The organism is Pantoea sp. M_10, from assembly GCF_008631515.1.
Lineage (GTDB): Bacteria > Pseudomonadota > Gammaproteobacteria > Enterobacterales > Enterobacteriaceae > Pantoea > Pantoea anthophila.
In genome coordinates this window covers 1-230,686 of record NZ_VWUL01000006.1, presented here as the reverse complement: position 1 = coordinate 230,686, position 230,686 = coordinate 1, and the positions used below count along the sequence as shown (strand labels likewise).

Below are 230,686 nucleotides of genomic sequence, written 5' to 3'. Positions count from 1 at the left end.
CGACGCTGTTCAGCGAGCTGGTCAGTAAAGTGCCGGATACTCAGGTGCTGGCTGACCTGGACCATGCCGCCAACTGGGCCGCACGCAACGGCGGCGATATCCGCCGCATGGGCATTACCGGTTTCTGCTGGGGTGGCCGCATCAGCTGGCTCTACGCCGCGCACAATCCGCAGCTGCGCGCCGCCGTGGCCTGGTATGGACGGCTGACCGGCGACCGCACCCTGAAGCAGCAGAAGCACCCGATTGATATTGCCGTCGCGCTCAACGCGCCGGTTTTAGGGCTCTATGGCGGACAGGACGAGAGCATTCCGCTGGAGAGCGTCGAGCAGATGCGACAGGCGCTGCATGCCGCCAATGCCACCGCCGAGATCATCGTCTATCCCGAAGCGGGTCATGCGTTTAATGCAGACTACCGCCCGAGCTACCATGCGGAATCGGCTCAGGATGGCTGGCAGCGGATGCTGACCTGGTTCAGGCAATATGGTGTGACCTCGCAGTAACTGAAAAAGGGGCGCGTCTGCGCCCCTTTTTTGCCACCCGGACCCGCTTCCCTACGCCGTCTCACCACGCAGTTTCTTCGCCGCCGTTACCATATTGGCCAGCGCCTGACGTGTTTCCGTCCAGCCGCGCGTTTTCAGGCCGCAGTCCGGGTTTACCCACAGACGCGCTGCCGGAATCCGTTGTGCGGCCTTCTGCAGCAGGGCCTCTATCCACTCAACGCTGGGAACGTTAGGCGAGTGAATGTCATAGACGCCGGGGCCGATTTCATTCGGATAGTCGAAATGCTCAAACGATTCCAGCAGCTCCATATCGGAGCGCGAGGTTTCAATGGTGATGACATCGGCATCCAGCGCCGCAATGGCATCCATGATGTCGTTGAACTCGCAGTAACACATATGGGTGTGAATCTGGGTGTCATCCTGCGCCACGGCCGCGGTAAGCCGGAACGCCTCTACCGCCCAGGTCAGGTAGGCGGCCCACTCCGACTGATGCAAAGGCAGGCCTTCACGCAGAGCCGGTTCATCTATCTGAATAATCCCGATTCCTGCCTTCTCCAGATCCTCCACTTCATCACGCAGCGCCAGCGCGATCTGCTTTGCGAGGGTTTCCCGTGACACATCTTCACGCGGGAATGACCAGCAGAGGATAGTAACCGGGCCGGTCAGCATCCCTTTTACCGGCTTGTCGGTCAGCGACTGCGCATAGCTGGCCCACTCCACGGTGATCGCCGCCGGCCGGCTGATATCCCCGATGATCACCGGCGGTTTCACACAGCGGGAACCGTAGCTCTGCACCCAGCCGTTCTGGGTGAAGACAAATCCCTCCAGATGCTCGCCAAAATACTCCACCATGTCGTTGCGTTCCGCTTCACCGTGAACCAGCACATCCAGCCCCAGCCGCTCCTGTTCGGTAATGGCCTGCCTGATATGTGCCGCGATGCCGGTGCGGTAGTGGCTGCTGTCGAGACGGCCCTGCTTAAAGTCGAGGCGCAGGCCACGGATCTCGGTGGTCTGGGGAAAAGAGCCGATGGTGGTGGTGGGCCAGGCCGGCAGTCTGAAACGCTGACGCTGCAGGGCAGCCCGCTCAGAATAGGCGCGCTGGCGCTGACTGAGCTGTGGCGTGATGGCCTGCAGACGCTGGCACACTGCGGCATTGTGCACGCGTCGCGAGTGCGCACGGGCGCGCACCGGGGCACTCCATGCCTCCAGCGACGCCGCATCGTTCTGGTTCAGTGCGTGAGTAAGCAGCGAAAGTTCAGCACACTTCTGCAGGGCGAAAGCGAACCAGCTTTTGACCTCATCATCCAGACGGGTTTCCACGCTGAGATCGATCGGGCTGTGCAGCAGCGAGCAGGAGGAGCCGATCCAGACCTGTTCCCGCTGTGCAATCACCGGTTGCAGACGGCTGAACCAGCGGCTGAGATCGGCGCGCCAGACGTTACGCCCGTTGATCACCCCGAGTGACAGCAGCCAGCTGGCGGGCAGTTGCTGATTCAGCTGCTGGAGGTCATCGTGGCCATGAACCAGATCGACATGCAGGCCCTGCACCGGCAGTGCGCGAATCACCTCAATGTTCTGTCCGATGCTGTCAAAGTAGGTGGTCAGCAGCAGTCTGCTGTGACCCTGCAGCGCGTCATACGCCGGTTTAAAGGCGTCGCGCCACGCCTGCGGCAGTTCCAGGGCCAGGGCCGGTTCATCAATCTGCACCCATTCGATGCCCCGCCTGGCCAGTTCTGCCAGCACCTGCTGGTAGACGGGCAGAATCGCCTCCAGCAGCGACAGGCGCTCGAACGGCTCACCTTTCACTTTGCCCAGCCAGAGATAGGTTACCGGCCCCAGCAGCACCGGCTTGATGTTGTGACCCAGCGCCAGCGCCTCATCGACCTCGTCCAGCAGCTGAGTCCAGGTCAGTTTAAACCGCTGTCCCCGGGTAAATTCCGGCACCATGTAGTGATAGTTGGTGTTAAACCATTTGGTCATCTCTGCCGCGGCGGCGGGTTCACCGCTGGGGGCTCGACCGCGGCCCAGGCGGAACAGGGTGTCCAGGTCAACGCTGCCCTCCGGGTTCTGATGGCGTGCGGGCACGTTGCCCAGCATCAGGCTGGTGGTCAGCACATGATCGTACCAGGCGAAATCGCCGACCGGCAGCAGATCGACACCCGCCGCTTTCTGCTGTTGCCAGTGGCGGGCGCGCAGTTCACGGCCTACCGCCAGTAAGTCCTGCTGCGAAATATCACCCGCCCAGTACTGCTCCAGTGCTTTTTTCAGTTCCCGGCGCAGGCCAATACGGGGAAAGCCGAGGGTGTGGTTCAGGATAGTCATGTGCTGTTCTCCAGATAATCTTTCACGCTGGCTTTTACAGGCAGCCAGAGAGGTTTAGCCGTCCAGATGTTTACACTGCTATAATCTGCGGGTACTGTATGTGGCTCAAGCGCAATATGTTCATTTTCGATGTGAAGGACCCTCATGATCGAACTCAAGCACCTGCGGACGCTTCAGGCTCTGCGCAACACGGGATCGCTGGCGGCGGCGGCGGCCCAGCTTCACCAGACGCAATCGGCGCTCTCTCATCAGTTCAGCGACCTGGAGCAGCGGCTGGGATTCCGCCTGTTCGTGCGTAAAAGTCAGCCGCTGCGGTTTACGCCGCAGGGCGATATTCTGCTGCAGCTGGCAGAGCAGGTGTTGCCGCAGATCCAGCAGGCCCTGCAGGCGTGCCATGAGCCGCATCAGACCACGCTGCGGGTGGCGATCGAGTGTCATAGCTGTATTCAGTGGCTGACCCCCGCGCTGGATAAATTCCGTCAGAGCTGGCCGCAGGTGGTGATGGATTTCAAATCGGGCGTGACCTTTGATCCTCAGCCCGCTCTGCAGCAGGGTGAGCTGGATGTGGTGCTGACCTCCGATATTCTGGCGCGCTCCGGCCTGTTCTACTCCCCGATGTTCGATTATGAAGTACGGCTGGTGCTGGCAACGGATCATCCGCTGGCGCAGGTGGAGCAGATTGCCCCGGAAGATCTGGCTGATGAGGTGTTGATGATCTATCCGGTGCAGCGTCAGCGTCTGGATATCTGGCGTCACTTCCTGCAGCCTGCTGGCGTCAGTCCGGCACTGAAAAGTGTCGATAACACCCTGCTGATGATTCAGATGGTTTCCGCGCGCATGGGTATCGCGGCGCTGCCGCACTGGGTGGTGGAGAGTTTTGAGAAGCAGGGTCTGGTCGTGACCCGCACGCTGGGTGAGGGGCTCTGGAGTCGTCTTTACGCCGCCGTGCGCGAAGGTGAACAGCGGCAGCCGGTGCTGGAAGCCTTTATCCGTTTCGCCCGTCAGCACGCCTGTGAGCATCTGCCGTTTGTGCGCGATGCTGCCCTGCCCGGTGCGGTGTTGCAGCGGTAACTGGTCGGGCACAAACCTGCGCGAACGCTGGCAAAATCCCCTATAATGCGCAGCCTGTCGACTGACCATGAGAAGATCTCACCATGACTAATAACGATATTCTGCGCAGCGTGCGCTACATGCTTAATCTGAGCGATGCCGGAATGGTGAAGATTTTTGCGCTGGCGGAATGTGAGGTACCCGAGACGGATGTTCAGGCGTGGCTGAAAAAAGATGACGACGCCGCGTTCCGTCCCTGCCCTGATGTGCTGATGGGGTATTTTCTGAATGGCCTGATTTTTTACCGTCGTGGTAAAAGTGAAGAGGCGCCTGCCCCGTCAATCGAGCGCAAAATGAATAACAATATTTTCATGAAGAAACTGCGTATCGCGTTCGATCTGAAAACGACTGACATTCCTGACGTGCTGAAGCGCGCAAACTTTACCGTCTCGCAGGCTGAAGTAGGGGCGATTTTCCGCAAGCCTGACCATAAGAACTACCGCGAGTGTGGCGATCAGATTCTGCGTAACTTCCTGAAAGGGCTGGCGATGATCCAGCGTCCGAAGAGTGATAAGCCGGCTTAATTTCTGATCGCTTCTGACCCCTGCGTGGTCAGAGGTGGCGCATCTGATCGCAAAGAAAGCCTGCATCCATGCAGCACGGCCTCGCCATCCCTGGCTCGGACGCTTTGCTCTTCAGCTGCGCCACCCCTTCCCTCCCGCTTCATCAGGGCTTTGACAAGAGCAGCACCGGGCCAGCCATGCGGCGGACGCTTTACTTCTCAGCCCGCCATTCCCTCCTTCATGCTTGCACTGAGCCACGCATTTAACAGCGATGGGGCTGTTGCGCCTCCAGGCTTTACTACCCTTGCATCACTCCTTCATGCTCGCACTGAGCCACGCATTTAACAGCGATGAGGCTGTCGCGCCTCATGGGCTGGCGCGTCAGAAGAGCGAAGCGTCCGGGCCAGGGATGGCCCGGCCGATCCACAGGGAGGTGAGATTCCTTCGCGATCGGACGCGCCAGCCCGGGAGGCTGCACCCATCTCACAGCCCTTGTTTAGGTTCGGCTGCTGCGCCCCACCACCCAGCGCTTATGCACCCACAGCGAGGCGAGGATCACCAGCGCACCCGCAATAAAGCTCGGCCAGTGCGGTTTCTCCTGCCAGATTGCCAGATTCACCAGCAGCCCGGCGGGAACGTGCATGTTATTCATAATGCCCAGCGTGCCGGCATCGACCTGCGTTGCACCATAGTTCCACATAAAATAGCCCAGACCGGAAGCCGCAACGCCCAGCCAGACCAGAATGCCCCACTGCAGTGAGGTGGTCGGTAACTTCTGCGGATTACCCCAGGCGCACCACGCGATCACGGCAATCACGACCGCCCCCAGATAGAACCAGGAGAAGGCGGTGTGCTGCGGCATCGGACGGGTCTCCTGCAGACGCTTATACCCTACCATTCCCGCCGCAAAACAGATGTTTGCCAGCTGCACTAACAGCAGCCCGAACCAGAAATGATCGCTGACTTTGTCATAACGGATAATCGCCGCACCGGCCACCGCCAGCAGCGCACTGAACACATAACCGATGCGCAGCGGACGACGGCTGATCAGATCGTAAATCAGCGTCACATACAGCGGCGTCATCACCGTAAACAGCAGAAATTCTGAAACGCTCAGATAGAGATAGGCTTCAAAACTCAGCAGATACATCACCCCGAGCTGCAGCATCCCCACCAGCATATAAAGCAGCAGCGTTGAAGGGCGGTAGCCGCGCCAGCGCAGGAAAGGCAGGAAGACCAGCGCAGCCAGCGCCAGACGCATCAGAACGGAAAACCAGCTGTCCACCTGCCCGGCAAGGTATTCGCCAATCAGACTGAACGAAAAGGCCCACAGAATAGTGGTAATAATTAATAAGAACACGGTCATGACCCTGAAATTAACAGGCCGTCAGTGTAAACAATGTGCTGCCATCAGGCTGTGAAATCTGGTTGACATCTGACTATAAAACATTCGATCAGAATCTTTAAGCAGCAGACCGTTTACACAGACTGACATAACTGTCGACATAACCGCTTTTCCGCCAGACAAAATGCGCGAAATGATCCATCAGGTGAACACTTTCGCTCTCAACTGTAATAAAACTGTAACAAATGTGTCATTCATCACAGTAACGCTGCGCAACTAACACTATTCTTTGCGCGAAATGGAACATCGGATGGCCATTTTCTCCTCTTTTCCTGCTTCAACCTGCCGGGAATTCAAAAACCATAATGTGCCCTGGAGGGCCTCACTGATGCTGAGCATTTTTAAACCTGCGCCACGCCAGCCACAGGTGGCAGAGGATCGTGTCGATCCCCTCTACCGTCGTCTGCGCTGGCAAATTTTCATCGGGATCTTCTTCGGTTATGCCGCCTACTATCTGGTCAGAAAAAACTTTGCGCTCGCGATGCCCTATCTGGTCGAGCAGGGTTTTTCGCGGGGCGATTTAGGGTTTGCCCTGTCGGGCATCTCCATCGCCTACGGCTTTTCAAAATTCATCATGGGATCGGTGTCGGACCGCTCAAACCCGCGCGTCTTCTTACCGGCTGGCCTGATTCTGGCCGCGGCGGTGATGCTGATCATGGGATTTGTGCCCTGGGCGACCTCCAGCATCATGGTGATGTTTGTACTGCTGTTTATCTGCGGCTGGTTTCAGGGGATGGGCTGGCCGCCGTGCGGACGCACCATGGTTCACTGGTGGTCACAGAAGGAGCGCGGCCGGATCGTCTCGGTCTGGAACTGCGCCCATAATGTGGGCGGCGGTATCCCCCCGTTGCTGTTTCTGCTGGGCATGGCGTGGTTTAACGACTGGAAAGCGGCGCTCTACATGCCCGCCTTTGGCGCGATTGCCATTGCGATTCTGGCCTTTGCGCTGATGCGCGATACCCCGCAATCCTGTGGCCTGCCGCCGATTGAAGCGTATAAAAACGACTATCCGCCCGACTACGATGCCAGCCATGAAGAGGAGCTGACGGCAAAGCAGATCTTCATGAAGTACGTGCTGCCTAACAAGCTGCTGTGGTACATCGCGCTGGCCAACGTGTTTGTCTATCTGCTGCGCTACGGCATCCTCGACTGGTCTCCGACCTATCTCAAAGAGGTGAAACACTTCACGCTGGATAAATCCTCCTGGGCCTACTTCCTGTATGAATATGCGGGGATACCAGGGACGCTGCTCTGCGGCTGGATGTCGGATAAGGTGTTCCGCGGCAATCGGGGGGCGACCGGGGTGTTCTTTATGACGCTGGTCACCGTCGCGACCGTCATCTACTGGCTCAATCCGGCGGGTAACCCCGGCGTTGATATGGCCTGTATGATCGTGATTGGCTTCCTGATCTACGGTCCGGTGATGCTGATTGGTCTGCACGCGCTGGAGCTGGCCCCGAAAAAAGCGGCAGGAACGGCAGCGGGCTTTACCGGCCTGTTCGGCTACCTGGGAGGCTCGGTGGCCGCCAGCGCCATTGTCGGTTACACCGTCGACTACTTCGGCTGGGATGGCGGCTTCCTGGTGATGATCGCAGGCTGCGTGCTCGCCGTTATTCTGCTGCTCCTGACCATGGTCAGCGAACACAGACACAAACAGAAAATCGCCTGACGGCATAAAAAAAGGGCCGGATAACCGGCCCTTTTCATTCAACTACTTATGCGAGGTAAAGTGCGCGCAGCGTCTGCGGCACCGCATCATCCGCATTCGATCCAATCACTTCCAGCGCCGGCAGCGTATCTTTCAGCCGCTGATGGGCGTTCTGCATGATACAGCCCTTACCCGCCATGCTCAGCATCTCCACATCGTTCATGCCGTCGCCGAAAGCGATACAGCTTTGCAGCGAATGACCCAGCTGCTTCGCCACGGCTTCCAGCGCATGCCCCTTCGACACGCCGCCCGCCATGACCTCCAGACAGGTGGGCAATGAGAAGCTGACGTTAACGCGATCACCCCAGCGCGCTTCGATGGCCTGCTCCATCGGGATCAGATGTTCAGGGTTTTCGCAGGTGAAGAAGACTTTGCTGATGTTATCGGTTGGCAGCAGACCTGGCTCATAGACCTGATAATTGAACACCGACTCGCGGAAGTAATCCTGTTCCGCCGGACTTGAGCGGCTGACAAACCACTCATCATCCCGGTAGACGTGAGTCAGGATTTCGTTGTGGTGATATTGCAGGCCAAACAGATCGCTGGCGATGTCGGCATCCAGATTGTGACTGAAGACCAGTTCGCCCGCCGCGTTGTGAACGCGCGCGCCGTTTGAAGTGATCATATAAGCCGGAATCGCCAGGCTGTCGCGCATCTGTCCGACATCGATATGATGACGGCCGGTCGCGAAAACGAAGTGAATATCTCTGGCGACCAGTTGCTGCAGTGTTTCGCGTGCAAACGGGGTCAGGCGATGTTCGGGAGAAAGCAGCGTGCCATCCAGGTCGGATGCAACGATGTGGTACATGAAAACCTCGGGTATCGGAGTCTGCCGGCTTTCGCCGGTCGGATAAATAACGTCAGTGATGCGCTGAAAAGAAGTCGACCACTGCATTGAGCGCTTCGGCACGCATCGCGTCTTTTTCAAACAGGATCTCATGACGCGCGCCGTTGATCACCCGCGGCGTGTTGCCCTCACACGGATGACCCGCCGCAGCCATCGCGGCACAAAACAGGTCCTGCGAACGGTTATCGACCACCCGATCCTCGCTGGCCTGTAACAGCAGCAGCGGCGTGGTGATCTTATCCACCTGGCTGATGATGTTGCGACCGGCATGGATGCCTTCGCGCACCCAGTGATAGGTCGGCCCGCCAACGCGAATCGCCGGATCATCAGCATAAAAGCGCAGGTTACGCCGGTAACGCTCAGCACTGTGCGTCAGCCGGTTGATGCCAAACGGATGCGCGCGCCAGCGTCCGGTGCCGAGCGCATAACCATCGCGCACCGCCGGGCGTTTCTCCGCCCAGTCGAGTATCCGGTGGGTCAGGAAAGCAGGCAACGGCAGCGCAATACCAAACATCGGGGCCACCAGGGCAACCGCATGAAAAGCCTGCGGCTGCCGCGCCAGAAACAGCGTTAATATTGCGCCCCCCATCGAGTGAGCCAGCGCATAACGCTGCTGATAGTGTCCGCTGACGATCTCTTTCAGATAGAGGGTTTCGAGATCGTCGACATAGTGGGTAAATTCCACCACGTGGCCGCGGTGTGAGTCCTCCAGCAGACGATCGGAGCGCCCCTGGCCGCGATGATCGAGGATCACCACATCGAAGCCACAGTGAAACAGATCGTAGGCCAGCTCGGGGTATTTGATGTAACTCTCGATGCGGCCGGGCACAATCAGGATGACACGCGTATGTTTCGGTGACGTGAACCGGACGTAACGTAATGTCAGATTGCCGACGCCGGTAAACTCACGCTCTTCACGGCTGTGCCAGAAGTCGAGCAGCGGACCGGTTGCAAAGGCAGCAAAGGCTTTTTCGCGTCGCAGCCAGCTGGCTTTGTGTGGATTCATTCGCCCTCCTGATGACCGGATAAAGAGTCCCTGTTGCCGTACGCAGGCCGTAGCGCCGCGCTTATTTCTGGCGTATTGTGTCACACTTCCGCCCCTAAAGAGAGCGCAACCCATGACCATCGAATGGTGGCTGACCTATCTGCTCACCACCACAATTCTCAGCCTGTCGCCCGGCTCCGGCGCGATTAACACCATGAGTACCGGCATCAGCCACGGCTATCGCGGCACGGTGGCATCCATCTCCGGCCTGCAGGTCGGGCTGGCGCTGCATATCGTGCTGGTAGGCATCGGGCTGGGGGCGCTGTTTTCCCAGTCGCTGCTCGCCTTTGAGATTCTGAAATGGGCCGGTGCGGCCTATCTGGTCTGGCTGGGTATTCAGCAGTGGCGCTCAGCGGGCGGTATTGACCTGGACGCGGTCGCTAAAGCGATGCCGCGCCGTCGCCTGTTCAAACGTGCCGTGCTGGTGAACCTGACCAACCCCAAAAGCATCGTCTTTCTGGCGGCGCTCTTCCCGCAATTTATTCAGCCGCATCAGCCGCTCTTTATGCAGTATCTGGTGCTGGGCGTGACGACCGTAGTGGTCGATATCATCGTGATGATTGGCTACGCCACGCTGGCGACCCGCATTGCGGGCTGGATTAAAGGGCCAAAACAGATGAAGCTCATGAACCGTATTTTCGGCGGACTGTTTATGGCGGTCGGCGCCCTGCTGGCCAGCGCCAGGAAGATCGCCTGATCCTGACGCGCCGGCCCGCCAGGGCCGGCGCGATCGCTTCTCTCTCATCACACCGCCGGCACGGCGCGCAGCACGATGATGCCCGGCACTGACCGCATATATTCCCTGAACGGCGCATCGACAACCCGGCGGTTTTCAGCCCGCGAGGAGGCGTTCCTGAACCACAACCGGCCATCGTGCCGGACGGCAATCCCCACATGTGAGACATCCAGCCCCGCCGCGGGCGTGTAGATCCCGACGTAATCGCCATTCTGAATCTGGTTAAGCAGCCGGGGCGTAAGGGCGCGGGCCGGAATGTAAGTGATCGGACGCGGCATCACGCCCAGACCCGGCACTTTTTCTGTTCCGCTGGCCTGACGATTGAGTGGCTTCATCACCGTCACCGCCGCCGGGCTCAGTGTGCGGGTGACGTCATCGGCAATCGGCGGGCTGTCAGCAGCCCAGTCAGAAAAAAAGTGGCGCCGTTTCAGGTAGCTAACCTCGCCATCCCGATAACGGGTGCGGATAAGGCTGGCTTCAAAGCTGGGGCGATCGTGGCTTTGGCTCAGCGCCTGCACATAATCCAGCAGCGTAAAGCAGTCCACCCCGTAGAGGTTGATCACCAGCGCTTCGGGCGTCGCAGGCGAGCCGATCAGCGTATGGGCCTGATAAGGTGTCCCGAGAAAAGCCGCAGAGATCCGGCTAATCCTGTCACCCTGCGGCAGGCCGGGCGCAGGAAGCTGCGCCAGCATCGACGTCACCTTATCCGTCCGGATCGGCTGCGACGCCGGATAACGGGTCGCCGCTGGCGACGCGCAGGCGCTGATGCCCGCACTCATTAACAGCAGCAGCAGCGCTTTCATTCTCATCCTCCTGTTCCTGCAAAAATATGCCCGGTTACCGACCTTACCAGAGGTGATGCCTCGGTGGATGAACACCGGGTGACGATTGAGTGACGGTTAAGGTAACGGGATAAACGGTGAAGCAGAGTGTGATCGCTGTCACATGAGGGAGAGACGACGGGAGGTGAGAACCCTGCCGGACGCGCCTCGTGCACGCCGGCATCCGCGATGCTTAGCGGGAGATAATCAGATGGATGCCGAAACCGGCAAAGAGCACCCCTGCCATACCATCTACCCATTTTGCCAGGCGCTGATATTTCGCACGCATCCACGGCAGGGCAAAGATTGCCGCCACCAGCGCAAACCAGGCAAAAGTTTCTGCGATGATCAGCAGGAACAGACCCCAGCGCTCCGTCGCGCCGACATCATCCCCGACAAACAGCGAGAAGACGCTGCCGAAGTAGATAATCGCTTTAGGATTTGAGAGATTCGTCAGCAGCCCTTTGAGGAAGCTCATGCCGCGTTTTGGCAGCTCCACCACAGGTTCATCCTGCTGCGGCTGTTTGTGGCGCTGACGTGCCGACCCCATCAGCTGCCAGCCCATCCACAGCAGATAGAGTCCGCCACCGACCATGATGATCTGGTGCAGCCAGGCCATTTTCTCCAGAATCAGATGCAGCCCCATCAGCGCCACTCCCGCCCAGACAACGATACCGAGCGTAATGCCCAGCACGCCCATCATCGCCTCTTTGCGTGAGCGGCTGGCAGCCGTCTGTGAGACAAAAAAGAAATCCGGGCCGGGGCTCATCAGCGCCACCAGGTGTACCAGCGCCACAGTGGCAAATAACATCAGCATAATCAGTGTCCTTTACTCTTCATCGAGATGCTCTTTGATCATCACCAGGAAAGGTTTGCCAAAGCGCTCCAGTTTGCGGTGACCCACGCCATTGACGCTGAGCATCTCTGACGCGCTGACCGGCATCTGTTCTGCCATTTCAATCAGTGTGGCGTCATTGAACACCACGTAAGGCGGAATATTCTCTTCATCGGCGATCGCTTTTCGCAGCTTACGCAGCTTGGCAAAGAGCTTGCGATCGTAGTTGCCACCGTGAAACTTCGCCGGACTGCTGCTCTTCGTCTTCGCGGTAATCAGGCGCGGCACCGCCAGCATCAGGGGGACTTCACCGCGCAGCACCGGGCGGGCAGCTTCGGTCAGCTGCAGCGCCGAATGCATGGCAATGTTCTGCGTGACCAGCCCCAGATGAATCAACTGACGCAGCACGCTGACCCAGTGCTCGTGACTCTGATCTTTGCCGAGTCCATAGACCGGCAGTTTGTCATGACCCTGTTCCCGGATACGCTGATTGTTGGAGCCGCGCAGCACCTCCACGATATAGCCCATGCCGAAACGCTGTCCCACGCGGTAGATGCCGGAGAGCGCCTTCTGCGCCTCGACCAGACCATCATACCGTTTAGGCGGATCGAGACAGATATCGCAGTTATCGCACGGCTGCTGGCGCCCCTCACCAAAGTAGTTGAGCAGCACGAGGCGGCGGCAGGTCTGCGCCTCCGCAAACGCGCCCATGGCGTTGAGCTTATGGCGTTCAATATCCTGCAGCGGCCCCGGCACTTTCTCTTCCAGACACTTACGCAGCCAGGCCATATCTGCCGGATCGTAAAGCATCATCGCCTCGGCGGGCAGGCCATCACGGCCGGCACGGCCGGTTTCCTGGTAATAGGATTCGATGTTGCGCGGGATATCAAAGTGAACCACAAACCGGACGTTGGGCTTGTTGATGCCCATCCCAAAGGCCACCGTCGCCACCACGATTTGCAGATCGTCACGCTGAAACGCTTCCTGCACTCTGGCGCGCTGTTCGCTGTCGATACCGGCATGATAGGCCCCGACGCTCAGCCCCCGGCTCTGCAGGCGCGCGGCGGTGTCTTCCACCTTCGCCCGGCTGTTGCAGTAGATAATGCCGCACTTGCCGCGCTGATCCTGAACGTAGCGCAGCAGCTGATCGGTGGGCTTAAATTTTTCCACCAGGGTGTAGCGGATATTGGGACGGTCGAAGCTGCTGATCTGGATCAGCGGGTCCTGCATGTGCAGCAGGTTAACGATGTCGTTACGGGTGGTTTCATCGGCGGTCGCGGTCAGCGCCATCACCGGCACCTCCGGGAAGCGTTCACGCAACCGGCCCAGCGCGCCATATTCCGGACGGAAATCGTGCCCCCACTGCGAGATACAGTGCGCCTCATCCACCGCCAGCATCACGGGCTGCCAGTGTGCCAGATTGTCGAGGAAGTTATCCATCATCAGGCGTTCAGGGGCGATGTAGAGCAGCTTCACCCGACCGGTGCGGCAGTCAGCCATCACCGTCTGCTGCTGTTCGCGCGTCATAGTGGAGTTGAGACACGCCGCGGCCACGCCGTTTGCCAGCAGCTGATCGACCTGATCTTTCATCAGTGAGATCAGCGGCGAGACCACCAGCGTCAGGCCTTCGCGCACCAGCGCCGGGATCTGATAGCAGAGCGATTTACCGCCGCCGGTGGGCATGACCACCAGACAATCGCGCCCGCTCAGCGCCTGATTGATGATCGTCTGCTGACCGGGACGAAACTGCTGGTAGCCGAAGGTATCCTGCAATACCTGCTGCGCCAGCGCTTCCTGATTGAGAACTGCCGAGGTTGCCACGCGATTCCTGTCGTACGTTAGGGATTAGAACAAGTCGTTGAGCGTTACACCCACACCCAGACGCGTCTGGCGATGGTTGTAATCGATCAGTGATTCACCGTAGCCGCTGAACACCTGCGTATAGAAGCGGACATGCTCACTGATTGGGTAGCTCCAGGCCATCGTCGCACCGCCATAACCGCTGTTCCAGTTATAGTTGCCTTCAACGCTGAAGATACTGTCGCCCAGCTTATAGCCCAGCCGGGTGCGGTAGTAACCCATATATTTGGTGATATCGGGGTTGTCGTCATTATTTGCCCCGTCCGGGATGCGATACCAGGGTTTGATCTCCGCCAGGAAGTTCCCGTTCTCCGCCATCAGCCGCGCATAAACGCGGTTCCAGCTGCGCGAAGTGGGATCGCTGCGCCCGTTAGACTCATGATTCAGACCCAGTTCGACATCCCGCAGTGTCCAGCCACCCAGCGAATAATCCGTGGCCCAGCCAAGGAAAATCTGCGGCTCATAATTGGTCTCACGGAAGGGCGAGGATTCACCGCGATTCGACAGCTGCCACCAGGAGCGCTGGGTGTAAGAGGCGGCCAGCACCGAGTTATCACCCAGAATACCGCGCCACAGCGGAAACGCCAGGCTGAGCTGGAATTTCACTTCATCTTTGCGGGCATTTTCTCCCCAGTTATAGGAGGAGATCGCCTCTTTATTCAGGTCGCTGGTGTAGGTGTAGAGCAGATAGTTGTTCTCGTAAGGATAGAGAACAAACGGATTATCATGCTTCTCCAGCAGGTTAGCAATGATGCTGCCCTGAACCTGTGGCGCGTCATGAACCTCTTTGATCTGAGCTTCATCTGCCTGCGCCAGCGCAGGAATTATCAACATTGCCGCCAGCAAGGCGCGATGCTTACGCATAAAATTCTCCGGTGAGCGCTGCGTATCAAAACAACTGAAAGGGTGTCGTAAAAAGCAGGCCATTCTACACGCAAATGGCAGTGAGCAAGAGTGCTGATTTCTTAAACTGGAAACCCCCTCGCAGGCGGCATAGAATACACAACTCATTCAGATTGCGCGCCCCTCTGGCCCGATTTTTTCAGGACACATCATCATGTCATCACCCGTGCTGACACCGCAGGACGCTCGCCAGCTGGTCGGCGAAATTTTCGTTTATCACATGCCCTTCAATCAGGCGCTGGGTCTGGAACTGATGCGCCTGGAGACGGACTACGCCGAAATCAGCTTTGCCAACAAAACCATGCTGGTGGGCAACCAGGCACAACAGATCCTGCATGGCGGGGTGATCGCGTCGGTTCTGGATGTGGCGGCAGGCATGGTCTGCGTCAGTAATGCGCTGACCCGTCAGGAGAGCATCAGCGAAGCCGAGCTTCGCCAGCGTCTCTCCCGCATGGGCACCATCGATATGCGCGTTGACTATCTGCGTCCCGGACGCGGTGAGCGCTTTACCGCCACCAGCAGCCTGCTGCGTGCCGGTAACAAAGTCGCCGTGGCGCGCGTCGAGCTGCACAACCAACAGGGCGACTATATCGCCACGGCAACCGCCACCTATCTTATCGGCTAAGCACGCCATCTGGATCTCATATGGATACGCAACAAACCCGCCAGGGCGTGGGTTTCGCCCTGGGGGCTTACTTTATCTGGGGCATCGCGCCAGCATATTTCAAACTGGTGAAGCAGGTTCCGGCCACGGAAATCATGACGCACCGGGTTATCTGGTCTGCGCTGTTTATGCTGCTGCTGATTACGCTGAGCCGCAGCTGGCCCGTCGTACGCAGCGTGTTCTCTCAGCCAGCAAAAGTGCTGATGCTGGCGCTGACCGCGCTGACCATTGGCGGCAACTGGCTGCTGTTTATCTGGGCGGTGAATAATCAGCATATGCTGGAAGCCAGCCTGGGTTACTTTATTAATCCGCTGATTAATGTGGTGTTCGGCATGCTGTTTCTGCGCGAGCGTTTCCGTCGTCTCCAGTGGCTGGCGGTGCTGCTGGCCACCCTCGGCGTGCTGGTGCAGCTGTGGCAGTTCGGTTCGCTGCCGGTGATTGCGCTGGGGCTGGCGCTGAGCTTCGCCCTGTATGGTCTGGTGCGTAAAAAGATTCAGGTCGATGCCCAGAGCGGCATGCTGATTGAGACCCTGTGGCTGTTCCCCCTGGCGGCCATCTATCTGTTCGGCTTTGCCGACAGCCCTACCAGCCATCTCTCCGCTAACCCGCTGAGTCTCAACCTCAGGCTGGTCGCGGCAGGGATTATTACCACCATTCCGCTGATGCTGTTTGCGGCGGCCTGCAGCCGGCTGCGTCTCTCCACGGTTGGCTTCTTTCAGTATCTCGGCCCGACCCTGATGTTTATCCTGGCGGTCGTTTTCTACGGGGAAACCATCACGCCAGACAAGATGGTCACCTTTGGCTTCATCTGGCTGGCGCTGCTGGTGTTTGTCTGCGATGCGGTGGCGTTTTCATTCCGCACCCGTGCGCGCGTAGCGTGAAATAAAACGCGCCATCGCCGGACCGGTCAGCAGGATGGTGAACAGACGCAGCGTCTGTAACGCCATCACAAAAGCCATGTTGACCTGGGTGCCCGCGGCAATAATCGCCACCGTGTCCAGCCCGCCCGGACTGGTGGCGAGATAGGCGGTCATCAGATCGATATCCACCATCTGCGTCAGCATCCACGCCAGCCCGCCACACAACAGCATCAGCCCGAAGATGGAGGCGAGCATCTGCGGCAGCGTGCGCAGCGCCAGCAGGAAAATCGGACGGGTGAACCGGAGCCCGACACTCCAGCCGATCAGCGCGTAGGCCAGAGCCAGCAGCCACTCCGGCACCTGGAGTACCGCAACACCGCTGCCGTTCAGTGCCGCCCCCGCCAGCGCGGGCAGCAACAGCGCCCCCGACGGGATGCGCAGCCGGGTGCCCAGCCACGCGCCCGCCAGCATCACCGCCAGCGTGATGACAAAGCCGCGATTCAGGGCGGGAAACCAGAGCAGCGAGACGCTGTGTGCCTCATCCCCCAGACCGATACGTGCCACCAGCGCCGCCGCCGAGGCGACAAACAGCACCCGCAGATACTGCATGAACGCCACCAGCCGCACGTCGGCCCCAAAGTCGCCCGCCATCGCCACCATGGCGGATGCGCCACCCGGTGACGATCCCCAGGCACCGGTCGGGCCTGGCAGCTGACTGAAGCGCACCAGCAGAAAGCCCGATACGCCGCTGGCCGCCAGGGTCAGCAGCAGCACCGCCAGCACCACCGGCCACTCCTGAATCAGCGGCGTCAGAATCGACAGCGACAGGCTCTGTGCAATCATGCAGCCCAGTACCGCCTGCGCCAGCAGGAACAACCGCCTGTCGATGCGCAGCGTTGCGCCTGATAACCCCATCACCACGCCGACTACCATCGGGCCCAGCAGCAGCGCCGCGGGCACCTGAAAGTGGTGCAGCAGCGTCCCCAGCAGGACCGACACCAGCAGCAGCAGCGCCCACTGCGCGCGTAAGGATAAAGCGTCCATAAAAGTTAATTATTTGTAAAAACAAGGGGGACAGAGTACGCAGAAATGGCGACGGGAGCCAGCAGAACGGGCCATCGATGATGGCCCGGAACGTTTTACAGCCAGTTTTTACGTTTGAAGTAGAGATAGGGTGCCAGACCCGCCAGGATCATCAGGCCAATCGCCGCCGGATAGCCAAAGCTCCACTTCAGTTCCGGCATAAACTCGAAGTTCATCCCGTAGCTGGATGCCACCAGCGTCGGCGGCAGGAAGACGACGGAGACCACCGAGAAGATCTTGATGATGCGGTTCTGCTCGATGTTGATAAAGCCCATCGCGGCCTGCATCAGGAAGTTGACCTTCTGGAACAACGATTCGTTGTGCGGCAGCAGCGACTCGATATCGCGCAGGATTTCACGCGCCTGTTCCAGCTGGTTGCCTGGCAGACGCGCTTTACGCACCAGGAAGTTCAGGGCGCGCTGGGTATCCATCAGGCAGAGACGCACTTTCCAGCCGATATCTTCCAGCTCTGCCAGGCGTGACAGCGCCTGATCGTACTCTTCGCCCTGCTGACCTTCCATAATCACCCGGCTGAGTTTCTCCAGCGCGCTGTAGATGTTTTCGATCTCATCCGCCAGCTGTTCGATTTTGGTCTCGAACAGGTCGAGCAGCAGCTCAAACGCGTTGCCGTCGATCAGGGTCTGGTTTCGGGCGCGCATGCGGTAGAGACGGAAAGCGGGCAGTTCGCGTTCGCGCAGGGTATAGAGGCGGCCTTCACGGATGGTGAACGCCACGGTGGAGTTACCGGCGTGGTCGTCCGCATCTTCATAAAAGAAGAAGGAGTGGATGTGCAGACCATCTTCATCTTCGAAGAAGCGGGCCGACGCCTCGATATCTTCCAGCTCAGGTCGGGTTGCCAGGCTCTGGCCCAGCTCACACTGCACCCGGTCACGCTCGCCCTCTTCCGGCTCGATCAGATCGACCCAGACGGAGGTGGTCAGCTTGTCGTTTTCGTCTTCCAGCTCCAGTCGCGTCAGGCGGCTGTGGTCCAGTTTAAATGCGCTCAGCATAGCAATACTCCCCATTGCAGACTAAATGGGACAAGGCAATCCGCCGTTCCTCAACACAGAACGGGCGGCCTGAACACGGAAACAGAGTTTCAAAGGTAAATCAGTGCTGACTCGTGCGACGGGATCAAAAAGGGAGGTCGCTGATAACCGCTAAGGCTACCCGCGTAAAGAGGTAGCCTTAGATGTTATGCCTGGTATCCAGGTCATTGAGCCAGCATCGACTGGGCGTGTCCAAGGCGTTGTCCTCTCATGATAATAGTGGGCGCATGTTACGCTGAGACGAAAAAGCCGTCAACCGCACGCTAAAGCGTTTCCAGCTTCGCGTAAGCCGCCACCAGCCACTTGACTCCCTGCCCCTGAAACGCCACCTGCAGGCGGCTGTGCTCGCCGCTGCCTTCCAGGTTAATGATGGTGCCTTCACCAAATTTGGCGTGATGAACACGCTGGCCCAGCGAGAATCCGCTGTCATTTTTGGTCACCGGTGCTCCCATCCGCTGATGGCTGACCGGACGACTGACGCTGGCGCGCAGCCGCACTTCTTCAATGCACGTTTCGGGCAGCTCACCGATAAAACGGGAAGGACGGTGATACACTTCCTTACCATAGAGTCGGCGGGTTTCGGCGTAGGTCAGCGTCAGCTTGAGCATCGCACGGGTGACGCCGACATAAGCGAGACGACGCTCCTCTTCCAGCCGGCCCCCCTCATCCAGCGACATCTGGCTCGGGAACATCCCCTCTTCCATGCCCACGATGAAGACCTGGCTGAACTCCAGCCCTTTTGCCGAGTGCAGCGTCATCAGCTGAACCGCATCCTGCCATTTGTCTGCCTGACCTTCGCCCGCTTCCAGCGCCGCATGAGATAAAAACGCCTGCAGCGGCATCAGATCTTCATCTTCGTCCTGATAGCTGAACTGGCGGGTTGCCGTCACCAGCTCCTCAAGGTTTTCGATTCGCGCCTGACCCTTCTCGCCTTTCTCCTGCTCATACATCAGCCACAGACCGGAGTCTTTGATCACCCGATCGGTCTGAACATGAAGCGGTAATTCGGCGGTTTCGGTCGCCAGGGAATCGACCAGCTCACAGAAGCGTTGCAGCGCCGAGGCGGCCCGGCCAGCCAGCGCACGGGTTTGCAGCAGTTCGCGCGTCGCCTGCCACAGTGTCATCTGACGTTCGCGGGCAGTCTGACGCACCACGTCGAGCGTCCGATCGCCCACGCCGCGCGTCGGGGTATTGACCACACGCTCAAACGCCGCGTCGTCATTGCGGTTCGCGATCAGACGCAGATAGGAGAGCGCATCTTTGATCTCCTGACGTTCAAAGAAGCGCATGCCGCCATAAATCCGGTAGGGCATGCTGCTCTGCAGTAGCGCCTCTTCCAGCACACGGGACTGGGCGTTACTGCGGTAGAGAATGGCGCAGTCATTGAGTGCCCCGCCGTTCTCCATCCAGACCTTAATGCGGTTAACCACGAAGCGCGCTTCATCCAGCTCATTGAAGGCGCAGTAGATAGAGATCGGTTCCCCATCGCTGCCGTCGGTCCAGAGCTCTTTACCCAGCCGGCCATTGTTATTGGCGATCAGGGCGTTGGCGGCTTTCAGGATGTTATTGGTTGAGCGGTAGTTCTGCTCCAGACGGATGGTTTCCGCGCCGGGAAAATCCTGCAGGAAGCGCTGAATATTTTCGACCTGCGCGCCGCGCCAGCCGTAGATCGACTGGTCATCGTCACCCACGATGATCACCCTGCCGCTGTCACCCGCCAGCATCCGAATCCAGGCATACTGAATGTTGTTGGTATCCTGGAACTCATCCACCAGCACGTTGGTAAAGCGTTCGCGGTAGTGATTCAGAATGTGCGGCTTGTTGAGCCATAACTCATGCGCGCGCAGCAGCAGCTCGGCAAAGTCCACCAGACCGGCGCGGTCGCACGCTTCCTGATAGGCCTGATAGATGCGCAGCCAGGTCTGCTCGATCGGATTGCCGTAGCTTTCGATATGCTTTGGCCGCAGGCCTTCATCTTTTTTGCCGTTGATGTACCACATGCCCTGGCGCGCAGGCCACTGCTTCTCATCCAGGTTCATCGATTTAATCAGGCGTTTAAGCAGGCGCAGCTGATCTTCACTGTCGAGGATCTGAAAGTCCTGTGGCAGACCAGCGTCAAGATGATGAGCACGCAGCAGGCGATGCGCCAGACCGTGGAAGGTCCCGATCCACATCCCGCCCTGGCTGGTGCCAATCAGCTGCTCAATACGGTGACGCATCTCTGCCGCCGCTTTGTTGGTAAAGGTCACTGCCATAATGGAATAGGGTGAACAGTTCTCTACCGACATCAGCCAGGCGATGCGATGCACCAGCACCCGCGTTTTACCACTGCCCGCGCCTGCCAGCACCAGCAGGTTACTGCGCGGGGCCGCTACGGCCTCACGCTGATTGTCATTTAACCCATCGAGCAGTTCAGAAACGTCCATAAGCACCGGTTACCAAAGAGAAAACGCCGTCATCGCGCGCGGTATTTCGCCTGCCACAGATAAGGCTGGCGGCAAAGCTGAAAGCGGCAACGACTGGATAAATTTACAGCCATTATAGCAGTGAGGTGAGTGATGCCAACCGCGAAATTTCGACATGCGGCAACAGGCGCGCGTCCGGGATATGCATCAGGTTGCCCTGCCGCAGGTTAATCCAGCACGCCTGCAGCCCGCCGCGCAGCGAACCCGCCACGTCAGTGGTGAGATCGTCGCCCACATGTAGAATATGGTGGGGGGCGATAGCAAGACGCTGCGCCGCCAGCTGATACATATCCTGCCACGGCTTGGCGCGCCCGTCGGGCCCGGCGCGCAGAGTGAACTGAAAATAGCCGGCAATACCCATTTTTTCCGGGCTGGCGTTGCCGTTGGTGATCGCCACCAGCGGCACTTTCTCCGCCAGCGCTTTCAGCGTCTGATGGGTTTCCTCCGGCATCACAACCTGACTCCGCCACTGGTGGAAGACCGCCATCACCTCTGCCGCGCCCGCCGTGGCTTCCGCCGCAGAGAGGCCGATATTCAGCATCGCCAGCTCAACCGAACGGCGGCGCCACTCCGAAACGTCGTGAAAGATGTCGGGCTCGCGCTGCAACAGCTCATCTCGCAGTTGCTGATAATCCTGCGGCGTAAAGTCGCGCAGCGCCGGATGAAAAGCCTGTAACGCGGCATGAGACTCCAGCGTGGTGCGGCGGATCACCGGGTAGTTATCGTAAAGCGTGTCATCAAGGTCGAAAGTCATGGCTTTGATGGCCGACAGCGGACGATAAAACTTCATTCGTTCTTTCCTCGTTTGGCGCGGGGATGCGCGGCGTCATACACCGAAGCCAGATGCTGGAAGTCGAGATGGGTATAGATCTGGGTCGTCGACAGGTTCGCATGCCCCAGCAGCTCCTGCACGGCGCGCAGATCGCCGCTGGATTCCAGCAGATGCGTTGCAAAGGAGTGACGCAGCTTATGCGGATGGATATGACTGGCGACGCCCTGACGAATGCCCCATTCGGCGAAGCGCTTTTGCACGCTGCGCGGCGAGATGCGGTTGCCGCGCGTTGAAAGAAACAGCGCATCATCCTGACAGCCGAAGGTCTCACGCAGCGGCAGCCACTGTTCGATCCAGGTCACGGCCGTGCGGCCAATCGGCACCCGGCGCTCTTTACTGCCCTTACCCACCACCCACACCTCACCGGAATCGAGGTCGACGTGGCGGCAATCCATATTGACCAGTTCAGAGAGACGCAACCCGCCGCCATACATCACCTCCAGCATCGCCCGGTCGCGAACGGCCAGCGGATCGCTGAGATCGATCTCCAGCAGCTGATTCACTTCGTCAACGTCGATATTCTTCGGCAGATGGCGCGCTTTACGCGGCGTCATCACCCCTTTGGCGGGGTTAGCGGCGAGCATACCCTGACTGACCTGCCAGTTCAGGAAACTGCGCAGGGCTGAGAGACGCAGCGCAAGGCTGCTGGCCGAGAGTCCGGCGCGGCGGCTGCGCGCCGCCATACTGCGCACCTGGGCGGGCTCCAGCGCGGCCCAGGTGCTGAGCTTCATCTCATCCGCAATCGCGACCAGCGCAGCGAGCTGGCGCGCATAGCTGCTCTGGGTCAGCGGACTTAACTGGCGTTCCACTTTCAGGAAGCGCAGAAATCCGTCAACGGCCTCCTGCAGCGCGCTGCTCATGCGCGTTCAACCCAGCGCGACAGCAGACCTGGCATCATCTGTGACAGGTGCTGCAACAGCAGCGTTCCCATGTCTGACTGATAGTGCTGGCTGTCGCGGCTGCTGAAAATCAGCACGCCGAGGTCGCCCGCTTCGCCCATCAGCGACATCGCCACCGAGCCGATCGCTTTAGCCTGCGGCAGCAGCAGCAGCAGTTCCGGGCCGTTGATGTTGCCGAGATAGTGATGCTGATGACCGAAACGCTGAATACGCAGCGGTTCGAAGGCCTGACGTGACAGGCTCAGCTGGAAGAAATCGGAGGGGGCGCCCAGCAGCCATTTATCGCTGAACAGCCGTACGTTGGCACCCGCCAGCCCCAGCTCTCGCGCCCAGCGATGCAGCCGGTTAAGCATATCCTGCAGGGAGTCAGCCGCGGCCAGATGGCTCTCCAGCGACAGCAGACGATCAAACAGCTCATGGTTGGCGCTGGCCTGCTCCATCAGCAGCGTGATCTCCTCTTCCAGCCGCTGGATGTGGTTGCGCTGACGCGCCATATGCCACTCCACCAGCGAGACGCTGCCGCGAACCGGATGCGGCACGGCCATCTGCTCCACTTCGCGGGCGTTACGGATAAAGAAATCGGGATTCTGCCGCAGATAATCGCTGACGGCCTGATCGTCCAGCAGAACCGAACTGTCAGCCTGCTCTTCGATATTTTTCATAGATGAATAAACCCATCGTAGACGTGTGTCGCAGGACCGGTCATGTAGAGCGGCTGTCCGGCCCCTTTCCAGGTGATATGCAGGGTTCCGCCGGGCAGATCGACACGCACTTTGGGTGCCAGAATGCCCTGCTGGATGCCGCATGCCACGGCAGCACAGGCGCCGCTGCCGCACGCCTGCGTTTCTCCCGCGCCGCGTTCGTAGACGCGCAGGCGGATGTGTTCGGGATTGATGATCTCCATGAAGCCCACATTGACCCGCTCCGGGAAGCGCTCATGGCTTTCCAGAATCGGGCCCAGCAGTTCAACCTGTGCGGTTTTCACACTTTCAACCTGAATCACGCAGTGCGGATTGCCCATCGACACCGCGCCCAGCATCACCGTCTGTTCGGCCACGCGCAGCAGATAAAGGTTTTCCGCTTTATTGGCACGGAACGGCACCTGCTGCGGCTCAAAGTTCGGTTCGCCCATGTTCACGCGCACCTGATCGTCCGGCGTCACGGTTAACACCATGCGGCCATTCTGGGTACTGACCCGGATATCGCTTTTGTTGGTCAGCCCTTTCAGCTGCACAAAGCGGGCAAAGCAGCGTGCGCCGTTACCGCACTGAGCCACTTCGCTGCCGTCGGCGTTGAAAATGCGGTAGTGGAAATCGAGATCGGGATCGTAGGGCGGTTCAACAATCAGCAGCTGATCGAAGCCGATCCCCAGATGACGATCGGCCAGCCGGCGGATCAATTCCGGCGAAAAGAAGACGTTTTGCGTCACCGCATCCACAACCATAAAATCGTTGCCGAGACCGTGCATTTTGGAGAACTGCATTTTTTGCTCCGCCGGGTAAGCCATCAGATTAGTTCGCTTTTACGCCTGAATTGCCGGTTACCAGCCCGCCCACATCGGCTTTAGAGGCGTCCGCTTTCTGGCGTTCGGTCGGCGCTTGTTGTTTCTTCGGCTGATCCTTCGGCGGGAAGTAAAGCGGCCCTTTCAGACCACAACCTGCAAGGCTGATTACTGCCAGTGTCATGGCAAACAGGCTTATCACTTTCTTCATTCTTTATGCTCTTCATGTCCTTTACCTGGATGCTTATCATCGCAGTTGAAGGTGGAAAAGCAACAGGAAATCCCCGCAAATAGCGTGAACCTGATAAGCGGTCAGGAAGCGCGCGGCCACCTGCTGAGCGCAGGCAGCCGGTTGGCATCAGTGCACCTGATAGCGTGGCTGATAGTCGCTGTTGTCGTTGTCAGGCTGGCTGGTGCAGAGCTGGGTCAGCGTCTGACTGCGGAACGGTATCACCTGAAAACGCTCGCCGGTGTTCACTATCTGGTAGAACTGCGGCAGGTTAAAGTTGATGAAGCTCGACCCGTAGGTAAAGCGATCGTGCGAGGAGGAGTAGAACCGGCTGACGTCGCGCACCAGCTCCTCTTTGCTGCCTTCGCAGTGATGGTAAACCTCAACCCGGTTGGACTCATCCAGGATATAGATATTGAAGCCCTGGTCGTCCGTCGTGTTCTCGAAAAAGAACTGAATAATGCCTTCGCTGGCATAGCCGTTGACCACCGGCGGCAGCGGCGTCTGGTTGGTTTCGACTTTGATCGACAGCCCGTGCAGCTTGTTATTGGAGATCGCGCCATAAAACTCCACCGCGTTTTCCAGCTTCTGCACGGAGACGCTCATGCGTTCAAAGAAGAGTCCCCAGGTCTGGCCAGCCATACGCAGCGCCTTGAAGCGGCCAGGCTCCTGACGCGTGCTGGAAAGGCGCAGCTCAATGCACTCGGACACCAGCTGCTGAACGCGCGTGCGAATCAGACCGCGCAGATGCTGGCTGTAGCAGAAGACTTCTACCGTATCTGGCGGTGCGGCATCCTGGTGCATCTTGCCCAGAATGGTTTTCAGTCCCTCGATCATCGCCTGTTCACCGCTGAAGTGCAGGGTTCGCACCTCATTCCAGGAGTTACGGTAGAGCAGGTCAATGCTGCCAATCAGGCACTGCTGCTGCTGACCGAAGCTGAAGACATCGAGTTTGCGGAAGTCAAAATGCACCACCTGATTGCGGAAGGCCGCCGTCGGGTCGTGCTCAAGATTCACGATAATCGCCAGGTGCCGAATTTCGCACGGGCTGTAGAGCGCTTTGGGCGTCGGCGCAGGCAGGCGCAGCGGGAAGTGGCTGGAGACGTCGTTAACCAGCTCCTGCAGGCGCGCCAGATCGCAGGTGTCATTGCCTTTGATATGCAGCCGTGTTTTGCGGGTCAGCAGGCCATTAAACCACGCCCACGCCACCAGCTTGTTCAGATAGCGGTTATATTCCAGCGGCTGATGGCTGATGATCGAATCCATATCCGGCGCCTGATTATAGAGATACCAGCCGGAGCGGTTGGCACGGCCAGGCGGCACATGAATAAAGGTCAGGTTCGGCTCAGAGAGATCGGGTGAAATCTGCGGGTTCACCAGCGTCACTTTGCCCGGCAGCGCCTCAAAGGCGGCATACAATTTACGGGTCAGCACGCCGATATCCTGCGGGCTGGCGCTCACGCTTAAATTGTTACGGCGGGCAAAGCGGATCAGGTTGCGATAGCTCTGCATCATCGCATCCAGCAGTTCATTGTGGGCTTCACGCACGCGCTCGATTTTCCACCCGGCGCGGTTATCCAGGATAGCGAGCTTCTCGTCGTTCCAGCCCCACTCTTTCACCAGCTGCGATAAAATTTCGCGACGCCAGCCGCTGCGCTGCGGATGGTCGTCCGTGCTGAGCTTTTCGCACACTTTGAGATAGAAACAGCGCCGCACCAGGTCGAGACGCGGCTGATCGTCGATGCTGGTCAGATAGTGCGTCACGCGCTCCAGCATCATGCAGTAAGGGTCCAGCCCGAAGCAGATGATTTCGCCATCGTGCAGACGCTGTTTAATGTCCATCGCCAGCAGCTGGGTGTTCGGATATTCCCAGCTGTAGGCTTCCAGCAGCAGGGTCTTCAGCACCGCTTTATAGGGCGAATCGATACTCTTATAGAGCTGCCACAGGCTGGCACCGAAATACTCTTCCGCCGACAGGGTGCCAAGGCCGCCCAGATCGAGCCACTCGTTAGGCGTCAGCACCCCTTTGGCATAGAGCGACATCACGTAATCGTCGTAGTGATGCTCCTCTTCGCCCGGCACCATATTCCACAGGAGGCGTTTACCCGCCATACGCACCGCGGTGCGGTAAAACTCATCCAGCAGGAGAATGTGTTGCGTTGAGCCACAATCTTCACCGCCCAGACTGCCGCTTTCGTTGTGACGGAAGCGGTTCTCGTCGATCAGGAAGAAGCTCACTTCCACGCCCATCGAGACGCACCACTTCTGCAGCAGCGTGCATTTGCGCTGCAGATTCAGGCGCTCTTCATTATCCAGCCAGGATTGATGGCAGACCCAGATATCGAGATCTGAGACGCTGTTCTGCCCGACAGAGGAGGTGCTGCCCATGGAGTAGATCGCCGTGATCGGCATTTCGCCTTTCGGCGCATCGGCATGGCGCAGGTCGCTGTCACCGGTGAGATCGGCCAGCAGCTGACGCTGGTTTTCATCAGGCGTGAAAAAGCTGATGCCATGTGGAACGTTACCTTCAAGGTAACCCGGCATCTGCGGATGTTGATAATGTAATAAGGTTGGCAGCAGACTGTAGACGCGCTGAAAAGCGGGTCCCATGGCAGCCAGCGCACGATCAACGCGCAGCTGGTTGATTGCATCCAGTCTCTGTTTCAGTGTCTCAATGTAGAGGTACAAGACGTTTCGCCTGATTGTCCCAGTGTTTAAGCACCCTGTTTCCCCGCTCTGCCGCTTATAAAAGTAAAAAAGTGGGCAGATAATTGCTGGAAACGTGATCAATCTAACACCCGGCAGATTGACCGTAAAGAAAGTTGCGCTACTTAACAGTTTAGCACGTTCTTACCAGCTTCCCGCCTTTTCAGCACTGGTTCCAACGTGATGGCTTGATAAACCGGGCCTGAAACCGCTCACAGGCCGTTTTCAATCCGTTGAAACTGACAGTATTCACCCAGAGATGATAGGATATTCAGTGAACGATAAAAATGGTTAACAGCATGTTAGACAAAATTTTCAGAATTGCTACAAGACAAAGCCCGCTCGCATTATGGCAGGCACATTATGTACAGCAACGCCTGATGAGCGCCCATCCGGGACTGCGCGTTGAACTGGTGCCGATGGTCACCAAGGGTGACATTATTCTTGATACGCCGCTGGCGAAAGTCGGCGGTAAAGGGCTGTTTGTCAAAGAGCTGGAACTGGCGATGCTGGATGGCCGGGCCGATATGGCGGTGCACTCAATGAAAGATGTGCCGGTCGATTTCCCTGAAGGTCTGGGCCTCGTAACCATCTGCGAGCGCGACGATCCGCGCGATGCGTTCGTTTCTCATCATTATGACAGCCTGGACGCGCTGCCTCAGGGTGCTATTGTCGGCACCTCCAGCCTGCGTCGTCAGTGCCAGATTAGCGCTCGTCGCCCGGATCTGGTGATCCGCTCGCTGCGGGGCAATGTGGGCACCCGTCTGAGCAAACTGGATGCCGGTGAATATGACGCGATTATTCTCGCCGTTGCCGGGCTGAAACGTCTGGGGCTGGAAGATCGTATTCGTCAGGCCCTGCCTGCTGAAGTCTCCTTACCCGCCGTGGGCCAGGGCGCAGTCGGTATTGAATGCCGTCTGGATGACACCACCCTGATCGGCCTGCTGCAGGCGCTGAATCACGACGACACGGAAGTCTGTGTCAGAGCGGAACGCGCCATGAATACCCGTCTCGAAGGGGGGTGTCAGGTGCCTATCGGCAGTTTCGCCGTGCTGGAAGGCGATGAACTCTGGCTGCGCGGCATGGTCGGTGCACCGGATGGTCATGTGATGGTCAGCGGCGAGCGTCGTGGTCCGCGGGATCAGGCCCGCGAGATGGGCATTTCACTGGCCGACGAGCTGCTGGACGGTGGCGCCCGTGAGATTCTGCAGGACGTTTACCAGGGGCAGCCACCGGCATGACCATTCTGGTGACGCGCCCGGAACCCGCCGCGGCAGAGCTGGTGTCACGCCTGCATGCCCTTGGCAGGCAGGCGTGGAGCCTGCCGCTAATCGAGTTCGCACCGGGCGCGGACCTCCCCTTTCTGTCTCAGAAGCTCGCCGCCCTCCGCCCGGGCGACCTGGTTTTCATTCTTTCTCAGCAGGTTATTCACTACGCGCAGCACGCGATCAAAGCATGGCCCGGCGAGCTGGACTATTATGCAATTGGTCGCAGCACTGCGCTGGCGTTTCACACCGCCAGCGGCCGGCAGGTAACATGGCCCCATGCTCATGAAACCAGTGAAGAACTGATTCAGCTGAATACGCTGCAGCAGATTGCCGGTAAACGTGCGCTGATCCTGCGCGGCGACCCCGGACGCGAATTGCTGGCAGAGACATTAACCCGGCGTGGTGCTGAGGTGACGTTTTCTGCCTGTTACCAGCGCTGTCAGAAGCATTACGACGGACCGGTCGAAGGCCGCCGCTGGCGCGATCGCGGCGTCTCGGTACTGGTGGTCACCAGCGGTGAAATGTTACAACAGCTCTTTTCGCTGTTCCCCGCAGTCGATCGCGAGGAATGGCTGCTCAACTGCCGACTGATTGTCGTCAGTGAACGTTTGGCTACCCTGGCCGCAGAATTGGGTTGGCAGGATATTCAGGTAGCCGATGGTGCCGATAACGATGCGCTGCTGCGCGCGTTACGATGAACTTAACAATGGGATGTGCCACATATGACGGAACAAAAAGACTCCTCCGCCATGGTTGAAGAAACCACCCCAGCGGTCGACCGCTCTCTCTCCAGCAACGACACGCCTCCGCGCAATGCGAATAAAGGTGGCATGGCGCTGGGGGCAGTGGCGATCGTCATTGCGCTGGCGATGGGTGCAGGTTTATACCTTTACGGGAAACATCAGGCTGATTTACAGGCACAAACCAATCAGAAGCTGAGTGACCAGCTGAGTGCGCTGCAGCAGCAGGCCAGCAGCGACAAACAGCAGCTGACCCAGCAACTGAGCGGCGCTGAAACCGCACTGCAGACGGCACAGGCCCAGCAGAACGCGTCAGCCAAAGAGCTGGAAACCCTGCGTGAAAAAATGGCCGTGATTTCCGGCAATGACGTGCGCAGCTGGTTGCTGGCCCAGGCCGATTATCTGGTGAAACTGGCTGGCCGCAAGCTCTGGAGCGATCAGGATGTCACGACCGCCGCTGCGCTGCTGAAAAGCGCCGATGCCAGCCTGGCCGACATGAACGATCCCAGCGTAATGAACGTGCGTCGCGCCCTGACCCAGGACATCAGCAATCTCTCCTCCGTCACGCAGGTCGATTATGACGGCGTGATCCTCAAGCTGAATCAGCTGTCGAACAACGTCGATAATCTGCGTCTGGCAGACAACGACAGCGATGATGCGCCGATGGACAGCGATGGCGGCGAACTGTCGGGTTCCGTGCGCGAGTGGCGTCAGAACCTGGTGAAGAGCTGGCACAACTTTATGGATGACTTTATTACCATCCGCCGCCGCGATAATACCGCCCAGCCGCTGCTGGCCCCGAATCAGGATGTCTATCTGCGTGAGAATATCCGCTCGCGTCTGCTGATCGCAGCGCAGGCTGTGCCGCGTCATCAGGATGAGATTTACAAACAATCTATCGATACCGTCTCCGCCTGGGTTCGCGCCTGGTATGACACTAACGATGCGGCAACGAAAGCCTTCCTTGCCCAGCTGGATGAGCTGAGCCAGCAGAACATCAATATGGATCTGCCTGACACGCTGGAAAGCCAGCCGTTGCTGGAACAGCTGATGCAGACCCGTGTGCGGAACCTGTTAGCACAGCCCTCTGCCGCTGCCACTCAGCAGGGAGGCTAAGCATGCTTAAGGTATTTATCCTCTTTATCCTGCTGATTGCGGGCGTGGTACTGGGACCGATGATTGCCGGTCATCAGGGCTATGTGCTGATTCAGACTGATAACTGGAATATCGAAACCAGCGTCACCGGGCTGGTGATTATCCTTATTCTCAGCCTGCTGGTAATTCTGGCCGTGGAGTGGCTGCTGCGTCGCGTGCTGCGAACCGGCGCACGCACCCGTGGCTGGTTTACCGGACGTAAACGCCGCCGCGCCCAGCGTCATACGCAGACTGCGCTGATGAAGCTGGCGGAAGGTGACCACCGTCAGGCGGAAAAACTGCTCTCTAAAGATGCCGATCACGCGGATGTGCCGGTAGCAAACTACCTGCTGGCTGCGGAAGCCGCGCAGCAGCGCGGTGATGAAGTGCGTGCCAATCAGCATCTTGAACGCGCGGCAGAGCTGTCCGAAAACAATACTATTCCGGTAGAAATTGCCCGCGCACGTATTCAGCTGGCGCGCAATGAAGATCACGCTGCACGTCACAGCATCGATCGTCTGCTGGAAGTGGCACCGCGTCATCCTGAAGTGCTGCGTCTGGCTGAACAGGCCTATGTCCGTACTGGCGCCTGGAGTGCGCTGCTGGATATTCTGCCTGCGATGCAGAAAGCGCAGGTCGGCGACGACCTCCATCGCGACGCGTTGCAGCAGCAGGCCTGGCTGGGCCTGATGAATCAGGCGATGGCCGATCAGGGCAGTGACGGTCTGAAGCGCTGGTGGAATACGCTGAGCCGTAAGACCCGTCAGGATACCACGCTGCAGGTCGCCATGGCGGATCACCTGATTGAGTGCAACGATCATGACACCGCCCAGTCGATCGTGCTGGAAGGCCTCAAGCGTCATTATGACGATCGTCTGGTGCTGCTGATGCCCCGCATTAAAAGCGGCAATCCGGAAGCACTTGAGAAGGCGCTACGTCAGCAGATCAAACAGCATGGCGCAACGCCGCTGCTGCACAGCACGCTGGGGCAGTTGCTGATGCGTCATGGAGAGTGGCAGCAGGCAGCGGATGCTCTGCAGCAGGCGCTGTCACAGCGTCCTGACGCATTCGATTATGCGTGGCTGGCGGATGTGTATGATCGTCTGCATCGTCCGGAAGAGGCCGCGAAGATGCGCCGTGAAGGCTTACTGCTGACGCTGAAAAATAATCCTGGTGCCTGACAGGCGCAAAGCTAACTAAGCCGGGCTCGCCCGGCTTTTTTGTGCCCGCAATCTGCCGCTCCTTCTCCTCAGGCAAAAAAAACACCTGCCAGTGGCAGGTGTAAGATCAGGTCGGTAAGACAACCGGGAGGTACCCGACTCAACGTGGTGTCTGGTAATCCTGTAAGGCTTACGCGATACAGGCAGGCAGACAACAGGTACCTAAAATTGGCTCTGCATCATTCCCAGATTTATGCAGCATCAGCAGACATAAGAGGTGGAATGAGCATCTACAGCAGGAGTATTGCACAAGCCGTGCCAGTTTGAAGGTTATTTTAAAAACTATTTTAAATCATTATGTTATTGAAGATGCTGAGTGCTCCAGCGGAGCAGATGGCGGGTAAGTGTCGGTATCCGGCGACAGCAGGGACTTTCGCTGTCTCTTAACGGAGACAGCGAGCCCGGACTCTTTATGAATCTATAAATAACAATAACTTATTTGTCGGCAATTCACGACGCTTTCGATCCTGCTTAAGCAATCTTCTCTGACAACTGACTCACTCAAAGCGGGTAATCTGGCATCAAACAATACGCTAACGAGCACGCCGGCTCTCACCACAGTGCGGGCTTCAGGGAGCATACGCCTTTCGCAAAGACGCAAAAGACGCCATCCATGGCAGGCTCAGCGCGGGCCATCCCTGGCCCGCTATGCTTTGCTACAGGCGTATGCTCCCTTCGCTTTAAGTCTGGCAGACGCATTAAGTACTGACATAAGCTTCAGAGGGTTTACAGCAATGAAGAAGCTCAACGTACAGGTAACACGGGCAGAGGAGGAAAGCGTCCAGGGATGGCTTAAGCGACTTTTCGATCTGACCGTGTTCCCTTCGCAGGCTCAGATTTACAGCAAACTTATCTCGCCGTACCTGCCTGAACCTTCTGCAAAGGTCCTCACCCACTTTTCTACAGACGAAAAAAAACCTGTCTTTTCAGACAGGTTTCTAAAAATGGTCGGCGAGAGAGGATTCGAACCTCCGACCCACTGGTCCCAAACCAGTTGCGCTACCAAGCTGCGCTACTCGCCGATTTTTTTAACTGTTTTGCCTGGTGCGAAGAGAGGGACTTGAACCCTCACGTCCGTTAAGACACTAACACCTGAAGCTAGCGCGTCTACCAATTCCGCCACCTTCGCGTATCCCAGCAAAATCTGGGGTGGCTAATGGGACTCGAACCCACGACAACTGGAATCACAATCCAGGGCTCTACCAACTGAGCTATAGCCACCACTGTACTTAATGTTACAAGTCAAAGACCTGCAGCATGTAAATCTTTACTGCCAACCGCGGTAAATCAACCACCGAAGCTCATGCGCACAAACGATATGGCGCGCCCGACAGGATTCGAACCTGAGACCTCTGCCTCCGGAGGGCAGCGCTCTATCCAGCTGAGCTACGGGCGCGTAGCGCCGTTGCGGATGTGCATACTAGAGATAAGCGCCCATCGTGTCTAGTGCTTTTTAAATAAAAAGGCGCGTTTGATTACGCTTTGTGCATTTCGTCGACAAATAGTACATTTCCGTGCTCACCGTGCGTAAAAATGCGGCATTTATCAGCGATATCAGAGATCGCCGCGCCAGTGATAGCGCAAATATTTAAGCAGTTTTAACTGCCTGCGCAGGCGGCTCGGCTGCCGAATCAGACGGTAGAGCCACTCCAGCCCCAGCCGCTGCCAGATTTTGGGCGCGCGCTTCACATGGCCGGTGAAGACGTCGTAGGTTCCCCCTACCCCCATATAAAGTGCATCCGGCCAGTGTGCACGGCACGCCAGCATCAGCAGCTCCTGACGCGGCGATCCTAGGGCTACGGTCACCAGCTTCGCGCCGCTGGCGGCAATCCGGGCAAACAGGGCATCCTGATCCGCTGGCGCAAAATAGCCATCCTGCGCCCCGACAATATTCACATTCCACTGACGACGCAGCTTCGCGCAGGTCTCATCCAGCACCTGCTGACGACCGCCGACCAGAAACACCGGCGTGCCTTCCCGCCCGGCACGTTCCATCAGCGCCTCCCATAAATCCGCGCCGGCAATACGCTGCACTGACGCCTGCGGATACTTTTTACGGATCGAGCGCACAATGCTGATGCCATCGGCATAGGCATACTCCGCCTGCGCCAGCAGCGTGCGTAATCCCTCATCCCGCTCGGCGGTCAGGATCTTCTCCGCATTGATCGCCACCAGAATGCCGCTGCGTACGCTCTGCGGCGGCATCAGAAAGCTCACCGCCGACGACATATTTTTGAAGCCATACAGGTCAACGCCGCGGATCCGGTACTGCGGCGTATCCGTTAACTGTGTCATATCTTCCGTTAATCCCAGAGGTTAATCAGAGCGGGCTGTGTAGCACCCGTCCACTGCGGTCGCGAATTAAACCTGCGCGATCCAGTAACCAGAAAAGTAATTTAGCCAGGCCCAGACAGGCAGCAAAAATGATGCAGAAAAACACCACGCGTGAACCGAAGGCATCCAGCCCTTCGCGTGCCAGCACGATCATGTTAAAGACCGCACCAAAACAGAAGCTTTGCAGGATAGCACCGCTGTAGCGGTTGGCCTCACGGCAGCCACGCTGGTAGATCGCATCGAAGGCTTTAATAATCATCCCCACCGCCACGGCACCGATCGGAATCGCCCAGACGCCGCCCATGACCACCAGCGAGCCGATCAGCGTCGGAGAAATGGCCAGGCCCGAATGGTTATCCAGCACTTCCCAGGTGAAGTAGTTCGCGCTGTTCAGCACGGTCAGCGGCCGATCCGGCCACAGCCAGGTGGGAATAAACACGTAGAAATCGCGCCACAGCGGTGCCAGCCCCTGAAACTCTATCCTGGCGTAGTTATCCAGCAGCAGGGCCAGATTCTCCCACGGTGAGAACGTATCCCGCGTCAGATAAAGGAAGGTGTAAAACGCCTCATCGCCCATAACGTCCAGGTTATAGCGGCGCAGCGCCAGCCAGAACATTCCCGCGATAGCCATCACCCCTGCCGTTGCCAGCATCCACAGGGTGATCCAGCCGCGCGTGATACCGATAAACAGGAACAGCGCAAACGCAATGATGATATTGGCGCGAGTCCCGCCCACCAGCGCGTAGGTCAGCAGGCCAAAGGCCACCGTCACCACCAGAAACAGCAGCCAGTTGCGACGCGTAGGACGCAGAAAATAGGGGATCAGCATCGCCGGAATAAAGAAATAGAAGAAGCGCTTCAGCGCCACGCCCGACACTTCGCTGGAAAAGATCTGGTTATAGGCCGTCAGGCGGAACAGCAGAAAACCGTTGTGAATAAAGAACACCGTAACGGTGCCCAGCGCCACCAGCGCCAGAATCACACAGGTCAGGTGGGTTTCGACCCGGTTCATCTGCAGCCAGGGCTTTGCAGGCGGTGCATTGGCCGGTTTCAGCCGCACCTTATAACTGACGTAATAGATGGCATAAAACGCCGTGGCCGAGAGCAGCGCCTCCAGCAGGTTTTCCACCGGCACCACCTCAACGTGAAACCGGAACACCAGCAGGGAGGTCAGCGGAAAGCCGAAGTAGAAGGTCAGTAAAAACAGCAGCGTGAAAAAGAGGTGGAAGTTAAAACGGACACGCTTAAACTCCCGCCAGGTCAGGGTAAGAATGAAACCCAGCGACAGCAGATAGACCACCAGCAGGCCGCCAAACTGCATAAGACTCATGACTTTTCCCCTTCGCTGAGCTGTAACGCTGCCCGCCAGCCTGCCAGATAACCGGGAGCGAAAAAGGCGATCGCCGCTTTATCACAGGTCATAAGCTGGCGACGCGCCTCGGCGATAACAGCAGGCGACAGCGTATCTTCGCTGAACAGGACCGGCAACTGCTGCTCTGCCACATCGCGCCAGAATGGATTTTTGCGGGTCAGCACAAACGGCACGTTCGCCTGAATCAGCAGGCAGAGTGTGCCCACCCCCTGCTGACGTTCAAACATAAAATAGCCGACGTGGCAGCGCGCCAGCAGCGCCAGATAGGCTTCAAACGCCATATTTTCACGTATAAGGTTCACCTGCCCCTGCGGGAACAGCGTATCCGCTGCGGCCTGAATCTGGCTGATATAAGCCTCATTGCCCGGCGGATAACCCAGCGGCACCTCAATACGCACCTGCGCACCAAACTGCGCGTGAATCGCTTTTAAACCTTCAATATGGCGGTTACTGGGATCCCCCGAGTTGCCCAGCAGCAGCGTGAACGGTTCCGTCGGATCAGCCTGCACGGCGGCGGCAGGCATTCGGGTCGGGAAATAGAGCAGTGATCCCGGCACCCGGCGATGACGCTGCTGATAGTGGTGCAGATCCCCACGGGTGGCAAAAACCTGTGCCATCCGTCCCTGAGCTAACCGGCGAATGTGATAGAACAGGCGGAACTTCAGGCTGCGTGAGTCTTCATAAAGATCGGCTCCCCAGACATGCCAGAACAGCTGTGAACGGCGCAGCTTACCGCTAAGCAGTGCCAGCCAGATCCACGGGTTAAACTGGCCGTGACAGAAGAAACGCTGCTGACGGTTTTTTGCCCGCTGCACTACCGCCTGCGCCAGCGCTTTCTTGCTGGCGAAGCACTCGATCTGTAACGCACTGAACGTTGCCAGACTCTCGGGCTGCCCGGTCACCACCATAAAATGGCGTGGCGAAGCCGCAGGCTGCTCAACGCTGAGAACGTCGTTAAAAAAGCGCAGCACCGTGAGGTTGTGGTGGGGAATATCCGATCCCAGAACGTGAATTAAACTCATTTTTTCCGACAGTAAACAATAAAAGCGCCACAACACAGGGTAAAGTAAGCCATGTAGGTCAGCATATAGGCCTGTGCGGCCCCCGTTGCGCCATGTAACGGGATCAGCCAGCGTGAGAACAGGGTCAGTAACAGAAACTGGCTGATCTCAGTCAGAACATAAAAGCGCAGCGAGGCTTTGGCGATAACCAGATATCCGAAAACATAGGCGCCAACTTTAAAAACATCGCCGCACAGTTGCCAGACAAAGAGATCGCGCATCCCGCGAAAGGCTTCGGAGAAGAGCAGGCTGATGGCGAAATCGCGCAGCACCCAGACAGCCAGGCTGGCGATGGCCACGGCAGGCAGCACAAAGCGCAGCGCCCGGCCAATCTCCCGCGCGATGTCGCGCTTGTTATCGAGCCGTGCCAGGGTCGGCAGCAGCCAGACGCTGAAGGTGGCGGTAATAAACTGCAGATAGGCATCGGAAATGCTGGTCACGCCCTGCCACAACCCGACCTGCGCCCAGCCCTGCTGCTCTGCCAGCAGGTTACGCATCAGCACCCAGGCCACCGGCAGGGTTACCGCCGTGATCAGCGCCATCAGGGTATATTTCGCCAGATTGCGCGCCAGCTCAGGATGCCATTGCGGACGCAGCCAGCTCAGCGGCAGCGGCGCGCGGCGTTTCAGCATCACCAGTGCCGGCAGCAGCAGCAGGGCCGGCACCAGCGCCAGGCCGGTCAGTGCACCCTGATAGCCACCCAGCCACCAGCAGAGCAGATAGCCAATAACCCCAATCAGGCTGCCAGCGATCAGCGCCAGCGCATTGCCGCGCGCGTCGCGATACCCCTTCAGCAGCGCCAGCGTAAAGTTGGCCCAGGCGATGCCGAGCTGAAGGAAAGCGACCACGCGGATAACGCCCTGATAGCGGTCATGACCAAACAGCGCCGTGCTGATCGGGGCCGCCGCCAGCAAAAACAGCAGCGTCAGCGCGCCGGAAAAGCCCAGCACCATGGCCGATGCCGTGCCCACCAGCGCCCGCAGCTGGCCGGGCTGCTGCTGATACTGCGCCACATACGTGGTGACACCGTTGAAGATGCCCGCCCCGGCCAGTACACCCAGCACGGTAATCAGCTGACGAAAGTTCCCCGCCTGCCCCACACCTTCAGGACCGAAGCTGACCGCCAGCAGTTTCACCACCAGCAGACCAGACACAATTTTTACCAGCGTGGACGACGCGGTCCACACTGAGGCTCTGGCTAATGACATCAGGAAAAGAAGCTCAGCAGTGAGCTGATAACCGTGCTCTGATTATTATCTGACAGGTTATAAAACAGCGGCAGGCGCAGCAGGCGTTCGCTTTCCGCCGTGGTAAAGCGATCCTCCCCGACAAACTGCGAGAAACGCTCACCGGCAGGCGAACTGTGCAGCGGAATATAGTGGAACACCGTCAGTATCTCGGCTTCCTTCATCCAGTTAATCAGCGCCTGACGATCATCCTGATCGCGCAGCTTGATGTAGAACATATGGGCATTATGTTCGCAGCTGGCAGGGATCACGGGCAGGTCAATGCGCCCCTGTGCCGCCAGTGGCTGAAGCGCCTCATAGTAACGCTGCCAGATACGTAAACGCTGCTGGTTAATGCGTTCAGCCGCTTCCAGCTGTGCCCAGAGGTAGGCCGCCTGCAGATCGGCCATCAGGAAGCTCGATCCCATATCGCGCCAGGTGTATTTATCGACCTGACCGCGGAAGAACTGGCTGCGGTTCGTGCCCTTTTCCCGCACGATTTCGGCGCGCTCGACCAGACTGGCGTCGTTAATCAGGGTTGCCCCCCCTTCGCCACCCGCCGTGTAGTTCTTGGTTTCATGAAAGCTGAAGCAGCCGATATGACCGATGGTACCCAGCGCACGGCCTTTGTAGCGTGACATCACACCCTGCGCCGCATCTTCGATGACAAACAGCTTATGTTTTGCCGCCAGCGCCATGATGGTGTCCATTTCACAGGCGACGCCTGCGTAGTGCACCGGGACAATGGCACGGGTTTTTTCTGTGATGGCCGCTTCAATCAGGGTCTCATCAATATTCATAGTGTCCGGGCGGACATCGACAAAGACAATACGCGCGCCGCGCAGCACAAAGGCATTGGCGGTAGAGACAAAGGTGTAGCTCGGCATGATCACTTCATCGCCAGGCTGCAGATCGATAAGCAGCGCCGCCATCTCCAGCGAAGCGGTGCAGGAGGGGGTCAGCAGCACTTTTTTACTGCCGAAACGCTGCTCCATCCACTGCTGGCAGCGGCGGGTAAAGCCGCCGTCGCCGCACAGCTTGCCGCTGCTCATCGCCGACTGCATATACTCAATTTCTGTGCCCACCACGGGCGGCGCATTAAATGGAATCATGACCTTTCCTGTAAAACCAGTAGGCGGTGCTGTCGAGCCGGGCACCGCTGCGTAAATAGAGGCGCATCGCCGTAAGATTGCTGAGCTGAGTCGCCACCCGAAGCTGCGCGAGCTGCCTGACCCGCGCCCAGTCCGCCGCCGCCAGCATCAGTCGCTGACCCAGCCCCTGTCCCTGTGCGTCGGGCAGGACGCCGAGCAGGCCGATGCGGGCATCGCCCTCCACCGCACGCAGCGAAACAAAGCCCTGCACTCCACCCGCGGCATCGCAGGCGACCAGGCACTGATCGTCAAACGCCCCGCGCACCGCATTTTCAATCCACTGCGCATAAAAGCGGCCGCTGGCGTCCGGCGCATACCAGGGCGCACGAAAGCGGCTCTGACTGAAGAGCTGCGACGCGGCGTCACGCAGAGAGGGGATCTGTGCCTCACGCGCAATGCGAATGCCCGCCTGCCGTTCCGTCTGGTCAATCGCCAGCGTCAGATCGGCCTCGCCCTCCACCAGCTGGAACTGATTCTGCTGCAGCGTATCGATCAGCGCCGTTTCACCCGCAGCGACTTTCATCTGCATCAGTGCACAGGGATGGCGCAGCGCCTGTTCCAGTGGGGTGTCGCCTTGCAGCTCCAGCCGCACCGTCTCAACACCGAAGAATGCGCTCTCCCAGCTGAGGGGATTAATATTGACGTGGACGGGCATGTAATAAATCCAGCAGGTATTGGCCGTAGCCGGTTTTCGTCAACGCGTCACCCGCGGCGCGCAGCTGCTCATCACTCAGCCAGCCGTTACGCCAGGCAACCGCACATGTCAGTTATTTAAACGCTAAAACGCCTCATCGCCACACACCTTTGGTGTCGACAATCCATTGCTGCTGTACCTGAGCGGCATCGATGGCGCGGAAGGCGCGATGATCCACCAGCATCACCAGAATATCGGCCTGGGCCAGCGCCTGCTCGCCCGGGACCAGCTCAGCTTTGCCTGCCAGCGCGTCAGCGATCTGCGCAATGTGAGGCTCAACCACCCAGGTTGTGCCGCTGTGCCACTCCGCAATCTTATGCGCCACGCCCACCGCCGGGCTTTCGCGCAGATCGTCAATATTGGGTTTAAAAGCCAGGCCGAAGCAGGCGATGGTGATATCGCTGGCGCGCTTGCCGGTCTGGGTCAGGCACTCCGCCAGCGCGGTTTTTACCTGGTCCAGCACCCACTGCGGCTTGGCATCATTGACCTCGCGCGCGGTGCGGATCAGGCGGGCTAATTCGGGATTCTGCGCCACGATGAACCAGGGATCGACGGCGATACAGTGTCCCCCGACGCCCGGCCCCGGCTGCAGAATGTTGACGCGCGGATGGCGATTCGCCAGCGCAATCAGCTCCCAGACGTTGATCCCCTGATCGGCGCAAATCAGCGACAGCTCATTGGCAAAGGCGATGTTCACATCGCGGAAGCTGTTCTCAGTCAGCTTGCACATCTCGGCGGTGCGGGCGTTGGTTTCCACACACTCGCCTTTCAGGAAAATGCGATACAGCTCGCTGGCGCGGGCGGAACAGGCGGGTGTCATGCCGCCGATGACCCTGTCGTTATTGATCAGTTCGACCATCACCTGACCCGGCAGCACGCGCTCCGGGCAGTAGGCGACGAAGACATCGGGCGTCTCACCGAGCTGCGGGAAACGCAGATCGGGACGCGCCGCCGCCAGCCAGTCGGCCATCTGTTCCGTGCTGCCAACCGGCGACGTCGACTCCAGAATCACCAGATCGCCCTTCTTCAGCACAGGAGCTATCGACTCTGCGGCGGCTTTCACAAAGCGCAGGTCGGGCTGATGGTCATCTTTGAACGGGGTCGGCACGGCAATAAGAAAGGCGTCCGCAGGCTCAGGCTGGGTGGTGGCACGCAGGTCGCCACGCGTGACGGCAGCATGTACCACCTGATCTAAATCGGGCTCCACGATGTGGATCGCGCCACGGTTGATGGTTTCCACGGCGCGCGCGTTGATATCCACGCCCACCACTTTTTTTCCCTTTGAGGCAAAAACGGCTGCCGTCGGCAGCCCAATGTATCCCAGTCCAATCACGGAGATGGTTTCAAAACTCATAATTCGGCTCGGTTATCTTTTAAGGCTTGTAAAATACGACCGCAGGCTTTGCCATCGCCATAAGGATTATGGGCATGGCTCATCGCCTGCCAGGCCTCATCGTCGCTCAGCAGTTCGCTCACGCTGGCCACGATAGTGGCGACATCGGTTCCCACCAGTTTCACGGTGCCGGCATCGACCGCTTCCGGCCGCTCGGTGGTGTCGCGCATCACCAGCACCGGTTTACCCAGCGACGGCGCCTCTTCCTGGATACCGCCGGAGTCGGTGAGGATTAACCAGGCGCGGTTCATCAGCCAGACAAAAGGCAGATACTCCTGCGGTTCGATCAGAATGATATTTTCAATGCCGCTGAGTATCCGGTTAACCGGTTCGCTGACATTGGGATTGAGGTGCACCGGATAGACAATCTGCGCTTCCGGATGCTGGCGGGCAATCTGCGCCAGCGCGCTGCAGATCCGTTCAAATCCGCCGCCAAAGCTTTCACGACGATGACCGGTGACCAGTACCAGTTTCTTCTCCGGATCGAGAAACGGATAGCGCGCGGCCAGCTGCGCATTCAGATTGGTGTCATCCAGCACCCGATCACGTACCCACAGCAGCGCGTCAATAACCGTATTGCCGGTCACGATAATGCGTGAGTCGGCGAGATTTTCCTGCAGCAGATTCTGTCGCGAGCGCGAGGTCGGGGTGAAATGCAGGCGGGCGAGATGGCCGGTCAGCTTACGGTTGCCCTCTTCCGGCCACGGCGACGCGAGATCGCCGGTGCGCAGCCCGGCTTCCACATGGCCAACCGGAATCTGATGATAAAAGGCGGCCAGACTCGCCGCCAGCGTGGTGGTCGTGTCGCCGTGCACCAGCACGATGTCGGGCCGGAAGTCGAGCAGAACGGTTTTCATGCCCTCCAGGATGCGACAGGTGATCTCCGTCAGCCCCTGCTCAGGCCGCATGATGTTGAGATCGTAGTCCGGCTGCAGTCTGAACAGACGCAGCACCTGATCGAGCATTTCGCGATGCTGGGCGGTAACGCATAGCCGTGATTCAAACGCGGGATCCTGCGCCAGCGCCTGAACCAGCGGGGCCATTTTTATCGCTTCGGGGCGAGTACCAAATACGGTCAGAACTTTCACACTGTTTCTCTCAATCATGCGTGTCTGACATCAGACGCGGACGACGTGCCAGCGCCACACCCGCGCCGGTTAATGCCCCAACGGCACCCCACATAATCATCATGAACAGACGTCGCGGGCTGTCACGTGATACCGGCTCTTCCGGCGTACGCAGATAACGGTAGGTCTGGAACTGGCTGTTCAGTCTGGGTCCGGTCTGCAGCGTGGCCAGCATAGCTCTGTTTTGATCATAGCTGATATCGAAGCTGGGACCGGTGGCACGCAGGGTTTCAAGCTGTCCCTGCAGCACGGGCTGGCCCAGCAGGAAGAGATCGCTGTCCGCCAGATTTTCACCCGCTTCGCGCGTCTGTTTCTCATTGATACCCTGCTGACTGGCGATCTTCAGCGCCTGCTCCAGACGGTGCTGCTGGCGCTGGAATACGGCGTTCGCCACATCTTCCTGACGTTTTACCTGCGCCTGCAACTGATCGGTGCGCGCCTGCCAGGCCCCTTTTAACTCATCATTCAGATGACGTGCGGCACGCTCGCTGGCGTAGGCAATATACTGACGCAGCAGGTTGTTGGCGTCGCCTGCGGTTTCCGCTTTGAGTCTGACATTGTCCGGCAGGTTATGTGCCGCGTCCGCCGGGGTGAAGAGAATGTTGCCAATCATGTCGTCAAGCAGCGCGGCATCGTTGTGCGCGTTGCCGGTTTTACGACTCTTGTAGTAGTCGGTTTGTTGCCAGAACTCGCGACGCGTATCCCACGAGGCGAGCTGCATGATGAACTCCTGATAGACCTCATCCATCACCGTTGGCGAGGGTGCCGCCAGGGTTAACGCGTTGTTCCGCACATCCAGGTTGGTCAGAAACTGCTGCTGTGCATAGTAGGAGCCCAGCATATTTACCGTCGGACGATCGGTGATCGCCGTGGTGCTCCAGACCTGTTTCAGCAGCAGCGTCGCCAGCCAGGCGACCAGGGCAAACAGCAGGGCCAGCCCCACAATCCAGCGCTTGCCACGCCATAACCGGCAGCCTAAGCCGCGAAGATCCAGTTCGTTGTCCACAACGTCAGAAGGCATGGCAGAGATATCCTTTAATCAGCATCGGGTTCATTTATTTTTTGCTTCGCGATGATGGCTCAGACGGCGCTTGATGCGACGGATACGCCGCGCCACGCGCCATGCATGTTTCAGGCAGTAGCCATAAACCATGAACGCGCCCAGGAAAAGCAGCAGCATCACCCACTCAGGGATAAACGCCAGATATTCACCCAGCACCCCGATACCGGCGAGAATCGCGGCCGCGACGGTAATCAGCACAAAGGCCTGACGCGAGCTGAAGCCGGCGCGCATAATCAGATGGTGGATGTGCTGACGGTCAGCCGAGAACGGGCTCATGCCTTTGCGCAGACGGCGATACATGATTGCCACCATATCCATCAGGGGAATGGCGATGAGCCAGAGGGCGGTCACCGGCGTGATGGGGTGACTCAGACCCTGGGTGGTTTCCAGCAGAATCCAGATGATGGTGAAGCCGATCATGGTGCTGCCGGCGTCACCCATAAAGACTTTAAAGCGGCGGCCAAGAAAGCCCAGGTTGAGCAGAATATAGGGCAGCGTGGCGGCGATCATCGCAAAGCACCACATCGCCAGGCTGGTCTGCCCGTCGAAGTAGAGGATGATGCCCATAGCGGCAAAGGTCACTGAGGAGAGGCCGCCCAGCAGACCGTCGATGCCATCCACCATATTAAAGGCGTTAATCGCGGCCCAGACGGCAAACAGCGTCAGCACATAGCCAAAGGGCCCCACGATCAGCTCGAACGGACCGACGATAAAGCCCAGACTCAGCAGATAGAGTTTTGCCCCCACCATCATGACGACAGCGACCAGCGCCTGCACCACCGCGCGGATTTTAACGCTGATATCAAAGCGATCGTCGAGCGCCCCGACCAGCACCAGCACACCGGCACAGCCCAGATAGAGCAGCGCGTGTGGCAGATAGTAGTTGGTAATCGCGAACGTGAAGCAGATCCCTGCGAACACGGAAATGCCGCCCACCAACGGAATCGCGCCATGATGGCGTTTACGTGAGTTAGGCTTATCAACTAAACCAATTTTTTTAGCTGCTTTTCGAGCAAAAAAGAGGAAAGCCAGTGAAAAGAGAAAAATTAAACCAAGCTCAGTACTCATAGTGAGTAAATTCACGTTAAACGCTCTCAGCTAACATCCCGCACAACAATACGCGAAAAAGCGCGTTTATCGCTGTGTCGGATTCCGAATTCTGCATCAAGAGACAGACGAACGGTCAAAAATTCGCCATCACTACCACAGTCATTATAAATGCTCCTGCCAGTGTTCAATCCTATAGCTCACAAATGAAAAACGCCACGTCGGGACGTGGCGTAAGGGCGATTTTCTGCGAATCTGGATTAAAAAAGCCGAATCAGTGGTCCGGCCTGGCCGTATCAGATTATGAACGCTTCATCATGTCGAAGAATTCATCGTTGGTTTTCGTCATCGCCAGTTTGTTGATGAGGAACTCCATGGCGTCGATTTCGCCCATCGGGTGAATGATCTTACGCAGGATCCACATCTTCTGCAGCTCTTCCTGAGAGGTAAGCAGCTCTTCTTTACGTGTACCGGAGCGGTTGTAGTCAATCGCCGGGAAGACACGTTTTTCAGCGATTTTACGGGCGAGGTGCAGTTCCATGTTACCGGTACCCTTGAACTCTTCGTAAATCACTTCGTCCATCTTCGAACCGGTATCAACCAGCGCGGTGGCGATGATGGTCAGGCTGCCGCCCTCTTCCACGTTACGTGCAGCACCAAAGAAACGCTTTGGACGATGCAGGGCGTTGGCATCCACACCACCGGTCAGGACTTTACCTGACGCCGGCACCACGGTGTTATAAGCACGCGCCAGACGGGTGATGGAGTCGAGCAGGATGATGACATCTTTCTTGTGCTCAACCAGGCGCTTGGCTTTCTCGATGACCATTTCCGCAACCTGAACGTGGCGTGACGCCGGCTCATCGAAGGTTGAGGCAATGACTTCACCTTTGACCAGACGCTGCATCTCGGTCACTTCTTCCGGACGCTCATCGATCAGCAGGACCATCAGCACGCAGTCCGGGTAGTTGTACGCCAGGCTCTGCGCGATGTTCTGCAGCAGCATGGTTTTACCGGCTTTTGGCGGTGCAACAATCAGACCACGCTGACCACGACCGATCGGTGACGCCAGGTCCAGAACGCGGGCCGTTAAATCTTCCGTTGAACCATTACCCCGTTCCATACGCAGACGCTTGTTGGCGTGCAGCGGCGTGAGGTTTTCGAACAGAATCTTATTACGCGCGTTTTCCGGCTTGTCGTAGTTAACTTCGTTAACTTTGAGCAGCGCAAAATAGCGTTCACCTTCTTTCGGTGGACGGATTTTGCCAGAGATGGTGTCACCAGTGCGGAGGTTGAAGCGGCGGATTTGGCTGGGGGAAACGTAGATATCATCAGGGCCGGCGAGGTAGGAGCTGTCTCCGGAACGGAGGAATCCAAATCCATCCTGAAGAATCTCCAGCACGCCATCACCGAAGATGTCTTCGCCGCTCTTCGCGTGCTGCTTCAGGATTGAAAAGATAATGTCCTGCTTGCGCATGCGAGCCTGATTTTCCAGCCCCATATTTTCGCCGAGAGTAATCAGCTCAGCAACCGGCGTATTCTTTAATTCGGTAAGATTCATAGTGATGGGTTCTTAAACTCGGGGTAATACTCGGAATGTTTGTCGTGAATGGTATGGCAACTAATCCATGCCGTTAATGGCTCTTTTCGGCTCTTCCCGACGATCATCGAATGGAATGGCGATCGGTATGCAGGGAGATGTCCGAATGTAATGCCAGAGTTGGAGCTAACCGTAAGATTGCTGAACCGTTCTATCTTTATAAGGTACAGGGCGAATGGGTTCAACAAGGGAAAACTTTAGATGCTAACTACAAGGTAAGTTCGTAATGCAGTGTGAGTAAATTAGCACGCCTGAAAGCGAACGTCCAGCAGCAGGAGATAAATTCACCACTGCCAGACATTCAGTCCTGCATTACGCCAGGTTGGCGTTCAGGAACTCTTTCAGCTGGCCTTTAGACAGCGCGCCCACTTTGGTCGCGGCGACTTCGCCATTTTTGAACAGCAGCAGCGTCGGGATACCACGAATGCCATACTTCGGTGCCGTGCCTGGGTTATCGTCAATATTCAGCTTAGCGATGGTCAGCTTGCCATCATACTCTTCTGCAACTTCATCAAGGATTGGCGCGATCATTTTGCAAGGACCACACCATTCAGCCCAGAAATCTACCAGTGTAACGCCGTCGGCTTTCAGCACGTCGGTGTCGAAACTGTCATCAGTCAGATGAACGATTTTATCGCTGCTCATGTTTTACTCCACAAGATTATGCCTGGCGAATTGGCGTAATATATACCAATGTTGGTTGACTTTATTTCATCGGATACGCTTTCGTAAAGCGATAGTAAGCTGATATTCTACCACACTATGAGCAAAACACACTTAACTGAACAGAAGTTTTCCGACTTCGCCCTGCACCCTAAAGTGGTTGAAGCCCTTGATAGTAAAGGCTTTCAATACTGCACGCCGATTCAGGCGTTAGCTCTGCCTTTTACGCTTTCAGGGCGTGATGTTGCAGGCCAGGCGCAAACCGGTACCGGCAAAACGATGGCGTTTCTGACGTCAACGTTTCATCATCTTCTCTCTTATCCTGCGGCGGAAGGTCGTCAGGTTAATCAGCCACGGGCACTTATTCTTGCGCCAACGCGTGAACTTGCTGTGCAGATTCATGCAGATGCCGAACCCCTTACCGCCTCGACCGGCCTGAAACTGGGTCTCGCCTATGGCGGAGACGGTTATGATAAACAGCTGAAAGTGCTGGAGCAGGGCGTAGATATTCTGGTGGCCACCACCGGTCGCCTGATCGACTACGCGAAGCAGAATCACGTTAACCTCGGTGCCATCCAGGTCATGGTGCTGGACGAAGCCGATCGCATGTTCGATCTCGGCTTTATTAAAGATATTCGCTGGCTGTTCCGCCGTATGCCGCCTGCCACGCAGCGCCTGAGCATGCTCTTCTCGGCAACGCTCTCTTACCGCGTTCGTGAACTGGCATTCGAGCACATGAACAGCGCGGAATATGTGGAAGTGGAACCGGAACAGAAAACCGGCCATCGCATCCAGGAAGAGCTTTTCTATCCGTCTAACGAAGAGAAAATGCGCCTGCTGCAGACCCTGCTGGAAGAAGAGTGGCCGGATCGCGCCATTGTCTTCGCAAACACCAAGCACCGCTGTGAAGATATCTGGGGCCACCTGGCCGCTGATGGTCACCGCGTTGGCCTGCTGACCGGCGATGTGGCACAGAAGAAGCGCCTGCGCATTCTTGATGATTTCACCAAAGGGGACGTGGATATTCTGGTCGCGACTGACGTTGCTGCCCGTGGTCTGCACATCCCGGCGGTCACCCACGTCTTTAACTACGATCTGCCTGATGACTGTGAAGATTACGTTCACCGCATTGGCCGTACCGGTCGTGCAGGTGCCAGCGGACACTCTATCAGCCTGGCCTGTGAAGAGTACGCGCTGAATCTGCCATCGATTGAAGAGTACATTGGCCACAGCATTCCGGTCAGCAAGTACAGCAGCGAAGCCCTGTTAACCGATTTACCGCCGCCTAAGCGTCTGCAGCGCAGCCGTTCCGGCAATGGCCCACGCCGTGGAGGCAATAACGCTAATCGTCGCGGTGCGCCACGCAACAACAACCGTAAACGTTCAGGTTAGGCCACCATGCTCAGCGCGTCGTCACTTTATGCAGCGATTGATTTAGGGTCTAACAGCTTTCATATGTTGGTGGTGCGCGAGGTCTCTGGCAGTATTCAGACCGTGGCAAAAATTAAGCGCAAGGTTCGCCTTGCCGCCGGTCTGGATGCCAGTAATCAGTTGTCAGCCGAAGCCATGGCGCGTGGCTGGCAATGCCTCCGGCTCTTCTCTGAGCAACTGCAGGATATTCCCCCCGATCAGATCCGCGTGGTGGCGACCGCCACGCTGCGTCTGGCCGCGAATGCGCAGACCTTCCTCGATACCGCCCAGCAGATTCTTGGCTGCACCATCAACGTCATCAGCGGTGAAGAAGAGGCGCGCCTGATTTATCAGGGCGTGGCTCACACCACGGGCGGCTCCGACCAGCGTCTGGTGGTGGATATCGGTGGCGGCAGTACCGAGCTGGCAACCGGCGATGGTTCGCACGCGTCGGTGTTGTTCAGTCTGTCGATGGGCTGTGTCACCTGGCTGGAGCGCTTCTTCAGCGATCGTCATCTGGCAAAAGAGAATTTTGACCAGGCGGAGCAGGCTGCCCGTGAGATGATCCAGCCTGTTGCCGCGCAGCTGCGTCAGCAGGGCTGGCAGGCCTGTGTCGGTGCGTCCGGCACGGTGCAGGCGCTGCAGGAGATTATGGTGGCGCAGGGCATGGATGAGCGCATCACGCTGAGCAAGCTGCAGCAGCTTAAACAGCGCGCAATCCAGTGCGGCAAACTGGAAGAGCTTGAAATCGAAGGGCTGACGCTGGAACGGGCGCTGGTGTTCCCCAGCGGCCTGTCGATCCTGATCGCCATTTTCCAGACGCTCAATATCGATAGCATGACCCTGGCGGGCGGCGCGCTGCGTGAAGGGCTGGTCTACGGCATGCTGCATTTGCCTGTCGACCGCGATATCCGCACCCGCACGCTTCACAACGTCCAGCGCCGGTTCAGCATTGATGTTGAACAGGCGGATCGTGTGCGTCAGCTGGCGGAGAGCTTCTTCCGTCAGGTTTCCACTTCGTGGAAGCTGGATCAGCGCTGTCGTGAGCTGCTGCTCAGCGCCTGTGCGATCCACGAAATCGGCCTCAGCGTCGACTTCCGGCATGCGCCACAGCATGCGGCTTACCTGGTGCGGCATCTGGACCTGCCCGGCTTCACACCGGCGCAGAAGAAGTTGCTGGCCTGCCTGCTGCAAAACCAGAGCGGCAGCATCGATCTGGCGCTGCTGACCCAGCAAAACGCCCTGCCGCCGCGTCTGGCGGAACGGATGTGCCGTCTGCTGCGGCTGGCGATTATTTTCTCAACCCGCCGCCGCGATGACACCCTGCCAGCGGTACGACTCCAGGCGGACGATGATGCCCTGCATCTGACCCTGCCCGCTGGCTGGCTGGAAGCGCATCCGCTGCGCAGCGAGCTGCTGGAGCAGGAGAGCCACTATCAGTCCTATGTTCACTGGTTGTTAACCCTGTCGTAATACCTGCGTCTGAGGCGAATCGCCTTCGCCTCTCCGCCTGACGTGCTTACCCTTTTCTGGCTTTATCCAGCATCGCCCGCAGACCGGCAACCCGGCTCTGCCCGGTTTTCATCCGCTCCTCGGCACTGACCACTTTGCGCTCCGTCTCCCACTGCAGATCGTCCTGCGGCAGCTCCAGCAGAAAACGGCTCGGTTCCGGTCGCACCAGCTCGCCATATTGCCGCCGTTCACGGCAGAGGGTAAAGGTCAGCTCTTTCTGTGCCCGCGTGATGCCGACGTAGGCCAGACGACGCTCCTCTTCGATATTGTTCTCATCAATGCTGCTCTGGTGCGGCAACAGCCCCTCTTCCATACCCACCAGGAACACATAGGGGAACTCCAGCCCTTTGGAGGCGTGCAGCGTCATCAGCTGCACCTGATCCAGCTCTTCATCACTTTCACCGCGCTCCATCATGTCGCGCAGGGTAAAGCGCGTGACCACCTGGGCCAGCGTCATCGGCTCGTCGATATCGCTGCCCTCCAGCATTTCGGTCATCCACTGAAACAGCGTGTTGACGTTCTTCATCCGCATTTCTGCGGCTTTCGGACTGCCGGAGGTTTCGAACAGCCAGCTTTCGTAATCGATGCCGCGAATCAGATCGCGGACCGCGTTGACCGGCTCGCGTTCGGTCAGCTGGATGATCTCATTCAGCCAGTGGGTAAAGCGCTGCAGATGCTCCAGGCCGCGTCCGCTGAGCGTCTGACCCAGCCCGACATCAAAACTGGCATGAAACAGGCTCTTGCTGCGCAGATTCGCCCATTCACCGAGCTTCTGCAGCGTCGCCGGACCAATCTCGCGACGCGGTGTGTTGACGATGCGCAGGAACGCACTGTCATCCTCAGGGTTAGTCAGCACGCGCAGATAGGCGAGCAGGTCTTTAATCTCCGGCCGTGAGAAGAACGAGGTGCCGCCAGAGATGCGATAGGGAATGCGGTTCTGCATCAGAAACTTTTCAAAGGTGCGTGACTGATGGTTACCACGGTAGAGGATCGCGTAATCTTTGTACTGCGTTTTGTTGATAAAGTGATGCGCAATCAGTTCGCCGGTGACCCGCTCCGCTTCATGCTCTTCGCTGTTGGCGGTCACCACTTTGAGTTCGCTGCCCTGCCCCAGTTCGGAGAAGAGCCGCTTTTCAAACACGTGCGGGTTGTTGGCAATCAGGATGTTCGCCGCTTTCAGGATGCGCTGCGAGGAGCGGTAGTTCTGCTCCAGCTTCACCACTTCCAGCGCCGGAAAGTCCTGACTCAGCAGCACCAGATTCTGAGGTCGTGCGCCGCGCCAGGAGTAGATCGACTGGTCATCATCACCCACCACCGTGAAGCGCGCCCGCGCGCCAACCAGCAGTTTAACCAGCTCATACTGGCTGGTGTTGGTATCCTGGTACTCATCCACCAGCAGATAGCGGATACGCTGCTGCCAGCGTTCGCGCACCTCCTGATTACGCTGCAGCAGCAGCGTCGGCAGCAGGATCAAATCGTCAAAATCGAGGACGTTGCACGATTTGAGATGCTGACTGTAGAGGCCATAGCAGTGGGCAAAAATATTCTCCTGCTGTGAACGCGCCTGCGCGGCCGCGCCCTGCGGATCGATCAGGTCATTTTTCCAGTTTGAGATGGTGGAGATGAGCTGCTGCAACAGCGTCTTATCCTCCTCCAGCCACTCTCTGGTCAGCTCTTTCAGCAGGGCGAGCTGATCCTGATCGTCGAACAGCGAGAAGTTAGACTTCATGCCCAGCGCCGCCGTTTCACGCTTGATGATCTCCAGGCCCAGCGTGTGGAAGGTGGAGATCAGCAGCCCGCGCGCCTCTTTGCGACCCAGCGTCTGCGCCACACGCTCTTTCATTTCGCGCGAGGCTTTATTGGTGAAGGTCACCGCAGCGATGTGTCGCGCCTGATAGCCGCACTCACGAATCAGATGGGCGATTTTATTGGTAATTACGCGGGTTTTGCCCGATCCCGCGCCCGCCAGTACCAGACAGGGACCGGTAACAAATTCGACGGCACGTTGTTGGCTGGGGTTTAAACGCATAGAAGAAATCGCCTGATTGAATCAAAAGAAAGGGGTTTATACTGGGCGGCAATTATACACAACCGAGATACCAACATGGCGAAAACCGCGGCGGCTTTACACATCCTGGTCAAAGAGGAAGCGCTGGCAAAAGAGATTCTGGCGAAACTGGCGAAGGGCGGCAATTTCCAGCAGCTGGCGAAGAAGCATTCGACCTGTCCTTCCGGCCGTAAGGGAGGCGATCTGGGCGAGTTTCGCCAGGGACAGATGGTACCGGCCTTTGATAAAGCGGTCTTTACCTGCCCGTTGCTGACGCCTTACGGGCCGGTAAAGACCGGCTTTGGTTATCACATTATCAAAGTGCTCTACCGCAACTAGTTACTTCTTCTGCTTCATCTGCTGCAGAACGTTGCTGCACTGGTTGTCTTCGTTGTCGCTGGGGGAGATCAGTGCCAGCAGCGCCGCTGCCGGCCCCACGACCGCACCCAGCGCCACGGCAGCGGCCCCACGGGCCAGCAGTGGCCCCGCTTTCACGCCCGCATCCGGATTCTTAAAGGTGCCGCGCACGTAGAGCGGAGAGCGCAGCGTGACGATGCGGACACCTTTACTCTCCGGATTGATCGACAGGTCCAGTCGCTCACTGGCGAAGTTGGCGTTCCCTGACACATTGATAATCGCGTTCTCGGTATCAAACACAAACAGGTTCGGCGTCGCCAGACCATTCTGCAGTCTGATATCGGTGGCCGCGCAGTTGATGCGCACCTGATCGTCGCCAAAGAGTTTGCCGACCACGTAGTTACCCACGTTGAGTCCGGCGATCTCCATCAGATTGCGGCTGATCAGCCCGTCATTCATCAGCAGCTTCAGCTGACCGTTGCTGGTCGCCAGCAGGTCGGCGACCGAGTTGCCGGTGCCGGTAAAGCTGGCATCACCGTTGAGCTGACCCAGGCTGTTCTTCATCGCCTGCACATCCGGGAACAGCTGACGCAAACGCAGCTTGCGTGCATGCAGGTCAACCCGGCCACGCATCGGTGAACGATCGCCCTCCAGCCGGATAGTGCTGTTGAGATTGCCGCCCGCGATACCAAAGCGCAGCGGATCCAGCAGCAGATCGCCGTTTTTGAGCTGTAAGTGGGTATAGAGATCGCTCAGCGGCAGTGAGTTGCTGTGTTCGATACGTTTGCCGCTGAACTTCACGTCGGCATCCATGACATCCCAGCTTTTGGTTTCAAACCTGTCGTGCGGCAGTACACGGTCAGCAGGCTGATTCGATTTCTCACCGCGCCGGGCTTTGGCCTGGGCGGTCTTCTCACTCCCTTTGCCGGAGTTCACACCAATCAGCGGCCCCAGATCGGCCATGCGCAGTTGCTCAGAGGTGAGTTCCCCGGTGAGGGTGGGACGCGGTTTGCCCTGCGTGTAGATCAGCGAGCCATGAATATCGCTGTCGCCGATATGACCGTTAAATTTCTCATAGCGGTAGACCGCGCCCTTTTCCCCGCTGAATTTCGCGATCAGATGGCCGTCCGTTTCATAAGGCGGGGTATCAGGCAGCAGAACGCCGGTCAGGCCATAGAGGTTCGCCAGCGTATCGCCGGAGAAACGCAGACGCACATTCAGTCCGCCCAGGTTCATCGGGTCCTGCACGCCCCCGGTTACCTGAACCCGCGTGGTGCCGTTTCGCACATCGGCCTGTACCGGGAAAGGGGTGTTCTGGCTGCGCAGCGAGAGCATGCCGCCAATCCTGCCTTCACCGCTGAGCTTTTCATTGTTGTAGGTGCCACTGGCCTGCCAGCCAAAGACGAAGTCTCCCGCGCCCTTCTGCTGATCGTCACCGCCGGCAATCTGCGCATAGGGCACCGGTTTGCCCAGCGGATTCACCTGTACCGTGACATCGGCGCGGTTAACCGCATCGCGATAGCGGATTTGCCCCTGATCAAACAGGATATTATCCAGCCGGAAGGACCAGGCCGAGGGCGCGCTGTCCTTGTCATCCTTGTCACTACCCGCGAGATCGAACGTCCAGTTATTCTTTTTATCCGCCGTCTGAATCAGGCGCGCATCAGGTCGCTGCAGCTTAATCCACGGGATGAAAAGCTCTTTGTGCAGCAGCGACAGCGGTGCCAGCGTCGCGTCGGCCCGTTGCAGATGGACCATGGTGACATCAGGAATGCCGGGCGGGTTACCCAGCATGATATCTTCGGCGTGTATCTGCGGCCACGGCACCCAGCGCCGCCAGCCCGACTCGTCGCGATGGCGCACCCAGTCGATCCCCAGATCCCCGCGGATGGCAAAAGGACGATTGAGTTCGGTTGAGACTTTCTGATTGATGGTGGGCTTCAGACGGTTCCAGTCAAATGTCGCGATCACCACAATAATCACCACAATCAACAACACCAGAATGCCTGCAACCCAACTGACGATTTTCCCGGTACGCGACATGTCGCTTTCTCCTTGCTCTTTCACGGCCTGCGTTAAAGATAGTCGAGACGGCGGGCAACGGCATCAGGGAAGCTGGAGAGTCAGATGATTCAGTTCAGAAAATGGGACAGGCCGCGAAAAGTAGTAGCCCTGAGCCGCGATGGCCGGGGAACCCCTGACCTGCTGCCACTGCTCTTCCGTTTCCACGCCCTCGACAATCACACCGTTACAGTAGCGATTGATGAGCGCCAGCAGCATCGAAAAGAGGCTGCGCCCTTCATCAGAACTGCCCAGCAGAATAAACAGGTCGCGCGACAGCTTGATGTAGTCATATTTCAGTTCGGTCAGCGCGGAGAAATTGGCCATGCCAGAGCCAAAATCATCCAGCCACAGCGGGCCCAGTTCCGGGATCTTAGCGACTCTCTCCGCCTGTGGCAGCGCATGATGCTCTGTCAGCTCAAAGCGGATCCAGGGCAGGCGGGCGATCAGGCGACGAATGGCGGGCCGGTGCTGAATAGAGAGCAGCGAGGGGCCATCGATGTTGACCGACGCGACCACACCGTTGCGCTCGAAGAAGGCGGACCACTGCGTCAGCAGTTCCAGCTGCTCATAGATCACATTGAGGCGCTGGGCGATATCGAGCCCGGCAAACCAGGCCTCGGGTGACAGATTCCGTTCCGGCTGGGCAGGATGAGAAACGGCGGTCAGCAGTTCAATGGCGAGTAACCGACCGGTTACCCGATAGATAGGCTGGAACCGATAGCGCCGCTGGCACTGTTGCCAGAAGAGCGGGGTTTCCGTTTGATAATCAGGGTCAATTGAAGACGGCAGCCATTGACTAATACTCTCCATCACCATGGTGTTTTCCTGGTTGATAATATGTCCCCAAAACGGGTGACGCAGCTGCGATTATCGTGAGTGTCTGTGGTAAAGAGATGAACGAAACGGCCACAAAAAGGGAAAGTCTATCAGCTGCGTCGCCCGCATAATCGGTAAAAAAAGCCGAAATTAGCGCCTCTTATCCGCCAGATTAGCCCTCTCCTGCACCTTAAGCTAAATCAAAACAGCGTTTTAAAAGCGTTGACGACTGCCATACCAGACGCGAGACTGAGCACTCTTTCACTACGGGTTGCAAACCATGACGCAGAAGAAAATTGCCATTATCGGCGAATGCATGATTGAGCTGTCGGAAAAGGGTGAGAACATCAAACGGGGTTTTGGCGGCGATACGCTGAACACGGCGGTTTATCTCGCCCGCCAGGTGGATGAGCAGCAGTTACGGGTCGATTACGTCACGGCGCTGGGGACGGATTCGTTCAGCGATCAGATGATAACCGCCTGGCAGCAGGAGAAGGTCAACACCGGCCTGATTCAGCGTCTCGATAATAAAATGCCAGGCCTGTATGTGATTGAAACCGATGCGGAGGGCGAGCGCACCTTCTGGTACTGGCGCAGCGACGCCGCGGCCCGCTACTGGCTCGACAGCCCGCAGTCAGAGGCGATCGCCGACCAGCTGGCGCACTATGACTATCTTTACCTCAGCGGCATCAGTCTGGCGATTCTGCCCGCTGCCAGCCGGGAGAAACTGATGCAGCTTCTGGCCCGCTGCCGGGCAGAGGGCGGCAGGGTGATTTTCGATAATAACTATCGCCCGCGTTTATGGGCCGATCGGGCCAGTGCGCAGAGCGCGTATCGCGCCATGCTCAGCTGTACCGATATCGCCTTTCTCACCCTGGATGATGAACATCTGCTGTGGGGCGAGCAGCCGCTGGAGGAGGTTATCGCGCGAACCCGCGAAGCAGGCGCCAGCGAAATTGTGATTAAACGGGGTGCGGAGGCCTGCCTGGTCGCCACGGGTGATGCGCCGCTGATTGAGGTGCCTGCGGTCCGGCTGGCGAAGGAGAAGGTGGTGGATACGACGGCCGCGGGCGATTCGTTCAGCGCCGGATATCTGGCGCGCCGCCTGACCGGCGCATCGGCTGAAGCCGCCGCACAGCGCGGGCATCTGATCGCCAGCACGGTGATTCAGCATCGTGGCGCGATTATTCCGGCAGAGGCGATGCCTGACTGAACTGCATCTGATAAAGCCGGGCATAAGCGCCGTTCTGCTGCAGCAGCTGCTGATGCGAGCCGCGCTCAACGATCCGGCCCTCTTCGATAAGCAGGATCTCATCGGCTTTCTCAATGGTTGAGAGCCGGTGCGCAATAATCAGCGTGGTGCGGTTCTGCTGCAGCGTCTCCAGCGCAGACTGAATCGCCCGTTCTGAGCCGGTATCGAGGGCCGAGGTTGCTTCGTCGAGGATCAGAACGGGACTGTCGCGCAGCAGGGCGCGGGCAATGGCAATGCGCTGGCGCTGTCCACCCGACAGCAGCACCCCATTCTCCCCAATCATCGTATCCAGCCCATTCTCCATTTTATTGATGAATTCCATGGCATGAGCCATCTGCGCCGCCTGTTCGACTGCGGCGCGGCTGAAGAGATCACGACGGGCATAGGCGATATTGTTGGCGATGGTGTCATTGAACAGATGAACATGCTGAGAGACCAGCGCCATCTGCTCGCGCAGCGAGGCCAGGGTATAGTCACGCAGATCGTGCCCATCCAGCAAAATTTCGCCGCTGTCGATATCGTAAAAACGCGTGAGCAGGCTGGCGAGGGTCGATTTACCTGAGCCGGAACGGCCCACCAGGGCGACCGTTTTCCCGGCCGGTATATCAATATTGATTGCGTTCAGGGCGGGCGTTTCCGAACCGGGATAGGTGAAGCTGACGTTGCGGAACGCGATATGACCGGCGGCGCGTCCGATAACGCGGGTGCCCTCATCTTTTTCCTGCTCAGTATCCAGAATCGCAAACAGTGTCTGGCAGGCGGCCATGCCGCGCTGGAACTGCGCATTGACGCTGGTCAGGGACTTTAACGGACGCATCAGCATCAGCATGGCGGAAAAGACCGCGCTGAGGGTGCCTGCCGTCAGCGTCGTCATTACCGACGGAAAACTGGCCGCATAGAGCACAAAAGCCAGTGCGAAAGAGGCGATCAGCTGGATAAGCGGATCGGACAACGCGGTGGCCGACACCATTTTCATCCCCTGACGACGCATCCTGTTGCTGACCTGTCCAAACCGCTCTGTCTCCACCCGCTGACCGCCGAACATCAGCACCTCTTTATGCCCTTTCAGCATCTGCTCAGCATGGGAGGTGACCAGCCCCATGGTGTCCTGCATGTTCCTGCTGATGCGGCGAAAGCGCCGGGAGACGAGGCGGATCGCCAGCGACACCACGGGCGCAAGTACCAGCAGGATCAGGGAAAGCTGCCAGCTGTAGTAAAACATCATGACAAACAGGCCAAGGATAGAGGCACCTTCACGCACCACCGTGACCAGCGAGCCGGAAGAGGCGGAGGCGACCTGCTCGCAATCGTAGCTGATGCGGGAGAGCAGCGTGCCGGTTGATTGCTGATCAAAGAACGCCACCGGCATCCCCATCATATGGCTGAAGAGACGACGGCGCAGGCTCATCACCACTTTACCGGAGACCCAGGAGATACAGTAACCGGAGATATAGCCGCTGACGCCGCGGATCAGGATCAGCCCGATAATCACCAGCGGCATCCACAGCAGCATCCCCGCATGCCGCCTGCCCATCACATCGTCCAGCAGGCTTTTCAGCAATGTCAGCATAAACGGGTCTATGGCGGCGTTGACGATGAGGGCTATCCCGGCGACCACCAGGCCCAGCCTGAAGGGTGAAATCGTGGGCCACAGTCGCGTAAACGTCTGTCTGGCAGAGAGTGTGGGTTCAGACATGGCATGCATCTTACCGTTGTGTAGGAACGGATGATGATATGTTAAACCGTATCAACCAACCGGAAACTGCCCTGTCGCCATGAATCATAAACAGTCTCAAATGAGACTGGTACTTCTCCCCTGCCTCCAGGCCCGGATCTGGCGGGGATAAAATCATTATCGCCTCTTAAGCGCCCGCAGTGTGATATCCGGTAAATTGCGGCTAGTAAAGCGGGCCATGCTGCTCATTTCCCTTACGCTGAAAAATTGTGGTTAATCGCACAGGCGACCCGGCCATCCCCTTCAACCAGACTTATAATTTATTGAATAAAATTAGCCAGTTATAGCCAACCGAACGCCACCAGGCATAGTCCGAATCTGCCCAATTCGGCCCTTTTCGGATGGACGTTCGCCGTAAAAAAGACCATCTTTTAATCAACAACAGCAGGACGCTGTGCTCTCCGGCCGTGAACAAAACAACTAAAATATTCTCCGCATCAGGACCTATTTATGCACACAGAAATCATTAATATCTGGCCACACGGTGATGCGCCAGGTGCCAGCGATTCGCGGGCACAGCCGCAGATCGTCGATATGGCAAAAGAGTATGAGCCTTACGATCGCGCCGCTACCGGTGTACGTTGCCCGGAGATGGCGATCTGGCATCCGGTCGAATCCAACGGGATCACTCTGCTGGTCGCGCCAGGCGGAGGTTATCAGCGTGTGATGATCGACCGTGAAGGCAGCGCCCTGGCGACCTTCTTCACCTCAATGGGCTATACCCTGGCGGTCATGACCTACCGCCTGCCCTATGATGGTCATCATGAAGGCCCCGATGCGCCGCTGGCCGATGCACAGCGCGCCGTGCGGGTGCTGCGTGAACGGGCGCAGCGCGGCCTGAATGGAAAGTACATTGTGATGATGGGCTTTTCGGCGGGTGGCCACGTCGCGGCCAGTCTGGGCACACGCTTCGCGGAAAAACTCTATCCGGTGCAGGATGGCGCAGAAAACTTCTCCCCTCGCCCGGATGCGATGATCCTGGTCTATCCGCTGATCAGCATGCGTGATGGCATTGCCCATGAAGGCGCCCGAACCCGCCTGCTGGGTGCCTGGCCCGATCAGAAAACGATTGAGGCCTACTCCCTGGAAACCCGGGTTCACCCGCTGGTGCCGCCAACGCTGTTGATCCACGCCGCCGACGACGAAGCCGTCTCGGTGAATCACAGCATGGCGTTTTTCAGTGCGTTGCGGGAGCATAAGGTCCCGGCAGAGGTGCATTTCTATCAGAAAGGCGGGCACGGATTCGGTATCCGCGGTGTGGCAGATTTGCCCCTCGCCAGCTGGCCGATGTTAGTGACCGAGTGGCTCAGGGCAAAGACCTGATCTTAAGCCGCAGGCGGCACGTCTTTGACGTTGCTGTCCGGCGGCGTGGCTTCATTGCTGGCCGCCGGTGCCGCTGACGGTGCCATCACTTTGTCCCAGCTGTTTTGCAGGCTTTTCACGTTGGTTTCCGCTTCGCCTTCCGGCTGGATCAGAACCATCATCAGTTCCTGGGTCAGCTGCTGACGCAGCTCCTGGTTTAACTGCTCGCGGGTCAGACCCGCCAGAAAGGCCTGCCGCAGCTTCTGATACTGCTCAGGCGCAATATCGACCACGGCGTTCTGCTGGGAGCGCAGCCGCTGGCTCATCAGCACATCGGTGTCGGTGCGGGCATAGGTGGTGAACAGCTTATTCAGCTCCAGCAGCTTCTGCGCCATCAGCGCATCAAACTCCTCCTGCGGTAAGCCTTTATCGCGCACGTTAGCCAGCTCGCGAGCCACCAGATTCATATTCTGCGCCAGACTGTCGTTGCGTCCATCCAGATTGATCGAGCACTGCGCACGCTGATAGAGCACGCGGCAGTCAAATCCCACCTGTATGCCCTGCGCTTTGCTGTCACTGAGCGCGCGCTGAACGTGCCAGAACAGCGCTTCACGGGCCAGATCACCCTGCCAGTAACGCTGCAGATTCTGCGAGTCACGAATCGGCTGCCACGGCGTATCCCACACCAGTGAGAGGCGATCCTGCGTCATGTTGCTGCTGACCAGATTCACCGGCTCGTGCGGCAGCGGGGAGAGGGTGGGCAGTGGCGCAGGCGTTTCGCGTTTGCCGGTCAGTGCCGAGAAGGTTTTGTTGATCTGCTCAGAGAGGTTGCGGCTGTCGACATTGCCGACCACGTAGAGCGTCATCGCATCCGGGGTGTACCACTGATGATAAAAGTCGTTGAGCTGGGTTAAATCAACCGGGGCGCGTGGCTGCGCCGCAGGATCGTGCGCCAGCAGCGCCGAGCCTTTCAGGCGGTAGCGCCACCAGACATCCTGCGTATCTTTCGGCCAGGTGGCGACCGGATCGGAGGCCGTCAGCGCGGTGCTCACCACCTGTTCGGTAATCGCCATATTGCCCGCTGTGGCCGCCAGCCAGTTCAGCGCTTCTTTCAGCAGCTCAGGACGGTTGTTCGGCAGGCTCAGATTATATTGGGTGGAATCATAAGAGGCGATGACGGGCGGCAGGGGGCGCTGAGGATCCATCGCCTGCTGCCATAGCGCGCGCTGCTGCTGGGTGTCGAGCGCGGTGTTGTGCACCATGGCCAGACGCGACAGCAGATGGCTGAAGCCGGTCTGTTGCGCACTCTCCACCAGTGAACCGGTGTTGACCACCAGCCGCAGTTCGATGCGGTCACTGGGGCGTTGCGGTGTGGCCAGTAACTGCCAGTTAAATCCGTTATCCAGCTTGCCTTCCTGCCAGGCCGGATCCGGTTGCAGCGTTTCTGCCTGGAGACCATAGCTGCTTGCTGCCAGCACTAATCCACCAACCAAAAGCCGAATTCTGGTGCCCTGCATGTGAACCCCTACTCAAATAATTCAAATATCGTTATCACTGGCGCGACGTGCCGCTGTTATTAACGAATCGGCTGGCGCCGAATCGCGCTGTTATCCAACAACAACGTGTTTGACCACAGGAAGTTCAGGATGTCGCGCAACGAAGTGAAAAACGTCAAAAAAACAAGTGGGGTTTATTATGCAAATGCCCGCTGTCAGGGCAAGCGACAGCGGGCATTTGAGGGGATTTAAGTGAAATTCAATGATTAAACTGAAGATTCGGACGCTTTATTCTCTTTATTCCGGCCAGCGAGCGTGTCATTGAGCTGTTTGTGATCCAGCTGGTCGACCCATTTCGCCACTACCACGGTCGCCACACCGTTTCCGATCAGGTTGGTCAGCGCACGCGCTTCGGACATAAAGCGGTCGATACCCAGAATCAGCGCCAGACCCGCCACCGGCAGATGGCCGACCGCCGAGAGCGTCGCCGCCAGCACGATGAATCCACTGCCGGTCACCCCTGCCGCGCCCTTCGAGGAGAGCAGCAGTACCACCAGCAGCGTGATCTGATGGAAAATATCCATGTGGGCATTGGTCGCCTGGGCAATAAACACCGCCGCCATGGTCAGATAAATCGAGGTGCCGTCGAGGTTAAAGGAGTAACCGGTGGGGATCACCAGCCCGACCACAGACTTCTTACAGCCCAGCTTCTCCATCTTATCCAGCATGCGCGGCAGCGCTGACTCGGACGAGGAGGTGCCCAGCACAATCAGCAGCTCCTCTTTGATATAGGCGATGAACTTAAAGATGCTGAATCCGGCAAACAGACGCGCAATCAGCCCCAGCACAATCACCACAAACAGCACACAGGTGATATAGAAGCAGACGATCAGCTGGCCGAGCTGCACCAGTGACCCCACGCCATATTTACCGATCGTGAACGCCATCGCGCCGAAGGCGCCTATCGGTGCCAGACGCATGATCATGTTGATGATGCCGAAAATGACTTTCGAGAAGCTCTCAATCACGTTGAAGATCAGCGTGCCGGTGTTACCCAGACGATGCAGGGCAAAACCAAACAGAATGGCAAACAGCAGCACCTGCAGGATGTTGCCGCTGGCAAAGGCGCCAATCACGCTGTTAGGAATGACATCCAGCAGGAAGGCGACGATGCCCTGCTGTTCCGCCTGCTGCGCATAGACCGCCACCGCTTTGGCATCCAGGGTGGCGGGATCAACGTTCATTCCTGCACCTGGCTGCACCACGTTAACCACGATCAGACCAATGATCAGCGCGATGGTACTGACAATTTCAAAATAGAGCAGCGCGACAGCGCCAGTGCGCCCGACGGCTTTCATGCTTTCCATACCGGCGATGCCGGTCACTACGGTACAGAAGATAACCGGGGCGATAATCATCTTGATTAACTTAACAAAGCCATCGCCCAGCGGCTTCATCTGGGTCCCCAGCTCCGGGTAAAAATGGCCTAACAAAACGCCGATGCCAATCGCCATCAGCACCTGGAAATAAAGGCTTTTAAAAAGTGAGGTTTTCATAAACAGGTGTCCACTAACGCCGTGAGGTGATGTTGTCGGATTCGTTATTGTGACTGGCGGGCAACAGAGGTGGCGCCTGACAGTAACCCGAAAATAACACTGTGTTTACGTGATTAATACAGGGCGACAAACCCCCAGGAAATGTCAGGATCGTAATTCTGAACTGAAACGCTTCAGCAAGGGGTTTTGTAACTAAAATTCTCGCAAAATCAATGAATCAGGCAATTATTGCGGCAGTGAGGAGTTTTCTATCCAGGCCTGATTGAATCGGGTCAGAGGCAGCGCTTCCGCGTAGAGGTAGCCCTGCCCGATGTGAATGCCGCGCGCCAGCAGCCAGTCACGCTGCTCCGCGGTTTCCACGCCCTCGGCAATCACCTCAAGGTGGATAATCTCGGCGATAGCCGCCACGATGCAGACCATGGTGTCGTCATCCGGCAGCGCCGCCACAAAGCTGCGATCCATCTTCAGCTTGTTGACCGGCAACGCTTTCAGCTGATGCAGATAGTTGAGATTGGAGTAGCCCATGCCGAAATCATCCAGCGCCACCGCCACCCCGGCCTGCTGCAACAGTCGCAGCATCGCTATCGCCTGTTCTGCATCATCCAGATGCGCCGTTTCAGTCACTTCCAGCACAAAAGTGCCAGGGGCGATGCGGTGACGGGTCAGCAGAGACTGCAGATGGGAGACCACGCCCGTATCGCGCAACTGTACCGCAGAGATATTCACGCTCAGCGGCAGCATCATACCCTGCCGCTGCCAGCCAGCCAGAATGCGGCACGCCTCTTCAAATACCCAGCGTCCCACTGCGCTAATCACGCCTATCTCTTCGGCGCTGGCGATAAACTCTTCCGTCAGGCCGTAACTGCCATCCGGCTGGCGCATACGCAGCAGCGCTTCCGCGCCCGCCAGTGCCCCGGTGCGCATATCGACCTGCGGTTGCAGGTAGAGAGCAAACTGCTCATCGTGCAGACCCTGCAGAATGTCATGCTCCTGGGTCAGGCGTTTCTGCGCGCGCTCGGTCAGCGCGGCGTCAAAGAAGAGGATCTGATTTTTGCCCTGATGACGGGCCGACATCATCGCCGAGATCGCCCTGTCCAGCAGTTCACTGGCGCTCAGCGGCTGATCGTCGCGCAGCGCCAGACCGATGCTGACGTTAGGGCGCAGCTGCAGCTGGTGCAGGCTGACCGGCTGATTAAGGCGAATCATCAGATTGCGCGCCAGACGCAGGGCGCGGAACGGATTACTGGCGCGCTTCATCAGCAGGACAAAATCGCTGACGCCGGTCTGCGCCAGCAGGGTGTGGTCATCCAGCGTATGGCGGATCTTCTCCACCAGCGTCAGCATCAGCGTGTCGCGCTGCTCATCGCTGAGTATGCCGTTGGCTTCCTGCAGGGTTTCAATGCGGATCACCATCAGACCCAGCGACCGGTCAGGATTGCACATGAACTGTTCGACCAGCGCCAGGAACAGGGTGCGGTTGGGCAGGTCGGTGACCGGGAAGTGGGTGGTCAGCCGGCTCATCTCATCATGAATCGACTCCAGCACCTGCTGATTGCGGTTGTAGCTGCGCACCAGCATGCCGATCTCGTCATCGTGATGGCTGTGCGGCAGGGAGAGTTTATGGGTCAGAATCGCCTGCGGCGGCAGCTCCTGCAGCTCGCGCGAGAGATGACGCAGCGGATGCACCACCAGCCGGTTGATGCACCAGCTGATCGCCACGGAGAGGATCAGCGCCAGCAGCAGATAGGTGATGATCATGGTCGAGAGCGTGCTGAGAATAAACTGGTAGACGCGCGTTGAGTTCGCCTGCAGCACCAGATAAGCCAGCGGTTTTGGCATTCTGGTATTTTCTATCGAGTAGAGCGGCAGCGTAATCTGCACCGGCAGCTCAAACAGGCGGGCCACCAGACGCGGCACCGGTTTTTCTGTCTCAAAGTCAGCATGCAGCGCCTGAAACGCATTGGGCAGCACCACATCGGCGCGCGACAGGATACCGGCCGGTTTCAGAGAGTGAAGAATGTGTTCGGCCCGGGGGATATCGGCCCGCAGCACCGCTTCCGATAGCGGCTGACGAACGGTGTGGGCGATATTCTCCATCTGCTGGGCGTAGTCAATCCTGCGCTGCTGCACAAAATGAAACAGTTGGATGACGATAAAAATACTGATGGTGATAACCGCAACCAGCGAAACCGTCGCCATCTGCTTTATCGTAAGTGACCGGCTTACGCGCAAAAAATTCTCTCCTGACGATGAAAAAAGCCCAGATAGCAGACAGTACAATGCCAGCCAGTATATCCCATAAACTGACTTTTTTACCGTCTGAAAAGTCCGGCTTTTTCCCGGTCAGGATTATTTAAAATCCGCGTAAGGGGTCAGCGGCTGTGGCGGCATATCCAGGTCCCCTTCCCAGCCACCGGCAGCATAGCGCACATAAAGCAGACCATGACTCGGGGTGTAATCCTTCGCCTGCTGGATATCCACACCGGCACCGATAAACCAGTTCGACGTCAGCCGTCGCTCAATCACTGCCTGCAGCGTATAGCCGGTACCGCCGCCGGAACTGCTGGCAGAAGAGGGGTTACTGGCAAGGGTATAGCCCGGATTAACCGGATAGCGCTGCTGGGCATGGGTTTGCGAATGGGACCAGGAGACAGAGCCGCCCAGATCAAACGACCAGTTCTCCGTCCGCTGCCGCCAGGTGACCGGCACGGAAAAAGAGAGATACTGCTGCGGGCTGTAGTAGCCGCCCTGGCCGAAGGTGTAATCGCTGAGATCCTTCTGATAGTGCCAGAGCATGCTGTTCAGCCCGACGGTCGCCCGGCGGTTGTCACTGTTGATGAGCTTATAGTAATAGCCGCCCATCAGGCGCTCGCGGCTGTTATCGGCGACATTTTTGCCGGTGATCTGATGCGCACTGATGTCGCCCCAGACGCCATGCGCGCCGCCCTGATCGTAACTCAGCCCGATGCTGCCGCCGGTGGCCACCACGCCGCCCCAGCTTTTGCCGCCGCTGGCTGCGGGATCGCGCGTCCCGGCATAGGAGAGCAGCGAACTGGCGATCGGCCTGCGTGAGGCCGTCAGTGTGACGCCGAGCTGTTTCACATCGGTTTTCCAGCTCAGGCCGCCGGTCCAGTTCGTGACTTCAAAACCCAGCGGCGTGGTACCGAGGTCAGCGGACCAGGTCGCGTTATGCCAGCCCGCGGCCAGCGCCGTCCCGCTATCGCGCTGGCGGTTGTCACGATTACAGCCGCCAGAATTGGCATCGTCGCAGCTGCCAAACAGGGCGTCGATGCTGCCGTTCCGGGTGGCAAAGGTGCCTGCGGAGACATCCACCCGATCAAGACGGAAAAAGCCCCGGCCATCGGCAAACGGATGTTCCGCCTGCAGCATGGTGGTGTGCGCCGTAAAATCGGAGATGCCGCCGGTGCCGCTGTTGCGTGAATAGTCCTGCTGCACCGTGAGCGTGGTCTGCTGCTGACGGTAGAGATCGGCCGTGTCGCTGCGCAGGCTGCGCTTCAGCCAGTCATCCTGGGGATCGTTGCGGGTTGCGCGGCTGATATTGCCACTGCTCCCGATGCCGCTGGCCGTCATCGCCTGACGATAGTCTGCCAGTGCCTGTTCAGGCTGCTGCTGCACCCCTTCCAGCCGTGCTGCATCCCGATAGACCAGCGCTTTATCCTGCGAAGGGGGCAGCGAGGCGGCACGCTGTTTCAGATCGGTCAACAGCGCCGCGGCCCGCGTGGTTTCACCGACTGCCTGCCACGCCAGCGCCGCGCGGCGATCCGCATTCAGCGTGCTCTGCTGCGGCGGCAGCGTCTCCAGCGACTGACGGGCTTCGCCGTTGCGCTGCAGCGCCACCAGCGCCTCAATCCGTCCCAGCGCCGCATCGCGGTTGTCCGCCTGGCGCGACAGCACCTGCTGATACCCCTGCAGCGCCTGCTGCGCGTCCCCCCGCGCCAGCGCCCAGTCGGCCAGGGTCAGATCGCGGCGGCTGGAATCCGGCTGCTGCCGAAGCAGCGCGATTGCGGCAGGCTCATCGCCCGCCTCGCGCAGGGCATCGGCCTCGGCAAAGCGCTGATCCTGCGTCAGGCGGTCAGCCAGCTGACGCATATCGCTGCTCCATTGTGCTTCCGGCAGACGATGCAGCGTGGCGCTGGCCTCAGCAGCGTTATCGTTGCCCGAGAACCAGAGGGCGGCGGCGTAGAGCGCGGTGCTATCCTGCGGGTGCTGCTGCGCTACGCCGCGCATCACCGCCTCCGCCTGCTGCGCACGACCGCTGTTACGCAGCGCTCCCGCCAGCCGGTAGCTGAGCCAGACGTCATCCGGCGTCAGCGCCAGTGCCTGGCGATAGCGATCGGCGGCCTGGGGCCAGCGCGCCTGCTGCGCCAGCGCATCGGCCTCCGCACGCAGGCTGTCGCTGCGCAGCGTGCGAATCGTGTCGGCCAGTGCGCGCTGCTGGTCGGCGGGCAGCGTATCGATAAACGCCATCTCGCGGGCGGGCGATACCGTCCGGTACAGCCCTGCCAGCCGCCGCACCGCGGTGATATTGGTGCCATCCAGCCGGCGCGCTTTTTGCCAGAACCGTTCAGCGCCGGGGGCATCGTTGCGCGCCATCGCCACATCACCCAGACCAATCAGGGCGTAGCTGTCACTGCTGTCATAGGCTTGCGCCGCGCGGTAGGCCTTTTCAGCCCCGTCGATATCGTGCTGCGCCAGCGCTTTATCGCCCTGCTCTATCGCCAGCCAGTAATGACTGGTCTGCAGCAGCGACTGCCATTTGCCTATCAGCGTGCTCTGCTGACCCGCCTGAATCGCGCGCTCCAGCCAGCGAATGGCCACCTCACGATGGCCCGCGCGGGCCTGAATCTGCCCCATTGCGCCCATCAGTTCGGCATCCCCGGGATTGCTCTTCAGCGCCCGTTCGAGGGCGCGCATGGCGCTGTCAGCGTTACCGGCATCGACCCGCGCCAGCGCCTGCATCCGGTCACGATAGGCGGGATCGGCCAGCTGACTCTGCTGCTTCGATAACGCCTCCACACCCTGCTGATGAGGCTCGCCGTCGGTAAATACCGCCAGATAGGCCTTCAGCTGCGCCACGCTGCTGTCGCTGACCGGCTGGTCAGTGATCTGCTGCAGCCAGAGGCCGGCGGCGGCCTCACGCCCGCCGCCGCGCTCCGCCAGCCGCTTCAGCTGTGTAATTGCCTGCTCCGGCTGCTGACGCGTAAAGGCCATGCGGGCGATCTGTAATCCGACCCCGACGTTGCCAGGATAGCGCTGCTCCAGCACCTGAAGCTGTTGCCAGGCCAGATCCTCCTGGCCGGGAAGGCGCGCCACCAGCCGCCAGTACTCCAGGGCAATATTGGGATCGGGGAAGACGCCGCTAAACAGGGCATCGTAGGCGCTTTTCGCCTCCGCCAGTCGTCCTGAGGTGGCAAGCAGCCGCGCCTGCTGCAGTTGCTGCCGTCCGTCAGACGACATCATGCGCAGGCCGGCGGCAGATTCCCGCGCCGCAGCGGAGTCGGGCGCCAGCCGGTTGAGCTGATCCAGCAGGGTCTGTGCGGTGGTGAGATCGCCCTGATGCAGCGCCAGTCGCAGACGCGCCGCCAGCACCTGGGGATTCTCCGGGTCAATCTTCTCCAGCCGGTAGAGCGACTGCTGCACCAGCTCATACTTGTTGGTCGATTCGCCGATGCGCACCTGGGTCAGCAGCCAGTCAACCGGTGAAACCTGCGGACCGGCGACAGGCGCAGCCTGCCCCGGCAGCGCACCCAGCAGGCCGAGCAGTACACCTGCCCGCAGCAGAAGCGACTTATTCATCTTCATCATCAAGCAGACGGCGGCGCGAGATAAGGCGCATCAGACGCCAGACCAGCATGGCAAACAGCACCACGACACCCACCGAGCAGAGCGCCAGCCAGAAAGGATGGGTAGCCAGCGCGGCCCAGAGCCGCTCCCACCAGGGGAGGTGGCCCACATAGTAGGTCTCGCCGACACGCAGACTGTTCACACCCGACTCACGGACAATTGCCGTAGAGCCTGAGATGGCCGCACGCTTGCCGCTGTCAGCCAGCGCCTCATCAAGCAGCTGCCAGCTGCGCGGACTGCCATCGGCGAGCAGCGCAACCACACTGCGCTGATCGTAGAACGGCGACTGGAAACCAATCACCGTGGCCAGCGGACCCCGGGAGCCGATGGCGGTGGTGCTTTCTGCGCTGCGTTCCGCCTCGCTGAGGGTCTGAGCCGGCAAAGATGCCCGTCGCGCCGGGGTTTTCAGCCAGCTGGCGGTGGCGTCAACCAGCGCGCTGATCCGGCGGTCGTCCTGAAGATCTTTGGGGATGTCGCCGATCAGCAGCAGATCCGCGTCCTGCTTCTGCGCCGTGCGCCAGTCGTCGGTAAGCTGCACGCGCAGCGCCGGATACCCGGTCTGCGCGCCGATATTGCCCACCGCATTCAGCAGGGTAGCGACCTGCTGCGCATCCGGATCCGGCTGAACCAGCACCAGCGTCTGGGAGAGATCGGCGTAGCGGCTGAACGGGAAGCCGGCATTCGCCCAGGTCTGCAGCGACGGCATTTCGATGTAGTGGCGATAACCGGAGAAGTCGATGCTGGAGTTGTCGTCCACCACCACATGATTGCTCACCGGGGTGACGGTTTCGCAGCGTCCGTCCGCCGTGCCCCCCATAAAGGTGGTGGCATAGTCGAAATCGAAACGCAGCTGATTCATTACGCCCAGACGGAGCGCCGGGATTTTCAGCTCATGACTCTTGTCTGTCGTTCCCTGCAGCAGGGGAAGGTGCAGCAGCTGCTGTCCGGCCGTGTTTTTCGGCTGCAGCGGGTAGTCCTGAATGAACTGATTGTTCAGGTTGACCGCCAGCCTGGAGCCGTCCGGCTGGGTGGGCGAGGTGTAACGATAGTTCAGATCCATATCGATACCGCGCGCCCGCACCAGGAAGAGATCGGGTGGCAGATTCAGCGTCAGGCTGATCGGATTAGGCTGCAGACCGTCAGACTGTAACTGATTTTCATATTGCGTCAGCTCGGCAAAGGTCGTGCGGCGATCGGTGCGTACCCAGTTTGGCGCATCATAAGGTTGGCGCTGGGCCAGCAGCGTGACGCGATCAATGGTGGAGGTATCGCCCCGCAGCAGTAACTCGCCCTGCGCAATGCCCTGCACGGCCGTCAGCAGGTCGTCGTCGTTGCGGCCCAGAATCAGCAGCATTTTCGCATAGGGATTGTCAGGCTGACTGACGATCTCTACGGTCGGTTTGCTCACCGGCGGCAGATCTTTCAGGAATGCCGGGCGCGCATCGTTGGTGGCAAACACCACCGCGTGCTTTTGCTGCGGCAGCTGGTTGTAGAGGACCGGGAAGCGCTGGCCGCGCCAGGCGGCTTTGCTGCCAAACCAGGAGGCGAGGATGGCGGCGGCCCGCTGCTGCGCGACATCGGGCTGGGCGGCAAACACCATCGGCAGGGTCAGCGGCCGCGTGTCGCGCGCATCAAAAAAAGGCTCCGGGAAGTGTGACAGGTCATTTTTCAGCGGCAGCTTTTGCAGCGTCAGATCCAGGCTGCTGGCTTTACCGATATCGAGCCAGATGGTGCTGTTGGCCGGGTTTTCACAGATGTTGGCGTAGTGACCGACCAGCTCAAAGCGGACGCGGTTAAAATCGGCGATAAACCGGGGGTCCAGCGCCAGCTGCGTCTGATTCTCTTTGCCAATCTGCTCCGGCGTCAGGGTAATCAGGCTCACCAGCTCATCGTTGAGATAGATCTTCAGCTGCGACAGGGTCGGCAGCAGCGCAGGCGATGGCCGATAGCTGAGGTTCAGCATAGCACTCGTGACGACTTCATCGCTGCGCACCCCAAACTCAATCTGCCCGGTGGTGCGCGTTCCGCGCAGCGTCATGCTGCCTGGCGGCGGTGCCAGCTTAGCAAAGCTCAGCTGGCTGTTTCGCAGCGGCGCAGCCGACGGCTGCGGCACGGCCTGCTGCGCCGTCTCTCCGGCCGCGCTGACCGGTGCATTTTCCTCTGCTGCAGCGCAGCTTAATGTTGCGGAACCCAGCAACAGCGCAGCGACCCACCTGTTTATTCTCGTTGTCGTCATATCATCAACTCAATGCAGATTTTTTGAGGCGGGCACGCGTCCGATGCCTTGCGGCAACAGCGAAGCCAGCCAGCTTACCCCAGCGGTAAGCAGGTTAAACAACCGACGTAACTGCGGCGGACCATATTCCGCCAGGCGCAGATAACCTTTGAAGCCGAGGATCATGATATCGGTGAGGCTCTGCACCGGTTTATCTTCCGGGAAACCGTCCTGCCACAACGCCCAGGTATCGGCACGGGCGAAGGTACACTGGATAAAATCGATGTGCTGCCGGGTGGTCAGGGACTCAAGGCGAACGCCCGCCCGACGGCCAAAGACGCGCTGCACCGTACAGGGGAAGCTGAACTCCTGCTGACCGCGACGCAGCAGCAGCCAGACCTTTTCATCCTCCCGCAACGCATCCGGCTCGCGCAGCTCCAGACCCACCCCGCCATCGGAGTAGTCCCGCAGCGTGCAGGGCAGCATGTGGCCGTTTTCGCGCGCAATGGCGGCAGGCATCGCAATCTCCACGCGATGGGCCTCACGGATCTGCCGGGCTTCAACCGAGACCGCTACCGCGCCCCCCAGAATCACCATGTTGTAGATGACCCACACCAGGCTGACCCAAACCGTTAACACCTCGTTGGCCGGGCCGTGCTGCATGCGCCAGAACGCCATCCCTACCCCCGCCAGGTTAAGCAACACCAGCAGCATATAAGGCCGGGTGATGACCCAGTCCAGATGCCGCTTCTCAACCAGCCCGCCTTTGGCGGTGACGTTAAACTTGCCTTTGTGGGGATTGATCAGCGCAACGGTCGTGGGCAGGGCGATATACCATGCCAGCACCGTTTCGTAGACTTCACTCCAGAACGAGTGTCGCCAGCGCCCCTGAATACGCGAGTTGGTCAGGCTGGTGTGCAGCATGTGGGGCAGTACATAGACCGCGATGGCCAGCGCGGGCGCGTAGATGATGTAGGCGTGGCAGAGCAGAAACGCCAGCGGAGCCAGCAGGAAGATCAGCCGCGGAATGCCGGAGAGAAAGTGCAGCATGGCGTTGGCATAACAGAGTCGCTGCACCCACTTAAGCCCTTTACCGAACAGGGGGTTATCCAGACGGAAGATCTGCACCATGCCGCGTGCCCAGCGGATTCGCTGTCCGATATGCGCTGACAGGCTCTCGGTCGCCAGTCCGGCGGCCTGAGGAATACGGATATAGGCCGAGGTGTAACCCAGCCGGTGCAGGCGCAGCGAGGTATGCGCATCTTCCGTTACGGTTTCGACCGCGATGCCGCCAATCTCCTCCAGCGCGGTGCGGCGCAGAATGGCGCACGAGCCGCAGAAGAAGGTCGCATCCCAGGTATCGTTGCCATCCTGAACCAGGCCGTAAAAGAGTGATCCCTCATTCGGCGTGCGGCGAAAACGGCCCAGATTGCGCTCAAACGGATCGGGCGAAAAGAAGTGGTGCGGCGTCTGCAGCATGGCCAGCCGGGGATCTTTGATAAACCAGCCCATGGTCATCTGCAAAAAGGCGCGCGTCGGCACATGGTCGCAGTCAAAGATCGACACGAAGTCGCTGCGGCAGTGCTTTTTCAGCGCATGGTTGATGTTGCCCGCTTTGGCGTGTTCATTCGAGGGACGCACCACATAGTTAACGCCAATGCTGGCGGCGAACGCGCGAAATTCGGGCCGGTTGCCATCGTCCAGCAGATAGATGTTAAGCCGATCTTTCGGCCAGTCGATACCCAGCGCGGCGTAAAGCGTCGGCCTGACCACACTGAGCGGTTCGTTATAGGTCGGAACCAGCAGATCCACCGACGGCCACAGCGCACGATCGGCAGGCATCGAAACCGGCTGACGGTTGAGCGGCCATAGCGTCTGGAAATAGCCCAGCACCAGCACCACCCAGGCATAGGTTTCGGCGGCGATCAGCAGCAGACCCAGCACCAGGCTGAGCGGGTCATCCCAGTTGAGTGTCGAGGTGTAACGCCACCAGAGATAGCGGCAGGATACGGTCAGCGACAGGACGATCAGCATCATGGTCGGTAAGCGGCCCGGCACGCGCCGCACCACCATCGCCAGACTCCAGAGCAGCAGCACAAAGATAAACTGCGTCAGCAGGTCAAAGGGCTGGCTGATACAGAGCAGCGCCAGTACCGACGCGATCACGCCCATCCCGGCCAGGAGAGCGTAACGCAGCAGGGGCGGCAGTCTCTTCAGCCGTTTTTCCGCCCGCGCGCCCAGCCCCTGCGCCTCTGCCTGCCTGCCACGCCTGTCGAGCCAGCGATAGACCCGCTGCCGCCAGCCAGCCAGCGTGGCGAAGCCGTTCACGCGGCGGCGGCCATCACCCGGCAGGATAAACACCAGCCAGAGCGTCTGGATCAGATAGCGCACAGGATCAAGCGGCTGCGGGCGTTCGGGCGAAATATGCGGATAGAGGCGGCGGCGCTGCTGAATAATCTGCTGCCAGCCCGGTGCCTCCAGCCGCAACAGCGTCACGGCCAGCCCGCACCAGAAGAGATGCAGCGCGCTGGCGAAGCGGGATGCTCCGTTGTTCCGGGCGGTGCTGTAGCGACGCTGCAACGCCAGCCAGGCGGGTCGGGTCAGCAGCCAGCGCAGCGGGTTCATACGCGATCGCCTTTCAGATGAAGCAGCAGCCAGTTCGCCAGGGTGGTGAGCTCTTCGCTGACCAGCGCGTGGGGCCGGTATTCTCCGACCGGCTGCTTCATCATCAGCGCTTCTGACAGCGCTTCATCACGGTGGATCAGCAGCGGGATCAGCGGATTCAGCGACGCCATCCAGAGCTGATGCAGATCCTGCTGCAGGCGGCTGTTGGCGTTGAACTGGTTGATCAGAAAACGGGTCGCCGCAGGAAAGCGTTGCTGACTCAGGCGCAAATGGCAGTTCGCATCGGGCGTAATGATGCCGAGCAGGCCATCCAGCTGCGCATAGAGCGCCGCATGCCACGGCGCGCTTTCGGCGGGCAGATCAAAAATTATCCAGCCGTAGCGCGCCCGCAGCGCCGGTAGCGCCGCCAGCAGCGGGGCAGCAATCGTGCTGTCCTGAACCGCAGCGGAGGCGGAAGCGGAGAGCTGACCATAGGGGAGCAGATCCGGCCCCTGCGGATAGCGCCGGGCGCTCTGCAGCCAGTCGCCGCCGTGACACAGCGCCTGCATCCAGCCCTGCTCCGCCTGCACCGGCAGATTAAAATGCATGCCGAGCTGGCTGACCGGCGAGCCATCAATCAGCAGAACCTGTTCACCCAGTGCCGACAGCGCCCAGCCGAGGCCCGCGCAGAGAGAGGAGGTGCCGACACCGCCCCGGATGCCCTGAAGTGCCATCAGCGCCATCAGCGATGCGGCTCCGGCTGTGCGGCAACGGTTTCGGTTAATAATGGCCAGCGCGATACGATCTCTGCCAGCCGTTCTTCGCGGGCAATATCGATATAACGGAACGCGTGCAGAGAAAAGGCGTCACGCAGTGCGCTGATATCATCATGAGGTCCACCCTCAACGGCGACCGGCGTATAAACATTCGGGTTTGTCATTATTTTTCGCCACGAACAAACAGTGTCGGATTGAGGACAGCGGCCTCTTCGCCTTTTTTCTGAAAAGGGGTTTCCAGAATAAGGACGCTATCAGAAAAGCATAATTGGCCTGTCGCAGTAATTTTTAATTCGTCAGGTTACAACCTGTACTGACTATAATAAACTAGCCTGGGCTGGAACAATATCGAATTCAATATGAAAAATTCTTTTTCACTGGGGCTGCGACAGGTTCAGCCTGAAGTCATAACGTTGCAAAATCCCGGTTTTTATTGGGTCACCTGCGCACGCCAGCAGGATATGTGTGCCTTTATTCGACAGGTTATTTCTCAACAGCATGCCGCCACGCTCATCAGCGCCGGGCTGCCGCCCCGCGAGCTGCTGACGCCCGACCTGACGGGCGGCCCCGACCGTATCCCGCTCTTTTCTCTGCCGGCAAATAAAAAAAGTCTGCTGCAGCTGGAAAGGGATTTATCCCGCACGCTCAGTCATAAAAGTGGGCTGGTGATCTTCAGCAGCAGTACGGCGCAGTGGGATAAATTAAACGAAGCGGAGTTGCGTGACTGGATAACACGCATGCGCAGAATGTTGCGCAAACGAAATATTACACTTCTCATCGTCACCACCGGTATTACTCTTTTTAATCAGACCAGCTCGCTTCAGCGTTATTATCGTCATATAGACGGACTGGCTTATTTAACCGTTGAGCAGGATAGCTGGCTGTATCAAATAAGCTGGTGGTATACCGGCGAAAGACTGTTTGCCGATCGTACGCTTCGTCTGGGCTATGAAGATGCGCATTTCTTTGCGTTAAAAGAAACGCAGGAACCGCTGAGCCTGAATGATGAGCAACACTATCTGGCCGATAAAAGCGTGCTTGAAGGCGCGCCGCCGCTTTCCCGCCAGTGGCAGCTGTTTGATGATAATCAGCAGGTCTGGTTACAGGCGCAGCAGGCCCATGCGGCCACCGTGATCTTCAGCCTGAATCACAGTGAACAGATCGGTGAACTGGCAAAAATGGTGCACAGCCTGCGCCGCGCGCGCGGCAACGGGCTGAAAATTGTGGTGCGTGAGATGGGCGTCAGCCTGCGTTACAGCGATGAGCGCCTGCTGCAGGCCTGCGGCGTGAACACCATTGTGCCCACCACGGCAGCGATGTCGCGCTTTCTCACCATGCTCGAAGGGATTCAGGGGCAGCGGTTCAGTCGTCGCGTGCCCGCCAGCCTGGATGCGCTGATCGCCTCCCTGCAGCCGCTGCATGAAAAGGGCTATCTGCGCCTGGATGCGTTCTGTGAGGCGGTCAGCCAGTTAATCAGCAACACCCTGCTGCCGGAAAATGACAAAGGCCTGCTGGTCGCCCTGCGCCCGGTGCCGCAGCTCACCCCTCAGCAGGTTCTGACGCTTTGCAAACCGCGCCGCTTTGGCGATCTGGTCACGGTGCTGGAGGATCGGGTGATTCTGTTCCTCTCCTCCTGCCGCTACAACGACCTGGATAAAGCGCTGAAATTTATCTTTTCACTGCCGCACGATGAGCTGTTTGCCAACCGGATTATCTGGTTTGAGGACAACCAGATCCTCGCCGAGATCGGCAACATTAAAAAAATGACGCCGATGGCGCTGCAGGTGCTGACGCCGGTTTCCGATTCGGTGCGCCCCGCGGAGATCCCGCCAGTGGCCGCGCCGGAGCGCCCGGTTCCGCAGCCCATTACATTACTGCCGGAGAGAGAGTCCTGATGAACCTGATGGATTGGGTGCAGATTGCGCTGCTGCTGCTGTTCATTTTGCTGATCGCCAGACCCGTGTGGCAGCAGTGGCTGCCGCGCCGCTGGAACGGTCTGCTGAATCGCCTGTTACCTGCACGTGCGCTGAAGTCTGAGGGGCACTGGCAGCGTCAATCTTCAAAAACGGATGCCAACATTAATGAAAAATGATCAACCCGCTGCGGCCCACGCTTCCCGTTTGTGGTCCTGCTGGCGCGGCCTGGGCGGCTGGAATTTCTATTTCTTAGTGAAGTTTGCCCTGCTGTGGTACGGCTATCTTAATTTTCACGCCCTGAGCAATCTGGTGTTTCTCGCCTGGCTCCTCTTCCCGCTGCCGTCGCTGCGCCTGCATCGCCTCCGTCACTGGATCTCCCTCCCCATCGGGATCGGGCTGTTCTGGCATGACACCTGGCTGCCCGGGCTCAGCAGCCTGCTCAGCCAGGGCGACCAGCTGGCGGGCTTCTCCGCCGCTTACCTGCTCGATCTGGCTGACCGTTTTATTAACTGGCAGATGTTAGGTGCGCTGTTTGTGCTGCTGGTGATCTACCTGTTTGTTTCGCCCTGGATCCGCATCACCGTGCTGGTGTCGCTGATGATGATCTGGCTCAACGTGCTGACTATCGCCGGCCCGGCGATGTCGCTGCTGCCCACGCGCGCCGCCACGCCGCAGGTGGTTCTGAATCAGACGCCCGCCGCCGCCAGCCAGCCCGCGGCGGCACCGGAGGGGCTCGATCAGTCGGCTGCCCCCACTAGCGCCAGCCTGACCGCCTGGCTCAGCCGCTTTTATGAGAGTGAACGCAAGCGCGTCACCCACTTCCCTGACAGCCTGCCAGCCGATTCGCAGCCGTTCGACATTCTGGTGATCAATATCTGTTCGCTCGCCTGGTCTGATATGGATGCATCCCAGCTGCGGAATCACCCGCTGTGGCAGCACTTCGACATCATGCTGACCAACTTCAACTCGGCCACCAGCTACAGCGGCCCGGCGGGGATTCGCCTGCTGCGCGCCAGCTGCGGTCAGACCTCGCACAGTGACCTCTATAAGCCCACCGATTCACGCTGCTATCTGTTCGATAATCTGGCGAAACTGGGCTTTAAAGAGCAGCTGATGATGGATCATACCGGTGTGTTCGGTAACTATCTCAAGGAGTTACGCGAGTCAGGCGATATTCAGGCTCCGCTGATGTCCCAGGCGGGTATTGCGCCGGAACTGACCTCGTTCGACGGCTCGCCGGTGCTTAACGATGCCCAGGTGATGCAGCGCTGGCTGGATGACCGCAGCAAGAGCAGCGATGCGCGCAGCGCCACCTTCTACAATCTGATCCCGCTGCACGACGGCACGCGCGACCTGGGCAGCACGAAAACGGCCCCGTGGAAGCCGCGCGCTCAGCTGCTGTTTGACCAGATCGACGCCTTCCTGACGCAGCTGGAGAAATCGGGCCGCCGGGTGATGGTTCTGGTGGTGCCGGAGCATGGTGCCGCGCTGCAGGGCGATAAAATGCAGATGTCCGGCCTGCGCGATATCCCCAGCCCCGATATCACGCACGTGCCGGTGGGAATTAAGTTTGTCGGCATGAAGGCACCGCATCAGGGACAGCCCCTGAATATCGATGCACCAACCAGCCTGCTGGCTGTCTCAGAGCTTGTCTCGCGCGTGGTCGATGGTCAGGTGTTTAATGCGCCGAATGTGAACATGTCGGTGCTGACGGACAAGCTGCCTCAGACGCCTGTCGTATCGGAGAATGATGGTGCGGTGGTGATGATGTATCAGGGCAAACCCTGGATCCGGCTTAACGGCGGCGACTGGGTCGCCTACCCGCAGTAGCGCAGCGATGGAGGGGTTCAGGCGCGGCGACGCGCCTGAACCGGAATGAACCCGCTGCTATCCGCAACAGGGCGCTGAGCAATCAGCGCTTCTCCTGAAAAGCCTGCCAGGTCAGTAACTGCAGGCTGGACGAAAAGTAGTTCTGATCCGCCGCCAGCGTATCGCTCAGATAGCCCGTCTCATTCAGCGTCAGGTCACGAACTGCCAGCAGACCGCCCTCAAGATGGTAAGGGGCCGGGGTATTCGCCAGCACGTCAAACCAGGCTGGCGTCAGCATCCGGCTGTAACCCTGCCAGACGCGCTGAAACGGCACCAGCGCCAGACTGTGCGGGTCATACCACCAGATGTTCAGCGGCACGCGAATGGCGTCGTAGCTGAAGCGGCTGGAATAGCCGACGGCCGGGGCAACCGATCCATCAGCATTCAGCGCCACCCAGTCCAGCGGCAGCCCGGTTTTCCCAAAGCTCAGCTTACCCAGCAGATCGAAACCGTCATTGATCAGCTTATCCCAGACCTGGAGATGGCTGCGCTCGCCAAACTCATGCCAGGCCTGAAACAGGAAGTAGGAGGGGTTCAGCACCACAAAGCTGCCTTTGTTAAAGCCCTGCGCCCCCGGCAACAGCACGGTGTGCCCGCCAAAATTCGCCACATCCAGCCGGATGATGGCACGCTGGATACGGTCAGAGGCCTGCTGATAGCTCTCTGCCTGCCACTTCTGCGCGGCACGCTGCAGCGCCCAGGCGAGCAACACATCACCATCCGAGGCGTTGTTTTTGTCGGCAACCGGGTTGTCACTGCCCGGCACATAGCGCCAGTAGAACAGCTCGGTCTGCGGATTACGCAGCTGGGTGCGCGTCCACTGCCACAGCCGATCAAAAGTGGCGCGGTCATCGTTAGCGACCGCCAGCAACATGCCATACCCCTGACCTTCGGTGTGACTGACATTGTTATTGGCGGTGTCGATGATCCGCCCTTCAGGGGTGACAAAACGGCTTTTAAAAGTGTCCCAGCCGCTGGCACTGGCCTGCGCGCTGCAGGCCAACAGTAACACTGAGCAGATCCAGCCCAGCCAGAATGGCTTACGTTTCATAATTGATCCTATTGATATCGATAGTACAGCGTACTGCCTTCACTGCGTTCAGCCGTTACCGGCACCCGGTTGCTGCCGCCCTGCCCCTGCAGCCAGCCCGAAAAAAGACCGGCCAGCACCGCACCAAACGCCGACTGCCACTCAGCCGGTGGAAGGATGTTGTCGCCTGCCGGTATAGCGTGACAGGTAATCTGCAGCGCCGCCTCTTCCGGCTGAAGCTGCACAAATCCCCAGTTAAAGCGCGCCAGCTGCAGATTACACTCGCGCTCCAGATCCTGCACGGTGCGTGCCGCTGGCAACGGATAGCGGGTCGCCAGCGACTCCCCCATGCGGTAGAGGAAGGCTTCCGCCTCCTGCTGACCGGCGTTGGCGATCATCCCCTCAATCAGCACGCTGACCAGGTCAAACCAGCCCGGCTGCCAGGGATGCGAACCGCCCGAATGCTCACTCATTACTTCTCTCCGAACAGATAGCGGACATAGAGCTGCGCGCTGCTTTCGTTGTAGTCACCAAAGGTGTCATAGCCCAGCTGGCCGCCAATCGTCACATCTTTATTGAGTTTATAGTCAGCCCCCGCGTGCAGGTTGTAGCCGACGCCATTTTTACTGCCACCCGAGTAGTACGCCTCTTTCACGCTGCCACCGGCGGCAAGCGCCTCCAGCTGCGACTGCAGCCGGGCATCGGCCGGGAAGTACGCACTCTTGTCCTGGCTGTAGCTCTGATAACCAGCGGAACCGCCGATGTTCACTTTCAGATCGTTAAACCGGCGAGAGAACTCCACCGGGAAAGAGACCGCCGCATAGTTCTGCGGGCTGAAGTAGCCGCCCTGCCCGTAGCTGAAATAGCTGAGGTTTTTCGAGAAGTCCATCCACGACAGGCTCATCCCCACTTTCAGCTCGCGGTCGTCGCTGTGGAACGGACGAACGTAAGCGCCTGCCGTCGCCTGCAGGCTGTTGTTGCTGGCAACATTTTCGCCCAGATAGCTGTAAGCGCCCGCCCCGGCGTAGAAGCCCGCATCGCCATTGTCATAGCTTAACAGGGCGTTAGCCCCGTTCTTCGTGACGCGGCCCCAGCGTTTGCCGCTGCTCTTATCCTCTGCGCCCACGTATGAGAGCAGGCTGTCGGTAATGGCGCGGCGCTCGCCGGTCAGGATCAGCGTCAGGAAGTCGGTCAGCTTCGGTGACCACTGGACGCCGCCCACCAGGGTACTGAGATCCTGCCCCAGCGGCGTACTGCCGAGATCGACCTTGTAACGGTCGCCCTTCAGCGCCAGATTCAGCTCCACGCCCGACGCCGTTTGCGAATCGGTGGTGGCGTTCGGCAGATCATTGACCGTGGCACCGCCTGCGGCGACTACATTGCCCTGGCTCAGCGCATTGGTGCCGAAACGACGCCATGCATCGGCCGCGCCGCTGCCCGCCGTGAGCGAGACCGGCGTGGCGGTAAAGTCAAAGCGCGCCTTTTCAAACGGCACGGTAGAGAACGTCAGCGGCGCTTTGGCTTCGGTGAGTTTGCTCAGGCCTGACTCGCCATCACGCCCGCGCACCTGCACCATACCCTGACTCCAGGTGCCGGTTTTCTCCTGCAGCGAATCCATCATGGTGTCGATCTCGTGCAGCGTCTGCGCCTGTCGGGACGCGGTTTCGCTGCCCGAAGCCGGTTCGTCCTGTGCCGTCACCCCGGCAGGCGCTGCCTGCCACGGCAGCACGGTGCCGTAGCTGGACGCGGTGCGTCCTACCGGCGAAGTGTGGCGATTGATAAAGGGGTTATCCGCCAGGGCCAGCCCGCCTATCGTCGGCACGCTGCCGGGTTGCGCGCCCTGCAGGCCGATCAGCTGACCACGCGCGGAACGCAGATAGCCCATCGCCTGCGTATGGTCGCCATTGGCTTCCGCGACGCGCGCCAGCAGCAGCAGGCGATCGGCCGACGGCGCGGTGCGGTTAAGGCCGCGACTCAGCGCACTGGCGCGCTGCACATCGTTCTGCGCCAGCGCCACGTTGATGGCCCCGACACGGGCATCCTGAGTCGGGGTATCCTGGGTCATCAGGTAGTCATACACCACACCGGCATCCCGGTTCATCTTACCGTCCTGGTAAAGACGGGCCATCGCGAACATCAGATCGCGGTTCTGTGGATCCTGTTGCAGGGCACCAATCAGCTTGTCATAGGCCACCGCATACTGCCGCTGCTGCCGCAGGCGATCCACTTCGTTAATCAGATAGCCGTTGCGAATGCCGGCCAGCTGGGTCGGGGTACTGCGCGCCTGCAGCTCAGGGTTGCTGAGGAAGCGCTGTACCTCACTGCCGAGGCCCGCCTGATTCAGCACCGCCATCTGCGCCGCATAGTCGCCCGCATTCCCCTGCACGCCGCGCTGCAGGTTCGCCCGCACCAGCGAGACGGCGCTGGGGAGATCGCCCGCCTGCGCCAGCTTTTGCGCCAGATTACCGGCATCAACCGGATTCGCGGGCGGATTGACCGTGAGCGCTTTCAGGGTATTGGCAGCGGCGGCCGTGGCCCCCTGCGCCAGATAGCGATCGGCGGTGCTCATCTGCAGGTTGAAATTGACCCGCTGCGCCAGTTCACGCATCGCTGCGGTCTGTGCGCTGGCGGGAATGCGTGACAGTAAGGTGCTGGCCTGCTGCCAGCCGCCGCTTTCGCTGGCGTTGAGTGCGCCAGCATACAGCTCGCTGCTGCTGGCACCGCTGCGCATGACCGGCTGCATCACGTTAGCGGCCAGCAGCGTATCCCCCTGCTGGCGGTAGAGCCGGGCCAGATCGAGCCGCAACCACCCCTCCGTGGGATAGCGCTGAATAGCCTGTTGCAGCGTCGCCATCGCGGCGGCGCTGTTACCGGCGGCCAGCTGACGCTTCGCCTGCTGGCGCAGCGCATCGGCTTCATTCGTCCGCGGTGCGACGCTCTGGCGTACGCTCTCCGGCAGGGAGCTTAGCAGACTGCCAGCTTCAGCCGTGCGATTCTGCTGGCGCAGCACGTAGAACAGCCCCTCTTTGGCGCTGCGGTTATCCGCATCGCTTTGCAGGATTTCGCGGTAGATCTGCTCCGCCTGGACGGGCTGATTCGTGCGGCGCAGCACGTCGGCGCGGAACAGCCTGGCGGCCAGCCCTTTTTCGCCCTGCGCCTGCATCAGCGGTTCGCTTAAAGTCAGCGCCTGTGCGCTGTCGCCGTTTTTCAGCGCCTGCTGCGCGCTGGTCAGCTGCGCATAGAAGCGGGCATCGTCGGCCTGCTGCTGACGCGACGCACTCTGATCGCCGCCAAGCTGCGCCGCCCGCTGCAGATAATCGGCCGCTTCCTGATAACGTCCGTCACGCTGGGCCACGTAGCCCATGCCCGCCAGCGCATCCGCATCCTGAGGATTGGCACCCAGCACTTTTTCAAAGCTGGCCTGCGCCCCGCCAACATCCCCGCTGTTCAGCGCGCTGAAGCCCGCCCCTTTTTCTGCGCCACCCACATTCTTACGGTAGTAGTCCATGACCGCTGTATCCTGCGGATGACGCTGCTGCCAGGTCTGATAACGCGCCGCATCGGCGGGCTGCGGGCCGAGCCACAGCAGCGCCTGACGCAGTGAACGGTCAGCATCCTGATTGCCGCTCGCCAGCGCGCTCAGCACTTCGATGCCTTCACGGCGGGTCGACTCCTGATAAGTCAGCGCTTTCCCCAGCGCCAGCTGCGCACCCGTGTCCTGCGGATGCTGCGCCGCAAACTGCCGCAGCGCCTCGACCGCCTGCGGCAGCAGCGTACGGTCGCCGGCCATGGTGAGATAATATTCCGCCGCCACGCTGGCGGGCGGCTCATTGCCGCTGAAGGTGTTGCGCCAGGTCTGTAACGCCGCCGGTATATTGCCGCTGCGCGCCTGCTGACGCGCCAGCGAAAGCTGCGCCTGCGGAATGGTCTGCATCTGGCGCGCATTATCCAGCTCGCTCAGATGGGGATCGCCAGGGGCAACCTGACTCAGGCGGGCGCGATACTGCGCCGCCGCCGCCGTATCGCCGCCCTGCTGGGAATAGAGCGCCAGCAGGTAGAGCGCCTGGGTGTTGCCGGGTTCCACCATCAGCACCTTCTGCAGCGAAGCCTTCGCCAGATCGTCATGCGCCTTCTGGTGCCAGTAAGAAGCCTGGTCGAACAGCGCCTGCAACGCCGGGTTGCTGCTTTCCGCCGCCAGCAGCGGCGAAGAGAAGATCAGCGTGCTGCCCAGCAGCAGCGCATGGCGGATTCCGGCACTTATCAGAGTCGTTTTCATTCTTTTTATCCTTACTTCCTGCCGGAATCACGGCCCTGCTTTGGATGCAGACGCCGCCAGGCATGGCGCTTCAGCATCGCCCAGGCCGCACTGCCCACCAGCGCAGAGACCAGCAGCGCCGCCAGTGCCAGCAGCACCGAGTGCTGGTTGGCGTACCACACTACCATCATGTACCAGGGCATCTCGCCGCTGGGGAACTGTGCGCCGACGCGGAAACTGCGAATGCCGTTTTCATCGGTAATGATCGCGGTATCGCCGCGCACGGCGGCGTTGATCTGCGCCGAACTTAAATCGTTGTGCAGTCGCAGCAGCTGGTCGTCGCTGGTTGCGACCGTCATCACCACCAGTCGATCGGGGTTCCACGGCGAGCGATAGCTGAGGAAGCCGCGCCACGCCTCGTTGGAGGAGAAGTAGCGATCGGCATCCAGCTGCTGCCGACTCCAGTCGCCGGTCAGCCAGCCGCGTAATTGTTCCAGCGTATCCGGCTCTTTCACGCCAAAGGTGTTGCCGCTGGCGTCGTACGGTGACGCCGCCAGCATCGCCTGATTAAAGGCGCTGTTGCCAGTGGTGCTGACCGCCAGCAGATCGCTCTGCTGTAAACGTGCCAGATGGGTGCCACCAGCGGGCAGACCAAACATGACCTGATTCTGCGTCAGCGCCACGCCGGTGGCATTCCCGGCGCGCGCCGCCAGATCCAGCAGCGTCGACAGCTCGGCGTTGCTGGGGGTTTCCGGCAGCAGCAGCGTGGTCTGACCGAAGTCGGCAAGGCGCGAGAACGGGAATGAGGCCCCGACAAAGTAAGAGAGGTTCGGCAGCATACTGAAGTGGCGGGTATGGCTCAGATCGATCCACGAGTCCTCTTCAATCCGGCTCTTGATGTTGTTATTCAGCAGCACGCCGCAGGGCGCGTCGGCGCGCGGTTTAATATTGAAATAGAGCGCCAGCTGGTTATCGCCGTAGATCAGATAGGGTTCGAGGTTAAGCCGATACTGCTCCTGCCGCGCATCCCCGCCTAAACGGTGCCAGGCATTCTCCAGCAGACCGACTTTATTCACCGTCAGGTTGCGCAGGAAGGTGCCGTTAAGCATGACGTTAAGGAACGAATTCTCCTCATCAATCCAGGTTTCCGACGGGAAGCGATAGTGCAGATTGACCGGCACCGTGTCGCCATCCCACAGGAAAAGGTCAGGCGCGGCGCGGAAGTTCACGCGCAGGGCGTCGTGCCAGATGCCGCTGCTGGTCAGGCTCTGATCTTTGCGCAGCAGTTCGCTCAGCCGCACCGGGCGGTCCGTGTTGATCCAGCGCGGGGCATCGTAAGGCTTACGGCTGTCAGGGAGCGGCGAAGCGACCGGCAGCTGGCTCTCATCGGTCGCCAGGGGCTGCGTCAGCCGGTTTGCCGCCTGACGCAGCTGATCCGCGTTGTTGCCACTGACCAGCAGCAGTTTGTAGACCGGGTTGATGGGGTTATCCACCAGCTGCAGCATCGGGCCGTTGCTGGCCGGGAAGGTCAGCGTGCCGATGCGCTCTCCGGGATGACCAAACAGGATGCCGTTGTTCTCCGGCAGCTCACCGCGCACCACCGGGAAACGAATCCCGCGATAATCACTCTGGATGCCGAGCCAGGATGCCACCAGCGCCGCCGCACTCACCGCATCGGGAGAGAGGTTGCTGGCGAAGCCGATGGTCACGGTGGCGGCGGTCATCCGCTGAGGATCGAGGAACGGTCGCGGGAAATTGCGCAGGCGGGTGCCGATATTCAGCTGCTGCCCCTCAAGGTGCAGGGAGGTCTGCGGCAGGATGGTGACCTGATACTGCTGTGCGCTCTCTTTCTCACACAACAACTTGTCCGCATCGTTGATTTTAAAACTCAGGTTGTTTTCAGAGACCACCATCGCCGCCGGGATCTCCAGCTCATAGTCGCTGACATCGCTGTCGGTCGCGCCCAGCGGCAGTGTGCCGAGCGGCTGACCGTTCAGCATCAGCTGCAGCGACGTATTCCGCGCTGCCAGTGCGGCTGAGACGCGCAGCGACAGATTGAGCCGCGCATTGGTAATCACCTCATCGCTGGGCAGGGTAAAGGTAATGCCTGACTGTAACTGGCCGCCGGTCAGCGTGATGCCGCGCGTCTGGCCCATCTGCGCCACGGAGAGGGTGCTGCTGATCGGCTGATTGATCGCCGCCATGACCGGTAACGCCGCGTCTGCCGCCGGTGCTGTCGCCTGGCCTGGCGCATAGGGCAGCGCGCTGGCGGCCGCTTCCAGCGCCGGGTCCGCACTGCTCAGCCCCTTCGGCAACGGCACCGCTGACAGCGCACTGCTGTCCTGCGTGACGGCTCCGCTGTGCGTCGTCGGGGCCGCAGCGTCGCCCGTCGCGACAGGATTCTGCGGAGCGGCTGTCGCCTCAGCGGCAGGAACCGCTGCGGCTGGCGCTGATCCTGGCGTGTCACCGGGTGAGGCGGATGGTGGCGTCGCGGAGGGAACCGCTCCGCTGGCGGGGGCCGCACTATTCACCGGTGCGGCAGAGGGCGCATCGCTGGCGGATGACTGGGCCGCGCCGGTCGCTGGTGCCACAGAGGGCGCGGCTGACGGCGTTTCGCTGACCGGAGCCTGCGCGGAATCGGTTCCCGGCGTGGCAGACGCTGCGCTGTTCCCGGCTGCCGCAGCTGGCGCGACTGACGGCGTCTCGCTGGCCTGTGCCTGTGCGGAATCGGTCCCCGGCGCGGCAGACGCTGCGCTGTTCCCGGCTGCCGCAGCTGGCGCGGCTGACGGCGTCTCGCTGACCGGAGCCTGCGCGGAATCGGTCCCCGGCGCGGCAGACGCTGCGCTGTTCCCGGCTGCCGCAGCTGGCGCGGCTGACGGCGTCTCGCTGGCCGGAGCCTGCGCCGAATCGGTTTCCGGCGTGGCAGACGCCGTACCCTCTGTGACAGACGGCGCGACCGGAGCCGCCCCGGGCGGCGTCGGGGCTGAACTGTTTAACGGGGCCGCGCCGCTGTTGTCCGACGCCGCTGGCGTTTCCGCACAGGCAGGCGTCAGCCACAATGCCGCCGTCAGTGAACTGGCCAGCAATGTCTGCGTCAGGATCTTCATGCCGCGCCATCCTCTTTCGCCGCCGCAGCAACCGGGTCGACATTTTTACGTTTATCGTGGCGGCCCTTCCAGGTCAGCCAGAACAGCTCAAACACGGTACGGATAATGGTGCCCAGCGAGATCAATGGGTTGTCCTGTTTATACTCCGGCTGAATCCACGCATCGGCACGCGCCAGCACCACGCGCACCAGTTCGCGACGCCGCGCCAGCGGCATCGCTTCAAAGCGCAGACGAATGCTCTCCGCATCGCCGGAAATCTTCGTGACCGGAAGCGTAATCGCGCCTGACTTCAGCAGCAGATCGATCTCTTCGATTTCATCAGACTCGTGACGCCCGTCGGGCGCGTCGAGTTGCGCGCCCCCCATGGAGAGGTTACTGGTCAGCGTGCGCGATGAAATGCCGCTGGCGTAGTGAATAATCGTCGGGATCTGCACCTCAATACGGATGGTTTTGCGCACCTGTTTGGTTTCGCGCGCCACGGCAATCGCGGCCATGAGAATGATCAGGCTGAAGATCGCCCAGCCGACATTCAGGGCAATCACGTAGGGATCGACGCCAAAGTAGTCATGCATTACCGCCCGCACCACGCCAGCCACAATGCCGATGCTCAGCAGCAGCGCCACGATCACGTGCGGACGCACAATATGGAAGTCGAAGAAGCCCTGATCCAGCACGCCGCCTTTATCGGTCACGTTAAATTTGCCATGTTTAGGCGACAGCAGGGTCAGGATGGTCGGGATCACCAGGTGGAAGCACATCACCGTCTCATAAATCTCGCCCCAGAAGGTGTAGCGGAAACGGCCATTCATGCGGGAGTTCACGTAGAGTGACATCACCAGATGCGGCAGCACGTAGGCGAAAATCAGCGACGCCGAGGAGTGAATAATGTTGAGGTTAAACAGCAGGTAAGCCAGTGGCGCGGTCAGGAAGGCGACGCGCGGCAGACCAAACTGAAAGTGCAGCATGGCATTGAGATAGCAGAGACGCTGCTGCCACTTCAGACCCCGGCCAAACAGCGGGTTATCGACGCGGAAAATCTGCGTCATGCCGCGCGCCCAGCGGGTACGCTGAATGATGTGCAGCCCCAGACGTTCCGTGGCCAGACCGGCCGCCAGCGGGATCGACAGAAAGGCCGAACCCCAGCCCAGCCGCTGCATTTTCAGGGCGGTATGCGCATCTTCCGTCACGGTTTCAACGGCAAAGCCGCCAATCTCTTCCAGCGCGGAACGGCGGATCACCGCACAGGAGCCGCAGAAGAAGGTGGCGTTCCAGTTGTCGTTGCCCTGCTGCACCGGGCCATAAAACAGCGACCCTTCGTTTGGCATGCTGCGCGCGGCGCGCAGGTTACGCTCGAAGGGATCGGGTGAGTAGAAGTAGTGCGGTGTCTGAAGCAGCGCCAGTTTTGGGTCGTTCAGAAAGGGGCCAACCGTCGCCTGCAGGAAGGTGCGGGTCGCGACGTGATCGCAGTCGAAAATGCAGATCAGCTCACCTTTGGTGATTTTCATGGCATGGTTAAGGTTACCGGCCTTGGCGTGTCTGTTGTCGTCGCGGGTGATATAGCCCACCCCCACATCGGCCGCGAAGCGGGCAAATTCGCTGCGCTTGCCATCATCCAGCAGGTAGACCCTGAGTTTGTCGCGCGGGTAATCAATACACTGCGCCGCCAGCACGGTGTCGCGCACCACTTCCAGGCTTTCATTGTAGGAGGGGATATAAATATCTACCGTCGGCCACAACCGGGTATCGTCCGGCATCGGAACGATGGTGCGTTTTAAAGGCCAGGTGGTTTGCAGGAAGCCGAGAATTAAAATCAGCCAGACGTAAAGCTCCGCCACATATAAGCCAATCCCTAAGATAGCCTCGACTTCGGAATTAAAATGCAGTGTCTCTGTCGTCCGCCACCAGATATAACGGCTGGACATTAATGCCGAGAGGATCACCATCACCACAGTAATTTTGCGGCTCTTGCTGAAACCCAATAAAAACATCATGCCGATGCTGATCAGACCAAAAATATACTGTTTCTGGCTGTCCATCGGCGTAGTGATGATCACCGCCGCAACGGGTGCAAGCACCAGCAGCAGCAGGTAAAACCCGATTTTACTCATGATTCACCCTGAGAAGCGCTGTGTAAATCAGCTGTCTGGCGAAACCAGCCGGTTAAAAATGGTGAGTACGGATAGGTGCCTGAACTTCGCCATTGCCTACGGTGATATTGAGAATGCTGCTGACGCGTTTCGCGATCAGTTCAATATCAAATGCCGCGGCGGAAGCGGGGCTGAAATCGTAAACAGACTGCTGAGACGCGTTGGCTTCGCCAACACTTTCATCACGGTGAACCACGCCCAGTAAATTATCCCCCAGCCGCTGCTGCATAAAGGCCGTCACATCGCGATTAATATTGCGGCGGTTATCGCACTGGTTCAGGATAAAATAGTGCCCCTGCTTATTATTAAGCGGTTTACCGATCATCCGGTTCTCTTCTATCTGCGGTAATAATGAGACCGATGCGGTATCCGCTAACATCACCACTAAATGCATATCGGCCAGCGCCGTCATGGCTTTAAGGGCCGGACCGGGACCGGGCGGAAAATCAGCCACAATCACCAGGCCGGGATAATTGAGCACCGTGTCGAGACCGCGCTGAATAAAGTGGGGATCTTTCATCAGGTTCTCTTCGAACCGTTCGCGCTGCGGCTCTGTGACGTCGCCATAAGGCAGAACAAAGATATTGCCGCCGGTGGTGAGAATCGACTGACTCCAGTCCGCTTGCTCTTCTGAACGCGCCACAAATCCGCGGCCGTCGTGGAGCGGCACGCCAAAATGCAGACGTAATGCGTTCTGCACATCAAAATCGATGGCCAGAACTTTGCTACCGGACCGCGCCAGGCTCCAGGCCAGATTCGCCGCCAGCGTGGTTTTCCCCACGCCCCCCTTCGGCGAGCACACACAAACTAACGGCATAGCGCAATCTTCTCCAGTAACGGTTTCAGTAAGGTTTCTTTCGGCAGGCTGACTTCACGTGAGCGGAACAGCGCGCCAAACCGTCCCGGCTCAGCATGAGGCGCGGACGGTGCCACCGCGGGCTGAAGTTCGGCCACGCTGGCGGGCCGGACCGGCGCGGCGACAGGTTCCGCGACGATGGCTTTTTGTGGCGGCGGGGGTGGTGGAAATAAGGCCGACGGGCCCCGCTCAGCCGCTGGCGTGGCCGCAGGGACGCTGCTGCCTGCCAGGCTGTCGAGAATCGAACTGCGGGCCGCCGCCGGTTGCGCACTGAGCGCGGCGTAACGGGGCTGTGCCTCTGCCGGCGACGCAGAGAGCGTTGCGGGGCGCGGTGGCTCTGGCGGAGGTGCCGTAAACTCATCACCGCGCAGCGGCTGCGGTTGTGGCAGGTCTATTCGCTGACCGCCACCGAACGGCGTGTGATGCTCCTCCTTCGCCAGCTGACGAAGCAGTGCCCATTTACTCTGTTCCGCCGGTTCCTGCGTCTGGCCAGACATATCTTTAAAGGCGATGTCGAGCGTTTGTGTTTTTTCTTTAAAACGCTGCAAATCATCATAATTCTTCATTTGAGGTGGCCTGCCACAAGGGGGGAATTTTCCTGGAATATACCACATCCTGTTATTCGCAGTCAGGAAAACCTGATTATAAAAAAAGCATATTTAATTAACGATTTTAATCATACAGAATCGCTAATCTTCAAAAGACGCCTCCCATAGCCAACCGGCACTTAAAATTAATAAATTAAACTTAAGTTAAACTGGCTATTCCTGTCTGAATAATGTTTCAGCAGAGAGGGCTCAGACATTGCCTGGTACAGCCAGCTGCACTCATATCAGGATGGCACCGCTGAGGGAAGATGCAGCGCTGCTGGCGAATAACAGCGACGGGCTGTGATAAGGGAGGGGGAAAATAAAGCGGGGGGACTGATCGTCAGGCCATAACTCTGCCGATTCAGTCTGAAGAGGGCTGAGCCCGTGCGATATCAGGAAACGCAGGCCCCGGACGGGGCCTGCCGATCCTTAACTGACCTTTTCTGCCACACCGACCGGCTGATTCTCATCCTGATCCACCGCAAAACAGGCAATCTCCTGTCCGCCGTAGTTTTTCAGCTTCGGTTGCAGCTGCACACAGGTGCCAAAACGACGGTGACAGCGCGCATTAAAGGCGCAGCCCGGCGGCGGATTGAGCGGGCTGGGCAGCTCGCCGGTCAGCTTAATCCGCTCACGCCGATCGTCAGGATTCAGTCGCGGTGTCGCGGAGAGCAGCGCCTGGGTGTAAGGGTGACGCGGATTACTGAAAATCGCCTCTTTGCTGCCCTTCTCAACGCAACGGCCGAGGTACATCACCATCACCTCATCGGCGATGTGCTCCACTACCGACAAATCGTGCGAGATAAAGACGTAGGAGAGCCCCATGTCCTGCTGCAGATCCATCATCAGGTTAAGCACCTGGGCGCGCACCGAGACGTCGAGGGCCGAAACCGGCTCATCGGCGATCAGGACGTCCGGATCGAGCATCAGCCCGCGCGCAATCGCAATACGCTGACGCTGTCCGCCAGAGAACATATGCGGATAGCGATCGTAGTGCTCGGTTTTCAGGCCAACTTTCGCCATCATCTCCAGCGTCTTCTCACGGCGTTCCGCTTTAGTCAGCTGGGTATTGATCACCAGCGGCTCTTCCAGAATCTGACTCACCTTTTTACGCGGGTTGAGCGAGCCATAGGGGTTCTGGAACACGATCTGGATTTTCTGACGGCGCAGCTTCTGCGCCTGGGGATCGTGTTTCAGCAGATCCTGACCGTGCCAGTAGAGCTGCCCTTCGGTCGGAATTTCAATCATCGTCAGCAGACGGCCAAGGGTGGATTTACCACAGCCCGACTCGCCCACGACCGCCAGGGTCTTGCCCCGCTCCAGATTAAAGGAGACGCCATCCAGCGCCTTGACCAGACGCTCCTGACCAAACAGACCCTTTTTCACCGGGTAGTGCTTCTTCAGATCAATCGCCTGCAACAGGAACTGATCTCTGGTTGTTTCATGACTCATACGTTGGTCTCCCGGCATCGTCCAGCGGATAGTGACACTTGGACTGGCGTCCTGGAATGGTGCGCAATTCAGGTTCCACCTGACGACAATGATCGGTCGCATAGGGGCAGCGTGGGTTAAGCAGACAGCCCGTCGGGCGGTCATATTTGCCCGGCACCACGCCAGGCAGCGAGGCCAGACGCGCTTTATCCGCCGCAAACTCCGGCAGCGCGCGCAGCAGCGCCTGCGTGTAAGGATGACGCGGGGCTTTAAAGATATCGCTCGCTTTACCGCTCTCCACCACCTGACCGGCATACATCACAATGATGTGGTGTGCGGCTTCCGCCACTAACGCCAGATCGTGCGTAATCAGGATCAGCGCCATGTTCTCCTGCCGCTGTAACTCCAGCAGCAGTTCGATGATCTGTGCCTGAATGGTCACGTCGAGCGCCGTGGTCGGCTCATCCGCAATCAGCAGCTTAGGCCGGCAGGCGATCGCCATCGCGATCATCACACGCTGGCTCATACCGCCCGACAGCTGGTGAGGATAGACATCAAGCCGCGATGCGGGATCGGGAATTCCCACCTGGGTCAGCAGGTCGATTGCCCGCTGACGCCGGGTGCGTTTATTGCCGCCCTGATGCACCTTGATCGCTTCCATAATCTGGAAACCCACGGTGTAGCAGGGGTTAAGGCTGGTCATCGGGTCCTGAAAGATCATCGCCACTTCTGCGCCAACCAGCTGGCGGCGCTCTTTTTCGGAGATGCGCTTCAGATCGCGCTGGTTAAACTCCAGCTTTTCCGCCATCACTTTGCCGGGGAAATCGATCAGCCCCATGATCGCCAGTGAACTCACCGACTTGCCGGAGCCGGACTCGCCGACAATGCCGACCACCTGGCCCTGCTCAACCTGATAACTGATGCGGTCAACCGCACGAAACGGTGCTTTGTCGTCGCCGAAATGCACCGACAGTTTGTCTACATTTAATAACGCCATCTCGGTGCCTCTTTACTGCTTGAGTTTCGGGTCGAGTGCATCACGCAAACCATCGCCCATCAGGTTAAATGCCAGCACGGTGAGCAGGATGACCAATCCAGGGAAGGTCACCACCCACCAGGCACTTTGCGCATACTGCAGCACGTCGGAGAGCATGGTGCCCCACTCCGGCGTTGGAGGTTGCGCACCCATACCGAGAAAGCCCAACGCCGCCATATCCAGGATGGCGTTGGAGAAGCCTAATGACGCCTGCACGATCAGCGGGGCAAGGCAGTTAGGCAGAATATTGACGAACATCTGACGCAGCATACCGGCACCGGCCACGCCGGAGGCGGTGACATAGTCGCGGTTCACCTCCACCAGCACCGCCGCACGGGTGAGACGGATGTAGTGCGGCAGGGCGACAAAGGTCAGCGCGATAGAGGCGTTGACGATCGAGGGGCCAAAGATGGCGACCAGCACCAGCGCCAGCAGCAGGCTGGGCAGCGCCAGCATGATATCAACGACACGCATGATGATGACGTCGACCAGGCCGCCGAGATAACCGGCCAGCAGGCCGAATATCACGCCGAAAATCAGCGACAGCACCACCACCAGGCAGCCCACCAGCAGCGACAGGCGCGCGCCGTACATCAGGCGCGACAGCACATCGCGGCCCACATCATCGGTGCCCAGAATAAAGTTCCAGCTGCCCCCGTCCTGCCAGACCGGCGGATGCAGCAGCGCATCGCGGAACTGCTCAGCCGGCGCATGCGGAGCCAGCACATCGGCAAAAATGGCGCACAGCAACACGATGATGATGTACACCAGGCCAATTACCGCGCCTTTGTTACGTTTAAAGTAGTGCCAGAATTCCTGAAACGGGGTCATCGGCTTGGGTGCAACGGTAACGCTGCCGGGATCAACAACAGACATGATGCCCCCTTATTTCTTGTGACGTATGCGCGGGTTCACCACGCCATACAGCAGATCAACCAGCAGGTTGACCAGGATAATCAGTACTGCCGTCAGCAGCACACCGCCCTGCACCACCGGATAATCGCGGCGCTGCAACGCTTCAATCAGCCAGCGACCCAGACCCGGCCACGAGAAGATGGTTTCGGTCAGAATCGCCCCGGCCAGCAGCGTGCCGACCTGCAGACCGATGACCGTGACCACCGGCAGCATGGCGTTGCGCAGCGCATGCACTACGATCACCCGCATCCGCGTCAGGCCTTTGGCGCGCGCCGTGCGGATGTAATCTTCACCCAGCACTTCCAGCATCGCCGAGCGCGTCATACGCACAATCACCGCCAGCGGAATGGTGCCCAGCACGATGGCCGGTAAAATCATGTGCATGACCGCGTCATGGAAGTCGCCCGGCTCACCCCAGAAGAAGGTGTCGATCAGCATAAAGCCGGTCAGCGGCATGCTGTCATCCAGGAAGACGGTGTCGCCAACCCGCCCGGAAACCGGCGTCAGGTTGAGCTGCACCGAGACCAGCATGATCAGCATGATGCCCCACCAGAAGATCGGCATGGAGTAGCCGGTCAGGGAGATGCCCACGGCGGTGTGATCGAAAATGGAGCCACGCTTCACGGCGGCCAGGACCCCAACCGGGATGCCCACCGCAACGGCAAATATCATGGCGCAGATGCCGAGTTCCAGCGTCGCTTTGAAGCGCGGAACAAACTCATCCCAGACCGGGATGCGGCTCTTGAGTGAAACGCCCAGGTCGCCATGCAGTACGCCGTTGATGTAGTTCAGGTACTGTTTCCACAGCGGCTGATCCAGACCCAGCAGCGTCATTAACTGTGCATGACGTTCAGGAGAAATCCCGCGTTCGCCCGCCATGATCAGCACCGGATCGCCGGGGATCATGTGAACAAAAGCGAAAGTGAGTAATGTAATACCGATGAACGTTGGGATGACAAGGCCCAGACGTCGGAGTATGAACTGCAGCATAATCCGGGTTCTCTCTTCTCCGCGCGACCGTCGCCGCGAGGGTTGTTATTGCTTACATCTGACGATCGGGTAGGTCCGACCGCGACGCAGTCAGACTGCGCCTCTACCGTTTCCAGTAAAACAGGGAGAAAAAGCCGGGGCGACGCAGGGCCGCCCCGGAAAAGGCGACAATTATTCCTGAATGTCTACCTGAGCAAAGTAGTGTCCGCCCAGCGGATCGACTTTGTACCCGGTGACTTTCTTGCTGACCGGTTCGTATACCGTAGAGTGCGCGATCATCAGCGCCGGTGCCTGGTCATGCATCACAACCTGTGCCTGTTTGTAGTACTCGATACGCTTCGCCTGGTCGGCGGTCGCGCGCGCAGGCTGGATCTGATCCTCAAAGGATTTATCACACCAGCGCGAGTAGTTAGAACCATCTTTCGCGGCTGAACAGCTGAACAGGGTCGCCAGGAAGTTGTCCGGATCTCCGTTGTCACCGGTCCAGCCCATCATGACGGTCTGATGCTCACCCGCTTTGGCGCGTTTCAGGTATTCGCCCCACTCGTAGGTAACGATTTTGGCTTTCACGCCAATCTTCGCCCAGTCGCTCTGGATCATTTCCGCCATGCGGCGTGCGTTCGGGTTGTAAGGACGCTGAACCGGCATCGCCCAGAGGTCGATGGAGAAGCCGTCGGCCATGCCCGCTTCTTTCAGCAGCGCTTTGGCTTTCTCAGGATCGTAGGCGTAGTCTTTGACCGCGTCGTTGTAGCCCCACATCGTTGGCGGGATCAGGTTTTTAGCCGGCTGGCCTGCACCCTGATAAACCGCGTCGATAATGGCCTTTTTGTTGACAGCCATGGTCAGTGCCTGACGCACTTTCAGGTTATCCAGCGGTTTTTTCTCAACGTTGTAAGAGAGATAGCCGACGTTCAGGCCAGCCTGCTCATACAGGTTGATGTTTTTGTCCTGCTTCATGCGTGCGATGTCAGCCGGGTTCGGATAAGGCATGACCTGGCACTCACCCTTCTGCAGTTTGGCGTAGCGCACTGACGCATCCGGGGTGATGGAGAAGACTAAGCGGTCGATTTTTGGCTTTTCGCCCCAGTAGTTCGGGTTCGCTTTGTAGAGGATGCGCGAATCTTTCTGGTATTGCAGCAGCTGGAACGGACCGGTTCCGACCGGGTTCAGGTCGACGTTTTGCGGCGTGCCGGCTTTCAGCATGTTGTCCGCATACTCTTTGGACAGGATAGAGGCGAAGTCCATGCCGAGGTCGGCGAGGAACGGCGCTTCAGGGCGGGTCAGCACGAAGCGTACGGTGTTGTCGTCCACCTTCTCGATTTTGCTGATCAGCTTCGGCATATCCATGCCTTCGAAATATTCATAGCTGCCGCCGGAGACGCCGTGATAGGCGTTGTTTTTATCCAGCTGGCGCTCAAAGGTGAACACCACATCATCCGCGTTGAAGTCACGCGTAGGTTTGAAATCTTTGGTCGTCTGCCACTTCACACCCTTACGCAGGTGGAAGGTGTAGGTTTTGCCATCGTCGCTGACGTCCCACTTCTCTGCCAGCGCAGGATGCAGTTCGGTCGTGCCGACAGTGAACTCAACCAGTCGGTTGTAGATCTGACGTGAGCTGGCATCGTAGGTGGTGCCCGAAGTGAATAACTGCGGGTTAAAGCCTTCCGGAGAACCTTCAGAACAGTAGACCAGGGTTTTTGCCTGAACACCGGCGGCGACAGTCATAGCAATCAGGCTCAGACCGACCTTCAGCATCCCGGATTTAGCCAGGGAGTTGATCATGCTTTTGCTCCATTGTGATGTGATGTTGTGTGTATTGCCTGACCTCTGGTTTTTTTATGCGGTTCAGGCGTACCACCGAACAGGTGGTTAAATCGCGCTACGTTTTTTTTGTTTTTCCGAAGCGGGTTGGGCATTCAGAAAATTCCGTAACTGCGGCTTATTGACGCATCAATTTGTCAACAGTTGCAAAGAACGTCAATACAAGGGTTACTTATTTACACAGAGTGTGAGGAATAGCATGCAACGGTAATAAATACCGTTTCCGCACAAAAGCCATACAATGCACAGTGCTGCAGCCCCGATATCCGTGCATTGTGCTGGATGCCAGCTTTATCGCTAGTGATTCTCACCGCTAAAAAACTTAAAACTTTTACCGGCAAATGTTGAATAACTGAACGATTCACCGTGCGTTATGACGTTCATCCAGCGGAATATGCTGGTTTTGATGTATAAGAAATCAGCATGTTGCTGCTTTCGGTCATAAGAAGAACGTGTCGCGAATTATGGTGGCATCTCTGATGTGGCAAGGCCTGCGAGCAGGAAAACGGCGATAATAACGGCTGGCAAGCATCTGGCGCGGCGAATGCCTTTTTCTGGAACTTTCTGGAAGAGGGCAGATAAAACGTGCAGCAGTGAAGGACAGGGTGAGCCGATTCGCTGTGAGAGCGCATCTATGATCGTATCTGCTTAGCGGGGAGATCGAGCCTGCTCAGGTAACCCGGTCAGATCGGAAAGTCGCTTAAACCATCCCTGGACGCTCGGCCCACGCCATCCATGGCGTGGGACGCTTTCCTCTTCTGACCGGGTTACCTGCGCTTTAAGTTTATGCGTTGCGGTCAGATTCATTTGAGGTTCAGGTCTGAATAGCGTCAGATGCGACTGCCGGACGTGAAGCGAAGGGAGCATACGCCTGTAGCAAAGCATAGCGGGCCAGGGATGGCCCGCGCTGAGCCCGCCAGGGATGGCGGGTTTTGCGTCTTTGCGAAAGGCGTATGCTCCCTGAAGCCGGCTCGGGATGCGGCTACCAGGAATATGCTTCCTGAAGCCCGCTCAAAAATCACTCTTTGCCTTTCAACAGACGAAAAAAAACCTGTCTTTTCAGACAGGTTTCTTAAAGATGGTCGGCGAGAGAGGATTCGAACCTCCGACCCACTGGTCCCAAACCAGTTGCGCTACCAAGCTGCGCTACTCGCCGATGGGGGCGCATGTTACTGCTACCCCGGATTAGCGTCAACCGCTTTTTAAGCTTTTGCCGCCGATCGCCTGGAAAGCATGCGGTTACCGGAAATCAGCCGCCTGCCCTCCCCTTTCGTACACCATTACAGCGATTTAGCCTGACTTTTCGCCGGTGCCTGACACCAGTTATTGGCCGGGTTAATGCCGCCATCTGGCGAGGTATACCCCAGACAACCCAGGATGGTATCGAACAGCTCAACGTGACGATGGATTCGACCCACACGCTGCTGCGCCTGCAGACGCTCAAAATTACTGCGGTTCTGGCTGTCTTCCAGATACTTATCAGACGCCCAGACCATCATCGGCACGCGGAACTGCTCAGGCGGCGCCATCTCACGCGGCGTGCCGTGCAGATGCATATTCTCGCTGATCGACTCCCCGTGGTCGGCGGCATAGAAGACAATCGCTTTCTTATCACGCAACTGATCCAGCACGCTGTCCAGCATGCTATCCACATAAAGCACCGAGTTATCGTAAGCGTTGATCAACTGCGCTTTGCTGCAGGTCTCATCCACCCCCATACACTCCGGCTGATACTTCGCGAAGCTGCGCGGGTAACGCTGTGAATAGAGATAATGCGACCCTTTGGTATGCAGGATCACCAGATGCTTGCCCTTCGGGAAACGATCCAGCGACGCCTTCATCTCAGGCACCAGCAGCATATCATCCACGGCTTTGCCCTGATTGCGCTTCTCGGAACCGATCTGCTCACGGAAGGCAAAGTTATTGGCATTAACGTTGTCGTAGAACCAGACTTCGCTTTGCATCGCAAACAGCTCAGAGGTGAAGCCCAGCTCTTTCATCACCGCAAACACATTCTGCTCTTTCAGCGTACGGCCCGGATTATTCATCGTGCCGCCTTCGCGCACGAACATGCAGCGCAGCGACAGCTTGGTCGCGGTATCACAGGATTCACCCCGGAACGCGACCAGATTTTTCTCTTTCGACAGTTTAGGTGTGGTGTCACGCTCATAACCCAGCATACCCATGTGATCCCAGCGCGTGGTCTCACCAATCACAAACACCACATAGGTATCATCCAGCCCGGCAGGCGCGACGTAGGTAAACTTCTTCGCCGGATCCAGCAGCTCCTCGCTTTGCAGCGACTCATCCATGCGGGTCCAGGCAAACAGTCCGACCGCCGCCAGCCAGTTGGAAGGAAGATAAGAGTGCGCGACCACGCCGCCGTAGCTCGGCAGATCGATGTTCGTGATCTCTTCATTATGCTTCTGCAGCTTGTCGAAATAACGGATTGGCAGCCAGACCAGCGCCACGCAGAGCAGCATAATCAGGGTCGGTTTCAGACGCTGTCCCGGCGTACGCAGCTGCTCATTCAGCGTCATGCTCAGCCGGTTGCGCCAGATCATCAGCAACGGTAAAGCACTGACCAGCACCATCCACAGAACGAAGTGGTAGCCGATCACCTCTTTAGAGAGATCGGTGTCGGTGGTCATCACCGACGCCACAATGCCGTAGCCAATCACCACGTTGAAAAACGCCATGTAATAGGCGGCGGCAACAGAAATCAGCACAATCAGCGTGGCGAGCACGCGATAAAACCACTTGCCTCCCAGCGACAGCAGGCGCATCAGGAAGAATGTCAGCAGCACGATCGCCACAACCTCAGTGACCGCCGTCAGCCAGTTCGTGACTGTAGATTGCTTCAGAAAACCGTCAAAACGACGATAGAAAATCGGTAAATTCAGCAAGATACCGAGATAGAGCGCCAGCAATAGCGATAACTTTTGCTGCGTTAGCGTTTTAATGTAATTCATGAAAAAGGGGGTTTCTCCGGTGTGAAGCGCCTGACAAATCTTTAATGTGACTGCCGAAACGCGGCAGAGTTCGCTGAATAAGCGGGCCGGACAAGATGAAGGAAAATTCTGAACGGGTTTATGGGCTATAACGCGAGGTGGCCCAGTAAAACATGGCTGCGTTTGATAGACCAGAAAATAATCTTTGTCGACCTGATTAGCACATTTTTTGTACAAGACAGATCGTGGCGGGCAAACAGAGGGTGGCAGAGTGGAATCGGCGATGAAAAAAAGAGGGGCCTGAGAGACTCAGGCCCGCTGCTCGCTTAGCGAATGATATTCAGCGTCACATCAATGTTGTTGCGGGTCGCGTTTGAGTAAGGACAAACGATATGCGCCGCATCAACCAGCTTCTGCGCTTCTGCTTCATCCATGCCTGGCAGATGGATGTTCAGGGTCGCTTCGATACCAAAGCCGTTGGGAATAGGACCGATACCGACTTCACCTTCGATCCAGGCATCTTTTGGCATGGCGATCTTGTCACGGCCTGCCACAAACTTCATCGCACCGATGAAGCAGGCAGAGTAGCCCGCAGCAAACAGCTGCTCAGGGTTAGTCGCTTCGCCGCCTGCACCGCCCATCTCTTTCGGGACACCCAGTTTCACGTCCAGTACACCGTCAGAAGAGGTTGCACGACCATCACGACCACCGGTTGCTTTGGCTTTGGCGCGGTAAACCACTTGTTCTAAAGACATGACATTTCTCCGTTACGCTATTTAATCGCCCGCTACTTATCTGTGCGATATCAGGCGATGAGGTTTAACGGGTGCCACGCACCCGTCAGCAATTTTTATCGGGACTGGTTCAGGTTATCCCGCAGCCCATCCAGCTCTGTTTTCAGCGCCAGCAGGGTCTCATCGTCACAGGCTGTGGCGCATTTCACCGCTTCAGGAATAGAGGCGGCTTTAATGCGCAACGCCTCGCCCGCTTCGGTGAGCGTCACAGCAACCTGACGCTCGTCCTGACGGGTACGCTGCCGGTTAATCAGACCTGCGCTCTCCAGTCGTTTCAGCAGGGGCGTCAGGGTGGCGGAGTCTAAAAAGAGCTGCTCGCCGATCTCTGAGACGGTGACATCATCTTTCTGCCACAGCACCAGCATCACCAGATACTGCGGATAGGTGATGTCGAGCTGGCTCAGCAACTGGCGATAGACTTTATTCATCGCCAGGTTGGCAGAGTAAAGCGCAAAGCAGAGCTGCTGATCGACCAACAGTGGCATCGGTTTCACTTTTTTGTCATCTTGATCACTGTTCATGGTGTTTAATATAGGTAGCGCACTAGATAATTGCAAGCAAACTTTTATCAGGGGAACAGGCATGCAGAATTCACTGGAAGAACAGGCGCGTCGTTTCGCCACCGAGGCGCATGCCCGGGCCGGTCAGCGCCGCAAATATACCGACGAGCCTTACATCGTTCATCCGGCGGCGGTCGTGGAGCTGGTGCGCAGCGTCAGCCATGATGATGCCCTGCTGGCAGCCGCCTGGCTGCACGACACCGTGGAAGATACACCGACCACGCCGGGCGATATAGAAGCCCACTTCGGCGCGCGCGTGGCCAGCCTGGTAGAAATGCTGACCGACAGCGCGCCTGCCACGGCCAAAAATCGGGCAGCCCGTAAACTGGCGCACTTTCGCCATACTGCCAGCGCCAGTCCTGAGGCGCAAACCATAAAACTGGCCGATATCATCGACAATACCCGCGCGATTGTGCGCTTCGATCCTGACTTTGCCCGCGTCTATCTGGTGGAAAAGCAGATACAGATTACGCTGCTGAAACAGGGCGATGCACAGTTATGGCAGCAGGCTTCCACCATTATAGAGAGTGGGATCGCACAGCTGCGGGAATCACCCTATAACGTCCCGGAAAGCTGGTTCGTGAAGCAGGCCGCCAAATACAGCGAATTACATGCATAAAAAACCCGCCAGCGGCGGGTTCTTTTCTGAAGCAGGCTTAGTCGAGCAACTGCCGTCCAAGATAGGGATTGGCATGTAACAACTTCATCAGTTTCTGTGCCGTCGCAGAAGGACGGGTGCGCCGGGCTTCCCAGCTTTTCACGGAAGATACGCTGACGCCCATCACTTTAGCAAACTCATCAACCTGCATGCCGGTCATTTCGCGCAGGCGCTGTGGCTCTGGCTGAGCGGGTTGCTGACGCTGAATCAGTAAGTCGGCGGCGCGATCATCACGTGTCAAAACAATCTGCTCAAGGCTGCTGAGCAATTCAAACATCGGGTCTTTTAATTCCATAGAGAACTCCTTAAAACTCGCTATGAAGCACGTGAAAGTAGAGAGGTAAGAGCCTCAACCTGGGGCTCTGAAACCGGGCCTGTTACAGGCTGGATCCCGCAAGGGTTTGTTTTTGTTATTTTTGAAACCACTACGGGACGCAGCCTGCTGTGCACTGCTTTAAAAGGTGTCAGTTCAATGCAACAAATGCCGGGAGACTAAGTATGGATAGAGACCTGACTATTTGCCGCGCAATTTCTCATTATTTTTTTCACTATCTTTTGCCGGAGATGTTCCGGCGCCGCTAAGATGCTGAGGCAGCTGGTTTTTGTGCCCTCATAGCGGACAAAAAAATCAAATGCTGTTTGCTATTTATGCGGGTGCCGTCATGCTTTTTGCAGGCATCTTCTCAATTTTGTGAGGCGGTCTGCCTCTTCAGATAGTGAGTGCAAAATATACGCCAATGGTTTACTTCCTGAACACTTATATTCACTGCCTTTATGAAATTAAGAATAGTCCTGGCAACCCCCTGTGCGCGGCCGCGCGGCGGCTCACAGCAGGTTGTGGATGAATCACCTATTCTGCACGGCCAGACATCACCGGATAAAACAGCAGACTCCCTGATGAAACGGTCTCTGCCTTCTGCCGGTGCAGCGCTCCGTCAATGCTGATGCGCCTGCGCGAAAGAAGTGCAGGCGCTATGGCACGCCGATGACGGCCAGACCGGGAGCTGAACTCTCTAAGGAAAAGCGATGCGTGAAACAGATTTCAATGTCGGCTATCCCTCTTATCGCGTACCGATGATGGGACGTAACGCTGTCGCCACCTCCCAGCCGCTGGCGGCGCAGGCCGGTCTTCGTATGCTGCAACAGGGAGGTAACGCCGTGGATGCGGCGGTCGCCACGGCCATGGCCTTAACCGTGCTGGAGCCGACCGGAAACGGCATCGGCAGCGATGCCTTTGCCATTGTCTGGGACGGTCACACGCTGCACGGGCTGAACGCGTCCGGCCGTGCGCCCGCCGCCTGGCATCCTGAACGCTTTGCCGCTTCAGACACCATGCCTGAAACCGGCTGGGAGTCCGTCACCGTGCCGGGGGCCGTCTCGGCCTGGGTCACCCTGGCTGAGCGCTTCGGCACACTGCCGCTGACCACCCTGGCGCAGCCAGCGATCGATTATGCGCGCGACGGTTTTCCGGTTTCACCGCTGATTGCTCAGCTCTGGCAGCGCGGCTATGACAAGCTGCGGGATCAGCCTGGCTTCAGCCGCTGCTTTGCGCCGCAGGGCCGCCCGCCGCGCGCGGGTGACATTTTCCGCAACCCGGCGCAGGCCACCACCCTGCAGGCGATAGCTGAGAGCCGGGGAGAGAGTTTTTATCGCGGCGAACTGGCGCAGAAGATGGCAGCCTTTGCCCGCGAGCATGGCGCAGCCCTGACGCTGGAGGATTTGAAAAATCATCGCGCCGACTGGGTCACCCTGCTCTCCCATCCGTTTGCCGGCGGATCGGTTCAGGAGTTGCCGCCTAACGGTCAGGGCATCGCCACCCTGATTGCGCTCGGCATCCTGGAGGAGTGGGAGATTCATCGCTACGCGCCCGATTCTCCGCAGTGGCTGCATCTGTCGATTGAGGCGATGAAGCTGGCGCTGGTCGATCTGGAGCGCTATGTCACCGATGAAGATCACCTCGAATTTCCGGCTGACCGCCTGCTGAGCAGCGACTACCTCCGCCAGCGCGCCGCGCTGATTGACCCCGGCCAGGCGGGCGATTTTCGCTTTGGGTCGCCGCAGCAAAGCGGCACCGTTTATGTGGCCACCGGCGATGCCAGCGGCATGATGGTTTCATTTATTCAGTCTAACTACATGGGATTTGGCTCCGGGGTGGTGGTGCCTGAGACGGGCATCAGCCTGCAGAACCGGGGTGCCGGGTTTTCACTCGACCCCTCTCATCCCAACCTTGTGGCGGGGGGTAAGCGCCCCTTCCATACCATCATTCCGGCCTTTGCGCGGGATGAGCAGGGCCAGCCGCTGATGGCGTTTGGCGTAATGGGCGGCCCGATGCAGGCGCAGGGGCATGTCCAGCTGGCGCTGCGCATCATGCTTCACCGGCAAAATCCTCAGGCGGCGATCGATGCGCCGCGCTGGCGGGTGGTGCAGGGACGCGAGGTGGTGTTTGAGTCAACGATCGATCGCAACACCCTGAGCACCCTGCGCCGCATGGGACACAACGTGGTGCTGGAAGATCCGCTGAGCAATTACAATTTTGGCGGTGCGCAGGCAATCGTGCGCGATCCTCAGGGCTTCTACATTGCGGCCAGCGAGAGCCGCAAAGATGGTCAGGCGGTGGTGTTCTGAAGCGAGGTTCAGCCTGCTCAGCATCACTGAGGGCGTGCTGCCCGGCACGCCCTGACGCCCCGGCGCGGAGGTGCGACGGCGCGGGTTGCAGAAAGTCTCTGTTTCACGTGTGGTTTCACATTGTGCCGTGACCAGGGATTGTTCTATTCTTTAGGCCATTCTTACCTGGATATCAGACAGTATCACCGACAGGAGTTGAACCCATGGCTTCAGGACTTACCCGCATCCTGGCACGCAGCGGCATGATGATCGCTGGCGTGCTGATCGTGCTGCAGCTCACCGCGTGCGGTGATAAAGAAGGCGAGCAGCGCAAAGCATTTATCGATTTCCTCCAGAATACCGTTATGCGCAGCGGCGAGCATCTGCCCAGCCTGAGCGAAAATCAGAAGCAGAGTTTTGGCAACTTCGCCAGCGACTACGCCATCCTGTATGGCTTCTCGCAGCAGGCGAATAAAGCCGTTGAGCAGGGGATGCGCCCGGTGGTCGATGAGCTGTCTGCCATTCGCGTGCCGCAGGATTACCTCAGCCGTCGTGACTCACTCCGCCAGGCCACCAGCGCTTTGGTGATCGTCACGCAGCAGATTGAGAGCGCCAAAATGCAGGCGGACAGCAGCAAAGCGACCCTGAAGCAGCAGGATGATCTGAAAAAAGTCTACGACAGCGCCTACAACAAAGTGGTGACGGTGCCTGCCAATCAGCTGATCCCGCTGTTGCCTCAGCTTCAGGCGCTGAGTCAGGGCGCGGTCCAGGCCGGCGACTTCCTGCAATCGCAGGGAACCCGCGTCAGCTTCAATGATGGCGGTGTGCAGTTCCCGACCCAGGAGCAGGCTTCGCAATACAATGCGCTGATGAGCACCGTGTCAGCCAATGCGCAGGCTCTGCCTCAGGCTCAGGCCGCCGTTCAGGCGGGTCTGCAGTAACACTTTTTACGGGCAGGCACCGATCGCCTGCCCCTCTCCCTGCCCCTTTTTTTCCCCGCCTCTTCTGCCCCTGAATTCCCCGCTGACTAAAGTGTGATCTGGCGCATTTTCGACCAAAAATAGTTTGTGATCTCAGTCACATTTACATAACAAACCCTGCCATCACGAATGTGATATTCATCACAGATAAGCCGGTGCGCCGGTCAGAATTCAGGCAAAGTCACCGTGCCCGCCTCTGTATTTGTGATCAAAGTCACGCTAATAGCCCCCGTCCCCACCGCAAATGAGTGATGTGGATCACACTTATTCCGGGCCCTACGCAGTGCCAGATTCGCGTGATAGAGTCCGCGTGCATACAGTAATACCACCGGCTCTGGTCGGGGTGGCTAAACAAAAACAAACGCGCTCTCCTATTGCAGCGCGTCTCAATAAGGGGTGGGTTTATGTCCTCATCAGTCAAGGTCAAAGTACAGAGCTTTGGTCGCTTTCTGAGTAATATGGTGATGCCAAACATCGGGGCGTTTATCGCCTGGGGTATCATCACTGCACTGTTTATTCCAACCGGCTGGATCCCTAACGAAACGCTGGCCAAACTGGTCGGCCCGATGATCACCTACCTGCTGCCGCTGCTGATCGGTTTTACCGGCGGGCGTCTGGTGGGCGGCGATCGCGGCGGCGTGGTCGGTGCTATCACCACCATGGGTGTGATCGTGGGTGCCGATATGCCAATGTTCCTCGGCGCGATGATTGCCGGTCCGCTGGGTGGCTGGGCTATCCGCTCGTTTGACCGGGCGATCGACGGCAAAATCAAAAGCGGCTTCGAGATGCTGGTTAACAACTTCTCGGCCGGTATTATCGGGATGATCCTGGCGCTGCTGGCTTTCCTCGCCATCGGCCCGCTGGTGGAAGGTCTGTCCCACATTCTCGCCGCCGGCGTGAACCTGATGGTGCAGAACAACCTGCTGCCACTGACCTCCATCTTCGTTGAACCGGCGAAAATCCTGTTCCTGAACAACGCCATTAACCACGGCATCTTCTCGCCGCTCGGTATCCAGCAGGCGAGTGAAGCGGGCAAGTCGATTTTCTTCCTGATCGAAGCCAACCCGGGCCCGGGTATGGGCGTGCTGATGGCCTACATGTTCTTTGGTCGCGGCAGTGCCAAACAGTCTGCGGGGGGTGCGGCGATTATCCACTTCCTGGGCGGCATCCATGAAATCTACTTCCCGTATGTGCTGATGGCCCCTCGCCTGCTGCTGGCGGTGATCCTGGGCGGGATGACCGGTGTCTTCACGCTGACCGTGCTGAACGGCGGCCTGGTCTCTCCGGCTTCACCCGGTTCTATCCTGGCGGTGCTGGCGATGACGCCAAAAGGTGCCTACTTCGCCAACATCGCGGCGATTGCTGCCGCCTTCGCTGTCTCCTTCGTGGTCTCTGCGATTCTGCTGAAAACCAGCAAAGTCAAAGAAGATGACGATATCGAAGCGGCAACCCAGCGCATGCATGAGATGAAAGCGCAGTCGAAAGGTCAGGGTGCAGCGGGTGGCGCTATCGCCAGCGATGCCATGAGCGTCGATCTGCATCACGTCCGTAAAATCATCGTCGCCTGTGATGCCGGTATGGGCTCCAGCGCCATGGGCGCAGGCGTGCTGCGTAAGAAAGTGCAGGACGCGGGTCTGAGCAATGTTTCGGTAACCAATACCGCCATCAACGCTCTGCCAGGCGATGTCGACCTGGTGATCACCCACCGCGACCTGACCGAACGCGCCATTCGCCAGGCTCCGCATGCACAGCATATTTCGCTGAACAACTTCCTCGACAGCGCGCTCTACAGCACCCTGACCGAGCGTCTGGTGGCGGCAAACCGCAGCGACCTCCATCGTGAAACGGTCAACACCGCCCTGTCAGACAGTTACGATGAAGGCAACGCACACCTGTTTAAGCTGGGCGCGTATAACGTCTTCCTCGGCCTGAGCGCCAGCAACAAAGAGCAGGCCATCCGCTTTGCGGGTGAGCAGCTGGTGAAAGGCGGTTACGTTGAGCCTGAATATGTTGAGGCGATGCTGGCGCGTGAAAAACTGACGCCGACCTACCTCGGCGAGTCGATCGCGGTGCCGCACGGCACGGTGGAAGCCAAAGATCGCGTGCTGAAAACCGGCGTGGTGTTCTGCCAGTATCCGGCAGGCGTCCTGTTCGGCGAAGATGCGGACGATGTGGCGCGCCTGGTGATTGGTATTGCTGCCCGCAACAACGAGCACATTCAGGTCATCACCAGCCTGACCAATGCGCTGGATGATGACAGCGTGATTGAGAAGCTGGCGAACACCAGCAGCGTGCAGGAAGTGCTGGATCTGCTGTCAGGCAAACCGGCACTCGCGTAATTCAAGGCTGTTTTTCCCTGGGGCGGTCATGCCCGTCCCGATTTCCTGGGGCGGGTTTGCTCGCCCCATCGTCATTTGATATGGGTCAAAAATTATGAAAGCGTTACATTTCGGAGCAGGAAACATTGGTCGCGGCTTTATCGGCAAATTACTGGCTGATGCAGGTATCGAACTGGTTTTTGCTGATGTGAATCAGGCGGTGCTGGATGCACTGAACGCGCGTCATGAGTATCCCGTTCATGTGGTTGGCGAGCAGGCCAGAACAGAAACCATTAAAGGCGTCAGTGCGGTAAACAGCACCAGTGATGAAATCGTCACCCTGATTGCGGAGGTGGATCTGGTCACCACCGCCGTGGGGCCGCAAATCCTGGAGCGTATCGCCGGGAGCGTAGCCAAAGGGCTGGCAAAACGCAGCGACAAAGGTAATACCCGTCCGTTGAATATCATCGCCTGCGAGAACATGGTGCGCGGCACCAGCCAGCTGAAACAGCATGTGCTGAAGGCGCTGCCCGAACAGTATCACGCCTGGCTGGAGCAGCATGTCGGCTTCGTGGATTCCGCCGTTGACCGCATCGTGCCGCCAACCGAAGCGGGCAGCAGCGATCCGCTGGAGGTGACGGTTGAAACCTTCAGCGAGTGGATCGTGGATAAAACCCAGTTCAAAGGTGACCTGCCGGCTATTCCGGGCATGGAACTGACCGACAACCTGATGGCGTTTGTCGAGCGTAAGCTTTTCACCCTGAATACCGGCCACGCGATTACCGCCTATCTCGGCCAGATGGCGGGTCACCAGACCATTCGCGATGCCATTCTTGACGAAAAAATCCGGGCCGTGGTGAAAGGCGCGATGGAGGAGAGCGGCGCCGTGCTGATTAAGCGCTACGGTTTTGACGCAGAGAAACATGCGGCTTACATCCGCAAGATCCTCGGCCGTTTTGAAAACCCCTATCTGAAAGATGAGGTTGAGCGCGTCGGGCGTCAGCCACTGCGTAAACTCAGCGCGGGCGATCGCCTGATCAAGCCGACGCTGGGGACGCTGGAGTACGGGTTACCGCACGCCAGCCTGGTGCAGGGAATTGCCGCAGCGATGCACTATCACAGCGATCAGGACCCGCAGGCGCAGGAGCTGGCTGCGCTGCTGGCAGAGAAAGGTCCACAGGCGACGCTGGCGGAGATCTCAGGGCTGGATGCTGACAGCGAGGTCGTGGCTTCGGTGGTGAGCGCCTGGCACGCTATGGCATAATGCGCGCGTGTTAGTGACGCAAGCCGGGCGCAGTTCGCCTGCGCCCAACGGCGGTATTGAACCCATGCAGGCAATAATGGAAGAGAAGCAAGCTTTTGAGAACCGGGTGCTTGAGCGCCTGAACGCCGGTCGTTCGGTGAGAAGCTTTCTGATCGCCGCCGTTGAGCTATTGGCGGAAGCCGTCAATCTGCTGGTGCTGCAGGTGTTCCGCAAAGATGACTATGCGGTCAAATATGCGGTAGAACCGCTGCTGCTGGGCGATGGGCCTCTAGGCGAACTCTCGGTTCGCCTGAAGCTGATCTACGGCCTGGGCGTCATCAGCCGGCACGAATATGAAGATGCTGAGCTGCTGCTGGCGCTCCGCGAAGAGCTGAATCACGACACCGGGGAGTATCGTTTTACCGACGATGAAATTCTGGGCCCTTTTGGCGAGCTGCACTGCGTGACCGCCTGGCCGCCCGCACCGGTGTTTCACACCGACGATGCAGAACTGCGCAGCATGCAGCAGCAGCGCTATCTGCAGATGGTGCGATCCACCATGGTTCTCTCCCTCACCGAGCTTATCGCCCGCATCAGTATGAAGCAGGCGTTTAAAAAGTCCGGCAGCTAATCCCGTCAGGCGCCCTTGCGGCGCCTTTTTTGCCTTAACCTGTCGGGAACCGGCGCCAGATTTGGTGTATCCTTGGCCTGTTTTCCTCAACGAGTTGTTGTCATGAAAGAGCAAGAAAAGAACGAAATCAAACGTCTCAGCGATCAGCTGGACGCACTGAACCGCAAAGAGCCGCAGTTACTGGAATCGGGTGATGCCGAGAAACTGGGCGCGCTGCTGAAAGAGAAAGAAACGCTGGTCACGGAAATTGAGCGTCTGCGCAATCAGCGGGTTGAAAAGCTGAGTGCTGAAGCGCAGAAGCTGCAAAAGATGGGCTTCAGCCGCGAAATTACCAAAAAAGAGCAGGCAAATCTGGGTGCGCTGAAGAAAAGCGTGCGCGGCCTGGTCGTGGTGCATCCAATGACCGCGCTGGGACGTGAAATGGGTCTGAAAGTGATGACCGGCTTCGCCAGAACCGCATTCTGAGCCCGCGATCAGGCGGCAGCCTGATCGACATCGGCTTTGTGTTCGCCGGCGGCGGCATAAACCTGCTCCGCCAGCGAATCCAGCAGTTCATAGCGACGGCGATACTCTGCCCGCTTCTTACTGGCGATCTCCTCCAGCGTTTTACGCGGCAGGCTCAGCGGCAGTCTGAACATCCCGTCCGGGCGAGCCTCGCCACTCAGCGACAGCCAGAACTCACTGTAGCTGGCAAAGAACTTATCCCCTTTGCTGTGACGATAACGCAGACTGCGGAAGACGTGCGTCTCATCGCCCACCGCCAGAATAGCTTCCACGCCGCACTGCTTCGCCACAATAAATACCGCTTCCATTAACAGGCGTTTCGGAAAGAGACCCTGCGCCGCTTTGGTCGCCTCGCGGATCACCTCATTATTGATATGTTTCCGCGGGCCCTGTAATCCGCCAATTAATAAGGTGCGCTGGTTATTCTCGTTCAGAATAGAAAAAGAGAGCGAGGCGATCACTTCGTCGTTATAACGCAATACCAGCGTCACTTCACCTTCACGGTCGAAATAACCCGAGCTGCAGGAGAGCAGGAATTTCTCGCCATTTTTACCGGTCAGCGTCGCCAGCGGATTATCAGACGCGCTCTGCAGCAGCTGACGCAGCGCCGGATTCGCCAGATTATTCATCAGGGTGTAGTGATCGAGAATGGCCTGTGCGCGGGCCGCAATGCTCATCCCCGAGCGCAGATAGGGCCGGTGCAGCTTGGCTGGCAGCAGTCCCTGGGTGCTCATCAGCAGGGCGCGCTGTGGTAATTGCGACAGCGCATCCAGATAATGCAGCGTGGTCAGCGGCGATATTAATGTTCTTAACACAAATTTCAGCCGGAAGCGTTTACTCAGCCAGAGTTTATCCGGCACATATTTCCCACTGATTAACTGGAAAAAAAGCGAGGCAGTTGAATCGGTCGTGGATTCATGAGTAGTTATAATTGACATAATCAGCGACACACAAAGAGTTAAGCAACGATGTCACTGAAAATAACATGGCCAATATCAACGGCAGGTTAATATCGGACAACATTAAAGCGGATATTTTACGATTTCTGGTTCACTTTGAGACTGCATAAAATAGGGATAAAAAAAACCGGCAAAATAGAATTTACCGGTTTATCTTCATTATGTTTACGTTTGGTTAACTTACTGAGCAGCAGCGAAACGCGCAGCCGCTTCGTCCCAGTTAACCACGTTCCAGAACGCTTTGATGTAATCAGGACGTTTGTTCTGATACTTCAGGTAGTAAGCGTGTTCCCACACGTCCAGACCGATGATCGGGAAACCAGACACGCCGGCAACCGCTTCGCCCATCAGTGGGTTATCCTGGTTTGCGGTGGACACCACAGCCAGTTTGTCACCCTGCTTAACCAGCCATGCCCAGCCAGAACCGAAACGGGTGGCTGCCGCTTTCTCGAACTCTTCCTGGAATTTTTCTACGCTGCCGAAATCTTTCTCAATCGCGGCTTTCAGGTCGCCCTGCAGCGTGGTGCCGGTTTTCAGGCCTTTCCAGAACAGGCTGTGGTTAGCGTGACCACCTGCGTTATTGCGCAGCGGGCCTTTTTTGTCTGCTGGCAGCTGATCCAGTTTGGTGATCAGCTCGTCAACCGGCAGATTGGCAAATTCAGTGCCTTCCAGCGCCGCGTTAGCGTTGTTCACATAGGTCTGGTGATGTTTGGTGTGATGGATTTCCATCGTCTGCTTGTCGAAATGCGGTTCCAGTGCGTCGTATGCGTAAGGCAGGGATGGCAGTGAATAACTCATGTTCTTCCTCTCCATTTAGTGGGTGCAGCACGACGGATTCAGGACGTGCCGCGTAAGCAGTCGAATCATTATAGTTAAATTCATGTAGCGTAAAAGGGTAATCAATGCCCTATAAAACCTAAGGAATTGAGAAATCCGGCAATAGCAACCCGTTGTTTTTACAAGATGCTGCGCCTCACCCTGCCTTTTTGACCCTCTCCGTCCGCCAGACCGGGATGCCGATCCCGCACGCAGAGCAGGCGGTCTGTCCGCCCGCCTGCCGCGTCAGCCCTGACCTGCGGACTACCTGCCCAGCTCGCGCAGTGCGCTGTCGAGTGCGCCGACCAGCCAGTCGATGTCACTCTCCTGGAATGCCAATGGCGGACGCAGTTTCAGCACATTCCCATAGGGGCCCGCGACCGAGGTCAGCACGCGATGTTCACGCAGCTTCTCGATTAAATCCAGCGCCAGGGTTTTATCCGGCGTTTTACTGTGACGATCGGTCACCAGCTCGAAGCCGATAAAGAGTCCGGCACCGCGCACATCCCCTACGCACTCATAACGATCCATCAGGGTTTTCAGCTCAGCCAGCAGCTTCGCGCCGACGACCCGGCTGTGTTCCTGCAGCCCCTCTTCGGTGATCACCTTCAGCACAGCCTGCGCCGCGGCCATGGCGACCGGATTGCCGCCAAAGGTGTTGAAGTAAGGAATCGAGTCGCTGAAAGCGGCCAGCACATCACTTTTTGCCAGCAGCCCGGAAACGGGGATGCCATTGCCCATTGGCTTGCCGGTGGTAATGAGATCGGGCACGACATCATGGCGGCCAAAGCCCCAGAAGGCGTCGCCGGTGCGGCCAAAGCCAGGCTGGACTTCATCGGCAATAAAGATCCCGCCGTTGGCGTGCACCACATCGACCGCTTTTTCCAGGAAGCCGCGTGGGTTGGGCAGCACACCATCCGAGGAGAAAATCGAGTCCGCCAGGAAACCGGCAAATTTAATGCCGTGCGCCGCCATGTCATCAATCTGCTGCTGAATCTGGTCAGCAAACCAGTCGCCAAGGTCGGGCGCATCCACCCGGTAGGCATCCGGCGGCATCACCAGCCGCGTGGTGGGGGCCAGCGGCTGTCCGCTGCCCAGCGCCGGCGACGCACCGGAGGTCAGCTCACTGGTGCCGTGATAGGCCTCCTTGCTGACAATGATGCCGGTGCCGCCGCTGAAGGCGCGCGCGACGCGGATTGCCAGGTCATTCGCTTCCGAGCCGGTGCACATATACATCGCACGATCGATCGCCGCAGGTGTGGTCGCCAGCAGCGCTTCACTGTAATCGAGGATATTTTCATGCAGGTAACGGGTGTGGGTGTTCAGCATTTTCATCTGCTGCGTCACCGCCTCGATCACCGCCGGATGGCAGTGGCCGATGCTCGCCACGTTGTTATACACATCGAGATATTTATCACCTGCGGCATCCCACAGGTATTGCCCTTCACCCCGCACCAGATGAACCGGTTTGCGATAGAACAGACGATAGGATTCGCCAAGCACTTTGCTGCGTTTATCGGTCAGTTTGCGCGTGTCGCTGTCCAGCGCATCGGCATGTTCGGCACGAAAACTGTTGGTATCCATAATGGTGGAACGCGTGGCCATAATGACTCCCGTGACAAGGATGAAGGAGGAAGATCAGACCCCTCCATCATGCCTGCCTGAAAATAAAATGCAACCAAATACACAAATACAACAAAATACACATGACGCAGGGAGATTGCCGCGTTAAGCTGATGCCTGATTCAGACGGACTCCTGCGCCTCACTGGCGTATTATCCGTGCTCTTCGCGCTTAAAAAGGAAACCGCTATGCTGCAGGAAACGCGCCTTCATCGCATCCGCGCCCTGCTGACCCGACTCAATCAGGTCAGTACCGAGCGCATCATCAGGGAGCTGGGGGTCTCACGCGAAACCGCGCGCCGCGATATCATCGAGCTGGAAGCGCTGGGGCTGGCGCGCCGCGTCCATGGCGGACTGGTGGCGATAGAACCCTCGGCAGAGCCGCCGCTGACGGAACGTCGCAGTACGCAGACCCGGGAGAAGCGCGCGATCGCCCGCGCCGCCGCGCAGCTGCTGCAGCCCGGACAGACGCTGTTCCTTGATGCGGGCAGTACCACCACGCTGCTGGCAGAAGAGCTGCACGCCCTGTCCGGCCTGACGATCGTGACCAACAGCCTGCAGGCCGCGCTGGCGCTGAGCGCCGGAGAGGAAGACCAGCCTCTGAATAATCAGATTATTTTGCTGGGCGGGAATATGTCCGCCGGGGCGCAACAGACGCGCGGTGAGATCACCGTGGGCGAAATCATCCGCTACCGCGCCGATGTGGCGCTGCTGTCGCCGGTTGGCATTGAGGCCGATTGTGGTGCCAGCAGTTTTCATCCGCATGAAGCGGCCATCGCCCGGGCAATGGTTCAGCAATCCGCCGCCTGCTATCTGCTGGCCGATCACACCAAGCTGGGCGTGGTCAGCCGGACAATCTACGCGCCGCCGCAGGCGATCAGCCTGCTGATTACCGACAGCGGCGGGGATAACGGTGCCGAACTGGATGCGTTGCAGCAGGCGCTGCCCCGGTTGATCGTGGTCTAGCGAAGCGGCAACGGCAGGTAATTTAACGCAGCCGCTGCGGGTGGCTGTAGACCGTGGCCCGGCCCGGCTTGCTGAAGCCGACCAGCGTCAGGTTGCAGCGCTCAGCCACCTCAACCGCCAGACGGGTCGCGGCAGAGACGGCGAACAGGATCTCGACGCCGCACATGGCGGACTTCTGCACCATCTCATAGCTGGCGCGGCTGGAGACCAGCAGCGCCCCCGGCCCCCACGCGGCCTGGCTGCGATAGCCCAGTAGCTTATCGAGTGCCACATGGCGACCCACATCTTCACAGCCGCCGGCCAGCTGACCATTGGGCTGGATCCACGCCGCCGCATGGGTGCAGCCGGTTTTCTGTCCGACAGGCTGAAACTCTTTCAGCTGTCCCAGCGCCCGATCGAGCTGATCCAGCGCAAAGGTCTGGGTAAAGGGTAACGGCGACAGCGGCTTGCCGATCTGATCCAGCTGCTCAACACCACACACGCCACAGCCGGTCCGGCCCGCCAGCGCACGGCGCTGCGCTTTCAGCGCCATAAAGCGGCGGCTGGAAAGCTCAATCTGGACTTCAATACCGTGACAGCCCGGCACGATGTCCATGCCGAAGATATCGCCCGGCGCGTCGATAATGCCCTCTGACAGCGAAAAACCCAGCGCGAACGCCTCCAGGTCTTTGGGCGTGGTCATCATCACCACGTGAGAGATGCCGTTATAGACCAGCGCCACCGGCACCTCATCCGCCAGCCAGTCAGGCTGAGCCGTCATCAGATCGGCACGCTGCCAGACCTGCGTTGTGCTGACGCCGGCCTGAGTTGTTAAATCTTCGCCTGAGTCAGGCTGGATAGCTTTCAAAAAATAGGACCTGTTGTTAATAAATAATTGCCGGTGCGGCTGCACGGCGAGGGGCTGACATCGTCTGATTTTGCCTGCAGGCCCGGCACAGCGCAAATAAACAGCGGGGCAATTCATGCGGTTTCAGGTGTGCCAGGGGCGCAGCCACGGCCGCGGGTGTGCAAAATGAGAAGGGAACGGCTCCGGCATTAACATCCGGGAGCAAATCACCCCCGCCATCCGCGGCTGACGCTGAAAATGGACTTGCAATGCCGCTCCGCCGCTGCAGATTTTTAACAAAATTTAGAAAAAGAATTACTAATCGCTAACCTGTTGACCCTGGTCAACTTACAGGCAATCAGGGCTGTTATTTTGCAGGGCTTCGCAATGGAGCCGGAAAAGAAGAACGATAACATGCAAATTAACAGACGGAGTTTTTTTAAGATCTGTGCGGGCGGACTGGCGGGAACCAGCGCGGCGTTGCTCGGTTTTGCCCCCACCACAGCCTTAGCCAGTGTCCGGGAGTTCAAACTCATTCGCGCCAGAGAGACACGGAATAACTGCACCTACTGTTCCGTCGGCTGCGGCATGCTGATCTACAGCCTGGGGGATGGCGCTAAAAATGCCAGCGCCTCGATTTATCATATTGAAGGTGACCCGGACCATCCGGTCAGTCGCGGATCGCTCTGCCCCAAAGGCGCGGGCGTGATGGACTTTATTCACAGCGAGCAGCGGCTGAAGTACCCGGAATATCGTGCACCGGGCTCTGACACATGGCAGCGCATCAGCTGGGAGGAGGCGTTTGATCGTATTGCCCGCCTGATGAAGCAGGATCGCGATGCCCACTTCCAGACCACCAACGCCGCAGGGGTCACGGTAAACCGCTGGCCAACCACCTCCATGTTCTGCTCGTCCGCCGCCAGTAATGAGACCGGCCTGCTCGACCAGAAGTTTGCCCGTTCGCTGGGGATTCTGGCGCTGGAGAATCAGGCGCGTCTCTGTCACGGCCCGACCGTGGCAGCGCTGGCCCCCAGCTTTGGTCGCGGAGCCATGACCAACAACTGGAACGACATCAAAAATGCCAATGTGGTGATGATCATGGGCGGCAACCCGGCCGAGGCGCATCCGGTCGGCTTTAAATGGGTCATTGAAGCGAAAACCCGGAACAAGGCGCAGGTCATCGTGGTCGATCCGCGCTTTAACCGCTCTGCCGCCGTTGCCGATTTTTACGCGCCCGTGCGGGCGGGCAGCGATGTTGTGTTCCTGATGGGGGTGATTAACTATCTGCTGCAGCACAACCTGATCCAGCAGGAGTATGTTCGCGCCTTCACCAACGCGGCCCTGATCGTCAGTGACGGCTTCAGCTTCAGCGACGGTCTGTTCAGCGGCTATGATGCCGACACCCGTCAGTACGATCGCCAGAGCTGGCACTATGAGCTGGATGAAAACGGCCATGCACGACGGGATGAGAGCTTCACTCATCCACGCTGCGTACTGAACCTGCTGAAAACCCATGCCAGCCGCTATACGCCGGAGATGGTGACGCGCCTGTGCGGCACATCGCAGGACGCCTTTATCGCGGTGTGCGAACAGCTCGCGTCGACCTGCGTGCCGAATCGCACCGCCACCATCCTCTATGCGCTGGGCTGGACGCACCACACTAACGGCTCGCAGATTATCCGCACGGCGGCAATGATCCAGCTGCTGCTGGGCAATATCGGTATGCCGGGTGGCGGCATCAATGCGCTGCGTGGTCACTCCAATGTGCAGGGATTTACCGATCTCGGCCTGCTGTCACAGAGTCTGCCGGGCTATCTGCCGCTGCCCTCCGAGAAGATGACCACACTGGCCAGCTGGCTGGAGAAGGCCACGCCGGTTGCGCCTCTGCCGGGGCAGGTCAACTACTGGCAGAACACCGACAAATTTTTTGTCAGCCTGATGAAGAGTTTCTACGGCGATAAGGCCACGGCGGAAAACCAGTGGGGCTACGACTGGCTGCCGAAATGGGACAAGAGTTACGACTGCATGGCGCAGGCGGAGATGATGGAACAGGGCGTGCTGAATGGCTGTCTGATTCAGGGCTTTAACCTGCTGGCCGCCTTCCCGGACAAAAATAAGGCGGTGCGGGCCCTCTCCCGGCTGAAGTTTATGGTGGTGATCGATCCGCTCAGCACGGAAACCGCCAGCTTCTGGCAACATCACGGTGCGTTCAACGACGTCGACCCGGCGCAAATCCAGACCGAAGTGTTCCGTCTGCCCTCCTCATGCTTCGCGGAAGAGTCGGGCTCGGTCGCAAACTCGTCACGCTGGCTGCAGTGGCACTGGGCTGCCGCCGAGCCGCCCGGAGAAGCGCTGCACGACGGAAAAATTCTCGGCAATCTGTTTATGCGGCTGCGTGAACTTTATCGTCTCGAAGGCGGAGCAAACCCTGAGCCGCTGATGGCCATGCGCTGGGACTACCGCGATCCGTTCAATCCTGAGCCGGAAGAGGTGGCGCAGGAGAGCAACGGTCAGGCGCTGGCCGATATTTATGACGCCAGTGGCAGGCTGCTGCTGAAAAAAGGTCAGCAGCTCAACAGCTTTTCAGAGCTGCGTAACGATGGCACTACCGCCAGCGCCTGCTGGATCTACAGCGGCAGCTGGACGCCGGACGGTAATCAGATGGCGCGGCGCGATAATGCCGATCCTTCCGGGCTGGGCGCGGTCTCCGGCTGGGCCTGGTCGTGGCCGGCCAACCGCCGCATTCTCTACAACCGCGCCTCTGCGGATGCGCAGGGTAAAGCCTGGGATCCGCAGCGCCGCCTGATTGAGTGGGACGGCGCACGCTGGCACGGCATCGATGTGCCGGACTATCCGGTCACGCTGCCACCTCAGCAGCAGGCCGGGCCGTTTATCATGCAGCCCGATGGCATGGGTCACCTGTTTGCGCTGGATAAAATGACGGATGGTCCGTTCCCGGAACACTATGAGCCGATGGAGAGTCCCCTCGCCGACAACCCCCTGCATCCGCAGCAGCGTCACAGCCCGGTCGTTCGTCTCTTCAGCAGTGACGTCGCACAGCTGGGCGAGGTCGCTGACTATCCCTGCGTCGCCACCACCTACTCCATCACTGAGCTGTTCCGCCACTGGACCAAGCACGCCCTGCTGAACGCCATTGCGCAGCCGGAGCAGTTTGTCGAAATCGGCACCGAACTGGCGGAGGAGAAAGGCATTCAGGCCGGTGACAGCGTCAGAGTCTCGTCACGCCGGGGTTATATCGAGGCCAAAGCGGTGGTCACCCGCCGTCTCCCGCGCCTGATGATTGACGGCAGGCCGGTGGATACCGTGGGTATTCCCTGTCACTGGGGCTTTGAGGGCACCACGCGTAAGGGCTTCCTCGCCAATACGCTGACGCCTTCCGTTGGCGACGCCAACTCGCAGACCCCGGAGTACAAGGGATTTTTAGTGAAAGTCGAAAAAGCGTAACGGTGGATGACCATGGCTTATCAATCACAAGATATTATCCGTCGCTCTGCGACCAATGGCTTTACCCCGCCGCCGCAGGCGCGCGATCACCAGCGCGAAGTGGCGAAGCTTATTGACGTCACCACCTGTATTGGCTGCAAAGGCTGCCAGGTTGCCTGCTCCGAATGGAACGACATCCGCGATGAGGTCGGTCATAACATCGGGGTCTATGACAATCCCACCGATCTGAGCGCCAAATCCTGGACAGTGATGCGCTTTTCAGAAGTGGAAGAGAACGGCAGGCTCGCCTGGCTGATCCGCAAAGATGGCTGCATGCACTGCGCCGATCCCGGCTGCCTGAAGGCTTGTCCGTCAGCAGGCGCCATCATCCAGTACGCTAACGGCATCGTCGATTTTCAGTCTGAGCAGTGCATTGGCTGCGGCTACTGCATCGCGGGCTGTCCCTTCAACGTGCCCCGCATCAATAAAGAGGATAACCGCGCCTATAAATGCACCCTGTGCGTGGACCGCGTCAGCGTCGGCCAGGAACCCGCCTGTGTGAAGACCTGTCCGACCGGCGCCATTCATTTCGGCAGCAAAAGCGACATGCTGACGCTGGCGGAGGAGCGCGTAGCAGAGCTGAAGTCACGCGGGTTTGCACAGGCGGGTCTCTACAACCCGGAAGGCGTGGGCGGCACCCATGTGATGTATGTGCTGCATCATGCTGACAAGCCCCAGCTTTATCACGGCCTGCCGGCGAATCCGGGCATCAGCCCGACCGTGACCTTCTGGAAGGGGATCTGGAAACCGCTGGCGGCGGTGGGTTTTGCCGCCACGTTCGCCGCATCCATTTTTCACTATGTCGGCGTCGGTCCGAATCGCGTCACCGACGCGCACGACAGTGACGACGATCATCAAGGGGAGGATAAATAATGAACAAACCCGATCGTCTGGTGCGCTACCGCGCACCGGAACGCATTAATCACTGGATCGTCGCAATCTGCTTTGTCATCACGGCCTTAAGCGGTCTGGGTTTTTTCTTTCCCTCCTTCAACTGGCTGATGCAGATATTCGGCACGCCACAACTGGCGCGTATTCTGCATCCTTTCACCGGTGTGGTGATGTTTGCCGCTTTTATGCTGATGTTTTTGCGCTACTGGAAAGAGAACCTGATCAATCGTGATGACCTCTGCTGGGCCAGAAATATTAACCGGATTGCACGCAATGAAGAGGTGGGTGATACCGGTAAATATAACTTTGGTCAGAAGTGTGTGTTCTGGGCTGCTATCATCAGCTTAGTCCTGCTGCTTGCCAGCGGCATTGTGATCTGGCGACCTTACTTTGCTGATGCCTTCGCCATTCCGCTGATTCGTCTGGCACTGGTGGTGCATTCGGTGTCAGCAGTGGTACTGATTATCGTCATCATGGTGCATGTTTATGCTGCACTGTGGGTCAAAGGCACACTGACCGCGATGGTTGAGGGCTGGGTCAGCGCCGACTGGGCCAGACATCACCATCCCCGCTGGTTTCGTGAGCAGCGTAAACTGCCAGAAAAACAGGATAAACGCCCCTGATGAGTATTCGCATAATCCCGCAAGATCAGCTGGAGAAAGGCGAAAAGAACACGGCGGAGAGGATTCCGCCGTTACTTTTTCCACGGCTGAAAAATTTATACAGCCGTCGTGCTGCGCGACTGCGCGACCTGGCGGCGAAAAATCCACTCGGCGACTATCTGCGCTTTGCGGCAACGATCGCCGAAGCGCAGGAGATTGTGCTGTATGACCACCCGCTGCACATCGATCTGCATGCCCGACTGACGCAGAGCGCCAGCGAGGGTAAGCCGCCGCTGAACATCCACACCCTGCCGCGCGATCCGCACTGGCAGCGGCTGCTGCACTCGCTGATTGCCGAACTGAAGCCGGAGATGAGCGGTCAGGCGCTGGCGGTGCTGGAGAATCTGGAAAAAGCCTCCGCCACCGAGCTGGAGACGCTGGCCAGTGCGCTGTTTACCGGCGATTATGCGCAGGTCAGCAGCGACAGAGCGCCCTTTATCTGGGCGGCGCTCTCGCTCTACTGGGCGCAGATGGCGGCCCTGATCCCGGGTAAAGCGCGGGCGGAGATGGGCGATCAGCGGCAGTTCTGTCCGGTGTGCGCCAGTATGCCGGTCGCCAGCGTGGTCCATATGGGCAGTGATGAAGGCGCGCGTTACCTGCACTGTAATCTGTGCGAAAGTGAATGGCATGTGGTACGCAGTAAGTGTACCCAGTGCGAGCAGTCCCGCGATCTGCACTACTGGTCGCTCAACAGCGAGCTGGCGGCGGTGAAGGCAGAGAGCTGCGGCGACTGTGGCACCTACCTGAAGATGCTCTATCAGGAGAAAGATCCGGCCATCGAACCGGTGGCCGACGATCTGGCATCGCTGATACTGGATGCCCGGATGGAGCAGGAAGGTTTTGCTCGCAGCAGTCTCAACCCCTTTATGTTTCCTGGCGAATAGGCGATGAATCCGGAGAACCCGATGAAACTGATTGGCAGCTATACCAGCCCGTTTGTGCGTAAGATTTCGATTATCATGCTGGAAAAAGGCATTACGTTTGAATTCGTCAACGCCTCGCCCTACAGCGATGACAGCCACGTACCGCACTACAATCCGCTGGGCAAAGTCCCGGCGCTGGTCGCTGACGATAAGCAAATCTGGTTCGACTCCAGCATCATCGCGGAATTTCTGGAACTGCGCGGGGCAGAGCCTGCCCTGCTGCCTGCTGATCCGCTTGCGTCGCTTAACATCCGTCAGCTGGAGAAGCTGGCGGATGGCATCTGCGATGCCGCGCTGGTGATCGTGCGCGAGCAGCTGCGGCCGGGGGATTTGCAGTCAGAGGAGGTGCTGGTGCGCAATCGGGAAAAGATTCAGCGCAGCCTCGACATGCTGGAAGCGAAAGCCGCAGAGGGAAAATGGCTCAACAACGGTCAGCTCAATCTGGCGGATATCGCCACCGGCTGCATGATTGGCTATCTCAATTTCCGCCGCGTGGTGCCTAACTGGTGTGTTGAGCGTCCGGCACTGGTGAAGCTGGCGGAAACGCTGTTTCAGCGTGAGAGCTTTGCAATGACGACGCCGCCTGCGGCGTGAGGGTGCTGTAGCCAGACCTATTAAGAGTGGCAATGGTGTCTGGCACATTAGAACATTTTATCTGCTGGTCAGCAGCAGAGCTGATCAGAGGAGGCGATAGAGCGCTCAGGAACATGATAACCGTACTTACTAACAGATTCTTTCAACTCGATCACCGATACCGGGCTTTGGATTTTCATCTCATGCCTGTCCAGTAAATCCCTGCGGACAATCTCGTTTAAAATACGCTCCGGAATATTATCAGCATCAGAGGTTTTATCATCATGAACAATAAGCTGGCTTGCGTTTTCATACCCTGGTGCCCACATATTATTATTAGGTAAGTTTTTATAAACGGCGATGAGTGGTTTTTTCCACGCAGCAGAGATATGTACTATCGAAGTATCAGGTGTTATGACCACATCCGATTCTTTGATCAATGCCATCACATGATGCAATGTACAAAAGGGATTTTTTACAACACCATCAGGAAGCGGCACTAATAATTCGTTACGATGATCCAGAATAATTAACTTTATTTCTTTACCTTTATTATTAACCAGATAAATAAGATCCAGCAATTGCTGTTGTGAGAAGTTTCTTTCTGGGGTGCCTGCATAGGCATTAATAATAATCTTTTTCTTTTTTTTCCAGGGGTTAAGAAAATCTTTTACCTCATTAAGCACGCTATCAGGAAAATATAAACTATAATCGACGTTGCCTGTAGCTTTAACGCCAATCATTATGCAGAACAAAGACAATAATTCTGTAACATGCTGTTTTTCATTTTTAAAAGATACTGAAACGGTGTAATGGCCCATATCAGGTTTTTTATTTAACCCAATAACGAACCTCGCATTGATATCATTAAACAGTTTCATCCGATGCACCGGTGTTTCGGATAAACAAGGATCAATAATTAGATCATATTCATTTCTATTTAGCATCTTTACCGTTGCCCTTGAAACGTTATGGTTCAAAGACTTCAGGTAATGGTTATAACTGCAATTTCTCGCCTTATAAACATGTCTGATAAAAGGGTTATATTTTATTACGTCGTAACAGGCTTCGTTTACCAGCACATCGACTGCATAGCCAGCCTGATGAAGCAACCTGATGAGTGGAGTCGAAACGATGATATCACCCACTTTGCCTTCATTTCGAACAAGCAATATGGTTTTCACAGAGCCAGGGTTAAAGGTGACTTTTGTCCGTTTATCCCACAGAAGCTTTGCAATTGCGATTCTTACTTTGAGCTTCACCTCTTTGAGAGAGTAATTTTTTCTTCGGTTCCACTCCCGTATTTTTTTGAATGGTCCCTTTAATACGGTGATCCTCGCATCCTTATTCATTTCACCCTTCCTGCTTCCTGAGCACATCATTTTCATGATACCCAAACATCATAAATGAGCAGCTATTTATTTATATAAACTTTCCAGTAAGCGTGTAATTCTACAACACCCTAAAACACTTAGGCCATATAATAACCCTTATTTATTTCGTAGAATCATTATTCATCTAACATCGCTGGTTGGGATTTTGATACAGATACCTATCAACTTTTAACCAAATACACTTTACTGCATCATACGTTAAGATATGGCAATTCAGGTTGCCATATATAAGCATGTCACTTACAGATTACCCATGCTGAATTGTAATTAATTATTTAATTAAAGAAGATTAGTCAAAAAATTGAGAAACCATAATCTTTATTAACTACATGCTTATTTCTTTCATAGCCGCGGGATAAACGCTTTTGGAGATAGTATTATCCATCGAAAAAAATCCGTTTTTCAGAGATGCCTCGCAATCTATTCCGAAGCTTTCAGCGAGTTTACAAAGCAGACGATGTATATTTGAACAGTAGAAAACTGCAAAGGAAGAGAATAACGAGAGCTTTTTTTAGCGCGGCTGAAGCGAGCGCCAACCCGCAACAGCCGCTGACCACAACAACTATTCGAGGTAGTTACTATGGCTGGAAAAGATTCTACGTCAGAATCCGCTGTACCCCAAGCACGTAAAAGCATCGTCGGATACCGTCCCAACGGCGGCAGACCGAATCCATTGCCACAACTGACCATCAAAGGACGATGGCTGGAAGCACTAGGCTTTAAGACCGGGCAGAAGATCGAGGTGATCACTGGGTCGGGACAGCTGATTATCCGGCTGGCGACTGAAAGTTAACTGACTGATAAAATTAAAATCCCGGCCAACCTGGCCGGGATTTTAATTTATTAAGATTGGAACCGTAACTTTTTTGGAATTTGATAATTTTCAGGAATAGTTGGCCAATCATAATTATCTGACCAGCCAATTATTTCAATATCATCAAATATATCTTCAAAAAAGTTACTTAAATTCATTGCGTAAATACGACTCATAACTAAAGCAGCTTTTACAGCAAGCATATCTTTTTCGTCAAGGGCCCTTCTCAACGTAAGTACCATTGATGTAAGCTTTTTAAGCTCTTCTTGTAATTCAGCATCTAAATTTAGAGAATAATCAATAGCAAGCTTATCTTTTGAAATAGCACAAATCTCTGCCAAATCAGCCAATGTCGTTTTGATAAGGTCTAACTCATTTATGTTAGTCAATTTTCAGCTTCCTTCCTTGTGCTGCGTTGGTCTTCTCAATGTTCACTGACCCATCAAGGTTAAGAACGCCTTTAAAATGTTCATTTTATCAAAAACTTCAAAGTGTTCTTTATGCATAGCATCAAGATATAGCTGATCCCCTTTCTTAATTAAATCACCTGTTTTACCTTGAGCCTGATAAACACTTTACCCTTGATATTGTTTAGACGTTTTACGAGTTATATTTTTAACTTCACCTCCGAAAGAGGTGTTTTTCAAGAATTCACTCATATTTCCGACAGCGCTGGCATTAGGCACATGTGGGACTTTTTTGCTCGGCAATATAATTGCGGCCAGCATCCTACCCGTGGCTTCGAGCGCCACCTGATTCCCTTCGGATGCCTGCTTAATAGTGTCAGCTACCGCAGACCAGGTATCACTGCTCATCAGCGCCTAAACGCTGTCCGCTACCGCCTGATTCTTACCGGACAGGTCATTAAGCGCTGTACCGCAGTAACTGTCCCTGGCCGCGCAAGACGCCAGCGCCATTGCTACGTCAGCAGCGTAATCCGCCCCACCTCATGCCGCATCGCCGGTATCGGCAAGACCATTAATTATTTCATTCGCAATAGCAGAAGTGGTGCCTTCGCCCAGCTTTTCTCTGACCTGATTCTTAAGAGATTCAGCAGCCTGCTTCGCCGTTGCACGCGCCTGATCACCGGACAGCGAGTTATTCTCAACAACAACTTAGAAGTTTTTTAATTTTAATACCCGAGCTATCCACATTCCTCCCCCGACAAAGCTTCCGATACTAAAACTAATCTTGCAAAGCAGAAATATATTATCCATAGTGAAATTTATTGGTATCCCTTTGAAAAAAAAGAACAAAAACTCCCCTGCAATGTATAAAGTAATTGATGTCAAAAAAATAGATACAATGCTTAATACGATAAAAAGAGCCAAGTGTAGAAACACATTTTGCTGTCTCATTTTTTGATGTTCTCCTCAGAGGATTTCTGCTCTATATACTTCCCGCTGAGCTCTGAGCCCAAGCTACCACCGATATCTCCAGCCATGCCGGGGAAATAACCAGGTGTCATTTCTTTTGAAAGCCCAAACTCTCCTTTAATATCAGTATATTTTTGAAGCGTTGGATTGAATTTCGGATCCCAGCCACCTTTCCACCAGTTTGCCCCGGCATTGACTCCCCATGAAAGCCCTTTACCAATGCCATAGCCGATACCAGATCCAGACCGCATTCATCGCTGAATTACCAGACGCCGTCTGAATTTGCAGCATGCTGGCGAAACGGGAAACAAGAAGAAAAACCAACTGACATTACTAACTGAAGGTTGTATCTAATACTGGGGGCAGGTCACCGCATCCGGTCAGATCCGGAAAAAGGCAAACTCGGATCCCCCGCTTCAACTCAAAGGCTGATTCAACGAAATGTGGGTCGTTACCCCCCATCCCCTCGTTTTTTTCTTATTCTCTCAGCGCTGCCGCACATCAACACGTTATCACAGCGCGTAAGCTGCGGTGAGATACCGTACTGCTCCCCTTTGCCAGGTTAATCGACTGTATACACCCATGAGTTATGGATAAGAAACATGGGTTGTCACACCTGAGGTCGGATACATCTGATCTGGATCTGCCAATCTGCCAATCTGCCAATCTGCCAATCTGCCATCAGAATTTTCTCTTCTGTTCATCTAAAACTCTTGCCTTAACAGGTTTACAGAGCATATATTTCGATTGTCCATATAAATACGAACTATTGAACAGTGGGAAGGTTACTATGACATTGCATCAAAACAGCAGTCAGCATCGGCTGGGCTGGAGTCTGGCTCTGCTGGCGTTTGCCCAGCTCATCATTTCTCTGGATATCAACATCGTATTCGTTGCATTACCGGAAATCGGAAGCGGCCTCGGATTTTCTGAACAAACCCTGCAGTGGGTCGTCAGTGCATATACGGTATTCTGCGGAGGCTTTCTGCTTTTTGGTGGCAGGGCGGCCGATCTGCTTGGCCAGCGCCGCATGTTTATCGGTGCACTCTGGCTTTATGCGATTTCATCGCTGGTAGGAGGACTGGCATGGCGTCCGGAAGTCATTATTGCTGCACGGGCAGTACAGGGGATTGGCGGAGCCTTCCTCTTCCCGGCGACGCTTTCCCTGATTAATCGTCTTTTCCGTGAAGGACCCGAACGAAACCGCGCTCTGGCTGCATGGGGCGGAGCAGGTGCCAGCGGACTGACAATCGGTTCACTGGCCGGCGGATTTCTCACGAGTTACTTTGGCTGGTCTTCGGTCTTCTACGTCAACGTTCTGCTGGCAGGCATAGCTATTGTTGCAGCATTTCTGGTTATCCCTGCCGATCCGGCGCGTCATGAGAAACGCAGTTTTGACCTGCCGGGCGCGCTGACCGTGACTGCAGCTTCAACGCTGTTTGTTTTTGCTCTGGTACAGGGTCCCGAATACGGCTGGGACACCCCGCTTATCCGTAACTCGCTTATTCTGGCTGTCGTCAGCCTGGTGCTGTTTGTGCTCATTGAGTCAAAAAGTAAAGACCCGCTCATGCCTATGCAGCTGTTCCGCAATAAAAATCTGGTCGCTGCCGTTTCAGTGACGTTTCTCTATATGGGAACGTTCGGCGCACTGCCTTATTTTGAGACCGTGCTCTTCCAGAACGTTATGCATTACAGCGCGCTGGAAACCGGCCTTGCCTTTATCGTTCCTTCTGTCTCCATCTTTATCGGTACTCAGGCCGGTGCGCGTCTTGCAAACGCCGTGGGTACCCGCAACGCCCTGATTGGAGGTTGTATTGTGGGTATTGCAGGCACGCTGTTGATGATGAACGGTGCAGATGTATCCGCGACCTATAAAGACATCCTGCCAGGGCTGATTATCTCAGGCCTGGGCCAGGGGATCGTCTGGACGGCAATGTGGATCGCAGCGGCAACCGGTGTTGCCCACAATGAGCAGGGTATTGCATCAGGCATGGCATCCACAACGCTGAACGTGGGCAATGCTATTGGTCTGGCTGTCCTGATTGCCGTTTCCTCGTCCATGACCGTCACCACGGGTCCTGTTGCAGATAATATCGCTGCACTGACTTCAGAGGCGTTTCACGCGTTCCTTTTCGCTTCCGCTGGTATGGCGATTGCCCTGTTAATTTCCTTCAGCCTGCCAGGTAAAAAGCGCCTCGTTGCTTCTGCGCAGGAAACCGTTTAAGGGATATGTCTCCGGCCGGAAACGGCCGGAATGGAGCATCTTGATGTCTGACCTGTTAGCTTTACCTTACCCTGTTCTGCCGCATGAACTGTCCAGATACGCTTTCCTTTTCGATATCGACGGCACGCTTGCTGAGCTCAGGCCAACACCCGGTGAGGTTCAGATAAATGAAACCGTAACCAGTTTCCTGGATTTTCTTTCACAGCATCGGATCCCCTGTGCCCTGATATCCGGACGCAGCATACTGGACATTGATACCCTGTTTTTATCAAACAACGTTCCCTGCGCAGGCGTCCACGGAGCAGAAATCCGCTATGCAGACGGAAAGTACGAGCGGCTTTCAATATGCGGCAGTGATGTTGCTCACGTCTGGGAGCGTCTCAAACTGGCCTGTATGCGTTATCCGGCATTACGCCTTGAAAATAAGCTCATTTCATTTGCCATTCATTTCCGCGATGCGCCGGAGCTGGCAGCCGTCGCGATGTGGACAGCCGCCTCGCTGGCCGAACTGTATCCGGGCACCTTTGCTGTTCAGCATGGTAAATTTGTCTGCGAGCTCCGGCCCGTGAAAGCCAGTAAAGGGGCAGCCGTTGAAAAGATGATGATGTCACCGGCATTTTGCGGCAGAACGCCTGTCTATGTCGGCGATGATATTACCGATGAGACGGCATTCAGGACGGTCAATGAAATGGAAGGTTTCTCAGTAAAGGTCGGCGATGAGGAAACGTCAGCAACATACAGGCTTAAAGACGTTGACGGTGTTCATCGCTGGCTTGCCCGCTTAATGTCCTGTGCCGCGGCAGGCGGCGGTGTGCACGCGCAGGGCGCTGATAAATGCCCTTCTTGATATAATCAGCAGTACCGAAATGAACAGTCCGGCAGTCAGCGTCCAACCCGGGCTTAAAAACGTAGCCGCAGAGCCTGTATAGATCCCGGAGCACAGCCCCCCGAAAGTCAGCATAACGAGTGCAATCGTTGAAAGTATCGGTGCATGTGATGGTCTGGAAGCCATGGCTGAGGCCATCACAGCGGGTAATACTCCGCCAAGCGCAAAACCCGTTGCAAAACTGCCTGCGCCCATTACCGCTGTCCCTGTCCCTGCCAGTATTACACTAATGCCTCCCAGCAGGATGATGTCATCCAGCAGAACCAGTCTGAAATCAGAGCAGCTTTTACCGGCAACCATGCTGCCTGCCCTTCTCAAGATCATCCCTAAAGAAAACAACAACATAACGTGATTGGCTGAAACCTGAGGAGTGCCTTTGCTCATTGCATATGTTACCAGCCAGACATTCTGCTGCCACTCAACAAAACCAATTGAAAAACAGATGATTGCGTAATTAATAAGGGTTTTCTTCGAACCTGTAGTGTCGCACTCCAGCGAAAAAGAAGTCTTTTCTTCCGCGGACAGAGAGACGTTCCTTTCCGCAGAATACGGACGGAAAAACGCCAAGGCGAGAGGAATCATTAAAAATGCTAAAGTGATGTTCGCAAAAGACAGGGCTTTAAAGAATATCTGCCAGGGATAATTGTTGCTCATTATTAAGTTGATCAGCAAAGGGGCGACAAGGGTTCCTGCACTGAATGAAAAATCAGCAAAACTGAGCGCGGCCTGCCGTTTTTCCGGGAAAAACCAGCTGACTGAAGTATGGCAGGAAGTAAAAATTATGCCACCTGCAGTACCAGTCATACCGTAGAAAAAACAGAACAAAAAAAATGATGGCGTAACGGAAAGGCCAAAAATAGCTATCGCGGCCGCGAGGCATGCAGAAAGGAAAAGTGAAGAAAGCTGAAGTCTTTTAAGCAGATGTGATGTGATATAAGACCCCAGGCAAAAGCCCGAGGACCATAGAAGAAACACCTGACCAGCAAGAGGTAATGGCAGGTCAAATGCAATGCTGATTTGCGGGAGCAGTGGTCCGATTCCCGCCCCCAGCAATCCCCAGCTTAACAGCAAAAAACCAATAAAAAATAATAAGCTACTTCTGCGGTCAGACATCCGGATTGAAATGCCTGACGGTTTCACCTGTTAATTTATCTTTTTCAGTAGCAGCCAGGAAAGAGGTCAAAAGCCCCGGAAAACGCGCCTCAAGATCTTCTTTGCGTAATGAGAGTAAGTTTTCGCGCCCCGACGGCGTTTGCCAGATCACTCCGCTATCCCTCAGCACGCGCCAGTGATGTGTCAGCGTGGATTTTGATACGCCTTTAAGCACAGATCCGCAGGTGTGCTCACTTCCATCAGCAAGAACACGTACAACGGTCATACGCATTGGATTGCCCAGAGCCGCAAGCACGTGCTCCAGTCTGATTTGGTCCCGGTCCGGATGGTGTCTAATCATTAGTGCCTTCTTAACGTACGTAGGTACGTAAATTATCAAACATATTCCCGGTTTTGTACATGTTTTCAGCACGTCAGCTTCATGTTTTGTGATGTGTTTCTCTTTGTCGGGACCGCAAATCGGTTAATACGCAATCAAAATATGCACTCTTAACCATTAGGGATATTAATATGCGTAATTATCACCCATGGGGTAACCACACGAAAAAAACATAAAATTAACAATTTATTTTCAGCTGGCAACCAAGTAAATCTTTCTGATATTTTATTTTTATTTAATTAAATCAATAGCTTGAATTCATTTTATTTTGCGGTGCGCTTTGTTGACACAAAATTACATTCTGGTTATTTCTATATGCGACTGTACTAGTGAATATGAACAGTAGTCTGTTCTGGCGTTACACTGTTCATCTTGGTTGCTGATGACCTTATTCACTTTCATTTTCTTATAGGGAGATAACAGTGAGTTATATACAGCGCCCGCTGAAGCCTGAAGTTCAGGATCAGTTGATCAACGTTGAGCCGTTGCATCAGATTATTAATGAGTATCGCGATAAGGGAGATAAAGATCGGCGAACCCCCGGTGCAGTAATGGACGCGCTTATGGAAGCCGGCGTTCACCGGATCTGGGTTTCAAAAGCCTTTGGGGGCGCTCATCTGAGCCTTCCTTCAGGTATGGCACTCATTGAATCTATTGCCCGGCAGGACGCCTCTGTCGCCTGGCAGATGGGGGTGCAGGGAGCACTCAGCCGGCTTTCCGACTACTTACCGGAATCTTCTGCCCGGCATATTTTCCAGGATCACTCCAGACTCATCGTGGGTGTGGTTGCGCCGAGTGGAAAAGCAAAGCGGGTCGGAGGCGGATTTCTGCTGAAGGGCCGCTGGTCATTTGCAAGTGGTTCAGCCCATGCGGACTGGCTGGCCTGTGCTGCCGTTGTGACTGAGAAGGGCCAGCCGGTTATGACGGATGCCGGTCCGCTGACACAGATGCTTTTTATTCCTAAAAAAGATTACCGGCTTATGGATGACTGGTATACAACGGGGCTTCGGGGTACCGGCAGTAATTCTTTTGAAGTGAACGATGTGTTTGTACCCGACGAATTCACTATCCCTGGTCCGGATTTACTGGCACCGCCACCGGAACGCCCGTCCCGCGCATTTGGCATTGGCTATTATGACTTCGGGCCTTTTACGTCCGCTCCGACCACGTTAGGCATTGCGCAGGACGCACTGGAGTCTTTCCGGGAAATGGCGGTTTCGAAAGTGCCTCTCGGTGGCAAAACTCCATTGAGGCAGAGTCATACCGTACATGAAAAAATCGGCTATGCCTGGTCTCTGCTGCTGTCGTCCCGGTTACTGATTGAAAATGCAGCGTCACACGCGATTCAGGATGGCTACTCAGGGCAGCGACTCAGCGCGCTGATCCGTTTATCTGCGTCAACAACAGCCCGTAACGCGAAAAAAATTGTTGATATCGTCCATACATTGTCCGGAGCAACCTCAGTATATGAGGGTGACCGGCTTGAAAAATGTTTTCGCGATATTAATACAGCCGTAAAACATATCACTTTAGCTCCTGCAAGTATTGAAATGGTTGGCCAGTTTATTATGGAAGAAGAACTGCTAATCAGACGGTAGTAAATAAAATAGAAAGTTAACAGTTGGCATTTTAAATAATGAGGATTCACCATGAAAACCATGAAAGCAATCAATCTTGTCTCTCCTAAAGAAACCGCACTGGTTAATATCCCGATTCCGGAAACGCCAAAGGATGGCTTGTTGCTGAAAACAAAGTGCGTTTCAATCTGCTCAACAGATATCTCTTATTTCGAAGGTCATCTTTACCCTTCTGAGTATCCGATTATTATGGGGCATGAGTTCCTGGGCGAAGTTGTTGAAATTGGCGAAGACTATAAAGATAACAATGTAAAAATCGGTGACCGCATTGTTTACTGGGGGCAGACGGATTTTGGCGGCTTTGCTGAATATCGCACGCTTCGCCCCATTTTTTCAGGTCAGGTTAAAAAAGATGAGTTCTGGACAGACCGCTACTTCTGGGATGACCATCATGCATCAGCAGTTAAAATCCCGGATGACATGGATGACCTTGTTGCACCATTAATTGAGCCGACAACGGCTGCAATGCGCGCAATTTTAAGCCATCCGCCAAAACCTGGCGATAAAGTTCTGGTTCTGGGAACGGGTCCTATCGGTATTATTGCCGGACAGATCATCAAGAAAGTTTTTGCTCCACACAGCATCGTTTCCATGGATAACAACCCTATGAGAAATGAGCATGCTGAGAAGTTCTTCTCAGAGAAGGCATACCTTCCTGAAGAAATCACGGAGATGGTTGAAAATAATACCTTTGATTATGTTTTTGATGGGCTGCCGACTATCAAGAACGTGGATGAAGAATGCGATCCACGCCGCATTGCCATGAGAAAAATCGTGCCGCGCGGCCAGTATCTGTTATACGGCGCTTCTCAGACCATGCAGAAATTTGACAACTGGCTGATGCTTTCTAAAGGGATCAACATCAGTTCTGCTCCCTTCGATGTGCAGAGTTTCCCGATGCACAAAACAGCCAACGTCATCCAGTCTGCATTTCAGATGATCCACTCAGGCATTGTGGATGCCAAAGGCCTGATTTCAACAGTATGTCCTTTTGAAGACTACGATCGCCTTGTGAAAATCTTCGAAACGTACCGTTCCACCACACAGCTTAAAACGGTTGTTGATTTCCGTTAATGTTCAGTGGCGCAGGGAAACCCTGCGCCAGTCCGCATTAGCCGTCATTAAGGTGAACCATATGTCCCAGCCTGAAACCCCGGATGCTTTTATTGAACATCGTTTGAGATCTGCAATGAGTAATACTTGCAGCTCAGTATACATTGTTTCTTCTGGCTCAGAAAATGAGAGTAAAAATGCTATAACCATTACCTCATTTACATCTGTTTCTGTGTCGCCACCATTGATTTTATTCTGTGTTAACAAACGCTCGCGTTTCGCCAGTTTAATTAAGAGGAGTGAGACTTTTGCGATTAATTTCATCCACAATGATCAAGTAAAAATTGCTCAGATATGTAGCCAGTCTGATGTGGAAGAAAAATTCAGGCAGGAAGGATGGATTTATAAAGGTGATATCCCTTACCTGAAAGATTCAAATCATGTGCTGTTCTGCGAAAAAATGTGCATTGAGGAACAGGGAACGCACCTTGTCGTTTATGGAAGCGTTAAAGAAGTAGAAACCGAAAACACTAAAGATTCACTGCTCTACTATAAGCGGGAATATGCCGTTATTCCGGATATAACTACTGCCCTATAAGGATATAAGAATGTCAAAACTTGTGGTGATTTCAAACAGAACTGCGGACCCTGATGAATCCCGTTCCGGGGGGCTGGCTGTCGCTCTCTGGAGCACACTCAAACAGTCAGGTGGTACGTGGATCGGATGGGATGGCCGTGTGTGTACACATGATAATCCGGAAATGACGTGTCGCCGGGCAGAAGGCGTGGATTTCTTTACGACTGAGCTGACCGGCCAGGAATATAAAAATTTTTACATTGGCTATGCAAACTCTGTTCTCTGGCCGGTTTTTCATAATCGTACAGATCTGGCTGAACACGACCCGGAGTTTAAACTTTTCTATGAAAGAACCATTCGTCGTGTTGTGTCCTCCTGCTTCAGACAGATTGCCGCCGGCGATGTGGTGTGGGTTCATGACTACCAGATGATCACCTGTGGAGCAGAACTCCGAAAAAAGGGAATTAAAAACAGCATCGGTTTCTTTCTTCATATTCCTTTCCCACCACCTGAGCTAATCAGGTGCATACCCGATCACGCCTGGCTTATCACCTCTTTACTTAGCTATGACTTAGTGGGCTTTCAGACAGAGAAAGATCTTCAGAATTTTCAGAAATACCTCCTGAATCATACGGATGCAGAGTTAATCGGAGAAAATACTTTTTTCTGGAAGGGCCGTAAAATCAGGGCAGGTGTATTTCCCATTGGCATAGATAACGGGGAGATTTTGCAGGCTCTCGAATCCGAACGCAGCCGGGATCTGAACGAGATATTCCGTCAGGAGAGCACCGGTCAGCTGATAGTTGGTGTTGATCGTCTGGATTACTCTAAGGGACTTCCGCAGCGTATCCACTCTATCAGGGAGTTCTTTGCGCGGTGCCCGGATAAGAAGAAAGTTGTTTCGCTTCTGCAGATTGCAGCCCCGAGTCGTGAAAAGGTAACTGCGTATGAAAAGCTGAGCGAAGAAATGGATTATCTCAGCGGGAAAATTAATGGCGATTTAGGGGACATTCACTGGTCACCGGTGAGTTATGTCCATCGAAACGTCGAACGGGATGATTTACCTGTCATATACCGAAACAGCAGAGTAGGTCTTGTGACGCCTTTATGTGATGGGATGAATCTCGTTGCAAAAGAGTATGTTGCCTCTCAGGATCCTGACAATCCTGGTGTACTGGTTCTCTCTGAATTTGCCGGCGCAGCACATCAGCTTGCCGATGCGCTACTGGTGAACCCCTTTGATGCCGGTGCGACTGCCCGTGCAATTGAAAAAGCGCTGAATATGTCTCTTGAGGAAAGGAAAAGTCGCCATACATCACTTATGCGATCGATCCTTGCTCATGATGTTCACTGGTGGTGTGGTGAGTTTCTTAATAGCCTTAAAGAGCAGGAAATATGGATGGTTGCCTGATGAGAGTAATGCTCTGACGGGCGGATACAGGAATTTTTTCCAAGAACGATGCCCCTGCTCCGGGGGTCGTCTGAATCCGGTTTTAGCATAAGATCTCGCACACTATTATAATCAGACAAGATTCTTTGGGTAGGGCCAGCCAAGTTGAATAATCTGCTGTAATATGCCATGAGTGACAATTAGAAATTTTGAGTAGTATACTTAGATAGCCGTATACATGATTGTATTTGGATGGCTGGAGTATGCAGAAAAGAAATTGTCTCATAATAATGAGTGGTTTCTAATGAAGGCTGACTGAGCTTGAACTAGATATTCAACGTTGAGGTATATTTCAGGCTAAGCCATTTGTTCATTACACAGAAAATTCTCAAAAAATTAGTTTCAATACTAATTTTTTGTTTTAAGTTAGAGTCATTCAGATTAAAAGGATGTGAAAAATGCCAATTAATACAATAATTGCAGGAGCAACAACTAATGCGGTTATAAACGGCACAATAAAAATTGCTATAGATAAGCTTTTTGATAAAATTAAGAGTCTTAAATGGCGTCATGGTTCTGACAACGGAAGGGAAATATACAATAAAATAATTGGCGATAATGACTGCTATTTGAAATATATTGATACATGTATACAAAAAAATCTCTTTTCCTACACGCTACTTGATCCTGAGAATAAAACAAGCATAAGCACAACATATTACCCTATAAAAATAAATAAAAAAACCGTCAAAAATAAAGCAGAAATAGATGAATATATCATCGACGATAACTACTACATTTCAAACTCAGATATAACTAATATATCTGGAACTGCAGGCCAAGGTAAAAGTACAATATTAAGAAAGTTATTAATAAATCAAATTGAAAATGGCGATAAAATTCCTTTCTTTATAAATTTAAGTGCTATGAAAGACGCTTCTATTTTCAATGAAGTACTTTCTATGATAGATGATATTGGCGTTAAATGTACGGTTCAAGCACTAAAATCTCTATTGTCATCAGGACGGGTTGTTATATTTCTTGATGGTTTTGACGAAGTCAAAACCTCAAAGAGAGAGGTTATTTTAAAAGAGATTATTAGTATAAATGAGGTTTTAAAGACACAGGTCATAACTTCATCTAGGCCAGAAACTATAATATGTGACACTGCTGGCATCAAACAATATAAAATAAAAGACCTTGAGATTGGCGACGTTATAGGCATAATAAAAAGAGCTGGTTCACATATTGATATAAGTGCTGTAGAGAAATCATTAAAAGCTAATAAAAAATTTTCATCATCATTAAAGACCCCCATTCTCGTAGTGCTTTTCGTGAAGTGTTTCCCTTTTATGAAAATCATACCAAACGATACGATTGAATTTTATAAAAGCATTTTTGATGTTATGTATGAAACTCACGATAAAACAAAAAGGTTTCTCGATAGAGATAGAATAGTAAAAAACTCTTCCAGATCAGACAGTTATAATTTGTTTTGTGCTTTCTGTTTCGTAACCCTTTTTGAAGAAATGACATCGGTTGATGAAAAAACAATGGAGGATAAAAGTTTTGAGGCGATAGAGCTCATCAATCCAAATACGGAAAATACCTCCACCTACAGAGAGCTGGCAAAGAATTTAATAAGAGATATAAAGGATATAACTTCGCTTCTGATAAAAGATACTGACTATACCTATACATTTCCTCATAAATCCATACAGGAATATCATGCTGCTGAATTCGTGAAGATGCAGCCTTTAAGCGACGATGCGAAGAAGAGATATTGCGCTATAGTAAGTGAAAAGCTAGCTATTACTCATCATATGACTGGTTTTTTAGAGTTTTTAGTTAAGATAGATAAAATTGACTCAATAAATTATATTTTAGAGCCATACCTTTCTTTAATTGGAGTTGAAATACGAGCTGATGGTTTTTATATTAGCGACGATAAACTTAGTGCTTTAATGTCGGCTGATTTAATTAAGTCATTTATAGTATTTATTCCTCGCGGCATGAAAGAGATTAAATTCGATGATGATTTTTTGCTTATGGCTGGTGAGCATGATAAAAAGAATGGGCGGGTAGTCATAGGGCCTGCAACAGAAATGCTTTCCGTGTTAAATTGTTTTTCACGAGATTTTGACAATAGCTATTCAGAAAAATTGATAAACTTAATTGCTATTTCTAAAGAAACACTTGTTTCCTTAGTTAGCAAAAAATCCCAAGAAAAAGTTGAATTGAATAAGCACGTTGAAAAGTTACCTCTTGAAACCAAGACGAGAATGCTTAATATTTATAGGGGTAAGCTTAATGATTTCTACAAACAATACTATATAAAGCAGAAAGAAACGCCTATAAGTAAGAAGCCGTCTTTCTTGGAGAGATATAAAAATAACAAAAATGAACTTTGAATAAATAATTTTTTTATGCGTTAGTCTTATTCCGGCGTTCCAATTGCGCCGGAATAATATTATAATGGTATTTCATAAAGAATTTGTATCAAGGTTTCCTTCTGCTCACGTAGTTAACTCAATGTACTAACTTTTCGAACTGTATTTTTATGAGATTATTTTCATTCAAATAATATGGATGAGTATAAAATAATTTGCAGCATGCTTGTTTACTCATTTCCTTGAGTAAGGAAATCCGTCAGGGTAAATTATCCTGTCCCGGTAAAATGGTTATGCAGAACAGGATGTGGCTTAACTACAGGTCTCCGTACACGGCGCGCAGTTCCGCCAGTACAGGTGCCACGTCCGGCGCCGCCACCGCCGCCAGCAATCCCGCCTCCAGCGCCAGATACTCTTCCGGAGTCATGGTGATGTGGACGCCGTCCAGTCCCAGAACGGTCCTGCTTCCTTCTCCGCGCGGAATATACAGCGACACCCGGCTGTCGCGGGCGCTCCATTCGTGCGTGGCCCCCAGCCAGGCGCGGGCCTGCATGTAGCGGACCAGCGCGCTGAACACGTCCCAGCCCAGCGCCAGTGACACTCGTCCGGCGGTGACAAACAGGCTGAACTGCGGCGCCTGCCAGACCTGGCCGGGCAGCTGGGGATGGCGGTTGCCACGCACCTCCGCCCGCAGGATGACATCATCCATCTTTGCGGTCAGGCAGACGTCGTCCGTGACCAGCCCGGTCACCGCTGCCTAGGCCTTCATACTCTGCGGATTGACGGAAAGAAGAGACGGTTGAATCGGAGAGGAGAATCAAATCAGATTATTGATATTTAACAATAAAAAGAAAAATACAAAGCCAGATAATGGCGGGTTTTACCTGCACCCGGATGACATTTTCCGGTTGTTTTAAGCACGTTTTGTACTCATTTGAACATTAAAAAAGCGGCCGCTGAAACGGTCACGCTGACCGCCGGATTCAGGACGCAGACCAGAAAAAAATAAAAAAGGGACGATTGCTCGTCCCTTTTTGCCTCAACCAGAGAGGATTACTGCAGCAGCGAGATATCCGCCACCTGCAGGAACAGCTCGCGCAGTTTTGACAGCAGCGTCAGGCGATTGATTCGCACCGCCTGATCGTCGGCGTTCACCATCACTTTATCGAAGAAGTTATCGACCGCGGTACGCAGCTGTGCCAGTTCGACCAGCGCATCCTGATAACGGCCTTCCGCGAAGTAAGGTTGCAGCTTGCTGCTCAGCGCGGTGACAAAGGTCGCCAGCTGGATCTCTTCATTCTCTTTCAGCAGCGACGCCTGCACGCTCTCATTCAGCGGTTCAGTCGCTTTTGCCAGAATATTTGAGACGCGTTTGTTTGCCGCTGCCAGTGCTGACGCCGCCTCCAGCGTACGGAAGTGCGACACCGCTTTCATACGTGCATCAAAGTCAGCCGGACGGGTCGGACGACGCGCCAGTACCGCCTGCAGCGTATCGATGCTGTGACCCTCTTCCTGATACCAGGCGCGGAAGCGACCCAGCATAAAGTCGATCACATCATCCACCACGCGGGCGTTGCTCAGCTTGCTGCCATACAGACGCACCGCTTCTTCCGTCAGGGTCTGCAGATCCAGCGGCAGGTTCTTCTCAACGATGATACGCAGCACGCCCAGCGCCGCACGACGCAGCGCGAACGGATCTTTGTCGCCTTTCGGATGCTGACCAATGCCGAAAATACCGGCCAGGGTATCCATCTTATCGGCAATCGCCAGCGCACAGGCAACCGGGCTGGACGGCAGATCGTCACCGGCAAAACGCGGCTGATACTGCTCATTCAGCGCGACCGCCACATCTTCGGCTTCGCCGTCGTGACGCGCGTAGTGCATGCCCATCACGCCCTGGGTGTCGGTGAACTCAAAGACCATGTTGGTCATCAGGTCGCACTTCGACAGCAGGCCGGCACGGGTGGCGTGATTCACATCGGCGCCGATCTGGCCGGCGATCCAGCCCGCCAGTGCCTGAATGCGGTCGGTTTTATCGCGCAGCGTGCCCAGCTCTTTCTGGAACAGCACGGTTTCCAGACGCGGCAGGTGATCTTCCAGACGCTTTTTACGGTCGGTATTAAAGAAGAACTCCGCATCGGCCAGGCGTGGACGCACCACTTTTTCGTTGCCCGCGATAATCTGGCGCGGATCGCTGGATTCGATGTTAGTGACGAAAATGAAGTTCGGCAGCAGATTGCCGTCGTTGTCATACACCGGGAAATATTTCTGATCGCCCTTCATGGTGTAAACCAGCGCTTCAGCGGGCACCTTGAGGAATTTCTCTTCAAAGGTGGCAGTCAGCACCACTGGCCACTCCACCAGCGACGTGACCTCTTCCAGCAGGCTGTCGCTGATATCGGCATTGCCGCCTAAACGGCGCGCGGCCGCTTCAGCATCCGCTTTGATCATCGCCTTACGGGTCTGATAATCGGCGATCACTTTGCCACGCTTTTCCAGCGCGTCAGGATACTGATCGGCGCTCTCAAGGATGATGTCGTTTTCGCCCATAAAGCGGTGGCCGCGGATGTGACGTCCTGACTCAATGCCCAGAATGGTGCCAGGGATCAGCTCATCACCCAGCAGCATCGTCACGGTGTGTACCGGACGGACAAACTGCACATCGCTGTCGCCCCAGCGCATCAGTTTTGGCACCGGCAGTTTGCCGAGCGCGTTAGCAATCATTGCTGGCAGCAGCGTCTGAGCCGCTTCGCCTTTCACCTGGGCGCGATAAACCAGCCATTCGCCTTTATCGGTAGCGAGACGCTCGGCCTGATCGACGGTGATGCCATTGCCGCGCGCCCACCCTTCGGCCGCTTTGGTGGCGTTGCCGTCCGCGTCAAACGCCGCAGCGACGGCCGGTCCGCGCTTCTCCACTTCCCGATCGGGTTGTGCGGCGCTCAGGTTCGCCACTTTCAGCGCCAGGCGACGCGGTGCAGCAAACCAGCTGACCTCGCCGTGGCTCAGGTTCGCGGCATCCAGTTCCGCGGTAACCTGCGCAGCAAAGGCTTCCGCCAGGCTGCGCAGGGCTTTTGGTGGCAGCTCTTCGGTGCCGATCTCCACCAGGAAGGTTTGTTCAGTCATGGCTGCCTCTTACTTTTTGTTATTGCACATCGGGAAGCCCATCGCCTCGCGAGAGGCGTAGTAAGCTTCAGCCACGGCTTTGGTCAGAGTACGGATGCGCAGGATATAGCGCTGACGCTCCGTGACCGAAATCGCTTTGCGGGCATCCAGCAGGTTAAAGCTGTGCGCCGCTTTCAGAATGCGTTCGTAGGCGGGCAGTGGCAGCGGTTTTTCCAGCGCCAGCAGATGCTGTGCCTCTTTCTCATACTGCTCAAAGCAGGTAAAGAGGAAGTCGACGTCGGCGTATTCGAAGTTATAGGTGGATTGCTCCACTTCGTTCTGATGGAACACGTCGCCGTAGGTGGTTTTGCCCAGCGGACCGTCGCTCCACACCAGATCGTAAACGCTGTCGACGCCCTGGATATACATCGCCAGACGCTCCAGGCCGTAGGTGATCTCGCCGGTCACCGGCTTACACTCCAGGCCGCCAACCTGCTGGAAGTAGGTGAACTGCGTCACTTCCATGCCGTTGAGCCACACTTCCCAGCCGAGTCCCCAGGCACCCAGCGTCGGGTTTTCCCAGTTATCTTCGACGAAGCGAATATCATGCACCGTCGGGTCCATACCCAGCTCTTTCAGTGAGCCAAGGTAGAGCTCCTGAATGTTATCCGGTGAAGGTTTGATGATTACCTGGAACTGGTAGTAGTGCTGTAAACGGTTCGGGTTTTCACCGTAGCGGCCATCGGTAGGACGGCGTGATGGCTGCACGTAGGCGGCGGCAATCGGCTCCGGGCCCAGTGCGCGCAGGCAGGTCATCGGGTGTGAAGTGCCAGCGCCCACTTCCATGTCCAGCGGTTGAACAATGGTGCAGCCCTGACGCGCCCAGTAATCCTGCAAGGTCAGGATCAGCCCCTGAAAGGTCTTGGTATCAAACTTTTGCATGTTAAGTGTGCACGCGCTTCGGTTGGATTAAAAAAAGAGGCCGACAGTATACCCTTTGACCGCGCGATGTGCAGCCGTAAATCCCGGACGATAGCGGCCCGTTTAAGGGGGATTCAGCACGCTGCTGTACAGAGGGGTCTGAATCCTGCTGGCGGCAGTTGTTGCACTGGTCGCATTTGGCTACCCTTTCCCGCACGGACGCTATGCGCAAGAGGACGCTATGCCGCAGAAGATTTACTGGATCGATAATTTACGCGCGGTTGCCTGCCTGATGGTGATCGTCATTCACACCACCACCTGGTACATCACCGGGCCAATGGCGGTAAAGGGGGTTGCCTGGGATGCCGCTAATCTGCTGAACTCGGCCTCACGCGTCTGCGTTCCGCTCTTCTTTATGATCTCCGGCTACCTCTTTTTCGGTGAGCGCAGCGCCCAGCCGCGCCATATGCTCCGGCTGGTTCTCTGCCTGCTGTTCTACAGCGCCGTATCACTCGCCTATATCACCTGGCTGACCCCCATCAGCGAAGGGCGATCGATCCTGAAGATGCTGCAGAAGCCAGTGTTTTATCACCTCTGGTTCTTCTTTGCGCTGATCGGTATCTATCTGCTGTCGCCGCTGATTCAGGTGAAAACGGTCCAGGCGCGCTATGTGGCGCTGCTGGTGCTGGTGCTGGCGGTGCTTGCCAACCCGAATACGGTCAGCCAGTCGCTGGGCCCCTTTCATTTTCTGCCGGTGAATCTCTATGTCAGTGGCGACAGTATCTACTATCTGCTCTATGCGCTGCTGGGGCGGGCTATCGGTTCGATGGAGACCACCCGGCGCGGCCTGACACCGCTCGCCGCCGGGCTGTTTATCGCCTGTGTGGCGGGCATTACCCTCGGCACCAAAAAGGCGCTGATCGTTAATGGCGCGTTTAACGATACCTGGTATCTCTACTGCGGACCGCTGGTGTTTATCGCCGCGATCAGCCTGCTGGTGGTGTTTAAAAACTGTCTGAATCAGCGCACCCTGCCCGGTTTTTCGCTGATTGCGCACTATTCACTGCCGATCTACGGCTTTCACGCGCTATTTATCCACTATCTGCGTACGCATCACTACGATGACATGTCACGCCCGTGGCTCGACCTGCCCTGGGTGTTCGGGCTGACGCTGGGCGGCAGCCTGCTGCTGGGCATGGCACTGAAACGCGTCGACACCCGTCACTTTGTCAGCTGATCGGCTTCGCGCTGACGGGCGCGTCGTAGCTGGCGCGCCGATGAAAATCCTGCCGCCAGCGCCGCTTTCTCGGCGGACTCTCCCTGCTGCTGCCGCTGACGCGCCACGCCCACCCGCAGCTGTTCGTGGTACTCACGCACGCTGATCCCCAGATGCTGACGAAAGAGCCGCGCCAGATGGCGACTGCTGACGTGCGTGCGTCCGGCCAGTTCGGTCAGCGTCCAGCCATGCTCAGGATGGGCAATCATCAGATCCTGCGCCCGGTGAATGGCGGGATGGAGATGGTTGCGGTAACGCAGCCACGGCGAGAGCTGCGGATCATCACCGGCGCGCCGAAACCAGACCACCATTTCACGCGCCACCGCCAGCGCCGTGGGCGTGTCGCAGAGCTGATTAATCAGATGCAGCGCCAGGTCGATACCCGCCGTGATGCCTGCGCTGGTCCAGATGTTCCCGTGCCCGACAAAGACACGGTTCTCTTTGACCCGTGCGCGCGGGGCGGCCGCTTTCAGACGGGCAATCACATCATGATGCGTCGTGCATTCAACCTCATCCAGCAGCCCCGCCTGCGCGGCCAGCAGGGCACCTGAGCAGACGCAGATCAGCATACAGGTCTGCGCGCACAGCGCAGCCTGCTGCCGGATCAGCCACTGGCGCGCCTCGGCGGCCTGCGGCGTGGCAAAGCAGTGCCGGGAGTCATAGATGCCCGGCACCACCAGCAGACTGTCGGCGGGAAGCTGCTCCGGCAGCGGTTCGATGCCGCCAATGGTCATGCCGGTGGAGCAGACAACCTCTGGCTGCGGGCCAATGTAGCGCAGCGTAAAATGATCGCCCGCCAGTTTCAGCGTCTCGGCCGGACCGGTCAGATCCAGCACCATGACGCCAGGCAGGGTTAAAAACCAGACGGTGTGACTCATGGGCCGCGCTACACCAGATCCCAGCCACGGGCGCGCCACAGCGCAGGCAGCTGCGCCATGTCATCGAAGCGCGTCACCAACGGATGATCCAGTTCCGGGTTATGCGCGTCTGCGCAGTAGTAGTAGACCGGAATCCCGGCGGCGATCCCGGCGCGGGCGCCCGCTTCGGAGTCATCCACCAGAATGCAGCGCTCAATCGGCACCTGCATCTGCTCCGCCGCGTGGTACATCAGTTCCGGATCGGGCTTCCAGTGCAGAATGTCATAGCCACTGTAGAGGTGCTCAGCAAACAGCGGCAGCATGCCGGTTAATCCCAGCGAGTGCTGCATCTTCTTTACCGTTCCGTTTGAGACCACGCACATCGGCACCCTGATCTGCTCCACCAGCGCTTTCGCACCGGCGATCGGCTGCAGCTGCTGGTCGAACAGTCGCGCCACTTCCGCGCGGTAGGCGGTTTCGACCTCCTCCATCGGCAGCGACACCTGATGCGCCTCACCCACATCACGAATGATGTCGTAAAGTTTGACGCCCTTATACTTTTCAAACATCTCCTGCAGCGACAGCGTCAGGCCATAGCGGGCAAAGGTATTCACGTAGGCCTGGGTGCAGAGCAGTTCACTGTCCACCAGCGTGCCATCGCAATCAAAAAAGACGCATTCTACTGACATCAGATTCTATCCTTCGATTCAGGTGTGGGTTCCTCACTTTACCGCACTCCGTACAGATTGCGAGACTGGCAATCGGTTGCGAAAAATCATTGTATTGCCCCGGTAAAATCGCCAGGATACGCGCCGATGATTTTTTCTTCTGGATGGATGGCATGAGCAAGCAAGGCGTTTTGCAGCGCATTTTCAGGCTGCAGGAACATGGCACCACGGTGCGTACCGAAGTGATCGCGGGTATCACCACCTTTCTGACGATGGTCTATATCGTCTTCGTCAATCCGCAGATCCTGGGCGTCGCGGGCATGGATACGCAGGCGGTGTTTGTCACCACCTGTCTGATTGCCGCCTTCGGCAGCATTCTGATGGGCCTGTTTGCCAATCTGCCGGTAGCGCTGGCACCCGCTATGGGACTGAACGCCTTTTTCGCTTTTGTGGTGGTCGGGGCGATGGGGTATTCCTGGCAGGTCGGCATGGGCGCCATTTTCTGGGGTGCGGTCGGCCTGCTGATCCTGACGCTGCTGCGGGTCCGCTACTGGATGATTGCCAATATCCCGCTCAGCCTGCGCGTCGGCATTACCGCCGGTATCGGCCTGTTTGTCGCCATGATGGGGCTGAAAAATGCGGGCATTATTGTGGCTAACCCCGATACCCTGGTGGCCGTAGGCAACCTGACCTCGCACAGCGTGCTGCTGGGCGCGCTGGGCTTCTTTATTATCGCCATTCTGGCGTCGCGTAATATCCACGCGGCGGTGCTGATCTCCATGGTGATCACCACGGCTATCGGCTGGATGCTGGGCGATGTGAAGTTTGTCGGCCTCTTCTCCGCGCCACCGTCGGTAACGTCGGTGGTCGGTCAGGTCGATATCAAAGGCGCATTCAATATCGGTATGGCCGGGGTAATTTTCTCCTTTATGCTGGTCAATCTGTTCGACTCCTCCGGCACGCTGATTGGCGTCACCGATAAAGCGGGCCTGACCGATGAAACCGGCACCTTCCCGCGCATGCAGCAGGCGCTGTATGTCGACAGCATCAGTTCAGTGAGTGGCGCGCTGGCGGGCACCTCCTCGGTGACCGCCTATATCGAGAGCTCCTCCGGGGTGGCGATTGGTGGCCGTACCGGCCTGATGGCGGTCGTCACCGGCCTGCTGTTCCTGCTGGTGACGTTCCTGTCACCACTGGCGGCCATGGTGCCGGCCTACGCCGCGGCGGGCGCGCTGATTTACGTGGGTGTGCTGATGACGGCCAGCCTGTCGCGCGTGCGCTGGGATGACTTAACCGAAGCCGTTCCGGCATTTGTCACCGCCGCCATGATGCCGTTCAGCTTTTCTATCACCGAAGGCATTGCGCTGGGGTTTATCGCGTACTGTGTGATGAAGCTGGGCACCGGGCGCTGGCGTGAGATCAGCCCCTGCGTGGTGATTGTTGCCCTGCTGTTCGTACTGAAGATTGTCTTTATCGACGCGCACTGAGCGCAGTGACTGAGCGCCGCAACCCACCGGTTGCGGCGTTGTCACATCTCAGGATGCAGATTGCGCTCGCTGGGCAGGCTGGTCAGCCGCAGCGCATGCGGCCCGATATTGGGCTTGCCCATCTCCATTTCCCGTAATGCGCGCCACTGAAAGGCGTTATCCATCTCCCACAGATAGAGCCGCTGGGTCGCGGATGAGAGCGCACACGACCAGACCAGCACAGGCTCTGCATCGCAGACCACCTGAATATCGGGATAGAGCGACGACCGCAGCCGCCCCGCACCCGGCAGCAGACGCAGCGAATCCAGCCCCCGATCGCCCTCTCCCGTCAGCTTGAGAATGCTCTGGCGCAGCGTCCAGATCTGGGTCACCGCTTCCATCGCATCCTGCTGGGCATTGATCCAGGCGATTTCGCCAGAGGTCAGCCCCTGAATCAGCTGCTCCTGCGTCTGACGGCTCCGCGCATGCACAATCTCCATATCCAGACCGGCACGTCCGCCCTCTTCGGCCAGCAGCACCCCTACGGTATTACCCGCATAGGCGATGCTGAAATCGGGCAGATCGCGGTCGGCAAAGGCGGGCCGTCCGTTATCCTGAATGGTTAAGCGCGGCAGCTCGTTGATGCCATAAATCCGCTGCATCAGCTGTGCCAGCAGGATACGCGCGGCAAGGAAGCGTCCACGGCGTTTATCAGCAAACTGCTGTGCCGTGTCCCGGATTGCCTGGGGAATGTGCATCTCACTGGCCGGGAAACCGGGGTCACCCGTCCAGCGTACAAAATGACCAGCCATCTGTCGCTCCGTGAAAATGGTCAGATAATCATCAGAGGCATTGTAAGAATTTTCTTAACTTAATGCACCCGGCAACGCACGGATTGGGCTAAATTCGGAATAGGACGAACGGATTCACGGGGGCAAAGCGGACAGTATTATCACAGTTAAAAGAATTCACTGTTGCGAACTCTGGATGCGGAGTAAGAAGAGGAAGAACTATGTTGCTGGACGAGATGGTGAAGCGAGAGCGTAGCCTGCACGGTTCTCAGCGCCGCGAGCGGGCATGGCTTGAACAGATACTCCATCCTGCATTTTGTGAGATAACCCGTTCAGGAAGTTTTATCACCCGGGCGCAAACCATTGAAGCACTGATAAAAGAAAAGCCACAACCCGTCATGCTCAGCAGTGGCTTTCAGCTGGTGCGAACAAGCGAGGTGAGTCTGATACTGCACTACCGGAGTTGGGATGCTGACGGTCAAAGGGCCGCACTGCGTGCCTCGCACTGGGTGCGTGAGGGGCAAACCTGGCGTATGGTTTTTCATCAGGGAACACCTGCATCGGAACCGGATTTGATGCGTGAACCCTGACCTCATCATCCGTTCCCGGAAAGAGTTTTACACACGGTGACACCGCTGTCGTGCGGGTGTCATGATGCTGTCGGGTCCGGATCGTGTTGCTGCCGGGCTTTCTGTCGCACACTTTTCTTCCTGTCGATTCAACGGAGAACGCGAATGAGCAGCATCAACCGATTTAAAGCACTGCGCCTGGCCCGCGCCTGGTCACAGGAGCAACTGGCAGAGCTGGCCGGATTAAGCACCCGTACTGTACAGCGGATTGAAAATGGCGAGCGGCCGGGTCTGGAGACGCTGAGTGCGCTGGCTGCGGTCTTTGAGGTCAGCGTCAGTGATCTGACCGATCCGCAGAATGGCGAGAATCCGGCGCTGGATCAGCGGATTGTTGATGCGCGCAGCAGGATCGCGGAGGAAGCACGCTTTTATCGCTCCCTGATCACCGCGGTGGTCGTCTGCACACTGCTTTTCGCGCTTAACGGCGTGACGGCGCCTGGCAATCACTGGGCACGCTGGGTGGCGATTATCTGGGGGGCCTTGCTGTTCATCCGCGCGATGCGGACCTTTGTTTTTCATGGGCTGGCGGACCGCTGGCAGCAAAAGCGCCTGCAGAAGATACTGCGCCGCTGAGGCGTTCACAGGGGGAGTCTCTGATGATGGGCTGTGCGGTTCATGCGCGTCGCGATGCGGATCGCGACGCGGGTAGCATCAGGCGAAACGGCTTGCCTGCTCAAAGCTCAGACGCGGCAGGCGCGGATGCAGTTTTGATGCCTCACCATAGCCGAGGTTGATCAGCAGGTTGACCTGATACTGACCATCCGGGAAGAAGGCGTCGTTCACTTTCGCCGGATCAAAACCGGACATCGGACCGGCATCCAGCCCCAGCGAACGGGCCGCCAGAATCAGGTAACCCGCCTGCAGGCTGCTGTTACGGAAAGCCGTCTCTTTTGCCGCTTCCGGGCTGCCGGTAAACCAGCTGCGCGCATCAGCATGCGGGAACAGGGCGGGCAGCTGCTCATAGAACTCACGATCCCACGCCACAATCACCGTGACCGGTGCGCTCATGGTTTTGTCCAGGTTGCCGGAAGAGAGGGCCGGTTTCAGCTTCTCTTTCCCCTCCGCCGAGGTCACAAAAACAAAACGCGCAGGCGAGCAGTTTGCCGACGTTGGCCCCAGAGCCGTCAAGGTATAGAGCTGTTCCAGCAGGGCATTATCGACCGGCTTATCCTGCCAGTAACTGTGGGTGCGGGCGTCGTTAAACAGCGTGTCCAGAGCGGTCTTATCGAGCGGTGTACTCATGCAACTCTCCTGTAGCAGGCGAAAAGGTTCGCCCGAATAGCTTCACGTATAGGGTCGGCTTGCGGCCTGATGCGGCGGGAGCGGGATCGCTCACGGCGGCACATCAGATCGGCGCCTCTACCGTTATACGATAATGGCGTGCCGCCGCAAAATAACATATCGGCAAGAATCACTGCAGAGAGGGGAATAACGGAGGAACGCGCGCGGCGGGAAAGCCAGCCTGACAGCCCACGCTGCCAGGCCAGAGGGACTATTTACCAATACAGAAGCTGGAGAAAATACGTCCCAGCAGATCGTCAGAGGTGAACTCGCCGGTGATCTCGCTTAACGCCTGCTGAGCAAGGCGCAGCTCTTCAGCCAGCAGCTCGCCCGCCCAGGCGCCGAGCAGCTGTGCTTTGCCCTGCTGCAGGTGGGTTGCCGCTAACTCCAGCGCCTGCAGATGACGGCGACGCGCCAGGAAGCCCCCTTCCATATTGCCGGAGAAGCCCATGCTCTGCTTCAGGTGATCCCGCAGCGCATCGACGCCCTCGCTGGTGCGTGCCGACAGACGAATCAGTGAGTGACCATTGACGTCCGTCAGACCGGGAGACTCACCGGTCACATCCGCTTTATTACGCACGACCGTGATCGGCAGTTGTGGCGGCAGACGCGAAACGAAATCGGGCCAGATCGCCGCCGCTTCGGTGGCATCGGTGGTGGTGGCGTCCACCATAAACAGCACGCGATCCGCCTGTTCAATCTCCTGCCAGGCACGCTCAATCCCGATGCGCTCCACTTCGTCGCTGGCCTCACGCAGACCGGCGGTGTCGATGATGTGCAGCGGCATGCCATCAATATGAATATGCTCGCGCAGCACGTCGCGGGTGGTACCCGCAATGTCGGTCACGATGGCGGCTTCACGGCCCGCCAGCGCATTCAGCAGGCTCGATTTACCGGCATTTGGCCGGCCTGCAATCACCACCTTCATCCCTTCACGCAGCAGGCTGCCCTGACGCGCTTCGGCACGGACGGCATCCAGGTCACTGACCACCGTATTCAGCTGCGCTTCAATTCTGCCGTCTGAGAGGAAATCGATCTCCTCATCCGGGAAGTCGATCGCGGCTTCGACGTAGATGCGCAGATGCGTGAGTGCTTCCACAAGATGATGAATACGGGCCGAGAAAGCGCCCTGCAGCGAGTTAACGGCTGAACGAGCGGCCTGTTCAGAGCTGGCATCAATCAGGTCGGCAATCGCTTCGGCCTGCGCCAGATCGAGCTTGTCATTCAGGAACGCCCGTTCGGAAAACTCACCCGGCTGAGCAATCCGCACGCCTGGCAGGGCCACGATGCGCTTCAGCAGCAGGTCGAGAATCACCGGGCCGCCGTGGCCCTGCAGCTCCAGCACATCTTCGCCGGTAAAGGAGTGGGGGCCAGGGAACCACAGCGCGATACCCTGATCCAGCACGCTGCCGTCGCTGTCGGTAAACGGCAGATAATCGGCGTAGCGTGGCTTAGGCAGTTTGCCCAGCAGCTGGCGGGCGACCTCTGCCGCCTGTGCGCCAGAGACGCGCAGAATGCCGACGCCGCCGCGTCCGGGCGGTGTTGCCTGGGCAACAATGGTATCGCTGTGGCTCATAAATTTTCTCTCACTACAAAAAACACAGGCGGTCGCTTTGACCGCCTGAGAATAGACTATATAGGGCGGGATGGCTCCCGCGCTGGATCGCTTACGCTTTCTTCTTGTCGCGGCTATGCAGACCACGTTTTTCCAGGCCGCGATAAATCAGCTGCTGCTGGAGAATGGTGACCAGGTTGCTGACGATGTAGTACAGCACCAGACCTGACGGGAACCACAGGAAGAAGACGGTGAAGATCACCGGCATGTACGTCATGATCTTCTGTTGCATCGGATCGGTCACGGTGGTCGGTGACATCTTCTGAATGAAGAACATGGTGATGCCCATCAGAATCGGCAGGATGTAGTACGGGTCCTGCGCAGACAGGTCATGGATCCACAGAATGAATGGCGCATGACGCAGTTCAACCGAGCCTGACAGCATGTAGTAGAGCGCCAGGAAGATAGGCATCTGAATCACCAGCGGCAGACAGCCACCCAGCGGATTCACTTTCTCTGCTTTATACAGTGCCATCATTTCCTGGCTCTGCTTCTGCTTGTCATCACCCAGACGCTCACGCATCGCCTGAATTTTCGGCTGCAGCATGCGCATCTTCGCCATCGAGGTGTACTGCGCTTTGGTCAGCGGGTACATGATGCCGCGCACGATGAAGGTGATCACGATAATGGAGAAGCCCCAGTTACCGATGAAGCTGTGGATAAATTTCAGCAGCTTGAACAGCGGCTGAGAGATAAACCACAACCAGCCGTAATCCACGGTCAGATCAAGGTGCGGCGCAATAGCAGCCATCTTGTCCTGAATTTCCGGGCCGACCCACAGGGTTGCGCCCAGATTCTGCTGTGCGCCTGCCGCGATGGTCACCGGTGCAGATTTATAGCCAATCGCCGCCACGCCGTTACCCAGGTTGCTGGTGTAAAGGGTGTTGGTGCCTTCGGTACGCGGAACCCATGCGGTTGCAAAGTACTGCTGCAGCATCGCCACCCAGCCATTGCTGGTGGTGGTGTTCAGGTTCTCGTTATCCGCGATGGTGTCGAATTTGTACTTCTCATATTTCGACTCGCTGGTGGAGTACGCCGCGCCACGGAAGGTGTGCAGTGCAAAGTTGTTGCTGCCGGTATCACGATGCTTAGGCAGATCGATAGTCTGCTTCAGCTGGCCAAACAGCGACACTTCCAGCGGCTGCTGGGTGGTGTTGTTGACATGATAGTCGACATTAACGGCATATTCGCCACGCCTGAAGATGAAGGTTTTGGTGTAAACCACGCCATTTTCAGCGGTATAGGTCATCGGCACACGCAGTTCAGCCTGGCCATCAGCCAGCTCGAAGTGATCCTGTGCCGTGGTGAACAGCGGACGCGCACCGTTGTTCGGGTTATCCGGACCATTACGGCCGGTTAAACCACTCTGCGCCTGATAAAGGAAGGCTGGCGTCGTTTCAAGCAGCTGGAACGGCTGGTCAGAACCCAGTTTGTCCGGGAAAGTCAGCAGCTGTGCCTGCTCTACATCACCGCCGCGGGTGTTGATATTTAATGACAGGACATCAGTCTTAACGGTGATCGTCTGGCCCTGACCGCTGGCCGGTACACCCTGACTGGCGGTATCACCCGCTACGCTGTTGGTGCCCTGTGTGGTCTGCGTCTGCTGTGGCTGCGGAGCGTGGTCCGTCTGCCAGGCTTGCCAGATCATAAAGGTCACGAACAGAAAAGCGATGAGAAAGAGATTGCGTTGCGAATCCATCGTTAATGTTCTCTGGTATCAAAGGTTTTTGGCGGCACAGGATCGTCACCACCCGGGTTCAAGGGGTGGCATTTTAATACGCGTTTTAATGTCAACCAACTGCCTTTTATCAGGCCGAACCTGCGTAACGCCTCAATTCCGTAATGAGAGCAGGTCGGGTGAAACCGACAGTGTGGTCCCAGTAATGGACTGATACCGCGTTGATAGACGCGTATCAGGACGATCAGGAGCCGCGCGCCAGGCGACAGTGACGACGCCATAATTTCTCCAACGCTTCCGCCAGCATACGGTTATCCAGATCGGCAACCCCCTTCTTCGCGACCACCACGAAGTCCATCGACGGCAGTTCATGTTGACGCAGACGAAAGCTTTCGCGGGTCAATCGCTTGATCCGGTTGCGTTCGTGGGCGCGTTTCACATGTTTTTTAGCGACGGTAAGACCGATGCGGGGATGCCCCAGCGCGTTAAGGCGGCCGAGAATAGTGATTTGCGGCGTGCCAGCCCGTTGTGGCTGCTGGAAGACGAAAGTGAAATGAGTGGGAGTTAACAAGCGTAACTCCCTGGGAAATGCGAGCTTACCCATGAGGGCTAGCTTTATTACTTAGAAACGGTCAGACGAGAACGGCCTTTAGCACGACGACGTGCCAGAACCTGACGACCATTTTTTGTTGCCATACGAGCACGGAAACCGTGTGAACGGTTGCGCTTCAGTACGGACGGTTGAAAAGTGCGTTTCATGGCGGTTTCTACCTAAACTTGAAAATTTTCACTGGGTGACGCGTTTCGGGCCAGTAAATCGACCGACGCCTCAATGTGTCTTTAATAAAGAGGCGGGATTGTAATAATTGTACAGTCCCGAGTCAATTTACTTCGCGTGGCACGGTACCTGAAAACCCGCATACAGCCCGCTGAGTTCCGACATTTTGCTTTGGGGCGCAATGTCGGGTGGGGAATTATACGGGCTCCGCTCTAAAGCGCAAGGATCGTACGGGATCTTATTACGATCGGGGGGCGGGATCGTGGGGATAAAACGAGACATCGTCCGAAATTCTGACGCTTTTCGCCAGATCCCTGCGGGTTTTTCCGGCAACTGGCGTAAACTTCTTTGCGCGCCTCAGGCCTGTGGATAAAAAGGATCAAAACTGTGTAGAAAGGGAAGATCTCTGTCTCGCTTTGCGCTATGATCCGCCCTTCCGCTGACGATCCTCCGCTGATTGCAGGCTGGAAAACCGCTGATAGCGGTCGCAGGCGCTTTCTTTCGTCTGTGTCAAAAAATGAACGTTTCTTAGAGTAACGCCTACTATTCTTATCGAATTTGTACGAGTGGAGTCCGCCGTGTCACTTACGCTTTGGCAACAGTGTCTTGCCCGTTTGCAGGATGAGCTTCCTGCCACCGAATTCAGCATGTGGATCCGTCCACTGCAGGCTGAGTTAAACGACAATACGCTTGCCTTGTATGCTCCAAATCGCTTCGTACTCGACTGGGTCCGGGATAAATACCTCAATAGTATCAATGCGCTGCTGAATGAATTCTGTGGCCCGAACGTGCCCGCGCTGCGTTTTGAAGTCGGCACGCGCCCGGTTCAGCAGCAGGCGGCAGCGGTCAGCCAGCCGGTCATGGCCAGCGTCAGCGCACCGGTGATGCCCGTGCAGAGCCATGTTCGTCCGGCACCGACGCAGATCGTGCGTCCCAGCTGGGATAATGTGCCGGCACCGGCCGACGTGACCTACCGCTCGAATGTGAATAACCGTCATAACTTCGATAACTTCGTCGAGGGTAAATCCAACCAGCTGGCGCGCGCGGCGGCACGTCAGGTGGCGGATAATCCCGGCGGCGCGTATAACCCGCTGTTTCTGTATGGCGGCACCGGTCTGGGTAAAACGCACCTGCTGCATGCGGTAGGTAACGGCATCATTGCCCGTAAACCCAATGCAAAAGTGGTTTACATGCACTCCGAGCGTTTTGTGCAGGACATGGTTAAGGCCCTGCAGAACAATGCGATCGAAGAGTTCAAACGCTACTACCGTTCAGTGGATGCCCTGCTGATCGATGACATTCAGTTCTTTGCCAATAAAGAGCGATCGCAGGAAGAGTTCTTCCACACCTTTAATGCCTTATTAGAAGGCAATCAGCAGATCATCCTCACCTCGGATCGTTACCCCAAAGAGATCAACGGGGTGGAAGATCGTCTTAAGTCCCGTTTCGGCTGGGGGTTAACGGTGGCGATCGAGCCGCCTGAGCTGGAAACGCGGGTGGCGATCCTGATGAAAAAAGCGGATGAGAATGACATCCGCCTGCCGGGTGAAGTCGCCTTCTTTATTGCCAAGCGTTTACGATCCAATGTGCGTGAGCTGGAAGGCGCGCTGAACCGCGTGATCGCCAACGCCAACTTTACCGGCCGGGCGATTACGATCGACTTCGTGCGTGAAGCGCTGCGCGATCTGCTGGCGCTGCAGGAAAAGCTGGTCACCATCGATAATATTCAGAAGACCGTGGCTGAGTACTACAAAATCAAGGTCGCCGATCTGCTTTCCAAGCGCCGTTCGCGTTCGGTTGCACGTCCGCGCCAGATGGCGATGGCGATGGCGAAAGAGTTGACGAACCATAGCCTGCCGGAAATCGGCGACGCTTTTGGGGGACGCGACCATACAACGGTGCTTCACGCCTGCCGCAAGATTGAGCAGCTGCGTGAAGAGAGCCACGATATCAAAGAAGATTTCTCTAATCTCATCAGAACATTATCTTCGTGACGCTATGAAATTTATTGTTGAACGTGAGCAGCTGCTGAAGCCGCTGCAACAAGTAAGTGGCCCGCTGGGCGGGCGTCCAACGCTGCCAATCCTCGGAAACCTGCTGCTGCAGGTAACAGAAGGTTCGCTGCTGCTGACCGGTACCGATCTGGAAATGGAGATGGTGGCACGCGTGGCGCTGACGCAGGCACATGAGCCTGGCGCAACCACCGTTCCGGCGCGTAAATTCCTCGATATCTGTCGTGGCTTACCGGATGGCGCAGAGATCACGCTGGCGCTGGAAGGCGATCGCATGCTGGTGCGCTCAGGACGCAGCCGTTTTTCGCTGTCCACCCTGCCCGCCAGTGACTTCCCGAATCTTGACGACTGGCAGAGTGAAGTCGAATTCACCCTGCCGCAGGCGACGATGAAGCGGCTGATCGAAGCGACCCAGTTCTCCATGGCGCATCAGGATGTGCGTTACTACCTCAACGGCATGATGTTTGAAACCGAAGGGGAAGAACTGCGCACCGTGGCGACGGACGGTCACCGTCTGGCCGTCTGCTCAATGCCGGTTGGCCAGGCGCTGCCGAGTCATTCGGTGATTGTGCCGCGCAAAGGCGTGATTGAGCTGCTGCGTCTGCTGGATGGCGGCGAGACGCCGCTGCAGGTGCAGATAGGCGGCAGCAATATTCGTGCACACGTCGGCGACTACATTTTCACCTCTAAGCTGGTTGATGGTCGTTTCCCCGATTATCGCCGCGTGTTGCCGAAGAATCCCGACAAAGTGCTGGAAGCGGGCTGTGACCTGCTTAAACAGGCGTTTGCCCGTGCGGCGATCCTCTCCAACGAGAAGTTCCGCGGGGTGCGCCTCTATATCACCGAAAACCAGCTGAAGATCACCGCCAATAACCCTGAACAGGAAGAGGCGGAAGAGATGCTGGATGTCAGCTATAACGGCACCGAACTGGAGATTGGCTTTAACGTCAGTTACGTGCTGGATGTGCTGAACGCGCTGAAGTGTGAGAACGTGCGTCTGCTGCTGACCGATTCGGTGTCGAGCGTGCAGATTGAGGATGTGGCGAGTCCTGCTGCGGCCTATGTCGTTATGCCCATGCGCTTGTAGGTGTTACATATCGGCCTGGCTTACTTGCCATTCTGATTCCGGGCAGTGCTCGCCCCTGGTCACATACTTCAGTATGCTCCCAGGGTCTGCGCGCTGGCCGGAACCAGACTGGCGGCGACGCCTGCGGCCTGGTGAATGGGATGTCGGGCAAACCTGCTTCGCCGTCGACGCCCTGGATTGTTAAAGGTAAGTCCTGAATTTTTACCATTTCATCCCGATCATTGCCCCTCACGCTGGACTGATTCATGGCTTTAACCCGCCTTCTTATTAAAGATTTTCGTAATATCGAACAGGCTGACCTGCAACTGGCTCCCGGCTTTAATTTTCTGGTCGGCGTCAACGGCAGCGGCAAAACCAGCGTGTTAGAGGCGATCCATACGCTGGGGCATGGCCGGTCGTTTCGCAGCCTGCAGGCGGGGCGCGTCATCCGTCACGACGAGGCGGCCTTTGTGCTGCACGGACGGCTGGAGAGCAAAGAGCGGGAAATTTCGGTCGGGCTGACTAAAAACCGGGCCGGTGACAGTAAAGTGCGCATTGATGGCAGCGACGGGCACAAAGTCGCCGAGCTGGCACAGCTGCTGCCGATGCAATTAATTACACCCGAAGGCTTTAGTTTGCTTAATGGCGGCCCCAAATACCGCAGAGCCTATGTTGACTGGGGCTGCTTCCATAATACGCCTGGCTTTTTCAACGCCTGGAACAACCTGCGTCGCCTGCTTAAGCAGCGCAACGCCGCGCTGCGTCAGGTCACCCGCTACAGCCAGATCCGTCCCTGGGATCAGGAGCTGGTGCCGCTGGCTGAACAGATCAGCCTCTGGCGGGCGGAATACAGTGCAGCCATTTCCGCCGAAATCACCGGCACCTGCAGCCAGTTCCTGCCGGAATTTGACCTGCGCTTCTCCTTCCAGCGCGGCTGGGACAAAGAGAGCGACTATGGCGAGCTGCTGGAGCGTAACTTTGAGCGCGATCGTGCACTGACCTACACCGCCAGCGGCCCCCATAAAGCGGATTTTCGAATCCGTGCTGAAGGGACGCCGGTGGAAGATTTACTCTCACGCGGGCAGCTCAAGCTGCTGATGTGTGCATTGCGTCTGGCACAGGGCGAGTTCCTGACAAGCCAGAGCGGACGCCGCTGTATTTACCTCATTGATGACTTTGCTTCTGAGCTGGATGAGAGCCGCCGACGCCTGCTGGCGGAACGGTTAAAAGCCACCCAGGCTCAGGTCTTTGTCAGCGCCATTTCGGCCGGACATGTAATCGACATGAGCGACGAAAAGGGCAAGATGTTCCGCGTGGAACAGGGTAAAATAGCGGTTCAACCTGAAGATTAAAATGAGCGAGAAACGTTGATGTCGAATTCTTATGACTCCTCCAGTATTAAAGTCCTGAAGGGGCTTGATGCGGTACGTAAACGCCCGGGCATGTATATCGGCGATACCGATGACGGTACCGGTCTGCATCACATGGTATTCGAGGTCGTGGATAACGCAATCGACGAAGCGCTCGCTGGTCACTGTAGTGACATTGTGGTCACCATCCATGCGGATAACTCCGTCTCGGTGCAGGATGATGGACGCGGCATTCCGACCGGTATTCACGAAGAAGAGGGCGTGTCCGCCGCTGAAGTGATCATGACCGTTCTGCATGCGGGCGGTAAGTTCGATGATAACTCCTACAAGGTCTCCGGCGGCCTGCACGGCGTGGGTGTCTCGGTCGTTAACGCCCTGTCACAGAAGCTGGAGCTGACCATTCGTCGCGAAGGCAAAGTGCATCAGCAGATTTACGTCCACGGCGTTCCCGAGTCGCCGCTGACCGTGACCGGTGATACCGATTTAACCGGTACCCGCGTCCGTTTCTGGCCGAGCTACGAAACCTTCACCAACGTCCGCGATTTTGAGTATGACATTCTGGCGAAACGCCTGCGTGAACTCTCCTTCCTGAACTCAGGCGTTTCGATCCGTCTGGAAGATAAGCGTGACGGCAAAACGGACCACTTCCACTACGAAGGTGGCATCAAGGCGTTTGTTGAGTACCTGAACAAAAACAAAACCCCGATTCACCCGACCGTCTTCTACTTCTCAAACGAGAAAGATGGCATCGGTGTGGAAGTGGCGCTGCAGTGGAACGACGGTTTCCAGGAAAATATCTACTGCTTTACCAACAACATCCCGCAGCGTGACGGCGGTACGCACCTTGCCGGTTTCCGTGCGGCGATGACCCGTACCCTGAACGCCTACATGGATAAAGAGGGTTACAGCAAGAAAGCCAAAGTCAGCGCCACCGGTGACGATGCCCGTGAAGGCCTGATTGCCGTCGTGTCGGTGAAAGTACCGGACCCTAAATTCTCCTCACAGACCAAAGACAAACTGGTTTCGTCAGAGGTGAAATCGGCGGTTGAGCAGCAGATGAACGAACTGCTGGCGGAATACCTGCTGGAAAACCCGTCAGACGCCAAAATCGTGGTCGGTAAAATCATCGACGCCGCGCGCGCCCGTGAAGCGGCCCGTCGTGCCCGCGAGATGACCCGCCGTAAAGGCGCGCTGGATCTGGCTGGCCTGCCAGGCAAACTGGCGGATTGCCAGGAGCGCGACCCGGCGCTCTCTGAAATCTACCTGGTGGAGGGTGACTCCGCAGGCGGCTCGGCCAAACAGGGCCGTAACCGTAAAAACCAGGCGATCCTGCCGCTGAAAGGTAAGATCCTGAACGTTGAGAAAGCGCGTTTCGATAAGATGCTCGCCTCTCAGGAAGTGGCCACGCTGATCACCGCACTGGGCTGTGGCATTGGCCGCGACGAGTACAATCCGGACAAGCTGCGCTATCACAGCATTATCATCATGACCGATGCCGACGTCGATGGTTCACACATCCGTACCCTGCTGCTGACCTTCTTCTATCGTCAGATGCCGGAAATCATTGAGCGCGGCCACGTTTATATTGCCCAGCCGCCGCTCTACAAAGTGAAGAAAGGCAAGCAGGAGCAGTACATCAAAGATGACGAGGCGATGGATCAGTATCAGATCGCCATCGCGCTGGATGGTGCCACGCTGCACACCAACGCCAGCGCTCCGGCACTGGGCGGTGAGCCGCTGGAGACGCTGGTCTCTGACTTCAACAGCACGCAGAAGATGATCAAGCGTATGGAGCGCCGTTATCCGATGGCCATGCTGCGCGCGCTGATTTATCACGACACGCTGAGCGATCTGACCAATGAAGCGGAGGTCACGACCTGGCTGAACGGTCTGGTGAGCTATCTGACTGAACGCGAAGCGCACGGCAGCACCTATCTGGCCCAGGTTCGCGAAAACCGCGAGCTGAACCTCTTCGAGCCGGTTCTGCGCGTTCGCACCCACGGTGTGGATACCGACTACCCGCTGGAAGCGGAGTTCATTCAGGGACCGGAGTACCGCAAAATCTGCGATCTTGGCGGCAAACTGCGTGGCCTGCTGGAAGAGGATGCCTACATTGAACGTGGTGAGCGTCGTCAGCCGGTGGCCAGCTTCGAACAGGCGATTGAGTGGCTGGTTAAAGAGTCGCGTCGCGGCCTCTCTGTCCAGCGCTACAAAGGTCTGGGCGAGATGAACCCGGATCAGCTGTGGGAAACCACCATGGACCCGGACAGCCGTCGTATGCTGCGCGTCACCATCAAAGATGCCATTGGTGCTGACCAGCTGTTCACCACGCTGATGGGCGATGCGGTTGAACCGCGCCGCGCCTTCATCGAAGAGAATGCGCTGAAAGCAGCCAATATCGATATCTGATCGGTCGCAGACCAGACAGGCCATCACTCCGGTGATGGCCTTTTTTTATGCCGCCGCGGCGAACGCCGCGCCCGGTGCTGCGAGACCGATCACGTTTTCCCCCGCCCTGCTCCTTTACGCTTGCCTCTCTTTGCGCCTTCAGCGCGCACAACGTTAATACAGGGAGTTACCTTATGATTGTCTGCGACTGTCACGACTGGAACAGAGAACGTCACGCCTTTCATCCGGTTATCGATCAGGCGATACGCTGGATAACTGACACCGACTTCAGCCAGCTCGATACCGGTAAATATGCCATCCTGCCTGAGGATAAGATGTTCTGCCTGGTGCAGGAGATGATGACCGAACCGGCGAGCGCGCGTCGGGCAGAATCCCACTTCAGCTACATCGACATTCAGTTTCTGCTGGCCGGCAGCGAGAATATCGGCGTGGCCCGCGCCCACCCCGATCAGCGAGTGACCGAGGATTTTGCTCAGCAACGCGACGTGGTCTTTTATCAGAAGACGCTGAATGAGTCGGTGATCACGCTGCTGCCCGGCATGTTCGCGATCTTTTTTCCGCACGATATTCATCGCCCCTGCTGCGCGCCGGGTGAACCCGCCATTATCCGAAAAGCCGTGATTAAAATTCACCGCGATCTGTTTACCGCCTGACGCTGACGGTCGGCCGGGGGTGCCCGCCTGCTATGAAACTGGTCAATACGCGCTGAATCGCGCTAGCATTGAACCAAACCCAGACGCAACGAGGACTCTATGGCTATTAAATTGATCGCTATCGACATGGATGGCACCCTGCTCAATCCGCAGCATGAGATCACGCCGGGGGTGAAATCTGCCCTTGATCGCGCCCGCCAGCAGGGGGTATCGATTGTGCTGACCACCGGCCGGCCGTTTGTGGGTATCCAGCGCTATCTGATGGAGCTGGATATGCAGACCCCCGGCCAGTACGCGATCAGTAACAACGGCGCGCTGGTTCATCAGGCTGAAGATGGTGAGTGCGTGGCGGAAGTGACGCTGACCTTTGACGACTACCTCTACATTGAGCAGCTGGCGCGTGAACTTGGCGTCCATTTCCAGGCGTTCGACAAATCCCATCTCTATACGCCCAACAAAGATATCAGCGAATACACCATCCATGAGGCGAGCCTGACCGGGATTCCGGTGCGCTATCGTGCGGTGGAAGAGATGGACCGCGCGACGCGCTTCCCAAAACTGATGATGATCGACCGTCCGGCTCTGCTCGACGCGGCGATTGCCCGCCTGCCAGAGCATGCTAAGCAGACCTACACCATCCTGAAGAGTGCGCCTTATTACCTCGAAATCCTCGATCGCCGGGTCAACAAAGGTCAGGGCGTCAGAATGCTGGCGGAGAAGCTCGGCCTGAAGCAGGAAGAGGTGATGGCGATAGGTGACCAGGAGAACGATCTGGCGATGATTGAGTATGCCGGCACAGGTGTCGCCATGGGCAATGCCATTGATTCGGTCAAGGCTATCGCTCAGTTCATCACGAAAACCAATATGGAAGATGGCGTCGCACATGCCATTGAAGAGTTAGTGCTGTAACCGCCCTGCGCTTTCCGGGCCGCGCTGGCCCGGAACCCGGTAAAAAAGCTGCAGCGCGAAACAGAATCGCGTAATTTGTCGGGCAACGCTTCCTGCACGGGTTTCACCATGTCAGAAAAACAGATCACCTTTGCTGCCCGTCAGCATCAGCTCACCAATATCAATGTCTGGACTGCCGACAGCCAGTGGCTGGCATTTGACGTGCGTCCTTCGGGCGCCTCCTTTACCAGCCAGACCATTGAGCGGGTCAATGTGATGACCGGTGAGGTGGAGGTGCTCTATCAGGCACAGCACGGGGCTCATGTCGGCGTGGTGACGGTCAGCCCCGATATGCCGCCGCGCTACGTCTGCATTCATGGCCCGGAACATCCCGATGCCCGGTGGCAGTATGATTTCCATCACCGCCGCGGGGTGATCGTTCAGAACGCCACCGCCATCAATCTGGATGCCTGCGATATCACGCCCCCCTTTACGCCTGGCGCGCTGCGGGGCGGGTCGCATGTGCATGTCTTCAGTCCCGACGGTTCACGCCTGAGCTTTACCTACAATGACCATGTCATGCATGAACGGGATAGCCGGCTGGATCTGCGCAACGTCGGCATCGCGGTGCCGCTGCGCGCAGTCACGCCGGTTAAGCAGCATCCACGGGAGTATGACGGCAGCTACTTTTGCCTGCTGGTGAGCGAGACGCATCCGGCACCGCAGCCGGGCAGTGACCAGATCAACCGCGCCTATGAAGAGTGCTGGATCGGTAACCGCGGCTATCAGAAACCGGACGGCCGCTGGCAGCGCTGGGCTATCGCGTTCATCGGCGACACGCTGACGGCGGAGGGCGAGAAGCGTCCTGAAGTGTTTGTTGTTGATCTGCCCGAAGCCCTGGACGATTACGCCCGGGCTGGTGCCAGCCCGCTGGAGGGCAGCAGCCAGCAGTTGCCTGCGCCCCCGGCTGGCGTCAGGCAGCGCCGTCTGACGTACGGTCGTGGTCTGGCGCTGCAACCGCGCCACTGGCTGCGCAGCGCGCCCGATGGCAGCCAGATTGCGTTTCTGATGGCAGATGAGGGAGGGGTGATCCAGCTCTGGACGGTCTCTCCCAACGGCGGCGAACCGCGTCAGGTGACCCGTCTCGGCAGCAGCATTCAGTCCGCCTTCAGCTGGCATCCTGATGGCCAGGCCATTGCCTTTATCTGTGATAACAGCGTGATGCGATGTGACGCTGAGAGCGGCGAGTGCCAGCGTCTGACGCGCAGAACGGATGACGCCCCCTCAGGCGACGCGGTTGTCTGGTCACCTGACGGCACGCAGATTGCGTATATGCGTGAGGTGGAGGGCTGGCGGCAGCTGTTTACGGTTGCGGCTGAGGGCGCAGCGGAGGCATAGGCTGCGCCTGCGCCAGGCTCTCCTGCGTGTGCGCCAGCTTTTCGCTCTGCAGAATGCGTTCCCGCGGGGAGTCGAGTGATTTATCTTTGTCGCTGCGGTAGTAGTCCCACGGCAGCAGCAGCGTATCCATCACGGCGGAGAAAGGAAGATCGATCAGCGCCAGCGGCTTCAGCGCCCAGCTGGTGTCCCCGTCGGTCAGCATATCCGCGCTGGCCCGGGTGCCTGGATAATAGCCCTGACTCGCACCTGTGTGTGACATCACGCTGGAACAACCGGTTGTCGCCATTGCGCAGCAAACCATTCCAGCCAGAGGTAAGGTCTTCATCAATTTCATTATCATCATCCCTTCAGCCCTGACATGCGCCGGGCTGAGTTGGCTTGCCAGACAACGTCAACACTCTGGGGCGAAGTCCGTTCGGGTCTGACAAAAGGTGTTCTGAGTGTATGTCATTTCCTGAGATTGGCGAAAAAAATTGCATTCTGCACGCTTGAAAATTCTTCTCTGGCACCCATTTTTAGTTTACGGACGCGCTCACCGTCGCCGAAAGGGACAGTGAGGTGCCGGATCCAGCCTGTCCAGTAGTGGAAGGTTGCCAAAACTTGCTGAAATTCAGGAGTCTTAATATGCGTAACTTTGATCTCACCCCACTTTATCGCTCAGCTATCGGTTTCGATCGCCTGTTTAACCTGCTCGAATCTAACCAGAATCAGAGCAACGGGGGTTATCCTCCCTATAACGTTGAACTGGTCGATGAAAATCACTACCGCATTACCATCGCGGTGGCCGGTTTCTCTCAGAGCGAGCTTGATATCACAGCGCACGACAATGTGCTGACTGTACGGGGTGCCCATCCGGAAGAGCAGGCCGAGCGTAAATACCTGTATCAGGGTATCGCTGAGCGTAACTTCGAGCGTAAATTCCAGCTTGCCGACCACATTGTGGTGCGCGACGCCCGTCTCGAAAATGGTCTGCTGAGTATCGATCTTGAACGTCTGGTGCCGGAAGAAGCCAAACCACGCCGTATTGAGATTCTGAAGTAATTTATGAAGTAACCATAAAAAACGCCGCTAATGCGGCGTTTTTCGTTTTTAAGATCAGTGGAGATTCATAAGGCAAAAAATGTTGCTCCGATCCCCTGTTTCAGACGGCTGATAATTTCAAAGCGATGGGAGCATACGCCTGTAGCAAAGCATCGCGGACCAGGGATGGGCCGCGCTGAGCATGCCAGGGATGGCGTCTATTGCGTCTTTGCGAAAGGCGTATGCTCCCTGAGCCTGTCACCTGACCTCAAGGCGATATTTTTTGCTCTTATATCTGACGCCGGCCTTGCCCTTACGGCTGCGTTCGCATCGCGAAACGCTGTCCCAGCACGCCGCCAAACACGTTGATCAACAGGCCGGCAATAATCACCGAGGCGCCCAGCATCTGCTGCCCGGAAAGATGCTCATCCAGCACCAGCGCAGCGGTAATGATCCCGACCACCGGCACCAGCAGCGACAGCGGAGCAACGCGCCAGGTTTCGTAGCGGCTGAGCAGATTTCCCCAGATGGCGTAGCCGACGATGGTGGCGACAAAGGCCAGATAGAAGAGCGCCAGTACCGTCTGCAGCCCGATGTGCAGCAGGCTGCTGACGATAGCCTCCTGCCCCTCAAACAGCAGCGAGCAGGCAAAGAAAGGAATGACCGGCACCAGCGCACTCCAGACCACCAGCGACATAATCGGCACGCTGCGATTCCGCATAATGATCTTGTTGGTAATGTTACCCAGCCCCCATGACAGGGCCGCCGACAGCGTCAGCATCATGGTCGTCAGCGTAATGCCGGCGCTGGTCTGTCCCTCCATGCCTGCCGTCGCCAGCAGAAACATCCCCAGCGTGGCGATGATAATCCCGGTGATGTGGTTCCAGCGCAGCTTCTCCGCCAGCAGCAGCGCCCCCAGCAGCAGGGTAAAGAACGCCTGCGCCTGCAGCACCAGGGAGGCCAGGCCTGCTGGCATACCGAGCTGAATCGCCAGGAAGAGAAACGCAAACTGACCAAAACTGATGGTCATACCGTAAACCACCAGCCAGCGCAGCGGGATCGGCGGACGGCGCACAAAGAAAATGGCAGGGAAGGCGACCAGCGTGAATCGCAGTCCGGCGAGCAGAAAAGGCGGCATCCCCTGCAGCCCCAGCTTGATCACCACAAAATTGACGCCCCACGCCACCACCACGCACAACGCTAACAGCATATCTTTTACCGACATCAGAAACTCCTTGAGCCGCCGTCAGGCGGTGATCGCAATCGGGGTCGCGATATCAGCACAGCACGCTTCCCCCACGATGCGAAAATAGTCATCTACAGCCAGCGCGATCGATTTATCCAGCTCGCCCGCGTTAAACCATAACGTTCCGACCTGCTGCAGCCGGGTATCGACCCGCAGCGCCAGCCGGTCATCAAAACTGAATGGCGGCACCGCGCCCATCACACAGCCGGTCAGCGCCTGCGCCAGCTCCGGCGCGGCGAAAGAGGATTTCTTTCCGCCGATAGCGCGCGCCGCACTTTTAAAATTGATCCGGCAGTCGCCCGGCACAATCGCCAGCAGCGGACGCGGCGGCGCGCCGTCCGGCATGACGACCTCCAGCACCATCGCCTTAGCCGCCTGACCCAGTGCATTACCGCGTATCTGGCTGATCTGGTCGGTCTGCCCTATCGCCTCATGCTCCACGACGCGGTAGCTGGCCTGATGCTGATCCAGCAGCGCGGTGATTTTTTCAAACGTCGTCATATCCCTCTCCTTGTCTGGCCCGGACCGGATTAACTCCAGGCGATAGCGTGTTTCATTTTTTTATCGGTCAGCCCGAAAAAGAATCCCATGGTGATGCGGGTATCACCTTCAACCCGATCAATCTCGTGATAAAAAGCGGGATTAAACAGATAGATATCGCCACTGCGTGGTGAAAATTCGCAGACTTCGCTGTGTTCAATCACCTCAGCGGGATAGCCCAGCTCACCGGCCGTTTTGAACCGCTCATCCTCCGGTGCCCATTTTTTGTTGTAGATCCGCAGCGCCCCGCCCGCGTTGCACTCCTGCAGGCAGACCACACAGCTGAGCTGATGGAGAATCTGCGTCACCGCCAGCCCGCTTCCGGCGGCATCACGCACGATATTGTCGTTGTGTAACGGGTTCGCGACGCCATCGGCATGAAACCGCACGATAGAACCGGCATAGTCGCCGTGGCCCGGCTCCTGGGCGATGCGCAGGCTCTCCAGCCGCAGCGCATGCTGAACCCAGAGGTAGATCTGCTCACGCAGGGTGGTGAGTGAAGGGGGTAGCGCCGGCTGGATATCGCGCAGCTCGGTAAAATAGTTATCGGGCTCTGCGGTGTGACGCGCCAGATAGGGACCGAGCGTGGTCAGCGCGCCATTCGGATAGTGAGAAACACGGATCTTTTCCCGGCAGCGCTGCAGATCCGCCACCACCGCTTCCCGCACCTCCGGCGTCAGGAAATTACGCAGCACCAGCAGCGGCACACGCGCCGTGACGATGTCATCCAGCCAGGTCGACTCCACAAACATGCTGGGATTAATCACGCGGAACTGATTGAAAATAGCCATGTTTATCACTCCCTAAACGGAATTTCATAGAGTTCATGATTGTTCATTCGCCGCCAGCTGCCGGCGCTGCCTGGTATTGTTACGGGTTCAGAAGCGATCAGCGTGCAATCCTCCTGTTGCCGAAAATGCATCGTAAAATAGTCAGGCCAGGGGGTGTCGTGGGGATACCACTGCCACGCCCAGGCTTTGTCACGGGTGACGAAAATGGCATTGCCTGCGCTGCCGCCGGGTTCCACCTGCGCCATCTTTGCGCGCAGATAGTCGCGGGTGAAGTCGGCGGGCGTGGTCTGATCGACCAGGTAGCGCAGGTACTCTTCTGAATCGAAACGGGATTCCGCCAGGCCAAGCTGGCGGTGGATGGTCGGCAGAAAGCCGTTGTGCATCATGTACCACTGATGACCCGCGCTGTGGCGCGTCAGCGGATGAGAAAAGGCCAGCCCCTGATTTTTACTCAGCGTGGCGTGGCGCACATGCACAGCCAGAAACGGACTGCGCAGCCGATCCACATCGATGTCCGGCAGCGCTTCCGCAAATGCGCCCGTGCCGTGCAGGGTGCGGATCTCCCCCGCTTCCAGCCACAGGCAGCCCCAGCCGTTGGGGTGGGATTTGATTGGGCCATCGTGTTCGGCTCCTTCGCCGCAGCTCATGGCGCGCGCCGCCTCCAGAATCTGAGCGCTGTCGAACCTGCCATGCGCCAGAATCATTCTGCACATACTTTGTCTCTCCCGGCGGTCACCGGCTGCGCGGCAATCACCTGCTGAAAAAGGGTCATAACGGGCTCCCGCGTCGGAGCGCTGAGGCTGAAGGTCGCCAGAATGCCGGCGTGACGGGTCAGATCGGCGTAGAGCGATGAGCGGGATGACACCTGCAACGCAGGCAACCGGAGGGGGGGTAACAGCGCCCCCTGCTGATGCTGTTCAATCCAGCGTTCCGCCGCCTGCAGCTGTGCGGGCTGGCGCAGGCGCAGCTGGCCGACAGCGCGTGACGTGCTCAGGGCAAAGGCAGGCAGGGTGCCCCCCGCCTCCAGCCGGAAAGTCACCTCAGCCCAGTTGATACCGGTCGCCTCCTCAACCAGCGTCGCCACCCCCATGCCAGAGAGCCGGAACCCCATCTCCAGAAAATGCGGCACGCCGTTGACCACAATGAAATCGATATGAAACGCGCCCTGACGATAGCCAAAGGTTTCGCAGCAGAAGGTCATGAGACTGCTGAACGCGGCGGGCAGCGCCGCTGCTGCCATCGCCACATGCCCCGACTCATAAAAGCTGACGCAGCCTTCGCTGTCCCGGTGCTGCTCAATCACCTTCTGGCAGCAGGTCAGCGCCCGGGGATGTCCCTGCGCGACCACACCCTGCAGCGAAAACTCCTCGCCGATCAGGGCGCTTTCCACGATAAAGCCGCTGAAGCCGCGCCCGCCATAGTTCATGGTCTGCACCAGCTGCTTCACCACGCTGCGCAGCTGATCGGCCCGCTCAATCAGCCAGATGCCCAGCCCGCCGCCGCCATCTACCGGTTTGACGACGCAGGGGTAGATCAGCGCCTGCTCCGCATCCAGAATGCTGAGCGGCGAGGCAAAAAAGCGGAACTCCGGCTGCGGGAAGCGCGGCCAGGCTTTTTTCAGCGCCATGCGCTGCGCATATTTATCCAGCGGGATAAAGGCGGCGGGCGCGTCCGGCCCGGCCAGCATGTCGCGCAGTCGCCCGGCGCTGGCGTTGTAAGCTTCAAAGCCCGCCAGCACCACCAGCGGATGCGCCAGTAAACCGGCGTGCAGATAAGCCTGCATCACCTCCCACGGATTCTCAGGGCGGTCGAGGCGAATAATCAGATCAAAAGGCAGCGCCAGGCTTAGTGACTGGTAATCGACAAAGTCGCCCATTTCCGCCAGCACGGTGAAATAGCCTTCGCGCTTTGCCACCGCGCAGTAAGGGTTCTGTCCATCGCGGGTGGCGCCAATTTGCAGAAAAATCTTTTTCATCGCCTCGCCTTACCGGGTTATCGCCCGGAGATGACTTCTGTCACCGTGTCATTGAGCACACCGTTACTGACCTGAATCACCGCTTTATGGGGATCGAAGCGCAGCACGCGCGACAGGGGATCGGGGCTTTTGCCCTCCAGCAGCGAACTGACCGGCTTGCTCTGCCAGCAGTGGCGCATCTGTGTCAGCGTCATGCCGGAGAGGTGCGTTAACGCCCTGGCCAGCGCGACATCCTGACTGCGTTGCTCAAGCAGGTCGCGGATAGCCGCCTCCTCCAGCGCGATCTGCTGCCCGGTCAGCCAGTGACCGAGCTGCTGGCCCTGTCCCAGAAAGGGCGAGTAGATCATGCAGATCAGCTGCGCTTCGCTGAGGTCAAACGCCTGCACGGCGAACGCGGCTGCGCGCTGCCGCTGCTGCCGGATCGCGGCGTCATCCTGATAGCGCGCCGCCATCTCGTCGATCAGCTGCGGGGGAAAATCTTTCTTCACCATCAGCCCCAGCGCAAAACGCACATATTCCCGGATCCCCTCGGCGTAGCTGCGCTGCAGGAGCGTTTCGGCCCGCAGTCCGCGCAGATGCGCCATCAGCGTCGGGTTACCGCAGTCGGACTCAGAAAAGCTGAACATCAGTTCATCAAACCGGAAGCCCATAAAGTCGCTGAGCAGCGCCCAGTGCGCACCCGCTTCATAGGCCGTGTCCTGATAGATATTGAAGAAGAGCGGATCGCGCGCCAGCTGGTGGGTGATGCGGTGCGCGGGGGTGAGCTGGCCGGCCCCGTAGATGTCGCTGAAGTAGCGCTCTGCGACGCCATCCAGCGTCTGCAGGAACCCGCTGAAGCCACGGCTCTTTTCCGCGACCGGCGCATCAAACAGTCGTGAGAGGTGACGCGCCCAGGCAACATAGGCGGCCTGCTCCTGCGGCGAATCGCCGGTGATAATCATATCCACACCGCCGTTGTAGTCCGCCGCCAGGCCAAAGGAGTTGACCATGCTGAGGTTGCAGGCGTTGCAGAAGGTGGAGCGCGCATCGGCGCGAAAGCGGTGGCCATTCATCAGCACATCGTTGCGGTTCTGCTCACGCACGCTGTCCGGCATCGGCAGATCGCGGGCGAAAGGGCGGATCAGCAGACCATCCACCACCAGACAGGTCACCCATTCATCGTCATGCATCGCCAGCGACTGATAAACGCGATGAATATTATCCATGACGCGCTGGTTCATCGCCGCGTGACGGTTGGTGCTGACCCGCAGATGAAAGGTGGTACCCTGCTGCTGCCAGATCAGCCCCTGAATGTAGCGCACGTAAGCCACCATGTAGCTGCTGTCTTTGCCGCCGCCATAGGCGAGCAGGACGCGGTTGTTCTCAGGCTGCTTATCGGGTAACGCCGCCAGCAGACGGGCCGAACAGCGCTGAGCCGACGCGATGATGGCCGGTGAGAGGTACGCTTCCATTGCTTTCATCATGGCGGGCAGATTATTCATCTTTCACATTTTCCTTAGGTGAACGGCCTGCCGTTATGGCCACAGGCCTACGGCAGCCGGGCGCTGTGCGCCGTTTAGCGTCATGAATAATTAAGAGATGCAGCCTAAAGTACTTTGAATGTACTCTGTTGAATATGCACAGATCAGCGCGATATGGGGTGGAACAGATGACCGGGGTTATCGGGGAACAGGAGAGTCAGAGCAGCCGTTATCGCCAGATAGCAGAACAGATTAAACAGGCGATCCATGCCGGTTCACTGGCACCCGACAGCCGTCTGCCTTCGGTGCGCACCCTGGCGACACAGTACAATGTCAGCCTCACCACCGCCCTGAAAACCCTGCGTACGCTGGAAGATGAGCGCTACGCCGTCGCCCGCCCGAAGTCGGGCTTTTTTGTTGCCCCACAGCGGCCCGCTTCGCGTGCGTTACCCGCCGTCAGCGAACAGCCCCGCGCCATCGCCCCGCTGGATGAGCAGACCGAACTGCATCTGGCGATGCTCGGATCAGACTGCCGGGTGCGCCTCGATCTGGCGAACGGCGACAGTGCCCTCTATCCGATCAGGCGGATTGGCCTGCTGATGCGCCAGATGGGTTACAGCAAACCCGCCCTGCTCGGTAACACGGTGAAGGGCACCGGCTATGCGCCGCTGAAAACGGAGATTGCCCGGCGCGCGGTCGATTACGGCTGCAATATCAGCGCCGACGATATTCTGATCACCAACGGCTGCATTGAGGCGATCTCGCTGTCACTGCGCGCCACCACCCAGCCAGGCGATGTGGTGGCGGTGGAGTCCCCCTGCTATTTCGTCCTGCTGCAGATGCTGCATAACCTCAATTTACGGGTGATTGAAGTGGAAGCCGGGCCGGAAGGCTATGTGAATGTGGCAACCCTCACCCGTCTGTTTCAGCGCAAAGCGGTGCGGGTCTTTCTGACGCTGTGCAACGTCAACAATCCGCTGGGAAAAAGCATTCCCAACGAGCAGAAAGCCTATATTGCGCGCCAGGCCGATGAAAACGATGTGGTGATCATTGAGGATGATATTTTTGGCGATACCGCCTTTGGTGAGCGCCGCCCTTTCCCGATGCGCGCCTTCAGCCCCAACGCTATTCTCTGCAGCGGCTTCTCGAAAACCGTGGCACCCGGCATCCGCATCGGCTGGGTCCACAGCGTCAACTACATGCGTAAGATCGCCTCGCTGAAATATACCTCCACCATGGGCACCTCGGTGCTGTCGCAGGCGGCGGTGGCGGAACTGCTGCGCAGCGGCGGCTATGATGCTCACCTGCGCAAGCTGCGGCGTGAACTGGCGCGGCAAATCAGCGAAATGCGTCAGTCGGTGCTGCGGGAGTTTCCGGCCGGGACAACGGTCTCCGACCCGGAAGGAGGATATGTGCTGTGGGTCGCCATGCCGCCGCAGGCGCTGAACGTGCGCGAGCTGTTTCTGAAGGCGCGCAACGCGGGCATCGGGATTGCGCCAGGCCATATTTTTGCCACCGATCAGCGCTACGATCACTGTTTCCGGCTGAATGCCGGTTTTGGCTGGAATGCGGAAGTGGAACAGGCGATCCGACAGCTGGCGCAGTGGTGCCAGCTGTCGTTAACCGACGCGCAGGCTTAGCTATCGCGCCAGGCGTTCTCCACCTCTTCCGCCAGAATCTGCACCGCCCGCTCGATGTTCTCCGCATCCGGCACGTAGTTCATCCGCATACACTGGTGGGTGTGCGGCCACGCCTGCTCCAGCCCCGGAAAGAAGAAGTGGCCCGGCACCATCAGCACCCCGCGCGCTTTCAGCCGCTGATAGAGCGTTTCCGTGGTGATCGGCAGATCGCGGAACCAGAGCCAGAGGAAAATCGCCCCTTCCGGCTTGTGGATCAGGCAGCGCTCTTCTGACAGATGGCGGCGCAGGATCGCAATCGTCTGCGCAACCTTCTGCTGATAAAACGGCTTAATCACCTCTTCAGAGAGCCGCAGCAGATCGCCGCGACGAATCATCTCATTGGCGATGGCCGGGCCAATACTGCCGGGGGCCAGGCTGATAATGCCGTTCATGTTGCTCAGCGCAGAGATGATCTTCTCGTCTGCGATAATGATGCCGCAGCGCGCGCCCGGCAGGCCGAGTTTCGACAGGCTCATGCAGAGAATAATGTTGGGATTCCACAGCGGACGCACTTCGCTGAAGATGATGCCGGGAAACGGCACGCCGTAGGCATTGTCGATCAGCAGCGGCACATCATGCTGCTGCGCCAGCGCATCCAGCTGGATCAGCTCCTCATCGGTGATCACGTTGCCGGTGGGGTTGGTCGGACGCGAGACGCAGATCAGCCCGACCTCATCGTTCATCGGCAGATGCTCGAAATCGACATGATATTTAAACTGTCCCTCCGGCAGCAGCTCAATGTTCGGCTTCGCCGAAACAAACAGCTCCTCTTCCAGACCGGCATCCGCATAGCCGAGGTACTCAGGCGCCAGCGGAAACAGCACCCGCTTTTTGCTGCCGTCGGCGCGGCGACCGGCAAACAGGTTAAACAGATAGAAGAAGGCGCTCTGGCTGCCGTTGGTCAGCGCAATATTCTGCGCGGTAATCGGCCAGCCAAGCTGGTCGCGCAGCAGCCCGGCCAGCGACTCCAGCAGCGTCGCTTTGCCGCGCGGGCCGTCGTAATTGCACAGTGCTTCGCTGAGTTTGCCCTCCTCATGCATCTGCTGCAGCAGCTGCTGAAAGTAGTCGTTCATGGCCGGGATCTGCGCCGGATTACCGCCGCCAAGCATGATGGTGCCGGGCGTACGCAGGCCTGCGCCCATATCTTCCATCAGACGTGAAATGCCGGAATGTTGGGTAAATTTGTCGCCGAACTGAGAAAAGGACATAGCGGTTAAAAATTTGTGATTGCGAATCGGGGGTTCACCATAACGCCCGCCATCGGCGGGCGCAATGGAAAGGCGTGGCGATTATTTCAGCGCCTGAGGGTTAACGCAGTTTTTATCGACGTTTCCGCCGAGCGCGGCGATAAGATTCTCTACCGCATCCTGCATCATGCCGTAGCGGGTTTCGTGGGTGGCAGAACCGATGTGCGGCAGCGTCACCACGTTCGGCAGCGACAGTAGCGGAGAGTCGGCAGGAACCGGCTCCTGCTCAAACACATCCAGCCCGGCGGCGTGCAGTTTGCCCGCCTGCAGCGCGGCGATCAGCGCCTTCTCATCCACCACCGGCCCGCGACCGGCGTTGATCAGTACCGCATCCGGCTTCATCAGTTCCAGCTCGGCGGCCCCAATCAGATGGTGGGTTTCGTCAGTCAGCGGCAGGCTGATGCAGACAAAATCACTCTGCTGCAGCAGCGCTTTCAGTTCGCAGCGCTGCGCGCCAAAGCGCGACTGCGCCTCCTCATGCTCACGGCGCGCGTTGTAGAGGATTTTCATGCCGAAGCCAAAGTGGGCGCGCTGCGCCAGCGCCATCCCGATCCGTCCCATGCCGAGAATGCCCAGCGTTTTATGGTGTACGTCGATGCCGAACTGCGCCGGTCCGATGCTCTTCTGCCAGTGGCCCGCTTTGACCCAGGCATCCAGCTCCGGCACCCGACGCGCGGTGCTCAGCACCAGCGCCATCATGGTGTCAGCCACGGTTTCCGTCAGCACGGTCGGGGTGTGCATCAGCACCACATGACGCGCATTCAGCGCCGCCACGTCAAAATTGTCATAGCCCACCGAGACGCTGGAGCAGACGCGCAGATTAGGCATGTTCGCCAGCAGCTCACCATTCACTTTTCCGCCCGATCCCAGCAGACCCTCGGCCTGGCGGAACGCCGCAGCGTGCTGCTGCTGGCTCTCTGGCGAAAGATTGCTCACTTCCGTCACGTCACACTGTTCAGCCAGGCGCGCATAGAGGTCGTCAGGCAGTTTTTTATAGAGAATTACAGCGGGTTTCATTCAGTGGCTCCCGATCAAACAAATAAGTAGCGGGCGGCTTGCGGGCCGCCCGGAGAAAACAGAGGCTGACGTTTACGCCCGGGCGGCCTCCGTACAGGCCCGGCAAGGCCTGTGCGAACGGCGCAGGCGTTGTGGAGCTGCACCGGGCCAGCCCGCTTCAGCGTTTACGCTTTCAGGCCGGTTTTGCGCCCCGCAGCGGCGGCGCTTTGTTCTGCGCCGGTTTCACTATCAGCGTCAGCCACACCGACACCAGCAGAGCCGAACCCATAAAGATGTAGGAGGCTGCCGGGCTGCCGGTCGCCCCATTAAGATAGCCGACGATCCATGAACCGATAAATGACCCCAGTGCACCCATACTGTTGATCAGTGCCATTGCCCCGCCCGCGACGTTGCGTGGCAGCATCTCAGGAATAATGGCGAAGAACGGTCCGTAAGGCGCATACATCGCGGCACCGGCAATCACCAGCAGGGTGTAGGAGGCCCAGAAGTTGCTTGAGCCGACCAGGTAAGAGCCAAGGAACGCCAGCGCCCCCACCAGCAGCAGCGGCCAGACAAAGAGCTTACGATTCTGGGTTTTGTCCGACGCCCAGGAGACCACGACCATCGCAATGGTTGCCGCCAGATAAGGCACCGCTGACAGCCAGCCCGCTTCAACCATGCCCATCTGCGTGCCGTTACGCAGAATCGACGGCAGCCACAGCACAAAGCCATACACACCGATGCTCCAGGCAAAATATTGCAGGCAGAGGATGATCACATTGCGGTTGCGGAACGCTTCACCGTAGTTACGCACCGCCTTGATGTTTTCCTGCTCTTTTTGCAGCTCAGCCTGCAGGGCCGCTTTCTCTGCATCGCTCATCCAGCGCGCCTGAGACGGCTTATCCTGCACCAGGAACCACCAGGCAATCGCCCAGATGACCGCGGGAATCCCTTCAATGATAAACATCTCACGCCAGCCGAAGGATTCGATCAGATAGCCCGATACCACCGACATCCAGAGCACCGTGACCGGGTTCCCCAGGATCAGGAAGGTATTGGCGCGCGAACGTTCCGATTTGGTAAACCAGTTGCTGATGTAAATCAGCATGGCCGGCATCACCGCTGCTTCCACCACGCCCAGCACAAAGCGAATCGCTGCCAGCATCGGAATGTTGCTGACCACACCGGTCAGCGATGCACAGCCACCCCACAGGATCAGGCAGCCGAAAATCAGTTTCTTCACGCTGCGGCGTTCGGCATAGATTGCGCCCGGGATCTGGAAAAAGAAGTATCCCAGGAAGAACAGCGCGCCCAGCAGCGAGGACATGCCTTTGGTGATGCCAAGATCGTCATTAATCCCGGCGGCAGAGGCGAAGCTAAAGTTTGCACGATCGAGATACGCCAGGCTGTAGGTGATAAACACGATGGGCATGATGAACCACCAGCGTTTTGGCGCGATTGTCTGCTTTTTCATCGGGAACTCCTGTGTCTGTAGAGGGGCGCGTGAACTACTCGTCGCCCAGTTGCTGACGCGTCGGCAGACCTTCGCTGTCACCAATGACCTGAATCGCCATCGAACCAATTTTATTGCCGCGGCGAATCGCCTGCGGCAGCGTCTGACCTTCCAGCAGGGCGCTGATCACGCCAACGGCAAAACCGTCACCGGCCCCTACGGTGTCGACCACGTTGTCGACTTTTATCGCCGCCACCTGTCCCTGTTCACCCTGTGCGGTTTTATACCAGGCGCCGTCACAACCAGTTTTAATCACGACCGCTTTCACACCCTTATCGAGATAGAAATCTGCAATCGCTTCCGGCTGACGGTAGCCGGTCAGGATCAGCCCCTCTTTTTCGCCTGGCAGTACCCAGTCGGCATACTCCGCCAGCAGATTGAGCTGCTTACGCATCTCCTCTTCACTGCGCCACAGCACCGGCCGCAGATTCGGATCAAACGAAATGGTTTTCCCGCGCGCGCGCATCTCTTTGGCCGTGTGCTTCAGCAGTTCCAGTGAACTCTCTGAGAGCGCTGCCGCCACCCCGCTGAGGTGCAGATGGCGAGCCGAGCCAAAGTAGTCCGCGTCAAAATCGTCAACCGACAGATGGCTGGCCGCCGAGCCTTTACGGAAATACTCGACCAGCGGGTCAGAGCCATCATCGACTTTGGATTTCAGCTGGAAACCGGTGGGATAACGGTTATCGACCGTGACCCGGGCGTGGTCAATACCCTCTTTTTTCAGCTGCTGGCAGATAAAGCGACCAAAAGCGTCATCGCCAACCCGGCTGACCCAGCCCACTTTCAGGCCAAGACGCGCCAGGCCGGTCGCGACATTGAGTTCTGCGCCTGCTGCGCGTTTAACAAAGGTCTCTGCGGCGGCGAGATCGCCGGTTTCACGGGCGACAAACATCGCCATCGCTTCGCCGATGGTGACCACATCAAGCGGACCGTTGTGATATTGGGTGTGATGACTCATTTTTACTCCTTACACATTGCGCAGCAGCGACACATAGTGGCGCGTCACCGCAATCAGATCGTCGCCTTCCAGCGGAAATTCAATACCGCGCGGCACCGAGCCGGGCAGCTGTTGCAGCAGGTCACGCCAGCCAGCGTCCGCCTCATCCAGCGCAATTGCCCGGAAACTCTCCTGATGCGGAACGGCGGCTTTGACGTGCACATAGCCGACCTGCGCAGCCAGCTGCTGCGCGGCCTGGAAGGCGTTTTCGCCGGTCCAGCACCAGTTCCCCATGTCGAAGGTCATCGTGATCGGTAGCCCGGCTTCCCTGATCGCCGTGAAAAACGCGACGGAGGGTGCGAGTTTGCCCTGTTCGGTCTGATCGTTTTCCACCGTCAGTTCACACGGCAGTGCTGCCAGATGCGCCTGCAGCGTTTCACGGTGAAGTGCACCGGTGAAATGTCCCAGCGCGACTTTCAGCCGCTGCGCATTTAACTGGCGTGCTTCTTCAACGTAGTGGGTTATGCGCGGATTGATTTCGCCGCCGTCACAAAACAGCGTATCGGGCACCGAATAGCTGGCCTGAAGCTGATGCTGTGCCACCGCCTGCGCCAGTGCGGGCAGATCGGCCAGCGCCGCGTCATCAAGCAGTTCGCGGCGGATTTCGACGCCATCAGCACCAGCCTGCTGAATGATCGGCAGCAGCGAAGTCTGGCCGCCGAGTGCGGCGATCTGCGCATGGCCATAAGCGGCGGTCACCACAATGATGTCAGGTTTCATGTTCTGCTCCATGGCAGGTTTTTGCGCGTAGCGGATACAAAAACCCTAAATGGAACCGGTTCCAAAGCAAAGCAGCAAACTGTGAAACTATGATCGTGCTCACGAAGCGAGCACGAAGAGAGGTCTGAGGCTTACAAACGCAGGATTGTACGCTAAGTGCATTTCAGTCAGATCCGCTGAATGAAAAAAGTGAGGATTTTTATCATGTTAAGAGGGATCCGGATAGCTATGAAGTCATCGTCACTGAAAAGCGTTAGCGGGATTAATGCAAAAACGGATCGGAAAAAACAAAAACCGTCATTTTATGATGCTGTTAAATTTAATTCCTTTATTTCCATCCTATTATTGCTCAGCGTCATTTATAGTCGGTAATAAGATAGCAAACGGAGGTTTTGCAGATGAAATGGATTTTAATAACACTATTACTTGCTTCAGGATTAACAACGGTTTCAGCCCAACCCGATCAGGACATAGAAAAGGAACTCTCCACTGCCACTCTATTTTCGATGGGCTTCAATGGATTTATTGCGAAGGAAATGCCGCAACAACTGATATATGGAAAAGCTTTAAAAGATAACAACTCTGTAAAGATATTTGAAAGTGTGATGGAATCTGCAACCGCCACACCTGAAGGTAAAGCCTGGGCGGCATGCGGTCTTTGGCAGAAAAAAGAGATAGACAAAATAAAAGTAAGAAAAGAATATAATAATCTGCCCGTAACGCTATTAACGGGCGACATCCTCAGGCAGGAATCCTTAGAAAAGGTTATCGAAAATATACGACTACACGGATGCAAATTAAGGAGATCGGAATGAGAAACATAGATAAGTCAGAAGCCGAACGCGTTGCTGGCTCCGTGAATATGAGTGATTCAGGCGAGCCAGAAAAAAACTTTATTATCTTCGGGGAAGCCCGGATGAATGGTTTGATAATATAAAAGTTTTCTCGACGCCAGGCCCAGGCCCTCTCAGCGTGTGTGCTGTTAATTTAACTCTCTCCGGCCTGCCTTTGTAAGCCAGTAAGAAGCCTGTCCTGAGCAGGCTTCTTTCGTCCCTTTCGACAATACCTTAACGACACACTCTCTGATTTGCCCGCTCAGCCCGAAGTAAGAACAAACCTGAACCTCAGGGAAGCGGCTGGCTGGAGCCGCGAACGATCAGCTCGCCGGAGAACACCTGTTCGGCAACCGGCAGGTCACTGCCATCAATACGGGCAATCAGTCGCTCCAGCGCGCTGAAGCCAATCTGCCAGGTCGGCTGTTTCAGCGTGGTAATCCCGACACCGGCCAGCGCCGCCCACTCCAGCTCATCGAAACCGAGCAGGCCGATATCGCGGCCCCACTGCAGGTTGAGTCGCTGCAGCGATCGCGCCACCTGCAGCGTCAGCGCCCCGTTGGCGACCATCACCGCACAGCGTTTGCCCGCATGCTGCTGATGAAATGCCAGCAGCGCCGCGTCGAGCGCATCGGGCTGATGCAGCACCACTTCCACATTCTGATGCTCAACCTGCGGATGCGCCGCCAGCAGATGGCGGAACGCCTGCAGACGCTCGCGGCGCGTATTGACACTGCCCAGCGGTTCACTGAGAAACATCAATACCTCATAGCCATTGTCGACCAGATGGCGCGTAGCGGTTTCGGCGGCTTCGGCGTTGTTCAGGCCCACCACATCGCAGGGAAAATCGGGGATTTTGCGGTCAATCAGCACCATCGGCAGCAGGGACTGCTGCAGATGATTCAGCACCTCTTCGCGCATCCCGACCGCATTAACCACGATGCCTTCAACCTGATAACTGCTCAGCAGCTGGAGGTAGTGCTGCTCCAGATCCACTTCGTTGTTGGTATTACACATCAGCAGCGTAAAGCCCTGCTCACGACAGGCGGCTTCAATGCCACTCATGACATCGACGGAATAGGGGTTAGTGATATCGGCGATAATCAGCCCAATCAGGCGCGTACGCCCGCGTTTCAGACCGCGTGCCATCTGGCTCGGACGATAGCTGAGGTCCGCTATCGCCTGTTCAATCCGCGCTTTCAGATCGGCGGAGAGCAGATGTAGTTCACCGTTCAGATAACGTGAAACGCTGGTTTTACCGGTCCGAGCCGCGTGAGCAACATCGCTGATGGTGGCGCGAGGCGGCCTGGTTTTCATGAGATATCCTGCAAAATTATAAATTCGGCAGAGACTAGCACAAGCGCAGCCCGGAGCAAAAAGCGCTACGCCGGTAATTGCAGCCAGGGCTGCCACAGGGTTTGTAACGTCTCCGGCGGCGCCCCCTCGATCAGCCGGACAATCATCTCCGCCACCTGCTCTCCAGCCTGATGTGGCGTTGCCTGACGAATCGCGACAATGGGATGATCGAGAATCGCATCCCCCGGTAATCCCTCCCAGCCTGCCAGCAGGATGGCATCCTCACCCCCTGCGCGTCCGGCCTGATGCAGCGCCACAGCCGCGCCTTCCGCCAGCGCACCACAGTCGGTGATGATCACCTCCGGTATCGGCCCCTCTGCCAGCCACTGCCGGGTCTGCTGATAGCCGGCACGGCGCGTCGGTGCCACTGCCGCCATCGCATAAGGCGCGAGATCACCCAGCGCCATCAGATAGCCCTGACGCCGGTCGCGCGCGCGGCTGCTGTTCTCCTCACTGCCAAGCCAGGCGATCCGCCGCCGTCCCTGTGCCAGCGACCACTCCACCGCCAGCTGCGAACCGGCAAGGTGGTCAACATCAAACCAGGCATAGGTGGCGGGCAGATCGCTGCGACCCAGCGTCAGAAAGCGAAAATCGGTCTGCAGCAGCGCATGAAGCCGACAGTCATCTGGCCGGGTGTGGCCGATAATCAGGGCATCAACAGCCCCGCTGCGCAACAGGCGGGTGAGCGCCGGAGGGTTCTGCTGCTTATCTGTCAGCAGCAGCAGGTTAATATCATAACCGCCCAGGTGATGCTCGAGTGCCAGTAACATATCGCTGAAATCGCTGCCACTCAGAGGCGAAGCTCCCGGCGGACAGACCAGGCCCACCGCGTTAGCGCGACCGGTTTTCAGCCGTCTGGCCGCCGCATTAGGCCGGTAGCCGCGCCGTTGCGCCTCCGCTTCGATGCGTTTACGCGTCTCCTGAGCGACATCCTGGTAACCATTGAGGGCGCGGCTGACGGTGGTGACAGAGAGACCTAAAACCGCCGCGATGGCTTTAAGAGACATAGGGGAATTTCCACTGATCAATTTTTGATCAGGCTACCATAAAGCCTCTGCTGGCTCTATCCACAGAACGCTTTCTGGTGCTTTTAACGTGAGACTTTCCAGAAAAAAGGGCGCCCCCGAGAGGGGGCGACCACGGCTAGCCCAGCGGGGTGAGTGTGATCTCAACACGACGGTTTTGCGCTTTGCCGGCTTCGGTGCTGTTGGTGGCAACCGGGTTATCCGGGCCTGCACCCTGCGTACGCAGGCGATCGCTGGCCACGCCCTGCACGATCAGCGCGCTGGCGACACTTTCAGCACGCTGCTGAGAGAGACGCATATTCAGCGCACGGGTGCCGGTGCTGTCGGTGTAACCCACGACGTTTACCGCCGTTTTTGGATACTCTTTCAGCACCATTGCAACACCGGTCAGGGTGTTTGCGCCTGCGGGTTTCAGATTGCTGCTGCTGGAGTCGAAGGTGACATTGTTGGGCATGTTGAGGACGATGTTATCGCCATTACGGGTCACGCTGACGCCAGTGCCGCGCATCTTGTCACGCAGTTTCGCTTCCTGCACGTCCATGTAGTAGCCCACGCCACCGCCCAGTGCCGCGCCGCTTGCGGCACCAATCAGGGCACCTTTACGGCGATCTTTCTTCGACGATGAAAGCACGCCGACACCGGCACCCACTAATGCGCCGAGGCCCGCGCCTACGCCTGACTTACCCGCCTGTGATTCACCGGTGTAAGGATTGGTGGTGCAGCCAGGCAGGGCCAGGCTGCCGCTCAGTAACAGGGTGATCGCGATTAATTTCTTCTGCATTTTTGTTCCCTTACAGTCGAGACACAGGGGAAAACCTTCCCCATAAGTGGCACGATTATGCCGCCTGTGGAACAGGGATGTATGAGGAAAAATCCTGATTTATGAAGAATCAGCGGGTAATGGCATCAGGATGGCAGAAACAGTTGCTCTGATGATCGTTTATCAGCCCGCAGGCCTGCATAAAGGAATAGCAAATTGTCGGGCCGATGAATTTAAAACCACGCTGCTTTAACGCCTTTGAGAGCGCAATGGCCTGCTCTGACGTGGTGGGGGCCAGGCTGTAGTCGGGGTAATGGTGAACGATTTGCACGTTATCGACAAATTGCCAGACGAACTGGCTGAAATCCTCACCTTTCGCCTCCATTTCCAGGTAAGCGCGGGCATTCGCGATAATGGCGGCGATTTTGCCGGGATGGCGGATTATGCCGCTGTTCAGCAGCAACCGGTCGATCGCTGGCGCGTCCATCTGCGCAATCGCCTGCGGATCGAACTGGTGAAACGCCTCGCGATAATTTTCCCGCTTTTTCAGCACGGTGATCCAGGAGAGTCCCGCCTGCTGTCCTTCCAGACAGAGCATCTCAAACAGCGCACGCTTGTCTCTCTGTGCCACCCCCCATTCCCTGTCGTGATAAGCCAGATAGAGGGGATCCTGTGTTACCCAACCACATCGTTGCATCGCTTTGTTCCTTTTAACGAGAATATTTTAGCGGTCCGCTTGATCTTAAAATTAATCGGTTGATAGTTAAACGATCAGCGGTTAAATAACAGAGACAGCGCGAATTTTAATTACGACGCCGGATAATAACTTCAGCCCTGCCTGGAGAAGAGATGTCGCCGAAAAGCGGTTGGAAAGGTCTGAGAACCTGCTGTGCTGCATGGCTGTTAATCTTAATGGCACCGGCTTTTGCCCGGAGCGGCCTCTCTGCGCCGCCGCACGCCGACTTTCTGCCGGACTACGACACGATACTGGCAGAGAAGATCGCGCTGACGCCCCTCACCTTCAATGACGAAAACCGCGCCCTGTTTGAAGCCGCCATTAACTCTCCCACCGCCTCACCCATCGCGCTGCACAGTGAAACCGGCAGCGCAGGCACCACCCCGCTGGGAAAACGCTACCGGGCTGGCGTGGAGATGCCTGTTGCGCCGTCGCTTACCACCGGGCCGGTGGCGCAGTATGCCGTCGATCCGCAACCCATAAACTGTCTGCAATGTGACTACAGCGATCAGCAGAGTCGCGAGCAGAGTGCCAGCGTCGGCTGGCGCATCGATTCGCAGCAGGGATGGATATCGCCCTGGGCGCAGCTCAGCTATCGCTATCTGCTGGCGGAGACGCCCCAGACTCCCCGCCGCGAGGCGACGAACGGCCCGGATCAGAGCGAGGGCATCGACCTGAGTATTGGGGCGCAGCTGCCGCTGAACGACAATCTGGCGGCGTTCGCCTCATTTTCACAAAACGAAGCGCTGAATAATCAGGAACAGCAACTTTACAGCTTCGGCTTCAGCGCCAGCTTCTGAGCGGGGCATAAAAAGAGAAAGGCGGTCGGGCGTTTAAAATATAATGAGCCTGCTAATCATTATACTGGTAACACTATGCGCAACGATCTCACTCTTATTGGCCGCGAAATCGCGGTTTTTCTGCTGGCAGCGCTGTTTCTTGCCCTCACCATCGTTCCTGTCTACATCGACGTCGCCTGGATGAACGACGCACTGCATGAGACCTCATTGACCGAAACCACTCAGGAAGTGATGCTGGCGACCATCGCCGCACTCTTTTTTATCGCGGCCCGACGCCGTCCCGATCAGCGCGGGGCGCTGACTCTGGTCGCCGGTTTTTACGCCTGTATGCTGATCCGTGAACTCGACTTCGTGTTTGATGCCATTCAGCATGGCAGCTGGGTCTGGTTTGCGCTGGCCGTCACTGCGGGCTCACTGGCCGTCGCGCTGCGCACGCCGAAAAAAAGCGTGCATGCGCTGGCCGCACTATTGCAGCACCGCAGCTGGCCGGTCATGGCCTCCGGCTTTTTAGTGGTGCTGGTCTTCTCCCGACTGTTTGGTGTGCATGTGCTGTGGCAGCACCTGATGCTGGGGGATTACAACCGGGTGGTGAAAAACATGGCCGAAGAGGGGACTGAGCTGCTGGGATACAGTCTGTGCTGGCTCGCCTCGGTTCGCTATGTATGGCAGACCCGCCCCACCGCTGCTGCCCTTAGCGTGCGCGCACCGGAATCTGCACCGGCCCGCCATGCCACGTCGCCGGTGACCTCGCACTGACCCGCACTCCTGCTTTTTAAGCGATCCCCTCCGTTAAAAAAGGTACAATAACCCCTTCTGCGCCGGCGACAGGTTCCCGGCGCAAGGTGTTCGTTAACCTCAGGTCTTTTCATGTCAGCTAAAATCTTAACTTCAACGCTCATTGGCCTGGATGCCTTCCGACAGGATCCGCTGACTGCCCTGCAGCAGGCGGAAAAGGGCACGCTGGCGGTGTTAGATAACTATGCGCCGGTGATGTATGCCATCACCCCGGCGCGTCTGGCCGAGCTGCTGGCGCTGGAAGCTGCCGCCCGGCAACCGAATGATGTGGCGCTGGATGACAGCCTGTATGACGATGCGCCCGCCGCGATCCACACACCGGCCGGGAAGTTCGCCATGTATCCGGGCTGGCAGCCGGATGCCGACTTTACGCGCCAGGCCGCGATCTGGGGCGTGGCGCTGGCTGAAGCCGTCACGCCGGGCGAGCTGGCGGCCTTTGTCGCCTACTGGCAGGCGGAAGGCCGGATGTTCCATCATGTCCAGTGGCAGCAGAAACTGGCGCGCAGCATCCAGATGAACCGCGCCGCAAATGGCGGGCAACCGAAGCGTGATATCACCCAGTTGCCCGATCCTGACCGTACCATTCCCGATGGTTTCCGAGGTGAATGATGAAAACGCCAAACGATCTCTTTAGCCGTCTGAAAAAAATGATGCCTGAAGGCACCCGCCCCAAATTTGCCAATGGCCAGGAGTTGCTGGCGTGGAATCAGGAGCAGGGTCGCCTGCGCTCAGAGGCGATAGTACGCGAGAACCGCGCCATGAAAATGCAGCGCGTGATGGGCCGTTCCGGCATTCGCGAACTGCATATCAACTGCTCGTTTGATAATTACCGGGTTGAGAATGAGGGCCAGCGTAAGGCGCTGGAGCTGGCACGACAGTATGCCGCAGAATTTGACGGCAGCATCGCCAGCTTTGTCTTTTCAGGACGTCCCGGCACCGGTAAGAACCATCTGGCCGCGGCGATCGGCAATGACCTGATCCTGCGCGGCAAAAGCGTGCTGATCGTGACGGTCGCCGACCTGATGTCAAGCATGAAGGGCACCTTCAGCGGCAGCAGCGGCATTACCGAAGAGCGGCTGATTCAGGATCTGAGCAGTGTCGACCTGCTGGTGATTGATGAGATCGGTATGCAGAGCGAATCGCGCTATGAAAAAGTGATCATCAACCAGATCGTCGATCGCCGCTCCTCCTCCAAACGCCCGACCGGCATGTTATCGAACCTCGACCATGCCGGTATGAATGCCCTGCTGGGCGAGCGAGTGATGGATCGTATGCGGCTTGGCAACAGCCTGTGGGTGCGGTTTGACTGGGAAAGTTACCGCAGCCGGGTGCGCGGCGACGAATATTAATTCCTCCGCGCGCTGACGCCTCTCTCCACAGGTGCGGCTCTCCTCCCGGGGCCGCACCGCTGCCCTCTCGTTCCCTCACTCTTATCCGAAACGCGCACCGTTTCGCTTACCCGCCCGCCTGCTGCCGAGGGTTATCCCTGATAGCGAGGTTGTGTGAAACAGCACACAAAAGTGTCAGATCAACGTTTCTCACGGGCTGATACACTGAAATCAGTCTCCTCTGTTGGGTGGATCCGTGATGAAAACAAACGGCAAAGGCCCTGCACTCCTGCGACTGAACAATCAGAAACGGGTAATGGCCCGGTTACGTAAACTGCGCGTCACGTCGCGTCAGGATCTGGCGGAGGCACTGGAACTCAGTAAGAACACCGTCTCACTCATCATTGATGACCTGCTGGATCAGGGACTGATTGAGGAGCTGGGACCGGTCAGCGTGGCGGCCGCCGGACGGCCTAAAATCGGCATCGCCCTGCGGCCGGAAAAGCTCAAGAGCGCGGGCATTATGGTAGAACGCAACGTCATCCACTGGCGGGTCTGCGACTACTTTTCGCAGGTGCTGGCGGAACAGACGCTGCGCACCGATACCAGTAACCCGACCCGCCTGCTGGCGGAGCTGGCGATGCTCTGCCGGGAACTGACAGAGCGCTATCCCGATCTGCTTGGCTTCGGCCTTGGCTTTCCCGGCATCGTCGATCCCCGCCGGGGCTGGATGCATCTCTCCCTGCCGCTTGAATGGCAGGATGTAGACCTGCTGAGCACGCTGCGCAGACACGTTCGCCTGCCCATCCGCATCATGAACAATGTCAAAGCGGCAGCGCTGCTGGCCGTCGAGCAGCACGGACTCTCCGTGGAGAGCGGGCATTTTTATCTGCGGATTGCCGAAGGCATCGGCGGCGCACTGATCCAGCATGGCGACGTGTTTACCGGGCACAGCTGGACCGCGGGTGAGGCGGGACATCTGATCGTTCAGCCCGGCGGACCACGCTGCAGCTGTGGCCGGCGCGGCTGTCTGGAGGCGCTGGTCAGCAAACCTGCCGTGAATCAGCTGCTGGCGCAGCATCAGCCTGGCCTGAGCTGGCAGAACCGCGACAGTGCGCCACGCGTGGTGGATACGGTGATGACCCAGGCGGGGGGCTATCTCGGTGCGGCGCTGAGTCAGATCATGCTGCTGCTGAACCCCGCCACCATCATCATTGATTGCCCGTGGAGCGCCAGCGAGCTTTTCTGCAAAGCGGTGCGCGACACAGCGCAGGGCAACGCCTTCGCCTTTACCGCCACGCACACCCAGCTGTACTTCCCCGCGACCCGGATTGATCCGGCGAACGGGCTGGCGCTGGCGGTGCTGGAGCAGAGTGAGCAGCGGGTGTGAGGCTGCAGAGACTCTCCCCTACAACACATTCTCCCCGTGATGCTGCCGGTACTCTTTCGGGGTGGTGTCGTAGCTTTTGCGAAAGACCGAGTAGAAATACTGCAACGAGGGGTAGCCGCACATCTGTGAGATCTCATTGATGTTAAGCGAGGAGGACGCGAGCAGTTCGCGCGCTTTTTCCAGCTTTTCGCGGTGGATCATCGCATGAATGGTGTCGCCGGTTTCATCCCGGAAGCGTTTTTCCAGATTGGAGCGTGACAGCCCGACCGCATCCAGCACCTGCTCCACCTTGATCCCCTTGCAGGCATTAAAGCGGATGTAGTGCATCGCCTGAATCACCGCCGGGTCGCGCAGCGAGCGGAAGTCGGTCGAGCGGCGGGCGATCACTTTTACCGGCGGCACCAGAATGCGCTGAAGCGGCAGGGGCTGCTTATCCAGCAGCCGGTGCAGCAGCTTGGCCGCCTGATAGCCCATCTGCCGCGAGCCCTGCGCCACGGAAGAGAGCGCCACGCGCGACAGATAGCGGGTCAGCTCCTCATTATCAATCCCGATCACCGTAAGCTTCTCCGGCACCGGAATTTTCAGGTGTTCGCACGCCTGCAGCAGGTGCCGCGCCCGTGAGTCGGTGACGGCGATAATCCCGGTTTGCGGCGGCAGCGTCTGCAGCCAGTCGGCGAGCCGGTTCTGGGCGTGCTGCCAGTTGGCAGGCGCAGTTTCCATTCCCTGATAGACCACGCCCTGATAGCGTTCGCGCCCCACCAGCTGGCGAAACGCCTGTTCCCGCTCCTGCGCCCAGCGCTTGCCGCTGGAGGCCGGTAATCCATAAAAGGCAAAGCGATTGATCCCCTTCTCTTTCAGGTGCAGAAAGGCTTTCTCTACCAGCGCGGCGTTGTCAGTGGCGATGTAGTGCACCGGCGGATAATCTTGCGGCCGGTGGTAGGAGCCTCCGACGCCCACTATCGGCACGGAAACATTCGACAGCAGGGTTTCGATGGAGCGATCGTCGTAATCGGCGATCACCCCATCTCCCAGCCATTCGCGGATGTTGTCGATGCGGCAGCGGAAATCTTCTTCGATGAAGATATCCCAGTCAGTCTGCGATGCCTGCAGATACTCCCCGACCCCCTCCACAACCTGGCGGTCATACACTTTGTTGGCGTTAAACAGCAGGGTAATGCGATAGCGTTTGTCATGCATGGTGGCGCGTTCCCTTAAATGCTCAGCGCATTGCATAGCACGGCTGACAGGGGCAAAAAAATTGTTTGCGCCACAATGTGATCGTCCGCGCGATTACACCCGACGCCGCGTGGCCGTATCCATCCACACCGCCAGCAGCAGAATCGCCCCTTTGACGATGTACTGCCAGAAGGTCGGCACATCCATCATGCTCATGCCGTTATCCAGCGATGCCATGATAAAGGCGCCCATCACCGCCCCGGCCACGGAACCGACCCCCCCGGCCAGACTGGTGCCGCCGATGACACAGGCGGCGATCGCGTCGAGTTCCGCGATGTTACCCGCCGACGGCGAGCCAGCGCCCAGCCGCGAACTGAGGATCAGCCCGGCGATCGCCACCATCACGCCGTTGATGGCAAACACCGCCAGCTTGGTGCGCGCCACGTTAATGCCCGAAAGGCGCGCAGCATCGATATTGCCGCCGATGGCGTAGATACGACGGCCAAAGGCGGTGCGGGTAGCCATAAACATGCCCGCCAGCAACAGCATGACCAGCAGCAATACCGGCGTCGGCACGCCGCGATAGTCATTAAGTAACCAGATGGCCCCCAGCACCAGAATCGCGGTGATCGCCTGACGGCCCACCGTGCCGCTGGCCGCGCCCTGCGGCAGCCCGAGCTGCTGACGGCGCAGCCGCAGACGCCACTGCCACAGCATAAACAGCGCCAGACCGACAAAGCCAAAGCCGAAACCGACGCCGTCCGGCAGATAGCTCTGACCAATCTGCGACATTCCCGGCGTAATTGGTGCCACCGTGGTGCCGTCGGTAATCCCGACCAGGATGCCGCGGAACGCCAGCATCCCCGCCAGCGTGACGATAAACGACGGCACTTTGCGGTAGGCCACCCACCAGCCATTCCAGGTGCCGAGCAGCAGCCCCATCACCAGCGTCACCACAATCGTCAGCGGCAGCGGCCAGCCAAGCCAGACGTCGAATATCGCCGCGGCCCCGCCGAGCAGGCCCATCATCGAACCCACCGACAGGTCGATCTCCGCCGAGATAATCACGAACACCATGCCGACGGCCAGGATGCCGGTGATGGCGGTCTGACGCAGCAGGTTAGAGACGTTACGCGCACTGAGCCATGCGCCATCGGTGGTCCAGGTAAAGAACAGCGCAATCACGACAATCGCGCCCAGCATTACCAGCACCTGCAGGTCAGGCAGCGTGAACCTGCCCGGTGACGGTTTGCCCGGCGTGCCGGAGAGGCGGCTTTGGGTACTTTCACTTTTAAGCATAATGTTCACTCCGCAGGGCAGCTTCCATCACCTGCTCCTGAGTCAGGTTATCGTTAACTAAATCGGCTTTGATCTGCCCTTCATGCATCACCAGCACCCGATCGCTCAGGCCCAGCACTTCCGGCAGCTCAGACGAAATCACAATGACGGCGATCCCCTGCTGAACCAGCGCATTGATCAGCAGATAGATCTCCTGACGCGCGCCCACATCGATGCCGCGCGTCGGCTCATCCAGAATCAGGATTTTCGGGTTCAGCAGCAGGCATTTCGCCAGAATGGCTTTCTGCTGATTGCCGCCGCTTAACCGGCCAATCGGCAGTTCTGACGAGGAGGTTTTGACCCGCAGCCGGCCGATCGCGTCGTTGATGGCCTGCTGCTCCTGCGCTTCATCCAGGGTCGAGAGCCGGTGGCTGAACTGATCCAGCGCCGCCAGGGTAATATTTTTGCCCACCGCCATCAGCGGCACGATGCCATCCTTTTTGCGATCTTCCGGCACCATCGCGATGCCGTGCGCAATCGCGGCGCGGCAGTCGGTGATGCTGACCTGCTGACCATTGATCCAGATGTCGCCCTGCCAGCGGCCCGGCCAGACACCAAACAGACACTGCACCGTTTCGGTTCGGCCCGCGCCCACCAGCCCGGCGATGCCGAGGATTTCACCGCGTCGCAGCGTAAAAGAGACGTTGTTGACGCGGCGGATATGGCGGTTGACGGGATGCCAGGCGGTGAGGTTTTCCACCTTCAGCACCAGGTCGCCGATCTCATGCGGTGCATGAGGATAGAGCGCGGTCAGCTCGCGGCCGACCATCATGGTGATGATGTCATCTTCGCTCATGCCCGCCGCCGGACGGGTGGCAATGTGCTGACCGTCGCGGATGACGCAGATGGTGTCGGAGATCGCCTTCACCTCATTCAGCTTGTGCGAAATGTAGATGCAGGCGATGCCGTGTTCACGCAGATTGCGGATGATACCGAGCAGCACCTCCGTCTCCTGCTCGGTCAGGGAGGAGGTCGGCTCATCCAGAATCAGCAGCCGGACCTGTTTGTTAAGGGCGCGGGCAATCTCCACCAGCTGCTGCTGGCCCAGACCTAACTCCCCCACGCGGGTGGCGGGAGAGACGTTGAGCCCGACCCGCGCCAGCAGCTGCTGGCAGCGCAGGGTCATGGTTTCATCATCCACCATGCCGAACCGGCTCAGTTCGGCACCGAGGAAGATGTTCTCCATCACCGTCAGTTGCCGCACCAGCGCCAGCTCCTGATGAATGATCACGATGCCTTTACGCTCGGTATCGCGAATCGTCTGTGCCTGAATTTCGTCGCCAGAGAAGTGGATCTGCCCCTCGAAATCGCCGTGCGGATAGAGTCCGCACAGGATTTTCATCAGGGTCGATTTGCCTGAACCATTCTCACCGCAAAGCGACATCACTTCGCCCGCCTCCAGGTGCAGGCTGACATCATTCAGCGCTTTCACGGCACCGAAACGCTTGGTGATGTTTTTCATTTCCAGCAGCATCGACTGTTCTCCCTCACGCTTTGCGCGGTCAGAGTTCGCTCTGTTTGTGGAAACCGTCTTTCACCACGGTGCTTTCGATATTGTCTTTGTTAACCGGAATCGGCTTCAGCAGCCGCGACGGCACATCTTTCAGGCCGTTGTTCAGCGTGCTGTTGCTGGCGGGTGTTTTGCCATCGCCCAGCTCGACCGCGATTTTCGCCGCTTCGGTCGCCAGCTCGGTGATCGGCTTGTAAACGGTCATGGTCTGAGTGCCCGCTTTAATGCGCTTAATCGCCGCCAGATCGGCATCCTGCCCGGAGATGGCCACTTTCCCTGCCAGTCCCTGCGCGCTCAGCGCCTGAATCGCTCCCCCGGCGGTAGCATCGTTAGAGGCGACCACCGCATCGATATGGTTACCATTGGCGGTCAGGGCATTTTCCATAATCTTCAGCGCATTTTCCGGCAGCCAGGCATCGACCCACTGATCGCCAACAATTTTGATGCTGCCGTTATCGATATAGGGTTTTAACACTTTCATCTGTCCGGCGCGGAACAGGCGGGCGTTATTATCCACCGGCGATCCGCCCATTAAAAAATAGTTGCCCTTAGGCACCTGTTTCACAATGCTTTCGGCCTGCAGTTCACCCACTTTTTCATTATCAAAAGAGATATAAAAATCGATATCGGCATTATTTATCATGCGATCATAGGCCAGCACTTTAATGCCTTCCCGCTTCGCTTCTGCGACGACGTTACTCAGCACCTGACCGTTGTAAGGAATAATGACCAGCACATCGACACCACGATTGATCATATTTTCAATCTGCGACATCTGGGTTTCTTCATTGCCGTTCGCAGACTGAACAAACACCTGAGCGCCCTGCGACTCGGCCTGTTTTACAAAGATATCGCGATCTTTCTGCCAGCGCTCCAGGCGCAAATCATCAATTGCCATGCCGATCTTCACTTCTTTCGCCAGGCTGGTCTGGCTGAACAGCGCCAGCGCCGCACAGGCAGCAAACAGTGCATGTTTCATCTTCATTGTGATCATCCTGTAGGTTGAGGCTATTTTCGTGTCAGGCCGATAAACCAGGCGGATGAATTGTTGCCCTTATTTCTGAATGACAGCAATTACTGATTTTTATCCGGCTATTACGTTTTTTGGTTTATTTGTTTTTTTATGAGCGCGATCGAATTTTCATCCTTTTCGGAGAAACCATGCCGCGCGCGACGCTCCGCGTGGAATAGCCTTATTTTGCGAGCCAGCGCACAAATAATAATTATCTGAAACCCGGAGTGAAATATCGTAATTGAGCTGAGTCAGTCACCCATATCAAATATGGCTTCAACGCAGACCATTCGGGTACTGATGCTAAGGAGCAAACCATGCACGCTTATTTCGATCAGATCGATCGGGTTCGTTATGAAGGTCCCCAGTCGACGCATCCTCTCGCTTTCCGCCACTACAATCCTGATGAGGTGATCCTCGGCAAGACCATGGCGGAACATCTGCGCTTTGCCGCCTGCTACTGGCATACCTTCTGCTGGAACGGCGCGGATATGTTTGGTGTCGGCGCCTTTGATCGTCCCTGGCAGAAAAGCGGCGATGCATTGCAGCTGGCAAAGCAGAAGGCGGATGTGGCCTTTGAGTTTTTCCACAAGCTGAATGTGCCCTGGTACTGCTTCCACGACGTGGACGTCTCACCGGAAGGGGATTCGCTGCAAAGCTACAAAGAAAACTTTGCCGCCATGACCGATAAGCTGCTGGAGAAACAGCAGGAGACCGGCGTGAAACTGTTGTGGGGTACCGCTAACTGCTTTACTCATCCGCGCTATGGCGCAGGCGCGGCGACCAACCCCGATCCGGCGGTCTTTGCCTGGGCAGCGACGCAGGTCTGCAGCGCCATGCAGGCGACGAAAACGCTGGGCGGCGAAAACTATGTGCTGTGGGGGGGACGTGAAGGGTATGAAACGCTGCTGAATACCGATCTGCGGCAGGAGCGCGAGCAGATTGGCCGCTTTATGCAGATGGTCGTCGAACATAAACATAAAATCGGCTTCCAGGGCACGCTGCTGATCGAACCGAAACCGCAGGAGCCGACCAAACATCAGTATGACTACGATGTCGCCACGGTTTATGGCTTCCTGAAACAGTTCGGGCTGGAGAAAGAGATCAAGGTGAACGTGGAGGCGAACCACGCCACGCTGGCCGGTCACTCCTTCCATCACGAAATTGCCACCGCCATTGCGCTGGGCATTTTCGGTTCGGTGGATGCGAACCGTGGCGATCCGCAGTGTGGCTGGGACACCGATCAGTTCCCGGTCAGCGTGGAAGAGAACGCGCTGGTGATGTATGAAATCCTTAAAGCGGGCGGCTTTACCACCGGCGGTTTAAACTTTGATGCCAAAGTGCGTCGTCAGAGCACCGACAAATATGATCTCTTCTACGGTCATATCGGGGCAATGGATACGATGGCGCTGGCGCTGAAGGTGGCGGCGCGCATGATCAGCGACGGCGAGCTGGATAAGCGTGTGGCGCAGCGCTACAGCGGCTGGAATAGTGAGTTCGGCCAGCAAATTCTGAAAGGCGAGTTTTCCCTCGACGCGCTGGCGGCGCATGCTCAGCAGCAGCAGCTCAATCCGCAGCATCAGAGCGGGCGTCAGGAGCAGCTGGAAAATCTGGTGAATCACTATCTGTTTGATTTCTGAACCTTCAGGAGCGGAGCATGTATATCGGGATCGATTTAGGCACCTCTGGCGTCAAAGTGGTGCTGATGGGTGCACAGGGCAACGTGGTGGCGACAGAAACCTCGCCGCTGCAGGTTTCGCGTCCACACCCCCTGTGGAGCGAGCAGGATCCCGAAAGCTGGTGGCAGGCGCTGGATCAGGCGATGCAGGCGCTGAGCGCACAGCAGGATCTGGATGCCGTGCAGGCCATCGGGCTGAGCGGACAGATGCATGGAGCGACGCTGCTCGACAGCGCAAACCAGGTCTTACGCCCGGCCATGCTCTGGAATGATGGACGCAGTGAGGCGCAGTGCCGTAAGCTGGAGCAGAAGGTACCGGATTCACGGGCGATCACCGGTAACCTGATGATGCCCGGCTTCACGGCCCCCAAACTGCTGTGGGTGCAGCAGCATGAACCGGCCATCTTCCGTCAGATCGCGCACGTGCTGCTGCCCAAGGATTACCTGCGCTGGCGGATGAGTGGCGACTTCGCCACGGATATGTCAGATGCCGCAGGCACGATGTGGCTGGATGTGGCGCAGCGTGACTGGAGCGATGTGATGCTGCACGCCTGCGATCTCAGTCGCGACCAGATGCCGCAACTCTATGAGGGCAATGCCCTGACCGGCTCCTTACATGCTGACCTGGCGATACGCTGGAAGATGAACGCGGTGCCGCTGGCCGCAGGCGGGGGCGACAATGCCGCCGGCGCCACAGGCGTCGGCATGACCGAACCCGGCCAGGGGATGCTGTCGCTGGGCACCTCCGGCGTCTATTTTGTGGTGAGCGATGGCTATCTCAGCAATCCGCAGCAGGCCGTTCACAGCTTCTGTCACGCGCTGCCGCAGCGCTGGCATCTGATGTCGGTGATGCTGAGTGCGGCCTCCTGTCTGGACTGGGCCGCGACGCTGACCGGCTGCCGGGATGTGCCTGAGCTGCTGGATGAAGCCGCGCGGGCGCGTGATGACGTGCCGCCACTCTGGTTTCTGCCCTATCTTTCCGGTGAACGCACGCCGCACAACAATCCCAACGCCCTCGGCGCCTTCTTTGGTTTTACCCACCAGCATGGTCGTCCCGAGCTGGCGCGGTCGGTGCTGGAGGGGGTCGGCTTTGCGCTGGCGCAGGGCATGGATGTGCTGCATGAGTGTGGTGTTCAGCCAGAGAGCATTATGCTGATCGGCGGCGGGGCGCGCAGTGCGCTGTGGCGTCAGATGCTGGCGGATATCAGCGGCCAGACGCTGGATTACTGTCATGGCGGCGAGGTTGGCCCGGCCCTGGGCGCGGCCAGGCTGGCACAGCAGGCGCTGGATGCCAGCGTCACCGTCCCGACACCGGTGCGGGTGCAGCGGCATCAGCCGGATCCCGGCAGAATGGCGGAGTACCGCTCACGCCGGGAAACCTTTGCAACCCTCTATCGGCAGCTCCTGCCGCTGATGAACTGATCGTGCCATCCCGGCGCACGCTGAGCAGTATCAGAAAGCCCTGATGGCCGGGAGAGCGATCCCCCGGCCACCGTCTGTCAGCCAATCGCGCCCAGCGTATCTTCCTGACCCTGCTTCTTCGGCAGCAGGAACAGCGTCGCCACAATATCCAGCAGATAAATCAGCGCCAGCAGGGTAATCGCCGCCGTGAACGAAAACTGGCTGGCCAGCAGCCCTATCACCACCGGCCCAAAGCCGCCCACGCCACGACCCAGGTTGAACAGGACATTCTGCGCGGTGGCCCGCACCTGCGGCGGGAAGGTATCGGAAATCAGCGCACCGTAGCCGCCTATCATGCCATTAACGAACATCCCCATGATCGCGCCGGTCACCAGCATAATGGTGGGATCGCGCAGCTGGGCGTAGACCACCACCATCACCACGGCACCAAACTGGTAGAGCAGGAAAATTTTCCAGCGCGCAAAGCGGTCGGCCAGCACGCCAAACAGCCAGATGCCAAAGGTCATCCCGACGACGGTGACCGCCGTCCAGAGACCCGATTTGGTCAGGCTGAAGCCAAAGCTGGAGGAGAGGTAGCTTGGCATCCAGATCATCAGCCCGTAGTAGCCAAAGTTCTGCACGGAACAGAGAATAAAAATGCCGAGGCTGGCTTTGGCGGTAGTGCGATCGCGCACCAGCAGCTTCAGGCGCGCCGGGAAAGAGAGCGACGGCACCTGCTTAACCTGACGCTGATATGCTTCCGGCTCGCCCATGCCGCGGCGGATAGCAAACGAGACCAGCGCCGGCAGCAGCCCGACCAGGAACATGCCGCGCCAGCCGATAAGCGTCAGCAGCGGCGGCGTGATAAAGGCCGCCATCAGCACGCCGAGCTGCCAGCCAATGCCGACCCACGCTGACGCGCGATTGCGCTTCTCCACCGGCCAGGCTTCGGCAATCAGCGCCATGCCGATACCAAACTCACCGCCCAGTCCGACGCCCGCCAGCGTGCGCCAGGCGAGCAGATCCCAGTAGCCCTGCGCCACCGCGCACAGACCGGTGAAGACAGAAAAGACCAGAATCGTGACGGTGAGCATACGGATGCGGCCAAAACGGTCGCTGAGATGACCAAACACGATGCCACCGATTACCGCGCCAATCAGCGTCCAGGTCACCAGCGATCCCGCCTGTGAGGGGTTGAGCGCCAGCGAAACGGAGATAGCCGGCAGCATAAAGCCGAGTATCAGCAGGTCGAATCCATCCATGGCATAACCACTGACCGCAGCCAGCATCGCTTTGCCGGGCGTAACGCCTGGCTTAGATTGGGGAGAAGGAGACATCTTTGCGCACCTCAGAGAGAAAAGTGCCGCAATTATAAAGAGTGTTCAGGGTGTGACCAATTGAAAAGGCTTATCCCTGCGCCGGGCAGGCGCAGGGTAAGCGGGATCAGGAAGGGCGGTTGCTGCCGTCATCACCCGACAGCAGTTCGTCGAGACGGTCACCGCCAACGTGGCGGAAATCCTGACCTTTAACGAAATAGAAGATGATTTCGCAGATGTTCTGGCAGCGATCGCCGATGCGCTCAATCGCACGGGCGCAGAACAGCGCCGTCAGCACGCTGGGAATGGTACGGGGATCTTCCATCATGTAGGTCATCAGCTGACGCACAATGCCCTCATACTCTTTATCCACCTTTTTATCTTCACGGTAGATAGTGATCGCCTCATTGAGATCCATGCGGGCAAAGGCGTCCAGCACATCATGCAGCATCTGTACGGTGTGGCGGCCCAGCGACTCCAGGCTGACCAGCAGCGGCAGATGCTGCTGACCAAACTTCTCCAGCGCCGTGCGGCTGATCTTCTCTGCCACGTCGCCAATGCGCTCCAGCTCAGAGATGGTTTTGATGATCGCCATCACCAGCCGCAGATCGATTGCGGTTGGCTGACGTTTGGCGATGATGCGCACGCAGGCTTCATCAATCTCCACCTCCATCATGTTGACCTTCTGGTCACCGTCGATCACCCGCTGCGCCAGCTCGCCGTCCAGGTTGTGCATCGCGGTAATCGCGTCGGTCAGCTGCTGCTCAACCAACCCGCCCATGATCATCACCTGAGTGCGGATATGCTCCAGCTCGGCATTGAACTGACCGGAGATGTGTTTGTTCAGATTCAGATTATCCATGTCGATCTCCTGTCAGATCAGCCGTAGCGGCCGGTAATGTAGTCTTCAGTCTGCTTCTGCGCCGGTTTGGTAAACAGCGTGTCGGTGTCGCTGAACTCAATCAGCTCACCCAGATACATAAAGGCCGTATGGTCAGAGCAACGCGCCGCCTGCTGCATGTTGTGCGTCACGATCACCACGGTGTAGTCCTGTTTCAGCTCGGTGATCAGCTCCTCGATACGCCCCGTCGAGATCGGGTCCAGCGCCGAGCAGGGCTCATCGAGCAGTAACACTTCCGGGCGAATCGCGATGCCGCGCGCAATGCAGAGACGCTGCTGCTGACCGCCGGAGAGACTGTAACCGCTCTGATGCAGCTTGTCTTTGGTTTCATTCCACAGTGCCGCTTTGGTCAGCGCCCACTGCACGCGCTCATCCATATCGGCACGTGACAGCTTTTCAAACAGGCGCACGCCAAAGGCGATGTTGTCATAGATCGACATCGGGAACGGGGTCGGCTTCTGAAAGACCATGCCGACGCGGGCGCGCAGCAGCGCAATATCCTGCTGGGCCGTCAGAATATTTTCGCCATCCAGCAGAATGTCCCCTTCGGCCCGCTGCTCAGGATAGAGGGAGTACATTTTATTAAAGGTACGCAGCAGGGTCGATTTACCGCAGCCCGATGGCCCGATAAATGCCGTCACCTGATTCTTAGCGATATCCAGGTTGATGTTCTTCAGCGCATGAAACTTACCGTAATAGAAGTTCAGATTACGGACCTGAATTTTATCGGCTGATGCCGTCGCGATACTCATCATTCATCTCTCTTATACGGCGCCGCAGCGGGCCGCGCCGGAAGTTAACCGTGTTTGCCTTTGGCGAAAATCACCCGCGCGACAATGTTCAGCAGCAGCACGCACAGGGTAATAATCAGCACGCCCGCCCAGGCCAGGCTCTGCCATTCGGCGAACGGGCTCATGGCGAACTTAAAGATGGTGACCGGCAGGTTGGCCAGCGGCTGCATCATGTCCGTGCTCCAGAACTGATTCGAGAGCGCGGTAAACAGCAGCGGTGCCGTTTCCCCGGCGATGCGGGCGATGGCCAGCAGCACGCCAGTGATGATGCCGGAGACGGACGCCTTCAGGGTGATGGCCGAGATCATCTTCCACTTCGGCGTGCCCAGGGCGTAAGCCGCTTCACGCATGCTGTCTGGCACCAGACGCAGCATGTTTTCGGTGGTACGGATCACAATCGGCACCTGCAGCAGCGCCAGCGCTATCACCCCGGCCCAGCCGGAGAAGTGCTGCATCTGCGACACCACAAGGGTGTAGACGAACAGGCCGACCACAATCGACGGTGCCGACAGCAGAATGTCGTTAATAAAGCGGATCACCTCTGACAGGGCGGACTTGCGTCCATATTCCGCCAGATAGATACCGGCCAGAATCCCCAGCGGCGTGCCAAAGAAGGTTGACCAGAAAATCAGTAATCCACTTCCGGCCAGGGCATTCGCCAGCCCGCCGCCCGCAGTGTTCGGTGGCGGGGTCGATTCGGTAAACAGGGACCAGGAGAGGCCATCCACGCCGCGGGAAACCGTGGTGAAGAGGATCCACACCAGCCAGAACAGGCCAAACGCCATTGTCAGCAGCGACAGCGTCAGCGCGATCTTATTTTTGGTGCTGCGCCAGGACTGCATTTTACGGCGTGAAGCGTCCAGTTCGGCACGCGCCTGAATTTCAATCGTGGTCATGAGCGCGCTCCTTCACTTTTCGCCAGGCGCATAATCATCAGCTTGGAAATCGCCAGAACGATAAAGGTAATCACAAACAGGATCAGCCCCAGCTCCATCAGCGCGGCAACATGCACACCCGACTCCGCTTCCGCAAACTCGTTGGCCAGCGCCGAGGTAATGCTGTTACCCGGCATAAACAGCGACGGGCTGTCGAGCTGGTAGGTGTTGCCGATAATAAAGGTGACCGCCATGGTCTCACCCAGTGCACGCCCCAGTCCCAGCATGATGCCGCCAATCACGCCGTTTTTGGTAAACGGCAGGACGATGCGCCAGATCACTTCCCAGGTGGTGCAGCCGATGCCGTAGGCGGACTCTTTCATCATGACCGGCGTCTGCTCAAAGACGTCGCGCATCACGGAGGCGATGTAAGGGATGATCATGATGGCCAGAATCACCCCCGCTGCGAGAATACCGATACCGAAAGCGGGGCCGGAGAAGAGCGCGCCGACAATCGGAATGCCTGACATGACGTCGTTGACCGGCGTCTGAAAATATTCGGCAAACAGCGGGGCGAAAACAAACAGGCCCCACATGCCATAAACGATGCTCGGAATCGCCGCCAGCAGCTCAATAGCGGTGCCCAGCGGACGACGCAGCCAGCCGGGTGCGAGTTCAGTCAGGAACAGCGCGATACCAAAACTGACCGGCACGGCGATAATCAGCGCGATAAGGGAGGTCACCAGCGTGCCGTAGATCGGCACCAGAGCACCAAATTCTTCATTGGGCGCATCCCAGGTTTTGGTCCACAAAAAGGCGAAACCAAACTTCTGGATGCTGGGCCACGAGGAGATGATCAGGGAGACGATAATGCCGCCCATCAGTAACAGGACAATCAGCGCAGCCAGCCGGACCAGTGCACCGAAAATTTTGTCACCCTGTTTGCCTGGGGCTTTGAAAGCCGGCTTCGTTGCAGCCATAGAAGTCTCAGTCTTCAGAGGTTATCGGGGCGGCATGACGCCGCCCGCTGGGTCTGACCGGACTACCGTCCGGTCAGGGTCGTTCAATTACTGATAAAGCGCTTTACCAGAACTGTCTTTGATGTTGGCTTTCCATGCGGCACGGATCTGTTCGGTTACGCTCGCAGGCAGCGCCGCATAATCCAGCGCGTTAGCCGTTTTGCCGCCGCTTTTGTAAGCCCAGTCGAAGAACTTCAGCACTTCAGCGCCTTTGGCCGCATTCGCCTGATCTTTGTAGATCAGAATGAAGGTGGTGGAGGAGATAGGCCAGGCATCTGCACCCTTCTGGAAGGTCAGGTCCTGGGCAAACGATTTGCTCCAGTCAGCGCCTTTCGCAGCATTGCTGAAGCTGGTTTCGTCTGGCGCGACCGCTTTGCCATCGGCATCCATCAGTTTGGTGTAGGTCAGGTTATTCTGTTTGGCGTAGGCATATTCCACATAGCCGATTGAACCCGGCAGACGCTGAACAAAGGCGGCGACACCGTCGTTGCCTTTCCCGCCCAGACCGACCGGCCAGTTAACGGTGTTCCCTTTACCGATTTTGCTGTTCCACTCCGGGTTCACCTTCGCCAGATAGCTGGTGAAGACGAACGAGGTGCCTGAACCATCAGCGCGACGTACCACGTTGATGTTGGTCTCTGGCAGTTTTACGCCCGGGTTAAGTCTGGCAATCGCCGGGTCGTTCCATTTTTTGATGGTGCCGAGGTAGATATCACCGACGGTTTTGCCATCCAGCGTCAGCTGGCCTGACTTGATGCCTGGCAGGTTAACCGCCAGTACCACGCCACCGATGACGGTCGGGAACTGGAACAGGCCATTTTTCTGCAGATCTTCCTCTTTCATAGGCGCATCGGACGCACCGAAATCCACGGTTTTGGCGATGATCTGTTTGACACCGCCGGATGAACCGATGCCCTGGTAGTTAATTTTGCTACCGGTGGCTTGCTGATATTCTGCTGCCCACTTGGCATAAACCGGTGCCGGGAATGTCCCGCCAGCGCCCGTGAGATCGGTGGCCGCAAAAGCAGATACCGCGCTGACGGCGAAGGTGGTGGCAAGAATTCGGGCTACGGTGCTACGCATCAGTGTCATGTTCCCTCCAGGGGAGAAAAGTCAGGCTCGGGGCCGTTTTAGTAAGAGTCAGTGATTGCTGCAGGAGGGAAAATAGGACAGTTTGATGACAGTGAAATGTACGAAATATGACAGTTATATGACAGTACGCAAAAATGAAGTGGGCCCACTCGGGGCCCACCTGATTATTCCACGGTAACCGATTTGGCCAGGTTACGGGGCTGGTCGACGTCGGTGCCTTTGATCAGGGCGACGTGATAGGAGAGTAACTGCAACGGCACGGTGTAGAAGATCGGCGCAATCACCTCTTCGACATGCGGCAGCGGGATAATCTTCATCCCGTCACTGTCGCTGAAGCCGGCATCCTGGTCGGCAAATACATAGAGCAGGCCGCCACGGGCGCGCACCTCTTCGATGTTGGATTTAAGCTTCTCCAGCAGTTCGTTGTTGGGTGCCACCACGATGACCGGCATATCGGCATCAATCAGCGCCAGCGGGCCATGTTTCAGTTCGCCAGCGGCGTAAGCTTCCGCATGGATGTAGGAGATCTCTTTGAGCTTCAGCGCCCCTTCCATAGCGATCGGATACTGATCGCCACGTCCCAGGAACAGCGCGTGATGCTTGTCAGAGAAGCCTTCGGCCAGATTCTCAATCAGCTTATCCTGCGCCAGCATCTGCTCAATCCGGCTGGGCAGCGCCTGCAGCGCATGCACGATCTCATGCTCGGTGTCGGCGGACATCCCTTTCAGACGGCCCAGTTTCGCCACCAGCATCAGCAGGACGGCGAGCTGCGTGGTGAACGCCTTGGTCGACGCAACGCCGATTTCCGTGCCCGCTTTGGTCATCAGCGCCAGGTCCGACTCGCGCACCAGCGACGAACCGGCCACGTTGCAGACCGCCAGCGATCCCAGGTAGCCCAGCTCTTTCGAGAGGCGCAGCGCCGCCAGGGTATCGGCGGTCTCGCCCGACTGCGACAGGGTGATCAGCAGGCTGTTTTTGCGCACCGCTGATTTGCGGTAGCGGAACTCCGAGGCGATCTCAACATCACAGGGGATGTTGGCCAGCGACTCAAACCAGTAGCGTGACACCATGCCAGAGTTATAGGAGGTGCCGCAGGCGATAATCTGGATATGCTCGACCTGGCTCAGCAGCGCCTCGGCACCCGCACCCAGCTCGCTGAGATCCACCTGCCCCTGGCTGAAGCGACCGCTCAGGGTACTTTTCAGCGCCATCGGCTGTTCATAGATCTCTTTCTGCATGTAGTGACGGTAAATGCCTTTGTCACCGGCATCATATTGCAGGTTCGACTCAATCTCGGCGCGCGTCACGCTGTTGCCTTCCCGATCGATTACCGTCACGTCGCGGCGGCTGATCTCGGCGATATCGCCCTCTTCCAGATAGATGAAGCGACGGGTGACCGGCAGCAGCGCCAGCTGATCGGAGGCGATAAAGTTTTCACCCACGCCGCGACCGATGACCAGCGGGCTGCCGGAACGGGCCGCCACCAGCCGTGAAGGATCGCGGCTGTCCATGATGACCATGCCATAGGCACCGCGCAGCTGCGGGATCACGCGCAGCACCACGTCACGCAGCGATCCACCCTGCTTCTGCTCCCAGTGAACCAGATGCGCCACCACTTCCGTGTCGGTTTCAGAAACAAAAACGTAGCCGCGTTCGATCAGTTCCGCGCGCAGCGGCTCATGGTTTTCGATAATGCCGTTGTGCACGATGATGATATGTTCTGAGACGTGCGGATGCGCATTCGCTTCCGACGGCTCGCCATGGGTTGCCCAGCGCGTGTGCGCGATGCCGGTGCCCCCAATCAGCGGCTGCTGTTCAGCAGCTTCCGCCAGTTTCTGCACCTTCCCTAAACGCCGCAGGCGCGTAACGTGCCCCTGACGATCGACCACGGCCAGACCGGCCGAATCATATCCGCGATATTCAAGACGACGCAGACCTTCCAGCAGAATCTCTGCGATATCGCGCTGTGCTACTGCACCAACAATTCCACACATAATGATGTTTTCCTGACTACATGGCTTTTCGCCACTTTCGTTGTCATGCGACCTGATATCCGGCTTTGCCGGTTCCCCGAGCCTTGTAGAGAGTGGGGATTATAGTTTTGGCACTGCACTGTACCGGCCCGCTCAAGGCGGGCCGTTAAAAATTTATTTTTTCTTCACCGGACGCTGCCAGTCCGCTTTGTGATTCTGCTCTTTGCGGTTGTAGACCAGCCCGGCTTCGGTCACATCCTTCATGATGGTGGTGCCTGCCGCGATAGTGGTGCCTGCTGCCACGCTGACCGGGGCCACCAGCTGGGTATCTGAGCCGACAAAGACGTCATCGCCAATCACGGTTTTGAATTTGTTCGCGCCGTCATAGTTACAGGTGATGGTGCCTGCACCGATATTTACGTTGTCGCCGATCTCCGCATCGCCGAGATAGGAGAGGTGACCCGCTTTCGATCCTCTGCCCAGACGCGCTTTTTTCATTTCGACGAAGTTACCCACATGGGCGGCGTGCGCCAGATCGCTGCCGGGACGCAGACGGGCAAACGGCCCGACGGTAACGGCGGTCGCGAGGGTGGCATCCTCGATCACGCTATAGGGGCTGATTTCGCAATCGTCGCCGATTACGCTGTTTCTGATGATGCAGCCCGCACCGATTTTCACGCGTGCGCCCAGCGTCACCTGGCCTTCAATAATGACGTTGGTGTCGATCTCCACATCCCGTCCATGCGTCAGCGTTCCGCGCAGGTCAAAACGGGCCGGATCGCGCAGCATCACGCCCGCCAGCAGCAGTTTTTCCGCCTGTTCCGCCTGATAAGTGCGTTCTAAGGTTGCCAGCTGCAGCCGGTTGTTCACCCCGTCGGTTTCACTGATACGCGCCGGATGAACGGCATTGATCGTCCGCCCTTCCTGATGCGCCAGCGCAATAATGTCGGTGATGTAATATTCGCCCTGCGCATTATTGTTGGTGAGCTGCGCCAGCCAGCGTTTTAAATCGCCGCCATTGGCGATCAGGATACCGGTGTTGATTTCGGTAATGGCAAGCTGTGCCGGGCTGGCATCTTTCTGTTCGATGATGCCGGTGATGGTGCCGTTCTCACGCACAATGCGCCCGTATCCGGTGGGGTCGTCCAGCACCACGGTGAGTAACCCGATACCGCCCTGCGATCTGGCTTCGCGCAGCCGCTTCAGGGTCTCCAGGGAGATCAGCGGCACGTCACCATACAGCATCATGATCTCTTCATCATCGGCAAACGCAGGCGCGGCCTGCTGCATCGCGTGGCCGGTGCCAAGCTGTTCAGCCTGCAACACCCAGTTGAGTGCACTATCAGTGAGGGTTGCTTTCAGGCGGTCGCCGCCGTGACCATAAACCAGATGGATGTGCTGTGCGCCCAGCCCTTTGGCGGCGTCAATGACATGCTGAACCATCGGTTTGCCTGCCAGCGTATGCAGAACTTTCGGCAGATCGGAATACATACGGGTGCCCTTGCCAGCAGCAAGGATCACCACACTCATCGCACTGTTAGACATAACTATCCTGGGTGAATTTTTACGGGTGAAAGTAAAACGGTTTAGGGGGGAGATTACTACATTTTTCTCAGGCCGAAATTAGGCGAAGAGGCCGATTTGCCACAGCAGACAAAAAAAATGCCAGCCCGAGGGCTGGCATTTCGTGACGCATAAAGCTGGATTACATCGCTTTTTTGGTCAGTTCGATCACGCGCAGTTTAGCAATGGCTTTCGCCAGCTCGGCAGAGGCCTGAGCATAGTCCACGTCGCCGTGGCTGCTGTTCATGTGCTCTTCTGCTTTGCGTTTTGCTTCCAGAGCACGCGCTTCATCCAGATCGGTACCGCGAATCGCGGTATCGGCCAGAACGGTGCTGCTGCCCGGTTGCACTTCCAGCACGCCGCCAGAGAGGTAGATATACTCCTCTTCGCCGTGCTGTTTCACGATACGGATCATTCCAGGCTTAATGGCAGTCAGCAGCGGCGCATGGCCAGGGAAAATCCCCAGTTCACCTTCGCTACCTGACACCTGAATTTTCTGTACCAGACCAGAGAACAACTGCTCCTCTGCGCTGACCACATCCAGGTGATAAGTCATAGCCATAATCTTCCTCCCGGGAAACCGTTATTACAGTTTCTTCGCTTTTTCCACGGCTTCTTCGATGGCACCAACCATGTAGAAGGCCTGCTCTGGCAGGTGGTCAAACTCACCTTCCATGATGCCTTTAAAGCCACGGATAGTGTCTTTCAGGGAAACGTATTTACCCGGTGAACCGGTGAATACTTCCGCAACGAAGAACGGCTGAGACAGGAAGCGCTGAATCTTACGCGCACGTGCCACCAGCAGTTTGTCTTCTTCAGACAGCTCATCCATACCGAGGATGGCGATGATGTCTTTCAGCTCCTGATAACGCTGCAGCAGTGACTGAACGCCACGTGCAACATCATAGTGCTCCTGACCCACAACCAGCGGATCCAGCTGACGGCTGGTAGAATCCAGCGGGTCAACGGCCGGGTAGATACCCAGAGAGGCGATCTGACGGCTCAGCGTAACGGTTGAGTCCAGGTGCGCGAAGGTGGTCGCTGGTGACGGGTCAGTCAGGTCATCCGCAGGAACGTAAACGGCCTGTACGGAGGTGATTGAACCGGTCTTGGTGGAGGTAATACGCTCCTGCAACACACCCATCTCTTCTGCCAGCGTTGGCTGGTAACCTACCGCAGATGGCATACGACCCAGCAGTGCAGAAACTTCTGTACCGGCCAGGGTATAACGGTAGATGTTATCGATGAACAGCAGAACGTCGCGGCCTTCATCACGGAATTTTTCCGCCATGGTCAGACCGGTCAGTGCGACGCGCAGACGGTTACCCGGCGGCTCGTTCATCTGGCCATAGACCAGCGCAACTTTATCGATAACGTTAGAGTCGGTCATTTCGTGGTAGAAGTCGTTACCCTCACGAGTACGCTCACCCACACCGGCAAACACAGAGTAACCTGAGTGCTCAGCCGCGATGTTACGGATCAGTTCCATCATGTTGACGGTTTTACCCACACCCGCACCACCGAACAGACCGACTTTACCGCCTTTCGCAAACGGACACATCAGGTCGATAACCTTGATGCCGGTTTCCAGCAGTTCCTGCGAGTTAGACTGATCTTCATAAGAAGGTGCCGCGCGGTGAATAGAGGCGATCTCTACTGCGCTGCCATCTTCTTCTTTCAGCTCGCCTTTCATATCGATTGGCTCGCCGAGAACGTTCATGATACGGCCCAGGGTCGCTTTACCGACTGGAACCTGAATCGGTTTCTGCAGGTCGTTGACGTTCAGACCACGCTTCAGGCCGTCAGACGTACCCATTGCGATGGTACGCACAACGCCGCCGCCCAGCTGCTGCTGAACTTCCAGCACCAGACGTGCATCACCATTCATCACCTCGAGGGCGCTGTACACTTGCGGTACCGCGTCCTGAGGGAATTCGACGTCAACAACGGCGCCGATAATCTGGACAATCTTTCCAGTTGCCATCTTGAATCCTCTACCTAATTCCAAACCTGGTTAAACCGCGGAGGCCCCCGAGACGATCTCGGTAAGTTCCTGGGTGATGCTGGCCTGACGAGCTTTGTTGTACACCAACTGCAGCTCTTTGATCAGATTTCCGCCGTTATCGGTTGCGGCTTTCATCGCCACCATACGTGCGGCCTGCTCACTGGCCAGATTTTCCACCACACCCTGATAAACCTGCGATTCGACATAACGACGCAGCAGGGTATCCAGCAGCGCTTTCGGATCGGGTTCGTACAGGTAATCCCAGGTCTTCGCCTTCATCTCTTCTTCACCTTCCGCTGGCGCTAACGGCAGCAGTTGGGTGATGGTCGGAGTCTGAGACATGGTGTTATTGAACTTGTTACTGACGATCATCAGCTTGTCGATGCGGCCTTCATCATAAGCCTGCAACATCACTTTTACCGGGCCAATCAGGTCAGACAGGGCAGGTTTATCGCCCATGCCGCTGACTTGCGCCACGATGTTGCCACCCACAGCACTGAAGAATGACGCCCCTTTTGAACCGATAATCGACAGATCGCTCTGCACGCCTTTATCGGACCAGGACTTCATATCCGCCAGTAATTTTTTGAACAGGTTAATGTTCAAACCACCACAAAGCCCGCGGTCTGTTGAAACGACCAGGTAGCCGACGCGCTTGACGTCGCGCTGTTCCAGGTAAGGGTGCTTGTATTCCAGATTACCCAACGCAAGGTGACCAATCACTTTGCGCATGGTGTCTGCATACGGACGGCTGGCCGCCATGCGTTCCTGCGTTTTACGCATCTTGGAGGCGGCGACCATTTCCATCGCTTTGGTGATTTTCTGCGTGTTTTTCACGCTTCCAATCTTGCTTCGTATCTCTTTTGCGCCGGCCATTAGCTTCTCCTCAAAGCCTTGCGGCCTGCCTTTTCAGACAAGCCGCCAGACATTACCAGGACTGGGTTGCTTTAAACGTATCGATCAGGCCTTTCAGCTTCGCTTCGATATCGTTGTTAAAGTTGCCCGACTGGTTGATTTCAGCCATCAGCTCAGCGTGGTCGCGATCGGCGAAGGCCAGCAGTGCAGCTTCAAAGCTACCAATTTTTGCCAGTTCAACGTCGTTCAGGTAGCCACGCTCGGCAGCGAACAGAACCAGACCCTGCTGCGCGACAGACATCGGCGCATACTGTTTCTGCTTCAGCAGCTCGGTCACTTTCTGACCGTGGCTCAGCTGTTTACGGGTTGCATCATCCAGATCAGAAGCGAACTGCGAGAACGCCGCCAGTTCACGATACTGTGCCAGCGCGGTACGGATACCACCGGACAGTTTCTTGATGATCTTGGTCTGTGCAGCACCACCAACACGGGATACCGAAATACCTGGGTTAACCGCCGGACGAATACCGGAGTTGAACAGGTTCGATTCCAAGAAGATCTGACCGTCAGTAATCGAGATTACGTTGGTCGGAACGAACGCAGAAACGTCGCCCGCCTGAGTTTCGATGATCGGCAGTGCAGTCAGTGAACCGGTTTTACCTGTCACCGCGCCATTGGTGAAACGCTCAACATATTCAGCGCTTACGCGTGATGCACGTTCCAGCAGACGAGAGTGGAGATAAAACACGTCGCCAGGGAATGCTTCACGACCTGGTGGACGACGCAGCAGCAGAGAGATCTGACGGTATGCGATAGCCTGCTTGGAGAGGTCATCATAAACGATCAGCGCATCTTCACCGCGGTCACGGAAGTATTCGCCCATCGCACAACCTGCGTACGGAGAGAGATACTGCAGTGCAGCAGATTCAGACGCAGACGCCACAACAACGATGGTGTTCTGCAGTGCGCCATGCTCTTCCAGCTTACGAACCACGTTAGAGATGGTTGAGGCTTTCTGACCAATCGCAACGTAGACACACTTGATGCCTGAGTCGCGCTGGTTAATGATCGCATCGATCGCCATCGCGGTTTTACCGGTCTGACGGTCACCGATGATCAGCTCACGCTGGCCACGGCCGATTGGAATCATCGCATCGACCGACTTATAACCGGTCTGAACCGGCTGGTCGACTGACTGACGATCGATAACGCCAGGAGCAATCACTTCAACCGGTGAGAAACCGTCGTTGTCGATTGCGCCTTTACCGTCGATAGGAGCACCCAGGGTGTTCACGACGCGGCCCAGCAGGCCACGGCCTACCGGTACTTCAAGAATACGGCCAGTACACTTAACCTTCATGCCTTCGGCGAGGTCAGCGTAAGGACCCATCACCACTGCACCAACCGAGTCACGCTCGAGGTTCAGGGCGATAGCGTAACGGTTACCCGGCAGGGCAATCATCTCACCCTGCATGACATCGGCCAGGCCGTGTACGCGGATGATACCGTCACTTACAGAAACAATCGTACCTTCGTTGTGAGCTTCGCTCACGACATTGAACTGAGCAATGCGCTGCTTGATCAGTTCGCTGATTTCGGTGGAATTCAGTTGCATATGCTCCAGTCCCCTTAAGACTGCAAGACGTCAGCCAGACGGTCAAGACGGCCGCGTACGCTGCCATCAATAACCAGATCACCCGCACGGATGATCACGCCTGCCATCACAGACTTATCAATTTTGCAATTCAGCTTAACTTTGCGTGACAGACGTTTTTCCATCGCGGCGCTGATTTTATTCAGCTGGTCGTCACTCAGCGTACTGGCGGAGATAACATCAACTTCAGCGGTGGCTTCATGAGCGTCACGCAGTTCGATGTATTGGGCCAGTACAGCCGGAAGCGCTGTCAAACGTCCGTTTTCCGCCATCACCTTAATCAGGTTCTGCGCGGGTTCATCCAGTTGATCACCACAGACTGCGTTAAACGACGCTGCCAGCGCTTCCGGTGCTAACGCACCAGAGAGAAGATCAGCCATCTGTTCATTGCGAGCCACTTCTGCGGCGAACGCCAGCATCTGTTGCCAGCGTTCAATACTTTGATGCTCAACAGCAAAGTCAAAAGCTGCTTTGGCGTAGGGGCGAGCTACAGTAATCAGATCAGACATCAGCCCCTCCCTCCTTACAGTTCAGCGACCAGTTTATCAACGATGTCGCTGTTAGCAGCTTCATCCACGGAGCGTTCGATGATCTTCTCGGCGCCAGCCATAGCCAGCAACGCGACTTGCTTACGCAGTTCTTCACGTGCACGTTTACGTTCGGCGTCAATTTCCGCCTGCGCTTGTGCCACGATACGATTACGTTCGTTTTCAGCTTCGGTTTTGGCTTCGTCCAGAATCTGCGTGCGACGCTTGTTCGCCTGCTCGATAATGACCTGAGCGTCTTCTTTGGCTTTTTTCAGCTGGTCGGTCGCATTAGCCTGCGCGAGATCCAAATCTTTCTTCGCACGTTCAGCAGAAGCAAGGCCTTCAGCAATTTCTTTCTGGCGCTTTTCGATGGCAGCCATAATCGGCGGCCATACGTACTTCATGCAGAACGCGACAAACAGGATGAACGCGATAGCCTGGCCGAGGATTGTTGCATTAATGTTCACAGCACAATGCCTCTAGATTGAGTATTTAACTTTTCTGCCGTTATCAGCGATAAGCGGCAGAATCCGTTCACCCCTGCACATTGTGCGCTGAGTGAACACAGGGCTTTAGGCGACAGCAAACATCACGTACAGACCCAGACCAACAGCGATCATCGGGATTGCATCCACCAGACCCATTACAACAAAGAACTGCGTACGCAGCAGAGGAATCAGGTCAGGCTGACGAGCAGCGCCTTCCAGGAATTTTCCTCCGAGGATGCCGATACCGATCGCAGCACCGATTGCCGCCAGGCCCATCATCACAGCGGCAGCCATGTACAGCAGATCCATATTCAGGTTTTCCATGACAGTCTCCAGTTTGTTTCAGTTAAATGCTCCCTTCATCTTCCGGGCTTCAGCGGCGTGCGCTGCCACCCGGAATCAGGAGGGAAAGTAGTGTTGAGAAAAAAATCAATGCTCTTCAGATGCCATCGACAGATAGACGATCGTGAGGACCATGAAAATGAAAGCCTGTAGCGAAATGATCAGGATGTGGAAAATGGCCCACGGCACATTCAGCACCCACTGTGACCACCACGGCAACAGACCGGCAATAAGGATAAAGATCAGTTCACCCGCATACATGTTACCGAACAGTCGTAAACCCAGTGAAACAGGCTTAGACAGCAGGCTTACACCTTCCAGAATCAGGTTGATCGGGATGAAGATCGGGTGGTTAAAAGGCTGCAGCGTCAGCTCTTTCGTGAAGCCGCCAATGCCTTTCATTTTGACGCTGTAGAACAGAATCAAAATAAATACGCCCAACGCCATAGAGAGCGTGATGTTCACGTCTGCAGACGGTACGACGCGCAGCGCCGGTAACCCCAATACGTGCTCGCCGATATAAGGCAGCAGGTCGATTGGCAGCAGATCCATGAAGTTCATCAGGAAGACCCAGACAAAGATTGTCAGAGCCAGCGGGGCGATAAGTTTACTCTTACCGTGATACATGTCGCGCACGTTACTATCAACGAAGCCGACAACCAGTTCGATAGCCGCCTGCATTTTCCCTGGCACACCGCTGGTGACAGACTTCGCCACGCTACGGAACAACACCAGGAAGATAACTCCCAGCACCAGAGAGAAAAACATGGAATCGATATTTAATACCCAGAACGTCGCGGGAGCGTCGTGCGGATTCACTAACTCGAAGGTACGCAGGTCCAACTGAAGATGAGTCAGGTGGTGACCAATGTACTCTTGCGGAGTAGAGATTTCTCCTGCAGCCATGATGCCTCTTACCCTTTGTTGTTAATTACCGCCGGTGCCAGCATGTGTACCACCAGCACCGATAACCAGGTTATTCCGACCGGCCAGAAGACCGCGCCGAATAGACCCAACGCCACAATGAGCAAAATGATGGTCGCAAACACTTTGGCTATTTCACCTAAAGCGAAGCTCCACGCGACTCGCCCCGAAGCGGGGGATTGCCCCTGCAGGCGCCAGGCTAAAAACAAAAACAATACGTTTGGCAGCCAGGCTGCCGCTCCGCCAGCAAGAGCAGAGACACCCCACGTGACATCTTTAACAGCAAAGAGTGCGCCGATGATGACTATCGTCACCAGCTGAATCATCAGCACCGTTCGGGCGAATTTCACACTGTAAAGAGACACTGACATGACGCTGATACTCTCCTGCCCCATCAGGGGTATGTCGCGTGTCGTATAAGACTGCCTTTGCGCAGTTGAGTCAAGCAGCAAAAGCCGTGCAAATTATACGGGCCGCACCTGCGATTTCAATCGGTAAGTAGCGAAAAGGTGAACAATTATTTAAATTTCTTTCCGGAGGGCTATTTTTCCAAAGATTACCCTGCCGGAATTCATCTGAATCGGACTGAAAATTCACTGGCGTCTTGCTTTTAAAGCGTGCTTTAGATCACATAATAAGCACCTGCGCCAGAATGAGTTTTATCAGGGGGCTATTTCAGCGCCCGGCCTGCATCGGTTAAGCCTATTTGAATCAGCCACTTAAAATTAGATCGCTGTAGCGGAAAGCGTAATTTCCCGGAAAACAGGCTATTGACATCGAACTGTGCCTGAGAATCGTGAAACTGATATTACGCACGGCAGGTTATTACCGCGATATATTTTCTGACGTGACTATTTTTATTCCGCTACCCGGCTATACAAGTGATATTTCTGATAACCAAATGTGAATTAAAGGTTAAATGTAACAGAGCTTTTCGGATAATTTCCATCGGCCTTTTTAACCTTCTTACCGCGCGCGTTTAATCAAAAACTTTTATCACACCGATCTCGTCTGCGTTTTTTTTAATCAGCCGCCTCAAAGGGCCTGAGGCTGAAACGCGCTAAGACCCTGCTGACGATAAGGCTACTGGTGACGCAGAATGACCAGGTGGCGGTCACCGTCCAGCTGAGGCACCTGCAGTCTGATGACGGAATCTACACCAAAGCCTGCCGGTAAAGCGGCAATTTCATCGTCTGGTCGCACCCCTTTCAGCGCAAAGAAGCGCCCTTCCCTTCCCGGCAGATGATGACACCAGGTCACCATATCGGTCAGGGAGGCAAAAGCACGGCTGATCACCCCGTCGAACGGGGGGTCCGCCGGGAAGGTCTCTACCCGGCTCTGGACCGGCGTGATATTAGTAAGTCCTAACTCATGCTGAACCTGACGCAGGAACCGGACCCGCTTGCCCAGACTGTCGAGCAGCGTAAAGTGCGCATCCGGCATGACGATAGCCAGCGGAATGCCTGGCAGCCCCGGTCCGGTGCCAACATCAATAAAGCGTGCGCCCTGAAGATGCGGCGCCACCACGATACTGTCGAGGATATGACGCACCAGCATCTGCTGCGGATCGCGGACGGAGGTCAGGTTGTAGGCTTTGTTCCACTTATCCAGCAGGCCGACATAGGCAACCAGCTGCTGTTTTTGTTGATCGGAGAGGGAAATACCGGCTGCATTGAGCAGCGACGTGAGTGTGTTAATCACAGCATAAGTCCATTCAGCGGGGGCGAGTCTCCTCGCCCCGTTTAAGATCAGGCGCTTTTGCGCAGCAGACCCTGTTTTTTCAGGTAAATAAGCAGAATCGAGATGGCCGCCGGGGTAATACCGGAAATGCGCGTCGCCTGCCCGATCGACGTCGGCTTGTGATCGTTCAGCTTGGCAATCACCTCATTGGAGAGTCCATTCACCTGGCGATAGTCGAGCTCAACCGGCAGCAGCGTGTTCTCATTACGCAACTGACGATCGATCTCTTCCTGCTGACGCGCGATGTAGCCTTCATACTTCACCTGAATCTCAACCTGCTCAGCGGCCTGCTCATCAGCCAGTGCCGGGCCGAAGGCCTCCAGCGCCATCAGCTTCAGATAGGTCATCTCTGGACGACGCAGCAGATCTTCACCACTCGCTTCTTTGGTCAGCGGCGCGCTGAGCACCGTATTGACGTCGGAAACGTGTTCGGATTTTGGATGAACCCAGATATCGCGCAGACGCTGACGCTCCTGCTCAATCGCTTCCAGCTTCTGATTGAAGCGCGCCCAGCGTGCATCATCGACCAGACCCAGTTCACGGCCGGTTTCGGTCAGACGCAGATCGGCATTGTCTTCGCGCAGCATCAGACGGTATTCGGCACGGGAGGTGAACATCCGGTACGGCTCTTTGGTGCCGAGCGTACAGAGGTCATCAACCAGCACGCCCAGATAAGCCTGATCGCGACGCGGTGCCCAGCCTTCTTTGTCAGCAGACTGACGCGCGGCGTTCAGACCGGCCAGCATCCCCTGCGCAGCAGCTTCTTCATAACCGGTTGTGCCGTTGATCTGTCCGGCAAAGAAGAGGCCGTCGATAAACTTACTCTCCAGCGTCGGTTTGAGATCGCGCGGATCGAAGAAGTCATACTCGATGGCATAACCCGGACGCACGATCTTCGCATTCTCCATCCCCTTCATTGAGCGGACGATCTGCATCTGCACGTCAAACGGCAGGCTGGTAGAGATACCGTTCGGGTAGATCTCATTACTGGTCAGCCCTTCCGGCTCCAGGAAGATCTGATGCGAGTTACGATCGGCAAAGCGCATGACTTTGTCTTCGATCGACGGGCAGTAGCGCGGGCCGATCCCTTCGATGATCCCGGCGTACATCGGGCTGCGATCCAGGTTTTCGCGGATCACGTTGTGGGTTTTCTCATTGGTATGAGTGATCCAGCACGGCACCTGCTGCGGATGCTGAGCGGCACTGCCCATAAACGAGAAGACCGGCATCGGGTTATCCCCATGCTGCGGGCTCAGCACTGAAAAATCGATGGTGCGAGCGTCAATGCGCGGCGGCGTGCCGGTTTTGAGGCGGTTTACCCGCAGCGGCAGCGCGCGAAGTCGTTTTGCCAGCGGAATGGACGGGGGATCACCTGCGCGACCGCCACTGTAGTTGTCCAGACCGATATGAATTTTGCCGTCCAGGAAGGTTCCGACGGTCAGTACCACGGTTTTCGCGCGGAACTTCAGTCCCATCTGAGTCACGGCACCCACCACACGATCGTTTTCAACGATGAGATCGTCGACCGCCTGCTGGAAGATCATCAGGTTAGGCTGGTTCTCCAGGGCAGTGCGCACCGCCTGGCGATAGAGCACGCGATCGGCCTGAGCACGGGTTGCCCGCACCGCCGGCCCTTTGCTGGCGTTTAATATCCTAAACTGGATACCGGCCTGGTCGATCGCATGGGCCATCAGACCCCCCAGGGCATCCACTTCCTTCACCAAATGTCCTTTGCCAATGCCACCGATCGCCGGGTTGCAGGACATTTGTCCAAGCGTATCAATGTTATGGGTGAGTAACAGGGTTTGCTGACCCATTCGGGCTGCCGCCATTGCGGCTTCGGTGCCCGCATGACCACCACCAATTACGATGACGTCAAAAGGATCCTGATAAAACATGAAGTGGTACCTCGGTTGATGAACGTGCAGGATCGTCGTCCTGGGGCGTGGATTCTACTCAAATTCCGTCTGGGGTGAAAGCCGCGGGATCGTCCGGTTTTAAAAGAAAGGATCTTAGATCTGTATATGATCTTTCTGTTAGATCTCTTATTAGGATCCCGGTCTCCTGTGGATATGTGCCAGAAGCATTGCATAAACAACAGGATGGGCAGGATCACTAGCTGTGAGTGATCGGTGATCCTGATCCGTATAAGCTGGGATCAAAACATTAGGTTATACACAGCTCAAAAAAGATGCATCGGTTGTTCTTTGGATAACTACCGGTTATACGCAGTAAAATAGGGTAGTTATCCACAAAATAAACGAGCGGAAAAGGATAAAATCAGCATCTTCCACTGGGGATCGTCACTATTTCGCGATCCCCGTCCACGATTCAGATCGCGTTTTTCCACGTTTCCAGCCAGGCCTCTGCCGGATCTTCGGGGATCTCATGCTCCAGCACGTCAATCTCCAGACGATCGCCTATCCGCTGCGCCCCCTGTGCGGTCAGCAGCGCATCAATCTGGCGGATCGCGCCGCAAAAGAGATCGTACTCATGGTTGCCGAGTCCGACAGCGCCAAAGCGAACCTGAGAAAGATCGGGCTGGCTGTCGCGGATAGCTTCAGCGAGTGGCAGCAGATTGTCAGGAATATCGCCGGCACCATGCGTTGAGCAGACCACCAGCCAGATACCGGTCTGCGGCACCTCATCCAGCTCCGGGCCATGCAGCAGCTGCGTGGAGAAGCCTGCTTCCTGTAATTTTTCTTCCAGATGTTCAGCCACATACTCGGCGCTTCCCAGAGTACTGCCACTGATTAAGGTAATATCGGCCATCTTGCTCTCCCGGACAGTAAGGCGAGCATTGTACGCTGTGATCAAGCGGTGATCCACCTGTGGACAACAGGGTTAATGGATCGGGAAAGGCGAACGCAGCCGTTGTCAGCCGCCACATTCGTCAGGGATAAGATTATGCACAGGGGAAGGAACGATCAGGGCTTGATGGTACGCATGATCGGGTTTTGCAGCGAGATCAGGGTTTCGGTTGACTGAATTTCATCGATGGTCTGGATCTTGTTGATCAGCACCTGCTGCAGGGCATCGATTGACCGGCACATCACCTTAATAAAGATGCTGTAGTGACCGGTGGTGTACCAGGCTTCAACCACCTCATCCAGCGCATCCAGTTTGCTCAGCGCCGCCGGATAGTCACGCGCGCTCTTCAGGATAATGCCGATAAAGCAGCAGACATCAAACCCCAGCTGGCGCGGATCGATATCCACCCGCGTGCCCAGGATAATACCCGCCTGCTTCATCTTTTCTACGCGCACATGAATGGTGCCGGGACTGACATTAAACTGCTTTGCCAGCTCGGCGTAAGCGGTGCGCGCATTCTCCAGCAGGGCATTCAGAATGCCGCGATCCAGGTTGTCGAGCTGCAGATGTTCGGCCATGGCCATCCTCGTTGTGGGTCTGCTTAAGTGAACAAGGGTGAATGTGCAGCAAAATAGTGGTTCAGGCAACTCCCGGCAGCGGCGGGCACCGCTGCCGGGTTGCTTAGCGTTTGCGCCAGACGGTGACCTGCGCCAGCGTATGCTGGAACTTGCGGGCCGTTTCGCGGATCACGAACGGCACATCCTGCGGTTCATCGATCAGCTCGAAGTCGGCGGCCAGCAGCCGTTGCAGCGCCTGCAGGGTCGTCAGGGCCTCTCCGTTTTCCCGCACGCCGCCCAGCCAGTTCTCTTTCGGCGTGAAATCTTCCAGCCAGGTGTAAGGCGATGAGAGCAGCAGAATGCCGCCCGGACGCAGCATCGGCGTCACATCCTGCAGGAAGCGCGCGGGCTGACGCAGACGATCGATCAGATTGGAGGCAAGCACCAGATCGTAACCGGCCGGTTGCGGCTTCAGGTTGCAGGCGTCCCCCTGCACAAAGCGGATTCGCTGCGCCAGATCGCTCTCCAGATCGAAATCTTTCAGGCGAACCTGACGATATTCGACCAGATCGCCCTCCTGAGGCAGGAGATAGCGGAAATCTTCACCGCTGGTCAGCTGCAGCGCCACATCGATGAAGCGCGCCGAGTAGTCCATGCCGGTGACGCGTTCGAAGTGGCGGGCCAGTTCGAAACTGGCGCGTCCGGTCGCGCAGCCGATATCCAGGGCGTCGCCCCGGGCGCGGGTGTAATTCAGCGCCAGCTTCACCAGGCTTTCGGCATAGTTTTCCACGCCGAAATAGCGCGGGCCATACTGGAAGTCGAGATACTGCGACACCATGGCGTCAGACTCATACGGATTCAGCGCCATGCTCTCCCTGTGCCCGGACACCACATAGCGGAAACCGGCATGCTGGAAGAAGTGGCGGCGAAACGCATAGCGTGCCGATTTCAGGGCTTCATTGCCGGTGGATATCCAGCTGCCCCCTTTGATCAGCGAGTGTTTGCCATCAAACGTCGGCGTCGAGAAATCGTCGTAAAGCGGATGGACCCGGAAGCCTTCGAAGCCGTTAATTGGCGTGGTGGTCCACTGCCAGACGTTGCCGACGATATCGAAGAAGTCGCCCTGGGCGAACAGATCGACCGGTGACGAGGAGGCCCAGTAAGCCAGGTTAATGTTGCCCGGTGCCTGCTCCCAGTGCGGCTGGTCGCCGGCAACCTGTTCGCGCAGCTGAGTCCACTCCGCTTCACAGGGAAGCTGAATCGCCAGCCCCGTCTGATCTGCTTTCCAGCGGCAGAAGGCGGCGGCTTCCAGCTGATTGACCTCGGCAGGCCAGTCCCAGGGCATCGCCACCTCTTCACACATCAGACGCAGTTTCAGCTGATCGGGCATCGCTGGTGTGCCAACCCAGAAGGTGGGCATCTCTGCTTTGGCAAACTGACACCAGCCCCAGCCTTCATCATCCCACCAGCGACGATCCTGATATCCCCCCGCCTCGACGAAGGCCATAAATTCTGCGTTGCTGACCAGCATTTTGCTCGCCTGGAACGGCTGCAGCGTAATCTGCTGGCGGCCATACTCATTATCCCAGCCGTAGGTGTCGTCAGTTTTACCCAGCGTGACCGTGCCGCCGGGCATCGGCAGCAGGGCGTTGGCCGGAACGGCCTGACGCTGGTGGCGCGCCAGCGGACAGATGGGCCACGCGGACTGGGGCTTAACCCACTCAATCGGAAGCTGGCGGATCAGCACGCTGGAGGTTTCCAGATGGATGCGCTCATGCTCGATGCCCATCAGGATCACCCAGGCCGGACTTTCCCAGTCGATCGGCAGAGTGAGCGGCATGGTCTGGATGAGATCGCTGACCAGGGCTTTCACTCGTCCCCGGTATTCACGCACTTCATCGACGGTGGGCCAGTCGTAGTGACTGTCGTTGAGATCGTCCCAGCTCATCTCATCCACCCCAATCGCCATCATCGCTTCGATGCGATCGTTCAGACGCGCGTCGATGAGACGTCCGGCCATCAGCTTATTAATGTAGAAGGTCGCCGTGTGACCGAAATAGAAAATCAGGGGGTGGCGCAGCGGAATGGCTTTGATGAACCAGGCCTGCGGATCCGCCAGACAGGTAAACAGACTCTCATACTGCTCCCAGGTCTGATGGAAATAGGCCAGCAAATCGGCACGTTTTTGTTCGCTATTCTGGCCGGAGAGCAATAACGTCCGCGTAGGTGCAGGCAGATCGCGGTGGGGTTGAGCAAGCGTCACAGGAAGCTCCAGATTGCTGAGTAAGTGAAACGGTAAACTATAGCAAAGAAGCTTTTCTGCCAGATGACTTAACGGCGCCAGTGACGCAGAAGGCGGCTTTTCATGCCGGTATCGAAACGCCAGATATGGTCGAAGATGCGCAGAATACCGGGTTTCCCGTGAGCCGACATGGCCACCGCGTGAAAACGTTGCTGATTGTGTCGCTGGCGCTGTTTTATCGCCCCGATCACCTCTTCCGGCAGACGCTGGGCGATGAAATCGGAGACGATGACCGCATCCGCTTCCTGCCACAGTGCGCCCTCCATCCGGTTCACCACCGAGGAGAGGCAGGCGGCCAGATCGGTGCCGCCACGAAAGCGCTGGCTGAGAAAGCGAATCGCCTGTTCCAGCCCATCTTCCCCGGTCAGCTCGTAGCCGATGACTTCATGGGCAAACAGCATGATGTAGCAGCGACGCCGGTCAGCCAGCGCGACTTTCAGCAGCGCCAGACAAAACGCTTTTGCGCAGCGCTCGTTGAAGCCCCCCATGGAGCCGGAAGTATCCACGCAGACGATAAACGGCCCGCGGGGCTGCTCCTCATGCTGCTGATGGCTGGCCGGCCGCATCGTCACTTTTTCGTGCCAGGCATCGCCCTGCAGACGGTAGGTCAGCAGCCGTTTCTCAACCAGGCGCCGGTAAAACTCCAGCTCCAGTTCGCTGATGCTCAGCGCGGCTAACTCCGGCGGCAGCAGACGCAGCACGTCATCGCTCTGATGAATGCCGCTCACCTCTTCCGGCACGGACGCGGGCTCCTGCACCAGATGGTGAAAGGCCTCCATCGGGGCATCCTGTGACGGCACCGATTTAGCCTCCCGACTGCGGCCCAGCTGCTGTGCCAGCTTCAGCAGCTCCGGTTGCTGCGCGAGAAACTCACCATATTGCAGCATCAGCTGATAGTCGCCGGGCTGCAGTGACGCTTTGCTCATGTCCCATAACCGGCCTGCCGCCGCTTCATCATCGTCCCCCAGGATCGGGGCCAGCTGACCGCTCAGCGCCATGCGCTGCTGCAGCTCCGCCAGCAGGCGTTCGCGCTGCAGCTCCAGCAGCTGCTGATTCAGGGTCAGGGTCTGTAAGGTCAGACTCAGCCGCCAGCGCTGCAGAAAAAGCTGGTGCTGCGCGCTGCTGAGATGGTGGATATCGGTGTGCTGCAACAGCCGGTTCGCTTCATCCAGGAAGGGCGAAGGCAGGCTTTGCAGCGCCTGAAGCGTCGCATCCAGCTGGTGGATGAATTCACGATCGCTGAGGAGCTGAACCCGCTGAAAGAGCTGAAACTCCTCTGCCAGCGTGGCCGGAACCGGGGTGGCTTTGAGTTCCGCGTTGATCTCGGCCCGCCAGCGCGGCACATCGCGCAGCAGCGCTTTTTTCAGCCCGGGAAACTTTTCAAAAAACAGCGCAAGCTGTGGGGAGGCCAGCAGGGCGACGATCAGCTCTTCAATCAGTTCGGTCTCCCCCACCGAGAGCAGGGTGCTGAGCGTCTCCACGGAGATCATTTACGCGCCTGTTTCAGCTGCTCTGCCACATCCTGCAGGCTGGTTTCGACCCGCGCCAGCCAGTCGTCGCTGATAAACAGGCAGCGCTGATGCTGACTGAAGAGATGCCGCTGGGTGCGCAGTTCACTCTCCAGTGCATCCAGCGCCTCGGTAATCTCACCGGGCAGCGGCTCGCTGTTGCTGACGCCGGGCAGGGTCAGCCGCGACGACTGCAGGCTGACATCGCGGATCGCCAGGCAGTGCTGCGCATCCACCTGAAGATCCAGGCTCTGAGCAAAGCCGATGCCGTTGAGCTTGCCGCGCACCTCGCCCCCTTTCTGCAGCCACTGGTTCAGCGCATCACGCGCGATCACCAGGTGGGTAACCTGCATATCGTGCAGCATCAGCGGCTTTTGCAGCATCAGCGTCAGCTGCTCATCGGTGAGGCTTTCGGGCATATCGTAGTGCGGCTTGCGGCTGAACATGCCGCTGTGCTTCTCCAGCGTGATGGCCTGCGCCACGCTCTGCTGTTGCTGCAGCGCCAGACGACGGGCTTTGATCTGATGCAGTTTCAGCAGCATCGGCTGCTGCTGCCAGGCGTGTTGTGTCATCAGCTGGTCAATTTCGCGTTCCAGCAGCTGCATGGACGCCACGTCGTGCCAGAGGCAATCTTTCAGCAGGATCAGGTCTATCGGCGCAATCGCGCTGCGTCCGCTGTAAAAGGCGCTGGCCTGTAACAGGTGAATGGCTTTTTTCCAGCGACGATCGGAAATGTAGGGGGCGGCAGGCTGGCTCTCCAGCTGCTGACGCAGCTGATAGATCAGCTCGAAAACGGCATCCGGCAGGCCCACCTGGCTGATGCTGAGCTGCCACTGCGCATACTCCTCATCGCTGATGCGCAGAGATTCCGCCACCGGATTGGCGTGTTCATCCTGCTGGTGAGTCAGCATGCTGCGGAAGTTCTGCTTCTCATGCACGTTATCCAGCCACAGGCGGATCAGCATCCGGTCATAGAGCGCCTCAAGACCGCTGTCCGCTTCCGGGAGTTCATTGGAGGCGGTGACCAGCAGACGCATCGGGATGGTTTCTTCGCTGTCACCATTGCGGAAGCGGCGTTCGTTGATGGCGGTCAGCAGGGTATTCAGAATCGCCGGGCCGGCTTTCCAGATCTCATCCAGAAACACAATCTCTGCGTCGGGCAGATACCCTTTAGTGAGGCGCTGATAGCGCCCTTCATCCTTCAGCGCCTGAATGGAGAGCGGGCCAAACACCTCTTCCGGCGTCGAGAAACGGGTCATCAGATATTCAAAGGCGCGGGCGTGCTGAAAGGCATATTTGAGGCGGCGTGCTATCAGGCTCTTGGCGATGCCGGGCGGGCCCAGCAGGAACACGCTTTCACCGCTCAGCGCCGCCAGCAGGCAAAGGCGAATGGCATGATGCCGCTCATACAATCCTTTTTCTAACGCATTGCTCAGGCGAGAAATTCTTTCTGCCAAAAGATGGGGTTGAGCCATAATCACTTCAATGTCCTTACGATCGACGGGCCGCCGCGCTTAAGCAAGCGCCTTACTCTATAGATCATCATGCGTGAAAGCGTTGATAGCTGTCAGCTTTTTTGTATCAGAAGGTTTGCCTGCTATCACGCGGTATCCACTGACATTTTACCGCCTGAAGCGCCCCCGTTATCCGGCGAGCAAGGCGAAGCGGGTATAGGAATTTTCACCAATACGTGCATACTGTGCGCTTTTTGATGGCCTGAGCGAGGGGTGTTTGCGCCTCTCAGACTCCAACAAAAGATAACTCTATGAGCTCAGATAATAAGCAGTCCCTTCCCGGATTAACGCTGGCCGCGATTGGTGTTGTTTACGGGGATATCGGCACCAGTCCGCTCTATACCCTGCGTGAATGTCTCTCCGGACAGTTTGGTTTCGGCGTTGAACGGGAAGCAGTGTTTGGCTTTCTGTCGCTGATTTTCTGGCTGCTGGTGCTGGTGGTCTCACTCAAATATATCAGTTATGTGATGCGCGCCGACAACGCCGGAGAGGGCGGTATTCTGACCCTGATGTCGCTGGCGGGCCGCCACACCGGTGCGCGCGCCACGGCGGTGCTGGTGATCATGGGACTGATTGGCGGCAGCTTCTTCTATGGGGAGGTGGTGATCACTCCGGCCATTTCGGTGATGTCCGCGATTGAGGGCCTGGAGATTGCCGCGCCGTCACTGGATCCTTTTATTGTGCCGATGTCGATTGCGGTGCTGACGCTGCTGTTTGTGATTCAGAAACATGGCACCGGTATGGTGGGCAAACTGTTCGCGCCCGTGATGCTGATCTGGTTCCTGGTGCTGGCGGTCCTGGGGGCCTGCGGCATCATGAAAAACCCGGAAGTGCTGCACGCGCTCAACCCCGCCTATGCCATTGAGTTCTTCCTGCACTACAAGTCGGTCTCGTTCTTCGCGCTGGGCGCCGTCGTGCTGGCGATTACCGGCGTGGAGGCACTCTATGCGGATATGGGCCACTTCGGCAAAGTGCCGATCCGGCTGGCCTGGTTCTCGGTGGTGCTGCCGTCGCTGGTGCTGAACTACTTTGGTCAGGGCGCGCTGCTGCTCAGCGATCCGAAAGCGATTAAAAACCCCTTCTTCCTGCTGGCCCCGGACTGGGCGCTGATTCCGATGCTGATTCTGGCGACGCTGGCCACCGTGATCGCCTCACAGGCGGTTATCTCAGGCGTCTTCTCGCTGACGCGTCAGGCGGTGCGACTGGGCTATCTGCCTGGGATGCGTATCATCCACACCTCTGAGCGCGAATCAGGTCAGATCTATATTCCGGCCATCAACTGGGTGCTCTATTTCGCCGTGCTGATTGTGATTATCAGCTTTGAGCATTCGAGTAACCTGGCGGCGGCCTACGGTATCGCCGTGACCGGCACCATGGTCCTGACCTCGATCCTCGTCTGCACCGTGGCCATTAAAAACTGGCACTGGCAAAAGCTGGCCGTCGGTCTCATCCTGGTGCTGCTGCTCTTTATCGATGTGCCGCTGTTTACCGCCAACCTGGTGAAAATCTTCTCCGGTGGCTGGCTGCCGCTCTGCCTCGGTCTGGTGATGTTTATCATTATGACGACGTGGAAAAGCGAGCGTTTCCGCCTGCTGCGTCGCATGCATGAGCACGGTAACTCCCTGGAGGCGATGATCGCCTCGCTGGAGAAATCGCCGCCGGTTCGTGTGCCGGGCACCGCGGTCTATATGTCGCGTGCGCTGAATGTGATTCCGTTTGCCATGCTGCATAACCTCAAGCACAACAAGGTATTGCATGAGCGCGTGGTGCTGCTGACGCTGAGAACGGAAGATGCGCCCTACGTTCACAACGTGCGGCGTGTGACGATTGAGCAGCTCTCACCGACCTTCTGGCGGGTGGTTGCCAGTTACGGCTGGCGTGAAACGCCTAACGTTGAGGAGATTTTCCATCGCTGCGGGCTGGAAGGACTGAACTGTCGCATGATGGAGACGTCGTTCTTTATGTCGCACGAGTCGCTGATCATCGGCAAACGCCCCTGGTATCTGCGCCTGCGCGGCAAACTCTTCCTGGCGCTGCAGCGCAACGCACTGCGCGCACCAGACCAGTTCGAGATCCCGCCAAACCGGGTTATCGAGCTGGGCACCCAGGTCGAGATTTGACGGGTCGCGCCCGCCTTACGGGGTGGGCGCGGACCAGCGCAGCGTGACGCACAGGCCGCTGCCGGGACGCTGGCTGAAGCTCACCTGCATCCCGTGCAGCTGGGCAATATTACGCACAATCGAGAGTCCCAGTCCGCTGCCACTCTTCTCCTGACCGGGCGGTCGCCAGAAACGCTCACCAAGACGTTGCCGGTCGGCTTCACTCAATCCCTCGCCGTTATCCTCCACCGCCAGGCTGTTCGCCTGTAACCGCACATCAACTTCACTGCCTGCTGGCGTATAACGAATGGCGTTATCCAGCAGATTACGCACCAGCAGTGACAGCAGCAGCGCATGCCCCTGAATCTGCGGATCGGCGTCGGCATGCAGCCGCAGCGTTACGCCCGCTTTATCCGCCAGCGGCAGCTGGGCGGCCAGCGTCTCCTGAACCGTGCGCTTTAGCGCCACCAGCCCGAAGGCACTGCGCGCATCGTCGGCTTCCACCCGTGAGAGCGTCAGCAGCTGATCCACCAGCCGCGTGGCGCGCAGGATCCCCGCATCCAGCTGCTGCAGCGCATGGGTGCGCATCACCTCATCATCCGCCGTCAGCTGAATGACCTCGCTTTGCACCTGCAGTGCAGCCAGCGGACTGCGCAACTCGTGCGCCGCGTCGGCGGTAAAGCGCCGTTCGCGCTGCATCATGGCGCTGATGCGGCGGAAGAGGCCATTCAGCGCCACCATCAGCGGCTGGACCTCTTTCGGCACCCGCCCGGCCTGCAGCGGCGTATCATCATCGGGCGCGCGCTGCGCCAGCTGCTTCGCCAGCCTCTTCAGCGGGCGCAGTTCAGACCAGACCAGCCCCATCAGCAGCAGCAACATAAACGGCAGCGCGATCAACCAGGGCAACACGCTCGCTTTCATTACGTCCTGCGTCATGTCATCCCGGTATTCCAGCTCCTGGCCGACCACCACGCGAAACTGCTTGTCGGGAGTGGTGAGCCAGACAAATCGCCAGCGATCATCATCATTCGTGAGCTGACCTTCATGGAATCCCTGAGACGCTGCGTCGAACGGCAGATAGCGGCCATTATCCCCATCGTTCATCACCTGCCTGCCGTCATGCGTGAAGACGGCAAACGCCAGGGCGTCGTCATCCTGTTCGCCGCGATGGTGGCGCAGGATCGCTTTGGTTTTTGGCAGCGTGGTGTTCTCCAGCGTCGAAAAATCCAGTGTCAGCAGACGCTTTGCCAGCAGCATCTGCTGGGTATCGAAGAGTTCATCCAGGGTTTCACGCGTCTGATGCCAGGCACTGAGGCTGGCACTGACCCAGCAGAGAGCGACCAGCAGTACAAAACCGATGCCAAGCCGCAGAAACAGGCTCATTGATCGCATTCGGCGGCTCCCAGGGTATAGCCGACGCCGTGCAGCGTGCGGATGAACTGACTGCCCAGTTTTTTACGCAGATGATGGATATGCACCTCCACCGCATTGCTGGAGACATCGGCATCCCAGCTGTAGAGCTTCTCCTCCAGCTGGCTGCGCGTCAGCACCCGGCCAGGATTTCGCATAAACAGCTCCAGCAGCGCCAGCTCCCGGCTTTTCAGCGCAATGGTTTCCCCCTCGCGCATCACGCTGTGACCGCCGGGGATCAGCACCACATTGCCGTGACGAAGTTCAGGCTGAAGCTGGCCGTGCCGGCGGCGAATCAACGCCTGCAGGCGCGCGGCCACCTCGGTCAGGGCAAAAGGTTTACACAGATAGTCATCGGCGCCCTGCTGCAGCCCTTCGACCCGCTGATCGAGCGCATCGCGCGCGGTCAGGATTAACACCGGAACATCTTTGCCCTGCTGTCGCCACTGTCGCAGAATATCGAGCCCGTCGCGTTCGGGCAGAGAGAGATCCAGAATCACCGCATCCCAGGGGGCCGCGTCCAGCGCGTTAAAGCCCGCCTCACCGGAGGTAAACCAGTCAACGCTGAAGCCCAGCCTGCTCAGCCCTGCCTTAATACCGTCACCAATTAAGCGATCGTCTTCAATCAGTAAAATACGCATGATGTCTCCCTGTTCCGATAGCGTTTTATACGAAGCCACCTCCTGCTTGTACAGCTGATTCCGGCAAATATCGTCTATTTTTAATGCTTAAGAAGCTGTTAAGAACTCTGTGGTCAACTGGGCCTGTTCAACCCGGACCGACCACTAAAAAAGGGGTACACCATGAAAAAGCACGCTGCTATTCTGACCGTCGTTATGCTGGCTTCCGCGCCGGTTTTTGCTGCACAGCAGGGCGGATTTGTTGATCCCAGTGCGCCCGCCGCACAGACGAAGGCTGCCGCTGGCCAGGGCGGTTTTCGTGCCGACCAGACCAGTGTGGTGACGGTGAAGCAGGCGGAAGAGATGAAAGATGACAGCTGGATCACCGTGCGCGGCAAGCTGGAAAAACAGATCGGTGATGAAGATTATCTGTTCCGCGACCAGACCGGCACGATGAAAGTTGAAATCGACCACAAGCACTGGAACGGCCAGACCATCTCACCGAAAGACAATGTTGAGCTAACGGGTGAGCTGGATAAAGATTTCAACAGCATTGAGATGGACGTCAAACAGGTTAAGAAACTGCCTTAATCTTTTTTTCAGGCCCGCGCCTCTCCCGGCGCGGGACGCTTTCCTCCTCTGTCCATCTCCTCTCTGTCTGGTGCTGAACCCTTGCTGCCCCTTTTTTCCGGCGTTAAGTTTGCCAGCCGCCTGAGACTGCCTTCACGATCCTTTTTTCAGCCCCTCTCCTGCCCTAATTCAAATTCTCGCCCGCGTAAGCGAAACGTTTCGATAGCGATCACAGATTTCTTCTTTGCCGGTTGAGTTGAAGGCGGCATTTCATACACTCCTGTCAGCGAAACGTTTCGCTGTGGAGTGAAAAGATGAAAAAAGGTCGCCTGTTAAACGCTGAACTCTCTCATGTGATTGCCCGCCTGGGACACACGGATACGCTGACGATTGCGGATGCTGGCCTGCCGATTCCGGCCGGTCCGCAGCGTATTGATCTGGCGCTCACGCCGGGTACGCCCGATTTTATGCAGGTGGTGAATGCGGTTGCCCTGGAGATGCAGGTAGAAAGCGCCCTGATTGCGGAGGAGATTCAGCAGCACAATCCGCCTCTTCACCGTGCGCTGATTGCCGCACTCGAAGCCCTGCAGCAGCAGCAGGGGAACGTCATCACCATCCGCTACCTCTCGCATGAACAGTTCAAACAACACACGCAGCGTAGCCAGGCGGTCATTCGCAGCGGGGAGTGCTCTCCGTTTGCCAATGTCATCCTCAGCGCCGGTGTGACCTTCTGAGGCCGCTATGCAACCTTTACTGCAACTCGACGGCATTGAAAAATCCTTTCCGGGGGTGAAAGCCCTTAAGGGTGCCTCGCTGAATGTCCGCGCAGGTCGCGTGATGGCGCTGGTCGGAGAGAACGGCGCAGGCAAGTCCACCATGATGAAAGTTCTGACCGGGATCTACCAGTATGATGCCGGTACGCTGCGCTGGCTCGGCAAAGAGACCCGCTTCAGTGGGCCGAAAGCGTCGCAGGAAGCGGGCATTGGCATCATCCATCAGGAACTGAACCTGATCCCGCAGTTAACCGTGGCGGAGAACATTTTTCTTGGTCGCGAATATGTCAGCCGGTTTGGCCGCATTCAGTGGCAACGCATGTATGCCGAAGCCGACGCGCTGCTCAAACGCCTCAATCTGCGCTTCAGCAGCCACAAGCTGGTGGGCGAGCTGTCGATTGGCGATCAGCAAATGGTCGAAATCGCCAAAGTGCTGAGCTTTGAATCGCAGGTGATCATCATGGATGAGCCGACCGACGCGCTGACCGACACCGAAACGCTGTCGCTGTTCCGGGTGATCAATGAGCTGAAAGCGCAGGGCTGCGGCATCGTCTACATCTCGCATCGCATGAAAGAGATCTTTGAGATCTGCGATGACGTCACGGTGTTCCGCGACGGGCAGTTTATTGCGGAGCGTCCGGTCAGCGCGCTGACCGAAGAGAGCCTGATCGAGATGATGGTCGGGCGCAAACTGGAAGATCAATATCCCCGTCTGGATCAGGCGCCCGGCGACGTGCGCCTGAAAGTGGAAAACGTCAGCGGACCGGGCGTGGATAAGGTCAGCTTCAGCCTGCGCAAAGGCGAAATTCTGGGTATCTCCGGCCTGATGGGCGCGGGCCGTACCGAACTGATGAAGGTGCTTTACGGCGCGCTGCCGCGCCACGAAGGCAAACTGTGGCTCAGCGGCCGCGAAGTGGTAACGCGTTCGCCACAGGATGGGCTGGCTAACGGCATCGTCTATATCTCCGAGGATCGTAAGCGCGACGGCCTGGTGCTGGGCATGTCGGTAAAAGAGAACATGTCGCTGACGGCGTTACGTTATTTCAGTCGCGGCAGCGGGTCACTGAAGCACGCGGCAGAGCAGCTGGCGGTCGGCGATTTTATCCGGCTGTTCAATGTGAAAACGCCCTCAATGGAGCAGCCGATTGGCCTGCTTTCCGGGGGTAACCAGCAGAAAGTGGCGATTGCCCGCGGACTGATGACCCGGCCCAACGTACTGATTCTGGACGAACCGACCCGCGGTGTGGATGTCGGCGCGAAGAAAGAGATTTATCAACTGATTAACCAGTTCAAGGCCGAAGGGCTGAGCATCATCCTCGTTTCCTCGGAAATGCCGGAAGTGCTGGGCATGAGCGACCGGATTCTGGTGATGCATGAAGGCCGTATCAGCGGCGAATTTTCCCGGGAAGACGCCACTCAGGAACGTCTGATGGCCGCCGCCGTAGGCAAGCAACACAGCGAGGATTTAGTGGTATGACAACCCAAACGTTACCTGCCAGCCGCCGCTGGTTTAGCAAAAGCTGGTTACTGGAGCAGAAGTCGCTGATTGCGCTGATGGTGCTGATCGCCGTGGTCGCCAGTCAGAGTCCGAACTTCTTTACCGTCGCGAACCTGTTCAACATCCTGCAGCAGACCTCGGTGAATGCCATTATGGCGGTCGGGATGACGCTGGTGATCCTGACTTCCGGTATCGACCTCTCTGTGGGATCGCTGCTGGCACTGACCGGTGCGGTAGGCGCGTCGCTGGTGGGTATGGAGGTCAATGCCCTTGTGGCGGTGGCGGCTTCGCTGGCGCTGGGGGCGGCAATCGGTGCCCTGACCGGCACCATCGTGGCGCGCGGCAGGGTACAGGCGTTTATTGCCACGCTGGTCATGATGCTGCTGTTACGCGGCGTTACCATGGTCTATACCGACGGCAGCCCGATTAACACCGGATTCAGCGCCAATGCCGATTTGCTGGGCTGGTTTGGTATTGGTCGCCCGCTGGGTGTGCCTGCACCGGTCTGGCTGATGGCGCTGGTCTTTATCGCCGCCTGGTACATGCTGCAGCATACCCGCCTGGGCCGTTATATCTATGCGCTGGGCGGTAACGAAGCGGCTACCCGTCTCTCCGGCATCAATGTAAATCGCGTCAAAATCATCGTCTATTCACTGAGTGGCATGCTGGCGGCGCTGGCGGGCACGATTGAAGTGGCCCGTCTCTCTTCGGCACAACCTACTGCGGGCACCGGCTATGAGCTGGATGCGATTGCCGCGGTGGTGCTGGGTGGCACCAGCCTGGCGGGCGGTAAAGGGCGTATTTTCGGCACGCTGATCGGTGCGCTGATCCTCGGCTTTCTGAACAACGGCCTGAACCTGATGGGCGTCTCTTCTTACTACCAGATGATCGTTAAAGCGGTAGTCATCCTGCTGGCGGTGCTGGTGGATAATAAAAGCAGTAAATAACTCTGACCTTACACAGGATAATAAGATGAAAAAGTTAACCGCACTGGCCATCATCCTTGGCGCAACTCTCAGTACCAGCGCCATGGCAAAAGAGACCATCGCTCTGGTGGTTTCGACCCTCAATAACCCCTTCTTTGTTTCGCTGAAAGAGGGTGCGCAGAAAGAAGCCGATAAGCTGGGCTACAACCTGGTGGTGCTGGATTCACAAAACAATCCGGCGAAAGAGCTGGCAAACGTGCAGGATCTGACGGTGCGCGGCACTAAACTGCTGCTGATCAACCCTACCGACTCGGATGCTGTAGGCAATGCCGTGAAGATGGCTAATCAGGCGAACATCCCGGTCATCACACTGGATCGCGTCGCGTCACAGGGCAAAGTTGTCAGCCATGTCGCCTCCGATAACCGGTTCGGCGGTAAAATGGCCGGTGACTTCATCGCCAAGAAAGTCGGTGAAAACGCGAAAATTATTGAGCTGCAGGGCATTGCCGGGACCTCCGCGGCCCGTGAACGTGGCGAAGGTTTCAAACAGGCTGCCGATGCGCATAAGTTCCAGATCCTCGCCAGCCAGCCCGCTGACTTTGACCGCACCAAAGGGCTGAACGTTATGCAGAACCTGCTGCAGGCCCACCCGGATGTGCAGGCCGTCTTCGCGCAGAACGATGAAATGGCTCTGGGTGCTCTGCGCGCGCTGCAGACCGCCGGTAAAACCGGTGTGATCGTGGTCGGTTTTGACGGCACGGCGGATGGCGTGAAAGCGGTAGAAAGTGGCAAACTGTCCGCGACCGTGGCACAGATGCCGGACAAAATTGGCATGATCGGCGTGGATACCGCTGATAAAGTGCTGAAGGGTGAAAAAGTGCAGGCGATCAATCCGGTCGACCTGAAGCTGGTCACTCAATAACTCAAAGAAAAGCAGGGCACCGCGCCACCCTTCCGGTGGCGCACTTATTCCGGACTCCCCTAATGAGCAAAAACGCAAAACTGGCCGTTCTTGGCAGCATTAACGCTGACCACATCCTTAATCTGGCGCACTTTCCTCGTCCCGGTGAAACGGTGATCGGGCAGAATTATCAGATTGCGTTTGGCGGTAAAGGTGCGAATCAGGCGGTTGCCGCCGGTCGCGCAGGCGCCGATATCGCCTTTATCGCCTGTGTGGGCGCTGACGACATGGGTGAACGGATTCGTCAGCAACTGGCGCAGGACAATATTGATACCACCCCGGTTGAAGTGGTTGCGGGTGAGTCCACCGGCGTGGCGATGATTTTCGTTAACGGTGACGGCGAAAACAGTATCGGTATCTACGCCGGTGCCAACGCGGCGTTAACGCCTGCCTGTGTGGCGCGTCATCAGCCGGTCATCGCTGCAGCCGATGCGCTTCTTATGCAGCTGGAGTCACCGCTGGAGAGCGTCCTGGCCGCGGCCACGTTTGCCCGACAGCATCAGACCCAGGTGATTCTCAATCCGGCCCCGGCCACTCCGCTCTCTGACGACCTGCTGGCGCTGGTCGACATTATTACGCCGAATGAGACCGAAGCGGAGAGCCTGACCGGCATCGCCGTCAACAGCGATGAAGATGCTGCCCGCGCCGCGGCAGTGTTACATGCAAAGGGCATCGGCACGGTGTTGATTACGCTGGGGCGCCGCGGCGTCTGGCTGAGCGAACAGGGTGAGGGCCAGCGCATTGCAGGCTTCAGCGTGAAGGCGATCGATACTATCGCGGCGGGCGATACCTTTAATGGTGCGTTTATTACCGCACGACTGGAGCAGAAGCCGATCTATGAGGCCGTACGATTTGCCCACGCCGCCGCCGCGATTGCCGTGACCCGCTCGGGTGCGCAGCCCTCCGTGCCGTGGCGCGCGGAGATCGATGAATTTTTGCAGCAGCAGGGCTAAGCGCTTGAGTACCATGAAAGATGTCGCTCGCCTGGCGGGCGTCTCTACCTCCACCGTCTCGCACGTCATCAACAACAATCGCTTTGTCAGTGAAGGCGTGCGGGAAAAAGTCGAGCAGGCGATACGTCATCTGAATTACGCCCCCTCGGCACTGGCGCGCAGTCTGAAGATCAACCAGACCCACACGATAGGCATGCTGCTGACCACCAGTAGTAACCCGTTTTATGCGGAGGTGGTGCGGGGCGTCGAAGAGAGCTGCTATCAGCGTGGCTACAGTCTGATCCTCTGTAACACCGCCGGGGATGAGGAGCGGATGAACCGCAGCCTTGAGACGCTGATGCAAAAGCGCGTCGATGGCTTACTGATTATGTGCACCGAAAGTCACCTCCCTTCCGCAGACATTCTGAATCGCTACCCCTCTATCCCGGCTGTCATGATGGACTGGGCGCCATTTGAAGGGCGTGGCGACATTATTCAGGATAACGCGCTGCTGGGAGGCGAACTGGCAACTCAGCATCTTATCGACAGCGGCTATACCCGCATCGCCTGTATCGCCGGCCCGCAGGATAAGACCCCGGCCCGCATGCGTCTGCAGGGGTATCGCAACGCCATGACAAAAAGCGGCCTTGAGATTCTGCCGGGCTACGTGGTGAGCGGTGACTTTGAATTTCAGGGCGGTTACAACGGGATGGTTGAGCTGCTGGCACTGGACACGCCACCGGATGCGGTGTTCACCAGCAACGACGCCATGGCGGTCGGCGTTTACCATGCGCTCTATCAGGCCGGACTGCAGGTTCCGCAGCAGATGGCGGTCATGGGCTATGACGATATCGAACTGGCGCGTTATCTTTCTCCGCCACTGAGTACCGTTCATCAGCCAAAAGATGCCTTGGGCGAACTGGCGATAGACACCTTGATCCATCGTCTCAGCGATCCCGACGCCAGCCAGCAGACGCTGGTGCTGACGCCGGAGCTCGTGGTGCGTGGGTCGGCTTAAGCCTTTTTCTTCCTGTCGCGATTGGTGATCAGGTTACGTCCATCCCCGTTTTTCAGCAGCATAAAGGTCAGCCCGGAGAAGACGGTTATCACGCCCATGGTCAGAAATGTGGCGTGAAACTGTGAAATGGTGCTGGTTTCAAACTCCTGATAGAAGCGCAGTACCGCCGCGCTGACGGCCACACCAAAACTGATCGCTAACTGCTGCGTCACGGCCAGCACGCTGTTGCCGCCGCTGGCGTTGTCATCATCCAGATCGGCCAGCGTGATCGTATTCATGGCAGTGAACTGTGTCGACATGGCCATGCCGAGAATAAACAGCGGCAGTAACAGCACAATAATGCTCTCAGCAGGCGACTGCAGGGAGAAGCTGGCGATCAGAATGCCAATGATGGCGGTAATGCCGACCAGCAGGCGGCGGTATCCCAGCCAGCGCAGCAGCTGGGTCACCGTGGATTTCGCCAGGATAGAGCCTATCGCGGTGGGAGCCATCATGCAGCCTGCGATAATCGCTGAATAGCCAAAACCGACCTGCAACATCAGTGGCATTAAAAAGGGCACGCAGCCCGTGCCGAGACGTGACGCGATGTTGCCACCGATGCCGACTGAGAAGGTGCGGGTTTTAAACATCGGCAGGCTGATCAGCGGTGAAGGGTGACGCCGGGCATGCACTATATAGAGGAGCAACAGCACAATCCCGCCCAGTAATATCCCGCCCGCCAGCCAGGCTGAGACAATCCGCTCGCCAAACAGCTCAATACCGATTGAGATCATCACCAGTCCGGCCCCGAATAATAGGAAGCCTGCAAAGTCGAAGCGGCGCTTGGGCGTGGTGAAGTCCGGCATATATTTGCGTGCAAAGGCAATACCGAGAATGCCTATCGGGATGTTGATCAGGAAAATCCAGTGCCAGGTGGCGTAGGTGACCAGAACGCCGCCCAGCATCGGTCCCAGTATCGGACCCACTAATCCCGGCATGGTGACAAAGTTGAGCACCGGCAGCAGCTCACTGCGCGGATAGGCACGCAACAGCGCCAGCCGGGCAACCGGCATCATCATGGCGCCGCCGACGCCCTGCACGATGCGTGACATAACCAGCACCGACAGCGTAGGCGAAAGCGCACAGGCCAGTGAGCCAAGGGTAAACAGTGACACGGCAACGATAAACACCTTACGCGTGCCGAAACGATCGGCAAGCCAGCCGCTGACCGGAATCAACATAGCAACAGTCAGGGTGTAGCTGATAACGGCGGATTGCATGGCCAGGGGAGAACGATCGAGGCTGGAGGCGATGGCGGGCAGTGCAGTATTCAGTATGGTGGCGTCGAGTGACTGCATGAAAAAGGCCATGGCAGCTATCCATGGCAAACCGGCCATGCTGCGCGCGGATCTTATCATTGAGTGTCCTTCTGGGGTTATCCTGCGACAAGAAGCAAAATAATAGCACCCGCAATCCGCCACGGCAGGTCTCTTTACAACGTTTAATGGCGGTTTTTGTGCGTTATTCAGGCATGAAACGTCTGTTTTTAACCCGTTCGTTTAAAAAAGATGCGCTCAGCAAATTAATTCAAAGAAACACTTGTCAGCCCGCGGAAACTCCCTATAATGCGCCTCCATCGACACGGCACACCGGCAACGGGAAACGGGTTGAGAGGTTCAGGAGACTGAGCCGCCGGAGAAAAACTTCTGAAAAAGAGGTTGACTCTGAAGGAGGAAAGCGTAATATACGCCACCTCGCGACAGGACGCTAACGCACTGTTCGCACTGCTCTTTAACAAT

General features: G+C 57.4%; 196 protein-coding genes, 5 tRNA genes and 2 pseudogenes (1 of these 203 cut by a window edge). 70 read left to right on the top strand and 133 right to left on the bottom strand.

Features of this window, described 5'->3' with window-relative positions; translation table 11 throughout:
- Positions 1-500, top strand: the 3' portion of a protein-coding gene (locus tag F3I47_RS17285) for a dienelactone hydrolase family protein (RefSeq protein ID WP_009088490.1). 334 nt of this gene lie to the left of the window's left edge; 500 of the gene's 834 nt are visible here — the last part of the coding sequence; its start codon lies beyond the left edge, outside the window; the stop codon is at positions 498-500.
- Between the two features lie 51 nt (positions 501-551).
- Here the strand turns inward: F3I47_RS17285 and metE are convergent, their stop codons facing one another.
- Positions 552-2,822 (bottom strand): 5-methyltetrahydropteroyltriglutamate--homocysteine S-methyltransferase, encoded by a 2,271-nt coding sequence (metE, locus tag F3I47_RS17280; protein WP_150029896.1) that lies wholly within the window; start codon positions 2,820-2,822, stop codon positions 552-554.
- Between the two features lie 144 nt (positions 2,823-2,966).
- On the opposite strand from metE, the gene metR reads away from it, so the two are divergent.
- Together metR and F3I47_RS17270 are read left to right on the top strand one after the other, a co-directional pair.
- Complete coding sequence (gene metR, locus F3I47_RS17275; RefSeq protein ID WP_111208476.1) at positions 2,967-3,893, top strand: HTH-type transcriptional regulator MetR; 927 nt, start codon at positions 2,967-2,969, stop codon at positions 3,891-3,893.
- 83 nt (positions 3,894-3,976) lie between these two features.
- Positions 3,977-4,456, top strand: coding sequence for a DUF1456 family protein (locus F3I47_RS17270; protein WP_009088484.1), 480 nt, complete (start codon positions 3,977-3,979; stop codon positions 4,454-4,456).
- Positions 4,457-4,931: 475 nt separating this feature from the next.
- Here the strand turns inward: F3I47_RS17270 and F3I47_RS17265 are convergent, their stop codons facing one another.
- The gene (locus F3I47_RS17265; protein ID WP_111208491.1) at positions 4,932-5,795 is read right to left on the bottom strand and encodes a carboxylate/amino acid/amine transporter; all 864 of its coding nucleotides are present in this window, start codon (positions 5,793-5,795) and stop codon (positions 4,932-4,934) included.
- Positions 5,796-6,168: 373 nt separating this feature from the next.
- On the opposite strand from F3I47_RS17265, the gene glpT reads away from it, so the two are divergent.
- Positions 6,169-7,509 (top strand): glycerol-3-phosphate transporter, encoded by a 1,341-nt coding sequence (gene glpT / locus F3I47_RS17260; protein ID WP_009088478.1) that lies wholly within the window; start codon positions 6,169-6,171, stop codon positions 7,507-7,509.
- Between the two features lie 46 nt (positions 7,510-7,555).
- Here glpT and yigL read toward each other — a convergent pair whose 3' ends face one another.
- Positions 7,556-8,356 (bottom strand): sugar/pyridoxal phosphate phosphatase YigL, encoded by an 801-nt coding sequence (yigL, locus tag F3I47_RS17255; RefSeq protein WP_009088476.1) that lies wholly within the window; start codon positions 8,354-8,356, stop codon positions 7,556-7,558.
- Between the two features lie 52 nt (positions 8,357-8,408).
- The gene (gene pldB / locus F3I47_RS17250) at positions 8,409-9,401 is read right to left on the bottom strand and encodes a lysophospholipase L2 (RefSeq protein WP_009088474.1); all 993 of its coding nucleotides are present in this window, start codon (positions 9,399-9,401) and stop codon (positions 8,409-8,411) included.
- 112 nt (positions 9,402-9,513) lie between these two features.
- Between pldB and rhtB the strand changes: the two genes are divergently transcribed.
- Complete coding sequence (gene rhtB / locus F3I47_RS17245) at positions 9,514-10,137, top strand: homoserine/homoserine lactone efflux protein (RefSeq protein WP_003854387.1); 624 nt, start codon at positions 9,514-9,516, stop codon at positions 10,135-10,137.
- A 47-nt stretch (positions 10,138-10,184) separates the two neighbouring features.
- On the opposite strand, the gene F3I47_RS17240 is transcribed toward rhtB, so the two are convergent.
- From F3I47_RS17240 to pldA, 4 genes are all read right to left on the bottom strand, one after another.
- Positions 10,185-10,985, bottom strand: a complete 801-nt coding sequence (locus F3I47_RS17240; protein WP_190311355.1) for a DUF1460 domain-containing protein — start codon at positions 10,983-10,985, stop codon at positions 10,185-10,187.
- A gap of 205 nt (positions 10,986-11,190) precedes the next feature.
- Positions 11,191-11,814 (bottom strand): threonine export protein RhtC, encoded by a 624-nt coding sequence (gene rhtC / locus F3I47_RS17235; RefSeq protein ID WP_009088470.1) that lies wholly within the window; start codon positions 11,812-11,814, stop codon positions 11,191-11,193.
- Between the two features lie 12 nt (positions 11,815-11,826).
- On the bottom strand, positions 11,827-13,653 hold the full coding sequence (recQ, locus tag F3I47_RS17230; RefSeq protein ID WP_009088468.1) for an ATP-dependent DNA helicase RecQ: 1,827 nt from the start codon (positions 13,651-13,653) through the stop codon (positions 11,827-11,829).
- Positions 13,654-13,677: 24 nt separating this feature from the next.
- The gene (gene pldA, locus F3I47_RS17225) at positions 13,678-14,556 is read right to left on the bottom strand and encodes a phospholipase A (protein WP_009088467.1); all 879 of its coding nucleotides are present in this window, start codon (positions 14,554-14,556) and stop codon (positions 13,678-13,680) included.
- 193 nt (positions 14,557-14,749) lie between these two features.
- On the opposite strand from pldA, the gene F3I47_RS17220 reads away from it, so the two are divergent.
- Positions 14,750-15,220 carry a thioesterase family protein gene (locus F3I47_RS17220; RefSeq protein WP_150029898.1) on the top strand — a complete coding sequence of 157 codons (471 nt, stop codon included), beginning with the start codon at positions 14,750-14,752 and terminating at the stop codon, positions 15,218-15,220.
- A gap of 20 nt (positions 15,221-15,240) precedes the next feature.
- A complete protein-coding gene (rarD, locus tag F3I47_RS17215; protein WP_009088462.1) occupies positions 15,241-16,140 on the top strand; it encodes an EamA family transporter RarD in 900 nt (299 codons plus the stop codon).
- Here the strand turns inward: rarD and F3I47_RS17210 are convergent.
- From F3I47_RS17210 to F3I47_RS17170, 10 genes are all read right to left on the bottom strand, one after another.
- The gene (locus tag F3I47_RS17210; protein ID WP_150029899.1) at positions 16,111-17,163 is read right to left on the bottom strand and encodes an AbrB family transcriptional regulator; all 1,053 of its coding nucleotides are present in this window, start codon (positions 17,161-17,163) and stop codon (positions 16,111-16,113) included. The genes rarD and F3I47_RS17210 overlap by 30 nt on opposite strands.
- Positions 17,164-17,258: 95 nt before the next feature.
- Positions 17,259-18,212 carry a magnesium/cobalt transporter CorA gene (gene corA, locus F3I47_RS17205; protein WP_009088458.1) on the bottom strand — a complete coding sequence of 318 codons (954 nt, stop codon included), beginning with the start codon at positions 18,210-18,212 and terminating at the stop codon, positions 17,259-17,261.
- A gap of 178 nt (positions 18,213-18,390) precedes the next feature.
- Positions 18,391-18,447 (bottom strand): YsgD/CorL family protein, encoded by a 57-nt coding sequence (gene ysgD / locus F3I47_RS22760; protein WP_350769477.1) that lies wholly within the window; start codon positions 18,445-18,447, stop codon positions 18,391-18,393.
- 67 nt (positions 18,448-18,514) lie between these two features.
- Positions 18,515-20,677 carry a DNA helicase II gene (gene uvrD, locus F3I47_RS17200; RefSeq protein WP_150029900.1) on the bottom strand — a complete coding sequence of 721 codons (2,163 nt, stop codon included), beginning with the start codon at positions 20,675-20,677 and terminating at the stop codon, positions 18,515-18,517.
- 112 nt (positions 20,678-20,789) lie between these two features.
- Positions 20,790-21,506 carry a 5-amino-6-(5-phospho-D-ribitylamino)uracil phosphatase YigB gene (gene yigB / locus F3I47_RS17195; RefSeq protein ID WP_009088454.1) on the bottom strand — a complete coding sequence of 239 codons (717 nt, stop codon included), beginning with the start codon at positions 21,504-21,506 and terminating at the stop codon, positions 20,790-20,792.
- The gene (gene xerC / locus F3I47_RS17190) at positions 21,503-22,408 is read right to left on the bottom strand and encodes a tyrosine recombinase XerC (RefSeq protein ID WP_150029901.1); all 906 of its coding nucleotides are present in this window, start codon (positions 22,406-22,408) and stop codon (positions 21,503-21,505) included. The genes yigB and xerC overlap by 4 nt, the downstream gene beginning before the upstream one ends.
- A complete protein-coding gene (locus tag F3I47_RS17185; RefSeq protein WP_150029902.1) occupies positions 22,405-23,109 on the bottom strand; it encodes a DUF484 domain-containing protein in 705 nt (234 codons plus the stop codon). Before F3I47_RS17185 ends, xerC begins: the two co-directional genes overlap by 4 nt.
- The gene (gene dapF / locus F3I47_RS17180; RefSeq protein WP_150029903.1) at positions 23,106-23,930 is read right to left on the bottom strand and encodes a diaminopimelate epimerase; all 825 of its coding nucleotides are present in this window, start codon (positions 23,928-23,930) and stop codon (positions 23,106-23,108) included. The genes F3I47_RS17185 and dapF overlap by 4 nt, the downstream gene beginning before the upstream one ends.
- A gap of 28 nt (positions 23,931-23,958) precedes the next feature.
- The gene (locus tag F3I47_RS17175) at positions 23,959-24,159 is read right to left on the bottom strand and encodes a lipoprotein (protein ID WP_009088446.1); all 201 of its coding nucleotides are present in this window, start codon (positions 24,157-24,159) and stop codon (positions 23,959-23,961) included.
- A 147-nt stretch (positions 24,160-24,306) separates the two neighbouring features.
- On the bottom strand, positions 24,307-26,865 hold the full coding sequence (locus F3I47_RS17170) for a class I adenylate cyclase (RefSeq protein WP_009088443.1): 2,559 nt from the start codon (positions 26,863-26,865) through the stop codon (positions 24,307-24,309).
- 317 nt (positions 26,866-27,182) lie between these two features.
- On the opposite strand from F3I47_RS17170, the gene hemC reads away from it, so the two are divergent.
- The 4 genes from hemC to hemY are packed head-to-tail and all read left to right on the top strand — an operon-like array spanning position 27,183 to position 31,206.
- Positions 27,183-28,124, top strand: a complete 942-nt coding sequence (hemC, locus tag F3I47_RS17165) for a hydroxymethylbilane synthase (RefSeq protein ID WP_111208493.1) — start codon at positions 27,183-27,185, stop codon at positions 28,122-28,124.
- Entirely contained in the window at positions 28,121-28,849 is a 729-nt protein-coding gene (hemD, locus tag F3I47_RS17160) for a uroporphyrinogen-III synthase (protein ID WP_150029904.1), read from the top strand. Before hemC ends, hemD begins: the two co-directional genes overlap by 4 nt.
- Before the next feature lie 24 nt (positions 28,850-28,873).
- Positions 28,874-30,007, top strand: coding sequence for a uroporphyrinogen-III C-methyltransferase (gene hemX, locus F3I47_RS17155; RefSeq protein ID WP_009088438.1), 1,134 nt, complete (start codon positions 28,874-28,876; stop codon positions 30,005-30,007).
- A 2-nt stretch (positions 30,008-30,009) separates the two neighbouring features.
- Positions 30,010-31,206 carry a protoheme IX biogenesis protein HemY gene (gene hemY, locus F3I47_RS17150; RefSeq protein ID WP_150029905.1) on the top strand — a complete coding sequence of 399 codons (1,197 nt, stop codon included), beginning with the start codon at positions 30,010-30,012 and terminating at the stop codon, positions 31,204-31,206.
- 984 nt (positions 31,207-32,190) lie between these two features.
- Here the strand turns inward: hemY and F3I47_RS17145 are convergent.
- From F3I47_RS17145 to trxA, 17 genes and pseudogenes are all read right to left on the bottom strand, one after another.
- Positions 32,191-32,267: transfer RNA gene (locus F3I47_RS17145), tRNA-Pro, on the bottom strand.
- A 20-nt stretch (positions 32,268-32,287) separates the two neighbouring features.
- Positions 32,288-32,374: transfer RNA gene (locus F3I47_RS17140), tRNA-Leu, on the bottom strand.
- A 16-nt stretch (positions 32,375-32,390) separates the two neighbouring features.
- Positions 32,391-32,466 (bottom strand) — tRNA-His (locus F3I47_RS17135).
- Positions 32,467-32,564: 98 nt separating this feature from the next.
- Positions 32,565-32,641, bottom strand: a tRNA-Arg gene (locus tag F3I47_RS17130).
- A gap of 158 nt (positions 32,642-32,799) precedes the next feature.
- Positions 32,800-33,540: a lipopolysaccharide N-acetylmannosaminouronosyltransferase gene (gene wecG / locus F3I47_RS17125; RefSeq protein WP_150029906.1), complete on the bottom strand. Its 741-nt coding sequence runs from the start codon at positions 33,538-33,540 to the stop codon at positions 32,800-32,802.
- Between the two features lie 25 nt (positions 33,541-33,565).
- Entirely contained in the window at positions 33,566-34,909 is a 1,344-nt protein-coding gene (wzyE, locus tag F3I47_RS17120) for an ECA oligosaccharide polymerase (RefSeq protein ID WP_058958101.1), read from the bottom strand.
- Positions 34,906-35,973, bottom strand: coding sequence for a TDP-N-acetylfucosamine:lipid II N-acetylfucosaminyltransferase (locus F3I47_RS17115; RefSeq protein WP_150041186.1), 1,068 nt, complete (start codon positions 35,971-35,973; stop codon positions 34,906-34,908). Before F3I47_RS17115 ends, wzyE begins: the two co-directional genes overlap by 4 nt.
- On the bottom strand, positions 35,970-37,220 hold the full coding sequence (gene wzxE / locus F3I47_RS17110) for a lipid III flippase WzxE (RefSeq protein WP_150029907.1): 1,251 nt from the start codon (positions 37,218-37,220) through the stop codon (positions 35,970-35,972). Before wzxE ends, F3I47_RS17115 begins: the two co-directional genes overlap by 4 nt.
- On the bottom strand, positions 37,220-38,350 hold the full coding sequence (gene rffA / locus F3I47_RS17105) for a dTDP-4-amino-4,6-dideoxygalactose transaminase (RefSeq protein ID WP_009088429.1): 1,131 nt from the start codon (positions 38,348-38,350) through the stop codon (positions 37,220-37,222). Before rffA ends, wzxE begins: the two co-directional genes overlap by 1 nt.
- Positions 38,337-39,044: a dTDP-4-amino-4,6-dideoxy-D-galactose acyltransferase gene (gene rffC, locus F3I47_RS17100; RefSeq protein WP_150029908.1), complete on the bottom strand. Its 708-nt coding sequence runs from the start codon at positions 39,042-39,044 to the stop codon at positions 38,337-38,339. The genes rffA and rffC overlap by 14 nt, the downstream gene beginning before the upstream one ends.
- Positions 39,022-39,144 (bottom strand): annotated as a pseudogene (locus F3I47_RS17095) (glucose-1-phosphate thymidylyltransferase 2 RmlA2); the annotation flags it as partial. The gene rffC and the pseudogene F3I47_RS17095, both read right to left, overlap by 23 nt.
- Before the next feature lie 33 nt (positions 39,145-39,177).
- On the bottom strand, positions 39,178-40,437 hold the full coding sequence (gene wecC, locus F3I47_RS17090; protein WP_150029909.1) for a UDP-N-acetyl-D-mannosamine dehydrogenase: 1,260 nt from the start codon (positions 40,435-40,437) through the stop codon (positions 39,178-39,180).
- Entirely contained in the window at positions 40,434-41,564 is a 1,131-nt protein-coding gene (gene wecB / locus F3I47_RS17085) for a non-hydrolyzing UDP-N-acetylglucosamine 2-epimerase (RefSeq protein WP_009088424.1), read from the bottom strand. The genes wecC and wecB overlap by 4 nt, the downstream gene beginning before the upstream one ends.
- A 10-nt stretch (positions 41,565-41,574) precedes the next feature.
- Positions 41,575-42,624: an ECA polysaccharide chain length modulation protein gene (gene wzzE / locus F3I47_RS17080; RefSeq protein WP_009088421.1), complete on the bottom strand. Its 1,050-nt coding sequence runs from the start codon at positions 42,622-42,624 to the stop codon at positions 41,575-41,577.
- 30 nt (positions 42,625-42,654) lie between these two features.
- Entirely contained in the window at positions 42,655-43,734 is a 1,080-nt protein-coding gene (gene wecA, locus F3I47_RS17075; protein ID WP_033736131.1) for a UDP-N-acetylglucosamine--undecaprenyl-phosphate N-acetylglucosaminephosphotransferase, read from the bottom strand.
- Between the two features lie 280 nt (positions 43,735-44,014).
- Positions 44,015-45,274 carry a transcription termination factor Rho gene (gene rho, locus F3I47_RS17070; protein ID WP_003851960.1) on the bottom strand — a complete coding sequence of 420 codons (1,260 nt, stop codon included), beginning with the start codon at positions 45,272-45,274 and terminating at the stop codon, positions 44,015-44,017.
- Positions 45,275-45,625: 351 nt separating this feature from the next.
- Positions 45,626-45,958, bottom strand: coding sequence for a thioredoxin TrxA (gene trxA / locus F3I47_RS17065; protein ID WP_003851963.1), 333 nt, complete (start codon positions 45,956-45,958; stop codon positions 45,626-45,628).
- A gap of 117 nt (positions 45,959-46,075) precedes the next feature.
- Between trxA and rhlB the strand changes: the two genes are divergently transcribed.
- Both rhlB and gppA read left to right on the top strand, forming a co-directional pair.
- Positions 46,076-47,368, top strand: coding sequence for an ATP-dependent RNA helicase RhlB (gene rhlB, locus F3I47_RS17060; protein WP_009088417.1), 1,293 nt, complete (start codon positions 46,076-46,078; stop codon positions 47,366-47,368).
- A gap of 6 nt (positions 47,369-47,374) precedes the next feature.
- Positions 47,375-48,859: a guanosine-5'-triphosphate,3'-diphosphate diphosphatase gene (gene gppA / locus F3I47_RS17055; RefSeq protein WP_046100947.1), complete on the top strand. Its 1,485-nt coding sequence runs from the start codon at positions 47,375-47,377 to the stop codon at positions 48,857-48,859.
- 46 nt (positions 48,860-48,905) lie between these two features.
- Here gppA and rep read toward each other — a convergent pair whose 3' ends face one another.
- Positions 48,906-50,927 carry a DNA helicase Rep gene (gene rep, locus F3I47_RS17050; protein WP_046100946.1) on the bottom strand — a complete coding sequence of 674 codons (2,022 nt, stop codon included), beginning with the start codon at positions 50,925-50,927 and terminating at the stop codon, positions 48,906-48,908.
- A gap of 75 nt (positions 50,928-51,002) precedes the next feature.
- Here rep and ppiC point away from each other — a divergent pair, with 75 nt between their 5' ends.
- Positions 51,003-51,284, top strand: coding sequence for a peptidylprolyl isomerase PpiC (gene ppiC / locus F3I47_RS17045; protein WP_009088412.1), 282 nt, complete (start codon positions 51,003-51,005; stop codon positions 51,282-51,284).
- On the opposite strand, the gene F3I47_RS17040 is transcribed toward ppiC, so the two are convergent.
- Together F3I47_RS17040 and pdeH are read right to left on the bottom strand one after the other, a co-directional pair.
- Positions 51,285-53,345, bottom strand: coding sequence for an AsmA family protein (locus tag F3I47_RS17040; protein ID WP_140923933.1), 2,061 nt, complete (start codon positions 53,343-53,345; stop codon positions 51,285-51,287). It abuts the gene before it with no gap.
- A 63-nt stretch (positions 53,346-53,408) separates the two neighbouring features.
- Positions 53,409-54,182, bottom strand: coding sequence for a cyclic-guanylate-specific phosphodiesterase (pdeH, locus tag F3I47_RS17035; RefSeq protein ID WP_058958109.1), 774 nt, complete (start codon positions 54,180-54,182; stop codon positions 53,409-53,411).
- A gap of 280 nt (positions 54,183-54,462) precedes the next feature.
- Here pdeH and F3I47_RS17030 point away from each other — a divergent pair, with 280 nt between their 5' ends.
- Positions 54,463-55,395 carry a sugar kinase gene (locus F3I47_RS17030; RefSeq protein ID WP_009088407.1) on the top strand — a complete coding sequence of 311 codons (933 nt, stop codon included), beginning with the start codon at positions 54,463-54,465 and terminating at the stop codon, positions 55,393-55,395.
- Here F3I47_RS17030 and msbA read toward each other — a convergent pair.
- The gene (msbA, locus tag F3I47_RS17025) at positions 55,367-57,130 is read right to left on the bottom strand and encodes a lipid A ABC transporter ATP-binding protein/permease MsbA (protein ID WP_370462022.1); all 1,764 of its coding nucleotides are present in this window, start codon (positions 57,128-57,130) and stop codon (positions 55,367-55,369) included. The two genes, F3I47_RS17030 and msbA, sit on opposite strands and share 29 nt — an antisense overlap.
- Positions 57,131-57,619: 489 nt before the next feature.
- Between msbA and F3I47_RS17020 the strand changes: the two genes are divergently transcribed.
- Positions 57,620-58,492: an alpha/beta hydrolase gene (locus F3I47_RS17020; protein WP_009088404.1), complete on the top strand. Its 873-nt coding sequence runs from the start codon at positions 57,620-57,622 to the stop codon at positions 58,490-58,492.
- A gap of 2 nt (positions 58,493-58,494) precedes the next feature.
- On the opposite strand, the gene F3I47_RS17015 is transcribed toward F3I47_RS17020, so the two are convergent.
- From F3I47_RS17015 to bcsR, 8 genes are all read right to left on the bottom strand, one after another.
- Positions 58,495-59,988 carry a pitrilysin family protein gene (locus tag F3I47_RS17015; RefSeq protein WP_009088402.1) on the bottom strand — a complete coding sequence of 498 codons (1,494 nt, stop codon included), beginning with the start codon at positions 59,986-59,988 and terminating at the stop codon, positions 58,495-58,497.
- 245 nt (positions 59,989-60,233) lie between these two features.
- On the bottom strand, positions 60,234-61,523 hold the full coding sequence (locus F3I47_RS17005) for a dicarboxylate/amino acid:cation symporter (RefSeq protein ID WP_009088401.1): 1,290 nt from the start codon (positions 61,521-61,523) through the stop codon (positions 60,234-60,236).
- Between the two features lie 225 nt (positions 61,524-61,748).
- Positions 61,749-63,755, bottom strand: coding sequence for a biofilm formation regulator HmsP (gene hmsP / locus F3I47_RS17000; RefSeq protein WP_033736127.1), 2,007 nt, complete (start codon positions 63,753-63,755; stop codon positions 61,749-61,751).
- Positions 63,756-63,872: 117 nt separating this feature from the next.
- The gene (bcsC, locus tag F3I47_RS16995; RefSeq protein WP_150029912.1) at positions 63,873-67,340 is read right to left on the bottom strand and encodes a cellulose synthase complex outer membrane protein BcsC; all 3,468 of its coding nucleotides are present in this window, start codon (positions 67,338-67,340) and stop codon (positions 63,873-63,875) included.
- The gene (gene bcsB / locus F3I47_RS16990) at positions 67,333-69,624 is read right to left on the bottom strand and encodes a cellulose biosynthesis cyclic di-GMP-binding regulatory protein BcsB (protein ID WP_150029913.1); all 2,292 of its coding nucleotides are present in this window, start codon (positions 69,622-69,624) and stop codon (positions 67,333-67,335) included. The genes bcsC and bcsB (F3I47_RS16990) overlap by 8 nt, the downstream gene beginning before the upstream one ends.
- 9 nt (positions 69,625-69,633) lie before the next feature.
- Positions 69,634-72,228, bottom strand: coding sequence for a UDP-forming cellulose synthase catalytic subunit (gene bcsA / locus F3I47_RS16985; RefSeq protein ID WP_009088393.1), 2,595 nt, complete (start codon positions 72,226-72,228; stop codon positions 69,634-69,636).
- Positions 72,225-72,950, bottom strand: coding sequence for a cellulose biosynthesis protein BcsQ (gene bcsQ, locus F3I47_RS16980; RefSeq protein ID WP_150029914.1), 726 nt, complete (start codon positions 72,948-72,950; stop codon positions 72,225-72,227). Before bcsQ (F3I47_RS16980) ends, bcsA (F3I47_RS16985) begins: the two co-directional genes overlap by 4 nt.
- A complete protein-coding gene (gene bcsR, locus F3I47_RS16975; RefSeq protein WP_150029915.1) occupies positions 72,950-73,147 on the bottom strand; it encodes a cellulose biosynthesis protein BcsR in 198 nt (65 codons plus the stop codon). The genes bcsQ (F3I47_RS16980) and bcsR overlap by 1 nt, the downstream gene beginning before the upstream one ends.
- Positions 73,148-73,342: 195 nt before the next feature.
- Between bcsR and bcsE the strand changes: the two genes are divergently transcribed.
- The 3 genes from bcsE to bcsG are packed head-to-tail and all read left to right on the top strand — an operon-like array spanning position 73,343 to position 76,729.
- A complete protein-coding gene (bcsE, locus tag F3I47_RS16970; protein WP_150029916.1) occupies positions 73,343-74,878 on the top strand; it encodes a cellulose biosynthesis protein BcsE in 1,536 nt (511 codons plus the stop codon).
- Positions 74,878-75,075: a cellulose biosynthesis protein BcsF gene (locus tag F3I47_RS16965; protein WP_009088386.1), complete on the top strand. Its 198-nt coding sequence runs from the start codon at positions 74,878-74,880 to the stop codon at positions 75,073-75,075. The genes bcsE and F3I47_RS16965 overlap by 1 nt, the downstream gene beginning before the upstream one ends.
- Positions 75,065-76,729, top strand: a complete 1,665-nt coding sequence (bcsG, locus tag F3I47_RS16960) for a cellulose biosynthesis protein BcsG (RefSeq protein WP_111208633.1) — start codon at positions 75,065-75,067, stop codon at positions 76,727-76,729. The genes F3I47_RS16965 and bcsG overlap by 11 nt, the downstream gene beginning before the upstream one ends.
- Before the next feature lie 82 nt (positions 76,730-76,811).
- Here bcsG and F3I47_RS16955 read toward each other — a convergent pair whose 3' ends face one another.
- The 16 genes from F3I47_RS16955 to F3I47_RS16880 form a co-directional block, all read right to left on the bottom strand.
- Entirely contained in the window at positions 76,812-77,819 is a 1,008-nt protein-coding gene (locus F3I47_RS16955; protein ID WP_150029917.1) for a glycosyl hydrolase family 8, read from the bottom strand.
- An 8-nt stretch (positions 77,820-77,827) separates the two neighbouring features.
- Positions 77,828-78,271 carry a cellulose biosynthesis protein BcsD gene (gene bcsD / locus F3I47_RS16950; RefSeq protein WP_150029918.1) on the bottom strand — a complete coding sequence of 148 codons (444 nt, stop codon included), beginning with the start codon at positions 78,269-78,271 and terminating at the stop codon, positions 77,828-77,830.
- Positions 78,271-82,074 (bottom strand): cellulose biosynthesis protein BcsC, encoded by a 3,804-nt coding sequence (locus F3I47_RS16945; protein WP_150029919.1) that lies wholly within the window; start codon positions 82,072-82,074, stop codon positions 78,271-78,273. The genes bcsD and F3I47_RS16945 overlap by 1 nt, the downstream gene beginning before the upstream one ends.
- An 11-nt stretch (positions 82,075-82,085) precedes the next feature.
- The gene (gene bcsB / locus F3I47_RS16940) at positions 82,086-85,160 is read right to left on the bottom strand and encodes a cellulose biosynthesis cyclic di-GMP-binding regulatory protein BcsB (protein ID WP_150042090.1); all 3,075 of its coding nucleotides are present in this window, start codon (positions 85,158-85,160) and stop codon (positions 82,086-82,088) included.
- Entirely contained in the window at positions 85,157-87,268 is a 2,112-nt protein-coding gene (gene bcsA, locus F3I47_RS16935) for a UDP-forming cellulose synthase catalytic subunit (protein WP_150029920.1), read from the bottom strand. The genes bcsB (F3I47_RS16940) and bcsA (F3I47_RS16935) overlap by 4 nt, the downstream gene beginning before the upstream one ends.
- 52 nt (positions 87,269-87,320) lie before the next feature.
- A complete protein-coding gene (gene bcsQ / locus F3I47_RS16930) occupies positions 87,321-88,124 on the bottom strand; it encodes a cellulose biosynthesis protein BcsQ (RefSeq protein WP_009088374.1) in 804 nt (267 codons plus the stop codon).
- A complete protein-coding gene (gene bcsO, locus F3I47_RS16925; RefSeq protein ID WP_140923956.1) occupies positions 88,115-88,729 on the bottom strand; it encodes a cellulose biosynthesis protein BcsO in 615 nt (204 codons plus the stop codon). Before bcsO ends, bcsQ (F3I47_RS16930) begins: the two co-directional genes overlap by 10 nt.
- Positions 88,730-89,182: 453 nt before the next feature.
- Positions 89,183-90,205, bottom strand: a complete 1,023-nt coding sequence (dppF, locus tag F3I47_RS16920) for a dipeptide ABC transporter ATP-binding subunit DppF (RefSeq protein ID WP_150029921.1) — start codon at positions 90,203-90,205, stop codon at positions 89,183-89,185.
- Positions 90,195-91,181, bottom strand: coding sequence for a dipeptide ABC transporter ATP-binding protein (gene dppD, locus F3I47_RS16915; protein WP_009088368.1), 987 nt, complete (start codon positions 91,179-91,181; stop codon positions 90,195-90,197). Before dppD ends, dppF begins: the two co-directional genes overlap by 11 nt.
- Positions 91,182-91,193: 12 nt before the next feature.
- Entirely contained in the window at positions 91,194-92,096 is a 903-nt protein-coding gene (gene dppC / locus F3I47_RS16910) for a dipeptide ABC transporter permease DppC (RefSeq protein WP_009088366.1), read from the bottom strand.
- Positions 92,097-92,105: 9 nt separating this feature from the next.
- Positions 92,106-93,125, bottom strand: coding sequence for a dipeptide ABC transporter permease DppB (gene dppB / locus F3I47_RS16905; RefSeq protein WP_009088364.1), 1,020 nt, complete (start codon positions 93,123-93,125; stop codon positions 92,106-92,108).
- A gap of 171 nt (positions 93,126-93,296) precedes the next feature.
- The gene (gene dppA / locus F3I47_RS16900; protein ID WP_009088361.1) at positions 93,297-94,907 is read right to left on the bottom strand and encodes a dipeptide ABC transporter periplasmic-binding protein DppA; all 1,611 of its coding nucleotides are present in this window, start codon (positions 94,905-94,907) and stop codon (positions 93,297-93,299) included.
- Positions 94,908-96,025: 1,118 nt separating this feature from the next.
- A tRNA-Pro gene (locus F3I47_RS16895) sits at positions 96,026-96,102 on the bottom strand.
- 124 nt (positions 96,103-96,226) lie between these two features.
- Positions 96,227-97,918, bottom strand: a complete 1,692-nt coding sequence (gene eptB / locus F3I47_RS16890; protein ID WP_150029922.1) for a kdo(2)-lipid A phosphoethanolamine 7''-transferase — start codon at positions 97,916-97,918, stop codon at positions 96,227-96,229.
- A 305-nt stretch (positions 97,919-98,223) separates the two neighbouring features.
- A complete protein-coding gene (locus F3I47_RS16885) occupies positions 98,224-98,652 on the bottom strand; it encodes an organic hydroperoxide resistance protein (RefSeq protein WP_009088357.1) in 429 nt (142 codons plus the stop codon).
- A gap of 95 nt (positions 98,653-98,747) precedes the next feature.
- Positions 98,748-99,212, bottom strand: coding sequence for a MarR family winged helix-turn-helix transcriptional regulator (locus F3I47_RS16880; protein WP_046100928.1), 465 nt, complete (start codon positions 99,210-99,212; stop codon positions 98,748-98,750).
- A gap of 61 nt (positions 99,213-99,273) precedes the next feature.
- On the opposite strand from F3I47_RS16880, the gene F3I47_RS16875 reads away from it, so the two are divergent.
- Complete coding sequence (locus tag F3I47_RS16875) at positions 99,274-99,870, top strand: HD domain-containing protein (protein ID WP_150029923.1); 597 nt, start codon at positions 99,274-99,276, stop codon at positions 99,868-99,870.
- A 37-nt stretch (positions 99,871-99,907) separates the two neighbouring features.
- Here F3I47_RS16875 and F3I47_RS16870 read toward each other — a convergent pair whose 3' ends face one another.
- Positions 99,908-100,204: an HTH-type transcriptional regulator gene (locus F3I47_RS16870; protein ID WP_009088351.1), complete on the bottom strand. Its 297-nt coding sequence runs from the start codon at positions 100,202-100,204 to the stop codon at positions 99,908-99,910.
- Positions 100,205-100,935: 731 nt separating this feature from the next.
- Here F3I47_RS16870 and F3I47_RS16865 point away from each other — a divergent pair.
- The 6 genes from F3I47_RS16865 to F3I47_RS16840 all read left to right on the top strand — a co-directional run bounded on the left by F3I47_RS16865 (position 100,936) and on the right by F3I47_RS16840 (position 108,150).
- Entirely contained in the window at positions 100,936-102,534 is a 1,599-nt protein-coding gene (locus tag F3I47_RS16865; RefSeq protein ID WP_150029924.1) for a gamma-glutamyltransferase family protein, read from the top strand.
- A gap of 203 nt (positions 102,535-102,737) precedes the next feature.
- The gene (locus tag F3I47_RS16860) at positions 102,738-103,454 is read left to right on the top strand and encodes a DUF3053 domain-containing protein (RefSeq protein ID WP_009088346.1); all 717 of its coding nucleotides are present in this window, start codon (positions 102,738-102,740) and stop codon (positions 103,452-103,454) included.
- 443 nt (positions 103,455-103,897) lie between these two features.
- Positions 103,898-105,832 carry a PTS mannitol transporter subunit IICBA gene (locus tag F3I47_RS16855; RefSeq protein WP_150029925.1) on the top strand — a complete coding sequence of 645 codons (1,935 nt, stop codon included), beginning with the start codon at positions 103,898-103,900 and terminating at the stop codon, positions 105,830-105,832.
- Between the two features lie 94 nt (positions 105,833-105,926).
- Positions 105,927-107,075, top strand: coding sequence for a mannitol-1-phosphate 5-dehydrogenase (gene mtlD / locus F3I47_RS16850; RefSeq protein WP_150041179.1), 1,149 nt, complete (start codon positions 105,927-105,929; stop codon positions 107,073-107,075).
- Positions 107,076-107,139: 64 nt separating this feature from the next.
- Complete coding sequence (gene mtlR, locus F3I47_RS16845) at positions 107,140-107,685, top strand: mannitol operon repressor MtlR (protein WP_181161962.1); 546 nt, start codon at positions 107,140-107,142, stop codon at positions 107,683-107,685.
- A 102-nt stretch (positions 107,686-107,787) separates the two neighbouring features.
- The gene (locus F3I47_RS16840) at positions 107,788-108,150 is read left to right on the top strand and encodes a YibL family ribosome-associated protein (protein WP_058957163.1); all 363 of its coding nucleotides are present in this window, start codon (positions 107,788-107,790) and stop codon (positions 108,148-108,150) included.
- An 8-nt stretch (positions 108,151-108,158) separates the two neighbouring features.
- Here the strand turns inward: F3I47_RS16840 and F3I47_RS16835 are convergent, their stop codons facing one another.
- From F3I47_RS16835 to F3I47_RS16825, 3 genes are all read right to left on the bottom strand, one after another.
- Positions 108,159-109,127 (bottom strand): VirK/YbjX family protein, encoded by a 969-nt coding sequence (locus F3I47_RS16835; RefSeq protein ID WP_140029633.1) that lies wholly within the window; start codon positions 109,125-109,127, stop codon positions 108,159-108,161.
- Positions 109,128-109,328: 201 nt separating this feature from the next.
- Positions 109,329-109,946: a superoxide dismutase [Mn] gene (gene sodA / locus F3I47_RS16830; protein ID WP_009088335.1), complete on the bottom strand. Its 618-nt coding sequence runs from the start codon at positions 109,944-109,946 to the stop codon at positions 109,329-109,331.
- Positions 109,947-110,228: 282 nt separating this feature from the next.
- Complete coding sequence (locus F3I47_RS16825) at positions 110,229-111,569, bottom strand: aspartate aminotransferase family protein (RefSeq protein WP_150029927.1); 1,341 nt, start codon at positions 111,567-111,569, stop codon at positions 110,229-110,231.
- Positions 111,570-111,775: 206 nt separating this feature from the next.
- Here F3I47_RS16825 and F3I47_RS16820 point away from each other — a divergent pair, with 206 nt between their 5' ends.
- The gene (locus F3I47_RS16820) at positions 111,776-112,552 is read left to right on the top strand and encodes a DeoR/GlpR family DNA-binding transcription regulator (RefSeq protein WP_009088330.1); all 777 of its coding nucleotides are present in this window, start codon (positions 111,776-111,778) and stop codon (positions 112,550-112,552) included.
- Between the two features lie 22 nt (positions 112,553-112,574).
- Here F3I47_RS16820 and fdhD read toward each other — a convergent pair whose 3' ends face one another.
- The gene (gene fdhD / locus F3I47_RS16815; protein ID WP_150029928.1) at positions 112,575-113,399 is read right to left on the bottom strand and encodes a formate dehydrogenase accessory sulfurtransferase FdhD; all 825 of its coding nucleotides are present in this window, start codon (positions 113,397-113,399) and stop codon (positions 112,575-112,577) included.
- A gap of 393 nt (positions 113,400-113,792) precedes the next feature.
- Here fdhD and fdnG point away from each other — a divergent pair, with 393 nt between their 5' ends.
- The 5 genes from fdnG to F3I47_RS16790 are packed head-to-tail and all read left to right on the top strand — an operon-like array spanning position 113,793 to position 119,952.
- Entirely contained in the window at positions 113,793-116,843 is a 3,051-nt protein-coding gene (gene fdnG / locus F3I47_RS16810) for a formate dehydrogenase-N subunit alpha (RefSeq protein WP_150029929.1), read from the top strand.
- A gap of 12 nt (positions 116,844-116,855) precedes the next feature.
- Complete coding sequence (gene fdxH / locus F3I47_RS16805; protein ID WP_150029930.1) at positions 116,856-117,755, top strand: formate dehydrogenase subunit beta; 900 nt, start codon at positions 116,856-116,858, stop codon at positions 117,753-117,755.
- Positions 117,755-118,396 (top strand): formate dehydrogenase cytochrome b556 subunit, encoded by a 642-nt coding sequence (gene fdoI / locus F3I47_RS16800; RefSeq protein ID WP_150029931.1) that lies wholly within the window; start codon positions 117,755-117,757, stop codon positions 118,394-118,396. The genes fdxH and fdoI overlap by 1 nt, the downstream gene beginning before the upstream one ends.
- Complete coding sequence (gene fdhE, locus F3I47_RS16795) at positions 118,396-119,319, top strand: formate dehydrogenase accessory protein FdhE (protein ID WP_058957166.1); 924 nt, start codon at positions 118,396-118,398, stop codon at positions 119,317-119,319. Before fdoI ends, fdhE begins: the two co-directional genes overlap by 1 nt.
- 21 nt (positions 119,320-119,340) lie before the next feature.
- Positions 119,341-119,952, top strand: coding sequence for a glutathione S-transferase (locus F3I47_RS16790; RefSeq protein ID WP_058957167.1), 612 nt, complete (start codon positions 119,341-119,343; stop codon positions 119,950-119,952).
- Between the two features lie 68 nt (positions 119,953-120,020).
- Here the strand turns inward: F3I47_RS16790 and F3I47_RS16785 are convergent, their stop codons facing one another.
- On the bottom strand, positions 120,021-121,283 hold the full coding sequence (locus F3I47_RS16785) for a glycosyltransferase family 9 protein (RefSeq protein ID WP_150029932.1): 1,263 nt from the start codon (positions 121,281-121,283) through the stop codon (positions 120,021-120,023).
- Positions 121,284-121,905: 622 nt separating this feature from the next.
- On the opposite strand from F3I47_RS16785, the gene F3I47_RS16780 reads away from it, so the two are divergent.
- Positions 121,906-122,118: a SymE family type I addiction module toxin gene (locus F3I47_RS16780; protein WP_150029933.1), complete on the top strand. Its 213-nt coding sequence runs from the start codon at positions 121,906-121,908 to the stop codon at positions 122,116-122,118.
- Between the two features lie 50 nt (positions 122,119-122,168).
- Here the strand turns inward: F3I47_RS16780 and F3I47_RS16775 are convergent, their stop codons facing one another.
- The 3 genes and pseudogenes from F3I47_RS16775 to F3I47_RS16755 form a co-directional block, all read right to left on the bottom strand.
- The gene (locus F3I47_RS16775) at positions 122,169-122,528 is read right to left on the bottom strand and encodes a hypothetical protein (RefSeq protein ID WP_150029934.1); all 360 of its coding nucleotides are present in this window, start codon (positions 122,526-122,528) and stop codon (positions 122,169-122,171) included.
- A gap of 300 nt (positions 122,529-122,828) precedes the next feature.
- Positions 122,829-123,248, bottom strand: a pseudogene (locus F3I47_RS22755) (hypothetical protein); the annotation flags it as partial.
- A gap of 245 nt (positions 123,249-123,493) precedes the next feature.
- Entirely contained in the window at positions 123,494-123,766 is a 273-nt protein-coding gene (locus F3I47_RS16755) for a hypothetical protein (RefSeq protein ID WP_223812762.1), read from the bottom strand.
- A gap of 338 nt (positions 123,767-124,104) precedes the next feature.
- Between F3I47_RS16755 and F3I47_RS16750 the strand changes: the two genes are divergently transcribed.
- Positions 124,105-125,739 (top strand): MFS transporter, encoded by a 1,635-nt coding sequence (locus F3I47_RS16750; protein WP_223812763.1) that lies wholly within the window; start codon positions 124,105-124,107, stop codon positions 125,737-125,739.
- 43 nt (positions 125,740-125,782) lie between these two features.
- Positions 125,783-126,586 carry a trehalose-phosphatase gene (gene otsB, locus F3I47_RS16745; RefSeq protein WP_150029935.1) on the top strand — a complete coding sequence of 268 codons (804 nt, stop codon included), beginning with the start codon at positions 125,783-125,785 and terminating at the stop codon, positions 126,584-126,586.
- Here the strand turns inward: otsB and F3I47_RS16740 are convergent.
- Together F3I47_RS16740 and F3I47_RS16735 are read right to left on the bottom strand one after the other, a co-directional pair.
- On the bottom strand, positions 126,521-127,738 hold the full coding sequence (locus F3I47_RS16740; protein WP_150029936.1) for a sugar MFS transporter: 1,218 nt from the start codon (positions 127,736-127,738) through the stop codon (positions 126,521-126,523). The two genes, otsB and F3I47_RS16740, sit on opposite strands and share 66 nt — an antisense overlap.
- On the bottom strand, positions 127,731-128,078 hold the full coding sequence (locus F3I47_RS16735) for a helix-turn-helix transcriptional regulator (protein ID WP_033781278.1): 348 nt from the start codon (positions 128,076-128,078) through the stop codon (positions 127,731-127,733). Before F3I47_RS16735 ends, F3I47_RS16740 begins: the two co-directional genes overlap by 8 nt.
- Before the next feature lie 461 nt (positions 128,079-128,539).
- Here F3I47_RS16735 and F3I47_RS16730 point away from each other — a divergent pair, with 461 nt between their 5' ends.
- From F3I47_RS16730 to F3I47_RS16710, 5 genes are all read left to right on the top strand, one after another.
- Positions 128,540-129,715, top strand: a complete 1,176-nt coding sequence (locus F3I47_RS16730; RefSeq protein WP_150029937.1) for an acyl-CoA dehydrogenase family protein — start codon at positions 128,540-128,542, stop codon at positions 129,713-129,715.
- A gap of 51 nt (positions 129,716-129,766) precedes the next feature.
- Positions 129,767-130,828, top strand: a complete 1,062-nt coding sequence (locus tag F3I47_RS16725; protein WP_150029938.1) for a zinc-binding dehydrogenase — start codon at positions 129,767-129,769, stop codon at positions 130,826-130,828.
- 61 nt (positions 130,829-130,889) lie between these two features.
- A complete protein-coding gene (locus tag F3I47_RS16720) occupies positions 130,890-131,405 on the top strand; it encodes a flavin reductase family protein (RefSeq protein ID WP_223812764.1) in 516 nt (171 codons plus the stop codon).
- A 10-nt stretch (positions 131,406-131,415) separates the two neighbouring features.
- Entirely contained in the window at positions 131,416-132,795 is a 1,380-nt protein-coding gene (locus tag F3I47_RS16715; RefSeq protein ID WP_150029940.1) for a trehalose-6-phosphate synthase, read from the top strand.
- A 437-nt stretch (positions 132,796-133,232) separates the two neighbouring features.
- The gene (locus F3I47_RS16710) at positions 133,233-135,185 is read left to right on the top strand and encodes an NACHT domain-containing NTPase (protein ID WP_150029941.1); all 1,953 of its coding nucleotides are present in this window, start codon (positions 133,233-133,235) and stop codon (positions 135,183-135,185) included.
- A gap of 295 nt (positions 135,186-135,480) precedes the next feature.
- Here the strand turns inward: F3I47_RS16710 and F3I47_RS16705 are convergent, their stop codons facing one another.
- The 3 genes from F3I47_RS16705 to glyQ form a co-directional block, all read right to left on the bottom strand.
- Complete coding sequence (locus tag F3I47_RS16705; RefSeq protein WP_150029942.1) at positions 135,481-135,873, bottom strand: hypothetical protein; 393 nt, start codon at positions 135,871-135,873, stop codon at positions 135,481-135,483.
- Between the two features lie 344 nt (positions 135,874-136,217).
- Positions 136,218-138,287 carry a glycine--tRNA ligase subunit beta gene (gene glyS, locus F3I47_RS16700; protein WP_009088313.1) on the bottom strand — a complete coding sequence of 690 codons (2,070 nt, stop codon included), beginning with the start codon at positions 138,285-138,287 and terminating at the stop codon, positions 136,218-136,220.
- A 9-nt stretch (positions 138,288-138,296) separates the two neighbouring features.
- Positions 138,297-139,208 carry a glycine--tRNA ligase subunit alpha gene (gene glyQ / locus F3I47_RS16695; protein ID WP_003849680.1) on the bottom strand — a complete coding sequence of 304 codons (912 nt, stop codon included), beginning with the start codon at positions 139,206-139,208 and terminating at the stop codon, positions 138,297-138,299.
- A 220-nt stretch (positions 139,209-139,428) separates the two neighbouring features.
- Between glyQ and F3I47_RS16690 the strand changes: the two genes are divergently transcribed.
- Positions 139,429-140,424 carry an acyltransferase gene (locus tag F3I47_RS16690; RefSeq protein WP_150029943.1) on the top strand — a complete coding sequence of 332 codons (996 nt, stop codon included), beginning with the start codon at positions 139,429-139,431 and terminating at the stop codon, positions 140,422-140,424.
- Here F3I47_RS16690 and F3I47_RS16685 read toward each other — a convergent pair.
- The gene (locus F3I47_RS16685) at positions 140,409-141,341 is read right to left on the bottom strand and encodes a GlxA family transcriptional regulator (protein ID WP_150029944.1); all 933 of its coding nucleotides are present in this window, start codon (positions 141,339-141,341) and stop codon (positions 140,409-140,411) included. The genes F3I47_RS16690 and F3I47_RS16685 overlap by 16 nt on opposite strands.
- 8 nt (positions 141,342-141,349) lie before the next feature.
- On the bottom strand, positions 141,350-142,009 hold the full coding sequence (gene yieH / locus F3I47_RS16680) for a 6-phosphogluconate phosphatase (RefSeq protein ID WP_009088307.1): 660 nt from the start codon (positions 142,007-142,009) through the stop codon (positions 141,350-141,352).
- Between the two features lie 152 nt (positions 142,010-142,161).
- On the opposite strand from yieH, the gene F3I47_RS16670 reads away from it, so the two are divergent.
- Positions 142,162-143,475: an NCS2 family permease gene (locus tag F3I47_RS16670; RefSeq protein ID WP_150029945.1), complete on the top strand. Its 1,314-nt coding sequence runs from the start codon at positions 142,162-142,164 to the stop codon at positions 143,473-143,475.
- A gap of 41 nt (positions 143,476-143,516) precedes the next feature.
- Here F3I47_RS16670 and F3I47_RS16665 read toward each other — a convergent pair whose 3' ends face one another.
- Positions 143,517-144,266 (bottom strand): 4'-phosphopantetheinyl transferase superfamily protein, encoded by a 750-nt coding sequence (locus F3I47_RS16665; RefSeq protein WP_046100915.1) that lies wholly within the window; start codon positions 144,264-144,266, stop codon positions 143,517-143,519.
- A gap of 200 nt (positions 144,267-144,466) precedes the next feature.
- Between F3I47_RS16665 and F3I47_RS16660 the strand changes: the two genes are divergently transcribed.
- Positions 144,467-144,835, top strand: coding sequence for a DUF4440 domain-containing protein (locus F3I47_RS16660; RefSeq protein WP_150029946.1), 369 nt, complete (start codon positions 144,467-144,469; stop codon positions 144,833-144,835).
- Positions 144,836-144,979: 144 nt separating this feature from the next.
- Entirely contained in the window at positions 144,980-145,447 is a 468-nt protein-coding gene (locus F3I47_RS16655; RefSeq protein ID WP_140029618.1) for a helix-turn-helix domain-containing protein, read from the top strand.
- A 78-nt stretch (positions 145,448-145,525) separates the two neighbouring features.
- Here the strand turns inward: F3I47_RS16655 and F3I47_RS16650 are convergent, their stop codons facing one another.
- From F3I47_RS16650 to rpmH, 6 genes are all read right to left on the bottom strand, one after another.
- The gene (locus tag F3I47_RS16650; RefSeq protein ID WP_046100914.1) at positions 145,526-146,116 is read right to left on the bottom strand and encodes a malonic semialdehyde reductase; all 591 of its coding nucleotides are present in this window, start codon (positions 146,114-146,116) and stop codon (positions 145,526-145,528) included.
- 250 nt (positions 146,117-146,366) lie between these two features.
- On the bottom strand, positions 146,367-147,731 hold the full coding sequence (mnmE, locus tag F3I47_RS16645) for a tRNA uridine-5-carboxymethylaminomethyl(34) synthesis GTPase MnmE (RefSeq protein WP_009088296.1): 1,365 nt from the start codon (positions 147,729-147,731) through the stop codon (positions 146,367-146,369).
- A 91-nt stretch (positions 147,732-147,822) separates the two neighbouring features.
- Positions 147,823-149,469: a membrane protein insertase YidC gene (gene yidC / locus F3I47_RS16640; protein WP_009088294.1), complete on the bottom strand. Its 1,647-nt coding sequence runs from the start codon at positions 149,467-149,469 to the stop codon at positions 147,823-147,825.
- A gap of 2 nt (positions 149,470-149,471) precedes the next feature.
- Positions 149,472-149,729 (bottom strand): membrane protein insertion efficiency factor YidD, encoded by a 258-nt coding sequence (yidD, locus tag F3I47_RS16635; RefSeq protein WP_008926397.1) that lies wholly within the window; start codon positions 149,727-149,729, stop codon positions 149,472-149,474.
- A complete protein-coding gene (rnpA, locus tag F3I47_RS16630) occupies positions 149,693-150,052 on the bottom strand; it encodes a ribonuclease P protein component (protein ID WP_008926396.1) in 360 nt (119 codons plus the stop codon). Before rnpA ends, yidD begins: the two co-directional genes overlap by 37 nt.
- Before the next feature lie 14 nt (positions 150,053-150,066).
- Positions 150,067-150,207, bottom strand: coding sequence for a 50S ribosomal protein L34 (gene rpmH, locus F3I47_RS16625; protein WP_003849659.1), 141 nt, complete (start codon positions 150,205-150,207; stop codon positions 150,067-150,069).
- Positions 150,208-150,804: 597 nt separating this feature from the next.
- Here rpmH and dnaA point away from each other — a divergent pair.
- The 7 genes from dnaA (at position 150,805) to F3I47_RS16585 (ending at position 160,022) form a co-directional block, all read left to right on the top strand.
- Positions 150,805-152,220 carry a chromosomal replication initiator protein DnaA gene (dnaA, locus tag F3I47_RS16615; RefSeq protein ID WP_009088291.1) on the top strand — a complete coding sequence of 472 codons (1,416 nt, stop codon included), beginning with the start codon at positions 150,805-150,807 and terminating at the stop codon, positions 152,218-152,220.
- 4 nt (positions 152,221-152,224) lie between these two features.
- Positions 152,225-153,325, top strand: coding sequence for a DNA polymerase III subunit beta (gene dnaN / locus F3I47_RS16610; RefSeq protein WP_009088289.1), 1,101 nt, complete (start codon positions 152,225-152,227; stop codon positions 153,323-153,325).
- 245 nt (positions 153,326-153,570) lie between these two features.
- On the top strand, positions 153,571-154,656 hold the full coding sequence (gene recF, locus F3I47_RS16605; RefSeq protein WP_009088288.1) for a DNA replication/repair protein RecF: 1,086 nt from the start codon (positions 153,571-153,573) through the stop codon (positions 154,654-154,656).
- Positions 154,657-154,674: 18 nt separating this feature from the next.
- Complete coding sequence (gyrB, locus tag F3I47_RS16600; protein ID WP_150029947.1) at positions 154,675-157,083, top strand: DNA topoisomerase (ATP-hydrolyzing) subunit B; 2,409 nt, start codon at positions 154,675-154,677, stop codon at positions 157,081-157,083.
- Between the two features lie 173 nt (positions 157,084-157,256).
- Complete coding sequence (locus F3I47_RS16595; protein WP_009088284.1) at positions 157,257-157,736, top strand: YhcH/YjgK/YiaL family protein; 480 nt, start codon at positions 157,257-157,259, stop codon at positions 157,734-157,736.
- Between the two features lie 99 nt (positions 157,737-157,835).
- A complete protein-coding gene (gene yidA, locus F3I47_RS16590; RefSeq protein WP_140923983.1) occupies positions 157,836-158,645 on the top strand; it encodes a sugar-phosphatase in 810 nt (269 codons plus the stop codon).
- Positions 158,646-158,753: 108 nt separating this feature from the next.
- On the top strand, positions 158,754-160,022 hold the full coding sequence (locus tag F3I47_RS16585) for a DUF3748 domain-containing protein (protein WP_150029948.1): 1,269 nt from the start codon (positions 158,754-158,756) through the stop codon (positions 160,020-160,022).
- Here F3I47_RS16585 and F3I47_RS16580 read toward each other — a convergent pair.
- Positions 159,988-160,356, bottom strand: a complete 369-nt coding sequence (locus F3I47_RS16580; protein ID WP_033736117.1) for a YceK/YidQ family lipoprotein — start codon at positions 160,354-160,356, stop codon at positions 159,988-159,990. The genes F3I47_RS16585 and F3I47_RS16580 overlap by 35 nt on opposite strands.
- A gap of 290 nt (positions 160,357-160,646) precedes the next feature.
- Between F3I47_RS16580 and ibpA the strand changes: the two genes are divergently transcribed.
- Positions 160,647-161,063 carry a small heat shock chaperone IbpA gene (gene ibpA / locus F3I47_RS16575; RefSeq protein ID WP_009088277.1) on the top strand — a complete coding sequence of 139 codons (417 nt, stop codon included), beginning with the start codon at positions 160,647-160,649 and terminating at the stop codon, positions 161,061-161,063.
- Positions 161,064-161,355: 292 nt separating this feature from the next.
- Here ibpA and F3I47_RS16570 read toward each other — a convergent pair whose 3' ends face one another.
- Genes F3I47_RS16570 through F3I47_RS16545 form a run of 6 tightly spaced genes read right to left on the bottom strand, consistent with a single transcriptional unit; the run spans position 161,356 to position 167,075 of the window.
- Positions 161,356-162,267, bottom strand: coding sequence for an EamA family transporter (locus tag F3I47_RS16570; protein WP_009088275.1), 912 nt, complete (start codon positions 162,265-162,267; stop codon positions 161,356-161,358).
- Between the two features lie 21 nt (positions 162,268-162,288).
- On the bottom strand, positions 162,289-162,789 hold the full coding sequence (locus F3I47_RS16565) for a YbaK/EbsC family protein (RefSeq protein ID WP_046100909.1): 501 nt from the start codon (positions 162,787-162,789) through the stop codon (positions 162,289-162,291).
- Positions 162,790-162,818: 29 nt separating this feature from the next.
- Positions 162,819-163,619 carry a hypothetical protein gene (locus F3I47_RS16560; protein ID WP_046100908.1) on the bottom strand — a complete coding sequence of 267 codons (801 nt, stop codon included), beginning with the start codon at positions 163,617-163,619 and terminating at the stop codon, positions 162,819-162,821.
- A 5-nt stretch (positions 163,620-163,624) separates the two neighbouring features.
- Positions 163,625-164,332 carry a class II glutamine amidotransferase gene (locus F3I47_RS16555; RefSeq protein ID WP_033736116.1) on the bottom strand — a complete coding sequence of 236 codons (708 nt, stop codon included), beginning with the start codon at positions 164,330-164,332 and terminating at the stop codon, positions 163,625-163,627.
- Positions 164,320-165,594: an acetyl-CoA carboxylase biotin carboxylase subunit family protein gene (locus tag F3I47_RS16550; protein ID WP_046100906.1), complete on the bottom strand. Its 1,275-nt coding sequence runs from the start codon at positions 165,592-165,594 to the stop codon at positions 164,320-164,322. Before F3I47_RS16550 ends, F3I47_RS16555 begins: the two co-directional genes overlap by 13 nt.
- 17 nt (positions 165,595-165,611) lie before the next feature.
- Positions 165,612-167,075, bottom strand: coding sequence for a hypothetical protein (locus F3I47_RS16545; protein ID WP_150029949.1), 1,464 nt, complete (start codon positions 167,073-167,075; stop codon positions 165,612-165,614).
- A 167-nt stretch (positions 167,076-167,242) separates the two neighbouring features.
- On the opposite strand from F3I47_RS16545, the gene F3I47_RS16540 reads away from it, so the two are divergent.
- Entirely contained in the window at positions 167,243-168,694 is a 1,452-nt protein-coding gene (locus tag F3I47_RS16540) for a PLP-dependent aminotransferase family protein (RefSeq protein ID WP_150029950.1), read from the top strand.
- On the opposite strand, the gene F3I47_RS16535 is transcribed toward F3I47_RS16540, so the two are convergent.
- From F3I47_RS16535 to F3I47_RS16515, 5 genes are all read right to left on the bottom strand, one after another.
- Positions 168,691-169,941, bottom strand: coding sequence for a valine--pyruvate transaminase (locus tag F3I47_RS16535; RefSeq protein ID WP_150029951.1), 1,251 nt, complete (start codon positions 169,939-169,941; stop codon positions 168,691-168,693). The genes F3I47_RS16540 and F3I47_RS16535 overlap by 4 nt on opposite strands.
- An 81-nt stretch (positions 169,942-170,022) precedes the next feature.
- Complete coding sequence (gene ghrB / locus F3I47_RS16530; protein WP_150029952.1) at positions 170,023-170,997, bottom strand: glyoxylate/hydroxypyruvate reductase GhrB; 975 nt, start codon at positions 170,995-170,997, stop codon at positions 170,023-170,025.
- Positions 170,998-171,169: 172 nt separating this feature from the next.
- Positions 171,170-172,450: an MFS transporter gene (locus tag F3I47_RS16525; protein ID WP_009088258.1), complete on the bottom strand. Its 1,281-nt coding sequence runs from the start codon at positions 172,448-172,450 to the stop codon at positions 171,170-171,172.
- A 34-nt stretch (positions 172,451-172,484) separates the two neighbouring features.
- Positions 172,485-173,447 (bottom strand): sugar kinase, encoded by a 963-nt coding sequence (locus F3I47_RS16520; protein WP_046100903.1) that lies wholly within the window; start codon positions 173,445-173,447, stop codon positions 172,485-172,487.
- A 9-nt stretch (positions 173,448-173,456) separates the two neighbouring features.
- Entirely contained in the window at positions 173,457-174,206 is a 750-nt protein-coding gene (locus F3I47_RS16515; protein ID WP_150029953.1) for a sugar phosphate isomerase/epimerase, read from the bottom strand.
- Between the two features lie 398 nt (positions 174,207-174,604).
- On the opposite strand from F3I47_RS16515, the gene mchS3 reads away from it, so the two are divergent.
- Positions 174,605-175,021, top strand: coding sequence for an MchS3 family protein (gene mchS3 / locus F3I47_RS16510; protein ID WP_150029954.1), 417 nt, complete (start codon positions 174,605-174,607; stop codon positions 175,019-175,021).
- Complete coding sequence (locus F3I47_RS22625; protein ID WP_255461651.1) at positions 175,018-175,143, top strand: hypothetical protein; 126 nt, start codon at positions 175,018-175,020, stop codon at positions 175,141-175,143. The genes mchS3 and F3I47_RS22625 overlap by 4 nt, the downstream gene beginning before the upstream one ends.
- Positions 175,144-175,330: 187 nt before the next feature.
- On the opposite strand, the gene F3I47_RS16505 is transcribed toward F3I47_RS22625, so the two are convergent.
- The 4 genes from F3I47_RS16505 to F3I47_RS16490 form a co-directional block, all read right to left on the bottom strand.
- Entirely contained in the window at positions 175,331-176,356 is a 1,026-nt protein-coding gene (locus F3I47_RS16505) for a LacI family DNA-binding transcriptional regulator (RefSeq protein ID WP_058957185.1), read from the bottom strand.
- Positions 176,357-176,421: 65 nt separating this feature from the next.
- Complete coding sequence (locus F3I47_RS16500; RefSeq protein ID WP_150029955.1) at positions 176,422-177,402, bottom strand: LacI family DNA-binding transcriptional regulator; 981 nt, start codon at positions 177,400-177,402, stop codon at positions 176,422-176,424.
- Between the two features lie 136 nt (positions 177,403-177,538).
- Positions 177,539-178,201, bottom strand: a complete 663-nt coding sequence (locus F3I47_RS16495) for an OmpA family lipoprotein (protein ID WP_009088249.1) — start codon at positions 178,199-178,201, stop codon at positions 177,539-177,541.
- A gap of 109 nt (positions 178,202-178,310) precedes the next feature.
- The gene (locus tag F3I47_RS16490) at positions 178,311-178,877 is read right to left on the bottom strand and encodes a DNA-3-methyladenine glycosylase I (protein WP_150029956.1); all 567 of its coding nucleotides are present in this window, start codon (positions 178,875-178,877) and stop codon (positions 178,311-178,313) included.
- A 152-nt stretch (positions 178,878-179,029) separates the two neighbouring features.
- Between F3I47_RS16490 and F3I47_RS16485 the strand changes: the two genes are divergently transcribed.
- From F3I47_RS16485 to F3I47_RS16465, 5 genes are all read left to right on the top strand, one after another.
- Positions 179,030-179,716 carry an autotransporter gene (locus tag F3I47_RS16485; RefSeq protein WP_150029957.1) on the top strand — a complete coding sequence of 229 codons (687 nt, stop codon included), beginning with the start codon at positions 179,030-179,032 and terminating at the stop codon, positions 179,714-179,716.
- Positions 179,717-179,791: 75 nt separating this feature from the next.
- Positions 179,792-180,472, top strand: coding sequence for a hypothetical protein (locus F3I47_RS16480; RefSeq protein ID WP_150029958.1), 681 nt, complete (start codon positions 179,792-179,794; stop codon positions 180,470-180,472).
- 111 nt (positions 180,473-180,583) lie between these two features.
- Positions 180,584-181,120 carry a primosomal protein DnaT gene (dnaT, locus tag F3I47_RS16475; protein WP_009088241.1) on the top strand — a complete coding sequence of 179 codons (537 nt, stop codon included), beginning with the start codon at positions 180,584-180,586 and terminating at the stop codon, positions 181,118-181,120.
- The gene (dnaC, locus tag F3I47_RS16470; RefSeq protein ID WP_009088239.1) at positions 181,120-181,860 is read left to right on the top strand and encodes a DNA replication protein DnaC; all 741 of its coding nucleotides are present in this window, start codon (positions 181,120-181,122) and stop codon (positions 181,858-181,860) included. The genes dnaT and dnaC overlap by 1 nt, the downstream gene beginning before the upstream one ends.
- Before the next feature lie 238 nt (positions 181,861-182,098).
- A complete protein-coding gene (locus F3I47_RS16465; protein WP_150029959.1) occupies positions 182,099-183,229 on the top strand; it encodes an ROK family transcriptional regulator in 1,131 nt (376 codons plus the stop codon).
- Between the two features lie 18 nt (positions 183,230-183,247).
- Here the strand turns inward: F3I47_RS16465 and xylR are convergent, their stop codons facing one another.
- From xylR to xylF, 4 genes are all read right to left on the bottom strand, one after another.
- Positions 183,248-184,426 (bottom strand): D-xylose utilization transcriptional activator XylR, encoded by a 1,179-nt coding sequence (gene xylR, locus F3I47_RS16460; RefSeq protein ID WP_009088236.1) that lies wholly within the window; start codon positions 184,424-184,426, stop codon positions 183,248-183,250.
- 93 nt (positions 184,427-184,519) lie between these two features.
- Positions 184,520-185,704 carry a xylose ABC transporter permease XylH gene (gene xylH / locus F3I47_RS16455; protein WP_009088234.1) on the bottom strand — a complete coding sequence of 395 codons (1,185 nt, stop codon included), beginning with the start codon at positions 185,702-185,704 and terminating at the stop codon, positions 184,520-184,522.
- On the bottom strand, positions 185,697-187,217 hold the full coding sequence (locus tag F3I47_RS16450) for a xylose ABC transporter ATP-binding protein (RefSeq protein WP_150029961.1): 1,521 nt from the start codon (positions 187,215-187,217) through the stop codon (positions 185,697-185,699). The genes xylH and F3I47_RS16450 overlap by 8 nt, the downstream gene beginning before the upstream one ends.
- Before the next feature lie 28 nt (positions 187,218-187,245).
- Positions 187,246-188,238, bottom strand: a complete 993-nt coding sequence (xylF, locus tag F3I47_RS16445) for a D-xylose ABC transporter substrate-binding protein (protein ID WP_009088231.1) — start codon at positions 188,236-188,238, stop codon at positions 187,246-187,248.
- Between the two features lie 344 nt (positions 188,239-188,582).
- Between xylF and xylA the strand changes: the two genes are divergently transcribed.
- On the top strand, positions 188,583-189,905 hold the full coding sequence (xylA, locus tag F3I47_RS16435) for a xylose isomerase (RefSeq protein ID WP_140924006.1): 1,323 nt from the start codon (positions 188,583-188,585) through the stop codon (positions 189,903-189,905).
- Positions 189,906-189,922: 17 nt separating this feature from the next.
- Entirely contained in the window at positions 189,923-191,365 is a 1,443-nt protein-coding gene (gene xylB / locus F3I47_RS16430; RefSeq protein WP_150029962.1) for a xylulokinase, read from the top strand.
- 77 nt (positions 191,366-191,442) lie between these two features.
- Here the strand turns inward: xylB and F3I47_RS16425 are convergent, their stop codons facing one another.
- The 24 genes from F3I47_RS16425 to ravA all read right to left on the bottom strand — a co-directional run bounded on the left by F3I47_RS16425 (position 191,443) and on the right by ravA (position 218,062).
- Positions 191,443-192,681, bottom strand: coding sequence for an MFS transporter (locus tag F3I47_RS16425; RefSeq protein ID WP_009088226.1), 1,239 nt, complete (start codon positions 192,679-192,681; stop codon positions 191,443-191,445).
- A 106-nt stretch (positions 192,682-192,787) separates the two neighbouring features.
- Positions 192,788-193,522: a phosphate signaling complex protein PhoU gene (phoU, locus tag F3I47_RS16420; RefSeq protein ID WP_150029963.1), complete on the bottom strand. Its 735-nt coding sequence runs from the start codon at positions 193,520-193,522 to the stop codon at positions 192,788-192,790.
- Positions 193,523-193,539: 17 nt separating this feature from the next.
- Positions 193,540-194,313 carry a phosphate ABC transporter ATP-binding protein PstB gene (gene pstB, locus F3I47_RS16415; RefSeq protein WP_009088223.1) on the bottom strand — a complete coding sequence of 258 codons (774 nt, stop codon included), beginning with the start codon at positions 194,311-194,313 and terminating at the stop codon, positions 193,540-193,542.
- 44 nt (positions 194,314-194,357) lie between these two features.
- On the bottom strand, positions 194,358-195,248 hold the full coding sequence (gene pstA / locus F3I47_RS16410; protein WP_009088221.1) for a phosphate ABC transporter permease PstA: 891 nt from the start codon (positions 195,246-195,248) through the stop codon (positions 194,358-194,360).
- Positions 195,245-196,207 (bottom strand): phosphate ABC transporter permease PstC, encoded by a 963-nt coding sequence (gene pstC / locus F3I47_RS16405; RefSeq protein ID WP_009088219.1) that lies wholly within the window; start codon positions 196,205-196,207, stop codon positions 195,245-195,247. The genes pstA and pstC overlap by 4 nt, the downstream gene beginning before the upstream one ends.
- Before the next feature lie 87 nt (positions 196,208-196,294).
- The gene (gene pstS, locus F3I47_RS16400) at positions 196,295-197,338 is read right to left on the bottom strand and encodes a phosphate ABC transporter substrate-binding protein PstS (RefSeq protein WP_009088217.1); all 1,044 of its coding nucleotides are present in this window, start codon (positions 197,336-197,338) and stop codon (positions 196,295-196,297) included.
- A gap of 164 nt (positions 197,339-197,502) precedes the next feature.
- Complete coding sequence (gene glmS, locus F3I47_RS16395; RefSeq protein WP_009088215.1) at positions 197,503-199,332, bottom strand: glutamine--fructose-6-phosphate transaminase (isomerizing); 1,830 nt, start codon at positions 199,330-199,332, stop codon at positions 197,503-197,505.
- 153 nt (positions 199,333-199,485) lie between these two features.
- Positions 199,486-200,856: a bifunctional UDP-N-acetylglucosamine diphosphorylase/glucosamine-1-phosphate N-acetyltransferase GlmU gene (glmU, locus tag F3I47_RS16390; RefSeq protein ID WP_150029964.1), complete on the bottom strand. Its 1,371-nt coding sequence runs from the start codon at positions 200,854-200,856 to the stop codon at positions 199,486-199,488.
- A gap of 160 nt (positions 200,857-201,016) precedes the next feature.
- Complete coding sequence (locus F3I47_RS16385; RefSeq protein ID WP_008926374.1) at positions 201,017-201,436, bottom strand: F0F1 ATP synthase subunit epsilon; 420 nt, start codon at positions 201,434-201,436, stop codon at positions 201,017-201,019.
- Positions 201,437-201,460: 24 nt separating this feature from the next.
- The gene (gene atpD / locus F3I47_RS16380; RefSeq protein WP_009088209.1) at positions 201,461-202,858 is read right to left on the bottom strand and encodes a F0F1 ATP synthase subunit beta; all 1,398 of its coding nucleotides are present in this window, start codon (positions 202,856-202,858) and stop codon (positions 201,461-201,463) included.
- A gap of 30 nt (positions 202,859-202,888) precedes the next feature.
- On the bottom strand, positions 202,889-203,755 hold the full coding sequence (gene atpG / locus F3I47_RS16375; RefSeq protein WP_003849534.1) for a F0F1 ATP synthase subunit gamma: 867 nt from the start codon (positions 203,753-203,755) through the stop codon (positions 202,889-202,891).
- A gap of 52 nt (positions 203,756-203,807) precedes the next feature.
- The gene (gene atpA / locus F3I47_RS16370; protein ID WP_009088205.1) at positions 203,808-205,349 is read right to left on the bottom strand and encodes a F0F1 ATP synthase subunit alpha; all 1,542 of its coding nucleotides are present in this window, start codon (positions 205,347-205,349) and stop codon (positions 203,808-203,810) included.
- A gap of 14 nt (positions 205,350-205,363) precedes the next feature.
- Positions 205,364-205,897 carry a F0F1 ATP synthase subunit delta gene (atpH, locus tag F3I47_RS16365; protein WP_009088203.1) on the bottom strand — a complete coding sequence of 178 codons (534 nt, stop codon included), beginning with the start codon at positions 205,895-205,897 and terminating at the stop codon, positions 205,364-205,366.
- A gap of 14 nt (positions 205,898-205,911) precedes the next feature.
- The gene (atpF, locus tag F3I47_RS16360; RefSeq protein WP_009088200.1) at positions 205,912-206,382 is read right to left on the bottom strand and encodes a F0F1 ATP synthase subunit B; all 471 of its coding nucleotides are present in this window, start codon (positions 206,380-206,382) and stop codon (positions 205,912-205,914) included.
- A gap of 105 nt (positions 206,383-206,487) precedes the next feature.
- Complete coding sequence (gene atpE / locus F3I47_RS16355) at positions 206,488-206,727, bottom strand: F0F1 ATP synthase subunit C (RefSeq protein WP_003849523.1); 240 nt, start codon at positions 206,725-206,727, stop codon at positions 206,488-206,490.
- Positions 206,728-206,832: 105 nt separating this feature from the next.
- Complete coding sequence (atpB, locus tag F3I47_RS16350) at positions 206,833-207,651, bottom strand: F0F1 ATP synthase subunit A (protein WP_009088198.1); 819 nt, start codon at positions 207,649-207,651, stop codon at positions 206,833-206,835.
- Positions 207,652-207,659: 8 nt separating this feature from the next.
- On the bottom strand, positions 207,660-208,040 hold the full coding sequence (atpI, locus tag F3I47_RS16345) for a F0F1 ATP synthase subunit I (RefSeq protein ID WP_009088196.1): 381 nt from the start codon (positions 208,038-208,040) through the stop codon (positions 207,660-207,662).
- Positions 208,041-208,752: 712 nt separating this feature from the next.
- Entirely contained in the window at positions 208,753-209,370 is a 618-nt protein-coding gene (gene rsmG, locus F3I47_RS16340) for a 16S rRNA (guanine(527)-N(7))-methyltransferase RsmG (protein WP_150029965.1), read from the bottom strand.
- Positions 209,371-209,417: 47 nt separating this feature from the next.
- A complete protein-coding gene (gene mnmG / locus F3I47_RS16335; protein WP_009088193.1) occupies positions 209,418-211,307 on the bottom strand; it encodes a tRNA uridine-5-carboxymethylaminomethyl(34) synthesis enzyme MnmG in 1,890 nt (629 codons plus the stop codon).
- A gap of 433 nt (positions 211,308-211,740) precedes the next feature.
- A complete protein-coding gene (gene mioC / locus F3I47_RS16330) occupies positions 211,741-212,181 on the bottom strand; it encodes an FMN-binding protein MioC (RefSeq protein ID WP_058957195.1) in 441 nt (146 codons plus the stop codon).
- A 155-nt stretch (positions 212,182-212,336) separates the two neighbouring features.
- Positions 212,337-212,798 (bottom strand): transcriptional regulator AsnC, encoded by a 462-nt coding sequence (asnC, locus tag F3I47_RS16325; protein ID WP_009088190.1) that lies wholly within the window; start codon positions 212,796-212,798, stop codon positions 212,337-212,339.
- A gap of 103 nt (positions 212,799-212,901) precedes the next feature.
- Positions 212,902-215,040, bottom strand: coding sequence for a 5-histidylcysteine sulfoxide synthase (gene ovoA / locus F3I47_RS16320; RefSeq protein ID WP_150029966.1), 2,139 nt, complete (start codon positions 215,038-215,040; stop codon positions 212,902-212,904).
- Positions 215,041-215,108: 68 nt separating this feature from the next.
- Positions 215,109-216,569, bottom strand: coding sequence for an ATPase RavA stimulator ViaA (gene viaA, locus F3I47_RS16315; RefSeq protein WP_150029967.1), 1,461 nt, complete (start codon positions 216,567-216,569; stop codon positions 215,109-215,111).
- A complete protein-coding gene (gene ravA / locus F3I47_RS16310) occupies positions 216,566-218,062 on the bottom strand; it encodes an ATPase RavA (protein ID WP_009088185.1) in 1,497 nt (498 codons plus the stop codon). Before ravA ends, viaA begins: the two co-directional genes overlap by 4 nt.
- A gap of 290 nt (positions 218,063-218,352) precedes the next feature.
- Here ravA and kup point away from each other — a divergent pair, with 290 nt between their 5' ends.
- Positions 218,353-220,221: a low affinity potassium transporter Kup gene (kup, locus tag F3I47_RS16305; RefSeq protein ID WP_009088184.1), complete on the top strand. Its 1,869-nt coding sequence runs from the start codon at positions 218,353-218,355 to the stop codon at positions 220,219-220,221.
- A 15-nt stretch (positions 220,222-220,236) separates the two neighbouring features.
- Here the strand turns inward: kup and qseC are convergent, their stop codons facing one another.
- Both qseC and qseB read right to left on the bottom strand, forming a co-directional pair.
- Complete coding sequence (gene qseC / locus F3I47_RS16300) at positions 220,237-221,592, bottom strand: quorum sensing histidine kinase QseC (protein WP_190311357.1); 1,356 nt, start codon at positions 221,590-221,592, stop codon at positions 220,237-220,239.
- Positions 221,580-222,251: a quorum sensing response regulator transcription factor QseB gene (gene qseB, locus F3I47_RS16295; protein WP_009088182.1), complete on the bottom strand. Its 672-nt coding sequence runs from the start codon at positions 222,249-222,251 to the stop codon at positions 221,580-221,582. The genes qseC and qseB overlap by 13 nt, the downstream gene beginning before the upstream one ends.
- 162 nt (positions 222,252-222,413) lie before the next feature.
- On the opposite strand from qseB, the gene F3I47_RS16290 reads away from it, so the two are divergent.
- The 7 genes from F3I47_RS16290 to rbsR all read left to right on the top strand — a co-directional run bounded on the left by F3I47_RS16290 (position 222,414) and on the right by rbsR (position 228,908).
- Complete coding sequence (locus F3I47_RS16290; protein ID WP_009088181.1) at positions 222,414-222,821, top strand: YgiW/YdeI family stress tolerance OB fold protein; 408 nt, start codon at positions 222,414-222,416, stop codon at positions 222,819-222,821.
- Positions 222,822-223,114: 293 nt separating this feature from the next.
- Positions 223,115-223,534: a D-ribose pyranase gene (gene rbsD / locus F3I47_RS16285; protein ID WP_046100885.1), complete on the top strand. Its 420-nt coding sequence runs from the start codon at positions 223,115-223,117 to the stop codon at positions 223,532-223,534.
- 7 nt (positions 223,535-223,541) lie between these two features.
- Complete coding sequence (gene rbsA, locus F3I47_RS16280; RefSeq protein ID WP_058957198.1) at positions 223,542-225,050, top strand: ribose ABC transporter ATP-binding protein RbsA; 1,509 nt, start codon at positions 223,542-223,544, stop codon at positions 225,048-225,050.
- The gene (rbsC, locus tag F3I47_RS16275) at positions 225,047-226,018 is read left to right on the top strand and encodes a ribose ABC transporter permease (protein ID WP_009088178.1); all 972 of its coding nucleotides are present in this window, start codon (positions 225,047-225,049) and stop codon (positions 226,016-226,018) included. The genes rbsA and rbsC overlap by 4 nt, the downstream gene beginning before the upstream one ends.
- Positions 226,019-226,043: 25 nt before the next feature.
- On the top strand, positions 226,044-226,919 hold the full coding sequence (gene rbsB, locus F3I47_RS16270; RefSeq protein WP_009088177.1) for a ribose ABC transporter substrate-binding protein RbsB: 876 nt from the start codon (positions 226,044-226,046) through the stop codon (positions 226,917-226,919).
- A 62-nt stretch (positions 226,920-226,981) separates the two neighbouring features.
- Positions 226,982-227,911: a ribokinase gene (gene rbsK / locus F3I47_RS16265; RefSeq protein ID WP_058957199.1), complete on the top strand. Its 930-nt coding sequence runs from the start codon at positions 226,982-226,984 to the stop codon at positions 227,909-227,911.
- A gap of 4 nt (positions 227,912-227,915) precedes the next feature.
- Positions 227,916-228,908, top strand: a complete 993-nt coding sequence (gene rbsR / locus F3I47_RS16260; protein WP_009088175.1) for a ribose operon transcriptional repressor RbsR — start codon at positions 227,916-227,918, stop codon at positions 228,906-228,908.
- Here rbsR and mdtD read toward each other — a convergent pair.
- Positions 228,905-230,305 (bottom strand): multidrug transporter subunit MdtD, encoded by a 1,401-nt coding sequence (gene mdtD / locus F3I47_RS16255; RefSeq protein ID WP_150029969.1) that lies wholly within the window; start codon positions 230,303-230,305, stop codon positions 228,905-228,907. The two genes, rbsR and mdtD, sit on opposite strands and share 4 nt — an antisense overlap.
- Positions 230,306-230,686 lie beyond the last annotated feature (381 nt).

Coding starts and splice junctions, on each gene's coding strand:
- metE (WP_150029896.1), bottom strand. CDS start 2,822: ATGACTATCCTGAACCACACCCTCGGCTTTCCCCGTATTGGCCTGCGC.
- metR (WP_111208476.1), top strand. CDS start 2,967: ATGATCGAACTCAAGCACCTGCGGACGCTTCAGGCTCTGCGCAACACG.
- F3I47_RS17270 (WP_009088484.1), top strand. CDS start 3,977: ATGACTAATAACGATATTCTGCGCAGCGTGCGCTACATGCTTAATCTG.
- glpT (WP_009088478.1), top strand. CDS start 6,169: ATGCTGAGCATTTTTAAACCTGCGCCACGCCAGCCACAGGTGGCAGAG.
- yigL (WP_009088476.1), bottom strand. CDS start 8,356: ATGTACCACATCGTTGCATCCGACCTGGATGGCACGCTGCTTTCTCCC.
- pldB (WP_009088474.1), bottom strand. CDS start 9,401: ATGAATCCACACAAAGCCAGCTGGCTGCGACGCGAAAAAGCCTTTGCT.
- rhtB (WP_003854387.1), top strand. CDS start 9,514: ATGACCATCGAATGGTGGCTGACCTATCTGCTCACCACCACAATTCTC.
- F3I47_RS17240 (WP_190311355.1), bottom strand. CDS start 10,985: ATGAGAATGAAAGCGCTGCTGCTGCTGTTAATGAGTGCGGGCATCAGC.
- rhtC (WP_009088470.1), bottom strand. CDS start 11,814: ATGCTGATGTTATTTGCCACTGTGGCGCTGGTACACCTGGTGGCGCTG.
- pldA (WP_009088467.1), bottom strand. CDS start 14,556: ATGCGTAAGCATCGCGCCTTGCTGGCGGCAATGTTGATAATTCCTGCG.
- F3I47_RS17220 (WP_150029898.1), top strand. CDS start 14,750: ATGTCATCACCCGTGCTGACACCGCAGGACGCTCGCCAGCTGGTCGGC.
- rarD (WP_009088462.1), top strand. CDS start 15,241: ATGGATACGCAACAAACCCGCCAGGGCGTGGGTTTCGCCCTGGGGGCT.
- F3I47_RS17210 (WP_150029899.1), bottom strand. CDS start 17,163: ATGGACGCTTTATCCTTACGCGCGCAGTGGGCGCTGCTGCTGCTGGTG.
- corA (WP_009088458.1), bottom strand. CDS start 18,212: ATGCTGAGCGCATTTAAACTGGACCACAGCCGCCTGACGCGACTGGAG.
- uvrD (WP_150029900.1), bottom strand. CDS start 20,677: ATGGACGTTTCTGAACTGCTCGATGGGTTAAATGACAATCAGCGTGAG.
- yigB (WP_009088454.1), bottom strand. CDS start 21,506: ATGAAGTTTTATCGTCCGCTGTCGGCCATCAAAGCCATGACTTTCGAC.
- xerC (WP_150029901.1), bottom strand. CDS start 22,408: ATGAGCAGCGCGCTGCAGGAGGCCGTTGACGGATTTCTGCGCTTCCTG.
- F3I47_RS17185 (WP_150029902.1), bottom strand. CDS start 23,109: ATGAAAAATATCGAAGAGCAGGCTGACAGTTCGGTTCTGCTGGACGAT.
- dapF (WP_150029903.1), bottom strand. CDS start 23,930: ATGCAGTTCTCCAAAATGCACGGTCTCGGCAACGATTTTATGGTTGTG.
- F3I47_RS17175 (WP_009088446.1), bottom strand. CDS start 24,159: ATGAAGAAAGTGATAAGCCTGTTTGCCATGACACTGGCAGTAATCAGC.
- hemC (WP_111208493.1), top strand. CDS start 27,183: ATGTTAGACAAAATTTTCAGAATTGCTACAAGACAAAGCCCGCTCGCA.
- hemD (WP_150029904.1), top strand. CDS start 28,121: ATGACCATTCTGGTGACGCGCCCGGAACCCGCCGCGGCAGAGCTGGTG.
- hemX (WP_009088438.1), top strand. CDS start 28,874: ATGACGGAACAAAAAGACTCCTCCGCCATGGTTGAAGAAACCACCCCA.
- hemY (WP_150029905.1), top strand. CDS start 30,010: ATGCTTAAGGTATTTATCCTCTTTATCCTGCTGATTGCGGGCGTGGTA.
- wecG (WP_150029906.1), bottom strand. CDS start 33,540: ATGACACAGTTAACGGATACGCCGCAGTACCGGATCCGCGGCGTTGAC.
- wzyE (WP_058958101.1), bottom strand. CDS start 34,909: ATGAGTCTTATGCAGTTTGGCGGCCTGCTGGTGGTCTATCTGCTGTCG.
- F3I47_RS17115 (WP_150041186.1), bottom strand. CDS start 35,973: ATGAGTTTAATTCACGTTCTGGGATCGGATATTCCCCACCACAACCTC.
- wzxE (WP_150029907.1), bottom strand. CDS start 37,220: ATGTCATTAGCCAGAGCCTCAGTGTGGACCGCGTCGTCCACGCTGGTA.
- rffA (WP_009088429.1), bottom strand. CDS start 38,350: ATGATTCCATTTAATGCGCCGCCCGTGGTGGGCACAGAAATTGAGTAT.
- rffC (WP_150029908.1), bottom strand. CDS start 39,044: ATGCCCGTCCACGTCAATATTAATCCCCTCAGCTGGGAGAGCGCATTC.
- wecC (WP_150029909.1), bottom strand. CDS start 40,437: ATGAGTTTTGAAACCATCTCCGTGATTGGACTGGGATACATTGGGCTG.
- wzzE (WP_009088421.1), bottom strand. CDS start 42,624: ATGCCTTCTGACGTTGTGGACAACGAACTGGATCTTCGCGGCTTAGGC.
- wecA (WP_033736131.1), bottom strand. CDS start 43,734: ATGAGTACTGAGCTTGGTTTAATTTTTCTCTTTTCACTGGCTTTCCTC.
- rho (WP_003851960.1), bottom strand. CDS start 45,274: ATGAATCTTACCGAATTAAAGAATACGCCGGTTGCTGAGCTGATTACT.
- trxA (WP_003851963.1), bottom strand. CDS start 45,958: ATGAGCAGCGATAAAATCGTTCATCTGACTGATGACAGTTTCGACACC.
- rhlB (WP_009088417.1), top strand. CDS start 46,076: ATGAGCAAAACACACTTAACTGAACAGAAGTTTTCCGACTTCGCCCTG.
- gppA (WP_046100947.1), top strand. CDS start 47,375: ATGCTCAGCGCGTCGTCACTTTATGCAGCGATTGATTTAGGGTCTAAC.
- rep (WP_046100946.1), bottom strand. CDS start 50,927: ATGCGTTTAAACCCCAGCCAACAACGTGCCGTCGAATTTGTTACCGGT.
- ppiC (WP_009088412.1), top strand. CDS start 51,003: ATGGCGAAAACCGCGGCGGCTTTACACATCCTGGTCAAAGAGGAAGCG.
- F3I47_RS17040 (WP_140923933.1), bottom strand. CDS start 53,345: ATGTCGCGTACCGGGAAAATCGTCAGTTGGGTTGCAGGCATTCTGGTG.
- pdeH (WP_058958109.1), bottom strand. CDS start 54,182: ATGGTGATGGAGAGTATTAGTCAATGGCTGCCGTCTTCAATTGACCCT.
- F3I47_RS17030 (WP_009088407.1), top strand. CDS start 54,463: ATGACGCAGAAGAAAATTGCCATTATCGGCGAATGCATGATTGAGCTG.
- msbA (WP_370462022.1), bottom strand. CDS start 57,130: ATGTCTGAACCCACACTCTCTGCCAGACAGACGTTTACGCGACTGTGG.
- F3I47_RS17020 (WP_009088404.1), top strand. CDS start 57,620: ATGCACACAGAAATCATTAATATCTGGCCACACGGTGATGCGCCAGGT.
- F3I47_RS17015 (WP_009088402.1), bottom strand. CDS start 59,988: ATGCAGGGCACCAGAATTCGGCTTTTGGTTGGTGGATTAGTGCTGGCA.
- F3I47_RS17005 (WP_009088401.1), bottom strand. CDS start 61,523: ATGAAAACCTCACTTTTTAAAAGCCTTTATTTCCAGGTGCTGATGGCG.
- bcsC (WP_150029912.1), bottom strand. CDS start 67,340: ATGAATAAGTCGCTTCTGCTGCGGGCAGGTGTACTGCTCGGCCTGCTG.
- bcsB (WP_150029913.1), bottom strand. CDS start 69,624: ATGACGACAACGAGAATAAACAGGTGGGTCGCTGCGCTGTTGCTGGGT.
- bcsA (WP_009088393.1), bottom strand. CDS start 72,228: ATGAACCCGCTGCGCTGGCTGCTGACCCGACCCGCCTGGCTGGCGTTG.
- bcsQ (WP_150029914.1), bottom strand. CDS start 72,950: ATGGCGCTGATGGCACTTCAGGGCATCCGGGGCGGTGTCGGCACCTCC.
- bcsR (WP_150029915.1), bottom strand. CDS start 73,147: ATGACAAACCCGAATGTTTATACGCCGGTCGCCGTTGAGGGTGGACCT.
- bcsE (WP_150029916.1), top strand. CDS start 73,343: ATGAAAAATTCTTTTTCACTGGGGCTGCGACAGGTTCAGCCTGAAGTC.
- F3I47_RS16965 (WP_009088386.1), top strand. CDS start 74,878: ATGAACCTGATGGATTGGGTGCAGATTGCGCTGCTGCTGCTGTTCATT.
- bcsG (WP_111208633.1), top strand. CDS start 75,065: ATGAAAAATGATCAACCCGCTGCGGCCCACGCTTCCCGTTTGTGGTCC.
- F3I47_RS16955 (WP_150029917.1), bottom strand. CDS start 77,819: ATGAAACGTAAGCCATTCTGGCTGGGCTGGATCTGCTCAGTGTTACTG.
- bcsD (WP_150029918.1), bottom strand. CDS start 78,271: ATGAGTGAGCATTCGGGCGGTTCGCATCCCTGGCAGCCGGGCTGGTTT.
- F3I47_RS16945 (WP_150029919.1), bottom strand. CDS start 82,074: ATGAAAACGACTCTGATAAGTGCCGGAATCCGCCATGCGCTGCTGCTG.
- bcsB (WP_150042090.1), bottom strand. CDS start 85,160: ATGAAGATCCTGACGCAGACATTGCTGGCCAGTTCACTGACGGCGGCA.
- bcsA (WP_150029920.1), bottom strand. CDS start 87,268: ATGAGTAAAATCGGGTTTTACCTGCTGCTGCTGGTGCTTGCACCCGTT.
- bcsQ (WP_009088374.1), bottom strand. CDS start 88,124: ATGCCGTTAGTTTGTGTGTGCTCGCCGAAGGGGGGCGTGGGGAAAACC.
- bcsO (WP_140923956.1), bottom strand. CDS start 88,729: ATGAAGAATTATGATGATTTGCAGCGTTTTAAAGAAAAAACACAAACG.
- dppF (WP_150029921.1), bottom strand. CDS start 90,205: ATGAGTCATGAAACAACCAGAGATCAGTTCCTGTTGCAGGCGATTGAT.
- dppD (WP_009088368.1), bottom strand. CDS start 91,181: ATGGCGTTATTAAATGTAGACAAACTGTCGGTGCATTTCGGCGACGAC.
- dppC (WP_009088366.1), bottom strand. CDS start 92,096: ATGTCTGTTGTTGATCCCGGCAGCGTTACCGTTGCACCCAAGCCGATG.
- dppB (WP_009088364.1), bottom strand. CDS start 93,125: ATGCTGCAGTTCATACTCCGACGTCTGGGCCTTGTCATCCCAACGTTC.
- dppA (WP_009088361.1), bottom strand. CDS start 94,907: ATGATCAACTCCCTGGCTAAATCCGGGATGCTGAAGGTCGGTCTGAGC.
- eptB (WP_150029922.1), bottom strand. CDS start 97,918: ATGAATTACATTAAAACGCTAACGCAGCAAAAGTTATCGCTATTGCTG.
- F3I47_RS16885 (WP_009088357.1), bottom strand. CDS start 98,652: ATGTCTTTAGAACAAGTGGTTTACCGCGCCAAAGCCAAAGCAACCGGT.
- F3I47_RS16880 (WP_046100928.1), bottom strand. CDS start 99,212: ATGAACAGTGATCAAGATGACAAAAAAGTGAAACCGATGCCACTGTTG.
- F3I47_RS16875 (WP_150029923.1), top strand. CDS start 99,274: ATGCAGAATTCACTGGAAGAACAGGCGCGTCGTTTCGCCACCGAGGCG.
- F3I47_RS16870 (WP_009088351.1), bottom strand. CDS start 100,204: ATGGAATTAAAAGACCCGATGTTTGAATTGCTCAGCAGCCTTGAGCAG.
- F3I47_RS16865 (WP_150029924.1), top strand. CDS start 100,936: ATGCGTGAAACAGATTTCAATGTCGGCTATCCCTCTTATCGCGTACCG.
- F3I47_RS16860 (WP_009088346.1), top strand. CDS start 102,738: ATGGCTTCAGGACTTACCCGCATCCTGGCACGCAGCGGCATGATGATC.
- F3I47_RS16855 (WP_150029925.1), top strand. CDS start 103,898: ATGTCCTCATCAGTCAAGGTCAAAGTACAGAGCTTTGGTCGCTTTCTG.
- mtlD (WP_150041179.1), top strand. CDS start 105,927: ATGAAAGCGTTACATTTCGGAGCAGGAAACATTGGTCGCGGCTTTATC.
- mtlR (WP_181161962.1), top strand. CDS start 107,140: ATGCAGGCAATAATGGAAGAGAAGCAAGCTTTTGAGAACCGGGTGCTT.
- F3I47_RS16840 (WP_058957163.1), top strand. CDS start 107,788: ATGAAAGAGCAAGAAAAGAACGAAATCAAACGTCTCAGCGATCAGCTG.
- F3I47_RS16835 (WP_140029633.1), bottom strand. CDS start 109,127: ATGTCAATTATAACTACTCATGAATCCACGACCGATTCAACTGCCTCG.
- sodA (WP_009088335.1), bottom strand. CDS start 109,946: ATGAGTTATTCACTGCCATCCCTGCCTTACGCATACGACGCACTGGAA.
- F3I47_RS16825 (WP_150029927.1), bottom strand. CDS start 111,569: ATGGCCACGCGTTCCACCATTATGGATACCAACAGTTTTCGTGCCGAA.
- F3I47_RS16820 (WP_009088330.1), top strand. CDS start 111,776: ATGCTGCAGGAAACGCGCCTTCATCGCATCCGCGCCCTGCTGACCCGA.
- fdnG (WP_150029929.1), top strand. CDS start 113,793: ATGCAAATTAACAGACGGAGTTTTTTTAAGATCTGTGCGGGCGGACTG.
- fdxH (WP_150029930.1), top strand. CDS start 116,856: ATGGCTTATCAATCACAAGATATTATCCGTCGCTCTGCGACCAATGGC.
- fdoI (WP_150029931.1), top strand. CDS start 117,755: ATGAACAAACCCGATCGTCTGGTGCGCTACCGCGCACCGGAACGCATT.
- fdhE (WP_058957166.1), top strand. CDS start 118,396: ATGAGTATTCGCATAATCCCGCAAGATCAGCTGGAGAAAGGCGAAAAG.
- F3I47_RS16790 (WP_058957167.1), top strand. CDS start 119,341: ATGAAACTGATTGGCAGCTATACCAGCCCGTTTGTGCGTAAGATTTCG.
- F3I47_RS16785 (WP_150029932.1), bottom strand. CDS start 121,283: ATGAATAAGGATGCGAGGATCACCGTATTAAAGGGACCATTCAAAAAA.
- F3I47_RS16780 (WP_150029933.1), top strand. CDS start 121,906: ATGGCTGGAAAAGATTCTACGTCAGAATCCGCTGTACCCCAAGCACGT.
- F3I47_RS16755 (WP_223812762.1), bottom strand. CDS start 123,766: ATGCGGTCTGGATCTGGTATCGGCTATGGCATTGGTAAAGGGCTTTCA.
- F3I47_RS16750 (WP_223812763.1), top strand. CDS start 124,105: ATGGATAAGAAACATGGGTTGTCACACCTGAGGTCGGATACATCTGAT.
- otsB (WP_150029935.1), top strand. CDS start 125,783: ATGTCTGACCTGTTAGCTTTACCTTACCCTGTTCTGCCGCATGAACTG.
- F3I47_RS16740 (WP_150029936.1), bottom strand. CDS start 127,738: ATGTCTGACCGCAGAAGTAGCTTATTATTTTTTATTGGTTTTTTGCTG.
- F3I47_RS16735 (WP_033781278.1), bottom strand. CDS start 128,078: ATGATTAGACACCATCCGGACCGGGACCAAATCAGACTGGAGCACGTG.
- F3I47_RS16725 (WP_150029938.1), top strand. CDS start 129,767: ATGAAAACCATGAAAGCAATCAATCTTGTCTCTCCTAAAGAAACCGCA.
- F3I47_RS16720 (WP_223812764.1), top strand. CDS start 130,890: ATGTCCCAGCCTGAAACCCCGGATGCTTTTATTGAACATCGTTTGAGA.
- F3I47_RS16715 (WP_150029940.1), top strand. CDS start 131,416: ATGTCAAAACTTGTGGTGATTTCAAACAGAACTGCGGACCCTGATGAA.
- F3I47_RS16710 (WP_150029941.1), top strand. CDS start 133,233: ATGCCAATTAATACAATAATTGCAGGAGCAACAACTAATGCGGTTATA.
- F3I47_RS16705 (WP_150029942.1), bottom strand. CDS start 135,873: ATGGATGATGTCATCCTGCGGGCGGAGGTGCGTGGCAACCGCCATCCC.
- glyS (WP_009088313.1), bottom strand. CDS start 138,287: ATGACTGAACAAACCTTCCTGGTGGAGATCGGCACCGAAGAGCTGCCA.
- glyQ (WP_003849680.1), bottom strand. CDS start 139,208: ATGCAAAAGTTTGATACCAAGACCTTTCAGGGGCTGATCCTGACCTTG.
- F3I47_RS16690 (WP_150029943.1), top strand. CDS start 139,429: ATGCCGCAGAAGATTTACTGGATCGATAATTTACGCGCGGTTGCCTGC.
- F3I47_RS16685 (WP_150029944.1), bottom strand. CDS start 141,341: ATGAGTCACACCGTCTGGTTTTTAACCCTGCCTGGCGTCATGGTGCTG.
- yieH (WP_009088307.1), bottom strand. CDS start 142,009: ATGTCAGTAGAATGCGTCTTTTTTGATTGCGATGGCACGCTGGTGGAC.
- F3I47_RS16670 (WP_150029945.1), top strand. CDS start 142,162: ATGAGCAAGCAAGGCGTTTTGCAGCGCATTTTCAGGCTGCAGGAACAT.
- F3I47_RS16665 (WP_046100915.1), bottom strand. CDS start 144,266: ATGGCTGGTCATTTTGTACGCTGGACGGGTGACCCCGGTTTCCCGGCC.
- F3I47_RS16660 (WP_150029946.1), top strand. CDS start 144,467: ATGTTGCTGGACGAGATGGTGAAGCGAGAGCGTAGCCTGCACGGTTCT.
- F3I47_RS16655 (WP_140029618.1), top strand. CDS start 144,980: ATGAGCAGCATCAACCGATTTAAAGCACTGCGCCTGGCCCGCGCCTGG.
- F3I47_RS16650 (WP_046100914.1), bottom strand. CDS start 146,116: ATGAGTACACCGCTCGATAAGACCGCTCTGGACACGCTGTTTAACGAC.
- mnmE (WP_009088296.1), bottom strand. CDS start 147,731: ATGAGCCACAGCGATACCATTGTTGCCCAGGCAACACCGCCCGGACGC.
- yidC (WP_009088294.1), bottom strand. CDS start 149,469: ATGGATTCGCAACGCAATCTCTTTCTCATCGCTTTTCTGTTCGTGACC.
- yidD (WP_008926397.1), bottom strand. CDS start 149,729: ATGGCGTCGTCACTGTCGCCTGGCGCGCGGCTCCTGATCGTCCTGATA.
- rnpA (WP_008926396.1), bottom strand. CDS start 150,052: ATGGGTAAGCTCGCATTTCCCAGGGAGTTACGCTTGTTAACTCCCACT.
- rpmH (WP_003849659.1), bottom strand. CDS start 150,207: ATGAAACGCACTTTTCAACCGTCCGTACTGAAGCGCAACCGTTCACAC.
- dnaN (WP_009088289.1), top strand. CDS start 152,225: ATGAAATTTATTGTTGAACGTGAGCAGCTGCTGAAGCCGCTGCAACAA.
- recF (WP_009088288.1), top strand. CDS start 153,571: ATGGCTTTAACCCGCCTTCTTATTAAAGATTTTCGTAATATCGAACAG.
- gyrB (WP_150029947.1), top strand. CDS start 154,675: ATGTCGAATTCTTATGACTCCTCCAGTATTAAAGTCCTGAAGGGGCTT.
- F3I47_RS16595 (WP_009088284.1), top strand. CDS start 157,257: ATGATTGTCTGCGACTGTCACGACTGGAACAGAGAACGTCACGCCTTT.
- yidA (WP_140923983.1), top strand. CDS start 157,836: ATGGCTATTAAATTGATCGCTATCGACATGGATGGCACCCTGCTCAAT.
- F3I47_RS16585 (WP_150029948.1), top strand. CDS start 158,754: ATGTCAGAAAAACAGATCACCTTTGCTGCCCGTCAGCATCAGCTCACC.
- F3I47_RS16580 (WP_033736117.1), bottom strand. CDS start 160,356: ATGAAATTGATGAAGACCTTACCTCTGGCTGGAATGGTTTGCTGCGCA.
- ibpA (WP_009088277.1), top strand. CDS start 160,647: ATGCGTAACTTTGATCTCACCCCACTTTATCGCTCAGCTATCGGTTTC.
- F3I47_RS16570 (WP_009088275.1), bottom strand. CDS start 162,267: ATGTCGGTAAAAGATATGCTGTTAGCGTTGTGCGTGGTGGTGGCGTGG.
- F3I47_RS16565 (WP_046100909.1), bottom strand. CDS start 162,789: ATGACGACGTTTGAAAAAATCACCGCGCTGCTGGATCAGCATCAGGCC.
- F3I47_RS16560 (WP_046100908.1), bottom strand. CDS start 163,619: ATGGCTATTTTCAATCAGTTCCGCGTGATTAATCCCAGCATGTTTGTG.
- F3I47_RS16555 (WP_033736116.1), bottom strand. CDS start 164,332: ATGTGCAGAATGATTCTGGCGCATGGCAGGTTCGACAGCGCTCAGATT.
- F3I47_RS16550 (WP_046100906.1), bottom strand. CDS start 165,594: ATGAAAAAGATTTTTCTGCAAATTGGCGCCACCCGCGATGGACAGAAC.
- F3I47_RS16545 (WP_150029949.1), bottom strand. CDS start 167,075: ATGAATAATCTGCCCGCCATGATGAAAGCAATGGAAGCGTACCTCTCA.
- F3I47_RS16540 (WP_150029950.1), top strand. CDS start 167,243: ATGACCGGGGTTATCGGGGAACAGGAGAGTCAGAGCAGCCGTTATCGC.
- F3I47_RS16535 (WP_150029951.1), bottom strand. CDS start 169,941: ATGTCCTTTTCTCAGTTCGGCGACAAATTTACCCAACATTCCGGCATT.
- ghrB (WP_150029952.1), bottom strand. CDS start 170,997: ATGAAACCCGCTGTAATTCTCTATAAAAAACTGCCTGACGACCTCTAT.
- F3I47_RS16525 (WP_009088258.1), bottom strand. CDS start 172,450: ATGAAAAAGCAGACAATCGCGCCAAAACGCTGGTGGTTCATCATGCCC.
- F3I47_RS16520 (WP_046100903.1), bottom strand. CDS start 173,447: ATGAGTCATCACACCCAATATCACAACGGTCCGCTTGATGTGGTCACC.
- F3I47_RS16515 (WP_150029953.1), bottom strand. CDS start 174,206: ATGAAACCTGACATCATTGTGGTGACCGCCGCTTATGGCCATGCGCAG.
- mchS3 (WP_150029954.1), top strand. CDS start 174,605: ATGAAATGGATTTTAATAACACTATTACTTGCTTCAGGATTAACAACG.
- F3I47_RS22625 (WP_255461651.1), top strand. CDS start 175,018: ATGAGAAACATAGATAAGTCAGAAGCCGAACGCGTTGCTGGCTCCGTG.
- F3I47_RS16505 (WP_058957185.1), bottom strand. CDS start 176,356: ATGAAAACCAGGCCGCCTCGCGCCACCATCAGCGATGTTGCTCACGCG.
- F3I47_RS16500 (WP_150029955.1), bottom strand. CDS start 177,402: ATGTCTCTTAAAGCCATCGCGGCGGTTTTAGGTCTCTCTGTCACCACC.
- F3I47_RS16495 (WP_009088249.1), bottom strand. CDS start 178,201: ATGCAGAAGAAATTAATCGCGATCACCCTGTTACTGAGCGGCAGCCTG.
- F3I47_RS16490 (WP_150029956.1), bottom strand. CDS start 178,877: ATGCAACGATGTGGTTGGGTAACACAGGATCCCCTCTATCTGGCTTAT.
- F3I47_RS16485 (WP_150029957.1), top strand. CDS start 179,030: ATGTCGCCGAAAAGCGGTTGGAAAGGTCTGAGAACCTGCTGTGCTGCA.
- F3I47_RS16480 (WP_150029958.1), top strand. CDS start 179,792: ATGCGCAACGATCTCACTCTTATTGGCCGCGAAATCGCGGTTTTTCTG.
- dnaT (WP_009088241.1), top strand. CDS start 180,584: ATGTCAGCTAAAATCTTAACTTCAACGCTCATTGGCCTGGATGCCTTC.
- dnaC (WP_009088239.1), top strand. CDS start 181,120: ATGAAAACGCCAAACGATCTCTTTAGCCGTCTGAAAAAAATGATGCCT.
- F3I47_RS16465 (WP_150029959.1), top strand. CDS start 182,099: ATGAAAACAAACGGCAAAGGCCCTGCACTCCTGCGACTGAACAATCAG.
- xylR (WP_009088236.1), bottom strand. CDS start 184,426: ATGCATGACAAACGCTATCGCATTACCCTGCTGTTTAACGCCAACAAA.
- xylH (WP_009088234.1), bottom strand. CDS start 185,704: ATGCTTAAAAGTGAAAGTACCCAAAGCCGCCTCTCCGGCACGCCGGGC.
- F3I47_RS16450 (WP_150029961.1), bottom strand. CDS start 187,217: ATGCTGCTGGAAATGAAAAACATCACCAAGCGTTTCGGTGCCGTGAAA.
- xylF (WP_009088231.1), bottom strand. CDS start 188,238: ATGAAGATGAAACATGCACTGTTTGCTGCCTGTGCGGCGCTGGCGCTG.
- xylA (WP_140924006.1), top strand. CDS start 188,583: ATGCACGCTTATTTCGATCAGATCGATCGGGTTCGTTATGAAGGTCCC.
- xylB (WP_150029962.1), top strand. CDS start 189,923: ATGTATATCGGGATCGATTTAGGCACCTCTGGCGTCAAAGTGGTGCTG.
- F3I47_RS16425 (WP_009088226.1), bottom strand. CDS start 192,681: ATGTCTCCTTCTCCCCAATCTAAGCCAGGCGTTACGCCCGGCAAAGCG.
- phoU (WP_150029963.1), bottom strand. CDS start 193,522: ATGGATAATCTGAATCTGAACAAACACATCTCCGGTCAGTTCAATGCC.
- pstB (WP_009088223.1), bottom strand. CDS start 194,313: ATGAGTATCGCGACGGCATCAGCCGATAAAATTCAGGTCCGTAATCTG.
- pstA (WP_009088221.1), bottom strand. CDS start 195,248: ATGACCACGATTGAAATTCAGGCGCGTGCCGAACTGGACGCTTCACGC.
- pstC (WP_009088219.1), bottom strand. CDS start 196,207: ATGGCTGCAACGAAGCCGGCTTTCAAAGCCCCAGGCAAACAGGGTGAC.
- pstS (WP_009088217.1), bottom strand. CDS start 197,338: ATGACACTGATGCGTAGCACCGTAGCCCGAATTCTTGCCACCACCTTC.
- glmS (WP_009088215.1), bottom strand. CDS start 199,332: ATGTGTGGAATTGTTGGTGCAGTAGCACAGCGCGATATCGCAGAGATT.
- glmU (WP_150029964.1), bottom strand. CDS start 200,856: ATGTCTAACAGTGCGATGAGTGTGGTGATCCTTGCTGCTGGCAAGGGC.
- F3I47_RS16385 (WP_008926374.1), bottom strand. CDS start 201,436: ATGGCTATGACTTATCACCTGGATGTGGTCAGCGCAGAGGAGCAGTTG.
- atpD (WP_009088209.1), bottom strand. CDS start 202,858: ATGGCAACTGGAAAGATTGTCCAGATTATCGGCGCCGTTGTTGACGTC.
- atpG (WP_003849534.1), bottom strand. CDS start 203,755: ATGGCCGGCGCAAAAGAGATACGAAGCAAGATTGGAAGCGTGAAAAAC.
- atpA (WP_009088205.1), bottom strand. CDS start 205,349: ATGCAACTGAATTCCACCGAAATCAGCGAACTGATCAAGCAGCGCATT.
- atpH (WP_009088203.1), bottom strand. CDS start 205,897: ATGTCTGATCTGATTACTGTAGCTCGCCCCTACGCCAAAGCAGCTTTT.
- atpE (WP_003849523.1), bottom strand. CDS start 206,727: ATGGAAAACCTGAATATGGATCTGCTGTACATGGCTGCCGCTGTGATG.
- atpB (WP_009088198.1), bottom strand. CDS start 207,651: ATGGCTGCAGGAGAAATCTCTACTCCGCAAGAGTACATTGGTCACCAC.
- atpI (WP_009088196.1), bottom strand. CDS start 208,040: ATGTCAGTGTCTCTTTACAGTGTGAAATTCGCCCGAACGGTGCTGATG.
- mnmG (WP_009088193.1), bottom strand. CDS start 211,307: ATGTTTTATCAGGATCCTTTTGACGTCATCGTAATTGGTGGTGGTCAT.
- mioC (WP_058957195.1), bottom strand. CDS start 212,181: ATGGCCGATATTACCTTAATCAGTGGCAGTACTCTGGGAAGCGCCGAG.
- asnC (WP_009088190.1), bottom strand. CDS start 212,798: ATGGCCGAACATCTGCAGCTCGACAACCTGGATCGCGGCATTCTGAAT.
- viaA (WP_150029967.1), bottom strand. CDS start 216,569: ATGATCTCCGTGGAGACGCTCAGCACCCTGCTCTCGGTGGGGGAGACC.
- ravA (WP_009088185.1), bottom strand. CDS start 218,062: ATGGCTCAACCCCATCTTTTGGCAGAAAGAATTTCTCGCCTGAGCAAT.
- kup (WP_009088184.1), top strand. CDS start 218,353: ATGAGCTCAGATAATAAGCAGTCCCTTCCCGGATTAACGCTGGCCGCG.
- qseC (WP_190311357.1), bottom strand. CDS start 221,592: ATGCGATCAATGAGCCTGTTTCTGCGGCTTGGCATCGGTTTTGTACTG.
- qseB (WP_009088182.1), bottom strand. CDS start 222,251: ATGCGTATTTTACTGATTGAAGACGATCGCTTAATTGGTGACGGTATT.
- F3I47_RS16290 (WP_009088181.1), top strand. CDS start 222,414: ATGAAAAAGCACGCTGCTATTCTGACCGTCGTTATGCTGGCTTCCGCG.
- rbsD (WP_046100885.1), top strand. CDS start 223,115: ATGAAAAAAGGTCGCCTGTTAAACGCTGAACTCTCTCATGTGATTGCC.
- rbsA (WP_058957198.1), top strand. CDS start 223,542: ATGCAACCTTTACTGCAACTCGACGGCATTGAAAAATCCTTTCCGGGG.
- rbsC (WP_009088178.1), top strand. CDS start 225,047: ATGACAACCCAAACGTTACCTGCCAGCCGCCGCTGGTTTAGCAAAAGC.
- rbsB (WP_009088177.1), top strand. CDS start 226,044: ATGAAAAAGTTAACCGCACTGGCCATCATCCTTGGCGCAACTCTCAGT.
- rbsK (WP_058957199.1), top strand. CDS start 226,982: ATGAGCAAAAACGCAAAACTGGCCGTTCTTGGCAGCATTAACGCTGAC.
- mdtD (WP_150029969.1), bottom strand. CDS start 230,305: ATGATAAGATCCGCGCGCAGCATGGCCGGTTTGCCATGGATAGCTGCC.